The 230,686-nt window shown below is 39.6% G+C and carries 206 protein-coding genes and 3 pseudogenes (2 of these 209 cut by a window edge); 101 read left to right on the top strand and 108 right to left on the bottom strand.

What is annotated here, in order from left to right; translation table 11 throughout:
* From OQE68_RS12050 to OQE68_RS11990, 13 genes are all read left to right on the top strand, one after another.
* Positions 1-642, top strand: partial view of a hypothetical protein gene (locus tag OQE68_RS12050; RefSeq protein WP_266195649.1) — the 3' portion only. It extends 222 nt beyond the left edge of the window; only the last 642 of its 864 coding nucleotides appear in the window; its start codon lies off the left edge, out of view; the stop codon is at positions 640-642.
* A complete protein-coding gene (locus tag OQE68_RS12045; protein ID WP_266195648.1) occupies positions 614-1,186 on the top strand; it encodes a phage baseplate assembly protein V in 573 nt (190 codons plus the stop codon). The genes OQE68_RS12050 and OQE68_RS12045 overlap by 29 nt, the downstream gene beginning before the upstream one ends.
* Positions 1,187-1,263: 77 nt before the next feature.
* Positions 1,264-1,683: a hypothetical protein gene (locus OQE68_RS12040; RefSeq protein WP_180571837.1), complete on the top strand. Its 420-nt coding sequence runs from the start codon at positions 1,264-1,266 to the stop codon at positions 1,681-1,683.
* Between the two features lie 67 nt (positions 1,684-1,750).
* Positions 1,751-2,086, top strand: a complete 336-nt coding sequence (locus tag OQE68_RS12035; RefSeq protein WP_266195647.1) for a GPW/gp25 family protein — start codon at positions 1,751-1,753, stop codon at positions 2,084-2,086.
* On the top strand, positions 2,083-2,979 hold the full coding sequence (locus OQE68_RS12030) for a baseplate assembly protein (protein ID WP_180572056.1): 897 nt from the start codon (positions 2,083-2,085) through the stop codon (positions 2,977-2,979). The genes OQE68_RS12035 and OQE68_RS12030 overlap by 4 nt, the downstream gene beginning before the upstream one ends.
* Entirely contained in the window at positions 2,976-3,671 is a 696-nt protein-coding gene (locus OQE68_RS12025) for a phage tail protein I (RefSeq protein ID WP_180571856.1), read from the top strand. Before OQE68_RS12030 ends, OQE68_RS12025 begins: the two co-directional genes overlap by 4 nt.
* A 1-nt stretch (position 3,672) precedes the next feature.
* On the top strand, positions 3,673-4,716 hold the full coding sequence (locus OQE68_RS12020; protein ID WP_180571857.1) for a phage tail protein: 1,044 nt from the start codon (positions 3,673-3,675) through the stop codon (positions 4,714-4,716).
* A gap of 22 nt (positions 4,717-4,738) precedes the next feature.
* Positions 4,739-5,938 (top strand): phage tail sheath C-terminal domain-containing protein, encoded by a 1,200-nt coding sequence (locus OQE68_RS12015; RefSeq protein ID WP_266195460.1) that lies wholly within the window; start codon positions 4,739-4,741, stop codon positions 5,936-5,938.
* Positions 5,925-6,428 carry a phage major tail tube protein gene (locus OQE68_RS12010; RefSeq protein ID WP_266195646.1) on the top strand — a complete coding sequence of 168 codons (504 nt, stop codon included), beginning with the start codon at positions 5,925-5,927 and terminating at the stop codon, positions 6,426-6,428. The genes OQE68_RS12015 and OQE68_RS12010 overlap by 14 nt, the downstream gene beginning before the upstream one ends.
* Before the next feature lie 57 nt (positions 6,429-6,485).
* The gene (locus tag OQE68_RS12005) at positions 6,486-6,743 is read left to right on the top strand and encodes a phage tail assembly protein (protein ID WP_266195645.1); all 258 of its coding nucleotides are present in this window, start codon (positions 6,486-6,488) and stop codon (positions 6,741-6,743) included.
* Between the two features lie 121 nt (positions 6,744-6,864).
* A complete protein-coding gene (locus OQE68_RS12000) occupies positions 6,865-8,994 on the top strand; it encodes a phage tail tape measure protein (protein WP_266195644.1) in 2,130 nt (709 codons plus the stop codon).
* Positions 8,991-9,398 carry a phage tail protein gene (locus OQE68_RS11995; RefSeq protein ID WP_180568745.1) on the top strand — a complete coding sequence of 136 codons (408 nt, stop codon included), beginning with the start codon at positions 8,991-8,993 and terminating at the stop codon, positions 9,396-9,398. Before OQE68_RS12000 ends, OQE68_RS11995 begins: the two co-directional genes overlap by 4 nt.
* On the top strand, positions 9,367-9,570 hold the full coding sequence (locus OQE68_RS11990; protein ID WP_180568746.1) for a tail protein X: 204 nt from the start codon (positions 9,367-9,369) through the stop codon (positions 9,568-9,570). Before OQE68_RS11995 ends, OQE68_RS11990 begins: the two co-directional genes overlap by 32 nt.
* An 11-nt stretch (positions 9,571-9,581) precedes the next feature.
* On the opposite strand, the gene OQE68_RS11985 is transcribed toward OQE68_RS11990, so the two are convergent.
* A complete protein-coding gene (locus OQE68_RS11985; protein WP_180568747.1) occupies positions 9,582-9,839 on the bottom strand; it encodes a peptide chain release factor family protein in 258 nt (85 codons plus the stop codon).
* 74 nt (positions 9,840-9,913) lie between these two features.
* Between OQE68_RS11985 and OQE68_RS11980 the strand changes: the two genes are divergently transcribed.
* From OQE68_RS11980 to OQE68_RS11970, 3 genes are all read left to right on the top strand, one after another.
* Positions 9,914-10,846, top strand: coding sequence for a contractile injection system protein, VgrG/Pvc8 family (locus OQE68_RS11980; RefSeq protein ID WP_180568748.1), 933 nt, complete (start codon positions 9,914-9,916; stop codon positions 10,844-10,846).
* Positions 10,847-10,938: 92 nt separating this feature from the next.
* Positions 10,939-11,955 carry a glycosaminoglycan attachment site gene (locus OQE68_RS11975; RefSeq protein ID WP_180568749.1) on the top strand — a complete coding sequence of 339 codons (1,017 nt, stop codon included), beginning with the start codon at positions 10,939-10,941 and terminating at the stop codon, positions 11,953-11,955.
* A gap of 185 nt (positions 11,956-12,140) precedes the next feature.
* Positions 12,141-12,896 (top strand): DNA adenine methylase, encoded by a 756-nt coding sequence (locus OQE68_RS11970; RefSeq protein ID WP_180568750.1) that lies wholly within the window; start codon positions 12,141-12,143, stop codon positions 12,894-12,896.
* 10 nt (positions 12,897-12,906) lie between these two features.
* Here OQE68_RS11970 and OQE68_RS11965 read toward each other — a convergent pair whose 3' ends face one another.
* The 3 genes from OQE68_RS11965 to OQE68_RS11955 form a co-directional block, all read right to left on the bottom strand.
* A complete protein-coding gene (locus OQE68_RS11965) occupies positions 12,907-13,098 on the bottom strand; it encodes a hypothetical protein (protein ID WP_180568751.1) in 192 nt (63 codons plus the stop codon).
* A 131-nt stretch (positions 13,099-13,229) separates the two neighbouring features.
* A complete protein-coding gene (locus OQE68_RS11960; protein ID WP_180568752.1) occupies positions 13,230-13,538 on the bottom strand; it encodes a hypothetical protein in 309 nt (102 codons plus the stop codon).
* 1 nt (position 13,539) lies between these two features.
* The gene (locus tag OQE68_RS11955; protein ID WP_180568753.1) at positions 13,540-14,937 is read right to left on the bottom strand and encodes a PAAR domain-containing protein; all 1,398 of its coding nucleotides are present in this window, start codon (positions 14,935-14,937) and stop codon (positions 13,540-13,542) included.
* A gap of 746 nt (positions 14,938-15,683) precedes the next feature.
* On the opposite strand from OQE68_RS11955, the gene OQE68_RS11950 reads away from it, so the two are divergent.
* The 5 genes and pseudogenes from OQE68_RS11950 (at position 15,684) to OQE68_RS11930 (ending at position 20,309) form a co-directional block, all read left to right on the top strand.
* Positions 15,684-16,037 (top strand): hypothetical protein, encoded by a 354-nt coding sequence (locus OQE68_RS11950; protein ID WP_180568754.1) that lies wholly within the window; start codon positions 15,684-15,686, stop codon positions 16,035-16,037.
* Positions 16,038-16,521: 484 nt separating this feature from the next.
* A pseudogene (locus tag OQE68_RS30825) lies at positions 16,522-17,234 on the top strand (ion transporter).
* A gap of 130 nt (positions 17,235-17,364) precedes the next feature.
* Positions 17,365-17,796, top strand: coding sequence for a tail fiber domain-containing protein (locus OQE68_RS11940; RefSeq protein WP_180568755.1), 432 nt, complete (start codon positions 17,365-17,367; stop codon positions 17,794-17,796).
* Between the two features lie 289 nt (positions 17,797-18,085).
* Positions 18,086-18,643, top strand: coding sequence for a heme NO-binding domain-containing protein (locus OQE68_RS11935; RefSeq protein ID WP_180568756.1), 558 nt, complete (start codon positions 18,086-18,088; stop codon positions 18,641-18,643).
* The gene (locus OQE68_RS11930) at positions 18,633-20,309 is read left to right on the top strand and encodes a response regulator (RefSeq protein WP_180568757.1); all 1,677 of its coding nucleotides are present in this window, start codon (positions 18,633-18,635) and stop codon (positions 20,307-20,309) included. Before OQE68_RS11935 ends, OQE68_RS11930 begins: the two co-directional genes overlap by 11 nt.
* A gap of 36 nt (positions 20,310-20,345) precedes the next feature.
* Here OQE68_RS11930 and aroE read toward each other — a convergent pair whose 3' ends face one another.
* The 6 genes from aroE to OQE68_RS11900 all read right to left on the bottom strand — a co-directional run bounded on the left by aroE (position 20,346) and on the right by OQE68_RS11900 (position 25,716).
* Positions 20,346-21,164, bottom strand: coding sequence for a shikimate dehydrogenase (aroE, locus tag OQE68_RS11925; protein WP_180568758.1), 819 nt, complete (start codon positions 21,162-21,164; stop codon positions 20,346-20,348).
* Positions 21,165-21,190: 26 nt separating this feature from the next.
* Complete coding sequence (gene hemF, locus OQE68_RS11920; protein ID WP_180568759.1) at positions 21,191-22,099, bottom strand: oxygen-dependent coproporphyrinogen oxidase; 909 nt, start codon at positions 22,097-22,099, stop codon at positions 21,191-21,193.
* A 94-nt stretch (positions 22,100-22,193) separates the two neighbouring features.
* Positions 22,194-22,748, bottom strand: a complete 555-nt coding sequence (gene tsaC / locus OQE68_RS11915) for an L-threonylcarbamoyladenylate synthase type 1 TsaC (protein WP_180568760.1) — start codon at positions 22,746-22,748, stop codon at positions 22,194-22,196.
* Between the two features lie 16 nt (positions 22,749-22,764).
* Positions 22,765-23,271, bottom strand: coding sequence for a 5-(carboxyamino)imidazole ribonucleotide mutase (purE, locus tag OQE68_RS11910; protein ID WP_180568761.1), 507 nt, complete (start codon positions 23,269-23,271; stop codon positions 22,765-22,767).
* 147 nt (positions 23,272-23,418) lie between these two features.
* Positions 23,419-24,603 (bottom strand): DNA-processing protein DprA, encoded by a 1,185-nt coding sequence (gene dprA, locus OQE68_RS11905; RefSeq protein WP_180568762.1) that lies wholly within the window; start codon positions 24,601-24,603, stop codon positions 23,419-23,421.
* An 84-nt stretch (positions 24,604-24,687) separates the two neighbouring features.
* Positions 24,688-25,716, bottom strand: a complete 1,029-nt coding sequence (locus tag OQE68_RS11900; RefSeq protein WP_180568763.1) for a LysM peptidoglycan-binding domain-containing protein — start codon at positions 25,714-25,716, stop codon at positions 24,688-24,690.
* Between the two features lie 661 nt (positions 25,717-26,377).
* On the opposite strand from OQE68_RS11900, the gene def reads away from it, so the two are divergent.
* The 9 genes from def to OQE68_RS11855 all read left to right on the top strand — a co-directional run bounded on the left by def (position 26,378) and on the right by OQE68_RS11855 (position 35,168).
* Positions 26,378-26,887 (top strand): peptide deformylase, encoded by a 510-nt coding sequence (gene def, locus OQE68_RS11895; protein ID WP_180568764.1) that lies wholly within the window; start codon positions 26,378-26,380, stop codon positions 26,885-26,887.
* Between the two features lie 135 nt (positions 26,888-27,022).
* Positions 27,023-28,006, top strand: coding sequence for a methionyl-tRNA formyltransferase (gene fmt / locus OQE68_RS11890; protein ID WP_180568765.1), 984 nt, complete (start codon positions 27,023-27,025; stop codon positions 28,004-28,006).
* On the top strand, positions 28,006-29,313 hold the full coding sequence (gene rsmB, locus OQE68_RS11885; protein WP_180568766.1) for a 16S rRNA (cytosine(967)-C(5))-methyltransferase RsmB: 1,308 nt from the start codon (positions 28,006-28,008) through the stop codon (positions 29,311-29,313). Before fmt ends, rsmB begins: the two co-directional genes overlap by 1 nt.
* Before the next feature lie 48 nt (positions 29,314-29,361).
* A complete protein-coding gene (gene trkA / locus OQE68_RS11880; RefSeq protein ID WP_180568767.1) occupies positions 29,362-30,735 on the top strand; it encodes a Trk system potassium transporter TrkA in 1,374 nt (457 codons plus the stop codon).
* 18 nt (positions 30,736-30,753) lie between these two features.
* Complete coding sequence (locus tag OQE68_RS11875; RefSeq protein WP_180568768.1) at positions 30,754-32,202, top strand: TrkH family potassium uptake protein; 1,449 nt, start codon at positions 30,754-30,756, stop codon at positions 32,200-32,202.
* Between the two features lie 155 nt (positions 32,203-32,357).
* Entirely contained in the window at positions 32,358-32,756 is a 399-nt protein-coding gene (locus OQE68_RS11870; protein ID WP_180568769.1) for an N-acetylmuramoyl-L-alanine amidase, read from the top strand.
* A gap of 146 nt (positions 32,757-32,902) precedes the next feature.
* Positions 32,903-33,292 carry a hypothetical protein gene (locus OQE68_RS11865; RefSeq protein ID WP_266195639.1) on the top strand — a complete coding sequence of 130 codons (390 nt, stop codon included), beginning with the start codon at positions 32,903-32,905 and terminating at the stop codon, positions 33,290-33,292.
* A 143-nt stretch (positions 33,293-33,435) separates the two neighbouring features.
* The gene (locus OQE68_RS11860) at positions 33,436-34,719 is read left to right on the top strand and encodes a phage tail protein (RefSeq protein WP_180568771.1); all 1,284 of its coding nucleotides are present in this window, start codon (positions 33,436-33,438) and stop codon (positions 34,717-34,719) included.
* A gap of 2 nt (positions 34,720-34,721) precedes the next feature.
* Positions 34,722-35,168: a hypothetical protein gene (locus OQE68_RS11855; protein WP_180568772.1), complete on the top strand. Its 447-nt coding sequence runs from the start codon at positions 34,722-34,724 to the stop codon at positions 35,166-35,168.
* 191 nt (positions 35,169-35,359) lie between these two features.
* Here OQE68_RS11855 and OQE68_RS11850 read toward each other — a convergent pair whose 3' ends face one another.
* Entirely contained in the window at positions 35,360-35,722 is a 363-nt protein-coding gene (locus OQE68_RS11850; RefSeq protein ID WP_180568773.1) for a diacylglycerol kinase, read from the bottom strand.
* Between the two features lie 98 nt (positions 35,723-35,820).
* Between OQE68_RS11850 and OQE68_RS11845 the strand changes: the two genes are divergently transcribed.
* The 3 genes from OQE68_RS11845 to OQE68_RS11835 all read left to right on the top strand — a co-directional run bounded on the left by OQE68_RS11845 (position 35,821) and on the right by OQE68_RS11835 (position 41,021).
* Positions 35,821-38,496, top strand: coding sequence for a DEAD/DEAH box helicase (locus tag OQE68_RS11845; protein ID WP_180568774.1), 2,676 nt, complete (start codon positions 35,821-35,823; stop codon positions 38,494-38,496).
* Between the two features lie 15 nt (positions 38,497-38,511).
* The gene (locus OQE68_RS11840) at positions 38,512-39,594 is read left to right on the top strand and encodes a hypothetical protein (RefSeq protein ID WP_180568775.1); all 1,083 of its coding nucleotides are present in this window, start codon (positions 38,512-38,514) and stop codon (positions 39,592-39,594) included.
* Between the two features lie 668 nt (positions 39,595-40,262).
* Positions 40,263-41,021, top strand: coding sequence for a substrate-binding periplasmic protein (locus tag OQE68_RS11835; RefSeq protein WP_180568776.1), 759 nt, complete (start codon positions 40,263-40,265; stop codon positions 41,019-41,021).
* Positions 41,022-41,054: 33 nt separating this feature from the next.
* Here the strand turns inward: OQE68_RS11835 and OQE68_RS11830 are convergent, their stop codons facing one another.
* Positions 41,055-41,720: a substrate-binding periplasmic protein gene (locus OQE68_RS11830; RefSeq protein WP_180568777.1), complete on the bottom strand. Its 666-nt coding sequence runs from the start codon at positions 41,718-41,720 to the stop codon at positions 41,055-41,057.
* 281 nt (positions 41,721-42,001) lie between these two features.
* On the opposite strand from OQE68_RS11830, the gene OQE68_RS11825 reads away from it, so the two are divergent.
* On the top strand, positions 42,002-42,385 hold the full coding sequence (locus OQE68_RS11825; protein WP_180568778.1) for a DUF4870 family protein: 384 nt from the start codon (positions 42,002-42,004) through the stop codon (positions 42,383-42,385).
* Between the two features lie 94 nt (positions 42,386-42,479).
* Here the strand turns inward: OQE68_RS11825 and OQE68_RS11820 are convergent, their stop codons facing one another.
* Positions 42,480-44,099 (bottom strand): long-chain fatty acid--CoA ligase, encoded by a 1,620-nt coding sequence (locus OQE68_RS11820; RefSeq protein WP_180568779.1) that lies wholly within the window; start codon positions 44,097-44,099, stop codon positions 42,480-42,482.
* 110 nt (positions 44,100-44,209) lie between these two features.
* Here OQE68_RS11820 and OQE68_RS11815 point away from each other — a divergent pair, with 110 nt between their 5' ends.
* Genes OQE68_RS11815 through OQE68_RS11805 form a run of 3 tightly spaced genes read left to right on the top strand, consistent with a single transcriptional unit; the run spans position 44,210 to position 47,239 of the window.
* A complete protein-coding gene (locus tag OQE68_RS11815; RefSeq protein WP_180568780.1) occupies positions 44,210-45,277 on the top strand; it encodes a TRAP transporter substrate-binding protein in 1,068 nt (355 codons plus the stop codon).
* Positions 45,278-45,320: 43 nt separating this feature from the next.
* Positions 45,321-45,851 (top strand): TRAP transporter small permease subunit, encoded by a 531-nt coding sequence (locus tag OQE68_RS11810; RefSeq protein WP_180568781.1) that lies wholly within the window; start codon positions 45,321-45,323, stop codon positions 45,849-45,851.
* Complete coding sequence (locus OQE68_RS11805; protein ID WP_180568782.1) at positions 45,851-47,239, top strand: TRAP transporter large permease; 1,389 nt, start codon at positions 45,851-45,853, stop codon at positions 47,237-47,239. Before OQE68_RS11810 ends, OQE68_RS11805 begins: the two co-directional genes overlap by 1 nt.
* 470 nt (positions 47,240-47,709) lie before the next feature.
* Here the strand turns inward: OQE68_RS11805 and OQE68_RS11800 are convergent, their stop codons facing one another.
* Positions 47,710-49,188 carry a YopT-type cysteine protease domain-containing protein gene (locus OQE68_RS11800; protein ID WP_180568783.1) on the bottom strand — a complete coding sequence of 493 codons (1,479 nt, stop codon included), beginning with the start codon at positions 49,186-49,188 and terminating at the stop codon, positions 47,710-47,712.
* 203 nt (positions 49,189-49,391) lie between these two features.
* On the opposite strand from OQE68_RS11800, the gene OQE68_RS11795 reads away from it, so the two are divergent.
* On the top strand, positions 49,392-49,709 hold the full coding sequence (locus OQE68_RS11795) for a tetratricopeptide repeat protein (protein WP_180568784.1): 318 nt from the start codon (positions 49,392-49,394) through the stop codon (positions 49,707-49,709).
* An 813-nt stretch (positions 49,710-50,522) separates the two neighbouring features.
* The gene (locus tag OQE68_RS11790; RefSeq protein ID WP_180568785.1) at positions 50,523-51,194 is read left to right on the top strand and encodes an ankyrin repeat domain-containing protein; all 672 of its coding nucleotides are present in this window, start codon (positions 50,523-50,525) and stop codon (positions 51,192-51,194) included.
* A 425-nt stretch (positions 51,195-51,619) separates the two neighbouring features.
* On the opposite strand, the gene OQE68_RS11785 is transcribed toward OQE68_RS11790, so the two are convergent.
* Both OQE68_RS11785 and OQE68_RS11780 read right to left on the bottom strand, forming a co-directional pair.
* Positions 51,620-51,805 (bottom strand): hypothetical protein, encoded by a 186-nt coding sequence (locus OQE68_RS11785; RefSeq protein WP_180568786.1) that lies wholly within the window; start codon positions 51,803-51,805, stop codon positions 51,620-51,622.
* A 59-nt stretch (positions 51,806-51,864) separates the two neighbouring features.
* Positions 51,865-52,722 carry a type 2 periplasmic-binding domain-containing protein gene (locus OQE68_RS11780; RefSeq protein WP_180568787.1) on the bottom strand — a complete coding sequence of 286 codons (858 nt, stop codon included), beginning with the start codon at positions 52,720-52,722 and terminating at the stop codon, positions 51,865-51,867.
* A 375-nt stretch (positions 52,723-53,097) separates the two neighbouring features.
* Between OQE68_RS11780 and OQE68_RS11775 the strand changes: the two genes are divergently transcribed.
* Entirely contained in the window at positions 53,098-54,504 is a 1,407-nt protein-coding gene (locus OQE68_RS11775) for a sodium-dependent transporter (protein WP_180568788.1), read from the top strand.
* Positions 54,505-54,752: 248 nt separating this feature from the next.
* Positions 54,753-55,199: a YaiI/YqxD family protein gene (locus OQE68_RS11770; protein ID WP_180568789.1), complete on the top strand. Its 447-nt coding sequence runs from the start codon at positions 54,753-54,755 to the stop codon at positions 55,197-55,199.
* A 49-nt stretch (positions 55,200-55,248) separates the two neighbouring features.
* Here the strand turns inward: OQE68_RS11770 and OQE68_RS11765 are convergent, their stop codons facing one another.
* The 3 genes from OQE68_RS11765 to OQE68_RS11755 all read right to left on the bottom strand — a co-directional run bounded on the left by OQE68_RS11765 (position 55,249) and on the right by OQE68_RS11755 (position 58,075).
* On the bottom strand, positions 55,249-55,791 hold the full coding sequence (locus OQE68_RS11765) for a peroxiredoxin-like family protein (RefSeq protein ID WP_180568790.1): 543 nt from the start codon (positions 55,789-55,791) through the stop codon (positions 55,249-55,251).
* 145 nt (positions 55,792-55,936) lie between these two features.
* Positions 55,937-56,935 (bottom strand): NADP-dependent oxidoreductase, encoded by a 999-nt coding sequence (locus tag OQE68_RS11760; RefSeq protein ID WP_180568791.1) that lies wholly within the window; start codon positions 56,933-56,935, stop codon positions 55,937-55,939.
* Positions 56,936-57,061: 126 nt separating this feature from the next.
* Positions 57,062-58,075, bottom strand: coding sequence for an MBL fold metallo-hydrolase (locus tag OQE68_RS11755; RefSeq protein WP_180568792.1), 1,014 nt, complete (start codon positions 58,073-58,075; stop codon positions 57,062-57,064).
* Positions 58,076-58,279: 204 nt separating this feature from the next.
* On the opposite strand from OQE68_RS11755, the gene OQE68_RS11750 reads away from it, so the two are divergent.
* Positions 58,280-58,642: a winged helix-turn-helix transcriptional regulator gene (locus OQE68_RS11750; RefSeq protein ID WP_255490873.1), complete on the top strand. Its 363-nt coding sequence runs from the start codon at positions 58,280-58,282 to the stop codon at positions 58,640-58,642.
* Positions 58,643-59,426: 784 nt separating this feature from the next.
* Here OQE68_RS11750 and OQE68_RS11745 read toward each other — a convergent pair.
* Positions 59,427-60,293 (bottom strand): siderophore-interacting protein, encoded by an 867-nt coding sequence (locus OQE68_RS11745; RefSeq protein WP_255490874.1) that lies wholly within the window; start codon positions 60,291-60,293, stop codon positions 59,427-59,429.
* Between the two features lie 60 nt (positions 60,294-60,353).
* Positions 60,354-64,682 carry a non-ribosomal peptide synthetase gene (locus tag OQE68_RS11740; protein ID WP_180568793.1) on the bottom strand — a complete coding sequence of 1,443 codons (4,329 nt, stop codon included), beginning with the start codon at positions 64,680-64,682 and terminating at the stop codon, positions 60,354-60,356.
* Positions 64,683-65,103: 421 nt separating this feature from the next.
* Here OQE68_RS11740 and OQE68_RS11735 point away from each other — a divergent pair, with 421 nt between their 5' ends.
* The 6 genes from OQE68_RS11735 to OQE68_RS11710 all read left to right on the top strand — a co-directional run bounded on the left by OQE68_RS11735 (position 65,104) and on the right by OQE68_RS11710 (position 68,846).
* A complete protein-coding gene (locus OQE68_RS11735) occupies positions 65,104-65,745 on the top strand; it encodes a Vat family streptogramin A O-acetyltransferase (protein ID WP_180568794.1) in 642 nt (213 codons plus the stop codon).
* Between the two features lie 39 nt (positions 65,746-65,784).
* Complete coding sequence (locus tag OQE68_RS11730; RefSeq protein WP_180568795.1) at positions 65,785-66,144, top strand: GFA family protein; 360 nt, start codon at positions 65,785-65,787, stop codon at positions 66,142-66,144.
* A gap of 229 nt (positions 66,145-66,373) precedes the next feature.
* Complete coding sequence (locus tag OQE68_RS11725) at positions 66,374-67,171, top strand: substrate-binding periplasmic protein (RefSeq protein WP_180568796.1); 798 nt, start codon at positions 66,374-66,376, stop codon at positions 67,169-67,171.
* 30 nt (positions 67,172-67,201) lie between these two features.
* Positions 67,202-67,597, top strand: coding sequence for a protein tyrosine phosphatase family protein (locus OQE68_RS11720; protein ID WP_180568797.1), 396 nt, complete (start codon positions 67,202-67,204; stop codon positions 67,595-67,597).
* A gap of 107 nt (positions 67,598-67,704) precedes the next feature.
* A complete protein-coding gene (locus OQE68_RS11715; RefSeq protein WP_180568798.1) occupies positions 67,705-68,292 on the top strand; it encodes a PhnA domain-containing protein in 588 nt (195 codons plus the stop codon).
* 95 nt (positions 68,293-68,387) lie between these two features.
* Positions 68,388-68,846, top strand: coding sequence for a GNAT family N-acetyltransferase (locus tag OQE68_RS11710; RefSeq protein WP_353618544.1), 459 nt, complete (start codon positions 68,388-68,390; stop codon positions 68,844-68,846).
* Between the two features lie 75 nt (positions 68,847-68,921).
* On the opposite strand, the gene OQE68_RS11705 is transcribed toward OQE68_RS11710, so the two are convergent.
* The 3 genes from OQE68_RS11705 to OQE68_RS11695 form a co-directional block, all read right to left on the bottom strand.
* Positions 68,922-69,863 carry an FHA domain-containing protein gene (locus tag OQE68_RS11705; protein WP_180568799.1) on the bottom strand — a complete coding sequence of 314 codons (942 nt, stop codon included), beginning with the start codon at positions 69,861-69,863 and terminating at the stop codon, positions 68,922-68,924.
* On the bottom strand, positions 69,851-71,089 hold the full coding sequence (locus tag OQE68_RS11700) for a S1 family peptidase (RefSeq protein WP_180568800.1): 1,239 nt from the start codon (positions 71,087-71,089) through the stop codon (positions 69,851-69,853). Before OQE68_RS11700 ends, OQE68_RS11705 begins: the two co-directional genes overlap by 13 nt.
* Positions 71,090-71,330: 241 nt before the next feature.
* Positions 71,331-72,470, bottom strand: a complete 1,140-nt coding sequence (locus OQE68_RS11695; protein ID WP_180568801.1) for a TIGR00266 family protein — start codon at positions 72,468-72,470, stop codon at positions 71,331-71,333.
* Positions 72,471-72,740: 270 nt separating this feature from the next.
* On the opposite strand from OQE68_RS11695, the gene OQE68_RS11685 reads away from it, so the two are divergent.
* Positions 72,741-73,886, top strand: a complete 1,146-nt coding sequence (locus OQE68_RS11685) for a phosphatidate phosphatase App1 family protein (protein ID WP_180568802.1) — start codon at positions 72,741-72,743, stop codon at positions 73,884-73,886.
* 124 nt (positions 73,887-74,010) lie between these two features.
* Here the strand turns inward: OQE68_RS11685 and OQE68_RS11680 are convergent, their stop codons facing one another.
* The 4 genes from OQE68_RS11680 to OQE68_RS11665 are packed head-to-tail and all read right to left on the bottom strand — an operon-like array spanning position 74,011 to position 77,828.
* Positions 74,011-74,355, bottom strand: a complete 345-nt coding sequence (locus OQE68_RS11680; RefSeq protein WP_180568803.1) for a PilZ domain-containing protein — start codon at positions 74,353-74,355, stop codon at positions 74,011-74,013.
* Positions 74,356-74,373: 18 nt separating this feature from the next.
* Positions 74,374-75,072: a cupin domain-containing protein gene (locus tag OQE68_RS11675; RefSeq protein WP_180568804.1), complete on the bottom strand. Its 699-nt coding sequence runs from the start codon at positions 75,070-75,072 to the stop codon at positions 74,374-74,376.
* Positions 75,073-75,111: 39 nt separating this feature from the next.
* On the bottom strand, positions 75,112-76,869 hold the full coding sequence (locus OQE68_RS11670) for an asparagine synthetase B family protein (RefSeq protein WP_180568805.1): 1,758 nt from the start codon (positions 76,867-76,869) through the stop codon (positions 75,112-75,114).
* 5 nt (positions 76,870-76,874) lie between these two features.
* Complete coding sequence (locus OQE68_RS11665; protein ID WP_180568806.1) at positions 76,875-77,828, bottom strand: hypothetical protein; 954 nt, start codon at positions 77,826-77,828, stop codon at positions 76,875-76,877.
* A 90-nt stretch (positions 77,829-77,918) separates the two neighbouring features.
* Between OQE68_RS11665 and OQE68_RS11660 the strand changes: the two genes are divergently transcribed.
* Both OQE68_RS11660 and OQE68_RS11655 read left to right on the top strand, forming a co-directional pair.
* On the top strand, positions 77,919-78,041 hold the full coding sequence (locus OQE68_RS11660) for a hypothetical protein (RefSeq protein WP_255490875.1): 123 nt from the start codon (positions 77,919-77,921) through the stop codon (positions 78,039-78,041).
* Positions 78,042-78,125: 84 nt separating this feature from the next.
* Positions 78,126-78,575 carry an arsenate reductase ArsC gene (locus OQE68_RS11655; RefSeq protein WP_266195630.1) on the top strand — a complete coding sequence of 150 codons (450 nt, stop codon included), beginning with the start codon at positions 78,126-78,128 and terminating at the stop codon, positions 78,573-78,575.
* Between the two features lie 152 nt (positions 78,576-78,727).
* On the opposite strand, the gene OQE68_RS11650 is transcribed toward OQE68_RS11655, so the two are convergent.
* Entirely contained in the window at positions 78,728-79,951 is a 1,224-nt protein-coding gene (locus OQE68_RS11650; RefSeq protein WP_180568807.1) for an FAD-dependent oxidoreductase, read from the bottom strand.
* Between the two features lie 106 nt (positions 79,952-80,057).
* Between OQE68_RS11650 and OQE68_RS11645 the strand changes: the two genes are divergently transcribed.
* On the top strand, positions 80,058-80,945 hold the full coding sequence (locus OQE68_RS11645) for a LysR family transcriptional regulator (RefSeq protein ID WP_180568808.1): 888 nt from the start codon (positions 80,058-80,060) through the stop codon (positions 80,943-80,945).
* Here the strand turns inward: OQE68_RS11645 and OQE68_RS11640 are convergent, their stop codons facing one another.
* Positions 80,946-82,511, bottom strand: coding sequence for a flavin-containing monooxygenase (locus tag OQE68_RS11640; protein WP_180568809.1), 1,566 nt, complete (start codon positions 82,509-82,511; stop codon positions 80,946-80,948).
* A gap of 243 nt (positions 82,512-82,754) precedes the next feature.
* On the opposite strand from OQE68_RS11640, the gene OQE68_RS11635 reads away from it, so the two are divergent.
* From OQE68_RS11635 to OQE68_RS11575, 13 genes are all read left to right on the top strand, one after another.
* Complete coding sequence (locus tag OQE68_RS11635; protein ID WP_180568810.1) at positions 82,755-83,696, top strand: universal stress protein; 942 nt, start codon at positions 82,755-82,757, stop codon at positions 83,694-83,696.
* A gap of 252 nt (positions 83,697-83,948) precedes the next feature.
* On the top strand, positions 83,949-84,389 hold the full coding sequence (locus tag OQE68_RS11630) for a YtoQ family protein (RefSeq protein WP_180568811.1): 441 nt from the start codon (positions 83,949-83,951) through the stop codon (positions 84,387-84,389).
* Between the two features lie 194 nt (positions 84,390-84,583).
* A complete protein-coding gene (gene glyQ / locus OQE68_RS11625) occupies positions 84,584-85,537 on the top strand; it encodes a glycine--tRNA ligase subunit alpha (RefSeq protein WP_180568812.1) in 954 nt (317 codons plus the stop codon).
* On the top strand, positions 85,537-87,627 hold the full coding sequence (gene glyS / locus OQE68_RS11620; RefSeq protein WP_180568813.1) for a glycine--tRNA ligase subunit beta: 2,091 nt from the start codon (positions 85,537-85,539) through the stop codon (positions 87,625-87,627). Before glyQ ends, glyS begins: the two co-directional genes overlap by 1 nt.
* Before the next feature lie 215 nt (positions 87,628-87,842).
* Positions 87,843-88,394, top strand: coding sequence for a D-glycero-beta-D-manno-heptose 1,7-bisphosphate 7-phosphatase (gene gmhB, locus OQE68_RS11615; RefSeq protein WP_180568814.1), 552 nt, complete (start codon positions 87,843-87,845; stop codon positions 88,392-88,394).
* Between the two features lie 10 nt (positions 88,395-88,404).
* On the top strand, positions 88,405-89,121 hold the full coding sequence (locus tag OQE68_RS11610) for a lysophospholipid acyltransferase family protein (protein ID WP_180568815.1): 717 nt from the start codon (positions 88,405-88,407) through the stop codon (positions 89,119-89,121).
* A gap of 65 nt (positions 89,122-89,186) precedes the next feature.
* Positions 89,187-90,461, top strand: a complete 1,275-nt coding sequence (locus OQE68_RS11605) for an NAD(P)/FAD-dependent oxidoreductase (RefSeq protein ID WP_180568816.1) — start codon at positions 89,187-89,189, stop codon at positions 90,459-90,461.
* 429 nt (positions 90,462-90,890) lie between these two features.
* Complete coding sequence (locus tag OQE68_RS11600; protein WP_266195627.1) at positions 90,891-91,748, top strand: TIGR02285 family protein; 858 nt, start codon at positions 90,891-90,893, stop codon at positions 91,746-91,748.
* Between the two features lie 96 nt (positions 91,749-91,844).
* Positions 91,845-92,408, top strand: coding sequence for a lysophospholipid acyltransferase family protein (locus OQE68_RS11595; RefSeq protein ID WP_180568818.1), 564 nt, complete (start codon positions 91,845-91,847; stop codon positions 92,406-92,408).
* 241 nt (positions 92,409-92,649) lie between these two features.
* Positions 92,650-93,897 (top strand): hypothetical protein, encoded by a 1,248-nt coding sequence (locus tag OQE68_RS11590; RefSeq protein ID WP_180568819.1) that lies wholly within the window; start codon positions 92,650-92,652, stop codon positions 93,895-93,897.
* A 103-nt stretch (positions 93,898-94,000) separates the two neighbouring features.
* Positions 94,001-94,972, top strand: coding sequence for a hypothetical protein (locus tag OQE68_RS11585; RefSeq protein WP_180568820.1), 972 nt, complete (start codon positions 94,001-94,003; stop codon positions 94,970-94,972).
* A gap of 17 nt (positions 94,973-94,989) precedes the next feature.
* Positions 94,990-96,168, top strand: coding sequence for a hypothetical protein (locus OQE68_RS11580; RefSeq protein WP_180568821.1), 1,179 nt, complete (start codon positions 94,990-94,992; stop codon positions 96,166-96,168).
* Positions 96,169-96,239: 71 nt separating this feature from the next.
* A complete protein-coding gene (locus tag OQE68_RS11575; protein WP_180568822.1) occupies positions 96,240-97,895 on the top strand; it encodes a hypothetical protein in 1,656 nt (551 codons plus the stop codon).
* Between the two features lie 223 nt (positions 97,896-98,118).
* On the opposite strand, the gene OQE68_RS11570 is transcribed toward OQE68_RS11575, so the two are convergent.
* The 5 genes from OQE68_RS11570 to dnaA form a co-directional block, all read right to left on the bottom strand.
* Positions 98,119-99,399: an LSm family protein gene (locus OQE68_RS11570; RefSeq protein ID WP_180568823.1), complete on the bottom strand. Its 1,281-nt coding sequence runs from the start codon at positions 99,397-99,399 to the stop codon at positions 98,119-98,121.
* 317 nt (positions 99,400-99,716) lie between these two features.
* The gene (gyrB, locus tag OQE68_RS11565; RefSeq protein WP_180568824.1) at positions 99,717-102,125 is read right to left on the bottom strand and encodes a DNA topoisomerase (ATP-hydrolyzing) subunit B; all 2,409 of its coding nucleotides are present in this window, start codon (positions 102,123-102,125) and stop codon (positions 99,717-99,719) included.
* A 32-nt stretch (positions 102,126-102,157) separates the two neighbouring features.
* The gene (gene recF / locus OQE68_RS11560; RefSeq protein ID WP_180568825.1) at positions 102,158-103,264 is read right to left on the bottom strand and encodes a DNA replication/repair protein RecF; all 1,107 of its coding nucleotides are present in this window, start codon (positions 103,262-103,264) and stop codon (positions 102,158-102,160) included.
* Positions 103,265-103,287: 23 nt separating this feature from the next.
* Positions 103,288-104,391: a DNA polymerase III subunit beta gene (gene dnaN, locus OQE68_RS11555; RefSeq protein ID WP_180568836.1), complete on the bottom strand. Its 1,104-nt coding sequence runs from the start codon at positions 104,389-104,391 to the stop codon at positions 103,288-103,290.
* A gap of 51 nt (positions 104,392-104,442) precedes the next feature.
* Positions 104,443-105,984, bottom strand: a complete 1,542-nt coding sequence (gene dnaA / locus OQE68_RS11550; protein ID WP_180568826.1) for a chromosomal replication initiator protein DnaA — start codon at positions 105,982-105,984, stop codon at positions 104,443-104,445.
* Positions 105,985-107,448: 1,464 nt separating this feature from the next.
* Between dnaA and rpmH the strand changes: the two genes are divergently transcribed.
* The 5 genes from rpmH to OQE68_RS11525 all read left to right on the top strand — a co-directional run bounded on the left by rpmH (position 107,449) and on the right by OQE68_RS11525 (position 113,248).
* Positions 107,449-107,583 carry a 50S ribosomal protein L34 gene (gene rpmH / locus OQE68_RS11545; RefSeq protein ID WP_163836336.1) on the top strand — a complete coding sequence of 45 codons (135 nt, stop codon included), beginning with the start codon at positions 107,449-107,451 and terminating at the stop codon, positions 107,581-107,583.
* 25 nt (positions 107,584-107,608) lie between these two features.
* A complete protein-coding gene (rnpA, locus tag OQE68_RS11540) occupies positions 107,609-107,989 on the top strand; it encodes a ribonuclease P protein component (protein ID WP_180568827.1) in 381 nt (126 codons plus the stop codon).
* A gap of 267 nt (positions 107,990-108,256) precedes the next feature.
* On the top strand, positions 108,257-109,957 hold the full coding sequence (gene yidC / locus OQE68_RS11535) for a membrane protein insertase YidC (protein WP_180568828.1): 1,701 nt from the start codon (positions 108,257-108,259) through the stop codon (positions 109,955-109,957).
* Positions 109,958-110,085: 128 nt separating this feature from the next.
* On the top strand, positions 110,086-111,465 hold the full coding sequence (gene mnmE, locus OQE68_RS11530) for a tRNA uridine-5-carboxymethylaminomethyl(34) synthesis GTPase MnmE (RefSeq protein WP_180568829.1): 1,380 nt from the start codon (positions 110,086-110,088) through the stop codon (positions 111,463-111,465).
* 628 nt (positions 111,466-112,093) lie between these two features.
* Positions 112,094-113,248, top strand: a complete 1,155-nt coding sequence (locus OQE68_RS11525) for a Fic family protein (RefSeq protein WP_180568830.1) — start codon at positions 112,094-112,096, stop codon at positions 113,246-113,248.
* A gap of 123 nt (positions 113,249-113,371) precedes the next feature.
* On the opposite strand, the gene OQE68_RS11520 is transcribed toward OQE68_RS11525, so the two are convergent.
* The 3 genes from OQE68_RS11520 to OQE68_RS11510 all read right to left on the bottom strand — a co-directional run bounded on the left by OQE68_RS11520 (position 113,372) and on the right by OQE68_RS11510 (position 116,482).
* Positions 113,372-114,277, bottom strand: coding sequence for a DUF1186 domain-containing protein (locus OQE68_RS11520; RefSeq protein ID WP_180568831.1), 906 nt, complete (start codon positions 114,275-114,277; stop codon positions 113,372-113,374).
* Positions 114,278-114,482: 205 nt separating this feature from the next.
* On the bottom strand, positions 114,483-115,883 hold the full coding sequence (locus OQE68_RS11515) for a transposase (RefSeq protein ID WP_266195417.1): 1,401 nt from the start codon (positions 115,881-115,883) through the stop codon (positions 114,483-114,485).
* A 143-nt stretch (positions 115,884-116,026) separates the two neighbouring features.
* Positions 116,027-116,482, bottom strand: a complete 456-nt coding sequence (locus OQE68_RS11510) for a hypothetical protein (protein ID WP_180571364.1) — start codon at positions 116,480-116,482, stop codon at positions 116,027-116,029.
* 191 nt (positions 116,483-116,673) lie between these two features.
* Here OQE68_RS11510 and OQE68_RS11505 point away from each other — a divergent pair.
* Positions 116,674-117,822 (top strand): annotated as a pseudogene (locus tag OQE68_RS11505) (UPF0149 family protein); the annotation flags it as partial.
* 147 nt (positions 117,823-117,969) lie between these two features.
* Positions 117,970-118,050: pseudogene (locus OQE68_RS31110) on the top strand (SEC-C metal-binding domain-containing protein); the annotation flags it as partial.
* Between the two features lie 69 nt (positions 118,051-118,119).
* On the opposite strand, the gene OQE68_RS11500 reads toward OQE68_RS31110, so the two are convergent.
* The 3 genes from OQE68_RS11500 to OQE68_RS11490 form a co-directional block, all read right to left on the bottom strand.
* Positions 118,120-119,502, bottom strand: a complete 1,383-nt coding sequence (locus tag OQE68_RS11500; RefSeq protein WP_180571362.1) for a DUF6880 family protein — start codon at positions 119,500-119,502, stop codon at positions 118,120-118,122.
* 199 nt (positions 119,503-119,701) lie between these two features.
* Positions 119,702-120,049: a hypothetical protein gene (locus tag OQE68_RS11495; protein ID WP_180571361.1), complete on the bottom strand. Its 348-nt coding sequence runs from the start codon at positions 120,047-120,049 to the stop codon at positions 119,702-119,704.
* On the bottom strand, positions 120,049-120,363 hold the full coding sequence (locus tag OQE68_RS11490; protein WP_180571360.1) for a cupin domain-containing protein: 315 nt from the start codon (positions 120,361-120,363) through the stop codon (positions 120,049-120,051). Before OQE68_RS11490 ends, OQE68_RS11495 begins: the two co-directional genes overlap by 1 nt.
* Positions 120,364-120,462: 99 nt before the next feature.
* On the opposite strand from OQE68_RS11490, the gene OQE68_RS11485 reads away from it, so the two are divergent.
* Positions 120,463-121,332: a LysR family transcriptional regulator gene (locus OQE68_RS11485; RefSeq protein ID WP_180571359.1), complete on the top strand. Its 870-nt coding sequence runs from the start codon at positions 120,463-120,465 to the stop codon at positions 121,330-121,332.
* 39 nt (positions 121,333-121,371) lie between these two features.
* Here OQE68_RS11485 and soxR read toward each other — a convergent pair whose 3' ends face one another.
* Positions 121,372-121,815, bottom strand: a complete 444-nt coding sequence (gene soxR / locus OQE68_RS11480; protein WP_180571358.1) for a redox-sensitive transcriptional activator SoxR — start codon at positions 121,813-121,815, stop codon at positions 121,372-121,374.
* Between the two features lie 101 nt (positions 121,816-121,916).
* Here soxR and OQE68_RS11475 point away from each other — a divergent pair, with 101 nt between their 5' ends.
* The 3 genes from OQE68_RS11475 (at position 121,917) to OQE68_RS11465 (ending at position 124,140) form a co-directional block, all read left to right on the top strand.
* Positions 121,917-122,333 carry a VOC family protein gene (locus OQE68_RS11475; protein WP_180571357.1) on the top strand — a complete coding sequence of 139 codons (417 nt, stop codon included), beginning with the start codon at positions 121,917-121,919 and terminating at the stop codon, positions 122,331-122,333.
* 41 nt (positions 122,334-122,374) lie between these two features.
* Entirely contained in the window at positions 122,375-122,938 is a 564-nt protein-coding gene (locus OQE68_RS11470) for an NADPH-dependent FMN reductase (RefSeq protein ID WP_180571356.1), read from the top strand.
* A gap of 143 nt (positions 122,939-123,081) precedes the next feature.
* Positions 123,082-124,140: a TRAP transporter substrate-binding protein gene (locus tag OQE68_RS11465; protein WP_180571355.1), complete on the top strand. Its 1,059-nt coding sequence runs from the start codon at positions 123,082-123,084 to the stop codon at positions 124,138-124,140.
* A 226-nt stretch (positions 124,141-124,366) separates the two neighbouring features.
* Here OQE68_RS11465 and OQE68_RS11460 read toward each other — a convergent pair whose 3' ends face one another.
* Together OQE68_RS11460 and OQE68_RS11455 are read right to left on the bottom strand one after the other, a co-directional pair.
* Positions 124,367-124,684 carry an antibiotic biosynthesis monooxygenase family protein gene (locus OQE68_RS11460; RefSeq protein ID WP_180571354.1) on the bottom strand — a complete coding sequence of 106 codons (318 nt, stop codon included), beginning with the start codon at positions 124,682-124,684 and terminating at the stop codon, positions 124,367-124,369.
* Entirely contained in the window at positions 124,681-125,046 is a 366-nt protein-coding gene (locus OQE68_RS11455) for an NIPSNAP family protein (protein ID WP_255491071.1), read from the bottom strand. The genes OQE68_RS11460 and OQE68_RS11455 overlap by 4 nt, the downstream gene beginning before the upstream one ends.
* Before the next feature lie 99 nt (positions 125,047-125,145).
* Here OQE68_RS11455 and OQE68_RS11450 point away from each other — a divergent pair, with 99 nt between their 5' ends.
* Positions 125,146-125,826, top strand: a complete 681-nt coding sequence (locus tag OQE68_RS11450) for an ArsR/SmtB family transcription factor (protein ID WP_180571353.1) — start codon at positions 125,146-125,148, stop codon at positions 125,824-125,826.
* Positions 125,827-125,854: 28 nt separating this feature from the next.
* On the opposite strand, the gene OQE68_RS11445 is transcribed toward OQE68_RS11450, so the two are convergent.
* The 3 genes from OQE68_RS11445 to OQE68_RS11435 all read right to left on the bottom strand — a co-directional run bounded on the left by OQE68_RS11445 (position 125,855) and on the right by OQE68_RS11435 (position 127,793).
* A complete protein-coding gene (locus tag OQE68_RS11445) occupies positions 125,855-126,580 on the bottom strand; it encodes a GNAT family N-acetyltransferase (RefSeq protein ID WP_180571352.1) in 726 nt (241 codons plus the stop codon).
* 170 nt (positions 126,581-126,750) lie between these two features.
* Positions 126,751-127,302, bottom strand: a complete 552-nt coding sequence (locus OQE68_RS11440; protein WP_180571351.1) for a DUF805 domain-containing protein — start codon at positions 127,300-127,302, stop codon at positions 126,751-126,753.
* Between the two features lie 188 nt (positions 127,303-127,490).
* Complete coding sequence (locus tag OQE68_RS11435; RefSeq protein ID WP_180572215.1) at positions 127,491-127,793, bottom strand: DUF3144 domain-containing protein; 303 nt, start codon at positions 127,791-127,793, stop codon at positions 127,491-127,493.
* A 200-nt stretch (positions 127,794-127,993) separates the two neighbouring features.
* Between OQE68_RS11435 and tnpC the strand changes: the two genes are divergently transcribed.
* Positions 127,994-129,658 carry an IS66 family transposase gene (tnpC, locus tag OQE68_RS11430; RefSeq protein WP_266195626.1) on the top strand — a complete coding sequence of 555 codons (1,665 nt, stop codon included), beginning with the start codon at positions 127,994-127,996 and terminating at the stop codon, positions 129,656-129,658.
* Between the two features lie 23 nt (positions 129,659-129,681).
* Here the strand turns inward: tnpC and tnpB are convergent, their stop codons facing one another.
* The 3 genes from tnpB to OQE68_RS11415 all read right to left on the bottom strand — a co-directional run bounded on the left by tnpB (position 129,682) and on the right by OQE68_RS11415 (position 132,350).
* The gene (tnpB, locus tag OQE68_RS11425; protein WP_180571489.1) at positions 129,682-130,035 is read right to left on the bottom strand and encodes an IS66 family insertion sequence element accessory protein TnpB; all 354 of its coding nucleotides are present in this window, start codon (positions 130,033-130,035) and stop codon (positions 129,682-129,684) included.
* Positions 130,036-130,039: 4 nt separating this feature from the next.
* Positions 130,040-130,471, bottom strand: coding sequence for a hypothetical protein (locus OQE68_RS11420; protein ID WP_180571490.1), 432 nt, complete (start codon positions 130,469-130,471; stop codon positions 130,040-130,042).
* A 304-nt stretch (positions 130,472-130,775) separates the two neighbouring features.
* Positions 130,776-132,350, bottom strand: coding sequence for an endo alpha-1,4 polygalactosaminidase (locus tag OQE68_RS11415; protein WP_180571491.1), 1,575 nt, complete (start codon positions 132,348-132,350; stop codon positions 130,776-130,778).
* Between the two features lie 586 nt (positions 132,351-132,936).
* Between OQE68_RS11415 and OQE68_RS11410 the strand changes: the two genes are divergently transcribed.
* The 4 genes from OQE68_RS11410 to OQE68_RS11395 all read left to right on the top strand — a co-directional run bounded on the left by OQE68_RS11410 (position 132,937) and on the right by OQE68_RS11395 (position 135,687).
* Positions 132,937-133,752, top strand: a complete 816-nt coding sequence (locus OQE68_RS11410) for a helix-turn-helix transcriptional regulator (RefSeq protein WP_180571492.1) — start codon at positions 132,937-132,939, stop codon at positions 133,750-133,752.
* Positions 133,753-133,863: 111 nt separating this feature from the next.
* Positions 133,864-134,547 carry a LysE family transporter gene (locus OQE68_RS11405; protein ID WP_180571493.1) on the top strand — a complete coding sequence of 228 codons (684 nt, stop codon included), beginning with the start codon at positions 133,864-133,866 and terminating at the stop codon, positions 134,545-134,547.
* Between the two features lie 142 nt (positions 134,548-134,689).
* A complete protein-coding gene (locus OQE68_RS11400) occupies positions 134,690-135,430 on the top strand; it encodes a substrate-binding periplasmic protein (protein WP_180571494.1) in 741 nt (246 codons plus the stop codon).
* A 62-nt stretch (positions 135,431-135,492) separates the two neighbouring features.
* Positions 135,493-135,687, top strand: a complete 195-nt coding sequence (locus OQE68_RS11395; protein ID WP_266195625.1) for a cold-shock protein — start codon at positions 135,493-135,495, stop codon at positions 135,685-135,687.
* 238 nt (positions 135,688-135,925) lie between these two features.
* Here OQE68_RS11395 and OQE68_RS11390 read toward each other — a convergent pair whose 3' ends face one another.
* The 5 genes from OQE68_RS11390 to OQE68_RS11370 all read right to left on the bottom strand — a co-directional run bounded on the left by OQE68_RS11390 (position 135,926) and on the right by OQE68_RS11370 (position 140,941).
* Positions 135,926-136,987, bottom strand: a complete 1,062-nt coding sequence (locus tag OQE68_RS11390) for a succinylglutamate desuccinylase/aspartoacylase family protein (RefSeq protein ID WP_180566671.1) — start codon at positions 136,985-136,987, stop codon at positions 135,926-135,928.
* A gap of 39 nt (positions 136,988-137,026) precedes the next feature.
* Positions 137,027-137,932 carry a 30S ribosomal protein S6--L-glutamate ligase gene (rimK, locus tag OQE68_RS11385; RefSeq protein ID WP_180566670.1) on the bottom strand — a complete coding sequence of 302 codons (906 nt, stop codon included), beginning with the start codon at positions 137,930-137,932 and terminating at the stop codon, positions 137,027-137,029.
* A gap of 8 nt (positions 137,933-137,940) precedes the next feature.
* Positions 137,941-138,408, bottom strand: a complete 468-nt coding sequence (locus OQE68_RS11380; RefSeq protein WP_180566669.1) for an ATP-dependent zinc protease family protein — start codon at positions 138,406-138,408, stop codon at positions 137,941-137,943.
* A gap of 27 nt (positions 138,409-138,435) precedes the next feature.
* On the bottom strand, positions 138,436-139,362 hold the full coding sequence (locus OQE68_RS11375; protein ID WP_180566668.1) for a mechanosensitive ion channel family protein: 927 nt from the start codon (positions 139,360-139,362) through the stop codon (positions 138,436-138,438).
* 151 nt (positions 139,363-139,513) lie between these two features.
* Entirely contained in the window at positions 139,514-140,941 is a 1,428-nt protein-coding gene (locus OQE68_RS11370; RefSeq protein ID WP_180566667.1) for an aminotransferase-like domain-containing protein, read from the bottom strand.
* A 113-nt stretch (positions 140,942-141,054) separates the two neighbouring features.
* Between OQE68_RS11370 and OQE68_RS11365 the strand changes: the two genes are divergently transcribed.
* Positions 141,055-141,951, top strand: coding sequence for an EamA family transporter (locus OQE68_RS11365; protein ID WP_180566666.1), 897 nt, complete (start codon positions 141,055-141,057; stop codon positions 141,949-141,951).
* A gap of 37 nt (positions 141,952-141,988) precedes the next feature.
* Here OQE68_RS11365 and OQE68_RS11360 read toward each other — a convergent pair whose 3' ends face one another.
* Entirely contained in the window at positions 141,989-143,425 is a 1,437-nt protein-coding gene (locus OQE68_RS11360; RefSeq protein ID WP_180566665.1) for an aminotransferase-like domain-containing protein, read from the bottom strand.
* 235 nt (positions 143,426-143,660) lie between these two features.
* Between OQE68_RS11360 and OQE68_RS11355 the strand changes: the two genes are divergently transcribed.
* The 4 genes from OQE68_RS11355 to OQE68_RS11340 all read left to right on the top strand — a co-directional run bounded on the left by OQE68_RS11355 (position 143,661) and on the right by OQE68_RS11340 (position 147,428).
* Positions 143,661-143,831, top strand: coding sequence for a DUF1127 domain-containing protein (locus OQE68_RS11355; RefSeq protein WP_180566664.1), 171 nt, complete (start codon positions 143,661-143,663; stop codon positions 143,829-143,831).
* A 53-nt stretch (positions 143,832-143,884) separates the two neighbouring features.
* Positions 143,885-144,493: a LysE family translocator gene (locus OQE68_RS11350; protein WP_180566663.1), complete on the top strand. Its 609-nt coding sequence runs from the start codon at positions 143,885-143,887 to the stop codon at positions 144,491-144,493.
* A 210-nt stretch (positions 144,494-144,703) separates the two neighbouring features.
* A complete protein-coding gene (locus OQE68_RS11345; RefSeq protein WP_180566662.1) occupies positions 144,704-146,275 on the top strand; it encodes an MBOAT family O-acyltransferase in 1,572 nt (523 codons plus the stop codon).
* Between the two features lie 16 nt (positions 146,276-146,291).
* Entirely contained in the window at positions 146,292-147,428 is a 1,137-nt protein-coding gene (locus OQE68_RS11340; protein WP_180566661.1) for a hypothetical protein, read from the top strand.
* A 14-nt stretch (positions 147,429-147,442) separates the two neighbouring features.
* Here OQE68_RS11340 and OQE68_RS11335 read toward each other — a convergent pair whose 3' ends face one another.
* Positions 147,443-147,700 (bottom strand): hypothetical protein, encoded by a 258-nt coding sequence (locus OQE68_RS11335; protein ID WP_180566660.1) that lies wholly within the window; start codon positions 147,698-147,700, stop codon positions 147,443-147,445.
* Positions 147,701-147,850: 150 nt separating this feature from the next.
* Positions 147,851-150,028, bottom strand: coding sequence for a pilin (locus OQE68_RS30535; RefSeq protein ID WP_180566659.1), 2,178 nt, complete (start codon positions 150,026-150,028; stop codon positions 147,851-147,853).
* 304 nt (positions 150,029-150,332) lie between these two features.
* Here OQE68_RS30535 and OQE68_RS11325 point away from each other — a divergent pair, with 304 nt between their 5' ends.
* Complete coding sequence (locus OQE68_RS11325) at positions 150,333-153,203, top strand: AMP-binding protein (protein WP_180566658.1); 2,871 nt, start codon at positions 150,333-150,335, stop codon at positions 153,201-153,203.
* 25 nt (positions 153,204-153,228) lie between these two features.
* On the opposite strand, the gene OQE68_RS11320 is transcribed toward OQE68_RS11325, so the two are convergent.
* The gene (locus OQE68_RS11320; protein ID WP_219339890.1) at positions 153,229-154,599 is read right to left on the bottom strand and encodes a YjiH family protein; all 1,371 of its coding nucleotides are present in this window, start codon (positions 154,597-154,599) and stop codon (positions 153,229-153,231) included.
* Positions 154,600-155,120: 521 nt separating this feature from the next.
* On the opposite strand from OQE68_RS11320, the gene OQE68_RS11315 reads away from it, so the two are divergent.
* Positions 155,121-155,825: a glutathione S-transferase family protein gene (locus tag OQE68_RS11315; protein ID WP_180566657.1), complete on the top strand. Its 705-nt coding sequence runs from the start codon at positions 155,121-155,123 to the stop codon at positions 155,823-155,825.
* Between the two features lie 351 nt (positions 155,826-156,176).
* Here the strand turns inward: OQE68_RS11315 and OQE68_RS11310 are convergent, their stop codons facing one another.
* The 20 genes from OQE68_RS11310 to mnmG form a co-directional block, all read right to left on the bottom strand.
* Positions 156,177-158,108 carry a helicase-associated domain-containing protein gene (locus tag OQE68_RS11310; RefSeq protein WP_180566656.1) on the bottom strand — a complete coding sequence of 644 codons (1,932 nt, stop codon included), beginning with the start codon at positions 158,106-158,108 and terminating at the stop codon, positions 156,177-156,179.
* Between the two features lie 51 nt (positions 158,109-158,159).
* A complete protein-coding gene (locus OQE68_RS11305; RefSeq protein WP_180566655.1) occupies positions 158,160-159,647 on the bottom strand; it encodes a class I SAM-dependent DNA methyltransferase in 1,488 nt (495 codons plus the stop codon).
* A complete protein-coding gene (locus OQE68_RS11300) occupies positions 159,647-161,212 on the bottom strand; it encodes an RNA/DNA-binding domain-containing protein (RefSeq protein WP_180566654.1) in 1,566 nt (521 codons plus the stop codon). Before OQE68_RS11300 ends, OQE68_RS11305 begins: the two co-directional genes overlap by 1 nt.
* On the bottom strand, positions 161,209-162,843 hold the full coding sequence (locus OQE68_RS11295) for a restriction endonuclease subunit S (RefSeq protein WP_180566653.1): 1,635 nt from the start codon (positions 162,841-162,843) through the stop codon (positions 161,209-161,211). The genes OQE68_RS11300 and OQE68_RS11295 overlap by 4 nt, the downstream gene beginning before the upstream one ends.
* The gene (locus tag OQE68_RS11290) at positions 162,843-165,665 is read right to left on the bottom strand and encodes a type I restriction endonuclease subunit R (RefSeq protein WP_219339889.1); all 2,823 of its coding nucleotides are present in this window, start codon (positions 165,663-165,665) and stop codon (positions 162,843-162,845) included. Before OQE68_RS11290 ends, OQE68_RS11295 begins: the two co-directional genes overlap by 1 nt.
* A 449-nt stretch (positions 165,666-166,114) precedes the next feature.
* Positions 166,115-167,947, bottom strand: coding sequence for a glutamine--fructose-6-phosphate transaminase (isomerizing) (gene glmS / locus OQE68_RS11285; protein WP_180566651.1), 1,833 nt, complete (start codon positions 167,945-167,947; stop codon positions 166,115-166,117).
* A gap of 140 nt (positions 167,948-168,087) precedes the next feature.
* Entirely contained in the window at positions 168,088-169,455 is a 1,368-nt protein-coding gene (gene glmU, locus OQE68_RS11280; protein ID WP_180566650.1) for a bifunctional UDP-N-acetylglucosamine diphosphorylase/glucosamine-1-phosphate N-acetyltransferase GlmU, read from the bottom strand.
* A gap of 158 nt (positions 169,456-169,613) precedes the next feature.
* Entirely contained in the window at positions 169,614-170,039 is a 426-nt protein-coding gene (locus tag OQE68_RS11275; protein WP_180566649.1) for a F0F1 ATP synthase subunit epsilon, read from the bottom strand.
* Positions 170,040-170,200: 161 nt separating this feature from the next.
* Complete coding sequence (gene atpD / locus OQE68_RS11270; RefSeq protein ID WP_180566648.1) at positions 170,201-171,580, bottom strand: F0F1 ATP synthase subunit beta; 1,380 nt, start codon at positions 171,578-171,580, stop codon at positions 170,201-170,203.
* A gap of 40 nt (positions 171,581-171,620) precedes the next feature.
* Positions 171,621-172,481: a F0F1 ATP synthase subunit gamma gene (gene atpG, locus OQE68_RS11265; protein ID WP_180566647.1), complete on the bottom strand. Its 861-nt coding sequence runs from the start codon at positions 172,479-172,481 to the stop codon at positions 171,621-171,623.
* Positions 172,482-172,676: 195 nt separating this feature from the next.
* On the bottom strand, positions 172,677-174,221 hold the full coding sequence (gene atpA, locus OQE68_RS11260) for a F0F1 ATP synthase subunit alpha (protein WP_180566646.1): 1,545 nt from the start codon (positions 174,219-174,221) through the stop codon (positions 172,677-172,679).
* Positions 174,222-174,238: 17 nt separating this feature from the next.
* On the bottom strand, positions 174,239-174,772 hold the full coding sequence (locus tag OQE68_RS11255; protein WP_180566645.1) for a F0F1 ATP synthase subunit delta: 534 nt from the start codon (positions 174,770-174,772) through the stop codon (positions 174,239-174,241).
* 17 nt (positions 174,773-174,789) lie between these two features.
* Positions 174,790-175,260, bottom strand: a complete 471-nt coding sequence (locus OQE68_RS11250; protein ID WP_180566644.1) for a F0F1 ATP synthase subunit B — start codon at positions 175,258-175,260, stop codon at positions 174,790-174,792.
* A 79-nt stretch (positions 175,261-175,339) separates the two neighbouring features.
* Positions 175,340-175,594, bottom strand: a complete 255-nt coding sequence (atpE, locus tag OQE68_RS11245; RefSeq protein ID WP_180566643.1) for a F0F1 ATP synthase subunit C — start codon at positions 175,592-175,594, stop codon at positions 175,340-175,342.
* A 64-nt stretch (positions 175,595-175,658) separates the two neighbouring features.
* Entirely contained in the window at positions 175,659-176,519 is an 861-nt protein-coding gene (gene atpB / locus OQE68_RS11240; RefSeq protein WP_180566694.1) for a F0F1 ATP synthase subunit A, read from the bottom strand.
* Between the two features lie 152 nt (positions 176,520-176,671).
* Positions 176,672-177,067 carry a F0F1 ATP synthase subunit I gene (locus tag OQE68_RS11235; RefSeq protein WP_219339888.1) on the bottom strand — a complete coding sequence of 132 codons (396 nt, stop codon included), beginning with the start codon at positions 177,065-177,067 and terminating at the stop codon, positions 176,672-176,674.
* A 453-nt stretch (positions 177,068-177,520) separates the two neighbouring features.
* Positions 177,521-178,390: a ParB/RepB/Spo0J family partition protein gene (locus tag OQE68_RS11230; protein WP_180566642.1), complete on the bottom strand. Its 870-nt coding sequence runs from the start codon at positions 178,388-178,390 to the stop codon at positions 177,521-177,523.
* An 87-nt stretch (positions 178,391-178,477) separates the two neighbouring features.
* A complete protein-coding gene (locus OQE68_RS11225) occupies positions 178,478-179,260 on the bottom strand; it encodes a ParA family protein (RefSeq protein ID WP_180566641.1) in 783 nt (260 codons plus the stop codon).
* A gap of 35 nt (positions 179,261-179,295) precedes the next feature.
* Entirely contained in the window at positions 179,296-179,967 is a 672-nt protein-coding gene (rsmG, locus tag OQE68_RS11220) for a 16S rRNA (guanine(527)-N(7))-methyltransferase RsmG (RefSeq protein WP_180566640.1), read from the bottom strand.
* 3 nt (positions 179,968-179,970) lie between these two features.
* Positions 179,971-181,890, bottom strand: coding sequence for a tRNA uridine-5-carboxymethylaminomethyl(34) synthesis enzyme MnmG (mnmG, locus tag OQE68_RS11215; protein WP_180566639.1), 1,920 nt, complete (start codon positions 181,888-181,890; stop codon positions 179,971-179,973).
* Between the two features lie 949 nt (positions 181,891-182,839).
* Between mnmG and OQE68_RS11210 the strand changes: the two genes are divergently transcribed.
* Entirely contained in the window at positions 182,840-184,867 is a 2,028-nt protein-coding gene (locus OQE68_RS11210) for a M4 family metallopeptidase (RefSeq protein ID WP_180566638.1), read from the top strand.
* 292 nt (positions 184,868-185,159) lie between these two features.
* On the opposite strand, the gene OQE68_RS11205 is transcribed toward OQE68_RS11210, so the two are convergent.
* From OQE68_RS11205 to hmpA, 3 genes are all read right to left on the bottom strand, one after another.
* Positions 185,160-186,533 carry a multicopper oxidase family protein gene (locus OQE68_RS11205; protein WP_180566637.1) on the bottom strand — a complete coding sequence of 458 codons (1,374 nt, stop codon included), beginning with the start codon at positions 186,531-186,533 and terminating at the stop codon, positions 185,160-185,162.
* 251 nt (positions 186,534-186,784) lie between these two features.
* Positions 186,785-187,894, bottom strand: coding sequence for a thioesterase domain-containing protein (locus tag OQE68_RS11200; protein WP_180566636.1), 1,110 nt, complete (start codon positions 187,892-187,894; stop codon positions 186,785-186,787).
* A 243-nt stretch (positions 187,895-188,137) separates the two neighbouring features.
* Positions 188,138-189,346, bottom strand: coding sequence for an NO-inducible flavohemoprotein (hmpA, locus tag OQE68_RS11195; protein ID WP_180566635.1), 1,209 nt, complete (start codon positions 189,344-189,346; stop codon positions 188,138-188,140).
* A gap of 302 nt (positions 189,347-189,648) precedes the next feature.
* Between hmpA and OQE68_RS11190 the strand changes: the two genes are divergently transcribed.
* The 3 genes from OQE68_RS11190 (at position 189,649) to OQE68_RS11180 (ending at position 191,134) form a co-directional block, all read left to right on the top strand.
* A complete protein-coding gene (locus tag OQE68_RS11190) occupies positions 189,649-189,981 on the top strand; it encodes an ArsR/SmtB family transcription factor (protein ID WP_180566634.1) in 333 nt (110 codons plus the stop codon).
* Positions 189,982-190,016: 35 nt separating this feature from the next.
* Positions 190,017-190,652: a glutathione S-transferase family protein gene (locus tag OQE68_RS11185; protein WP_180566633.1), complete on the top strand. Its 636-nt coding sequence runs from the start codon at positions 190,017-190,019 to the stop codon at positions 190,650-190,652.
* A 149-nt stretch (positions 190,653-190,801) separates the two neighbouring features.
* On the top strand, positions 190,802-191,134 hold the full coding sequence (locus OQE68_RS11180; protein ID WP_180566632.1) for a glutaredoxin family protein: 333 nt from the start codon (positions 190,802-190,804) through the stop codon (positions 191,132-191,134).
* On the opposite strand, the gene OQE68_RS11175 is transcribed toward OQE68_RS11180, so the two are convergent.
* On the bottom strand, positions 191,123-191,332 hold the full coding sequence (locus OQE68_RS11175; RefSeq protein WP_180566631.1) for a type II toxin-antitoxin system Phd/YefM family antitoxin: 210 nt from the start codon (positions 191,330-191,332) through the stop codon (positions 191,123-191,125). The two genes, OQE68_RS11180 and OQE68_RS11175, sit on opposite strands and share 12 nt — an antisense overlap.
* Before the next feature lie 45 nt (positions 191,333-191,377).
* On the opposite strand from OQE68_RS11175, the gene OQE68_RS11170 reads away from it, so the two are divergent.
* The gene (locus OQE68_RS11170) at positions 191,378-191,596 is read left to right on the top strand and encodes a PIN domain-containing protein (RefSeq protein ID WP_219339887.1); all 219 of its coding nucleotides are present in this window, start codon (positions 191,378-191,380) and stop codon (positions 191,594-191,596) included.
* 479 nt (positions 191,597-192,075) lie between these two features.
* Entirely contained in the window at positions 192,076-192,486 is a 411-nt protein-coding gene (locus OQE68_RS11160) for a type IV pilin protein (RefSeq protein ID WP_353618512.1), read from the top strand.
* Positions 192,487-192,518: 32 nt separating this feature from the next.
* Here the strand turns inward: OQE68_RS11160 and OQE68_RS11155 are convergent, their stop codons facing one another.
* From OQE68_RS11155 to OQE68_RS11135, 5 genes are read right to left on the bottom strand one after another with little or no spacing between them, the layout of a single operon-like run.
* A complete protein-coding gene (locus tag OQE68_RS11155; RefSeq protein WP_180566630.1) occupies positions 192,519-195,776 on the bottom strand; it encodes a PilC/PilY family type IV pilus protein in 3,258 nt (1,085 codons plus the stop codon).
* A gap of 16 nt (positions 195,777-195,792) precedes the next feature.
* Positions 195,793-196,344 carry a pilus assembly PilX family protein gene (locus OQE68_RS11150; RefSeq protein WP_180566629.1) on the bottom strand — a complete coding sequence of 184 codons (552 nt, stop codon included), beginning with the start codon at positions 196,342-196,344 and terminating at the stop codon, positions 195,793-195,795.
* Positions 196,345-196,347: 3 nt separating this feature from the next.
* A complete protein-coding gene (locus tag OQE68_RS11145; protein ID WP_180566628.1) occupies positions 196,348-197,148 on the bottom strand; it encodes a PilW family protein in 801 nt (266 codons plus the stop codon).
* A 2-nt stretch (positions 197,149-197,150) separates the two neighbouring features.
* The gene (gene pilV / locus OQE68_RS11140) at positions 197,151-197,735 is read right to left on the bottom strand and encodes a type IV pilus modification protein PilV (protein WP_180566627.1); all 585 of its coding nucleotides are present in this window, start codon (positions 197,733-197,735) and stop codon (positions 197,151-197,153) included.
* An 18-nt stretch (positions 197,736-197,753) separates the two neighbouring features.
* Positions 197,754-198,287, bottom strand: coding sequence for a GspH/FimT family pseudopilin (locus OQE68_RS11135; protein WP_180566626.1), 534 nt, complete (start codon positions 198,285-198,287; stop codon positions 197,754-197,756).
* Between the two features lie 552 nt (positions 198,288-198,839).
* On the opposite strand from OQE68_RS11135, the gene OQE68_RS11125 reads away from it, so the two are divergent.
* A complete protein-coding gene (locus OQE68_RS11125; RefSeq protein WP_180566625.1) occupies positions 198,840-200,126 on the top strand; it encodes a coiled-coil domain-containing protein in 1,287 nt (428 codons plus the stop codon).
* Here the strand turns inward: OQE68_RS11125 and etfB are convergent, their stop codons facing one another.
* The 7 genes from etfB to OQE68_RS11090 all read right to left on the bottom strand — a co-directional run bounded on the left by etfB (position 200,127) and on the right by OQE68_RS11090 (position 208,993).
* Positions 200,127-200,927, bottom strand: coding sequence for an electron transfer flavoprotein subunit beta (etfB, locus tag OQE68_RS11120; RefSeq protein WP_266195618.1), 801 nt, complete (start codon positions 200,925-200,927; stop codon positions 200,127-200,129).
* A 40-nt stretch (positions 200,928-200,967) separates the two neighbouring features.
* On the bottom strand, positions 200,968-202,221 hold the full coding sequence (gene etfA / locus OQE68_RS11115; protein WP_180566624.1) for an electron transfer flavoprotein subunit alpha: 1,254 nt from the start codon (positions 202,219-202,221) through the stop codon (positions 200,968-200,970).
* Between the two features lie 17 nt (positions 202,222-202,238).
* On the bottom strand, positions 202,239-204,134 hold the full coding sequence (locus OQE68_RS11110) for a (Fe-S)-binding protein (RefSeq protein WP_180566623.1): 1,896 nt from the start codon (positions 204,132-204,134) through the stop codon (positions 202,239-202,241).
* A 225-nt stretch (positions 204,135-204,359) separates the two neighbouring features.
* Positions 204,360-206,420: a dimethylglycine demethylation protein DgcA gene (gene dgcA / locus OQE68_RS11105; protein ID WP_180566622.1), complete on the bottom strand. Its 2,061-nt coding sequence runs from the start codon at positions 206,418-206,420 to the stop codon at positions 204,360-204,362.
* Positions 206,421-206,596: 176 nt separating this feature from the next.
* Complete coding sequence (locus OQE68_RS11100) at positions 206,597-207,151, bottom strand: 4-vinyl reductase (protein WP_180566621.1); 555 nt, start codon at positions 207,149-207,151, stop codon at positions 206,597-206,599.
* A 2-nt stretch (positions 207,152-207,153) separates the two neighbouring features.
* Positions 207,154-208,131 (bottom strand): dipeptidase, encoded by a 978-nt coding sequence (locus tag OQE68_RS11095; protein ID WP_180566620.1) that lies wholly within the window; start codon positions 208,129-208,131, stop codon positions 207,154-207,156.
* Positions 208,132-208,801: 670 nt separating this feature from the next.
* Positions 208,802-208,993 carry a hypothetical protein gene (locus tag OQE68_RS11090; protein ID WP_180566619.1) on the bottom strand — a complete coding sequence of 64 codons (192 nt, stop codon included), beginning with the start codon at positions 208,991-208,993 and terminating at the stop codon, positions 208,802-208,804.
* An 884-nt stretch (positions 208,994-209,877) separates the two neighbouring features.
* On the opposite strand from OQE68_RS11090, the gene OQE68_RS11085 reads away from it, so the two are divergent.
* Positions 209,878-210,432 (top strand): PDC sensor domain-containing protein, encoded by a 555-nt coding sequence (locus tag OQE68_RS11085; protein ID WP_180566618.1) that lies wholly within the window; start codon positions 209,878-209,880, stop codon positions 210,430-210,432.
* A 62-nt stretch (positions 210,433-210,494) separates the two neighbouring features.
* Here the strand turns inward: OQE68_RS11085 and gbdR are convergent, their stop codons facing one another.
* From gbdR to OQE68_RS11065, 4 genes are all read right to left on the bottom strand, one after another.
* The gene (gbdR, locus tag OQE68_RS11080) at positions 210,495-211,484 is read right to left on the bottom strand and encodes a choline metabolism transcriptional regulator GbdR (protein WP_180566617.1); all 990 of its coding nucleotides are present in this window, start codon (positions 211,482-211,484) and stop codon (positions 210,495-210,497) included.
* A 424-nt stretch (positions 211,485-211,908) separates the two neighbouring features.
* Positions 211,909-212,763 carry an S-formylglutathione hydrolase gene (gene fghA / locus OQE68_RS11075; RefSeq protein ID WP_289623304.1) on the bottom strand — a complete coding sequence of 285 codons (855 nt, stop codon included), beginning with the start codon at positions 212,761-212,763 and terminating at the stop codon, positions 211,909-211,911.
* Positions 212,764-212,778: 15 nt separating this feature from the next.
* Complete coding sequence (locus OQE68_RS11070) at positions 212,779-213,888, bottom strand: S-(hydroxymethyl)glutathione dehydrogenase/class III alcohol dehydrogenase (RefSeq protein ID WP_180566616.1); 1,110 nt, start codon at positions 213,886-213,888, stop codon at positions 212,779-212,781.
* A gap of 282 nt (positions 213,889-214,170) precedes the next feature.
* Positions 214,171-214,686, bottom strand: coding sequence for an Hcp family type VI secretion system effector (locus tag OQE68_RS11065; protein ID WP_180566615.1), 516 nt, complete (start codon positions 214,684-214,686; stop codon positions 214,171-214,173).
* Between the two features lie 468 nt (positions 214,687-215,154).
* Here OQE68_RS11065 and OQE68_RS11060 point away from each other — a divergent pair, with 468 nt between their 5' ends.
* Positions 215,155-215,511, top strand: a complete 357-nt coding sequence (locus OQE68_RS11060) for a thiol-disulfide oxidoreductase DCC family protein (RefSeq protein ID WP_180566614.1) — start codon at positions 215,155-215,157, stop codon at positions 215,509-215,511.
* Between the two features lies 1 nt (position 215,512).
* Here the strand turns inward: OQE68_RS11060 and OQE68_RS11055 are convergent, their stop codons facing one another.
* Positions 215,513-216,814, bottom strand: a complete 1,302-nt coding sequence (locus OQE68_RS11055) for a cyclic di-GMP phosphodiesterase (protein WP_180566613.1) — start codon at positions 216,812-216,814, stop codon at positions 215,513-215,515.
* Positions 216,815-217,069: 255 nt separating this feature from the next.
* On the opposite strand from OQE68_RS11055, the gene OQE68_RS11050 reads away from it, so the two are divergent.
* On the top strand, positions 217,070-218,164 hold the full coding sequence (locus OQE68_RS11050; protein WP_180566612.1) for a phospholipase A2 family protein: 1,095 nt from the start codon (positions 217,070-217,072) through the stop codon (positions 218,162-218,164).
* Between the two features lie 130 nt (positions 218,165-218,294).
* Here OQE68_RS11050 and OQE68_RS11045 read toward each other — a convergent pair whose 3' ends face one another.
* Positions 218,295-219,137: a substrate-binding periplasmic protein gene (locus OQE68_RS11045; protein WP_180566611.1), complete on the bottom strand. Its 843-nt coding sequence runs from the start codon at positions 219,135-219,137 to the stop codon at positions 218,295-218,297.
* Between the two features lie 213 nt (positions 219,138-219,350).
* On the opposite strand from OQE68_RS11045, the gene OQE68_RS11040 reads away from it, so the two are divergent.
* A complete protein-coding gene (locus OQE68_RS11040; protein ID WP_180566610.1) occupies positions 219,351-220,487 on the top strand; it encodes a DUF4124 domain-containing protein in 1,137 nt (378 codons plus the stop codon).
* A 177-nt stretch (positions 220,488-220,664) separates the two neighbouring features.
* On the opposite strand, the gene OQE68_RS11035 is transcribed toward OQE68_RS11040, so the two are convergent.
* From OQE68_RS11035 to OQE68_RS11025, 3 genes are all read right to left on the bottom strand, one after another.
* Positions 220,665-222,128, bottom strand: coding sequence for a hypothetical protein (locus OQE68_RS11035; protein ID WP_180566609.1), 1,464 nt, complete (start codon positions 222,126-222,128; stop codon positions 220,665-220,667).
* A gap of 375 nt (positions 222,129-222,503) precedes the next feature.
* Entirely contained in the window at positions 222,504-223,694 is a 1,191-nt protein-coding gene (locus OQE68_RS11030) for a PA0049 C-terminal domain-containing protein (protein ID WP_180566608.1), read from the bottom strand.
* Between the two features lie 313 nt (positions 223,695-224,007).
* Positions 224,008-224,667, bottom strand: coding sequence for a peroxiredoxin (locus OQE68_RS11025; protein WP_180566607.1), 660 nt, complete (start codon positions 224,665-224,667; stop codon positions 224,008-224,010).
* A gap of 391 nt (positions 224,668-225,058) precedes the next feature.
* On the opposite strand from OQE68_RS11025, the gene OQE68_RS11020 reads away from it, so the two are divergent.
* Positions 225,059-225,811 (top strand): hypothetical protein, encoded by a 753-nt coding sequence (locus tag OQE68_RS11020; RefSeq protein WP_180566606.1) that lies wholly within the window; start codon positions 225,059-225,061, stop codon positions 225,809-225,811.
* A 62-nt stretch (positions 225,812-225,873) separates the two neighbouring features.
* Here OQE68_RS11020 and OQE68_RS11015 read toward each other — a convergent pair whose 3' ends face one another.
* The 4 genes from OQE68_RS11015 to OQE68_RS11000 form a co-directional block, all read right to left on the bottom strand.
* On the bottom strand, positions 225,874-226,824 hold the full coding sequence (locus tag OQE68_RS11015; protein WP_180566605.1) for a COG2958 family protein: 951 nt from the start codon (positions 226,822-226,824) through the stop codon (positions 225,874-225,876).
* Between the two features lie 197 nt (positions 226,825-227,021).
* On the bottom strand, positions 227,022-227,654 hold the full coding sequence (locus OQE68_RS11010) for a sarcosine oxidase subunit gamma (protein ID WP_180566604.1): 633 nt from the start codon (positions 227,652-227,654) through the stop codon (positions 227,022-227,024).
* Positions 227,647-230,667: a sarcosine oxidase subunit alpha gene (locus tag OQE68_RS11005; RefSeq protein WP_180566603.1), complete on the bottom strand. Its 3,021-nt coding sequence runs from the start codon at positions 230,665-230,667 to the stop codon at positions 227,647-227,649. Before OQE68_RS11005 ends, OQE68_RS11010 begins: the two co-directional genes overlap by 8 nt.
* On the bottom strand, positions 230,667-230,686 hold the 3' portion of the coding sequence (locus OQE68_RS11000) for a sarcosine oxidase subunit delta (protein WP_180566602.1). Its footprint extends 274 nt past the window's final position; only the last 20 of its 294 coding nucleotides appear in the window; its start codon lies beyond the right edge, outside the window; the stop codon is at positions 230,667-230,669. The genes OQE68_RS11005 and OQE68_RS11000 overlap by 1 nt, the downstream gene beginning before the upstream one ends.

Here is a 230,686-nt window from a genome sequence, read left to right as displayed (position 1 = left end):
AAGCAGTGTATTACTGAATTGGCTGGGTTGGGCTTGCAACTAAACTCCAGTGCTGATGGCTTTGAGTCAGAAAAAATGCTGCATTCCGTCATTATGGAGTTTGAGTGCTGGGGCGATTTAGCGTTAACGGCTGATCGCCAAAGCACGCCCACTAAAAGCCCAATAAAGCAGTTTTTACATAGTGTACAGCATCAGCTGTCTGTTATTTCAGAAACAAGCCTCAGCGATTACCAGCTGATTCAGCCGGTATTACCTACCATTGTCGTTAAACTCCAACAGATTAAACCTGCTGATGATTGGAATGGACCAGGGGCCGTTAAGTGTTTTATGGCAGCCCATTGTTACCATCAAGTGGGTTACGCTGAAGACTTGGCAGCTCAGGTATCGCTTAAGATCAATGCCAATCAATGGGATTTGGGCGAAGCACTGGACTATCCCACGGATATTAGTGCCGATCAGCAAGTCATGATATTAGGTGGCGAGCCTTATGAACGTTGGCAAATCAAATGGCAGCAAGTTATAAGAACTGAAGCCTCAATCTGGCAAGACAGCGGAACCCCGCCAACCACTGTTTTATGCAATGATGCCCCAGAGATAGGAATCCCTCACGAAGATGACTACCGAGTTGTTTCGAGTAAATGAGCTTTACCGGCTACTGGTTAATTTAATTCGACCAGGCACTATCCATCAAGTTGATCACCAGCGCACACGAGTAAGAGTGCAAATCGATCAATTAACCACTGGCTGGTTACCCTGGCTTACAACAAGAGCCGGTTATGACCAAAGTTGGTGGGCACCGGAAGTGGGTGAACAAGTGATTGTGTTATCACCCAGTGGTGAGCTAGCCAATGGGTTTGTGTTACCTGCTGTCTATCAAAACAAGCATCCAGCTCCTAGCCATGATCCTGATGAATCGGTGTGGCAGTTTAAAAATCATGCTCGGTTTAGCTATCACCGAGGCAATGATGAATTAACGATTCATTTAACGGGCGCAGGTAACACCAAACTGATTAGTCCTGAAGGTATTCATTTTGTGGGTGACCTGTTTGTTGAAGGCAACATTAAAGCGACTCAAGAGATCACCGATCACACGCGAAGCATGCAGGGTGATCGGGATATTTATAACGGACACCAGCATGATGTTGTAGGGCATAGCACTGCGGTTCCTACAGGTAATAAGCAATAGCATTGCCAAACGTTGTTTGTTTAATTAATATACACGCGCTACCAAATCTAGCATTAAAGCAAGTTGTGGAGAAGTTCGTGAAAGAGCCTTATGCAGTACCTGAATCAAGTCTTGAAGACTGTAAAATAGAATCAATAAGTACGCGTGCTTTACTGTTATCGCTAGGGCTGCTTGTTTTTTCTTTATTTATCCATATTGGGGTAGTTTTTGTTATTCCACAGTTTTTAGAAGTCTTTGCTGGTTTTGGGGCTGATTTACCAGCCATAACACAATTTGTTTTAAAAACTCATCGATATTATTTCTTAGTATTTCTGCTTCTTTTACCTATTTGCATTCTTCTTTACAGAAGAAGATTAATTCACAAAGGTAAAGAAAAACAACGTAAGCACCCATTGCTTGCTTATTCAGTTTTGGCGCTTTTGTTAACACTAGCTATTCAAGGGTTTGTAATGATTTCTATGTATATACCTATATTTTATTTAGGGTCAGTGGTATAAAAATTCTGTAATAGCATTAAATTTTAGTAGCTAATCGTTTTAGTAATTAACTCCTCTAAAATATTTTATGAAAGGCACTCACCGACAAACCGGTAAACCCCTTTCTAACCTCGATCACCTCCGCCAATCCATCACTGATATATTAACCACCCGCATTGGAACCCGACTGATGCGGCGTGATTATGGCAGCCGTTTGCCTGAATTAGTGGACCGCCCCATGAATGGTCAGTGGTTAGTGGAAATCTACGCGGCAACCGCTGAAGCCTTAATCCGTTGGGAACCACGCATAAAAGTCAACAAAGTTCAGGCTTATCGCGGCGAGCCAGGTGAGTTATTGATTGCGTTAGAAGGGATTTATTTACCTGAAGGCAAACCCATTACGTTGGATGGCATCATTATATGAGCGAATTTACTGCCATTGATTTATCACAGTTACCTGCACCGGATGTAATCGAGCAAATCGATTATGAAATGGTCCTAGCATCAATGCTTGATGACCTACAAAAACGCGATAGCAGTTTTACTGCACTGGTCGAATCAGACCCTGCGATGAAGATTTTAGAGGTCTGCGCTTATCGTGAAATGCTGATTCGACAGCAGTTTAATGAACGGGCTAAGGCTGTCATGCTGGCATATGCAGTGGGTAGTGATTTAGATCATTTAGGCGCTAATTACGGTGTAAAACGTAAAGTGATTGATTCAGGTGATGATAGCCAAATACCACCAAAACCACCGATTATGGAGACTGACGAAGACTTTAGGCGTCGTATTCAATTAGGGCCTGAAGGTTATTCAACGGCTGGACCAGTTGGGGCTTATTTAGCTCATGCGCATAATGCCCATGATCAAATTGCTGATGTCTCTGTGTATTCTGATGAGCCTGGCGAGGTAATTATTACTTTTTTACGGCGACCTTTAGCTAATGAAGCAGATATGGCGCCTGATGAAGAAATCAAACAAGCGTTGTTAACCGCTTTAAATGATGAAGATGTTAGACCGCTGACAGATCATATTACCGTGCAAGCCGCCGAAATTATCGATTACTCAATTAATGCAAAATTACACGTACAACAAGGGCCGTCTTCTAAAGCGATTATCGATACAGCTACCACAGCATTAAATGAATATGTAGAGCAGTGTTATAAACTGGGTAAAACCGTAGCCTTATCCGGTATTTATGATGCGCTCCATATGGGTGGCGTTACCCGTGTGGAATTACTTTCACCCACAGCCGATATTCAAGCCAAAGTCTTTCAAGCACCTAAAGCTAAGTCTATTACAACCAATCTCACATGAGCTTATTACCCAGTAATGCTAGCCCATTAGAGCAAGCATTATCCGACAATACCCAACGGTTTAGTGATATCCCTGCTTACCCGAATAGTGTCTGGAACCCTGATACCTGTTCTGACAATTGCTTACCTTGGTTAGCCTGGGCCTTATCGGTAGATGAATGGGACGAAGCCTGGGAAGAACAAACCAAGCGTAATGTTATAAAAGCATCAATAGAAGTACATCGCCATAAAGGCACGCTTGGCGCAGTAAAAAAAGCTTTGGCTGCAACCGGTGTGGATATCACGGTAACCGAATGGTTTGAATATAACGGCCAGCCTTATACGTTTAAAGCCGATGTTAACTTAGAAACCCGTGGCCTCACTGAAAAAGAATATGAAAACATTAATCGGCTAATTAAACAGACGAAAAATGTACGCAGTCATTTTGATTTAACCATTTATTTAACCAATAAAGCCAAAGTACCGCGTCTAGCTACCAGCTGCCAGCAAGGCCAACAAACAACAGTTATTCCTCATTTAACTAAACAAATTGATAGTCAATTTTGTAGTTGTCTAACATCTGGCTATCAAACTGTAGCAAAACATACTGTACTTCCAAAAATTACAACTCATTTAGAAAGCCAACTTTGTCGATTTGCTGCGAGCGGCTTCCAATCAATCAACATCTTAACTATTCGTCCGAAAGGAGCTTAAATTGAATCAAGAGTTTTTTAGTTTGCTCACAAAGCAGGGGCAAGCAAGAATTATTAATGCCCAAGCGCTAGGTAAAACAGTTAAGTTAACCACTTTAAAAGTGGGTGATGGAGGCGAAGATGGCGGTAAAGAAACCAACCCAAAAGAAACAGATACTTCTTTAGTCCGCGATAAATGGCAAGGCCCAATTAACCATATTTTTCAACACCCAGACAACGATAACTGGCTAGTGGCTGAAACAGTTATTGTTGAGGAAGACGGTAATTTTTATATTACCGAGTTTGGCTTGTATGATGAAGACGATAATTTAATTGTCATAGGAAAATACCCTAAAACTTATAAACCAACACTGGCCCAAGGCAGTGGTAGTAGCTTATATGTCCGGGTGATATTTGAGCTAAGCAATACAGCGAATGTTGAACTAAAAATTGATCCAGCCATTGTCTTAGCTTCGCGGCAATATGTTGATGATAAATGGAAAACCCATTTAGAAGCTGATAATCCTCACCCACAATATGTTAAACACTCACTGTATGACAACGAAAAAAACTACACAGGTGTGCCTGATGAAATGGGGTCAAGACGCCATTGTGTATTCCAAGGAATTGTATATAGAACCAGTTTTGAATCCTCTAATAATGAATCGCCAGCGTCTGGTGGTGACTTTGAGGTATTTGATTTAAAAACACAAGATAATGTGTATTTCCACTTTGTTACACCGTTTAATATTTACCAGCATGATGCAATGTTTTTATTTCATGTACTGGGCTTTAGCTACAACTCAAGCCGAATTCTTAATGATCATTTCGCAGGCTATTGTTATGCGCCTAATCGAGAGCTTATAAAAACCACATCCGAAGGAAAAAGTGCTAAAGCAATATATACCGATAGCCAAGGTAATGTCATTTTTTCTCTCTTTATCCCTAATACTTACTTCACCACGGTCACAGTAGACTTTGTGCGTGTAGGAACAGGAACAACCCTTAATCGAGGTGATATTAAATGCGTATTATCACTAAAAGAGAAAATTGAATATACCCGTTAACCCATCCTAAAAAGGAATACTCATGACAGATGAATTTCTCCATGGCGTCGAGGTCGTTGAAATTGACAGCGGCCCACGCCCAATACGTACCGTAAAAAGCAGTGTGATTGGTTTAGTGGGGACGGCACCCGACGCTAAAGAAGATGTTTTCCCCTATGACACACCCGTTTTATTGGCAGGTAGTTTAAAAAAGGCTGAGCAACTAGGTAATACAGGTACTTTACCTGCCGCCTTGCAAGGTATTTTTGATCAGATTGGGGCAATGGTTGTCGTTATTCGGGTTAACGATAAACCACCTGCGGCTCCCGAAACAACTGATAATGAAAACACTGCACTGGGTGCCATTATTGGTAAGAAAGGTGAACCTAATACCGGTATTTATGCACTGCTTGATGCTAAAAGTACCGTACATGTCGAACCACGTATTTTAATTGCGCCAGAATTTTCACATATCAAAGCCGCTGCTGATGCCTTGATCACAGCCGCTGAGCGCTTAGGTGGAGTGGCTATCATTGATAGTCCTAACACGACAGGTGAAGAAGCAGTTAACTACCGTAAAAAGTTTGGTAAACGTTATGCCTACCTGGTCGATCCTTGGGTTAAAGTCTGGAATAGCAATGCTAACGAAGGTAAAGGCGGCATTGTCATTGAACCGCCATCAGCCCGAGTCGCGGGACTCATGGCTAAAATTGATAACGACAATGGGTTTTGGCATTCTCCCTCGAATAAATTAATTAACGGCGTGCTAGGTACCGCTAGACCGATTGATTTTAAACTCGGTGATAAAAACTGCCGAGCCAATTACTTAAATAGCAATGAAGTCACTACCATTATTCAAGAAAATGGCTACCGCCTTTGGGGCAACCGGACCTGTAGCGGTGATCCTAAATGGGCCTTTATTAATGTGGTACGTACAGCCGAAATTATTTATGACTCATTGCAACGTGCTCATATGTGGGCGGTTGATAGAAATATCAGCAAAAACTACGTGGCTGACGTAACAGAAGGTGTCAACAATTATCTACGTCGGTTAAAAAATATCGGGGCTATTTTAGGCGGCACTTGCTGGGCTGATCCTGATTTAAATACCCCGGACGCCTTAGCAGATGGCAAGGTGTATTTTAACTTTGATTTTACTCCACCCACCCCAGCTGAACACATCACCTTTAATGCCACGTTAACCGACGATTATTTTAAGGAGGTACTCAGTGCACGCCAATAATGTCACTTATGCCACCCTGTTTATTGATGGGGTAAGCCAGGCAGGACGAGTGCAGTCTATTACACTTCCCAAGCTCACGGTTAAAACCGAAGAGTTTCGAGGGGGCGGCATGGATGGTGTTACTCACCTGGATATGGGGATGGAAGCCATGGAACTAAGTTTTACCATTGATGACTGTAATATCAATGTACTGAAAGAATTCGGTTTCCAGCAAGGTAAACAAGTGCCGTTTAATATCAAAGGCGTATTGCGCAACCCTGGTCAGGGTGATCAAGGAATTGATGCGGTTTGCCGTGGCCTGGTCAGTGAAATAGATTTTGGTGAATGGAAACAAGCCGAGCTATCCAGCTTAACGACCACGGTCAAACTGGATTACTACAAACTCACCATCAATAACAAACTCATTTATGAGATTGATGTGGTTAACCATGTGCGTAATGTTGATGGTAAGGATCATATGCAAAAAGTCCGTGATTTATTAGGACTTTAATTAAATCAATAAACCAAACTCTCAATTAAATTAATACACAACCCAATAGGTAAAACAATGAGTGAAATTATTACCCTACAATATCCAGTTGAAAAGAATGGCGAAACCATTAATGAAATCACCTTACGTCGCCCCAAAACCAAAGACATGAAAAACATTGAAAAACGGGGTGGTGGTGAAATTACTCAAAGCATCCATATGATTGCCGATTTATCCGGCTTGGATATTAACACCATAGAAGAACTGGATGCCGCAGACTTTCAACACTTGAATGAAGTGGTGGCAGGTTTTTTAGAATCGACTGGCAATCAGTAAAACAAATCTGCCTGGCCTTATCCTACTACCTGCGAGGTACCCCACTGTCAGAACTGTTAGACATGGACCTCGACGACCTGCTTGATTGGTACAAATCCCTCCCTAAGCAACAATAATAATCATGGCGAATAAACTCAACATTGCGATTGGCGCTTATATTGATAAGTCGCTGGCGAAGTCAATTAAAAAAACCGAATCTGCTGCCAGTCGGTTAGGTAAAGCTTACCGGGAAACCAATAAAAAACTAGCCGCTGTACGACAGGTGGATCGGTATCGCCAGCGTCTTGCTCGATTACGCCAACAGCAACAACAAGCGGGTGGTAGTAATCAGCAGTTAGCCAATGCGATTCGGCGTACTGAGCAATCCTTGTCGCGGGCTTCACGTTCTGCACAACGCTATGGAGTCAATTTAAATAACTTGGCGCGCACACAACGACAGTTGCAGCGTACCGCCCGTTTCCAAGGACTTCAGCAATCAGGGATGCAACGGCTTGGCCAGTTAAAAACCGCCGGTAAATGGGCAGCAGGTGGGTTAGCCGGAGCAGCGGGTGGTTTGTTGGCGATGGTGAAATCTACGGCTGATCGAGGCGACCCCATTGCTAAACATGCGGCTAAACTGGGCTTTAGTGTCGAAGGGCTTCAAGAATATCAATATGCGGCTGAGCGTTCTGGGGTGTCTACCGCGCAATTTAATACTGCCTCCCAACGGATGGTACGACGGGTATCGGAAGCTGCTGCTGGGATTGGTAAAACGGGTAAAGCGCTCAAAGAATTAGGATTAGATGCTAAGTGGTTAAACTCGCTGAAGCCTGAACAGCAGTTTGAGCATATCTCGGAAGCGATGAAGCATATCCCCAATAAAGCCGATCGTGTGCGGCTGGCGATGAAGTTATTCGACACCGAGGGTGTTGGGCTGGTTAATATGCTGAATGGCGGAAAAGCAGGCTTAGAGGCATTAAGAAAAGATGCCAGAGCCACCGGTAATATAATTTCAAAAGAAGATGCCAAAAACGCAGAGGATTTTCAGGACGCCTTTTTAGATTTTAAACTAATCATTGGCAGTGTCAGTAAATCCATTGGTGCCAAGTTTATGCCCTTGGTTACCCGCATGATGATTAAGTTTAAAGCCTTTCATGAAAAATACGGTGCTCGCTTTAATCAAGTGTTAATCCAGGTAGCTGATTCATTAGTGAGTGTGGGACGGTTTATGTGGAACCTGGGCAAAACCGTCGTTACTGTGGCTAGTAAAGTCAGTCATTTTATTGAGGAAACCATTGGTTGGAAAAATATTGTGGCTGTTGTGGGTGCATTAGTTGGTGTGAAATTAGTCGGTGCCGTATTGGCAGCTGGGTCTGCATTAATAGCATTTATTCCAGCAATAAAAGCCGTTGGGTTAGCCATGATGGCCAATCCCATTGGCCTAATCATTAAAATCATTGCGATTGGTGCGACATTAATTATTACCCACTGGAGTACTGTATCCACATTTTTAGGCGATACATTTGATACTGTTGCTAATGCTTGTAGTTCAGCATTTGAAACCATTAAACACTACTTTTTCAATTTTACGCCGCTAGGTTTGCTGATATCTAATTGGGAACCAATCACAGACTACTTTGGTAACTTATGGGAGAGAGTCAAAGCAATATTCGGTGTAGCCTGGGAGGCTATTAAAAACTACTTCTTTACTAGTACACCTCTAGGTTTATTAATCGCTAACTGGGACCAGATCAAAGACTATTTTAGAAACCTCTGGGATTCTGTGCTTAATGCATTCAGCTCAGGGGTAAATAACATTAAAAACAGGCTTTCTAGTTTTTCAGCTAAAAAGCTATTCATGAAGGTCTGGCAACCAGCTATTGATTGGCTACGTAGTAAGTTTCAGTGGATTAATAAAGCCATAGAGAAATTAAAAGGCATCAAGCGTTGGTTTACTGGCGATGATGAGGAAGAAAAGAAAACTGTTGCCGGAAAAATTAACCAGCGAACGCAGCAACGCAGAGCCCAGATACAAGAGACACAAGCGGTTAATGCTAAGCAAATTGAAAAGCGGCTACAGCAAATCAACCAACAAAAAAACATGAATGTCACCACTCACCTAAACGCACCAATTACCATCAATGCAGCCCCAGGTATGTCAGCAGAAGAAGTCACACAGCAAGTGAAGGATGCTTTAGAAGAGCGTGAGCAAGAGGCGGAAGCCAGGCATCGTGGTGCACTTTATGATATGGATATGGCGGCTGCTCTATGAGTTATACACTACTCAAGCTGGGTGATTTTATATTTTCCATCAAGACAGCCAGCTATCAAAAACTTCGTCAACAATGGCAGTTTACATGGGCCAGTCAGCCTATTATCGGTGGTTATCCTCAGCAACAGTATACCGGGGAAACCGTTCGAACGATGGCTTTAAGTGGCACCATGTACCCTGGCCAATATGGCAGTCGTGATAGCCTACTTCATATGGTTGAGCTAGCCGGTACAGGTGCACCCTTCATTTTGGTAGCGGGTACTGGCGAAATACTCGGCTATTGGTGTATCACCCAAGTGAGTGAAAGTGGCACCTACCCGGATAAGGAAGGCATTTGCCGTAAGATTGAATTCAGCGTGAGCATAACCTACTATGGCGACAGTATACCGAACAAAGGACGGTGATACCCTGGACTGGATTTGTAAGCAGTATTATGGTGATGAAGCTTTTGTACTGCAGGTGTTAGATGCTAATCCGAGATTAGTGGAGAAAGGGCCTGTTTTACCTTCAGGGATTGAAATTGATTTACCTGAGCTTAAATCTAAAGCTCAGGTAGCAGAGAGTTTGTGGTCTTAAGCTGATAATATTTATTTAGATAGCCTTTCTCCAACTAATTTATTTAGCTCAATTGCAGCTTGACTAAAATTTAGTTTTTGGGCTCTATGCTTATCGCAGCGACAGAATAGTCCTGTTGGAATATGTGTGATTTTAACGGCACACCTTTTTACTACGACACCTGCCATACCCCATTCACCAGGAATAATATCAACCTCAATATCTTTTTTTTCTAAATTTGGAAGGTCATTAATATCAAGTTTTAGTAATGTAACTCTATCTTCTTCCATAAATTTTACTACTTCAAATAAACTCAAAGAATAATATTTCAATCAATTATAGATGGATATATTTTAATCATTTTATGCCTTCATTACAAATCACCATCCCATCATTTCCCGTCAACATCCAAAACTACCTAATCAGTCTCGAACTCACCGACGAAGCGGGTATCAAGTCAGATAGCGTAACCCTAAAGCTTTCTGATCATGAAGGTAGCCTACCTATTCCGGCCAAAGGTACCAAGTTAGCAGTCGCCATCCAGAATATTCATATGGGTGATTTTATTATTGATGAAGTATCACTCTCTGGCCCACCGAATCAAATGACCATTCAGGCTAAAGGAGCAAATCTTCGGGATCAGATCCGCAGCCCTAAATCACGTTCATGGCATCAAAAAAAGCTGGTAGATATTGTTACCACAGTGGCCAATGACAATGGATTGAAACCAAAAATTGCAGAAGTATTTACGCCTATTGTCATTGATCACATAGACCAGACAGAAGAGTCGGATATTAATTTTTTAAGTCGTATTGCGTTAGATCATGGGGCAATAGTTAAGCCCATGATGGAACATTTAGTATTTGTTGAACGAGGGAAAACTAAAACAGCAACCGGTAAGCAATTGTCAGTAATAAGAATTTCTAAAATTAATAAATGGAATTTAAAAGCTCCTGACAGGCAATATTATAAAAGTGTGATGGCTAAGTATCATAGTGCTGAGGGTGGTAAGACAGAGCATATAAAGGTGGGTAAAGGCGAGCCGATCTATACTATTAAAATGGTATATCCAACCAAGGAAGCAGCCCAAGCCAGTGCTAAAGCCAAGCTAAATGGGTTGAATGATACAGAAGCCACTTTAAGCATAACGTTAGTGGGTAACCCTGAGCTGATAGCTGAGCGGCCAGTGATTATTCAAGGTGTAAGAGCTGGTGTTGATGGTCAGTGGGTGGTGAAGCAAGCAAAGCATTCTTTAAGTGCTTCTGGGTATACGACGAGTGTTAGTTTAATTAAGTGAAGTATAAAGGGTGTTATACGTCACTACAACGTAATGTATCACGTCATAGTGACGTTCATTAATAGTTAGACGAATATCGAGATTTGAGTACAATGAATCTATTTGATGCAATTATCCCGGTCGAGAAGCAACATCCAATATATAAGCTAATTTGCGAAGAAAAGTACACTCCCGAACGCGTGGTGCTTTTAGATTGGGCGGATGGTTTTATAGATCGTGATGGGAATTTTGTACATGAGTTTCAAAGCACTTTCGAACCATGTTTATGGGAGCTGTATTTGCACGCATGCTTAAAAGAACTTGGAGCATCAATAGATTTTTCATTTTCAAGGCCAGATTTCGTTGCTACTTGTGGAGAGAGTATTTGCATTGAAGCAACAATCGCTGCCCCACCGGTAGGTGGGGCAGCGCCTTATGGGCATGATGCTTCTGACATTCCAGATGATTTAAATGAATTCAATTCTCAATCGACTTTGAGAATATGCAATAGCTTTTCTTCTAAAGAGAAAAAGTACAGGGAAAGTTACTGTCATTTATCTCATGTTCAGGGAAAACCTTTTGTAATTGCTATAGCCTCATTTGATAGACCATATTCTCACATGGCGGCAGGCCGTCCAGTCCTTAGCGCGCTGTATGGTCTTTATCATGATGAAGAAATGACTATTGCTAGTGGGTCCCCTGAAGTGATTAGTTATAATGTTGGTGGTGTTGTAAAGAATGAAATAACTGATATTCCACTTGGATATTTTGTAGACGATTCCTATAGTCATATAAGTGCAGTTGTTTATAGTTCGCTGGCTACGTGGGGAAAAATAAGGGCTCTAGCCGATAATCCTAATGCCAATTCAGTTTACACCACCTTTCATCCTAATGACGCTGACATTAAACCAACAATGAAAGTCAACCCCAAAAGGGAATACGTCGAAGATTTGTTTGATGGGTTATATGTATTTCACAACCCATTCGCTACAAGACCATTGAATAAAACTACTTTAAATCATTCTCGAGTGGCTCAATTTTTTGTAAAAGAAGATGGTGAGCTTGAAGTTATAGCTCCTAATGATTTTCTGCTTGTACGCTTTCTGCAAACAGTAAATAAGAAGATGTAAATGTGTGAAATAAATCGCCTAACAAAAGCAATCGAGAGGGACAATAATCACGCCTCTACGGTTTGCCGCTCATTGCTGGTGTTAGCTTCACAATAAACTTTTTTCTTATAAATTTATTTTTTATCAGTCTACCTCTACTTGCAGTTATTTTTGTAAGTAGTTTTTCCCTTGTAGAAGGAGACTTCATGCCTAAGCCTATCTTTGCCTGGATGGGCGGCAAGCGCCGTTTAGCCAAGCATATCTTACCGCTATTTCCTGACCATACCTGCTACGTTGAACCGTTCTGCGGAGCAGCAGCCTTATTTTTTATGAAGGAGCCTTCGAAAGCTGAGGTATTAAATGATACATCATCAGATGTAATTAATTTATTTAGGGTAGTACAGCATCACCTAGAAGAGTTTATCCGTCAATTTAAGTGGGCCTTGGTTAGCCGCCAATTGTTTGAGTGGGTGAATAGTACCCCACCCGAAACGCTAACCGATATCCAACGAGCAGCCCGGTTTTACTACCTGCAACAGCTAACCTTTGGCGCTAAACCAACAGGCAGAAACTTTGGCACCAGCACTACCACACCATTGAGATTAAACTTAACCAGGCTGGAAGAAACCCTTTCACAAGCTCATTTGAGACTAGCGAGGGTAACTATTGAACACCTGGACTGGCAACAATGTGTTAAGCGTTATGATCGGTCACACACGTTATTTTATCTTGATCCACCTTACTGGGGGACTGCTGACTATGGTTGCGAGTTTGGTTTTGAACAATACCAAACCATGGCAGAACTAGCCAAAACTAGCAAAGGCCGATTTGTCATTAGTATTAATGATCACCCTGATATACGGCAAGTGTTTGATGGGCTTGATATTAATGAGGTAAAAATTAATTACACGGTAGGAAGTAACAACAGAAAGCAATCAAAAGAGTTAATTATTTGTAATTAATCAGCCCAGGTTAAAACCTAGGCTCAATATCTCCTGTTCCTACTTCACCTAAATACCTTAACGCTTTTAGTTCTTCTGGCTCTACAATGCTAACCCCGCCTATTGCTTCAATAACAATACCAGTCTTTTTAGACAAGGCTGTTAGCTCTTTGATGAATTGCTGTAAGCGTTGTTCTTCGGTTGGGGTGGCTGGTTTCATCATGCTCTCCTTGCTGGTGTTTGTTTACATATCCAGACTAACTCTGGTCTAAACACCCAGCAAGCAGAAGCGTTAATTATCTGCGTCTGTACGGACGATAAAATATAGTCCCATGCTCAAGAAGGTATATTGAATTACCAGGTAAGCCGTAACAAAATACAAAGGATGATAGGTAATAACGCAAGCACTCTAATAATCTTTCTTTCCAGCTTTACCTGTATTGACTTACTAAAATAGTAAAGTATTAACGACAAGGATACCATTAGAAATGCCATTATATTAGCACCAAGAACATCATCTGGATCAGCAGGAGTTACGGTATCAGGATCAAAAAACTTATACTCATTTGGGTCTGTGCTACCAAGAGGGAAAAAGAAAACCCAATTGAATATGAGCAATAAGTACAACACTATACGTTTTAATATTTCTATCGTGTAGCTCATATTATTTTAAGAGTTCTCTCATTTTGTCAATTTTTCTGTATAAATCATGACCATAGTTTGAAATACCTCGTTGCCGTATGATATCTAAGTTTGCATTTCTGCCTAATAGTTTATGTGGATAACCCATGTTGTATAGATATCCTGAAAGCTCTATTTTGTAACGGTCAAAATCACTTTTAGTGTAACCTGGATAAATTTGTGAAAGCATATCAGCAAGGTACTTAGTAACAACAGCTATATTGACTTGTTCATTTTTCAATAAGTTAATAACATCGACTCTATTGCAGTAAGTTAACTTTTTATCCACTCCCCCAGTTTCAGCAACTCTTCTAATTTGTATTTCAACATCACCAAAAGAGGTTTTTTCTGGAGCCCGAGTAATTTCAAGCCATTCTGTCATTGACCTTACTTCATGACCAACTATATTTAGTAAGCCTGCATCTCCTCCTGCTTCTGACCAAGCTATTCCTGCAATAACTTCAGGCATGATGTTATGCCTTCTAGCTGATAAGGTGATGCCTGTTTTATTATCTTTTACCCAAGTATTTTTAAACTGAGCTAAGTTAGATTGTGCTGGATCGCCACCTAGACCGACTGCTCGCAAAGCTTTAACAAATGCGTGGCCTAAGTAGTCCAAGTTATCCCAATCATGATCAGGTTGTTTTGACTCTTTAATTAACTCTTTGTACTCATCATGAGTACAAATATGTGTGCCAAACAGGCTCTCTTTATTTATGTCATTGCAAAATGTGACTTTTAATTTCCCAATCGCTGAGAATATTTCAGTTCGCAACACGACTTTATGTATCTTATGTTGGGAAGCATGTATCTGTACTTTATCATACATTAGTGAATCATTAAGAGGGCTTAATTGCTTGCTTATTTCAAGTTCAGTTTGACCTTCTGGAATTTTTAAGACGACTATTCCTTGCTCATTGGTATTGGTTCCGTTAACTGATGCTTCTGGAATAGGGCAACCTTTAAAATCAACAACTTTAATCGTTACATCAACCAAGTTTTGATCCTGTGAAGGTGCTATAAACTGAGAGACCAAGCTTTCAGATGTTACGTTGTTTGGGCTTATATCTCTAAGTAATCCTGCTGCTGAAAGACCCTCTTTAGCAGAGCTAACTGAGCTATAGCCAACTTGCTCAAACCCAAGCTGAGTAATAGAGTCATTTGAAACTAGTACATTGCCATTGCTGACTTTACTACCAACCATAGCAACTGGTTTATCATCAACTAAAATACATGGATGCCCAGTAAGGATAACACTGCCATCACTCAATTTATCACCCACACGAGCAACGGGCTTGCCATCCTCAATATGGTTTGGACTACCTTCAACTATCGTATTGCCACCAGAATCTTTATCACCAACGCGCGACCACTGAATCATTGTACTGCACCACTACTAACTGTCTTCTAATAAGTAGTTTAGACAACACTAATTGGCTCTGCTGGTAAAAAGTCAGGTTTAAAATTTGAGTAGCTTGTTTATTTAATTTACCTCTCTTGCCGGCATCGAGAGGTAATCCTTATTTACTGCATTTTAATTGAGGTTGTATATTTTATTGTATATTCAAAAATTAATTTATCTCCTTTATTGTATTCAATAATTATTATCATTAACTATAAAACATTGATAGGCATACTGTGTTTGTTGTGTATGTAATCGATCAAGTCTCATAATGCAATTCAAAAGCATATACTGTTGGTGAATTAATAGATTTACTTCATTTGCTAGTTCCTCCACATCAATGATGGTCCCGTGTCTATCTCTTATATGGGTCAATTTCTTCGCAATGTATTTTGAGCGTCTGTCAGCAATTGTTTTTATATTGGAATAGTTAAAAGGCTGACAGTCGTCGGGACTAAGATTTTTCATTTCGAATTCCTTCTATAAATAGTCCTTACCTGTCTTGTGTGAGTAGTAGAACTGTCTACTCGTTTTACACTGCCCAAATATACAGCATAAATGATTGTGAAATAAAGCACACAAAATAATCAATCGGGCGTTTGGGTAAGAATCCCACCCAGATATACAACTAATTGCTTATTTAGAATGATTGGTTGGGTGAGATATCACCCAAAAATTTGAGATCGTTAGTGCAATTTTGTATACCACTTGTTTAAAATGCGTTCATGATGAGTAGTAATCAAACAGTTAGTAAAAGAGTTAAGCAAAGACAAGCCCGTATCAGACAGGAGTTAGATATCCAAAATATTTCGGTTAGACAGCTTGCTCAAACGTTAAGCAATAAGTGGGAAACTAACCGCAAAATAATATCTAGTGGCGACATGGGCCTCGACTATGCACAACAAGTCTGTGATGAACTGAGTAGAGACTTAATTTGGTTGTCAACAGGCCATAATGGTGGTCAACGGTTATCCAAAGTATTCAGTATGCTGGTTGATCTGTGTGATAAGGACCCCGAATATGCTGATACTGTTATGGACTTGGTTGAGAAGATGTGGGATAGAGAATGCCAGGACTAACCTGTCGCATAGCTAGAAAAAGCCTATTTTGAGTGTCACACTAATGCTACGCAATTCGAAAGTAAACATTGTCCAAATAGCTTCACAAGACAGAATTATTACAAATAAAGCCTTTAATAATCAGATAGTTAACATAACTGTCATGTTGTCATGACGCCCTCCGGAGGCAAAGGCCAGAGGTTCGAATCCTCTAGGGCGCGCCATTAAAAATCAAGTATTTATCCCCTTCTGCAGCTTCATGAAATTATCGAGTATCACGCAATTTCTCAAAGTACCTATCAATCAATAGCAGTGACACAAGCCGTTAAACAGTTTGTCCCATAAAATACCTAGTCCGCTATAACATCATTCTGTCGCCTTTTATTTTTACATGCGTACTAACCCCCCGTATGAGATAACTACTTCAAATTGATCAAGTTGAAGCAACTTTCTTAGTAAACTAGATTTCCCTATATCACGTCACGGATAAGACAAGAGCAATACAATGGATAACACAACAACTGCAAAGAATGGTATTAATCATATAAGGGAGCAAGCTAAAAAATTCTGTAACTACTTAATTTATTTTTTTATTATTTTATCAGTAGTGAGCTTTTCTATTGAAACCCTACCCAACTTGGCAAACCCAACTCAGCAATTGCTAAACTACATCGAACTTATAACCATTAGTTTTTTTACAGTTGAATACCTATATAGGGTTTATTATTCAGAGCAAAAGCTAAGTTATATTTTCAGTTTTTATGGAATTATTGATTTATTAGCTGTTTTACCCTTTTATATTACAACAAGCCTTGACTTGAGGTCATTGCGAGTGATCAGGCTATTTAGATGTTAAGAATCTTAAAAATAATTCGTTACTCTCAAACAATCAGGCACTATCACAGAGCACTCGTTATCGCCAGAGGAGAACTTCTTGTATTTGGCTTTACTGCTCTTATCTTATTGTATTTATCTGCGGTAGGTATTTATTATTTTGAAAATGCAGCCCAACCAGAACAGTTTAAGTCAGTATTTCACAGCCTGTGGTGGGCTGTTGCCACCTTGACAACAGTTGGCTATGGGGATGTATACCCAATAACGCTCGGCGGCAGAATGTTCACATTTATAATTCTAACTATTGGACTCGGCTTTGTTGCAGTACCAACCGGCTTATTAGCATCAGCCTTATCTCAAGCTAGAAATGAAGAAAGCCAATAGGTATTAAATAGATCATAAAAAATATTAAACTTTCGTTACAATTTGTTTCACATTTACCATATAAAACCAGTGACGTATAACTTGATAATAAACAGGAAACAATGATATAAATCAAGTACGGGTGTCATGCATGAAAAAATTTATAGCAACTTTCTGTTTAACTTCACTCACTCTTACATCCTATGCAGCTAATACTCCAGATAAATGTAACCAGTTAGCAACATGGAAGGAGCAACTTAAATGCGTAATGGATTATGCTGATTCACTTCCAAGACCTCGCTTCAGTGACCAAAATCTCAAACAAAATATCACCCTTGTTGATAATGCACTTGATAAAGTTGTACAGATAAATGGTGTAAGTTTTGAGTGGCGTAGCAATAACCAAAAAGATATTGGCGTTATAGCACAAAATGTTGAACAAGTATTTCCTGAACTTGTAAGCACTTCACCAAAAACAGGTTTCAAGCAAGTTAACTATGCTGGCCTTTTAGGTGTTTTAATAGAATCTGTGAAAGAGCTAAAACGTGAGAATGAAGCTTTAAGGCAAGAATTGGGGCTATAAAAAACTAATAATGGGGTGGATAAAATACCCCATCAAACTGTTCACTTAAAATAAAAAAATCAATCCACGCAACATTAAAATAAATTTTAACACCTATAAATCAGTAATAAAGTATTGTATCTTTTTTCTGTAACAATTGATTTATAAATCTTTAATTCCACTATCCTCTTTTAAGGACAATCCTCATCCAAACCTTCAGCATTACAACAATTTTAAGCTAAAATACAATATACGTCAGTGGATTTAAAAAAATACGCTCTGCGTCATTATCATACAGCGGAAACACCAGATGAAAGGCATTATTTTTACCGAATTCATAGATATGGCGGAAAAATATTTTTCCCCAGAAATGGTAGATATTTTGCTAAGTGAAACAAACCTGCCATCTAAGGGTATTTATACATCTATTGGCAGTTATGATATCAGTGAATTACTAGCCTTAATAGACGTCTTAAGCAAACATTCTGATAAAACAGTTAAAGAACTACTACAGTTTTTTGGGTTCTACCTCTTTGGACGTTTAGCTAGCATTTACCAAGAATTACTGACTGATATTACTGGTACTTTTCAAATGTTAGAAAAACTAGATGATCATATTCATGTAGAAGTTAAAAAGTTGTATCCTGATGCAGATATACCTAAATTTGAGGTAATACATATAGACAAAAAAGAGCTAAAGATCCGCTATCAGTCATCACGTCCGCTAGCAGATCTTGCTGAAGGATTAATTAAAGGATGTATCGCCCATTATAATGAAAAGTTAGAACTGACAAGACATAATATAAGCGAGTACCCTCCCTACGAAGCTTTATTTTGTATAAATGATGTAAACGGCTATGGCAAATGATGAAGTTTGGTTACGGCGTTTAAACCGTGAAAGGGCTGCTCGTCAAGAAGCAGAAAGACTACTCGAAGAAAAAAGCCGTCAACTTTATGAAATAAATGAAAAATTAAAGACTCAGCAAATAGATCTAAAGGAAAAAGCACTTAAACTTGCGGAAGCAAAAGACAAGGCCGTAGCGGCGTCTGAAGCCAAAAGCACCTTTTTAGCTCAAATGAGCCATGAAATACGTACTCCTATGAATGGTATTTTAGGCATGGCTCAACTACTAGCATTAAGCCAATTATCTTCAGAACAGCAAGAGCAAGTAGAGGTAATTAGACGGTCAACTGAAGCGTTGCTTAATATATTAAATGATATTCTAGATTACTCAAAAATAAACTCAGGTAAGTATACGCTTGTAGAAAAAAATTTTAATTTATTTGACTTAATGAGCCAAATCGTTTCTACAATTGCACCAATTGCAGAAAAAAAACTTATTTCTATTGGTTGTGCTATAGAACAAGAAGTTCCACTGAAGTTAACAGGTGATGAAGGTCGTTTGCGACAAGTTATTTTAAATTTATTAACTAACGCAATAAAATTCACAGACAAAGGTGGTATTTATATTCACATAAGAACTCTAGAAAAAAATCAACAAACAACAACCTTACATTTCTCAATAGAGGATACAGGCAGAGGCATAGCTAAACATAACCAACAAAAACTTTTTACTGAATTCCAACAAGTTCATAATATTAAGCATAAGCCTGTTGAAGGAACAGGACTTGGCCTGGCTATTTCGAAAGGCTTAGTACAGCTAATGCAAGGTAGTATTGGTTTTAAATCTACAGAAGGTAAAGGTAGTACGTTTTGGTTTTCAGTCAGCTTACCCCCTATTGTTGAAGGCTGGCACATGGCTCAATATACTAAAGTGCCTGTTATTGCTTGGGTAACTGATAACATTTTACAAAAGATGTTTACAATTCAATGTGAAGCCTGCAATAGACAAGTTATATTCATTCAAAATAAAAAAATATTATTAAGTGAACTACAAAAATTTAAGATTGCACAAATTTGGTTAGACTTAGACATTATCACTGAACAAGACTTAGAAAGTTTATCTTCTACTAAACAATTACAACAATACTTAATAATTACCATAAAATGGCCACATAGAAGCAAAAACAAACTGTTTCCTCAAGCTCAATACAATTTACTGAAGCCTCTCAGACCTAATACTTTTATTAATTTATTACTAGGAAAACCCTATGTTTACGAACGAGATGAACAGGAGCCAAGCTCTCCATCCATACTAGAACAACTACCTTCACTTGCTCCTATTTTAGTCGTAGATGACAATGCAACTAATTTAATGATAACAACTAAAATGCTTAATAAAATAGGATTTTCTTGTTTAAAAGCAGAGAATGGACAACAAGCTATCGATATCATCAACTCTGCAGAGTTATCTTTAATACTAATGGATATTCAAATGCCTGTTATGGATGGTATAGAGGCAACTCAAGTCATTCGCCGCACTAATCTGTCTAAGCTGCCCATTATTGCTTTAACTGCTAATGCAATGGAAGGTGATCAGGAAGAATATTTAGCCGCAGGAATGAATGACTATTTAACTAAGCCTGTTAAATTAGAACAACTCCAACAAGTGTTAAAGCGGTGGTTATTGTAAAGTTTTCTTCAGAGCAAATGTAGGCGCGCCACGCCCCTACAACTCTCGCCTCATTTTTTCTATCACATCTTTTGTCGTTGGCTTAACACCACGCCAAATGTGAAACGCAGCAGCGGCCTGCTCGACAAGCATACCTAAACCATCAATCTGCTTTTGTGATCCTTTTTGTTCTGCCCACTGGTTAAATGGTGTTGCTTCTGCACTATACATCATGTCATAACATATGGTCTGCGGATCAATAACCACCTCTGGCAATGGTGGGATATTACCATGTAAACTAGCAGAGGTACCATTAATAATAATATCAAAGGTTTCACTTAATTCGCTAAAATTAACAGCTTCCATTGCCATTAAGTCTGCAAAATCGTCGGCCAGTTTATCTGCTTTTACTACGGTTCGATTTGCAATAGTAATTTTGGCAGGTTGCTTTGCAATTACTGGTTCTAATATTCCTCTAACTGCACCGCCTGCACCTAAAATCAGTATTTTTTTATTTTTCAGTGCCACTTGTTGGTTAATTTCTAAATCAGTTACCAAGCCTACACCATCTGTATTATCACCGCACAATTGATTTTCTTGATCAAGCCAAAGGGTATTAACAGCTCCAGCCCGCTTAGCAGCCTCGGTTAACTGCTGAGCATAATGCCAAGCATTTTGTTTAAATGGCACCGTGACATTAAGGCCTTTACCGCCTTGAGCAAAGAAATCTTTTATGGTTTCCTCAAAGGCTTCTAATGGGGCTAGCAGTGTATTATAGGTTAAATCTTGGTTGGTTGTTCCTGCAAACAACTGGTGAATAACAGGGGATTTACTATGAGCAATAGGATTACCGACAACTGCATATTGGTCTGTCATGTTCTACTCTCCTCTCTATAATCACTCTATATCCACTCTTTATGAATTAAAAATTTTTCATAAAGCTCTGCTTCCAAGCTGCCTTGTTGTGGTTGCCAGTTATATTCCCAGCGCACCTTTGGTGGCAATGACATTAAAATTGATTCGGTTCTACCACCAGACTGCAAACCAAATAGCGTACCCCTGTCGTATACTAGATTAAACTCAACATAGCGGCCACGACGGTATTCTTGGAAAGCTTTTTGTTGTTCGTTATAGGCCTCGTTTTTACGCTTTTTCACAATTGGCTGATAAGCCTTAATATAGCTATCACCTATGCTTTGCATGAACTGAAAGCTTTTGGCAAACCCCCACTCATTTAAATCATCAAAAAATAAACCACCAACACCTCTTGGTTCATTACGATGCTTTAAGAAAAAGTAGTCATCACACCATTTTTTATAATGAGGATAAACATCATTGCCAAAAGGCTCACAGGCTTCTTTGGCCGTTTGATGCCAGTGTTTACAGTCTTCTTCAAAACCATAGTATGGCGTTAAATCATAACCACCACCAAACCACCACACTGGATCAGCACCTGGTTTTTCCGCCATAAAAAAGCGAACATTAGCATGAGAAGTGGGCACAAAAGGGTTATGAGGATGAATAACTAACGATACCCCCAATGCCTGAAAACTACGTCCCGCTAATTCTGGTCTTGCAGCGGTTGCTGATGCTGGCAAGCCTGCACCAAATACATGAGAAAAATTAACTCCCCCTTTTTCGATGACAGCGCCATTGCTAATCACCCGAGTACGACCACCGCCTCCTCCTTCTCTTTGCCATTCATCCTGCTGAAATTTCGCTTCACCATCTTCTTGTTCTAATGCACGACAAATATTGTCTTGCAAGTTAAGAAGATAATTTTTAACGGCTTGAATATCTGGCTGAGTCACAATGGCATCCACTATTGAGGGGTTCTTGCAAGAAGTATATTTAATCGGAAGGAGAGATGGCCATCAAGAATAAAGTTACCCACAGCGAAGGGTATTACCGTAATATTTGGTTAGTAATCAAATCCCTAATCTGCGATGGCTTAGTCTGATTACCCCGCTCTCCAGAAACAACTGCATCCAGTTTATCACCAAACTGTTGCCTAACTGCCTGCTCAGTCTTTAGTTCTGGCTCACCAGCTAAATTAGCTGAGGTGGAAATAATTGGCTTTCCTATCAACCGACAAAGTTTCGTTACAACAGGATGATCACTTATCCGAATTGCAACAGCACTGTGTTCTCCTTTAACCCACTGCGGCACCCAATTCTCAGGATCAGGAATGAGCCAGGTAACAGGGCCAGGCCAACTTGCTTTAAGCTGTGTCAGTTGTTCAGCTGTTACAGACTTAAGTAATGGCTCAATCTGACTTATATCAGCTGCAACCATAATCAACCCTTTTTCCATAGGGCGCTGTTTCAGCTTAAGGATTTCCTCTACTGCTGTCTGCTGCCAGGGGTCACAACCAAGCCCCCATACTGCTTCAGTAGGATAAGCCACGACACCGCCGCGGTGCATAGCACTCACGGCGGTCTGAAATACATCAGCTGTCATAAATAATAAGAGGATGCTAGCCGTTTAGTTGCTTTTGCAAAGCTTCGTTTTTTGCTAACACTTCTTTAGCATTTTCTGCACGATCAGCTTTTAAACGCTCAGCTAAATCTGCGTCAGATACTGCAATGATTTGTGCAGCAAGGTAGCCAGCATTTTTTGCACCCGCCTTACCAATTGCCACTGTTGCAACAGGAATACCACCAGGCATTTGTACTGTAGACATTAATGCATCTAAGCCATCTAGAGGGCCTGCATCAATTGGCACGCCAATAACTGGCTTAATAGTTAAAGATGCAACTACACCAGCTAAGTGAGCAGCCATACCTGCACAAGCAATAAAAGCAGCACAACCACGCTGATCAGCACCTGTAACATATTGATGAGTAGCATCTGGAGTACGATGAGCTGAGTGAACCCGCACTTCATAAGGAATTGACAGTTTTTTCAAAACTCCAATTGCCGCTTCAACTTTTGGAAAGTCTGAGTCAGACCCCATTAAAATGGCCACAAAAGGCTTAGCCATAGTTAGCACCTCATTAGCAAGTCAGCAAAAAAGAAACGCAAATTACCCCACCCCAATCAGGGATGCAAGACTAACCAGTTGGTTAGGTGTTATTAATAGTTCTACTCTATATTCTTCTGGTAAGCATTTTATAATACTCACCAGTGTTTAAAATTGTTGGGTAGGGTTTCGTACTACCCCACCTGGCACAGAAGCAATAAACCCTTGCATCTCCAGTTCCAGCACCAGATTATTAACATCATTTGCAGCTAGCCCAGTACGCGCCATAATCATATCCATAGAAGTGGTTTCATCACCAATAGCGTCTAAAACCTGCTGCTGATTAGGGTCTTCCAGCACTAATGGTTGAATGACTGGCTGCTCTTCAGGTTCTTGGGCCTCTACAGCCTGACACGCTCCCCTAACAACAGAATAAGTATTTAAGCTATGCTTTAGCTCTTCCCAGATATGCTCAACACTATCAACCAGCTTAGCACCTTGTCGAATTAATTGATGGCACCCTTTACTGAGTGGATTATGGATAGACCCTGGAATAGCAAAAACCTCTCGCCCTTGCTCCGCAGCTAATCGTGCCGTAATTAATGAACCACTTTGCAGTGCTGCTTCAACTACTAGCACCCCCAGCCCAAGACAACTGATAAGACGGTTCCGACGTGGAAAATTACTTGCCTGTGGTTTAGTGCCTAAAGGAAATTCAGAAATTAATAAGCCACTTTGACTAATTCGTTCGGCTAATGCTTTATTTTTTGCGGGATAAACCAAATCTAAACCAGTACCAACGACAGCTATTGTGTACCCTTCTGCATCTAAAGCACCTTTATGGGCAGCTGCATCAATGCCATCTGCCAAGCCACTGGTGATAGTAAAACCGCCTTTCGCCATCGTATTAGCAAAGTGATAACTATTTTCCTCGCCACTTTTGGATGGATGGCGACTACCCACAATAGATAGTTGTGGCATCTCTAATAAATCTGGGTTACCAACAGCAAATAATAAAGGGGGCGGGTCAGTTAAGTGGCTAAAAGCACTCGGATAACCCTCATCAATACAGGAAATAATATGATGGTTAGGATGCTCTAGCCACTGCGCCGTTTTTACCAGCAATGACTGCAGCTGATCATACTCTTTACCAGAACCTTGCTGAATTTCTCGTATTATTTCAATACTTTTAGGGGGTAAATAGTCAGACAGTTTGCTGGCAGATTGCTGCAATGCCAGTGAAGGACTACCAAATCGTGCTATTAACTGACTAAAACGGTTAGCACCAACACCGGATACAGAGTGCAACAGCACCCAGTCTGACAGTTTTTGCCATGTTACTTGTTTAGACACGTTTTCTGTTCTTTAGCAGGGAGGGATGGGGCAATATGCCCCAGACTTTATGAAATTACTATACCCAAAGAGCTGGGTATCTATTCAAGGATTAATGACGCCATCTCCCGTTTTAATTGGTTGTGTTGCCTTCAACACCACCGCATAGCTCACCTTCTCAAACGGACGATATATCATCAATAAGCCCACTTCATCAGGTGGCATATCGACATATTGTTTAGTTACGTGATCTTTGATAACTAACTTTTTGGTAATAGACATGATATTACCAGTCTCTAATCCATCACGAGTACCACGGTTAATCACCACATTATCAAACTGGCCAATTTGGTTAACCCCACCAACCACAGCTAGAATTTCACCCTCAATATCTTTTTTAGGTGAGCTTGGGTGGAAGACTGGCTGCAAACGACGTTCTTCCGTTTCCAGCATTCTGTCACCAATTCTGATTTCACTATTACTCTCAGTAATATTGATTGTGGCAATATCATTAGCAACGTCTTTTATTTCACCAACCCCAATATCCATCACCATTACACCTAAAAACTCATTAGTTTTTGGGTCAGTAAATCGCTCTGCACGGCGGAAAATACCATAAGCTGATGCATCGTCTTTAAATTCGCCACGAGCATAAATGAGGTCATTAACGCCATTAATAATCCGCTCTTGCCGGCTGGAAATTACATATGGAGCTTTTTCAATAACATCTTCATCATCAATTATACGACTTCGGTCCATGAAACTATTAATAGCATTCAATGGAATAGCAGGGATTGCCGATTTAATTGGAGTTTTACGAATTTTCGGGCTCAGCTTAATCACTCCCCCGGCCCCTCGCTTACCAATAGTCAGATAAGGTTTACCATCAATATAAACCAAGTTTATCTGGTCTCCTGGATAGATAAGGTGGGGGTTTTTAATAATTGGATTTACGTGCCAAATTGCAGGCCACATCCAGGGCTTAGTCAGAAAACGGTTAGCTATATCCCACAACGTATCACCTTTTTTCACGGTGTAAGAGTTAGGATGATCAGCTCGGATGGGATTTTCAGCAGCCACGGTTGAAAAGCTGACCAGGCAGGAAAAAACAACCCCAAGAAGCGATTTCCTCATGGTGTTATCCTTTATTGTTACTTATCATGTTGGCATTCACCACCCGTTTAAACCCTGTAAAAAAGGGAAAACAAGCAGCATTGATTATTTCATTTCAAATATACTAGTCTGAAAAATTTACCAAACCACAGAAATATTCAGACTACTGCTGTAAACAACTAACGATTGGAGCAAAGACTCCCCCTCTCCAAACTGTTCACTGCGCTGGTTAATCACAACAGTCAGCTAACAAGTAAAACGCTTGTCTTGCACAGCACCCAGATTCAGCTACAAACAGTTACTTAAGCTACTTTCAATTACTTAAGCTACTTTATTAAAGAAAACAGTCAGACAATCTATCTATATACAAAATACCAACTATCTATAATAAGTCTCTTATAGCATTAGAAACTGTTCACACTCTCTATGCGCAATATAGCGCACTCATTAAAGGAATACAGGGTATCAACACCAAATTTTGTGAAATAAGCCACTCTTATAAGCTGGCATAATTACATATTAGCAACTGATATAGTGAATAGTACTCTAAACTTTAGATTTTCTATTTAAGACTCTAGAGTGATCTCTCTATGATGGCTTAAGTGTTCGCTTTTCAGTCATTGCCAAGCTAGCTTATCAACAATAAAATTAGCTATAACGATTTTCGAGGATATCAAGCAGAATGGCCGTTTTAGATATTTTAGAGTTTCCTGATTCACGCCTAAGAATCAAAGCTACACCAATAGAAAAAGTAGACGACTCTATTCGCAAGCTAGCCAATGACATGCTAGAAACTATGTATCAAGCACCGGGTATTGGCTTAGCTGCGACCCAGGTAAATGTTCATAAGCGGATAGTTGTTATTGACGTTTCTGAAGACAAAAGCCAGCCATATGTACTCATTAACCCTGAGTTTAAAGTACTAACTGACAAGCTTGACCATATGCAAGAAGGTTGCTTATCAGTACCTGGCTTTTATGAGGATGTCACCCGTCCAGAAAGAATTAAACTCACCGCACTAAATCTGGATGGTGAACAATTCACCATGGAGTGTGAAGGGTTACTGGCGGTATGTGTTCAACACGAAATTGACCATCTTAATGGAAAACTGTTTGTTGACTATATATCGCCATTAAAGCGTAATCGAATTAAGAAGAAGCTAGAAAAACAGCACCGTTTTCAAACGGCGTAATAGCCAAAGACACTGTATTTTAAAAATGCTATTACACTAACTAGTTGCCATATGAAGCTGTCTTGATATAGATTTATCGATTTAGGGTTGTTGCCAAGCGACAACCCTTTTTTATTTGACTATAACCAAGATTCCATGAGCATAAAGCCACTACGCATCGTTTTCGCCGGTACCCCGGAGTTTGCTGCTATCCATTTACAAGCTTTACTGGATAGCCAGCACCAAGTCATAGCTGCTTACACTCAGCCAGATCGTCCTTCTGGGCGTGGCAGAAAGCTAACCCCAAGCCCAGTTAAAGTATTAGCTGAAGCCCATCAAATACCCGTATTTCAACCTACCAGTTTAAAGTCAGAAGAAGCACAAACGGAGTTAGCCAGCCTTAACGCCGATGTGATGGTCGTAGTCGCTTATGGTTTATTACTGCCAAAAATCATTTTAGAAACACCTCACTACGGTTGTATTAATGTCCACGCTTCTTTATTGCCTAAATGGCGAGGGGCTGCCCCCATTCAACGAGCAATTGCTGCAGGGGACAAAGCTACAGGTGTCACCATTATGCAAATGGATGTTGGGCTGGATACTGGTGATATGCTCACCATCAGTGAGTGTGAAATATCTGATCAAGAAACAGGTGGCTCATTACATGACAAGTTGGCTGAAATTGGTTCACCAGCACTTCTAAAAACTTTACAACAAATAGCTGATGGTCAGTTGCAACCTAAAGTGCAAGATCATGAAAATGCCAGCTACGCACACAAGCTTTCCAAACAAGAAGCTCATATTAACTGGGAACAGTCAGCGACTGAGCTTGATTGTTTGATTCGCGCTTTCAACCCTTGGCCAATTGCCTTTACTGAACTTGATGGCCAGCGTATTCGAGTTTGGGAAGCAAAGCCTTTGGCTGTTAATGGAAAGTCCTTAGCTATTCTTTCAGCAAATAGCTCTGATCAAGCACCTGGCACTATTATTTCTGCAAACAAAGAAGGGTTAGATATTGCCTGCGGTAACGGCACTTTACGTATCACCAGGCTTCAGCTTCCCAACAGTAAATCAATGAGTGTTCAAGAACTTTTGAATAGTCGTAAAGAGCAGTTTCAACCGGGAGTTAAGTTAAGCTAATGTCAGACCATCAGCCGGTGCGAATGGTTGCAGCTAAAGCCATTAAAGAAGTTATTAACCAAGGCCAGTCACTTAGCCAAATATTACCTCAATACAGTCAGCAAGTAGCACCTATAGATCGTAGCCTATTACAAGAGCTGTGCTACGGTACGCTACGCTGGTATTTTAGATTATCTTCGTGTAGCAAGCAGTTGCTGGCAAAGCCACTAAAAAGTAAAGATGCTGATATATTTGCACTGATTTTGCTTGGTCTATATCAGCTGGTTTACACCCGGATTCCAGCCCATGCAGCCATCGGTGAAACAGTAGGTACCTGCCAGCTACTTAAAAAAAACTGGGCAAAGGGTTTAGTTAATGGTGTATTAAGGCAGTTTCAACGCCAGCAGCAGCAACTGCTAGAGCAAGCTGATCAGACGCCAGAAACCTTAACTTCACACCCCGACTGGCTACGCGAGCTACTCACTCATCACTGGCCTGATCATTGGCCACAAATTATTGAGGCTAATAACAGCCACCCTCCTATGACTTTACGGGTTAATTTGAGCAAAATAACCCGTGATGATTTCTTAAACCAATGCAATGAAGCCAGCATTGAAGCAACGCCATGTCAGTTTGCAGGATCAGCCGTCACGCTGAAACAACCTGTACCCGTACAGAAAATTCCAGGTTTTAGTGAAGGCCTGGTGAGTGTACAAGATGAAGCAGCGCAGCTTTCTGCCACGTTATTAGATTTACAGCCTGGTCAACGAGTACTTGATGCCTGTGCAGCCCCTGGTGGAAAAACCTGCCATATTTTAGAGACGCAACCAGAGCTTGCTGAAGTGATTGCACTGGATGTTGATGGACAGCGGCTAGGGAAAGTGAAGGAAAACCTGCACCGACTTGATCTTAACTGCCAAGTAGTAGAGGGAGATGCCAGTAAACCGCTTAGTTGGTGGGATGGCCGCGAGTTTGATCGCATTTTATTAGATGCACCTTGCTCTGCCACTGGTGTAATCAGGCGTCATCCTGATATTAAGTTGCTTAGACGACCTGAAGATATCGATAATCTAGCGGTTACTCAACAAAGTATTCTCACCGCACTATGGCAGTTACTGAAACCTGGGGGACGACTGGTGTATGCCACCTGCTCAGTTATTCCAGAAGAAAATGCTGAAGTAGTACTAGATTTTCTTGAAAATCAGGCTGATGCAGCACTCAGCACTATTGATGCTAACTGGGGTATAGATACGGGTACTGGCCGACAATTGCTACCACAGATCAACGGTCATGATGGTTTCTTTTACGCCTGCTTATTAAAAACCTAGACTTGCATTATCAAATAACAGTAATAACAACAAATAAGCCTTTAGCAGATGAAAATCATTATATTGGGGGCTGGTCAGGTTGGCGGTACATTAGCAGAAAACCTGGCTAGCGAAGCCAACGACATCACCATTGTTGACACAAATGCCGAGCGACTGCGCGAATTGCAGGACCGGGTAGATATTCGCTCGATTACTGGAAACGCCTCATTTCCAAACGTGTTAAAACAAGCTGGTGCTGATGATGCTGACATGCTGGTGGCTGTCACTAATAGTGACGAAGAAAATATGATTGCCTGCCAGGTAGCTTACAGCCTGTTCCGCACCCCCACTAAAATTGCTCGTATCCGTCAAAACGCTTATCTCTCACACCCAGAACTGTTTCAAAATGATCTCATTCCAGTCGATGTCATTATCAGTCCAGAGCGCATTGTTACTAACTATATTCAGCGATTAATTGAACACCCAGGGGCATTGCAAGTGGTTGACTTTGCCGATGGAGCACTGCAGCTAGTAGCAGTAAAAGCTTACTATGGCGGCCCGCTGGTTGGTCAGGAGTTACGTTATATTCGTGAGCACATGCCTTCGGTAGATACCCGGGTAGCGGCTATTTTCCGACGAGGCACTCCCATCTTGCCGGAAGGCACCACGGTTATTGAGGCTGATGATGAAGTATTTTTTATCGCTGCAAGAAAACACATCCGTGATGTGATGAGTGAAATGCGCCGACTAGATGAAAACTACAAGCGCATTATTATTGCTGGGGGTGGCAACATCGGTGAGCGTCTAGCCTCGAATATAGAAAATCATTACAACGTAAAACTTATCGAAAAGAATATCGACCGCTGCCATCAACTATCCCAGCGACTGGATAAAACCCTGGTATTCAATGGTCATGCCTCTGATAAAGATTTGTTACTGCATGAGAACATTGAAGAAACTGATATTTTTTGCTCCTTAACCAATGATGATGAAGCCAACATCATGTCGGCCATGCTAGCCAAAAGAATGGGTGCAAGAAAGGTAATGGCCCTGATCAACAACCCTGCCTATGTAGACCTGGTTCAAGGGGGTGAAATTGATATTGCGATTTCTCCACAAACAGCCACCATCGGTAGCTTGCTTACCCACGTAAGACGAGGTGATGTGGTTAACGTGCACTCTCTACGTCGTGGAGCTGCAGAAGCCATTGAGGCAATTGCCCATGGTGATGAAAAGTCATCTAAAGTGGTTGGCAAAAAAATTGGAGAAGTTCCATTACCTGAAGGTACTTCTATTGGTGCCATTGTTCGTAATGGCGAAGTGATTATTGCCCACGATCATATTGTTATTGAGTCTGATGACCATGTGATCATGTTTTTGGTTGATAAGCGTCGAATTAAAGAAGTAGAGCGCCTTTTCCAGGTTGGCCTAACGTTCTTCTAAATCAGGAATTTCTTACCCATGCACTTTTCTACCATATCAAAAGTGTTAGGCATACTATTAATGCTGTTTAGCATTACTCAGCTCCCTCCCGCAATTGTTGCGCAAATTTATGGTGAAAAAGAAGTTGCTGTTTTTTTAGACGCTTTTCTTATTACATTAATTAGTGGGTGTTGTATATGGCTGCCTGTATTTCGTTCAAAAAACGAACTACGTACCCGCGATGGATTTTTAGTCACCGTTCTATTTTGGACTGTACTTGCTAGTTTCGGTGCTATTCCACTTTATCTGCTAGATAGCCTTAACTTATCAATCACTGATGCCTTTTTTGAATCACTATCCGGGCTGACCACAACCGGGGCAACAGTCATTACTGGGCTGGATCATTTACCCAAATCCATTTTATTTTATCGTCAACAACTCCAGTGGTTAGGCGGCATGGGTATTATAGTATTAGCCGTCGCTATATTACCTATGCTTGGCATTGGCGGTATGCAATTATACCGAGCAGAAACTCCAGGCCCTATAAAAGATACCAAGCTCACGCCTCGAATCACTGAAACAGCAAAAGCCCTGTGGTATATCTACCTTAGTTTAACCGTCACATGTTGTATTGCTTTATGGCTGGCTGGCATGGATCTATTTAATGCCATTTGCCATAGCTTTTCTACGGTTGCTATTGGTGGATTTTCAACCCGAGATGGCAGTGTTGGTGACTTCGACTTAGTGGGGGCTGAATTCATCATTGTCATTTTTATGATTATTTCAGGCATTAACTTTGCCCTACACTTTTTCGCTTGGCGTCATCGTAGTATTAAGCATTATTTGTCTGACCCAGAAGTAAAAGCTTATTTTTTTGTACTCGCCAGCACTTGTTTAATAACTGTACTTATTTTATTTACGACAAACTCCTACGATTTTGCACACTCGTTAAGGTATGGCATTTTTGAAGTGGTGTCTGTAGCCACCACCACCGGCTTCGGTACAGCTGACTTTTCCGTGTGGCCTGTGTTCTTACCTTATATGCTGCTATGGCTTAGTTTCGCAGGTGGTTGCGCTGGTTCAACTGCAGGTGGCATGAAAATGGTTCGGGTCCTGCTTATTTTTAAACAGGGCCTTAGAGAAATAAAACTGCTACTTCATCCCAATGCCATCATTCCCGTCAAGTTAGGCTCCAATGCCATTCCTGAACGAGTCATCGAAGCCGTTTGGGGATTTTTCTCGGCTTATGTGTTTTTGTTTATCGCCCTATTTTTAGCAAATGTGGCAACTGGTCTTGATCTAAAAACAGCCTTTTCCACTGTTGCATCCTGCATCAACAATCTCGGGCCTGCTTTAGGTGAAGCAACAGTCAATTACAGTAACTTGCCTGACGCATCAAAATGGATTTTAAGCTTTGCGATGTTGCTGGGGCGGTTGGAGATTTTTACGTTGTTGGTACTGTTAACCCCAACATTCTGGCGGCGCTAATTTTAGTCTTCGCTTTGGATAAATCCTAATTGGTTTGATCTTCACTCTCCTTGCTCATAAGAACTTTGCTGTAAAAGATCAGAAGAGTGAAATTTTTCACCTGATGCTCCATCTTTTTAGTTCGTAAAATACTTCTAACAGTTAAGGAGCATTTTATGAACATCACTAAACTTATTGTTCACTGCTCAGACACACCTGATAGTAGAGATGTCTCAGCAGCGGATATTCACCGATGGCACCTGGAACGAGGTTGGTCCGGCATTGGCTACCACAAAATAATTAAACGAGATGGCACCATTGAAAATGGCAGACCGGAATACTGGTATGGCGCCCATGCAAAAGATCATAACCTGGATAGCTTAGGTATTTGCTTAATTGGTAGAAAACATTACACCAATCAACAGATGCAAACCTTATACGACCAGTTAAAACTATGGTTAAAGAAATACCCTAAAGCGAAAATTTATGGGCATAGGGATTTCGACAATAATAAAAGCTGTCCTAACTTCAATGTACAACAATGGTGGGATATAACCTTCTCGAATGGCCTTTAGTGTTTGTTGTCGTCGCTCTTCACCCCAATCATTTATAAATACATAAACTCATGGGGCCTCATCGCTCGACGGCCGCCACTAAAAACCATTCGCTTTGCTTATAAAAATAGTCATTCTCGAAGCATATAATCATTAATGGAAAAGCTATGTGGTCAACAATAATAAACAGCCTAACAGGGGTATTTCATACCCTTTTAGTAAACAATCAGCGTAAGCAAGAATTAAAACAAGCTATCCATCAACGGCAATTAGATGAAATTCAACAGGGAAATATCAGTGCCACCGAGCTGGATTCATTGAGTATTCAGTCAAGAGGTTGGAAAGACGACTTTTTATTACTGGTAACTGTTATCCCACTCATCTTGTGTTTTATTCCAGGGATGAATGATCCAGTTAAACAAGGCTTTTCTGCACTAACCAGCAGTGTTCCTGAATGGTACATGTATGCTCTAGCTCTGGTATATATCGACACTTTCGGCTTTAGGCGAATTTTAAGAAATGTACTAACTAATTACTTAACCACCAAGTTTAAATAAATCTACTCTTCGCGAATGCATTTTAGAGTTTGTTGTCTTCATTCTTCACCCCAATCATTTATAAAAAATATAAACTCATGGGGTTTCATCACTCGACGGCCTCCTCTAAAACCCCTTCACTTTGAGTATATGAGAAATATACAATGGAAAATAAATACTACAATATTTTAACTGATATCGGTAAAGCACAGCTGACTAATGCTATATTACAAGGAGATTCCTTAAAATTAACCACTATTAAAGTCGGTGACGGTGGGGCTGATGAAGGCAAAGAAGTCTTCCCAAATGAATCAAATGCTTCACTAGTAAGAGAACGCTGGTCAGGAAACATCAATCACCTTTATGTCGATGAAAAAAATCCTTTATGGGTAGTAGTAGAAGCTGAAATACCAGCTAAACAAGGCGGCTGGTGTATCACCGAATTTGGTTTATACGATGAACAAGATAACTTAATTAGTATTGGCAAATATCCAAGAACCTATAAACCAAAAATTGAAGAAGGCAGTGGCAGCAGTCTTTATTTAAAGGTAATTTTAGAAGTAGCCAATGCGAAGAATATAGAGCTTAAGGTTGATCCTTCAATCGTGTTAGCGTCTAGGAGCTATGTGGATGAGAAGTTTTCTCAAAAAACCGATGCCATTGATGAAGATGACTCAAATAAGCTGGCTACAGCAAAAGCTGTACATGATTTACATTTAAAAAGTAAGCATCATTTTTTAAATATGCCTATTTTTCCTGAAATACTGCAGGAGAACAATAAGCTCAAAATAACCCAAACAGAAAATACTCTCACTATTGAGCCAGACCAAGTATTTATTATACGCGGCTGGAACCAAATTAACACAAGTGATTACAGTAGTTCAGAAAGAACTTTTAGTTTTCAACAAAATAAAACCTATCATTTACGTTGGAATATGGATAACGGGTTTACTTTATATGACTTAGAAGATAGCAACTATAATTCTAAACAGCTACCTGAAACAGATGAGATATTTGATACTCAGTATGATGATATGCTTTGTGTATTAGTAAAAGATGGTCAAGTAACCTCACTAATTAACCGAAATATATTACAATATTTTTATTCAGGAAAATTAAATAGCAAAGACACAAGCACAACTTTTGATCAATATTTAAATATATCAGGGAGCTTAGTTTTTCAATTAAATTGGTCCAGAATTCCTTATACAGATTTAGTCAGTAAAGTCAGAAATGGAGCAACTGGCTGGAACAATAGATTACACCCGAACACTGATGTCTTCTATATAAAAGAAGACTCATTGAAATATAAACCAAGCCATATTACAAGTGATCTTTCTTATGTAAAGAACCGAAATTTAATAAAAATTCCAGTTTTAGAGTCACGTAATGGAACTGGCACCTATTCAATTGAAGCATATAGATATGAACTATTCGTGAGCGTATAAAAATGGCAGAATTAGTATATTGTTATGATGTAGTCACAGGCGTAATCAACGGCAAAGCCCCTGATAATATTGATTATTTGCGATTCAATGGAGAGCAAGTAGTCGATGCCCGTAATTATTCTGAGTTTTATATAGATAAGAATGGTACTAAACATATAGTTCAGCATGAGGCCGATTGGCAACCTTTAATTTGCGATTTTAATGATGATCTAGTCAAAGATTCAAATGGCTGGCGAACTAAAACTGAACAAGAGAAATTACAAGAAAAAATAGAAGCAATTAAAGAAAATCGGCGACAAGCTTATCTTTTTGAAGCCGATCCCCTCCGCGCTGAATGTGTTTTTGATCAGTATATGAAGCGTGATGATGTAGATATTGAGGCGAAAAAACAGCAATGGGCCAAAAAAATTCAGGAAATTAAGGCACGTTATCCGTTTCCTAATACGTAGCAGCTACACCCTAACTATCTTTCACTGCCATCTACTTCAAAAGCTAATGGATATGGGGTAATAGGGTGTTGTGTAGCTGCGACAGGGATGTCGCTTTAGCTCTTGATGAGCCATGGATGGCTTTTCAAGAGCGGCGGAAGAATATCCTGCTACTCCATATCAAGCACTAAACTTATTAGCAACTGCCCCACTTAACTGAGCAACACCCCCAACCATACCAACCCAGCACACACCAAAGCTACCAGCACCGCAGCTGACCCCATATCTTTAGCGCGACCTGACAACGGGTGTCGTTCATTTGAAACACGGTCTACTACTGCCTCAATTGCTGAGTTCAATAACTCGACAATCATTATCAATAGGATACTACCAATCAACAATGCGATTTCTAATGGATTATCACCAAGCCAGATCGCTACAGGGGCGAGGACTAATAACAGCCAGGTCTCTTGCTTGAATGCCTGTTCATTTTGATAGGCTGCTTTTAACCCTTGCCAGGAATAAAGTGTGGCTTTTATCAGCCGGTTGATGCCAGTTGGCCTAGTGCTCTTCATTTAGTACTACCCTTGCGTCTTTGCTTGCATGTTTGCAAAAAAATCTGTATCTCTGGAGACAGTTTACGACTTTTACGAAAGAAGCCAATCACCCCTTTATGAACAACTCTCTTGGTTTACTTCCTTCTGGAAAAATACGTTACTTTTCAGGCAGCGATACTGGCAAAAGCGGGCCAGCACTAGCTAACATTACCAAGCACTTTGTAGAGAAATGTACTAATGTAGGGCTTTTTGCCCTGGCAGCACTAAAAAGTGGAAGCTCACTGCCTCCTACTTTTCGCTTTTGGTATGAATTTGCCTGCCAATATATGACCACTCGTTGCCACAGCCCTGATGGTGAAACACTATCACCAATTGAGCCATTAGACACAACAACCGCCGAGCATTTTTTACACAGTGCACCACCCATGATAGGTGCTGAATACTTGTCAGTTGCTGTACTACAGCAGTTATGGGTAGAGTTAGATAACTGGCTGATTCACGAAGTAGCACAGCACTATGATTGCTTGGCCACACTACTAAAAACACGTGCGCCTCATTGGCATCAAGTAGGGCGAGTTTGCTTTCATTTAGCCGAAAATAAAACAGATCCTGACTATCCATTCGCCTTCATGGCAACCTATTCTCCATCCTATGGCCAAGGAAAAAGCCGTCACTTGCCTCTGGCAAAAGCCTTGGAAGAGTATGCAGGCAGTAAAAATAAAGCACGCTTAATTCACTTATTGTCTCCTATCGATTTAGCCGCCAAATCAAGTGCACTAGTCAAAAACTTGGTAGATTCAGGAGATATATATCACCCCCTGGCCTGGAGTCCTCAAGAAGCTTATCAGTTCCTAAAAGAAGTTCCCTTGTTTGAAGAAAGCGGCATTATTATTCGTTTGCCTGACTGGTGGAAAAAGAGGCCTAGGCCAAAAGTCAAAGCCACTTTAAGTACTGGGTTAAATAATACCTTCAATGCTGATGCGATGCTCCGCTTCAATGTTCAAGTAGCATTAGGTGATAACAAGCTAACTCAAACAGAGTGGGATACCTTGTTAGCAGCTGATGATGGTTTAGCTTTTATTAAAGGCCAATGGGTAGAGGTAGACAAAGAAAAACTAGAACAAGCCATGGCCCAAATGAAAGCATTAGAAAAGCATGGTGAAGAAGAAGGGATCTCTTTTATCGAAGGTATGCGGCTACTGTCAGGTGCATCATCAGATTTATCAACAAGCACAGTGGAGCAAGATGCTACCGAATGGGCTTTTATTGAGGCCGATTCTAAGTTGTCAAAAATATTACAACAAATCCGCCAGCCAGAAACCTTAAAATCAGCACTCCCCAAACGCGCCTTAAAAGCCACTTTACGCCCTTATCAAGAAACTGGTGTTAACTGGCTCTGGCACTTAAACCAACTGGGACTGGGTGCTTGTTTGGCTGATGACATGGGGTTAGGGAAAACCATCCAGATTATTTCTTTGTTATTAATTCTTAAGAAAAATAAAGTCAATCGCCCATCATTATTGGTATTGCCGACTTCATTGATGGGCAACTGGAAGAGCGAACTGGAAAAGTTTGCTCCCTCCCTTAAAGCATTATTTGTACACCCATCATTAACCAGCAAAACACAACTGGATGAATTATCAAAAGCCAAGCAGCTATCAGGTGTTGATGTAGTTATTACCACTTATGGTATGTTACTACGTCAAATCTGGCTGCAAAACATTCAGTGGCATATGGTCGTGTTAGATGAAGCGCAAGCGATTAAAAATCCTGGTACCCAACAATCCAAAATGGCTAAAAAAATTAGAGCCCACGCCCGAATTGCTTTGACAGGTACACCAGTAGAAAACCGCCTTGCTGATTTGTGGTCGTTATTTGATTTTATTTGTCCTGGTTTACTAGGTACAGCTACTCGCTTTAAATCTTTTACCAAGTCCCTAGAAAAACGTGAGTCTGAGCAATATGCTCCGTTACGAAATTTAGTCCAGCCTTACATCTTAAGGCGCCTAAAAACCGATAAAAGCATTATTTCCGATTTACCTGACAAAACTGAGGTTTACGCCTACTGTGGTCTTTCGAAAGCACAAGCCAGCCTATATCAAAAATCTGTTAATGAACTAGCTACATCTCTTCGAAGTGCCGATGGAATGAAGCGCCGAGGGCTAGTACTTTCTTTTATTTTGCGGTTTAAGCAAATTTGTAATCATCCAGCCCAATTTATGTCCGATGGTGATTATAGAGCCCAAAGAAGTGGTAAATTTTTACGGTTGGCAGAAATTTGTGATGAAATTAGCTCAAGACAAGAAAAAGTATTGGTGTTTACCCAGTTTCGGGAAATGTGTGAACCCTTAGCTGACTTTTTAAGCGACTGTTTTGGCCAGCCCGGCCTGGTCTTACATGGTGCTGTTTCTGCTAAAAAGCGCCAGGAAATGGTAGAACAATTTCAGGCCGAAGATGGCCCACCGTTCTTTGTACTTTCTATAAAAGCTGGGGGGACAGGTTTGACCTTAACCGAAGCGTCACATGTTATTCACTTTGACCGGTGGTGGAACCCAGCAGTGGAAAATCAAGCCACTGACCGTGCTTTCCGTATTGGTCAAAAAAATAATGTATTGGTACATAAGTTTGTTTGCCAAGGTACCATTGAAGAAAAAATTGATGCAATCATTGCTGAAAAATCAGCACTTGCCAATGATATTTTAGAAGGTGGCTCTGAAGTTATGTTAACTGAAATGAGCGATAGCGAGCTGATAGAACTTGTCAGCCTTGATCTTGAAAGAACCCAAGTTTAAAGAAGGTGCCCTTATATGGCTTATGGTTGGTCTCCCTATGTTCCCGTTGCTCAGCGTCGTGCAAAAGCCAAAAAGCAAATGGACAAGCTGCGCAAGAAGGGTAAAAATATTCAGCCCATTGAAGTAGCAGGGCGTAAAATTGCGAAAACCTTTTGGGGTAATGCTTGGTGTACCCATTTAGAGAAGTTCAGTGATTTTTCGAACCGGCTTCCAAGAGGACGCACTTACGTGCGCAATGGTTCCGTTTGCCACCTAGAGATTCAAAAAGGAAAGATAGTCGCAAAGGTAAGTGGCTCTGATATATACGACATTAATATCAGCATTACCCCCCTTTCAAAAACTCGTTGGCAAACTATTAAAAAAACTTGTGCTGGTGAAGTGGGTTCTATTTTAGAACTGTTGCAAGGCAAGCTGTCTGATAATGTTATGACAGCTGTTACCAACCCTACATCAGGCTTATTCCCACAACCCAAAGACATTAAGTTGAATTGTGATTGTCCAGACTGGGCAACCATGTGCAAACATGTAGCTGCTGTATTATACGGCATTGGTGCTCGATTAGATCATTCACCAGAGCTACTATTTTTGCTCCGGGGTGTAGATCATATGGACTTGATTGATGCTGAGGTAAAAATCCCCAAAAGTACTCGGAAAAAGCCACAAGTGTCTGGAGATTTATCTGACATTTTTGGTATTGATTTAGATGAAGTACCCTCACCGCTTAAAAAAGAAGCCCCTGCACCTGTCAAAAAAGCGACTAAACCAAAAACCGCCAAAAGCATAGCTACCAAAAAACCAGTTAACAAAACGCCAGCGGCTAAGAAAACCTCTCAAACCTCAGCACAAAAGCCTTCAGTACCAGTAATCAATATCGCTCGTGGTATTCGAGCATCACATATTAAAAAACTAAGAAAACTATTTGACCTGACGGATTTAGAGTTTGCAAAATTACTTGGCAAGCCTGTCAATACAGTTCGTAATTGGGAAACAAAGCAAGGCATTTTAAATCTGAGAGCCTCCAGCCAAACCGCCTTAGAAGTTGTATTTAATATGAATAAAGAGGAAGCCTGGGAGCGTTTAGGTAAAAGTTATCAGTAACAGCTTAAGGAGCTTCTAATAACAAGAATTGACAGAAATAGTCATAGCGATGGGTATATACCCATTGCGAATAGTTTTTAGGGCTAGCCTACGGCAGTAAGGCTAGCAATAATAGCACTTAGCTGATAAAAAAACGTTATCGGTAAGCCATCAAGTGACGAAGACTCGTTAGCCTATATTAATAGGTGATTGGGGTGGAGAGCGACGGTAACAAAGCCTAAAAATCATTCGCGAAGAGTATATATGCCTAGAAAAATAATATTTAAATTGGATCATAATTTATCAACTTGTGTTTTCTATCAATTGTAAGCTATGGAATAACATCTGTTTCAGCTGCTCAACCAAGCTTATCAGACCAAAGTATTTATACCATTTCCGATCAACAGCAACACTCTGGATCAAAGCTTAACGGTTGTACCGACTATAATATTAAGTCACGAGCACCTAAATTAACTACACCACCCTCTCAAAAATTTCGCCATCATAGTAGTTCATTGATTAATACGCCAAAAGCTAACTGTAATCCCTAACAGATCATTATAACTAACACTAACTAGATTATGAGGGGTTTAATGAGTAGCCCACACTTAGCTGAGTTTGTACTAAGCTTTTAGAGCAACAGCCATAAAGTAGCGTGGATTTTTGCTTTAAACTCTTACAGGTAATATATGAAAAAGCTGCTTAGCTTAACACTCATAATCTATGCCAGCTTTACTCAAGCTAATAACACCATCAGCTTGGCTGGAGGAGAATGGCCTCCTTATGTTTCTGAATCCTTAAAATACTATGGTATTACCCCTAGAATACTGACAGAAGTTTTCGCGACTCAAGACATCACTGTCAGGTACCAGTTTACTAGCTGGGCCAGAGCACTAGAGATGGTGCGAAAAGGCAAAGCGGATGGTACTTTTCTTTGGTCAAAAACCTCAGAACGAGAAAAAGATTTTTTTTATAGTAAGGAACCTATTGGCAACATAAGCTATGTATTCTTTCATCTTAAAGATAACCCTTTTGCATGGAGTAGTTTTGAAGATTTAAGGGGTAAAAGAATAGCCGCAACTATTGGCTATCACTATAGTGATGAATTCAATCGTTATGAGAAAGAAGGGTTAATTAATATTAATCGAGTTAAGTCAGATCTACAGTTATTAAAAATGCTTTACAAGCAAAGAGTTGATATCATACCCCATGATTTAACCGTTGGTTATTATGAAATAAACAAACATTTCCCAGAAAGTCTGAAAAAGCTATTCACCAATCACCCTTTACCAATTAAGAAAAAGCCCGCATATTTATTAATGTCTAAAAACAATAACAACAAGAAAATAATTGATATTTTCGACAAAGCCATAGCAAATCTAAAAAAAAGTGGGAAGTATGATCAGTATTATTTTGATGATTTGCTCGCTAATAAGTATGAAAAATAGAGTTCTATATATTATAAGTGAGTCAACGTTTAACTAATCACTATCATTTTCCACCATATTCTGTAGAGCTGCGCTAATTTTTGGTAGCAATGTTTTATGTTTTTTATGCAGGTAATGATACATAGCCGCTTCTTGTAATGGAGGTAATAGCATTTGAATACCCTTAAGCCCTAGCCTATCAACATAGCTTTGACCTATAACAGGTGGGGCTATAACTATATCAACCCTATCAATTGCTAGCATTTGAAAACCTTGCTCAGGTGTATCAACAAATGAAACTTTAAATCCCTTAGTATTTTGTTCTGCTACTTTATAACCCACCATGACTGCGATTCTATATGGCCTCAGGCTTTCCCAGCCCTCAACTTGAAATATTTTAGACTTAACAAAAACAACTGAGCTAGAGCCAATATAAGAATAGGGTACTTGAATTAGATTTGGATATTGATTAGCCAATCCTCCCTTTCGAAATAGCTCTCCATCTATGACACCTTGATTAGTCAATGCCAACGCCCTTTCGCCAGGCAATTTAATAAACTTTACCTTAACTCCAATACTTTTATAGGCTGAGCGCAATATTTTCTTAGAAAGAACCGTAAGAGGGTCTTCGCCTGTTATTTGTGCAATAGAAAGCGTTAGTTCAGCTCCAGTGGAGGAACTAGCTATTATAACAGCTAAAATCCAAATGACTCTATACATTGACAAAAGTGTAGATGGCTTATACCTAATCTAGCAACATGAAGTATTAATAAAGATTAGTATAACTGTTGTTCATTTAAGGAAAACTCTAAGCGTTATTTCATAATTCAGTGTTAACTAAGCAACATTTTTTATGAAAAATACAATAAGTAGAGTACAATATTTGCTAACATTTCATGCCGAAATTATAAATTAAATTCACGCGATTAATAAAATAATTGTTATCTAAGAATTTAATTGCATGCTATGACCAACACAAGCCTCATGTAAAAGGAGAAGTTATGAGTGATTCTAGCCCAACTACTGAAACAAGCGCCAGAACAACTACTAATGTTAATACCAGTACAGATGAGAGCTCAGCAAAGTCTACTGCTACCCTAGTCTATGCCTTGCAGGCTGCAGCTTTTATATTAGGTATTACCTTCATTGTGGCTGTTGTTATTAACTATGTTAAAAAAGAGGATGTTCAAGGCACCTTGGCTGAGTCTCACTTCCGCTGGCAAATCCGTACTTTTTGGTTCAGCGTTCTTTGGACAGTCATTGGCTTCATTACCACAATCTTTATCATTGGTTATTTATTACTGGTCGCTAATGGCATTTGGACCATCTACCGAATAGTTAAAGGGTGGATTCACCTAAATGATGGGAAACCAATGTACAGCTAATTATTAATGGCTTGCCCGGATACTTTACTAGTTATTTTTCAGAATATTCGGGCTAACTATTAGATGAATCCGCCTTTATTAAAAATTTTATTTCTTAGATTAATAAATAGTTCTGATACTGTTTTCGCAGCTCAACCTTTCTGAGTTTTCCAGTCCCTGTCAAAGGTAATTCCGCTACCTGAATAATTGCATCGGGTAACCACCAAGAGGCTACGTGTTCTGCAAGTACTGCTCTTAGTTGATTTTTATCAAATGATTGGTCAGGTTTCACCACAATTAACATAATCGGCCGCTCTCCCCATTTCGGATGCTTGGCAGCTACAACACAAGCTTGCTGAATAGCAGAATCATGGAGCGCAGCATTTTCTAATATGGCAGATGAAATCCATTCTCCACCAGATTTAATCAGGTCTTTACTTCTATCGATAATACGTAAATAACCACTTTTATCAATTGTGGCTATATCCCCCGTATCAAACCATCCATTATCATCACACACTTTCACTTCGCTATTAAAGTAGCGTTCAACTACCCAAGGGCCTTTTACCTTTAAATAGCCACAGGTATCACCATTATGAGCTAGCGGCTTATTATTATCATCAAAAATTTCAATTTCTATTCCAAAGATCGGCTGCCCTGCAGAACTTTGAATTACAATACGCTCTTTTAAAGGCAACTCCATAACTCTAGGCGTTGGGGCGGCACTAGTTGCAAGAGGGCCTGTTTCCGTCATTCCCCATAGCCCCATCCAATAAATATTGTATTCTTTTGCATAGGCCTCAACTAAAGCTGGTGGTGATGTAGCTCCTCCCACAGCAATTAATTTCAGGCTGGGCACGTGATGATCAGTTTCCTGCAAATAATGATAAAACGTTTGCCAAATAGTAGGTACTCCAAATGCTTTATCAACCTGTTGCTGTTCAATTAACTGATATAAAGAAGCACCATCTAGCCGCGAGCCAGGCATCACCAGTTTACAGCCATATAAAATAGCAGAAAATGGCAACCCCCATGCACACACATGATACATTGGCACAGCAGGTAGTGCCGAAGTATCAGGTGACAGGTCTAAAAATTGCGAGCTGCCAGTAACGGTTGCATGTAACACACAAGCATAATGATCAGCTAAAACGCCTTTTGGGTATCCAGTAGTACCTGACGTATAACAGAGTGACGCTGCCTGCCGACTATCAAATCGCTGCCAGTCAAAATATGATTGCTGTTCACTAAGTAGTTGTTCATAGGCAATAACATTGGACAATCTGGTTTGAGGGAGCTGCGCTTGGGTGCAATTGACGATATAGCCTTTTACACTCGGTAATTCTTGATAAAACTTTTCTACTAACGGAATAAACTCAGGGTCAATAAATAAATACTGGTCTTCAGCATGATTAATTATGTATTTGATTTGCTCAGGAAATAACCTGACATTAATTGGATGCACTACAGCCCCAATACCAGATATTGCATAGTAACACTCTAAGTGCTGGTAATGGCTCCACGCCAAAGTACCGATTCGCTGCCCTGTTTTTACCCCTATATTTGTCAGTCCGTTTGCCAGCCGTTGTATCCGTTGATATGCATCAGCATAAGTATACTGATAAACATCGCCATCAAGTGTTCGTGATACGATTAATTGATCAGGGCTTCGTTCAACAGCTTTACGAATGATGTCGTGGGTAAGTAGCGAAAACTGCATTATATTCCCTTGCATAGTTTCTCCTTTAATTCTTATAGTTATACTCTTCACTTCGACTATATATACATTAGGCGAAAGCTTTGAAGTGAGTATGGACAACCCGGTTTGTAATAGGATATTACTAAATGAGACAACTTTCTAAAAAAATATTAATTTCTACAACTATAGTTGCAAGCATTATAGTCAGTACACAAACACTTGCAGCTAAAAAGGTATTACTCAAAACTCCTATAGCTTTTAATTCTTCTTTACCTGCATTAGGCACTCCTATCAAATGGGTTGCTCAACAACTGCCTCTGATTTCTAGTGGCACTATTAAAATGAAGCTGTATGAACCAAATAAATTGGTTGCTCCTTTTGAAATTCTGGATGCTGTATCTACTGGTAAAGTGAATAGTGGCTATACAACTGCCGGTTACTGGGCAGGCAAAATGGCGGCAGCCAGCTTATTTTCATCTATTCCTTTTGGGCCTGAAGCGCCTGAATACATGGCTTGGTTGTACTATGGCAACGGACTGAAGCTATATCAAGAAATGTATGACAATGCAGGCTACAAAGTAAAAGTCTTGCCTTGTGCAATTATTTCACCAGAAACATCAGGCTGGTTTAAAAAGCCCGTCAACTCAGCAGAAGATTTTAAAGGTTTAAATATACGGTTTTTTGGATTAGGTGGTGAGGTTTTACAAAAGCTTGGTGCTTCTACCTCATTGTTACCAGGCGGAGAAATTTTTAGTGCACTGGAAAAAGGAGCTATAGAAGCCACAGAATATTCCCAGCCCGCAATTGATGAAAAACTAGGCATCTATAAGGTAGCCAAACATAACTATTTCCCTGGTTGGCATCAACAGTCCACAATATTTGAATTACTTGTTAATAAAAAGCAATGGCAAGCCATGAGTAAAAGCCAGCAATCACAGTTATCAGCAACTTGTATGGCTTCCGTAACTAACTCAATTGCCGAATCTGAATATATTCAGTTTGATGCAATAATAAAAAATGAACGAGAGCGTGGTGTGAAAATGCATAACTGGGACAAAAAAATGCTAAACACATTTAAACAAGCCTGGCTGGAAGTTGCTGCAGAGCAAAGCAAAAAAGACCCTATGTTTAAAAAGGTTTATCAGGATTTATCCAGCTTCAGAGTAAAATATGCTGCCTGGGCCAGTAGAGCCTTTTTACCAAGAAATCTTTAATATACTCTTCGCGAATGATTTAAAACATAGAGAGTAGTATTTTATGAGGCAAGAAGAAAATTTGCCGGCACCGCCAGGTGTTAATGTAGTGTATTACTGGGTAAAGAAAACAGGCGAAGTTATTTCTTGGTCTTACGCAGTATTGATGGCTGTTATTATCTTACAGGTTGTTCTGCGTAAAGGTTTTTCCAATGGCTTGATAATATTAGAAGAATTACAGTGGCACCTATATGCCATTGGTTTTATGTTTGGTATGGCTTACTCTCAAGTATTAAACAGCCATGTCAGAGTTGACTTATTTTATAGCCATTTCTCAACCAAGACACAGCATATAATAGAAATAATAGGCTTGTTAATTCTAGTTATACCCTTTGTCAGTATTATTTTTATTCACAGCCTTGATTTTGTAGCTGACTCCTGGCGCATTAATGAGCGATCAGCTGCCCCTGCTGGGTTACCTTATCGCTGGCTAATTAAGTCAATTATCCCGATTGCATTTGTCTTGTTAGCAATCACTGTTATTGCTCGAATTTATCATGAAGTGTACATGTTAGTTACTCGCTGGAGATGTTGATGGAGGTTAATGAGATTTTAGTAATAGCCATGTTTTGCAGCTTTATAATTTTGTTATTTTCCGGTTTTCCCGTCGCTTATGTGTTAGCTGGCATAGGCGTGATATTCGCTGCTATTGGTTATTATGCAGATAGCTATTTTGATGCATTTACTGGCCTGGATTTCATGACACTAGGCTTGGTAGTTAATCGCATTTATAAAATTATGGATAATTGGATATTAGTAGCATTACCTATGTTTGTTTTTATGGGCCATATGTTGGATAAATCAGGTATTGCTGAAACCTTAATGGAGTCTCTCCAGAAACTATTTGGAAAAGTAAGAGGTGGACTTGCAGTCACTGTTACTCTCATCGGTATTATTCTGGCTGCATCAACAGGCATCATCGGTGCATCGGTGGTTTTATTGGCAATGATTTCCCTACCTGCCATGCGTAATCAACAATATAAAGACAGCATTGCACTCGGTACCATTGCCTCTGCTGGCACTCTTGGTATCTTGATTCCCCCCTCTATCATGCTGGTTATTATGGCTGACCAGCTCGGTGTTGCTGTCGGTGACTTATTTATGGGTGCAGTGATACCAGGATTAACGCTGGGTATGCTTTATGTTCTCTATATATTGACATATGGCTTTTTTCGTGCGGAACATTTACCAGCTCCCAACCGTGTAGAGCGAGTGAACGCCTATGTATGGCTTAATGTACTTAAAGCTACCATACCTACTTTATTACTGATTATTAGTGTTTTAGGTTCTATCTTTGCTGGCTGGGCCACTCCTACAGAAGCCTCGGGTATTGGTGCCCTGGGCGCAACCTTACTTGCTTTCAGTCACGGTAAATTAAGCTTCGCAGTATTCAAAGAATGTCTTCATAAAACCATGAATGTAACTGCTTACATTTTTATGATTTTTATCGGTGCATCCCTATTTGCCTTAGTACTAAGAGAATTAGGCGGAGATGAGCTCATCGAATCATTTTTAACTGGCTTACCTTTTGGTGACTATGGCATTATTTTATTCATTCTTGGTATTATTTTCTTACTCGGATTTGTATTGGATTGGATTGAAATTACCCTTATCATCCTACCCCTAGTTATACCAGTTATTTCAGCACTTAACTTAGATATACCTGGTTATGGTGTTATAGATAACCCTGAGATTGTTTGGTTTATAATGTTAGTCGCCGTTACCTTACAAACTTCTTTTCTCACACCGCCAGTAGGCTTTGCCTTATTTTACTTGAAAGGCGTATGCCCGCCTGATATTAATCTAAGCACTATTTACCGAGGTGTCACACCATTCATTATTCTACAACTTACTGGTTTGTTGATTATTTTACTATTCCCGGCCCTAGTGAACTGGCTTCCAGCAACTGTTTATAGTAGCTAAGTGAAAATCTCATTCGCCCCTCTACTGAAAGACCTATATCCTTGTTCCAGGCCTTCGCAATGCCAAATCCTGGCAATAAATATTGACATGTTTATTAAACAAATCTATAGAACCAATAGATAAACAGTAATTGATAGCACCTCAACGTAATGTGACTATTTAGCCATGTTAATCGTCTGTTTAAATAAATATCTATGTACTTTACTAAGATGAATAAACGTTTTTTTGAGTCTTTAGGTTTTTTGTTATTATTTTACTTAATGATTGGTATTGGCTACTTGCTGTTTAGCTCAATCTACCATTTCAACGCCTATGGAATAATAATGGGCCTTGTTGGTGGGTTTTTCAGTTATAAAATATTACTGAAATTTGGTGATGATGGTCCCTAATTAAACACACATTAGACGCATTTTTATAGTTTAATACCAGCCAGAGATTTAAACTCTGACTGGAAATTTTACGGTGTATAACTATTTAAAGCATAGTACAAAGGAAGAATCTGTTAATTCAGGATATCTTTCATTTACTAAATTATGTACATAACTCTGAAATTGATTAATATTTTTAAACTGTGCTTCTCCATAGTTAGGATCAAACAACGTAAATACTTTTTGCCCCCAATCTCTGCCACTGTTGACAAGCTCAACCTTTGCAGCTAAAGCGTGACCAGAGTCTTGCCCATTACCATGAATGGCAAGATAATATAGTCCAGGCTGGTTAATCTGGCTAATATTTAGCTTATCGTTATCAATCCCAGACTGACTTTCATCTAATTCTAAGCCATAATTTTCTTTAAAGTATTCAGTTAGTTTTTCTTCTCTATTTTTACCAGTAGCATTCCAGTGTTCACCAGCTGTATGTGCTCGGTTATTATCACTATAATACTGTATAGCCAGATTCATCACTTCTTCTTGACCATCAGTTAATTTAGATGCTGAAAACCCATCCATAAAACCAATATCTTGATAGAAGTTATCCTGGATATGCTGAGAAGCCATCCATTTCGCTGATAAAGCTGCACATATTCCTTCTTGCCCAAAGGCTCTTTCACCAATGAAACGAGATTGTTGAAATGGCGTAATTAGAGCTGCATCATTTTTTTGTGCAATCACAACACCGGGATTAACAAGGCTATCTAAAGCGCTTAATGAAGATGTGATTTTTTCCAACTGAACAGGTCCATCCTCTTTAAGCTCTGGGCATTTATTCAGTATATAGTTAACCGTTTGTTCTGAGAAAGTATGATGAATTGCAGCTCGAATATCAGCATTAAATCTAGGTAATGACTTAAATTTCAGGCCTAAATGATTTTCTAAAACATCCTTAATAACTTCTGCAGTTACTTTAGTCTGCTTTTGCTGCTTGGTAATATGTTTCAGCTCTTTTTTTCTATCTGTAATAAGTTGTCTAGCATGCTTTCTATATTCAGGGCTGTGCTGCTGTTGATAACTTCTTCGATCTCTTGGCAGCTGCTCAAGTGCTTCTCTTAATTCATCTTTTTTGCGCAGCTCAAAATCTTGATAACGGGGATCATTCAACTGTTGTTGTTCTTTAACTTCAGCTTGCCTTTGGTTTGCTTCAGCAGTGTGTTGCTGTTTTAAACTGCTCAACTCTTTTTGCAATTCAGGCACATGCTTATTTCTCTTAGAATACTCTTTTGGATGGTTTTCTTTCCATAAAGATAATGCATCTTCAACTTTTCTAAGCTGCTCTGGGCCTTGATTCTTTTGCAGTAACTTAATCTCTTTTTGTAATGCCTTAAGCTCTGAACTTTGGATATGTAGCCCACGCCTGTATATAGAGTTGCTAAAAGTCTTATTACCCGACTCAAGCAGCTTCAATGAACGCCCCTGCCAACTGGCTTGTTGGTCATTGCTTGTTGGAGCTGGTTGATTAGCAACCAGATTTGCTGTTGGTGTTGAATTGCCTATGCTTGATAAACCGCCCATGAGGTTTCCTATTCTAATAGTCTTGGAAGTTTGTAAATAATAACCTCAAACGATCGTTTAACTTTACTAATATTGATCCATTTTTTTTATATAACCGTGTAAGTATTTACTCATCCATTTATGTACCAGTACCACTACAATTGGTGTAAACACAGATAGGTGTATAATAAGCTACTCTTGTTGCTTACTTATGGTGTATTAATATGATTGAAAAACTTGAACAAATGCTAAAACAAGGACAAGACAACTCCATGCTACGATTTGGGCTAGGTAAAGCCTATCTAGATAATAAGCAACCCGACAAAGCAATAGAGCATTTTCAAGTTTGTTTGCAGCATGACAAAAATTACTCAGCTGCCTGGAAGTTACTTGGGAAATGCTATGTGGTGCTAGAAAACTGGCAGCAAGCAGCAGAAATTTATCAACAAGGAATCAACATCGCTAATGAAAAAGGTGATAAACAGGCTGAAAAGGAAATGCTGGTATTTTTAAAGCGCTGCAATAAACAATTAAATCAATAATACAACGGCTAATTTTATTTGGTCAATCACGAAACACTTTTAGAAATATAGCCAAAGCGAGGTACACTTGCATCCGCAAGTCCTATCAAACAATGAAGTTAATTCTGTAGTCGCTTATGTTCTTGTGGAAAGTAAAATTATTAGTAAAAATACAGCAATGAATGCCAGAATCCTTACAGAAGTAAAAATACCAGGGTAACAATTTCATAGGAGGAAAGATATAGTACACCAGGCTCTTTCAATAAAGAGTGTCCCCTCAGCTAGTGTGTGTGCTTTGTTATGCTAACTCTTGAGGCAGTGCAAGCCAAGTTTTAGGCCTGGCGACAGCGACCAAATAAACGTCAGCCGTTTCCAAAGGCATATTGGCGTGATGTTACTGTACTTCAGGAGCACTATAAAATATCAAAAATATTATCCACTTTACGGACTAGTCATGCTCAATTAAGCTTCTGCTCCAATACACCAATGACTAAGGCTTTGTGCGTGTCTGATAAGTTTGACTGCTTGATGGACAGGCGTCACTGCTCAAAGCCGTCGATGGTTAATCTCTCAATCTTGGGTGATTTCACTACAACGTCAACTGCTCTCAATTAGATGAAAGCAGCGTACTTGAAGGGTTGAGTGATTGGGTAGGGATATTAGCCGTATAATGTGTAAGTAATTTACTGTAACCCCATGATTGCCGAGGGGGCACGTCTTAGTTACTGATAGCATCAATTTTTGGAAAAGGAACTTTGAAGCATTGATGAATAAAGTGAGCTACATTGGTTATATGTAAAGGCATTATGCTATTAGTACAAAATGAGGTAGTGCATGTTTACATTCAGTTGTAATTCTTTAATGTTCTTGTTGATCTTGCTTTCAGCTAGTTCTACTTATGCTGATAATTCGGATTATATAAAAGCTTTATTTCATTATATAGATGAAGGTGATTTTTCGTTAATTTCTGAGTTAATTGATCAAGGCGTTAATATTGAAGCAACGAATGAAAATGGTAATACAGCTCTCATCTATGCTGTTGATCGCGGGTATATAAATACAGTCAAGCTCCTTATTGACAAAGGTGCTAACATTGAGGCCAGAAGTAAAGAGGATGGTTTTACCCCTTTAATGTTATCTGTTATTCATGGGAACATTAAAATGGCAAAACTCCTTATCGACAAAGGTGCTAATATTGAGGAGAGAGCTACTGAGCATGGTCTAACGGCCCTATTGATGGCAGTTTATGGGGGTAATATTGAAACAGTAAAATTTCTCATTGAAAAAGGTGCCAATATTGAGATGGCGACTTACGATGGCCAGACACCTCTTATTACGGCAGTTCAAAGGCAAACTCCACACCTAGAAATAGTAAAATACCTTATCGATAAAGGCGCAAATATGCAGGCGATGGATGAAGCTGGACAGACAGCTTTGAGTGTAGCTACTAAACATAGCTATGTAGAAATAGTTAATTTATTAAAGCAGGCAATGAATAAAAAATAATTATTTTGGGTTAAAACAATTAATAGGATTTAATGTTAGCAAAAAAAATAACCAGCTTTTTTCGGTGAACATAGCTTTCTACCAAAAATATTTTTAATTCGAGCGGTTTTCGTAAGGAAATAGAAAAGAAGACAATGTGGCTAGTGTAAAACTCGTTATCTCCTTATGTTCTTGTGCTAATTATTTTATAATTTAGTAGTTTTGAAAAATACGATGGGAAATTTATTTTCATTTCTTGTGTTCTTTTTTCCTAGTATTGTTATTGCACTTTCTGCAATTAGTCATTACTACAAAGGCTATGTAGTAACAAAAGCTACTACTGTATTTATTATATTTATTATATTCATTTCATCAAACCCACTCGACAAAGGTGTATATTTGAAAATTTTCCATCTTACGCATGCTAGCCAAGGGGGGGCGGGCCCCTACTCTAAACTATACCGCTCTTCTATTTTCGGTTGCTCTTCCAGTGCATTTTTATCTTCAATAGCTTCTACTAATAATGGCCAAATCAATCGATGATCAAAAATAGCGTTAATTTCTTTCAATTGGTTATGCAATAGATTTAAATCAACAGTTTCTGAAGAAATTAGAAAAGCATTAATGCCCATTCCATATTTTCTGCTTTCGTTATCAAATACTTCATTGTCTTCAGGACACCTCGAAAAAATTAAAAACTATACCACCACTTTGGATCGATATTTTTAAACTTTTCAGTCAGATTAGGCGTTTCGATATCAATGCGCTTTCTTTGTTTTAAATTAGCTTTACTAAAAGCATCTTTAAAATGCTGATGGTTTTCAAGTAGCGTTTGTAAACTACCATCGGCTAATGCTGTTTCCATGCCTAGCTTAATCGTATTGGCTAGTGTGGTATTACCTTTACGTACATAAAAGAAACGACCAAAGGGGTATACTAGAACCAAATTTTTGTCTATAACCAAACTACTATTTTTGTTTCGATATTTATCTAAAAAGCCATATACTTCATTTGCGCCCAAAGGAAATATATCAAGGCGTTGTTTTTCAACTTTATTTATTAACTGCGATACCCGGCTTGCTTTGATGACTTTAATCCCAGCATTTTCAAGAATGGGTATATCTCCCCAGCCAACTCCTTGACCAGCGATATACTGCGTTAGATCTACCAAATCTTTAACTGCTGAAAATTTATTAATATTCTGTTGATGAATAATAAATAGCCGCCAGCCAAGTATACCTCTATCGATAGGTAAATAAATAGGCTCAAAACGCTGTTCTAACTCTGCTTGATATCCCGCATCAAATATAGACAAAATCCCTCTTTCTACGAATTTTTTCGCACTTCTCTGGTTAACAGAAGGACCATGAAGTTTCAAGAAATAATCTTGTCCAGATTTTTCTAATGCCAGCTCTAATACATGAAAACCAATTGAGTCGCCTCCAATGCCATCCATATTAGGGTACATGACTTCGATATTCGCTTTTAGTGCTCCTGCGAAAACAATGCTGATAAAACACGACGATAGCATTGAAATGTATTTGAGCATAGTAATCCCCTTGCCTAACTACTCTACTGCTTGGTACAACCAACAGGCGGTATTGGAAAGCCACAATTCAGGAGCTGCAAATAATAGTGCAGCAATAAGACATATGTCCACTTGTATCAAAATTACTGAAACATCAAATTTAGCAAAGTAACTCTAAACGCTATATCACTTATTGAAACGTACTCTAGTACCTTAAAAACACAAAATAGATCATTTTATATACAATTTCGCTCGCAAGTTTCTGGCCCTTCTTACATTACATTTCTCTTGAGCCTCAGGGTCGCCAAACTAAGCTCGTATTGAAATCTCAGGGCTAGCCACTTAGCATCTCATTTAATAATCAACCTAGGTGTGTCTTATTCTTGGAACAACTATATGTCTGGACGTAACTCAACCTTAACGGCAGGCTCCTCATTGGATGCAACTGCCACCCCATCATCGGGTCGTTTACAGTGGTCAACCCGGTTATCTTTTATCCTAGCAGCCACCGGCTCAGCTATAGGGTTAGGGAATATTTGGAAGTTCCCTTATATTACTGGAGAAAATGGTGGTGGAGCGTTTGTACTCGTTTACCTCGCCTGTATTCTAGTAATAGGTATACCTCTGATGATGGCTGAGATAATGATTGGTCGCCGAGGCCAACAAAGTCCGCCAAATGCAATGGCATCACTTGCTAAAGAAGCGGGTAGCACATCTTTGTGGAAAATAGTGGGTTGGTCGGGGGTTATCGCCGGCTTTCTTATTCTTAGTTTTTACACAGTTATTGCTGGCTGGTCTGTATCTTATATTTCGGTAGCAGCCGACACTACTTTTGTAGGAAAAAGCCCTGCTGAAATAGGCAGTATGTTTGAAGGCATGCTTAGTGACCCCACCAGGCTCCTTACTTGGAGCACCCTGGTAATACTAATCACTCTTTTTATAGTAGGTAAAGGTGTTAAGTCTGGCCTGGAAAAAGCTGTTAACATTTTAATGCCATGCTTGTTGGTGCTTATTGTCATCATGGTGGGCTATGCCATGACGACAGGTCATTTTATGCAAGGCGTAAGTTTTTTGTTTAATCCAGATTTCAGCAAGCTATCTAGTGAAAGCATGTTGATCGCACTAGGCCATGCCTTTTTTACTTTAAGCTTAGCCAGTGGTGCTATTATGACCTATGGCTCCTACCTGCCCAAGAGCGTGTCTATTGCTAAAACTACTATCTATATTGGTATAGTTGATACTGTAGTTGCCTTACTGGCTGGTTTGGCGATCTTCCCTATCGTATTTGCTAACAACCTAGAGCCTTCAGCCGGTCCAGGCCTTATTTTTGTTACACTGCCTATTGCTTTTGGCCAAATGCCATTAGGGACAATAGTAGGTACTTTATTTTTTATCATGCTATCAATTGCTGCCTTAACGTCAGCTATTTCTATGATAGAACCCAGTGTCGCCCGACTCGTTGAGAAATTTAAAATTTCCCGTTTTAAAGCCTGCACTTTACTCGGCTTTGGCTTGTGGTTACTAAGTGTAGGCTCTGCCCTCTCCTTCAACTTATGGAAAGAGGAAAAGTTATTTGGCAAAACCTTCTTTGACATGGTTGACCACCTAACTGCAAACCTAATGATGCCACTTGGTGGGTTGGCAATGGCCATTTTCAGTGCCTGGATAATCCATAAGAAAGTTACTCAAGAAGAGCTAGGGTTAGGCAAAGGCGTGATGTACAACGTCTGGCTATTTACAATGCGTTTTATCACTCCAATTTGTATTGTGATCGTCTTTCTTAATGCTCTGAAAATTATCTAAATATATGAGTGGTATATACATAAAATAAAGCTAATTTTCTGTATGTACCACTCACATCTTCAATTTAAATATTAAACTTTATGTAGTTTACCATCTTTAAATACCCTTTTTTAAAGCCTCAACAGGCTTCTATCAGTAAAAACGGACACATCGTCTTTACCGCTTAGTCTAAAATAGTAGCAGAGATGTAAGATGGTACTTATCAATCATCAATTTTAAACATAAATGATAGAGGAAATTAGTTGTATATGAAAATATGGGTAGATGGCGATGCTTGTCCTGTTGCTATAAAAGATATCCTCTATAGAGCAGCTGAGAGGAAGCAGGTGTTAGTCACCATAGTGGCTAACCAGTATATGCAAACGCCACCTTCAAAGTTTATTTCTTTTTTGCAAGTTTCAAGTGGTTTTGATGTAGCCGATAATGAAATTGTAAAGCGAGTTGACCCTGGTGATTTAGTAATAACTTCTGACATACCGCTGGCATCAGAGGTAATTGATAATGGTGCTCTTGCTTTAAGCCCTAGAGGAGAACTATTTACTGAAGCAAATGTAAAATCTCGTTTGAATATCCGAGACTTTATGGAAACGATGCGAAGTAGTGGCATTCATACTGGTGGGCCAGCTCCATTAAGTCAGGGCGACAAGCAAATGTTTGCAAACCATCTCGATAAGTGGCTGCAAAAAGCAAAGTGACTCGTTATTCCCCAGAAGATAACTGGGGAAGCACTACTTGGTTGTGTAATCAATTATGTCCCCTATAGGTGCCACGAATTGGGTAATTATTACTAGGGTCTTTTATAAACTCTATTCCAGATACCAATAAGTCCAATTCAGGGCGTGCAAATGGGCCATTAGATATATCAACCAAATGCACTTGACCATTTTCATTAATGACAAAAATACCGGGTTCAGCAAAGGGATGATCGGTTTCTTGCTTTGATCTTGGATTAGAAATGTATAAACCTAATTCCTGCATTTGCTCAATACTCAACCCGTAGTAAATTGGAAAGCTGACTTTCAACTCAGTTGAATGTTGCGTTAATTGCGCCTTATCATCAGCCGAAACAGCAACGAGTTCAACTCCAATCTTTTGTAACCGTTGCTTGTAATTTTCCAGTTTATTAAGGTATTTAGTACATAATGGGCAGTGTTTGCCACGATAAACCACCACCATTTTCCAATCCATATCCTCGCTAATAACATCAAGGTGAACGGGGATTTCATCCTGTTGATTTACTATGATTTTAGGAAAAGGGGAACCCGCCAAAATTGCAGAATGTGTCATACATTTGCTCCAAGGTTATTTATTAAAATGCTATTTTTTAACCATAGCCAAGGCAATTCTCACTTTGCTCAGCTAGGCCTGTTGACGACTGAAATTCACTCTATTTACTATTTTTCTTGATAGAAGATTTTCTTGATAGAATAAATCACAGTTTAACAATTAATTTTCCTTGATTTTTTCCAGTAAAAAGTAAGTTCAAACCTGTAATTGCAGATTCCAACCCGTCTATTACATGTGCCCTATATTTAAGCTTACCCTGTTCAACGTAAGGAATGAGCTGAGCCAATAAACTGGAGATTTCACTGTAGTGATCTGTCATAGTAAACCCTAAGATAGACAGTCTTTTTTTCATGACATTCATCCAACTTGGTCCCACTGGCGGCGCTACCTTTCCATAATCAGCAATTAAGCCACAAACGATTACTCGTCCGTGCGGGTTCATACGCTCAATGATCAGTTTCTGAATAGGGCCGCCAGTATTTTCATAGAAAATGTCGATACCTTTGGGGGCTAACTGAGCTAATTGCTTTTCGATATTTTCTTTTTTGTAGTTTATCGCCCCATCAAATCCCAGCTCAGTCGTAATCCAGTGCGCTTTTTCGTCACTACCAACAACCCCAATAACATTTAAACCGTGCGCCTTTGCTAACTGTCCTACCATAGAACCTACCGCTCCGGCGGCACCAGTAATAATAAGTGTTTCTCCGGTACTGGGTTTTGCCATATTAAGAAATCCTTGGGTTGCAGTTAAACCAGGCAACCCTAAAATAGATAGTACCGCCTCATCGGGTAACGTAGCTGTCACTTTATTAAGGCTGTCACCATCACTGAGAAAATATTCTTGCCAGCCCATTCTCCCCATGACACGGTCACCAGAAGTAAACTCTGGGTGATTACTACGTACCACGATACCAACACCTGAACTTCGCATCACAGAACCGAGCTCCACCGGTGGCATGTAGCTATTTTTATCTGAACTCATCCAGCCTAACATGGCAGGATCCAGTGACATATGAGTTTGCCTTACTAACACCTCTCCTGGTCCTGTAGTTGGAATTTCTTTATCTACCACTTCAAATAATTCTGCACTAACCTCTCTTGCCAATGGGCGCTTGATTAAATTGATTACCTTATACGTCGTCATTATTATTTCCTTTTACGAGCAGGTCAGCCTTTTAACATTGAGGAGTCCAGCTCAGGCGCAATGGATTTAACTCATCACATTACACATGAGACGGAGCTGATTTGTATTAATGATTTCAGCTACAAGTTAGAGTGCACGGGCAAGCATTGCCCAGAATAGGACTTCCACATGAGATCGGGCGACAATATCAAACTCTTCCTCTCGACCTTCGCGATATTTCTCAGCCAGCAAACTGGTTGCAAAATCGATGACCTCATCACTATAGCCAGCATACCAAGCGAATGGGGTATTGCTTTTCAGGTGATTCGAGAAGTCTGCTTTTGAATGGCCCTGATGAATATAACTTTGAATATCCCGAATGTATTCCTGAACAAATTTAACGTCCTCTTTATAGCCTAGATTGCTGTGGCCGGTAACCATTACATCCCAATCTAGCGACAGCAGATAATCTATATCGTTTTTATATGCGATGGCATCTTCAACGTTGGAGAAACTTCTAAACTCCAACTGATCAGGGTGAATCAGGTCAATCGCATGTAAGATCTTGCGGCCACCATCTTTAATCAGAAAGCCAGTGTTATCCGGAGTATGGCCATCGAAGTTTTGATATACCTCAAAAGTGTGTCCTTCAAAAACCAGTTTGTCCGAAATAATTTTTGTTACCGGCGCTGGCAAAGTCACCTTATGAGAGATCAAGGCCACTCGGACTTCCTCTGTCGCGTATATATCGATGTTGTTATCACTAAGCTCTTTTAAAATCACACCGGAATCACCCACATGATCGGCATGCGCATGGGAGTATACAATTCCACGAAGCGGTTTATCTGTTATCGCCTCAATAGCCTTTAAAATCCTTTTACCTGCATGTATCGGGGCATCAATAAGTAAAGCACCCGTTTCACCCACAAGTAGAGTCACGTTGTAGTTAGCAACAGAAATCCAGTAAATGTTTTGACTTAAACGTTGCACTTCGAATGGTTTTTTAAAGCGCTCAAGGTGCCCCCCTTCAACCTTTTGCAAGTTAGTGGCGATCCTCGTCAGTGACGCTGGTTTATAGATAAATTCAGCAGCAGCTGCATTTGCTGACAAGGTCAGAATTGCAGCTGCCATTAGTAATTTGCTGCTTGAAAACTTTTTCATTGCGATCTCCAGTTACATTCCTTCAGTGGACTTGTCAGGATTCTCCCGACAATGCCGTGCTCCAAGGACATCACGCCAGCTTTATGGTATAAAACCATTACATGGTATCTTTGTCGCTGTTGGTATATTTTATATACCATAGTGACTTGGTATATGAAGATCAAGTACGCACTGTTTAGGAACAAGGTATATAAAAAGTAACTAATGAGTAAAAACAAGCAGACAAATCAGCCTGTTGGCTGTACTGAAAATATGGACTGTCCGGTAACTGCCGCTATTGATGTCATTGGTGGAAAGTGGAAGGTAGTCATTCTGTATCACCTGCGGGACAATACGCTGAGATTTGGAGAACTCAGGAAGCGTATTCCTAAAATTACCCAGAAGATGCTGACGCAACAGTTGCGAGAACTGGAAGCTAACCATCTGATTGTACGTAAGGTCTACGCAGAAGTTCCGCCAAGGGTTGAGTATACAAGCACTCCAATTGCCGACGAGCTGCGGCCGATTATGGATATGCTATGTGCCTGGGGCGAGCGCCATAAGAAGCTACTGCAGTCTGCGGAATAGCGGCAGTCGTTTCCATTTACAATGCGTACCCGCTCAGCAAGCATTTGAATTAAAAAAAATTCAGCTTGATATGGACTCTTGTGGGCTAGGTTAATAGCCCTACTAAATTATTTAATAACTCCCGCGACAAGCGGTTTTATACTGATAATCCCAAGCTGGCAATCTACGATAAATGCTGTATTCGTCAGTGTAAACTAATGTTCTTGTATTAATAACTTGCTTGATAATAAGGACTATAGCTTTCTGCCTTACATTCTCCAATATTGAAATAACCAATGGTCTCCACGCTCAGCTAGCCCCATAAAATACAAACAGATTACCTAGGCTTTTAATATGGCTGATGGTGTCCTTCTGGAATCTATTATTGAGCTATTTAATATATCTAATATCTTTATTCATTTATCACTAAATTGCCGGCCCGGAAATAGAAAAAGTAAGTCTCTCGTTTATAAATTATCGCATGGTATCCATGATTACCTAAATCAGTATTATATTACTGGTCGGATAAATAATAAGCAACGAGTGTTTGTTTAGTATACATTCCATACATCCTCATAATCAGAAATAAGCCATAGAGAGCAACAATTGTCTTTCAATTAACTGTCGAACCAAAATAACAAGCTTCACTTACCATGATCATTAAACAACCTATAATGGGAAAGTGTGAAAAGGATAAAAAGATCAGCAAAGTAAGAAAATATAGTTATTAACAGTTAACTTATAGCTAGTTGACTTGTAATTTTCATTAGGCTCAGATTTTCTGAGCCCCTACATCATTAGTTATTTAATACTTCTCATCCATTACTCTATGGCGTTCTTCATGATAGCCCTCTTCATTAAAACCATAACGCCAATAGGGTACCGCATATAGCTGCTTTTTAGTCAGGCCATATTTACTTTTTAGATAATTACGAATATTGACTACCGCGCTGTTTTCACCAGCCACCCATGCAGACATCGTTTTAATGTTAACTGGCTTTTCTATTTGCTTAATGGCATCTAATTGTAGAGTGCTCTTTCCAGCAACAAGATTTCCTCGATATAACCAGTGTATTTCAACCGCTGAACGAGTAACTAATGGTTGATGTTCCGTTTCATCCGTTACTTCTATAAATACATACCCTGTAGCATGTTCTGGCAGCTCTTCAAGCAATGCAGCAATTGCAGGTAGAGCAGTCATATCCCCTGCAATAATATGCCAGTCAGCAGGCGCTAGTAATGGATCAGGTCCACCAGGTCCAGCTACACCTAAAAAGTCACCAGGCTCAGCTTTTAAAGCCCAGCCTGAAGCTGGGCTGTCAGCTCCATGTAAAACAAAATCTATCTCCAGCTCCTCTCGTTCTGGATGATATTTGCGCACACTATAGGTTCGAGTAATAGGCTTTTCTTCCTTCGGTGGCCAAATGACCCCTGTTGGGCCTAATGTTGGCAAAACAGGCTTATCTTGATGCGCAAGTGGTAAAAAAACCTTTATATGAGCACCATTTCTATCATCTGGAAATCCTTTAATAGCTTCCCCTGCCAACGTAATACGCTGCATATGTGCAGATATACGTTCAGACTTCACCACCTGTAAAAGTCTAGGTGGTGTACGCTTTGGAGCCGGTTTAGCCGTATTCCTTATAACAGCTGTTGTAACATGGCTATTCAACTTTAATCCTCTTTTAAGATTACTCACAAACGTTTGACAACAAAATTTTATTAGTATTTTTTACAAATCAGGACCGAGAATCAGCTTATTTTTTATCGCAAATTTTAAATACTTAAAGAATAGTTCTTTACTAATAGCTGGCTGTATAAGGTTTATTTTATTAATCTCTTCTTTAAATTTTTGATTTGCTATCTTATTGGCTATTTTCTTTTCCGTAGATTTATTGACACCATCAGTAGATCTCATATCAAAAAAAGCGACTACTGCCAAGTCTTCATCATTGGCGTATTTTTTAACTTGTGTTTTCCAATCAAATAAGGGTAGTGAAGTAAGTTGATAACCAAACTCCTCCATCCACTGAAACAAATTCGATAAGAGTACTTTTCTGTCTAAAGCAAGATTAAATACTCTTGGACCGGTCGTTTGTGCCAATGAAATACGACTAACAGCGTCTGCAACAAAATCAACTGGAGTCCATACTTCTTCAACATTTATTTGTGGTATTGCTTTAATTGGTATACTTGCATGAATAATACGCCAGAAAAAATCCTGCTTATTGACATAGCCTGTTTCCATAGCCCCTGTTACCCGACCTAACCGGTATAAACTCACAGGTAGCCCTCTTTTTCCTGCTTGCTGTACTAAATGTTCTGCTGCCCACTTGCTTTGCTGATAGCCATCTATTAAACCCGCATGATAATTGATAAACGTTTCTGGAAGTTCATCCATTATTGCCGGAGGCGCAGCTACCGCTTGAGTTGAAATATGATGAAATGGCATAACTCGATTACTAGCAGCAAGCTTCAGCAACTCCTTTGTAGCCAGCACGTTCACATCCCTTAAACTTGTATAGTCTCGAACTATGCTTACCACAGCAGCATTATGATAAATTGCATCACATTCATTTGCTAACCAATCAAATTCTTGCTCTTCTAATCCTAATAAAGGCCGACTAAGGTCGCTAATGACAGGTATTATCCTTGACTCATCTTCATTAACTGCTAATTGCTGCTGAGTTAGCGCTGCTTTTATACGTTCCCATGCTTGCTGCTTGTTGTTTGCTCGAACCAGACAATAAATTTCTGCAGAGGTATGCTTTAACAACTTATGTAATAATTGGGCCCCGACAAAACCCGTGACACCCGTTAACAATATCTTTTTAGGATGACTATTTATAACTACTTTATTTAAGTTTTTAGCAACATACTCTTCTTCAAGTATATGATCGCCCAACGCCAACACTGCTTCTTTATTTGTAGTTTTATTTAAATCACTGTTCAATAGTATCGCTGCTAAATCTGCTGCAACTGGGTATTTAAAAATATCAGCTACCGCTATTGTTTGGTTCAGCTCCAATCCAAGTCTATTTGCTACTTGAATTGTTTGTAGAGACTGTCCACCTATTTTAAAGAAATCATCTTGAGGGCTCAGTGCAGTTTGCCCTAATACATCTGACCAAATACCAAGTATTGTTTTTTCTAAAGGAGTAACTGTTACTGTGGTTTTCTGAGTGCTTTCTTCCTGCTGAAATATGCTTTGCAGCTGTTTTCTATCTATTTTTCCTGAAGTTGTTTTAGGTAATTGACTTACTAGCTTAATAGCAGACGGAACCACTGCAGGCGGCATTTCCTCTAGTAATATATGACGAATTGCTTCTGAGGTTAAAGTGATTTGCAGATGGGGTTGCAGAACAACAAAAGCAACCAGCCGTTTACTACCATTTGTTAGTGTTTGACCAACAACAGCTGCATCTTGAATACTTGGCTGCTTAATAAGAATATTCTCAATTTCAGCAGGGTTTACACGATAGCCACTTATCTTAAATTCATCATCAATCCTGCCTAAATAAATCAGCTCATTATTTTCATTCAATTTTACCCTATCACCTGTACGATAAGCTTTAGGATGACCAGGCAAACAATCAAGGTTAATAAATCTGCGTTGATTAAGCTCAGGTCTATTTAAGTAGCCATTAGCTAAGCTACGGCCTAATAAATAAAGCTCACCTTCACCCGCTGTTGGCTGTAATTGGCTATCTAATATTACTGCTTTCACACCAGGCAAAGGCTGACCAATACTAAGAGGTTGATTATCTGGATCTACTTTGGAGATATCTGCAAACGTGGCAACAACTGTCGTCTCGGTTGGGCCATAGGTATTAAGTAATTTTACTGAGCAACCCACCTGGTTTTGCCAACATGCAAGCCTTTCTGGTAATGCAGCTTCCCCACCAATAATGACCGTTTTCAGGGTTGGGGGGATGTTTTCCCAAGTCATCGATAACGTTAGTTCATGCCAAAAAGCAGTGGGTAAATCAAGCACTGTAATTTTATGCTTAGCACAATCAGACAACAGCTGTGGAATAGAGTTGAGCATTTCCTCTGTTCTCAACACTAAAGAACCACCAGTACATAACGCTAAAAATACTTCTTCAACACTGGCATCAAATTGCAGTGGTGCAAACTGTAAAATGCTGTCTTTATTATCTACCCCATAGCACTGTGCTGCTGCGGTCACAAAATTCGCTAGTGCACCATGGCTGATTGCTACACCATTAGGCTTGCCTGTAGAGCCAGACGTATAGATAACATAAGCCACTGAATCCAGCTCTGTTTTAGGTGTTAACCATTGTACAACTTCTGCAGAACTTTCAATTGGTGAACGTATATATTCGTTAAGAAATAAAACCTTTCTGATATTACCAGTAAGTTGCTCTTGATAGCATGAATAAGTAATAACTAAATCAGGCTGAGCATCTTCAAGGACTTCATGAATTCTTAATGCAGGCCACTCTGGATCCAATGGCAAGTACCCTGCTCCAGCCATCAATACTCCCAATATACTACTGATGGCATCTATGCTTCTTGGCAATAAAATAGCAATTAGTGGATTTTTATTGTCGAAGCGAGTTTTACTGGTAACTAAGTTTGCAATTAAATGCGCATAATCATTTAACTCATTGTAAGTCAGCCCCACACCTTCATGTATTACTGCACTCTTATCGCCATACTGTTTAACTGAGTCAGCAATCAGCTGTATAACAGTTCTATTAGCTACCAGACTTTCACCACCATTCAGCAGCTGCACTGACTGTGATTGATTACAAACTATTATTTCAGGGCTTTCTGTTAAGCGCGTTATCAACGCTAAATAGTCCTGTGACAACCCTTGTATTGTTTTTTCGTTATAGCAAACTGGATTAGCATCTACATTTAAACGCATCCCTTGACCTTGCCCTGGCACTAAAATCCCAAATGAAATATCCTCAACTGGTCCAGCTGTTAGATTATGTATTTCTGCTTTATACTCACCAAAGTTTAGGTTGTTATCAAATGGCATTATATTGATCACTGGACCAAATAAGCGTTGATCACCACCTAATAAGCCCAAATCCCGTTTCATATCTTCATAACGATATTTTTGATGCTTTTTAGTAAGGCGTATTTTTTCACTTACCTTCATTACCACAGTAGAAAAGCTGTCATTTGCATCAATTTGAATTCTTAAAGGAATAATATTCATCTGCATACAAGGTACACGAATAGCATGTGAGCCCAATCTATTCATGACAGGTAAACCGATTACGATATCTTCAAATTGGTTTCTATACTGGCTAATGAATACTGCAAATATCGCAACAAACACATCCAGCCACGAGACTCCCAGTTTTTTTGCCAACATTTCAACTGTTTTAACTAATGATGGATCAATACTCGCTTCATATCGAATAAAGTCTTGAGATATGGTTGATGTACTTTGGGAAAAAGTGGCTACTCTTGATAAACTAGCCATTTGCTGTTGCCAAAATAGTTTATCCTGCTCATATCTTGAAGAATTTCGATATGAAAGATCTTCTTCTATCACTTTAGTCAGACAACCAAATGGCTTTGATACAGGACTCACTTGATTAACAGTTGCTGTATATAAGTCTGCCACTCGCTTTATAATAAGTGAAAATCCATAGCCATCTATCACCGCATGATGAATGCGCTGATACCAATAATATTGATTAGCACCCAGCTTTAATAGTGCTGGGTAATAGAGGGGGCCTACAGATACATCAACTGCCTCTTTTAAATGGTTAGACATCCACTGCTTAGCTGCCTGTTGTGGATTATTTTGTGATGTAAAATCAATAACAGCTAAAGACCAACCAGCTAACGGTTGAATAGACTGCCGGGGTGTATTATCGGCTTGCTGAATAATGCTCAGCCGAAGCGCCTGGGTTTCTTGTAAAACCTGATATACAGCCTGCTTGAAAGCCTCCTCTTGCAAAGGGCCTGCAATTTCAACACACTCAGCAGTATTATAAGCTGAACTGTTTAGGTTTAGTTGTTGCCCTAACCAGATACCATATTGAGCAGAAGACAGCTGAAGTAGTGCTGACATTGGGAGCTCCCAAAAGGAATAATTACAGACTGAAACATAGACTAGACTAAAGCAAATGATAACTATTCGCAACTATAATTAGGTCGTATACCCTTTACGAATTGTTTTTAGGTGCAGCCACCAAATAACGAGGCTTCATAAGCCTATAAATAATAGGTGGCTGGAGTGAAGACAACACAACCTAGAGATCACTCATGCAGATTTTATATAGTCTTAGAGGAATGCTCTTATATTTAACTAAAGTAAGATACTCAAGTTGCTACAGATTAAGTATGCTTTTGCTTTAGCATACAAAACAATTGTAGGACAATATAGTTTGCTCACTATTGGGACACCACCTTTCAAAGGCGGTAGCGTGCCTAAATGTTAAATGATTAAAGCTTAAGGAAATTTCAGGAGCTAGTTTTGACAGGAGATAATATTGAAAGGGCCAAACCCTGATGATAAGGAACCAATGAAAGGTTTTCCTCAAGTTGGTTATTTAAAGAATTTCATCACTTCAGAGAATATTATTATTGGTGATTACACTTATTACGATGATCCAAATGGACCAGAAAGATTCGAGCAAAATGTACTTTATCACTTCCCATTTATTGGGGATAAGTTAATTATTGGAAAGTTCTGCGCCATTGCCAAAGATGTAACCTTTATAATGAATGGTGCCAATCACAAAACTTCTGGCTTCTCTACCTATCCATTTCAAATATTTGGTAATGGTTGGGAAAAAGTTATGCCAAAGGAAGGAGAGCTACCCTACAAAGGCGATACCGTAATAGAAAATGATGTTTGGATTGGTTATGACTCAACCATTATGCCAGGAGTTAACATAGGTAACGGTTCCATTATTGCCAGTAAGTCCGTTGTAACTAAAGATGTTCCTGCATACAGTATCGTAGGAGGTAATCCAGCCAAAATAATAAAATTCAGGTTTGATGATAATACTATAAATGAGCTGTTAAAAATTGCTTGGTGGAATTGGGATGCCGAAACAATTACAGCAAATTTAGAAGCTATTGTCGATTGTGATTTAACTCGCTTATTAGCTGTAGATAATTCAAGGTAATAAAGTGAAAATACAAAAAATAATATAGGATAATACAGTATGTATAAAGCCTCTTGCCACTGCGGTAACGTTAATATTACAGTTAATAATTTGCCCTCTACTGTCACCAGCTGTAATTGCTCAATCTGTAATCGAATAGGCTCTTTATGGGCTTATTATCAGCCTGAAGAAGTTCAAGTCAATATCAAAAATGAACCCACAAGAACTTACTTATGGGGTGATAAGTTCCTTGAATTGCACCATTGCAGTATTTGTGGCTGCACAACACATTATGCCTCAACTGAGAAGTGTGAAGAGCAACGGGTTGCAATTAATGGAAGAATGTTCAATCTTGAAACTATTCAATCAATTCCAGTCAAAAAATTTGATGGTGCCGACTCTTGGCGATTTATTGACTAATCACAGTCGATACTGCTTTATATGAGGTTTTATATTGGTTTACCTGTTGACCTCCCTGACTCCACCAACCCAAATAAATGGAAAAAATTAAATCTATTAAGCTTTGCATTAATGGAGGTACGCAACCGTTTATTAGCAATTTGAAACCAACCATTTGTGTTAGTACTACTAGGGGTTTATGAGCTGCTATATTAGTTATACTTGAGCCAAATTAAAGCTTATCGCTGTAATGATGATAAAAGCACTAGTATTAGCTCTATTAGGTATGACATCTGTATTTCATGTACAATCGGGCGTTCCAGTTATAGTACTAGCAGATAATTCTTATCCTCCTTACTCTTATGAAGTAAATGGAGAGGCTGCCGGCATATATACTGATATCTTATTACATGCTTTTCGTCAAATGACTGAATATAATATAGAAATTCACCCAGTTCCCTGGAAACGTGGCTTAAAACAACTAGAACTAGGTGAGAGTTTTGCTTTATATCCTCCCTACCTCAGAAAAGAAACTCGCCCTTATATTGACCCTTATTCAACTCCCATTCTGGCGGAGAAAATTGTTCTTGTATGCCGAGAGGAAATCTTTGTTGAAAACAAAAGAGTTAATTGGCCAGAAGATTTCTCAGGATTAACTATTGGCCGCAATAGTGGTTTCGAAATGTTCAGTGATTATTTTTGGAAATTTGCAGAAAAAAATAGAATAAAAGTGGAAGAAGCAAGAGGCAATCATTTAAATATACTTAAACTATTAAAAAAACGAATACCATGCTATGTCAATGATAAAATATCAATTCTTTGGGGGCTCGAAAAGCTAAAGCAATCTGGTGAATATAAACCTGCTATTCATGGGAATATCAAACAAGGACCCGTTTTGAGTAGCGAATGGGGCTACCTTGGTTACACAAATAGAGGCCTTGAACATTATCCATTCAAGAAGGACTTCATAAAAAAACTTGATTCTATTCTAACTCAAATGAGAAAAAATGGTTTAATCGATAAAATTGTTAACAATTATATTAAATAAAAAAACTCATACTTTTACTTAATTAACAACATGAACTCAATAAAAAATTATATTCAACTACGAGATAATATAGCAACTTCAGGCCAGCCTAAAAGGGGGCAATTTCAGATAATAGCTGATGCAGGTTATGAAACTGTCATTAATTTAGCAATGCCTGATCACGCCGAGTCTATTCCTGAAGAAGGAAGTATTGTTACCAGCTTAGGCATGGCATATCTACATTTACCTATCCCTTTTGATAAGCCATTACCCAAACAGGTCAAACAGTTTTGTCAAATTATGGCATCAATAAAAGACACAAAAATATGGGTACATTGTATAATGAACTACCGCGTTTCAGCCGTTCCAGTAGATGAACTAAAACATTGTATCGCCTTATCATTAAAGTATCACCTTATCAAACACTTACCTATGTTGGGAGTATAATATCATTTACCTTAGCTTGTACTCTTATAGTTAAGTAGTTAGCTTTATAAATGCTCTATAATTTTCTGTATAATGAATGTATTTGATGATGTTATATAGAGCAAATAATGAACACTGAACAAGCATTGCATGCCCGTAGTGAGTCTAAATGTGAGTTGTGTGGAACAACTGAGCAATTAGGCGTATATGAAGTTCCTCCCAGCTCCAATGGTAATGCTGAGGAGTGTATTCTGCTTTGTAATACGTGCCATACCCAAATTGAAAATCCTGATTCAGTTGATACACATCATTGGCGGTGTTTGAATGATAGTATGTGGAGCCAGGTACCTGCGGTACAGGTAATGGCATGGCGTATGCTCACTCGCTTAAAAAATGAAGGGTGGCCTCAAGACTTGTTAGATATGCTTTATCTAGATGATAAAACCCTAGCCTGGGCACAAGCCACTGGAGAGGGAAATAGCAGTAGTGATACAGTAAAACATTTGGATAGTAATGGTGCTCTGCTGGAAGCAGGTGATACAGTCACTCTGATCAAAGATTTAAATGTAAAAGGTGCTAATTTTACCGCTAAGCGAGGTACAGCTGTACGTGGAATATCTTTAGTACCTGATAACCCTGAGCAAATTGAAGGTCGTGTTAATGGCCAACAAATTGTAATCCTGACTAAGTTTGTTAAAAAATCTAGTCCTCGTTAATGATATACTCTTCGTAAATAATTTTTACACCTTAAAATAGGTATATGTCCTGTAAAATTTTTTATTTTACAGGGCAAATGGAAAGGAAAATATATATGACAATGATACGTCCCTTTATGCCAGCAGATATGAATGCTGTATTGAATATTTGGCTGGAAGCTTCTATTCAAGCACATGACTTTGTAAACTCTGACTTTTGGCACTCTAAATTAAACCTAATGCAAGAGGTCTATATACCATCATCTGAAACATATGTGTATGAAGATGCTGAAGGTATTAAAGGCTTTTTCTCACTGTACAATAACACTTTAGCCGCTATATTTGTGAACCCTTCTGATCAAGGCAGTGGAATTGGACAACAGTTATTATTAAAAGCAAAATCATTACGCAATAAATTAGACCTCACTGTATATCGAGATAATAAAAAGAGTATTAAATTCTATCAGCAAAATGACTTTACTACTATAAAAGAGCAAATTGATAAACATACTGGCATGATTGAAATTCTAATGACTTATAATCCAACTGATGATACACGGCTTACCAAAAACTGAGATTTGCAATGAACTTCACTATGAAAATTAAAGGACCTCTTAGGTAATATAGAGGACCTACTTTATGAAGTTGCACTATTCTAGTTTCAGTTGCTCAAATTCCCCTTCTAACTCTTGAAAATATTCATCGATTGAGCTGTCACCACTTATATGTGCAAATGGTGCTTTTAGTACACTTGAGTACTCAGGCCTATTACTGTGGTCAGTTTGCTCTAAATAGTTCATTGTGTGTATAAAAATAGTAGCACTTATACTCGCTACCAATGCAGCGGTGGTACTTCTTACTATATTAGTAGCAAACATCAAATTAAATTTTAATACACCAGTTAATACTACTAATACAAAAAATATAGCTGTAACCTCGCCAGCAAAGATACTATTAGTTGCATATTCTATATAACTACTTATTGGCTCTAATAAAGTGTACACGCCTGCAGCCACACTTGTAATTAATAATTGACTAGAAAAGTGGTGCTCATGCCTGAGTAACCGACCTGTGATTGACCATACTGCTGCCCAAATAGTTATAATCAGAGCACCAATAAGCGAATAAAACACATACTCCTTCCACTCATAACGTGCAGACACTTGTAAAAAGTCAACACCTGCATCTAAAAAACATACCCCGAGCAAAACCAGTGTCGGTAGTAATATTCCTAAATTATCATGATGCAGCCAGCCAGAAAGCAATAATTTACGTGTCGGTTCAACCTGATGGTTATCAAGATATACTGTTATACTGGTTCGTCCAACTCTTAATCTATCACCCGATTGAACTTGGGTATTATCAACTATAATTTGTCCATTGATTAATATAGGGTTAGTTTCATCTATAATATCAACAAACCACTCCCCTTCCCTCTGTCTAAAACAAAGCTGGTTAGCAGCGATATAAGGATCGACTAAGACCAGGTCATTATTAAACCCTCGACCAATAGTTAACGAATCACTTCTGCTTTTTACCACTTCCGCTACGCGACCATGTCTTATACCTGTTTGGATAATCAGTGCTGCCACTCTATTGACTCCATAAATTTTTTAAAGAGTAACGTTGCATTCTGTTTACTAATGCCAGCTGCCCCTATTTTTAAAATGGCTGCTTTATCATTGCGATCAACCAAGGCCATAAGTAATAATGCGTCATATAACCCTTTATAACTTTTATAAGCACGAAAGCAGCTGGAAATTTTCCAAGAACTTTCTGCAATATTCACGAAGTCTGATTTGCATTGATATGCAGTCGTATGTTTTTTACCTGATGAGTTGTATAACTTGATATGGCTATAGCGTTGCTCTAATGCATCATAAAACTGCAGTGGATTCAGTTTACTAGTAGTCAGCCACTCATAATCATAAGAGAAGTCACCCGTGTAAAAGTCATTATCTATGTATATTTGGTCATCTAATTTACAATGTTGATGAAAGCTATTGTATTTTATCTCTTCATCATCAACTGAGTGTCCCCAACAATTTAATGTTGGGCTTAGTTTGGTAGGTAACTTTAAATCACCAAAGCTATCAGTCAAAAATGGTTGACTTGAAATTTTTTTAAAAAACTCATCCTGATCTTTATGCAATGTACTTTCAATTATTTTTTTAAAGTTTTTGTCTTGTTTAGAGTCATCGCTGGTTACTGTTGTTTCCACTTGCTTAACCAGATTATTCAAGTATTGGACAGGTACGAGAAAGCTAAGTTGCTCACCCCGGGTTGCCTTTGACACATTAACCCCAATAATATTTCCGTTTATATCTAAAGCAGGCCCACCACTCATTCCAGGGTTTAACGAACCAGAAAATAATATTTTTTTGAACCGAGAATTTTTCACTAAGCCATTATAGTTACCTTCTATTATAGTCATCCCCAGGTCTTGAGGGTTTCCCATGGAAAATATACGGTCACCTTTAGCAATAGACTCAAGCCTAAACTGAAAATGATTAGCTGCCAGCTTTTTAGCTTTAAGCACAGCCAAGTCATGAATAACATCAACCCCTTTCACCTCTAAAGGACCTGTCACACCATTATGACTGACGTATTCAAGTCGGTATTTTTCAGGCTCATGAATGAAAGAGGAAACTACATGAAAGTTAGTGGCCATATACCCATCTGCACTCACTTGAAAGCCAGAACCTATGCTTGACTTGTCTCCTGATGCAATATCAATTACACGTATTTGATAAACTTGCTTATTAAACTCATTAAATAACTGGGTTGCCTTACCATCAGGACTAGTCTCATCAGCCAATGTTAATCTGCTAAATAACAACAGCAAAAGTAATAATGAATGTCGAATAATATTTGTTTTCATTGAACGGATAGTATCGTATATATCACTTTTAGGATAGTTTTCACAAAATGGTAAGACAACTCAAAACCAAATTAGCTTCATCCCCATTTTTTAGATTTTACTTATAATCAAAAATTATTTGTTCTTGGTTGGTACAACACTATGGCTTTCCCAACCATACATAAAACGACCAACAAAGCTAACGACGACTGTCACCAAATAAATCGCCCAAACCACCTAACAGTGAACCCTCACCCTGAGAACGTCCACCACCCGGTACAGCAGCTAGCATTCTACCTGCCAACCTGGAGAATGGTAGGCTTTGTAGCCAAACAGTACCAGGGCCTGTCAAAGTAGCAAAAAAGAAGCCTTCACCACCAAAGAGCATTGTTTTAATACCACCTGCACGCTGAATGTCGTAATCTACACTTTCCGTCATTGCAGCTAAACAACCAGTATCTACATGCAATGTTTCACCTATGCCTAGTTCAATTTTATGGACAGTCCCCCCCATATGAACAAATACTAACCCATCCCCTTCTAGCTTTTGCAGAATAAAACCCTCACCGCCAAATAGCCCGGTTAAAATTTTCTTTTGAAAATGTAAGCCAATTTCAACACCTTTAGCCCCTGCTAAAAAGCTATCCTTTTGGCAAATCAACTTGCCATGATAATCCGGTAAAGAAATAGGCAATATAGTGCCAGGAAATGGCGCACCAAAAGCTACTTTACCTTTGCCAGAGCCAGTCTGAGTGAATACGGTGGTAAATAAGCTCTCTCCTGTGATTAGCCTTCTCCCTGCTCCCATTAGCTGGCTCATAAAGCCTGAGCTTTGTTGTTGGCTGCCATCACCAAATATAGTTTCCATTTCTACACCTGATGTCTTGTACATCATGGCACCCGCCTCTGCAACAGCACTTTCTTTTGGATCTAACTCCAGTTCAAGAAACTGAGTTTCTGTGCCGTATATTTTATAATCAATACCTTCTGTGTATTGGGCACTACCAAAACCTGCCGATGCCTGTGTCGCTTTAGCAGTGGTCTGTGGCTGTATTGCTGTTTGACTCGCCGGTGTCGCAACATTAGTTGAAGTCTGTCCCGCAACCTGGGGTAATGCCGTGGGTTTAGGTGACATCATATTTGCTGGTGGTGGCGGAAAAGGTGTCACACCATCCTTCTTCATACGACGTAACTCGGGTACTTCATAAACTGGCAACCAGTCGCTAAAACCTTGCTTCCAACAATAAGAACCAGGATTTTCTCTCACCATCACCTTGGCCATTGCATCATCAACTGGTCCTGACTGCTTCCCATCAATTGAAAAGTACCATTGGTTCACAAGGAGCCTCCTGACATAGGTTTGTTTAAGTCACTTTCGTTAAGCTATTTTTGTTAAGCTGCTTTCGTTAAACTGCTTTCACTAAGACACTGTTGTTAAGTCACTTTCATTAAAACACAATGCTATGATACTAACAGCTATCCTATAAAAAGTGCATTTTTAGACATTCTTTTTAGTACACTGCATAGTGTATACATTAGGTGTGCTTACATATAAATTTAATACAAGATATTATTAATGGCATTAAAAATACGTTTTTGGTAAATCAGTATGTTTTATACAATCAGGCTTTATACAACACTGATACTTTGCAGTATTTATATTTTTTTAACTACTTATGGGCATGCTTCTTCCATTAAGGCTCACAACAAGCTTGCTGATGGTCAAGCAGTTTCCAACATAAAATCTGATGAATATGTACAATTTTTCCGCAGTAGTGCATGGTTTGATGAAACATCACAGCTCTGGTATTTGCCCATTCATGGCTGGGTTTATGAACCAGAAAAAAGTATCATTCGGAAACAGCTAATTGCTAGATCCTTAAAAGCAAAGTATGGTCTATCTGTAACATCTCAACAAACTGAAAAAAACTTTGATAGACGAGTTAACCTGCTAATTGCTGATAACGAAAGAAATAAGACAATTATTATCAAGATAGAAAAACAACATTATACTCTACCAAAGTCTTTACCCAATGGTCACTTTCAAGACATTATTACTCTCACTCAATCTCAAGTTGACCAGTTACAGCAAAATAATCAGATTATATTTAGTGCTGCAATAAATTCGAAAGACAAAAGAAACTTTTATGGAGCTGTAAGCCTGATTCCCCCTGAAGGTATATCTGTTATAAGCGATATCGATGACACAATCAAAGTAACTCAAGTTACAGACCATACTAAGTTAATGAACTATACCTTTTTTCAGGATTTTATCCCCACTGCTGGTATGCCAGCTTTATATCAAAGCTGGGCGCAACAAGGGATAACCTTTCATTTTGTTTCTTCTAGCCCATGGCATTTATATCAACCGCTGGCCGAATTTGCAGACACAGCAGGCTACCCTTGGGCCAGTTATAGCTTAAAATATATTCGTTTTAAGGATGAGACTTTATTAAATTTATTTAAAAAAGGCACTGAAACCAAACCCCAGCAAATTGAAGCTATTTTAAAAGTTTATCCTAAGCGTAAATTTATTTTAGTAGGTGATAGTGGCGAACAAGACCCTGAAGTTTATGGTGAGTTAATGCGCCAATATCCTAAACAAATAATAAAAGCGTTCATCCGCAATGTGAATAATTCTTTAGCAACAGAGAACCGTTATAAAAAAGCTTTTTCTGGAATTAATGGTGATAAATGGCAATTATTTAAAGACCCAAAAGAGGTTCAAGTTCTATCATTCTTAAATAAAAATTAGTGCTAGAGTAAAAATCACACTTATTAACCATCAACCAGCACTAAGTTTGAAATATGAACAACCTTAGCTAGAATATAAAACTGGTACCCCCAAAACTAAAGTACGATGACATTCTACAGTCAAATCAAAAATTCTGACTAGCTGACACAAAATTATCTATAAAATTCCTAAATTTAGGCGAAATTTCCTCAAATATTAATATCAAATTAAATTTGTATTGACTGACTCGTATTTGCTTAACTCTAGTCTTAGCGTAGAGAACTGCTTTTTTATTATTAAAATTACAGTTCAACATTAACATAGCATGTTGATTAGTTTTCACTTTAAAAGAGGACTCTACCATTATCCCTTGTACGGAAATATCAACTGTAGTCACTTCAATAATATGGTCTCGGTATTTAATAACACCTGACCATTGAACCTTGGTTCGGGGGTAACGCCGGTGATCATTAAGTCTTAATTTTTCCACATTACTCACCTCTATCACTTAATTAACTATTTTTTTACCACCGACCCAAGTACGATTGATCATTGGGTGTTCTTCATGGGTTGGCCCCCAATCACTATCTGGATGATAGGCGATTACATCCATACTCTGCTGCGTTGTTTTAAAATTATGTACCGCACCAGTAGGAATTATAAATATCATGCCTTCATGCAATTCAATCGTATCCTTTTCTGTACAACACACACCACACCCTCTCACAATCATTCCTGCCCGAACGCTGGGATGAGTATGCTGGGTTTGAGTAATATTCGTTGGGAAGTGCAATAAGTTCAAACATGGGTCGCCTGCCAACGGAGGGCTGCAAAGTAAGCTATCTGTACAGCCATCTATATAACGAAGTCGTCCTGTTTGCTCAATAGGCCCCCCCATTATATGCATACCTCGATAACCAAGCCGCTGACAAATAACAACTTTAGAAAAAGGTTGCAATATCAATTGACAACCTGCAGGGATATGAAACCATTGTTCACGCTGCAATTGCCAACTAACGAGATTATCCAATACTGTTAACTGACCTGCATAGACATACCCAAAACAAGCTCCTGCATTATCTATTTTGACAGTAATAGGCTGGCTTTTATCAAAAGTTTGGTAACCAAATAACCGTGAAGGGAAGTTACTTTTACTATCATCAAATAATAACCCAAAATAATTATTCCATATTATTACATCTTCCATACTAGTACCTTTATATAAAGAGCAATTGATAGTTCCTCTTCAAGCAGCTTGTTTTTCTATGACTTGTTTGCGCCAAATCTCAAAACTTAATAACATCCATAGCTTAATGCCAAACCGCATATTATGTTCACCTGTGTTATAATTGATAAGTTGCTTTAACCTATCATAATTAAATATGCCTGCTTGATTTACAGCTTTCTTAGAGAATACGTGTTTTATATAGCGCTTCATCTCACCTTGACACCAAAACTGCACAGGTACACGCATACCACTTTTGGGCCTAATAATAATCGACTTAGGTAGCTGTAACTGATAGGCCCGCTTCATCACCAGTTTTTCATCTCCATAACTTATTTTTTGTTTACCTGGTAACCTGAAACTAAACCGTACAATTCGTTCGTCGAACAATGGTGAAAGTGAATGTAGCCTATGAGCCTGTAACATTCTCTCAACTTTAGGTAAAATTAAGTGCGCTCCTTTTAATCGTATGTTCATAGCCATTAACTTATTTAATAGAGTATCAGGTATTTTAGTATTAAAAAAAGGTGACAATACCCCCACCAAGTCTTCTTCATGAGAAAACATATGTTTTACATCAGGCGTTAATAGTTTTTCCAATTCATCATATGCTCGCTGAAATGACTTTAAATAAGTCACTTCACGTGTTTGCCTGGTTAACCCCATAAAGTCAGTGCCATACCACTGACTTAGCAACATTCCATAGTTTTTTGGCCCTCCAAAACATGGATCACCGCCTTCACCGTTAAAAATCCACTGACTATAGTTACTTGCATACTGCGCTAACTCAAAATTTGGTACTGTTATAGGGTCACCAATGGGATCATCTAATAACCAAATAATATTTTTTAAACGGTGCAAAAAATGTTTAGGTTTAATATGAACCTCATGATGGCTAGTTTTGTACCTTTCTGCCACTTGTCTCGCATACTCCAATTCATTAGGGTATTTTTTTCCAAAATGAATTGAAAAAGTATTCAATTTATTCTGGTACAAACTTGCCAGTTCGGCAGTAACTACACTTGAATCTAACCCACCAGATAAAAATATACCCAACTCTCTGTTGGCTGGCAACCGATCTAAAACCGCAGAGGTTAATAGCTTTTTAAATTGTTTGGCAGAATTATCAGCATCATGATATTGATGATTTTCTTTCATTACTTCCTGCTCAAAAAGAAAGTAACGCTTTATCGAGTACTCATGATTTTTCCATGTTAGATAATGGCCTGCAGGAAGCTCATACAACCCTTTAAGCATCGTATTACAGCCAGGTACAAAGCTAAAACTAAGATATTGTGCAAGCGCAGAATTATTAAGCTGTGGAGTAAAAAGCGATAATTGGTGTATAGCTTTGGGTTCCACAGCAAAAAATAAGCTTTGGTTTATTTGACTAAAATATAATGTTTTTTGTCCAGCACCATCTCTAATTAAATAGCCTACGCTTGATTGCTTATCATATAAAACAATAATAAAAGCACCTTCAAGTCTACATAGCTCATTAATACCACTACGTAAGTAGCTTGTTACTACATCATGTGGTTTTGTGTTATAAGAGTCGCCAGTAAAAAAACCATTAATGATCAATGTTACGCTTTCTTTTTTCCATACCCCGACATGAAAGTTCTGGCTGGCATTTTCAGGAACAGTGCCAACAGCTGCAACCAGTGCTTCTGTTGTAACTTGCTGTAAGCCATTAGCAAAACGGTGTTCTAGCTGACTAGCCATTTTTTGAATTACTGTTTTTGGTTGATTACCAAAATACCCAACAAGTCCAGTCATATGTTTTATCCAAAATCATCGGCTAAGGAAAAAGACACATAACTGGCTGTTGCAGCTGCAGCACCCAATACCAGCATATCTTGTAGTTGTGATTTATCTTTACTGATTAGCTGAGTAGATAGTGGATAGGGCAACATATCAACAGTACATTTTGTTATTCTCATTCGTTTATATAGTGATTTTGCTTGTTTAATTTGTTCTTCATAGTAACCCAAGTCATATACCTGTGTATCAGCTAGCTTGACATTAAAATTTCTTTCAATCGCCTGCACCATATTTATTTTATTTTGATTTGTACCATGTAGTAAAACAACAGGCATATTTTCGGCTTGTTCTAATAGGTTTTTAAATTGATCCTTTAAATAATGAGGATAACCATCTTGAGATACTATTAAAGCTTTTGAACGCATATGCTCTTCATTTAGTATTAAACAGTCTACAAATAAAGGATCATCAACAACTACTATACGATCAGCACCATAATCAAAAATATCTGTTTCTTGATTGTTAGCTGGCGGTTTTTTTAACTTTGGCTTATCAACTAAATAGCTATTATTTCTTTTAGCGTTTACCCAGCGTCTATAGTAATCAGAAAAATCCTCTATGCTCATTGGCTTATTGGATTTAATCACTAATTTAATAGCTACTACAAATAAAAGAGTAGCGATAATTAATCCAATATAAGACAAGGCACCAATAAGGATTGCAGAAAAAATCCCACAAAAAATGACAACAAAAATAATAGGCGCTATAAGCGACTTTGCAGATGTCTTCAAAAAGACACTATACAGCATATTTTTAGTAAAGTATCGGGTATTGAATGCGCTAGCCTTAATCTCCAGTTTCTTCATTTTATTGTCATTAAATGGTTCTGTTTTTGCGCGAAATATAAACTTATAACCACAGGAGCATTGCGTATTATATCCTTTTAAAAAGCGTTCACATGATGGACAAATCATTATGGCGCATCCTTGCTAACCTTTTTTAACCAAAGTGTTATAATTAGGCTTTACCAAACTTGTATTTATAGCCTAGCAGGACTAGCCCAAATGTTTCATCGGATATCAAAAATTCTGGACATTCTGACTAAACAGTTTTCTTTATCTTCCGATAAGCCTGATGTCTCCAAGACTCAGCAAACAGCAACACCAGAGTGTTCAAAAGATTGGTAAATCGATTAGGGTGAAACTGGTAACCAGTTTAAAAGTTATGTAAGCCTTGATATCATTGGGCTATAGAAGGCACCTATAATAATTGTGATCAGACGAAATACTCAAGCTAATATGATACGCATTTTATTCTTATGTACTGGCAACTCCTGTCGTAGCCAGATGGCCGAAGGCTGGTTAAAACACTTAAGACCTGATGATTTTGAAGTTTACTCTGCAGGTATTGAAGCTCACGGGTTAAACCCCTATGCTGTACAAGTAATGGCAGAAGCCAGTATCGATATTAGCCAACAACTGTCTCAAACAGTTGACCAATTGCCAGAGCGTCAGTTTGAATATGTTATTACTGTTTGTGACCATGCTAATGAAGTATGTCCAGTGTTCCCTGCTAAAACTAAATTCATCCACCACAGCTTTGAAGACCCTCCCAAACTAGCAGCCAATGCATCAAATGAAGAAGAAGCTCTTAGCTGCTACCGAAAGGTATGTGAAGACATTAAACAGTTTGTTCAAGAAATAGACTCAGCATTAATATAAAATAATCATGTTGATACAAAAATGCTTGTCTTCCCATTAATTACATATATTTATTGAGCTCTTTTTAGGGGTATTTTTGTATCTTTATTTTAGCTAGCGGAAACCTTTGCTATTCAGTTACTGTATGCACCTTCCGCTTTATCTCTTTAACATCAAAACCGCTGCGCATTGAAAGGCGTATCTTCTGTACCAATAGAAGAAGTAATAAGCTGGCAAATCAATTCGGCAGAACTTAACGCATGGGTCCACCCTAACATTCCATGGCCAGTATTGAGCCAAAGATTGGCAATTTTAGTCTGTCCAATTAACGGTAAACTGTCGGGAGTCACTGGGCGTAATCCACACCACTGTTGCAGTATCTGATTGTAATTGCCTGCTTCTGGAAGCAACTGACGTGCAGCGGACAGCATATTATTAATGGCTGCAGAACGAATACTGCTCCCCCACCCTGAAAATTCAGCGACCCCCGCAATTCGTAAGCGATTGCCAAGGCGACAATAAACTATTTTTCTTTTCGTGTCGGTAATTGAAATATCCGGGCATTTATCTGTTGCCGGAACAGTAAGGCTATAACCTTTCATTGGATAGATCGGCAATTTGATACCTACTTTTCGTGCCAGCTGCACACTACTACACCCACAAGCAATCAAATAGTGATCAGCATGTACTGAACCTGTCGGCGTACTCAACCCCAAAACTCGCCCTGACGCAATTCGAATATCAGTAACGGGACTGGCCAATCGTGACCGAAACCCTTGCTGCTGCTGTAGCCTGGTGTACATTTGCTGACAAAAAAGCGCTGCATCGCCACTCTCATCCCCTCGTTGTATTAAAGCACCAATTGCATTAGCCGCTTGACCATGAATTCCAGGGACATCCTGCAGCTGTTTACTAGAAAGTTGCTGTCCAACAGCGTTATCACAAGCCTGACTCAAGTTCTTTTGGTCGAAGTAAAGATAGAGCTTTCCTGATGCAGGGCGAAAGTCAAATGATAACCCCAGCTGGTGCTGCAGTGAGGTCATTAACTCACCTGAACGAATACCTAGCTGTTGCATGGCTAAAGAAGATTTTTGAGTTTGGGCACGCCGAGAACAGGCCAATAGCTTTAGCCCCCAGCATAAAAAATCAAAGCCTGCTTCGTGAGTTATAGCCAAGGTTGGATCTTTACCCAAAATAGCAAGGGGGAGTTGCCTGAGCAGACCAGGCTGATTGATCGGACTATTGTAGTGATACGAAAGCTGGCCACCATTAGCGTGGCTACAACCGGTAGCAGGCTCGGTAGCCTGATCTAATAATTCCACTTCAAAGCCTTGCTGGAGCAACATCCAGGCTGAGCTTAGCCCTATAACACCTGCTCCAACGACAGCAACTTTCATTCTTCAGCCCCTTATCAGTTAACCCAACAATTGTTAAATAGTTATTGTCGAAGAACCCGAGCATAAGAAATAATAGAAATATGTGTATTTTGTATAACTAAATGTTATGGCCCTTTCTGCCCGTCATGTAGAAATTTTTATAGCAATCATGCGAGCCGGCTCTCTGACTGAAGCCGCTCGCCAACTGCATATATCACAGCCGGCTGTTACCAAATCGTTGCAGCATGCTGAACAACGTCTTGGTTATCCTTTATTCCAGCGACTTGGTGGAAGACTGCAACCCACTCCTGAAGCCAAAGCTTTGTTTAAGGCCGCTCAAGATGTGGAGCACTCATTGCAACGGTTGAACCAACTAGGGCTGCGAATGGCAGCACTGGAACATGGGATGCTTGAAATCATGGCTCCTCCAGCCCTGGCACAAGAGCTGCTGCCCATACAAATCAGCCAATTTCAACAGAATTATCCCCAACTACAGATACAATTAAATGTGCAGCAGAATGCTGATATTGCTAACCATATCGCCCAAGGTGAAGCAGAGCTAGGCATTGTTCATTTTCCTACAGACGCTCCTGAGCTGGCGATGGAGTCTCTAGGAAACAGTAGTATTGTTGCATTAATACGACAAGAGCATCCTTTGGCATCATCTGATGTTTTAACACGAGATCAATTAATCAATGCCCCTGTAATCTGGTGTTCTGGAAATACCTGGTGGGCACAGTTAATGGCCCGTGAATTACCTGGATTAAAGCGAGAGAAGTGTCAAAATCAGGTCAACTACTTTGCGGTTGCCTGCCGCATGGCTACCCAAGGACTAGGCATTGCCCTGGTAGATCGTTACTCAATACCTTATTTACTACCAAGTGATTGCAAAGTATTGCCTGTTGTTCCAGAAATTCATGTTTCGTTAGGCATAATCTATCGTCGCTATCAAGCATTATCACAACCAGCGAAGTTGTTTATAAAAGCGCTAAGGAAAACTATGTTTAGTGATTAGTTAGGTAGTGTTTGCTTTTTTGACTATAGATACCCCACAAATGAAATTAACTAGCGACAGCAAAGTTAAAATCACACTTCTTCTTTTTGTTTGTGCTACTGGTAATGCTTTAATGACAGTTTTCATTTTATCAGGTTGGCTACCTGGTCCTTGTAACCGATAAAAATAAGATAAATGGGAACCATACCAATACTTGATCAATAAACCAGGGTTTTGTAGTAATTGAATACCCGGTTGACAATCAATTAAGCTTGCCATTTCACGCATATATTGATGATAGTCCACCAGAGATTTAAGCCACGTACTGTTTTTAAAGAAGCTTTCTTCATAGTGTCGATCTTGTTCTATACGACTATTTAGTTGTTGCTGAGTAAGCCAAGGCTTTTTCCCAGATAACAGTTGTGCCAGATAACGTGCCTGTATTTCAGACATCACCGGTACCCCACCCTGGGTTGGCCTTGCCCAGCCAATTAAGGCTAATTTGGTTTGTAATTGAGGATGCAACATATGTTTAAACAAATCGCGTACATTGCCTAATAACTGACTACAATCAACAAATGAAAAGTTATTTTTATAACCCGTATTGCACACAATAAAATCGAAAATATCATGGGTGCCATCACTAAACATAACCTTGTTGCCTTCAATATGCTTAATTTCTGTTTTTTTCAGCGTTAGCTGACCATTAACGATATCTTCAATAAATGCATCATTCTTAGTTAAAAATCTATCACTGAACCCACCATTTTGATGTTTAATCAACTCAAAATAGTAGCGTTCTTTTTTGCTGTACCTCTTACTAAATTTTAATTTAATGGCTGCCTGACATTTCATAAACCAATCAACACCTGCTTTGCCAGCCGCCCCAAGAATTTTGGTTGTTAACGCATCATTAGTATGATTATGGGCATAACGTCTCACCACCGATGGAAAATTTCTGACTGCAACAGTACAACTATCTGCTTGCTGTGCAATTAAATGGCATACATCACTGCCAGTTTCACCAAGGCCAATACACAGCACTCGCTTCCCTTGATAATTATGCTTATCGAACATTGAGGAATGAATAATTTTACCTGTATAGGTTTCCTGACCACTAAACTGAGGTACATATTCACTTGCATTGGCCCCACTACAAATGACTACATAATCAAATACTTTATTTTCAACTAAACCTTTATCAGTTTTAACCGTTATTGTCGGGCGTTTCGCTTTTGTATTAATGTGAATAACTTGGTGATTAAACAAAATATGTTCACCCAGCTTAAAGTAGCTTACATATTCATTAAGATACTTGATGTATTCCTGAGCAGTCCAATAATAACGCTCTTCAGCCAGACAAGGAGGAAAAGATGAATAAGCCATAAAGTAATTGGATATAGTCAGCCGCATGGTGCGATAGGCTTTCCCCCCTTCGCAGGCTGCATTAAATGCACCTCCAATAGTATGGGAACTATCATAACAGGTAACCCGATGGTTTTGCTCCAATAACTCTTTAATGGTGCACAACCCAGAGATACCAGCCCCAATAATACAAACATCTTTAATACTGACATCCTTGTTCATGACATAATCCAAATAAAAAATATCACTTTATATCAATTAGGCAAATAGTTATATAGTGTTCATGAATAAGATTTGTTAACAGGAAAATATAAAATTATTGAAACTTAACAGCAATATATTAGTTTCTTAAACTATTTAGTAGTCTTCTCTATATTGAATTTGTTGATTTTTGCTACATCCCTATTCATAGTCAGATATACTAAAAAAACATTAATTCATCACGCTACTTGCAAGGAACCACTAATGAAGGAATTCACTAACATCCTTGTTGCCATCACTCACACCCATTACAACAGTGATGAGTTTATTAAAGCTATTGAGTTAGCATTAGCTAATGATGCAAAGTTATCTATTATCGCTGTAGATGACCCAATCACCCGCTTTGCAGAAAAAACCATGCTCAGCAAACTAAAGGTGCTTTTCACCAAACAGTTGCAAGAAGTTTTGAATGATTTCAAAGATCAAGCAGAAAAAGCAAAGGTTCGCTCAGTCACTACAGAGATTCGCTGGGGAAAATCCTATATTGAAATTTTAAAAATGGTGCAAGAACAAGGCTTTGATCTAGTAATTAAGCTAGCCGACCCTTTTGTTAACTTTAGTCGAAGACGACTAACTGGTGATGACCTGCACTTATTAAGAAAGTGCCCTGTTCCTGTTTGGCTGATTGTAGACAATGAAAAACACCCTGGAAAAATTCATAAAGTATTAGTGGCGGTTGATTCTGAGTTTGATGACCCAGACAGAGTAAAACTTAACCACAAATTACTTAGCTATGCTGACAATATTAGTCAGCTGGAAGATGCTGAATTGCATATTTTGCAAGTATGGAGCCTCTATGGTGAAGAGCGCCTTAGAGGCCCATTTATTAATATGCCAGAGGATGAAATAGACCAACTACTCACTCAAACACGTACTGAAAATGAAAAAGCACTACATAATCTAATTATTACTCAACAGTTAGAGCGTGATGGAGTATTCCCTCATTTAGTAAAAGGTAAAGCGTCTGAAGAAATCCATCGCATTGCTGAAGAACTCAACATTGATATGATCGTTATGGGTACTGTAGGGCGCACCGGCCTAGCGGGGTTTGTGATTGGAAATACAGCAGAAAATGTTTTAAGTGAAACCAGTTGCTCTGTATTAGCTGTGAAACCAGACGGGTTTAAAATTGACAAATTTGAATAACAGTCGAAAACTTTCAATTAAGCATTAAATAGTTACCTTAATATATCCAATACGAATGGTTTCTAGGTTCGACAATCAAGTGATGAAACCCTACCTAGAAATCATCTATGAAGAATATATAGCATTTTTATTACAAATTTATAACTTAATGATTGTAGAATGCCTTATCGCATTAAAATCACTTAAGTTAAACTAAGCTGCCCTAAATGCAGTTTTGATTTTAAATTCAGCCTATCAGTAACGGGAGATGTTATGAATTATATTGTCTATTTATCTGGTGAAATACACACCGACTGGCGTGATAAAATTAAAGATGCCGTTAAAGAACATAACCTTTCTGTTACTTTAGTGAGTCCAGTTACAGATCATGAAGCCAGCGATGAAGTCGGAAGCCAAATTTTAGGGGGAGAGGATAAACCGTTTTGGAAAGACCATAAGGCCAGCAAAATCAATGCTATTCGCACTAATAAACTATTGGGGAATGCAGATATTGTTGTTGTTAGATTTGGTGAAAAATATAAGCAATGGAATGCAGCATTTGATGCAGGGCAAGCAGTGGCACTAGGCAAGTCACTGATTGTTATCCACTCACCAGAACTCACTCATCCCCTGAAAGAAGTAGATGCCCAAGCGCTCGCAGTTACTGAAACCCCTGAACAGGTTGTTGAAATACTACAGTATATTTGCCAGTAACTATTACATCTCTCTTATTGGTTATTTCTTGAGCTTCTCAGTTAATGAGAGGCTCTGTTGAATACCCATAACTCTTCTACTACACCTGTTTTTTAACCAAACTACCCTGTTATTTCGTGTTTTGATGAAATATTCGGGTTATAATTCTGCTCATTTTTTCGATTATTTATAGCGTGCTTATTTGAGGTGGCATTGTGACTACAGAAAATACGCCAGACATAAGTACCTTTCAGGGACTTATTCTTGCACTGCAGGACTATTGGGCCAAGCAAGGTTGTGTCGTTCTTCAACCATTGGATATGGAAGTGGGGGCCGGTACCTTCCATCCTGCCACCTTTTTGCGCTCAATTGGCCCAGAACGCTGGAGTGCGGCTTATGTACAACCTAGCCGCAGGCCGACCGATGGCCGTTATGGCCAAAACCCTAACCGTCTACAACATTACTATCAATTTCAAGTGGTGATTAAACCTTCACCTAAAAATTTCCAAGCGCTTTACCTTGGCTCCCTAAATGCAATTGGTGTTGATAGCAATATCCATGATATTCGCTTTGTTGAAGATAACTGGGAGTCCCCTACTCTGGGAGCCTGGGGCCTTGGCTGGGAAGTTTGGTTAAACGGCATGGAGATTTCTCAGTTCACCTACTTCCAACAAGCAGGTGGTATCGAGTGCTACCCCGTTACTGGTGAAATCACCTATGGGTTAGAACGTCTTGCTATGTATATTCAGAACGTAGATAGAGTCTATGACCTGGTTTGGACCGACGGTCCTCTGGGTAAAGTTACTTATGGCGATGTGTTCCTGCAAAACGAAGTTGAGATGTCGACCTACAACTTTGAAAAAGCCGACACAGCCACCCTATTCCAACACTTCGACTTTTATGAAGCAGAAAGCAAGCGGATGATTGAAGACAACTTACCTCTACCCGCTTATGAGTTTGTGTTAAAAGCCTCCCATACCTTTAACTTACTGGATGCTCGCCACGCAATTTCGGTTACTGAGCGTCAACGTTATATCTTGCGAGTGCGCACCCTGGCACGTGAGGTAGCTAGAGCCTATTTTGATGCAAGAAAGCGGCTTGGCTTTCCTCTGGCTGATCCAGAGATAAAAGCTGAGGTTATGGCGAAACTGACAGAGGAGCAGAAATAATGGCAAGCCAAGACTTTCTGGTTGAAGTTGGTACAGAAGAATTACCTCCAAAAGCGCTTAAGCAACTCGCCTCTGCCTTAGCTGATGGTATAACCAAAGAGCTGGAAGATGCCCAGCTAACATTCGACAACAGTGAGTGGTTTGCTACTCCTCGCCGGCTTGCTGTGTTAATTACAGGACTTGTGGATAAACAGCCTGATCGCACCATTGAAAGGAAAGGCCCAGGGCTTAAAGCAGCTTTTGATAAATCAGGCAATCCCACTAAAGCAGCTGAGGGTTTCGCTCGCTCTTGCGGCGTTGCAGTGTCTGAGCTAGAGACACTTGAGCAAGGTAAAAATGCCTGGCTGGTTTACCGCTCAATTGAGCCCGGAAAAGAGACTGTTCAACTGCTTCCAGAGGTTGTGGATAAGTCTGTGAACAACCTGCCAATACCTAAGCGAATGCGTTGGGGTAGCAGCCGTGAAGAATTTGTACGCCCCGTGCAATGGCTAACAGTTTTATTTGGTAGTCATGTTGTTCCTTGTAGCATTTTAGGAGTTGAAGCAGATAGAGTCAGTTATGGCCACCGCTTCCATCATAACGAACCAATCAGTATCGAGAGCCCTAAAAGTTATACCCGACAACTAAACAAGCAAGGAAAAGTGATTGCCTGCTTCATAGAACGCCAACAACAAATTAAGCAGCAGGTAGAACAACAAGCTGAAGCAGTAAACTGTAGAGCTGTCATAGATGAAGATTTACTTGATGAAGTCACTGCGTTGGTTGAGTGGCCTGTTGCTTTAACCGGCAAGTTTGATAAAGCCTTTTTAGAAGTGCCTGCCGAGGCACTGATCTCCTCCATGAAAGAACACCAAAAGTATTTTCATGTAGTAGATAATGCAGGCAAGCTGGTTAACTACTTTATTACTGTTAGCAACATCGAGAGCACTCACCCTCAAACAGTTATAACCGGTAATGAACGGGTTATCAGACCACGTCTGGCAGACGCAGCATTTTTCTACGAAACAGATAAGAAAACGAGTCTGGTCAACCGGCGAGAGCAGCTAAAAGCTATCATTTTCCAAGCCAGGTTAGGCAGTATTTACGATAAAACGACACGAATCAGCCAACTAGCAGGCCATATTGCCGAACAAATTGGTGGTGATGCCAATCAAGCTAAGCGTGCAGGAGAGTTAGCTAAGTCAGACCTAGTCACTGACATGGTGCTTGAGTTTCCTGAGCTGCAAGGCATCATGGGTCGCTATTACGCTGAGCATGATGATGAAAATCCAGAAGTGGCAGCAGCACTTGATGAACAATATATGCCAAGGTTTTCTGGTGATCAGGTCCCTACAACCCTAACAGGCTCTGCTGTTTCCATTGCAGATAAAGTTGATACGCTGGTTGGTATCTTTGGTATTGGCCAACCACCATCAGGTACAAAAGACCCATTTGCATTACGCCGTGCTGCGTTAGGTGTTTTAAGAATTGTGGTAACCAATGAGCTGTCATTGGATATAAAAGCCTGCATAGAAGAATCGATTAATGCCTATCAAGCAGCAGGTGTAAAGCTTGATGCTGTTGAATCACTTGCTAATACCGTACTGGACTTCATTTTAGAAAGATTCCGAGCCTGGTATCAGGATGAAGGACTACCTGTTGAAGTATTCATGGCTGTTAAAGCTTTACGCCCAGTACAACCTCTGGACTTCGATCAACGTGTTAAAGCAGTTGAACATTTCCGCCAACTACCTGAAGCAGAAGCCTTGGCCGCCGCGAACAAACGGGTATCCAATATCTTAGCCAAACAAGGTGACACTGATATCCCAGCCTCTGTTGATGATGGCCTGTTGGTAGAAGATGCAGAGAAAACCTTGGCTAAACAAGTGGCACAAATGACACAAGAAGTGACTCCTCTATTTGAGCACCGTCAATATACTTTAGCATTAGAGTTACTTGCTCAACTAAAAGAAAATGTGGATAACTTCTTTGATCAAGTGCTGGTTAATGTGGATGATACAGCAGTCAGACAAAACCGTTATGCATTGCTGCAACAGCTACGAGACTTGTTTTTGAAGGTAGCGGATATTTCATTGTTGCAGACTTCTTAATGCCATCTCCCTGCTCCGGATAGCGCTCTTATAAGAGTTAAGAACGCTATCGCTCACTATGCAATAGCTAGTGAGCCTCTCTTCCTCTGGGAGAGGGAACTAAAAATACCTGTTGCGGCAGCTTCATAAGAAGTAGGAACTTAGTTTTAGTAGTAAATGCGTAGAAAAATATACTCTCAATGAAAGGTGTATAAAACTGCGCCAGGATTAAATAAATGCCTTTAGTCATTCTTGATCGCGATGGTGTAATCAACCAAGACTCCGATGCCTTTGTAAAATCTCCAGAGGAGTGGCTGCCTATTTCCGGTAGCATTGAAGCTATAGCAGAGCTATGTAAGGCTGGGTTTCAAGTAGCTATAGCAACTAACCAGTCAGGCATTGCGAGGGGCTATTTCACTCTTGAAACCCTAACCGCCATGCATAACAAAATGGAGCAGTTAGTAAACCAAGCAGGAGGTTCAATTACAGCCATTGCTTATTGCCCCCATGGTCCAGATGATAACTGTGTGTGTAGAAAGCCAAAACCAGGCCTTATCTATCAACTAAAGCAACAACTTCAATTTACTCCACAAGATACTTGGGTAGTGGGTGACTCATTAAGAGATCTGCAAGCAGCAGCTGCTGCTGGTTGCAAGCCTGCATTGGTAACAACAGGAAAAGGGCAAAATACGCTAAAAAAATTAGCTGAACTGTCTTATGATGTGCCGGTGTATAAAAACCTTGCAGAGTTTACCAGTGCTTTACTAAAACAAGTTCAATATAAATAAGGCTGTTTGAATGCTGAGGATTATTAATACAGGACTATTTTATTCATTATTAAGCACCTGGACTATGTTCTGGTTTATTTTCTGTTGTGTCAGCTTACCACTATTACCCGCCAATCGACGTCATCGGGTTATCGTCAAACCTTGGTGTCACACTGCCTTATTTTTATCCAAACACCTATGTGGTGTTAACTATCAAGTGATTGGTGCAGAAAATATTCCTGATTCGCCAGGCGTTATTATTAGTAACCATCAAAGCGCCTGGGAAACGTTTTTTCTACAAACGATTTTTACCCCACAAACTCAGGTCATCAAACGAGAGTTATTAGCCATACCCTTTTTTGGCTGGACCTTTCGATTGCTAAATCCCATTGCTATCAATCGAAAGGATGTTCGCGGCTCTTTAAAAACTATTATTAGTAAAGGCACAACTCTATTACAAAAAGGCAACTGGATATTAATTTTTCCTGAAGGTACCCGTAAACCCTATGGTAAATTAGGCAAATACTCTTCTGGTGGTGCAGCATTAGCCATCAACGCAGCTAAACAGATTGTACCTGTAGCTCATAATGCAGGCAAAGTCTGGCCTAGCTATCAATGGCTGAAAAACCCAGGAACCATTACAGTCGTCATCGGCCAGCCAATTGATACCACTGATAAAAACCATAAACAATTGAGTAATGAGTTACATGCATGGACTGAACAACAATTAGCAGACATTGATAACTAATATTTTCACTTAATTTTTTAAATACATATATCCAAAGCGTAGGATCGATAGCAAAGGAATGCTTTATGAATCTCCATACATCTAATTCAACTATAGAAAATAAAACCTCTCATTATGATGTCGTTGTTGTGGGTGGCGGTGCTGCCGGTATAGCAACTACTGCCAGCTTATTAAATCGCGAACCTGACTTAAATATCGTTATTATTGATCCGGCTAATTGCCATTATTACCAACCAGGCTGGACACTTGTTGGCGCTGGAGTATTTAAAGCCAAGCAAACAGTGAAGCCAATGGCTGATGTCATTCCCAAAAAAGCTAACTGGATAAAGCACGCGGTTAAATATTTTAAACCAGAACAAAGCCAAGTTATTCTTTCAAATAATCAAGCTATTAGCTACCAAGCCTTGATTGTTGCTGCAGGCATCAAGCTAGACTGGGCAGCTATTGAGGGGTTGCCACAAGCACTTGGTAGGCAAGGAATTACTTCTAATTACTCATTTGAGCTAGCACCTTATACATGGCAACTGGTTACCCAGTTAAAATCTGGGAAAGCCATTTTTACTCAACCAGCTTTACCCATTAAATGTGCGGGTGCTCCTCAAAAAGCACTGTATTTATCTGCTGATTATTGGCTTAAAAATAATAGGCTACATAATATTCAACTAAATTTTTATAATGCTGGTGACAGCTTGTTTGGTGTAAAAGAGTATGTGCCAGCATTAATGCAATATATCCGTAAATATTCTGCAAACATTTTTTATAAACATAATTTAACAGCTATAGACGCTAACAATAAAATAGCCATTTTTACTCTAACGGATTCTGAAGGTTCACAAGACACTATCGAAAAGCCTTTCGACCTTTTACATGTGTGCCCTCCTCAACTAGCACCAGACTTTATCCGTCATAGCCCATTAGCTGATAACAATGGCTGGTTAAATGTTCATCCAGATACGTTGCAACACACTCAATATCAAAACATCTTTGGAGTGGGTGATGTCTGCTCTACTCCTAACGCAAAAACTGCTGCAGCTGCTCGTAAACAAGCTCCCGTGGTAGCTGAAAATGTTACTCATTGCCTAAATGGCAATAACCCTAGTGTTGCTTATAATGGCTATGGCTCATGCCCATTAACAGTAGAAAAAGGCAAAATCGTCCTGGCTGAGTTTTTATATGGAGGTAAGGTGTCACCTACATTTCCCAGTTGGCTTAACGAAGGAACTCAACCCAGTCGTCTGGCCTGGCATCTAAAGCATAGAGTTCTTCCAGCTGTTTATTGGCATGGGATGCTAAAAGGACGAGAGTGGCTGGCAAAGCCTGTTGATCTCAAAAAACTGTAGACGTTAAGAGTGAAGAAAGTTTGTCGCTTTTCTCCAACCTATTACCTTACCTTGCATGTGAAGTACTAATCAGATGGCGGTTAAAAGGGCCTACGGCAAAAGTAAAACTCTCGCCGGAGACCCCATCAACCATAACAAAAGACTACTCAAAGTAGCTCAAAAAAACAACACTTTGATTGAAATAAAGTACTTCCAAAGACTTATAACGCTCACTCCTAATACAGCAAGATTATGCATCAAGAAGACAGTAATGATGTAGTAAATTTCCCGACTAATGGGACAGCAGAAGCAGTAGAACTTCAAAGTGTTCACATTATTACGAGATCATTAATCAGGCCAAGGTAGGGCTGTGAGCAGGTGATGACTATCATTATGGTCTATATTTCATGGTATTTAGAAGACTGATAACTTTAAAGCTGTTACATAACTATGAGGCAACTATTGACCGTTATTGTTATGCTCTTGCTGGGTTGCCTGCCTGCGATGCTAAAGAGTGACACTATTACTTGGTATCATGCTGACTTCCCTCCAGGCTCAATACCTAAAGGCCCTGACAAAGGTAAAGGATACAATGACCAAACTGAGAAGTTTATGGTAAAACAGTTACCAGAATTTCAACATCAATTTGTTACGGCCAATTATTCTAGAATTGTTCATGACTTAAAAGTAAGAAACGGTTGTACTGTTGGGCTTTTTAAAAGTAAAGAGCGAGAACAGTTTATCCTATATTCAATTCCACGGTTATTAGTTTTACCAAATGGCGTTGTTTTTAAAAAAGAAAGACTCGTTGATTTCGCTCCTTATCTTGATGAAAACGGCTATATATCTATTGATAAATTAATGGAAAGAAGTCGTTTTAACGTGGGTATTGCCAAAGGAAGGAACTACGCAGGCGGCATTCAGCAAGCTCTCGAAAAGTATAAAGGGAAAAAAACAATTATAGAAAGAGTTGGACTCGATGTTTTTAGTGGTCTATTTCAAATGCTTATGGCAGATCACTTGGACTATATCATCGGTTTCCCAGTAGAAGCTAAGTTCTTTGCCCGCAAGCATGGGTATGAAAATGCTATTCATTTTTTCCCTGTTAAAGAGATGCCTTTATATTCTAAGACTTACATGGCTTGTTCAAAAAATAAATGGGGCTATAAGGTCATGGATAAGATTAATCAAATTCTAACAAAATATCGACACACCCCTGAGTATCTTGCTTTCTATGAGTACTGGCTAGATGATTCTGCAGCCTTAAGACATAAACAGTTCTCACATAAGTTATTTCTTAATCAATAACGAACACATAACCCCAGTTTTCAGCGCTAACCAAAGCCTAATGGATAAGTTCATGATAAACTGGCTGTATATCAGTAGTTATTTTAAGCAAATTGCATGTTAATCAACCAGAAGACTATTTTCGATCATACTCAACTTTGTCACTATTTAGGCAAAATTGCTGCTATTTTGTTTAGACTAGCTAAATGGTCAATTGAAGGAAGCAAGCCTGATCTGACACAGTCGGTAATAGTTGCAGCCCCTCACACCTCCAATTGGGACTTTTTTATTACCCTAGGCATGGCTTTGAAAATGGGCGTAAGAGTACGCTGGTTAGGTAAACAATCATTGTTTAAGTGGGGACTGGGGCCACTCATGCGTTGGCTGGGTGGTATTCCTGTCGACCGTTCCAAGTCATCAGGCTTAGTAGAGCAGGTTACCAACTATTTTAAAGCGGGTGGCCACTTCTCTTTAGTGATATCCCCTGAAGGTACCCGCAGCAAAACAAAACAATGGAAAACTGGTTTTTACTATATTGCTAAAAATGCCAATGTACCCATCAGCCTTGCTTTTATTGATCACAAAAAAAGGGTTGTTGGGTTAGGGTATACATTTCATTTAACTGAAAATTCCGAAGAAGATTTAAAGTCTATCAGAGCATTTTATACATCTTATATATAATAGCTTTCCTAATAAAACTAAATAGTCACTAATCCATTCATGCTGAGTTTATAGGACATTTTTACTGTTTACCAACTCAGCTTTATCCAAATTTCATTGTTTATATTTTTTATATCACTCACAGTAAAACTAATACCTTGGTATAGCTTAGACTTTTGGCTCATTGTAATGATCTGTTAATTTTTTAACACTAGTAGCGCATCAAAATAATTTAATTACTTATAAAAATATGGAGTCATGGATGCAAAAAAAAGCGCTCGTTTTAGCAACAGCAATAGCTGCTTGCAGTACTAATATAAATGCCACCCCAATGGATCCTAGAGATAAGCCAGTAACCCAAAACTTTTCAGCAGAAGTTTTGGCTAACTTCGATTTATTTGCAGATTCAGATAATAATAAAATTCTCTGGTATGTGCCTAAATTAGGTAATATTGCCCTACAAGCAACCCATACAACAGCTCCTCGCCCACGTTTTGCAGCATCTTCTCGGGAAGTCACTCGTGGTATTTTTGAGGGAGAAACCATTGTTAACTTAGGTGGTTCATTTTCAACATCTGGTAGCCTGGGAGCCCTTCAGCGTTTGAATAATGAAGCATCAAGTTATGGCTTAACTGTTCGTGCCGCGCCTGCCAGCAAAGCAGCAGCTAAGTTTATGGTGTCTGCAATTGATGTTGGTGCAGGTAGAGCCGATGTTCGTTGTCAAGATAGCGAAGATATTACTGGCTTAGGTACGGTTGTAGAGTGTGAAGTAAAAGGGTTAGATGGAGATTACTACCCAACAGATATGTTGTATCGTCTAAACTCCAGAGCCCCTCAGGGAAAAAGCACAGTCTCTCAAAATATTCCTTTCCAAGCAGTCTTACTACCAGGTTTTGATCAACTAATTCAAGATAAACTTGATGATGGTGCTCAATGGGACGATTTAATCACCGCGGACGTTGAGTGGGAAATTGGTACTGAACGGAAAACCAGAGTTGCTCGCGCAAGCATTAAGTGGAAACAGATTTTTGAGCAAGCACATACCTATATGTCCATTCATAACTTTGCTTGTGTCGATGTGGAAATTGAAGCCTTTTTCCAAAATCTAGCAACTTGCCCTAACGAAGAGCAATGTGGGGTTAAATTAGAGTTCCTTCACTCTGATGGTCAATATAAGGATCAACCTCCAAGTGATTCAGCATTTAATGATGCAGTCAAAGCGTTCCAAAAAGATCTTGAAACAGAGTTATTCAATGAAGTAGCTGTTTACCAAGAGTCGCAAATTGATCCACTAAAGAAAAGCCGTAGCTCTGTCTTTACCTTAAAAGCGAATTACCAAAAAGTTCTGGTGAAAAAGAATGAAACTCGCTACTTATACTGGAACCCAGGCAGAACTGTTCAAAACTCAGCAACTACTATGAATATAGGCTGTGTAACCGGTACTTTAGGTGGAAAAATGTCTTGGGATATGGACGATCCAGCATGTCGTGATATAGCAAACCAGCAGTAATACGGTTTACGTGTTAATTATTCATTTATAGCTTTAATCTTAATGGGCATCAACATGTACATTTCTATGTTGATGTCCTGCTATTCACGGAGGAGATTTCATTATGAAAAAATTGCTGGCTGCAGGCTTAGCTAGCTTAGCTTGCTATAGTTATGCGGAAAATATTCACTTTTCTGATTTAGATTGGGATCGAATGGTACAAGATAATGGTATTATTCATGTACCTGTTAAAGAACTGAATAAAGGTCCTATCTGGTATCAAAACTACTATCAAAAATCACTTAGACCAACTCGATTAAACAGAAATACTAAAGTTATTTGGGTAACACTTAACCCCAGTATAAGAAAAGATAATAATGAAATTTATTATGATTTTTTAAATAACTATGATGTTGTTGATGCAAAGATTAACTTATTACCTGAAGATGCAAAACTTTGTGAGCCATCAGAAGCGTTAGTGCAAGAACTTGAAAGATTATATACTGTTCATAAGTTGGAAAGCTTTATTGGTGGTTACCCTAGTGTATGTAAGCTAAAGATTATTTATCCAAAAGAGCAATTTGCTAACAGTGGCATAGAGCATCCAGAACAACAACTGGTTGAGTTTTTAAATAGTAACCAGGTTGTTAATTTTCATGCAGATATTGCTAGCAAAGTAGATCCTATTACTATTTCTCAACCAGATATTATCAGTATTTTAGCTAAAGATAATATTCTTACGTTTGATGAGGAGAAACAAACCTACTCCGGAAAACTGCCAGATTTTCTATACTCATCTTTAAAGTTAGCGATAAATAACCCTACCCTATTCAGTACTGCTACTGATCAGCAAACAAAAGAGCACTGGCAACTATTTATTAACAACTTTAACCTTCAAGTTATCAATCAAGATAAACCATCGCCTGATGAGGAAGTAAATTCAAATACAACTGAAGAAACAGAAACAGTAACCGAGCCAGTAACAATTCCAAATAAGCTTGTTGAGTTTAATGTTGAAATAGACCAGGAAACAGCCTTAAAACCAATCGAATTACAAGCAGGCCAAACTACTACCAGATTTAGTATTAGCTTCTGATTTTTATAGTATTGTTTATGACTGCATACAAGCTTCGAGCTGTTTATTTATTCGTTGTTTTTCTGCTGTTTATTGTTTCTTATTCACAGCCAGCAGCAACTGCTGGCTATGTTGAAGAATGCTACGGTTGTCACACACCTGCTCGCGTAAAGCCGATAGATGGACTTTTTCCAAATGGCTTTGGCCATTGGCGTGATAGCCAGTGTTATGGGTGCCATAGGGAAATTAATGATGTTGCTATTAATGTTCATAAAGGTCTATTTGATAAAAGACGATTTGCTTTACCTGTTAGTAAAAGCCGCCTGTCTCAACTAAGCCACTCCCCTTTATCTTATATGAATGCACCTCAACAACTCATTTTTTCTGTTAATGATATACCAAGGTTTTCCCCTAAAGCGTTTTTCGACTTTTTGCGTCAACCTGTTAGCTTAAATAAGTTTAAAGTACCATATACAACTATGCTGGCTTACCCTAAATTAACTAAGCAACAATTCAACAACGTAATCAACGAATTAAATAATAACCAGGTTTTTCCTGATTCAGCTTTTACAACAGTTACAGCAGATACTAAGCAAGCACTAAAGGTTTGGAATCAACAATGTAAAAGCTGCCATGAGTCCACTATAGCCCCTTATGATAAACAAGGCTTAAGCCTTTTCTCAGCTGATTGGATCTATCATTTTACTAATGGATTATTGGAAAAACCTGATAGCAAAAGAACGATGCCTATTATTAAGGTAAATAAAGCTACAGCTAAAGGATTACAACAATTATTCACTCAATCTTATCAAAAAGCCAAACAGCGTATTAACCAACGAATTAAAACGATTGTAAATAAGCCGTTAAAAAATTCTACGAAACTAAATGATAAAGCTATTAGTTATATCTGGGATCGTTTTTTTCGAGATGGCATGTGCGTTCATTGCCACGGAATTGAAGGCCGAGCAAAACAATATTTTGATGCGACCAACCAAACAACAATAAGCCAGTGGTTAGGTAAAAATTCACCATGGAAAATTTGGCGCCGTCTTGAAATCAGAACTCTAGAAGTAGAAACAGAAATACAGGCACTCTCCCCTGGTATGCCAATGGCAGCCCCCGCACTGCCCAAGCCCATGAGGCAATTATTCGTAAACTGGATAGGTGAAAATTGTCCTGATTTATCTGGCAAAAATCACTGCAATGAAAATAAGTAACGTATTGGTACCCCCCCCCTTCTGCGAAGGGTTTCTGCTCACCAAGTCTATAGTTAATACGGACATTTTATATGAAAAAACGACTCAAGCATTTGGCTTTACTAGGTAGCATACCACTAATTATTAATTCATCGAATACAATGAGTGCTGTAAATTTTTCAGCTGAAGTTTTAAATCAATTTCATATTATTAGAGATACTAAGCAGCCAAAAAAAATACAATACATTTCTCGCTATGGTGCAATAGCACAACAAACGTATAAATTAAACAACAATGAATATAGCCATGCATTTAGAGCACCTCAATGGCAAATCCCTAGTTTTTATGCTGTTACGTTATATGGCCAAAGCCAACCTTTTTTAGGCGATGAAATGGTAGGTTTTGGTGGTCAATTTACTACCTTAGAAAATAAAAATTCGCTTGTTAAATTAATAAAAGAAGCTAGAGAACAAGGGTATACAAGCATTACTCCTGCTTTATATCAATATGCAGAGCTTAACTTTATAGCAACTGCTTTTGATATTGAAAATGGTCAATTAACCTTAGATTGTAAAATTGAAAAAATACCTGTAGAAGGTGGCTCTGATCCTTTTGTTACAATACCAATTTGCCACTTAAAAGGGACTGACCAAGTTTACGATATTAATATTAATTTACTTTATAGTTTAAATTCTAATTTGCCAACAATAGGTTCTACTAATAATAGAATTACGTTTGATGCGGTTACTTTACCTGGCTGGAAAGCAGATATTAATAGTCTGTTATCCAACGGTGAGGGCTGGCAGCACCTTTTAACAGGTGTTGTTGACTGGTCCATTAGCTCTCAGCCCATTAAAACGTTCAATCTGGATGTAGATTGGATAAAGCTATACAACTTTACTTTTAAAGACCTACGAAATGGAATTAACCCTCTATTCTCTAAAAAAGCAGTACGCAACAAAATGAAGCAGTTGCTTACCTGTAATGATATAAATCAATGCGGTATTCAGCTTAAACATAGAGGAAGGCCAGGTGAACCTGGCTTACTACCTGACTCCACATTACTACAAGATGCACTAGGCAGAACATTATTCACTGAAACCAAGCTTGAATTTGATAGAAGAACCACTACTGCCTTAAATAGAACTAAGCGAAACATTCTAGCTCGTGCTAATGATGATAGTAGTCAATTCATTCCTAAAGCTAACTTTCAACAAATTTTGCAGCAAAAAAAAGGTAACCTTAATTTAATAGTGCCAAATAAAAATATAACGAACTATCGTACTATTTTAGATATCAACTGTATTAAGGGTAAGGTTGACAATAGTCTTCATTGGAAATCGTCAGCATCACACTGCTCTTCTACCCCAACAACACCAAAGATTAGCTACCATTGGAGCGGTTGGAAAAATAACCAAAAGCCTAACTTTATTGGTGAAGTAGAAAAACGGCCAAAAAAATGCCTAAATCCAATAGCTATTCAAGCTCGTTCAGCTAAGAACAAAAAGAGCCATTATCTTCTAAAAGAAAGACTTAGCTTGTCTCCTAGGCTAGGTTTACAATGTTTAAATAAACATCAGTCAGATAAAAAATGTGAGGATTATGAAGTTAATTGGCTATGCATGAATGTAAACATAATCAGGCCACCAATATGGCCACCTATTGTTATTGATCCACCAACAAGACCGCCTATTATTGATCCCCCTGTTGTTATTGATCCACCGAGACCACCAGAGTATCTCTACTAAAACCCCCTCCTAATACCCTTTTCTGACAACCTCAGAAAAGGGGGCAGAGAATAAATTTTGTGTTCGATATGGAATAACAGAACATTCTTTTCCAACCGCCTCTTTCTAAAAGAGGGAGTTAGTTATGTAACAGGATCCCTTATCTCTGCAGTAGGTGGCCTCCCCCCTTTTACAAAGGGGGAAATAGTTTTCTGGATATCTTCTTTGTTTTATTTCAATTTAGTTAACGATAAAGGGGCTCTGCTTGATACACCTCCGCATATTTAATCCGATCATAAGATAAGCGGTAAGTAAATGTATCTCCTTTCTCTAACCGAACTTTAATTTTTATACCTTCAGGTTTTACATCTAAAACAGTACCAACATACTGCTTTCTTTTATCTGTTATTAATAATACTTTCTTACCAATATATTGCTTATAGTCATCATAAACTTTTAATACTATTTTTTTCCTTTCCTTTTTCTTTATTGGTTTGTCAGATTGCTTTATAGCTTGTTTTATAGCTTCTTTTGATTCAGCAATCTCTTCCTCACTTAATGGTTTAAAAATCGGCTGTATATATTCTCCATTAATTGAAAGAATAACATTTTGATAGACAAGTAACTCTAACGGATCTTCAGCCAACTCCATAGCTTGCATTAATGACTTCGAACCCTCACTTAAGTCTATGCTTATTTTTACTGAGCCAGAGTTTTTCATATATTTTGTCATTTCAGATTCAAACTTATCTGAAAAACTTAATTGGAAGTCTCTGGAAAGCCTTTTATTAAACCGATCAAGCTCATCCGATATACACTGATCAGCAGTTATTTTATTTTTTTCCTGGCAATTTTTTACCCATAATTTATTATACGTTTCGTCATTATAATTAAATGTAAGCAATTGCAGCTGTGGATCTTGCATCATTAAAGCTCTAGGTTCTAAAGAGCTAATATTTTTTACTTTCAAGTTTATATTATAACTACCTAGCCCTCGTACGTTATAGTCAATATCAAAATTTACTCCTGCCGTAAATGCATCATGCAAATAGCCCACTGAAAAATCTGCAACAATTTCATCAAGCCCCATTTCTGTTGCTTTCATATAAAATGGATACTTGTACGCTGCATTGGGTGTCAACTGTCTATTAAGTAAATCGTTATCCAGAGGTGATGAGCGAGTACCCTCTACCTGTAGTTGCACACTTGCAGGTAGCTCTTTCATATTTTTATAGCCAAGCTGGATAATATCTAACAAAGAGGGAAACTTAACTCTTACCAAATCAGTTGTTGAGCTAAACTTTTCATTTTCTTTAGGTATTGGAAAGTCTATGCTGACACCCTTAACTTCCACAGCGCCATCATAGGTTGTCTGAACATCTTTATAGGAAAAGTCAGCCCCTGTCATTGCGGCATAGCTACTCATTTGCTCTAAAAACTTGTCAACTTTATATGTTATGTAAAACTGCGCGCCTCCAACCCCTACAGCAATTATTACAACTAATACAATAATAAATTTTAACATTTGATTTGCCCTATCTACCCAGAGGCTGTTGTTGTTTTTGTGTAATATAAAAATACTATAATTTTAAACAGCATATTAATTTAAAACAAAACTACTATACTCCAAATGTAGTCGTAATTTTCTTTATTTTAAATGGCGATGAGTTGATTTGAGCAGGGTTCTTTAGAAGACTGTTGTTCATTAGTGAAAAAACTAAAGACAAGATTAATATGTAAGTATAGAAGGAAAATTAGGATTTCTTAATATTTTTTAAGCTGCAAAAAAATGGAGCTTTGATTAGCTCCATTTTTTGTTTTTAATTAAAGAATTATTTTTATTTACACATCAAGATTAGTTACTCTTAACGCATTATCTTCTATAAAGTTTCTTCTTGGTTCTACCTGGTCCCCCATCAAAGTAGTGAAAATTTGGTCAGCTGCAATAGCATCTTCAATTGATACTTTTAGCATCCGCCTTACTTCAGGGTCCATTGTTGTTTCCCATAGCTGTCCTGGGTTCATTTCACCCAAACCCTTATAACGCTGAATGGTAAAGCGCTTGGTGGTTTCTTTCATCAGCCAATCTAAAGCAGCTTCAAAGCTGTCTACAGGTTGTTTCCTTTCACCTTTAGCAACATAGGCAGTTTCTTCTAGTAAGCCAGAGAGTTTATCCCCAAGCTTGACCATATTACGGTAGTCATTGGAGATAAAGAACTCTGTTGACAGAGGGTAGTCATAATCAACCCCATGATGGGTTAACTTAACTACTGGCAGCCATACTTGATGCTCTTTATCATACTGCACTTCAACTTTATAGAGCTTTCCAGACTTACTTTCTACCTCCAGTGCTTTATTTAGAGTTGCAGCCCAGTTTGTTATTAGCTGCTCATTTTTCAGTCCCTCTTCAGCAACTGTTTCACTGTAGACAACATTCTTCAATACCTCTGAAGGGTAAAGCTGCGAAAGCTTATTGATGGCAGACTCTATTTTACGATGTGCACTCACCAACTCTTCTAGCTGTACACCACCAATTCCAGGAGCATCTTCATTTACATATAGTGCAGCATTTTCTAGGGCTGCCTGTATTAAATAATCATCTAAGGCAGCTTCATCTTTTATGTAGTTCTCTTGCTTACCACGCTTCACCTTGTATAAAGGAGGCTGAGCAATATAGACATAGCCATGCTCAATCAACTCTGGCATTTGCCTAAAGAAGAAAGTAAGTAATAGTGTTCGTATATGCGAGCCATCAACATCAGCATCAGTCATGATAATAATGTTGTGATAACGTAATTTTTCGAGATTAAACTCTTCTCGACCAATACCACAACCTAAAGCTGTAATTAATGTGCCAACCTCAGCTGAAGAAAGCATTTTATCAAAGCGTGCTTTTTCAACATTTAAGATTTTACCTTTCAGTGGAAGGATTGCTTGTGTTTTACGGTTGCGCCCTTGCTTAGCCGAACCACCAGCGGAATCACCCTCCACAATATAGAGTTCAGATAACGCTGGATCTTTTTCCTGACAATCTGCTAGTTTGCCTGGTAACCCAGCAATATCCAGCACCCCTTTACGACGCGTCATTTCTCTTGCTTTACGCGCTGCTTCCCTAGCCCGTGCTGCATCAACCATTTTAGAAACAATAGACTTCGACTCTTGAGGGTTTTCAAGCAGATAGTCAGAAAGAAGTTTATTCATTTCCTGCTCTACTGCAGATTTAACTTCTGAAGAAACCAGCTTATCTTTAGTCTGAGAAGAGAATTTTGGATCAGGTACTTTAACAGAGATAATAGCAGTTAACCCTTCCCTGGCATCATCACCAGTAGTGTTAACTTTTTGTTTCATTAGATTTTCTTTTTCAATATATGAGTTAAGCGTTCTGGTAAGCGCTCCACGGAAACCTGCCAAGTGTGTACCACCATCCCTCTGAGGAATATTGTTAGTAAAGCAGTAAATATTTTCCTGGAAGCCATCATTCCATTGCATGGCAACTTCTACTCCAATGCCATCTTCTCTTTGAGTAGTAAAATGAAATACTTTGTTAACGGGGTTTTTATTTTGATTAAGAAACTCAACAAATGCTTCTAATCCACCATCGTATTTAAACTCATCTTCCTTACCACTACGCTCATCTTTAAGATGAATACAAACACCAGAGTTAAGGAAAGATAGTTCTCGTAAACGTTTAGCTAATATATCGTAGCTAAAGTGAATGTTGGTGAAGGTTTCTTCTGAAGGATAAAACTGTATTTCTGTTCCTGAGTAGTCAGTATCACCAATGACGGTTAACGGCTCTCTCGATACACCATGATCATAAATTTGCTGATGCACCTTACCATGTCTACGGATTGTTAAGCGAAGTTCTCTGGATAATGCATTTACCACAGAAACCCCTACACCATGTAAACCACCAGAAACTTTATAAGTGTTATCATCAAACTTACCACCAGCATGCAATACAGTCATGATAACTTCAGCTGCAGACTTCCCTTCTTCTTCATGGATGTCTACTGGAATTCCACGGCCATTATCTTTAACAGTTACCGAGTTATCTGGGTGAATGATGATATCAATTTTTGAGCAAAACCCTGCAAGTGCCTCATCAATTGAGTTGTCTACAATTTCAAAAACCATATGGTGAAGACCAGTACCATCGTCCGTATCACCAATGTACATTCCTGGTCTTTTACGAACTGCATCCAAGCCTTTTAAAACTTTAATATTTGATGCATCGTAACTTGTGGTCATACACGATAACTCCTGATTTGAAAGGATAACTTTCAGCCTTTATCGGCCCTATCAACTGGTTTGATTTGCCCATGTTCCACGTGAAACATCTTTACATCTTTTGTTTCATGCCATTCATAATCTAAAGATGACTCTTCAACACATGTTATGAATGCTTGGCAATTCATTGCTTCAATAAGCTGACACAGCTTATTTTTCTTTTCATTATCTAACTCTGCTGCAATATCATCGATCAAATAGATGCTCTGCTGGTTAGTAAACTTATTAAATAAAAAACCTTGCGCTATTTTTAATGCTGCTGTCACTAGCTTTAATTGTCCTCTTGAAAGTATTTCATCAGCTGGCAGACCATCAACTTTCACCTTTAGATCTGCACGATGTGGGCCATATAAAGTGCGATGCTGATTTTGTTCTTTATCAAAATTTGATGTAAGCAAATCAAGCAACTCTACTTTTTTATCCCAACCAGAGTAGTAGCTTAGTGATAGATCCGGTAAATCGATTAACTGAGAAACAATTTCATTAAAAACTGGGACAAATTGATCAATGTAAAGCTGGCGTTGCTGATCAATTTTACTGGCTAAGTTAGCTAAAGATTCACTCCAAACTTTTAATTCGGTTGGTGATATTTTATCACGTCTGAGTAGACTATTCCGATGTTTTATGCATTTTTGCGCCTGTCGCCAGTGTTCCATATAGAGATGTTCCACGTGGAACACTCCCCAATCAAGAAACTGCCTTCTTAACTTTGGGCCTCCTTCTAATAGCTGAAAAGTATCTGGGTTAATGACTTGTATCGGTAATAATTGTGCAAGTTGTGCAACAGTGCGAACCTTTTCACCTGCATACCGAATCATAAGCTCTCCAGATAAACTCCTTTTTAACCCTAATGGCAGCTTTCGATTACGTCCTACTGATAGTTCAGCAAAAACAGTACACTCTTGAGACTGAGAGTTAATAATTGGTTTAAGCTTAGTGCTTCGAAAGGAACGAGCCAGTCCAAGTAAATAAATAGATTCAAGTAAGCTGGTTTTGCCACTGCCATTTTTTCCAATAAACAGGTTAATGTCAGTAGCAAACTCTAGGTTAACAGAACGTAGATTTCTTAAGTTGGAAACTGATAAACGGGAAATGCTCATGCAGTATTATCAATACAAACCCATTACATCCGCATAGGCATTACTACAAATGTAGAATCTCCATCTTCAAGCTCTTCCAGTAGTACACTGCTATTGGAGTCAGACAATGTCAGTTTTACTTGATCACCAGATAAAACTGATAACACATCAAGTAAATAGCCAACATTAAAACCAATTTCCAGATGTTCTGAATCATATTGAACATTAACATGCTCTTCAGCTTCTTCTTGATCTGGGTTATTGGCAATAATCGTCAACGCATTATTGTCCATCAACAACCGAACACCACGGTATTTTTCATTAGATAAAATTGCAGCACGGTTTAAAGACTGACGCAGTACTTGACGCTCGCCAACTAAAATTTTGTCCCCACCCTTAGGAAGAACACGTTGATAATCAGGAAACTTGCCATCCACTAATTTTGAAGTAAATGAAAAGTCACCCGTATGAGCACGAATATGATTATTACTTAAGACTATGTTAACTGGCTCATCACCACCTGTCAGTAAACGCGCCATTTCCAAGATACCTTTACGTGGCACAATTACTTGGTGTAAATCAGCATTATTAATATCAGCCTCGACTGTACACATTGCCAAACGATGACCATCAGTAGCTACACCACGTAATTCACCTGGACGTAACTCTAATAGCATACCATTTAAATAATAACGAACATCCTGTTGTGCCATGGCAAATGCAGTTCGATCAATTAAGCGACGAAGTTTTGCCTGAGAAACAGAAAAAGAATGTGCACTTTCACCTTCTTCTATATTAGGAAACTCAGTGGCAGGTAATGATGATAAGGTGAAACGGCTACGACCAGCACGAACCAAAACTCGCTGATCGTCTTGTTTAACTTCAATTTCCGCTTCATCAGGTAATGACTTACAAATATCCATAAGCTTTCGAGCAGGAACAGTGATCTCTCCTGGTTGAGCAGATGACTCAAGTGGAACCCGACCAATGAATTCTACTTCCAAGTCAGTTCCTGTTAGCGATAACTGATTGTCTTCAACTACTAACAACACATTAGACAAAACCGGAAACGTATGTTTTCGCTCCACTACACCAGCTACTATTTGTAAAGGCCTAAGTAAAGCTTCCCGGGTAATAGTAAATTTCATCATTTCCTTCTCATACAAAAGTCGTCAACAGGAAAACCACTATAATAATTTCTAAGTCGTTAATGACCGGAGCAAATTTTTGTAATCTTCTCTAATTTCTGAATCGGTTTCAGTCAGTTCTTTCACTTTACGGCAAGCATGTAAAACTGTCGTATGGTCTCTCCCACCAAATGCATCACCTATTTCAGGCAAAGAGTGGTTGGTTAACTCTTTCGATAAAGCCATCGCCACCTGTCGTGGCCTAGCAACAGAGCGGCTACGACGTTTTGATAAAATATCAGCCATCTTTATTTTATAGTACTCAGCGACCATTCGCTGGATATTATCAATACTGACCTGCTTATCTTGAAGTGCCAACAAATCTTTGAGGGATTCACGAATCAAGTCGATAGTAATGGGACGGCCTAAGAAGTTAGCATGAGCAATTACCCGCTTTAGTGCACCTTCTAATTCACGGACATTAGAACGCACTCGCTGTGCAATGAAAAAAGCCGACTCATGGGGTAAGTCAATTTTCGCTTGCTCTGCTTTTTTCATTAAAATGGCAACTCGCGTTTCCAACTCAGGAGGTTCAACAGCAACTGTCAACCCCCAGCCAAAACGTGACTTTAAGCGTTCTTCTAAACCATTAATTTCTTTTGGGTAGCGATCACAAGTAAGGATCATTTGCTGACCACCTTCTAAAAGAGCATTGAAAGTATGAAAAAACTCTTCTTGTGAGCGCTCTTTACCAGCAAAAAACTGAATATCATCAATCAATAGTGCATCAACTGAGCGATAATAGCGTTTAAAGTCATTGATTGCGTTTAGCTGTAAGGCTTTCACCATATCAGCAACAAATCGTTCAGAATGTAGATAAATAACTTTCGCGTGATTATTTTGTTTGACTAGAAAGTTACCAACTGAATGCATCAAGTGAGTCTTACCTAAGCCAACTCCACCATATAAAAATAATGGATTGTATGCAGCACCTGGGTTCTCTGCCACTTGTCTTGCTGCTGCTAAAGCAAGTTGGTTTGACTTACCTTCCACAAAGCTATCAAACGTAAAATCTACATTAAGTGAACTATTGTGTTTTAGTCCACCTTCAACATCAACCTGTCTCGAAACTGGCCTAGGTTTGCTATGGCTAGTTGCTTCTGTCAGTTCAGCTAATACATCCAGTTGAGTAGGTTCTGCTTCTGTTGTTAGGTTTTCGTTTTGACTCTCAGTATTACCAATATTGGTCAGAGGATTTACAAAACTACCAGCACTATCTTTAGCTATCGACTGATTACTGGATCGAACTTTAGAAGCCAATTGATTAGCAGCTTGGTTTTGTTGGCGAGCACCCGCTAAAAAACTAGGTTTACGCACAGCTACTTCGAGCATAACTAAAAAAGGCATCCCTTCAGCTAGCTCGCTTAGAATCTCTTCAATTCTGACTAAGTATTTTTCCTTAACCCAGTCTTTTACAAACCGGTTGGGAGCAAACATTGTCAGTTCATTGCCCTCAAGTTCAACCTTGAGTGGTCTTATCCAAGTATTGAACTGCTGAGAAGGCAACTCATCCTGTAAAATTTCAAGACATCGTTGCCAGACTGTGAGCGACACTAATCTCTCCCCTTATCAATGTGTCAACAGGCGACAAATGATTACACAACGGTTCATTCTATATCTTCTTAATAAAGTTATCCACATCAATCTTTGACTGATTACAAGCCCTACTTGGATAAAAAAAATCTATACTAATCAAGCTATTAGAAAGTTAGAAACAAGATGATAACAAGTTGTTTACAGCTTTATTAACATAAAAAATTTACTGTGAATAACTTGTTAGTGGATAATAGGATAACCCTGTGTACAACCCAGTGGTTAACTCATTGGATAACTTTATCAACAATTGTTGCACAAGATTTTCATAGTTATTACACAAATAATACTCAAGATAGTCACAAACTTATTATTCTTATAAAGACTAGTAATCAAAGGTTAAAAGTTACTTATCCACAGAAAAGGCTGACTCTAATAATAACATCAATAACAAAACACTCTCTTTTCTTAAGAAGAATATTAATTATTAATAATAATTTGTCTGCTTGGCTGAAATGGAAGAAAATCGTAAGCGAAGAGTTAAAACGTCAGTTGATGTGGACAACTTCAACATTAACGAATAGAATTGGCGGCCCTTGGAGTCATAGGTCGTAAATTTATCAACAGCAAAACAAGACTTATGGTTATTTAAGCCAAAACACTGTTAATTTAAAAAGGTGTTTTGAAGCATTCTCTGTGTATAACCATCCAAACTAAAAGCAGCAAACAGACAATATTGTCCTACAAAGATCAATTTATATACAAATTTTAAGTCAACACTGAGCTATGTTTGCCAAAAACTGCTGAATGAGCTAATCCACTTTCTTTAAATGAAAAATTTTTTCTTCAAAGCAATAGATATTCACAACAAAATTTTTTGCCTAGTTACCAGTTTTCTCTGTGGATAATCCTAATAGCCTGAAAATGCACCTGCTACAATCATTCAACCAAACTACTAACTTACCCTTGATAAATTGGACTTGTTAGTCATGCTTCAAGCTAATCCATACTTATATCTTTATCCTAAAATGAGGGATGGTAGATAACAGGGAAGTATGTGTAATATTGAGGCTATTCCCTGTTTTGCTTGAGCAGACCTATTAACTTGATCCTTAGAAATATAAAGTTACCCACACCTTGATGGGCTTCCCATACAAATTGATGTTCTGTGTATAACTCATGACGTAGTTTATGTCGCGGTGCATAAGTCTTCATCTTCTAATGCTTTCCACAGCAAAGAGAGTAGAGGATAAAAACAGAAAGGATAGATCACCAAAGGTCACTTAAAGGAAACTCTATGCTCTAATGAGTTGAAACAGCCTGACAAAACAGCAAGCTAATACCAGGAAACCCCTTCTTAAAACAAAAAGTAGCAGCTAAGCTGTTAATAAATTGACCTGACCAGCAAGATTCCTTACAATTGCGCGTCTTTTAGATCTAAAAAAAGAGCAGTAAATACTTTCTGGAAAGTAATAGGTACGACGTATGAAAAGAACTTTTCAACCAAGTAACCTAAAGCGCAAGCGCACTCATGGTTTCCGTGCTCGCATGGCAACCAAGAATGGCCGTTTGGTAATCAAACGCCGTCGTGCTAAAGGCCGCAAGCGCCTGGCTGCGTAATTGGTTTTGATAGGGCACTTGTAGCGTGGATCAAAGATTCAGTAAAGAGTCTCGTTTATTAAACAAGGCTGATTTTCAACGGGTCTTTGACAACGCGCCCTTTCGAGCATCTCACCCAAACTTGCTGATTCTGGCAACCCCCTCTTCTCACGAACAACCCCGACTTGGTCTAGTTATTGGTAAAAAAAATACCAAGAAAGCAGTAGCAAGAAACCGAATTAAAAGACTGATTCGAGAGTCTTTTCGCTGCAACAAACAACACCTTCCTGCAATTGACTTAGTATGTATAAGTCGTAAAGGGCTCGAAGAGCTGGATAACCCGGCTATGTTTCGATTATTAGAGCAACAATGGAAGCGGTTGATAAAAAAAGCCAGCAAACTATCTACTAAAACTATCCACAAGTAACAGCTAACCAGTTTTTTAACTACTATTTAGCTAACTTGACTACATTATTAACTTTTGAAAGCTCGCTACTTTGCGCAAAACACCTGCAGAAATAATTACACTACTCATTAACTGATGGCTTGTACTACGTTTGTTCATAACTTAGCTGCAGGTTAAAAACAATTAAACAAGATTAGCAGTAGGGTAATTAGGCAAACTTGCGTATAATCCCTCCTCTTATTTAGATGTGAATAACTGTTATCAACAGATGGTATGGCTTAAGAAACCATGGATTTTCAAAGAACTCTTTTAATAGGTGGCTTAGCAATAGTCGGCTACCTAATGATTTTGCAGTGGGATAAAGATTACAACCAAGTCCCAACCACTACTCAACAGCAGGAACAGCACCAAACAGTTCCTTCAACAGAGGATGCACCTCAACTGACTCAGGCTAAACAAGGTGCATCTGATGATGTTCCAATGCTTGATTCAGTAGCTGATGCACCAACTGATGATACTGCTGCAGATAAACAAGTTGTCACAGTAACAACAGATACGTTTGCAGTAGAAATTGATACTAAAGGTGGCAACATTGTTAAGGCATCATTACTGAAATACCCAGTAAAACTGCCAGATGATAATGAACCAAATCCTGCTCCATTTACTTTACTAGAGCGTTCATCAGCTAGAACTTTTATCGCCCAAAGTGGTTTGATTGGGCCAGATGGTACTGATAGCAAAGGTAAAGCAACTTATCAGGCTGCTCAAACTAACTACCAGCTTAATGGTGGAGAGACCTTAAATGTGGACCTTTCTTTAGTGGATAAGAAAGGGGTTAAGGTTATTAAGCGTTATACCTTCACTAAAGGCAGTTATGAAGTCAAAGTCAGTTATGTTGTGGATAACACATCATCCACAACCTGGCAGGCCAACTTATATGCCCAGCTGAAACGGGACAATACTCAAGATCCTAGTAACTCCTCCTCTTCTATGGGAATGAGCACTTATTTGGGTGCGGCTGTACGCGGCAAAGAAGAAAGATATGTAAAACTGCCTTTTGATGAGTTTGAAGAAGAAAAATTTAATGCTGATGTAACAGGTGGTTATGCTGCCGTTCTTCAGCACTATTTTGTAAGTGCCTGGATACCGAATCAGGAACAATTGAATAATTTCTACACCAGAAAGGCAGGCAGCAATAATATTGTTGGCTTTAAAAACCAAAATAATCCACTCAAACTGGCTGCGGGTGAAAAAGGTGAAATTAGTGCTACCCTTTATCTCGGCCCTAAAGACCAGAAACGTTTAGCTGAACTGGCTGATGGTCTAGAGCTAACTATCGACTATGGTGTGCTTTGGTTTGTTGCTCAGCCTTTGTTCTGGTTATTAACTTTTATTCACAGCCTGATTCCTAACTGGGGTTGGAGCATTATCTTGCTTACAGTTATGGTCAAGGCTGCTTTCTACCCATTATCAGCTGCCAGCTACCGCTCTATGGCCAATATGCGGCGGTTGTCTCCTAAGTTACAGGAGATGCGTGAACGCTATGGAGACGACCGTCAGAAGATGTCTCAGGCGATGATGGAGATGTACAAGAAAGAGAAAATTAATCCGCTTGGTGGTTGCTTACCCATTTTGGTACAGATGCCAGTGTTTATTGCCCTTTACTGGGTGCTTTTAGAAAGCGTCGAGTTACGCCAAGCACCATGGTTAGGGTGGATTACTGACCTGTCAGTAAAAGATCCATACTTCATTTTGCCATTGATCATGGGTGCATCCATGTTTGTGCAACAGTTGTTGAATCCAACACCTCCAGACCCCATGCAAGCGAAAGTGATGAAATTGATGCCAATTATCTTCACTGTATTCTTCTTATTCTTCCCTGCTGGTCTGGTACTGTACTGGGTAGTGAATAACTTGTTATCGATTGCTCAACAGTGGATGATTACACGTCAGATAGAAGGTCAAGCTGCTGCAAAATCAACAAAATAATCAACAGCTTTCCACAACTTTATCCACAAGGCTCTAACTATTGGTTAGGGCCTTTTTCTTGCCTATAATCAATAGGTTAACGCTTTTTTCTAAACCTCCCCAGTTTTGCTTTTACACAGATAAAGATTATGAATTCAATTGCTTCTCTTGATACTGATACCATTGCTGCCATTGCTACTCCTCCTGGTAGAGGTGGCGTTGGAATTATTCGGGTGTCTGGACCAAAAGCTCAGGAAGTTGCTGATCAATTAGTAAAGGCTCAACTTAGCCCTAGAATGGTCCATTTTGGTCCGTTTTATAGTCAGTCTGGAGAAGTGCTTGATGAAGGAATCAGCTTGTTTTTTCAGGGACCGAACTCGTTCACTGGTGAAGATGTACTCGAACTGCAAGGCCATGGTGGCCCTGTTATTCTCGATTTGTTACTAAATGAAGTGCTTTTTATGGGAATTCGCCATGCTCGACCAGGTGAGTTCAGTGAGCGTGCATTTTTAAATGACAAAATAGATCTAACCCAGGCGGAAGCCATTGCTGACTTGATTGATAGCGCATCCGAACAAGCAGCCAAAAGTGCTATTCGTTCACTACAAGGTGCTTTTTCTAAACGTATCAACGAACTTGTGGAAAACCTGACCCAGCTTCGGATTTATGTCGAAGCTGCAATCGATTTTCCTGAAGAAGAAATCGACTTTCTAGCAGACGGCAAAGTGGCCAGTGATTTAGATTCAATTATCCACAACGTAGATTCAGTATTAAAAGAAGCTAACCAAGGAGCAATGCTTCGTGAAGGGATGAGTGTAGTAATTGCTGGCCGGCCAAACGCAGGCAAGTCCAGTTTGCTTAATGCACTGGCTGGTAGAGAAACGGCTATTGTCACTGACATAGAAGGTACCACCCGGGATGTGTTGAGAGAACATATCCACATCGACGGATTGCCATTACATATTATAGATACAGCCGGCTTACGAGATAGTGATGATAAAGTTGAGCAAATAGGTGTAGAGCGAGCCTTTAAAGAAATCAGCGAAGCAGACCGAGTCTTATTGATGGTTGATGCTAGTACTTCTCAATCAACAGATCCCCATGAAATCTGGCCGGAGTTTGTGGATAAGCTCCCTACTCTAGATAAGGTAACTATCATCAGAAACAAAGTGGATCTTACTGGTGAAGATGCTGGGGATAAAACTAATCCACAAGGTGTAAAGACTATTGCTATTTCAGCGATGCAAGAGCAAGGCATTGAAGAATTAAAAGAGCATCTAAAAGCATGCATTGGTTTTGAAGGAACCACCGAAGGTGGCTTTACGGCCAGAAGACGTCATATTGAAGCCATTAATCAAGCACAAGAGTACTTGTACACAGGCAAGCAACAGCTCACTAGTTATGGTGCTGGCGAACTATTAGCTGAAGACTTACGACTTGCTCAACATTCACTGAGTGAAATTACAGGTGAGTTTACCTCGGATGACCTATTAGGCAGGATTTTTTCTAGCTTTTGTATTGGTAAGTAATTGGTGTTGTATTCGTGTTTTGAGCCCGTTTTCCTTTGGTTAACGGGTTTTTTGTGCTTTTTTATACAGCTTTTATTTTATTATCTTTTTATATTATTCTTATTATTATATTTTTTGGAAATTATTATTTTTGTATTTTGTTAATTAAATTGTAATTTATTTTGTCGGTACTTATTTATTTTTGATTGTTATAAAACAAATATATACAACACTTAAATTATAATTTTGTTGTTTGTGTATTAATATAAAAATAATTTTTTATATTAATACGTGATTGTATGTAGCGGTTTTAGTAGATAGTTGTATGGTGGTATAAAAAAATAATACAACTACTGAATTATACATACATACATAATATTATTTTTAGTTATTATTTCCAGCTTGCAAAATCAGCCTTATCTTTTTTTACCATCAGCACAATATGAATAAAGGACGATAGAATCGACAAACTGGTTAAGAGTACAAAATTCAATCAGACGTTCCAGCTCCTTAAACTTAAAATAACATACTTTCTTATTTTAACTTTGATCATAAGTTAAAATAAGGGTTGGCTTTATTTTAACTTATGATCAAAGTTAAAATAAGAGCTACCCTTATTTTAACTTAGCGATATATTAAGAGTACTTTTATGGAACGAGGACTTACTGGGTGCTATGTACCAAGCATTGCTGGTGGAGTTAACTGCCAGGCTTTTGTGCCTAATCCCTTGCCACCAGTGCCTCCATTACAAATTAGTGGCAAGCTTCAATCTCGTATTAATGAGGCTCTGCTTGCGCTTGGCCGTTTAGATGCTATCAGTACTCTACTGCCTGATGCTCAGTTGTTCCTGTACAGCTATGTTCGCAAAGAAGCGGTAATGTCTTCTCAAATAGAGGGTACCCAATCATCATTAAGTGATCTTATGCTGTTTGAGATGGAAGGGCAGCCAGGTGTACCAATGGATGATGTGCAGGAGGTATCATGCTACGTTAATGCGCTAAACCTGGGTGTACAACGTATCCGTGAGGAATATCCTATAACCTTCCGTTTGGTGACTGAACTGCATCAGGCACTGATGACCTCTGGACGAGGTATCTCTAGAGGTCCAGGTCAGTTCAGGAAAAATCAGGTGTGGCTTGGTGGTCACCGTCCAGATGAGGCAATTTTTGTTCCTCCACCCGCAACTCATATCGATCAATGCTGGGCTGATTTGGAAAGATTCATCAATGATATTCCTGAACAAACAGACCCTTTAATAAAAGCTGCATTAGTTCATGTACAATTTGAGACTATCCATCCTTTTATGGACGGTAATGGTCGTATTGGTCGGCTACTTATTCCGTTGATTTTTGTTGAAGCAAAAATACTACAAGAGCCGCTACTTTATTTGTCAGTTTTTTTTAAGAAACACCGACAAACTTATTACGATCGTCTACAACAAGTCCGTATCTCAGGTAATTGGGAAAGGTGGTTGTTGTTTTTTGTTGATGCTGTAGCAGAAGTAGCTAATAAAGCTGTAGCAACTGCTAAACAGTTAAGTGATCTGCTTAGTCAAGACAAGCTGCGCCTGAGCACATTGGGGCGTATTTCAGGCTCTGCCAGCCAGCTACTTGATGCTTTGTTTAGGCAACCCATCGCCAATATTAATAAGCTGGCGGAGCTAAGTGGTTTAACGCCAGCCACTATTGGTAAAGCCCTTGATGCAATGGAGCAACAACTCAGCATCGTGCACGAAATTACTAGCCAAAAGCGTAATCGCGTATATGCGTATAGCGCTTATATAGATATTTTGAACCAGTCTTGATTAAGCTGGTTGACTTTCCAAGCAAGCCAACACAGCGCAAGAGCCTGTCTGGTAGGGAATTTATCAAAAGGCCAGAGACAGTAAACAATTATTAGAGGCGATCTTTCAATAAAGGGCTAACAATTACTTCTTCCGATTCTTTTTTCTAGCTGCTTTGGCTTGCTTACTTTTTGATTTTTTACGTTGCTTGATTACTTTTGTTGAAGGAGTACTTAATTTTTTTTCATTTTTTTTGAATGAATTATATTTTTCTTTTTCTTCTTGAAAAAATGCCCAACACTCCATTTGCTTATGAGGGTCATCTAGTTGACTTCGTTTGAAAGATTCGGCAATTTTTGTGATATAGTCTTCTATTGGAGTTGTTAGTGAGTGCCTGACTTCATCCATAGAAACAAATTGATTATCAAAAAGCCCTTGTTTATTTGCTTCTTCTATTTGAGGCATTAAATGTTCAGCATGAGCCCTGGCAGCTGTATATCCAGCACATGAAACCAAGAAAGAATTATTTTCTTCACAGCATTGTTGAAAAAAATGTTCTGTTATATTAATAAATTCCTCTCTTGTAATTACCTCTTTATAAAAAGCAAATTCGATAGCATCTAAAGCGGCTGAGCGAGAGTACATATACACATGATTATTAAATAACATTTTCTTCATGGCAGATAAGTCTCCACCACTTGTGTTAAATAATATCATGTGTAGGTTTTCAGTAATTAAGTCATCAAATAAATTATCTACAATATTTTCGGGTAGGCTAAATAAATTGATAATTAGCTGGTGAGCTTCTGTTGCTTTAAAGTGCCCTAGCAACATTACACTATAAATATGCCCAATAAAGTTTGGCTCTTCATACGCATAGTGACCAGGACATTCTAATACATCCTTTAGGTTATTAATAAGTAAGGGAATACTTTCCTCTCTATTTGCCGTAACTTTATCAACAGCTTCTCGTTGATAAGGGCCAAGAAAGCTTAATAGACTGATTGCATCTTGTAAGCCCAGTTCTTTTTGTATAACTACATCTGTCATGATGTCTTCTATCTCAAGTATTTGTGGAACAATATTTTTCCTAGTATACGATAAACAAACTTGATTACATTAATATCAGCTCAACTTCGCCACCTTCTTGATTAATCACCTTATGCAAAAATGTATAAGATACCCGCCACTTACCTCCTGATGTCTGAATACTCGATTCCGAAGTTTTTTTAGGTTGACATAACTGCTAATTTATTTATGCAGCCGCTCTGTATTTTAATGAGTCAGTGGGCTCTTGTTTGCCCAAATCTAAACCCGCTAAATGCTTTTTCGAGCGGCGCTCAGGAAGCACACTGATTATTGCAGCGGTAAAGGCTTTCAGTTGCTGTTTTGGTTCATCAGCCGTGACAACTGCTTCTACAGTTTTTATTAGGGCTTCTGTTTTGATTCGCTCAGTCAAACAGCCAACAGGAAGCCCGGGCTGCTTATTTTCAAGGCGGACGGATTGCTCTGGATGTAGCAGTAACATATGGTCGTACAGCAGGCTCATGATCACGCCTCGCGTTGATCCTTCTTCGCCTTGTTGTTTGGCCAATCGGTTCCAGCCAGCATGTTGCTTCCAGTCCTCAATGAAAACCTCAACTAACCATCTCAATGTATAAACCCTAGCAATATCACCATGCCGCCAGGACATGTCGGATGCCACTAGATATCGATAATTTTTTTCTCCCTCATATTTCAAAGCAACCACAAACCGCTTTTTACCATGGGCTTTCACATAAACCCGAGCCGCCAGCATGGTGATTGACTGTGTTTTTTGGCCTCGGATAATTAACTTGGTATCGACGCCTGTTTGGCGTGCAAAGTAATGTGTAAGTCGTACTTTTTTTCCTTGGGAAAGGATTAGTTGATTGGAGCGTAATTGACTCACCACTTGAGCACCACCCGTCGCAATGGAAGCCTTATCCATGAATTCTGCTGTGCTATACAGTGCATCAGCAATGACCGCATTAATCTTTATATCAGAAAATGACAATGAAAATGCTTCAACCATCTCAAGTGCTAAAGCTTGTTTGGTCGGATAATCTGGGTTGGGCTTAGGTTTTTTGGGTCTTTCTTTTCCAGGAATACCCAGCCTCTTTAGGGCTTTATTTTTCTGACGCCAAGCACTTAACGCTGGATCAGGTGTATAAAAGCGAAAAGCAATCGGTAAGGTAGCTACAGGTGTCACCAGTAGCATAAACACTAGCTCTTGCCCTTGAACATAGCCGCCGGATTTTTTATGTTTTATTTTATGCACACCTTTAATACGTCGTGTTCTCTTGGAGCGGACTTTATCACTATCGTCAAAAATGAGTACTCCTCTCGTAATATGATAGTGATTGAGTACTTGTCGGACACTGGCTTGCAACAACAATGACCAGGCAATTTTACTATGGTAAAACATCCAACGTAATTGGTCCTGCTTGAATGCTCCTAAGCTACACCGCTCAAAAACAGCCCAGCAAAATACACCAGTGACACCAATTCCCATCAGCATAATAGTTAACCAGCGACACTGGATACGACTTAATCCAGGAGATTGAAAAGAAACAGTCAAGGTGTCGTTTAGAGTTTGAACAAACTTTATCACATGGGGAATAGGGGTAATCAACACAAGTCGTCATCAAGTCGCTATTGAAATACAAGCGCGATATACTACACCATCACTGGTCTGCAGGTGTCGTGTTGATCGTTCTTTGCTAGGCGAAGAAATGGAGCAATACCTGTAGTCCAGTCTTCTGAATCTCTCTCATCGTGCTAGTCAAGCATTAAAAACTTCGGAATCGAGTGAATAGTAACAGACTTGGGATTTAGGCGGATTATCTCTCCATGAAGCTCTTTACCCTGTTTATTAACAAAGCCAACAGTATCTCCCACCTGTAGTTCATTTTTGGTTAAGGTGCCCCTCTTTGTCTGCTGAATCTCGATGTCTGTTTTTTGTACATTAATCATGTAGAGAGGGATGATCCAGTCTTTTCCATCTTTAATGTTGGTAACTTCCGCTTTGGTTTGTCTGATTTTAATTAACTTAGCGGGAATTAGGCGGTTTTCAGTGGGCTCAAAATACTCAATAGTGTCACCTACCCGTAAGCAGGCCTTGGCTTCTAGCAGCCGTATGGGATCATTTATCATGTTGTCTATTGCTCTGCTTAGGCGATACAAATCGAAAGCAGTAGCGTTTTCTAAGGCTTGGATAATATCTGAATAGTTCATAATAAACGGCTGTAGTTGGTTGGCTTGTGCAGGTTGAATAGCATACTGATGAGCAGCTGTGTTGTTAAGCTCCTATTTTACCTAAAAGCTTTTTTCTAACCTTCCATTGGAATTGCTCAACATAAACTGCAAAATAGAGTGATTGTTAAACGTTGATTAGTATTACCACCCTATTTAGGCTTATAAAACACATGACCACTACTAATACTGACATATTCAAAACAGATAACCCTAAAATCAAGTTGTTGCTCACAATGGGAGAACTTGAATTTGGGAATGAGTGGCCGGATTATATTGCTCAATATGGTTTTACTGCAGAAGATATTTCTGAACTGTTGTGTGTTTTTGAAAGTCAGCAGCTACTGGAGGTAAATGATGGGCCTGAAATGTGGGCGCAGGTTCATGCGTGGCGAGTTTTAGGGCAATTGCGGGCTGAGGAGGCTATCGAGCCAATTCTTAAGCAGCTTGAATCACTCACTGAAGATGATGATTTAGCGCTTGATGAGCTTAGTATAGTACTGGGCTTAATAGGCCCTGCTGCATTAGAACCACTACAACAATATTGGAATGAAGTGCATGAAGGCGAATTGTGTTATGAGGTAGTAGCTGATGCCTTAGCTAAAATTGTTGAGTTTAATCCAGACACGCTTGATCAGGTAATAGAAATCTATCGGCAATACTTACAAAAACCCATTGTTAGTTTTATTAGTTTAAATGGAATTTTGATAGGTAATATCCTTGACTTAAAGGCTGTTGAGCTAGTTGATGAAGTACACCAGCTGTTTCAGCTTGGCTGTGTCGATTTAACCATTTTAGGTGACTTTGAAGAAGTAGAGTTAGAATTAGGGTTGAGAGATAAACGTAAAACGCCACCATTAATGTGGAATGGTGAAGAACTGTTTATCTCAGAAAGAATAGAAAGTAACAAAAAGCTGGCAGAAATAGAAAAATGGCTGAAAAAATATGCAGATGGCGATGCCATTGACTCACTGTCAGAGTTAGATGGGTTTTTTACTGCAATCGCTTGTTCGCCCAAAGCCATTTTACCCTCAACCATGATGCCTGTGTTATGGGGCGGTCATGATAGTATGCCAGTTTTTGACTCCCATAAAGAGTCTGAACAGGTGGTTAAATCTTTATTCGATTACTATAACAAACTAATAGATAACCTTGAGTCAAAAAGATGGCAGCCCATCTTTAAACATTATAAAAATGATACAAATATAATATTGGTATTAGATTGGTGTAATGGTTTTTTACGTGGGAAACGTTTATGGGGAAACATACCATCAAATATGGCAGATTATGTGAGTGGTAATCTTGTTCCAATCCTTTATTGTATGGGGTCTAGTAATTTTCCTATTAATGCTCGGATAAAAATAGAGGAAGTTAAACATTTCCACAAAGCGATTGAAGAAGGTATAAAGAATGTCTATCAAATCATGCAACAGCATAGGGCGGTAGAAGGTGATGGATTAACTGTTGCACGAAAAGAGCCAAAAGTGGGCCGTAATGACCCTTGCCCATGTGGAAGTGGCAAGAAGTATAAGAAGTGTTGTGGCAGGTAATAGACCACTCGTTTTGGCTATATAAAATAGTATTCTTAAAAAAATAGGGTTATTGGATCGGCCCTATTTTTAGTCGCTTATCTTACTCCAAAAACTGCGTTTTCTACCATGTAGTTCTTGTAAGGTTTGATAATATTGCTCTGCTGTTTCTAACGATTGATAATTTTTAATTTGGTTATCTAGTTCGATAAGCTTTTTCATATAGCGAGCAGCATGACTATAAGCCTTGCTACGTGCATTATCGAGAATATCATTGGTTAATACTCGATAACAGGCAACAACTGCTAATAAGCAATGTTGTTTTTCAAACACTTTTACGTAATCGGTTAAACGACTATAGAAGGTACGTGCAAGCTCATCGAGTCGAGATAAAACTAGATTTTGTGCTTTTTCATATTGCTTTAAATAAAGTAATTTATCTACAGCAATATACAGGGTTTGACATTGCTCTGCCTCATCAACAGCTTTCGCTAATACAAGTTGTTTTTCTTCTTCGTGTAATAGTTCTATTAATTCATTAAGTGCTTCAGCTGTTTGAGTGGTTTGATAAATTTGTTCCCTCACTTCTCTCAGTTTGGGTTTATCATTCATTAACTCATACACTTTATTTAATAATTGAAGGCGAGTCAGCTCGTCTGCCTGCCATGGCTTATCAAGCCATTTAAGCGCTTTTTTGGGCTGATTAAACAGCACATATTGCTCAACAATACTTTTAATTTGCAGGGAGTTTGGCATAGCAGAGAGTAATAAGGTAGCGTGCTCGTAAAGTTCTGGGTCGGCCAAAGCCTCAGCTACTTGGTGCAACTTACTTGATAGTTTGATTAGCTCAAAAGTTGGTCTTGAAGTGGTGTTGCTGGTCCCCTCTTTTTTAAACTGTTGGCGTATTTCATTTTCATAACGCCAGGCTAATTGTTTCAACTGTTGTTCATTTAGCAAAATATGAGTGTTTGGCAGCAAAGCATCTAGCACTCCATAGTCTTCTTGAGCAACTAAGTCATAGATTTTAGTTAACCAGTCGATGCTCTCATTACCCCAGGCTTTAGCTGCTTTAAGCCATAATACATTTGCACGCAGAAACTCTCCGCCTACAACACCACCAGAGTCATCAACACGGTTCATGACAGAACCATGAATGAATAGCAACAAATCGGTTAGCTCAAAGGCATTTTTGGGGCTGTAAGGAAGGATTACTTGTTCAATATCATCAATAAGCGCCGCGAGTCTACTGGCTAGCTGAAAACTTTCTCCATACTCAATAAAGCGACGACCACGTTTAATTGATTGAATTTGACTCTTAACTTGTCGGGTAAGGCCCTCGGGGTTTGAACGCAAGGCTAGTGATTCTATTCTTAGGTCTAATGCCCGGTCTTCCCCAAGTAAACTGATGACAAAATCTGCCAGCTCTGTTGCGTTAAGCTGTTTTAGCTGGGCTATCAGCTGTTCCTTTTTCATGGGTGTACTCTATGTTTGGTGTACGCTTTTATTAATGACTCCTAAACTTCGAGTTATATGATACCTCACTGTTTCAGAATAAAAAGAAGCTAGCGCTGATAGTGGGCTTGAGACTGGTCACGAATTCTCCACCTTTGTTTTTGGTAATGCGTGTTAGTTTGATGGAGGTGGAAAAACAAGGTGGGTAGTAAACGATTTATTAAATATATAACCGCAAGGATAATAAAACCCCAACTAAAACAAAAATACACGAAACTATCGCTGTTAAGTTAAAATTAGTGTCGATCGCAATCAGGATAATAGCAACTGATTGAGAGCTTAGAATTAATAACAGTCTAAAATCCGCTACTTGGTCAAAACGTTGCTGGTTCAGTGTGGTTTGTAGCAAGTACATACCAAAAAAGCCAACTAATGTTGTTAATGTGATAATTGACCCTGCCAGCAAAAACTTGCCTTGATCCATAAGCTGACTACCAACAGGAACTCCCCATAAGTAGTGTGGCGACCATATTAAGGCAGCCAACACTACAACGACTAGATACAGCATTAGTTTTCCTCAAACCAAAACTCAATTTCTTCTGTATCTTCAACAAATCTTGCAGAGTGCATTTGGTGTTTTTTGACATGATACCAATCACCTGGCCCATACTCATGCTCTTGGCCGTCAATGGTTAGGTATAACCTACCACGAGTGATAATGCCGTAATTATCAGTGTCATGATCATGAGGCTCGACTTCTGTGCCAGCAGGATACATAGCAAATAATACATCGCATCCTTCTGCTGCTAGACGGAAGGCATCAAATCGACTGGAAAATGGTTCAAGTTGTTGAATTTTAGAAGGAAAGAGGATTTTTTTCATTAGAGTATCTCTAAGCTAAACACTTTTAGTTAGACTAAATGACTAAAAATGAATTATAAATAGCAAAATCTGAAACAACTTCTTTCATATTTGAATAACATGAATTGGGATGAACTCCGATTTTTTCTCGCTGTCGCTAACTTAGGTACGCTAAGCGCTGCAGCCTGTGCATTGCAGGTATCACAAGCGACGGTTTGGCGAAAAATATATAGCTTAGAACAGATGCTAAACGTGCGTTTATTTGATGCTAGCCGGTCTGGCTATACGATGACGGCTGCAGGGCTCCAACTTATTCCTTTGGCAGAGCAAATGGCATTGACTGCCTCAGAAATTAAGACTGCTGTCCAAGAAGGTGCTGAGTTGACTGGCACTGTTCGCTTGTCTGCCCCCGAGATTTTGGCTACTCAATTAGTGACAGACATTATATGCCCGTTAAATAAAGCGCACTCTTCTCTTAACGTAGAACTTTTTACGGCAAGCCCTCTAGCATCTTTGGTGGCACGTGATACAGACATAGCCATTTTGGTCAATAAGAGTACGCAAGAGCATCATATTTGTATTGCTGAGTACACACTGCCATTTGCTCTCTATGGCACACCTGACTATTTAACACAAAAAAAACAGCATCATGCTAATGAACTGCAGGATCACTTATTGATTGACTTTGAAGAAGGTGGAGAGCACCTCTCCCCTTTAGGTTGGTATAAAAAATCTTCTGGAATGATTCGGGTATTTCGTAGCAATAGCCCAAATGCACGTTTAGCCGCAGCAAAAAATAATATGGGGTTAGCTTTACTACCTTGTTGTTATGTAAAAAAGGAGAAAGGTTTAGTTAAAGTAATTAATGAAAAAGAAATAGGCGCATTAACAGTTTACCTTTATTTAAATAAAAAAAGGGAACGTCTGCCCCATGTTGTCGAACTGAGGCAGCGTTTAAAAATCAATTTACGACGTCTGTTGTTAGGTTAGTAGCTGGTTATTTTGAGCTGTAACCGTAAATTCTGTGTTTTATTGCTTTCTATCCAATATCACAGGTCCGCTACCTTCCTTAGCTAATTTATCATCTTCATTGTAAATTGGGCAGTTTTTCATCGATAAACATCCGCAGCCAATACAGCCTGTTAATGAATCTCGAAGTCGCTCCAGATAGGTAATACGTGCATTAATATCATCTCGCCAGCTGGTTGATAGTAACTGCCAGTCTTCTATTGTTGGGGTACGGCTATCTGGCAAACTAGCAAAGGCTTTTTTTATAGAGGCCAAGCTGATCCCCATTTTTTGAGCTGCTTTTATCACCGATATTCTACGTAATACATCTGGTTTGTAACGCCTTTGGTTACCAGCATTGCGCCAGCTACGGATTAATCCCTTCTCTTCATAAAAATGTAACGTACTAACCTTAATCCCGCATCGTTTGGCAACTTTACCAACGCTCCAAGTCGCTTGTTCCATAGGCCCTCCAAACTTTTTTTAAGGATAGTGAAAAAAATGCTTTACCTCAAGTTAACTTGAGGTTTTATTCTAAAGCTACTCAGCTCAAAGGAGAAAAAAGAATGTATCTTGAACATGTAAACCTAGTTGTATCTGATATCCCCAAAGTTTTGGTTTTTTATCAAGCAGCATTTCCCCATTGGAAAGTTCGTACCGAAGGTAGCGGCCATTGGAATGGTAAGCCTCGTAATTGGATACATTTTGGTGATGATTATTATTACATCGCATTTAGCGATCATGGTGAAGGGGAAAACAGGGACTTGGAAGGATATCAAGTTGGTCTCGCTCATTTTGCTTATGTCACTAATAATATTGAGGCCACCATTGATCGCCTGAAAAGTGCCGGTTTTGAAATATACAAAGATGGTGCAGAAGAACCCTACCGAAAGAATGTATATTTTCTCGATCCTGCAGGTTACGAAGTGGAGTTTGTTGAGTATTTAAGTGATTTACCAGAGCAAAGAAATCTAACAAGCTGAACGATTTGTTTTGGTTTTAGCTCTACCAACAAGGAAATGATATGAAAGTATTAGCATTTGCTGCAAGCAATAATAAAAACTCGATTAATCAACGGCTGGCGTTGTATGTAGCCAGCTTGATTGAAAATGCTGTAGTAGAGACACTGGATATTAATGATTACGAAATGCCAATATTTAGTGAGGAAAGAGAGAAACAGCTAGGACAACCCAAAGAAGCAAAAGCATTTTTTAACAAGTTTACCGAAGTAGATGCTATTATCGTTTCATTTGCTGAACACAATGGTAACTTTACGGCCGCTTTCAAAAATCTGTATGACTGGACTTCTCGAATCGATAAAGCCATGTTTGGTAATAAACCTACTCTTTTTCTTGCCACTTCACCGGGGCCTAGTGGTGCAAAAAGTGTTTTGGTAACAGCTGAGAAGTCAGCTTCATTTATGGGAGCAGATCTTAAAGGTAGTATTTCAATTCCCAACTTTTTTGAAAATTTTGACACTGAAAATAATCGTCTCATTAATCCTGTACTTAAAATCAAAATAAAACAAGCTGCAGCGCAACTGGTTGAGGCGACTACCCCTAATCAAATGTCGATAAATGCATATTAGTTATGTGCATTCTCTGTAAGAGCGAGTTATTACTTAAAGCATGTTAAATTTTATAGATCTGTTGAGAAATAATTTATCATATTTAGATAAAAGCAGCACTACTTGGCTATACTGTTATTTTGTATTACGAAAACTACTAACTGATGAGTTTTACTGTGCTTCGAAAAGTTGTAGGGGTAGTGTTGTTAAGCTATGGGCTTGTTGGCACAGGGTTGTCCGAGCCGATAAAAATTATTTGTAGCACAGATAACCCACAAGGTTCCTTACATGTAACTGCTCTTGAGAGGTTTGGTAGCCTTGTAAGCAAGTACTCTAATGGAAAGCTTGTTACCGAAATTCATTACCGAGGAAATCCTCAATATCCTGCTATCAGCGGGGAAGAAACCAACATGAATATGGTGATGTCAGGCTTAAGTCATCCTGATGGTAACAAGATTATTCATGCAACTGTTATTGCATCAGGGAATGCCTCACTTAAGGCATACATATTAGAGTTTTTAATGCTTCCTTATATTTTTCCAGAAATAGAGTCAGCCAAAAAGTTATTTAGAAGTCAGTTCATGACAGAAGAAATTAATAATATGCTTGCTGAGAAGCATAATGTTAGAGCTATTGGCTGGTTGATTGGTGGCTACCGTCATATGACTAACTCAAAGAGAAAGGTAACTCGTTTAGAGCAAATTAAAGGGCTAATCATTAGAACTCCGCGCAATAGACTGATGAGAGACACTTATTTAGCATTTGGCGCAACAGTAAAAACACTAAATTGGGCTGATACATTTGAAGCGCTAAAACAAAGGCAAATAGACGGTCAGGAAAACCCTTATAATGTTATCTATTACTCGAAGTTTTGGGATGCTCACCAGAAATTTGTGACTAATAATGGTCCATTTTTATGGGTTGGACCAATTTTAATGAATGAGAAATTTTATAAAAACCTACCTGAAAATCTTCAAGCTGCAATAAGTAAAGCTGGCTTGGAAGCTGCTGAGTATGAGTGGGAATGGGTAATTAAAAGAAATAACTCATTTAAACAAGAACTCATAAAAAATGGAATGCAGGTTGATGATTTAGAAGATAAACAAAAATGGATTAACGTTGCAAAAAATATTTGGCAAAAGCAGTATAAATATATTGGTTATGGTAACTACTCACAAGGAAAAGCTGTAGTTGAAAATGTATTAAGGGTTATTAAAGACTGAATAATATGCTCTTCGTTGTGAGTATACCCTTCACAAATGGCCTCTAGGTTTTGTTATCGTCGCTTGACCACCAAGGATGGTGGGAATGCAGTTCATGCATGGAGCATTTAACTGCCTTCCCTCCAATCACCTATTATTTATAGGCTCATGGAGTTTCGTCACTTGATGGCAGCACCTAAAAACCATTCGCATTGGGTATATATACATTTTTAAAAATTGCTCTACATTATAACTTCTGTGGGCAAGTACTTCCGTAGTCACGAACGACTTTTGCAACTCGTAACCTATAATTATTAAACAAGTAATTTTTACCTTTTTCTTGAGCTAAAAGGTGTTCACTTTGATTTTTCCAAGCTTTGATTGATTCTTCGCTTTCCCAGAATGATAGTGAAAGAAAGCGACTTGGCTCAGATAAGCTATTAAAGCGTTCAACGGAAATAAAGCCTTCTATATTGGTCAAGCTTGCTTTTAGTTCATTTGCAATAGAAAAATACTCTGCCTTTTCTTCACATTTTAGTTCTACCTCAAAAATAACAGCTATCATAAACTGGCCTTTGCTAGTCGGTGGTAAGTTTCAGGCACAACTTTTAAGAAACTCCGCTTTTCAGAAATGATAAGTTTTTCTTGCTCTGCAAAGTGAAAGTTTGCTTTTCCATTTTTATCTTCTTTAAGTATGGCTCTATATTTTTCGTAATCAGCCAAACTGTTGAATGTTATCAGGCCATATGCAATATCATTAGAGCCTTCATGTGGCAAGAAATAACCTATTAACTCTCCACCACAACTGGGAATGATTTTACCCCAGTTTTCGGCATACTCTTGAAATTTATCAAGTTTAAAAGAGTTTATTTTATACTCAATAAAGCAAGTTATACTCATTACTATTGTTTCCTTTTGGTTTTTCAAGCAGTCTAACAAGCTGTAATGGTATTGCTTCGATAGGCATCGAACTATAGTCTTCCTTTTGAGTATATGCTCATCACAAAGGTAATAGGTATAGATCAAATGGGGCCTGATATTTCATTTATCGCCAGCTTGATTGGTGACTCTGCTCGTGCACGAATGTTGATTGCACTCATGGGAGGAAAGGCATTAACAGCCACAGAGTTATCTTTAGAGGCTGATATTACTCCTCAAACAGCCAGTAGCCACTTATCCAAATTAGTGGAAGGCAAACTAGTAGTGGTGAGAAAGCAAGGGAGGCATAAATACTTTCAATTACAAGGTGTAGAGGTTGCAGAGCTTTTAGAGCAATTGCTAAATATTTCATCAGTAAACCAGCATTCAAAGATAAGCACAGGCCCCAGTGACAACAGGCTAAGAAATGCTCGTGTTTGCTATGACCACTTAGCAGGTGAGCTTGGTGTGATGCTATATGACTCACTACTCGCTAATGACAAGATTACTGAAAATAACGATGTGGCTGCGTTAACGGCTGGTGGGAGGACGTTTTTCGGTAGCTTAGGGGTAAATTTTAACCAGTTTGATAAAGCCAAACGCCCTTTATGTAAGTCTTGTCTCGACTGGAGCGAGCGGCGCAGTCACTTGGCGGGAAGTATAGGGCAGTGGGTGTTAACTGATATTTTTAGTAAAGGTTGGGCAATTAAAGACCTAGATACAAGAGCTGTCCAGTTTACACAACATGGCTTGAAGCAGTTTTGTAAGTTATATACCCTTCGTGAATGATATACCTTTTACTCCAAGCCAAAAAGCGTTAGTTTGAAGATAACGCTTTTCTCATTTCAACAAATGAAACCTTATCTTTAAACTCATCCTTCACTTTTTCTAGCCACTCGGCTTCTCTGGGGATCTCTTTACCCGTAAGTTCGTAGCCTTTTTTATGATAATAATTGATCAATTTGTCGGCACATTTAACCACTAGAATATGCATCTGGTCATGCCCTTTTTGCTGAGCATCTGTTTCGACTTTGTCTATAAGCTTATCTGCTAGCTTTTTGCCTCGGTAGCTGTCATCAATACAGAGTAAACCAAAATAAGCTTTATCTTTATCATAAGTAAAATGTCGTTGAATACAACCTGCTATTTTTTGCTTTTCATTATCCATTAATACAAGAATATCCGACTGATTGGCTGCCTGGTCAAGTTCTTGTTCATTTTGAAATCTTATGTGAGTTTCGTTCATGTAGTAACTATGAGATTCACCCCAGATTTTATTCAAAAATGAAAATAGCTTTGATTTATCAATATCTTGATAAGATAAAAACGAAAAACCAGTTGTTAATTTTAGCTTTGAAGTTAGATCATTTGTAGCTTGGACTAAGGCTTGTGAGGGTTGATAAAATACATTTGTAGCATTAGTTTGCTGAGGCGTAACTAATTGTATCTGACGTCCATTATGAATGTTTTGAGCCGTTGATGATTGACATTGTGCTGGTGTGGATATAGTTGTACTTTGCTTTGAAGCAGTAATAGGCAACATCAGTGCTTTCCCTAAACTGTATAGAGTTACTTTGGCTATGCTATTTTATTAAAGTTAATACCTACCACCATACACTAATATGGTGGTGGCAAAGCTATCACAGAGAATAATAACCGTCAAAAACCACTAAAAAAGTAATGACTTACAATCAATAAATTTTAACTAGACAGTTAGCGTATAGCATTCGCAATTCCAGCAATAAAACCAATGATAACACAAAAAATAATCAATCCGGCGAATAACCATGCAATCACTTTATGCCAAGTTGGACTAGGTATAACCTCGGCTCCCCATCTGTTTGCTCCTTCTGTTCCTTTAGCAAAAAGCAGATAAAGATATAAAAAGAATCCTACAACGGGTATTGCCATTAGTAGAGTAAGCCAGCCAGTTTTATTTAGATCATGGCAACGTCGTATGCTAATGGTGATAAAATAGACTAATGATACAAGGCAAACTGCAATATATAAAAAAATAGAAAAGCCTCCCATTGCCATGGCAGCACCAGAAGAACCTCCACTAAGAGCTGCTATGATAGATATAGGAATAAAAGCGAAAAGTGAGATAAAGGCAGTAGCAAAAGAAAAAAGAAAATTGTAAACAAAGTATCTAAGTCTATTGATTCTTCCTTTATAGCCAAAAAACTTGGGAATAACACTCACCTCTTCTGTCTTTGATATTACATTTGTTTTTGGCGATAAATAAGGGTTTTGTTGAGAACTCATAACTACTCCGAACAATAAACTACACAGGTTGCTTAATTTGGGGGGATTATAGCTAAGAAAAACGTGTTCCCTCGGCAACCATGCAATAGTAGAAATATTTTAAGCATCGATGCAGGGTTTCCAAGGGAATATGGTCTACTTTAGGCTTCAACTGAGCAGACTAAGGCAATTATTCAAGTAAGCTCCTCCTAATATTGACTTCTTTGTTTTTCAATGTTGTTACTGTAGTTTTTAATATATTCATCAATGTTTTCAACAAGCATTTTTTCATATTGCTCTTTAAAATATTTTACTGCTTCTGGTTTTTCCGCTTTTAATTCTTCAATGTTCCTGACTGACGAGGCTACAATAAAAGCATTAAATCTAGCTGCAGCGAAAAGTAGAGATAAGCTTACACTTTCATTTGCTGTACTGTCACATTGAGTGTTAGCAAGACTAATTATTTCGTCTGCTCGCTTGAAGAATTCATGATCTTTAGTGTAGTTGCTCATATAATTTGCTCACTAGCTTTTAATAAACATCAGTATGATGTACCCGTTGCGGCCTTATTTTGACTGAAACCTCTACCCCTTTAAAGCTCACGACTATAACAGTAAATAACTTACACATTATACGATTAATATCGTCTATTCAATCACCTATCCGCTCTAGTACGCTGCTCACATCTAGTTGACAGCCGTTTATCGTTGTAATGAAATCACCCAAAATTGAGACACTAACCGTCGAAGGCTTTGAACAATTACGCCTGGCCATTGAGCAGTCAAATTTAACAGAGGCACACAAGATTTTAGTTATCGGTGTATTGGAGCTGTGTTTATGGCTTCAGGAACAACTGACATTCTCCAAAATCAGTATTAACAACCTTAAAAAAGCATTTGGTATCCAGTCAGAGAAACGTTCTCGCAGTAAAAAGCCACCCACTGAATCTGATGAGCCATCTATTGAAAGTAACGTCAGTCAGGATAATGATACCAATAAGGCTGACAACAGCCAGCCTAAGTCAAGTGCCAATACGACAGATAAACCTAAATGCCCTGGTCATGGTCGATTACCTGCCAGTGCTTATACCGCCGCTGAAACCGTTGAACTGAGTCATCCTGACTATACAGCAGGTGATCCTTGTCCTACTCAATGTGGCGGTAGGCTCTATCAAATCAAGAAGCCTGGTGTCTTTGTCCGAATTGAGGGTGGGCAACTATTCAATGCCATTCGCTATGAGCGACAACGGTTACGTTGTGGGTTATGCGGTGAGCTCTATACAACACCGTTGCCTGCTGGTATCAATATCACTGAGAAATATGATGAGCGAGCCAAGGCGATGGTTGCTGTTTTAAAATACCAAATAGGCCTTCCCCTGTATAGACTTGCTCAGTGGCAACAACAGACGGGAGCTCCTATCCCTGATACGACTCAATGGGGGTTGTGTGTTGATGTTCACCAAGTCGCGACTTATGTTTTTAATGCCTGCATCATTTTAGGGGCACAAAGCCCTTTATTCTTTCAGGATGATACGACAGTCAAAGTGCAATCAGTAATGACGGGTAAGGAGGTGAATCCTGATAAGCCAGATAAAAAAGGCACATTTACTACCGGTCTGGTAGCGGATCATCAAGGTCATCCTATCTATTTATTTTTCTCCGGCCTCAAAAATGCGGGGCAAAACCTAACCGATGTATTAAATAAGCGGGAGGAGGATTTACCTATCCCGTTTCAAGCTTGCGATGCCTTATCTCAGAATAATGTTGATAAAGCCTTAGAAACCATTGTCTGTCACTGTATTGTACACGGTCGCAGAAAATTTGTTGAGCTTGAAGCCGATTATCCTGATCAGGCTACACTCGTCTTGGATACGGTTGGGCAAGTTTATGCTAACGAAGCTCACTGCAAAAAGCATACACTATCCCCTGAAGACCGACTGGCTTTCCATCAGGAAAGAAGCAAGCCATTGATGGAAGAAATGAAGCAGTGGATGGAGCAGCAATTGGCGGTAGAAGAGCCTAAAACGCCCTTAGCGAAAAGCTACCGCTACTGGCTTAAACGCTGGGACACATTGACTCGGTTTTTAACCCACGTCGGTGCACCGTTGGATACCAATACAGTTGAGCGTGCTTTGAAGCTGGCTATCCGTATTCGGAAAAGCAGCTTATTCCACAAAACCCTCAATGGTGCCAAAGTGGGTAGTGAATTAATGAGTGTTATCCATACTGCTTTAAAGAATGGTATTAACCCCATTGATTATTTAACGGCATTACAGCAACACCAAGCGCAAGTAAAACAAGACCCATTTGCTTGGTTGCCCTGGAATTACCAACAAACATTACAAGCACTGGTAGAGGAAACTCCACTCGCCGCATAATATTCACACTCATTTAAAAACCATTAAGCGGCAACTGATTTCCAATCTTCCATAATGGCAGCGCGTCTCGGGTCGCCTTGATATAAGAGGATTTGTAGCTCTTTAGCACTGATTTTATAAGTAGTGTCACCAGCCTTTGGCCACCATTTTAATTTGCCCTGGGAGAAGCGTTTCATGCAAAGCCAAAACCCTTGACCATCGTAGACTAATAATTTAACCGCTTCTTTACGTCGATTGGTAAAGACAAAAATGGTCCCCGAATCGGCTTCTTCACTCAATTGCAATTTACAAAGAGCTATAAGACTGTTGATTCCTTTTCGGAAGTCTACCGGTTTTACTGCCAATAGCAGCCGATGCTGAGGCGTTAGTTGCAGCATAATATTAAGCAATAAACCGTGTAATTAATGCATCAACGGCTTGTGATGATATTGCACTCACCTTTAGTACAGTGCCATCAGGCCGCGTTAGCTCAACGGATAAAGTCTCTGGCAAACATGACTCTGTTGCAGATGATTTTGCTGTTTCACCACTAAAATCGACTTTAATAAACTCATTGGCTGGTGGAACTGCTCTTTCAGTTGACTTAGCTTTACCATTTAATCTTTGCTCTTGCACCCTTAATTGAGCATGGCTGATCCGTAAAGTGGATAATATTTTTGATATTTTATAGTACTCCTGAAGTGCAATAACATCACGCCAATATGCCTTTGGAAATGGTTGACGTTTACCTGGTCGCTGTCGCCAGGCCTCAAACTTGGCTTGCACTGCCTCAAGAGTTAATGGAGATTCGGTGGGGGTTGCTGCTTCGGTCATTATTATCCTCAACAAGGCTGATAACTGTTGAGGTTAGGCTATCAGGGAAGGTTTGTACGAGTCACGCATGCTTACCAAGGGGACACAGAAAAACTGATGTTGGAATATTATGGTTTTAACCAAGTTTTTTAGAATATCAAAGACTCTTGGCATATATCAGCCATAATTCATTTTTAGGCGTTAGTAAAAATACCTACACTGGAAGAATACCTAAAATGTAGGCTTCTTGTTGTAATGGGTGAGGTAATAAACTATGGAAGAGCTGGGGCAAGCTTGCCCCAGTATAAATAAAGTGAGTTATGGCCTAATTATTATGTTGATTGATTCTGTCGATGTAACCTTGAGGCAAGTCTTTTGATATTTCTCCAAGTGAACGACGAGTTGCGTATGGAATACATACGTTAGGTGCTAGCTTGGTGTACACCTTTTTAGCTAGGTTGCCTTGCGCATACTCTGCGCAGAATATGGGTAGTGATCCTTTCATATCAGCCAGGTCTTCTTCTACTTCTTCAGTCCATCCAGGGTAGAGATCATTGGTTGGCACGTTATAACCTCGGTCTTCATTCCAATCGTCAAAGCCTCTATCACCATCGTACCAAATGGCTTCTACAGCAATTGCATCCATTACACCTAAGTAGCGAGAGCGATCTTCTTCATATAAATCTGAAGCATTTTGCGCAACAATTAAATAGTTTGGGTTATGGTTTGGAGTGGCTGGCGAACGAGCGTAGTTGCGAATCTTTTCAATAAATTGAAACATTCGGCTAGCACTGGCACTTTTATTACCAACAATATTGACAATTCGGTCATCACTAAATGCTTCTACCCAATCCATATAAATACCATCAAAGCTGTGCTTTAACGTTTCTTGAACGTGGCTCCTGCCTTTATAGCCATATATAGCAATATCTTCCCAGGCTTTTTCCCAAAATTTAACAACGGTAATATCCTCCCAACCATTAGGGTCATCCCCTACAGATAAACGATTAATCATGTTTTTGTCTGCTGATGTTTTATGATACCAACGCCACTGTTCCGCTTGGGCTATATCAATATAAGCTAACACTAATGGCTCTACACCACGCTTTTTAATGTTGTGTTGCTTAATGCGTTGAACTAGACCAGAAATATCGTAGTCTTCCATTCCTTGCTCGGTTGTTGTCACTTCCAATACATAAACATCAAATAGGCTATTAACTAGTTCATGCTCTTTCTTGCTTATGTGTTGTATTTTATACACCCAATATTTGGCTTCATTTAACGTCATTTTTTTTGTGCCAGGGTTAGGTTTTGGGTCTGGATTAGGAGTGGGTGTTGGGTTATCATCGCAATCAGTGCTGGGTTGTAATTGTATTGCTGCATAATCAATGTTTACTACATCATAGTCATTATTGGTATGAAACATTACTTCAACCATACCATCATCGTTAATATAGTGATTAACATTGTCATTGAGAACATAGCTGTGTTTAAACCAAGCCCATGAGTTAGCGTCCTGGTTTATTCCTAGACGGTGCCAGCCATCACTATTGAAATTTTTAATTGATACAACTTGTTTCTGTTGTTCGAGAGGTTCGCCAAGTGTATTTAGTGTTACGCGTAACTCTTTAATTTCACAGTTTTTGTCGTATTCTTCATAATTAAATTTTAATAAACCTTTAAATTTTTCGTGATCAGGTTTTACTTCAATGTAGCGGTACCAATCATCCTCATTCCCGGTTTGGTCTAGTTTACTAAGCACCTTAATCGATTGATCATCACTAAACGCCCCTTTTATTGCTTCTAGCTGTTTGGGGTAAAGGGTATCAGCCCCTGCTATAGTGTTTATAGCAATTGGTATATAGAAGACTAAGGATGTAATATAAGGAAAAGCTTTCATTATGTTTAATCTCCAAGCCCTGCACTTTCTAAAAGTTAGTTTTTAAACCGAAGGCTATCTAATCTATTAATTTGTCTGTGTAGTATGAACAAAGAGCTATTGAATTTAACTGTAAGTTTATTAGTTTAAGATTTCTTGGTGATGAGGCGTATTTTCTATTTATAAGATGTATGTTGTCACATTTTTAAAACTGGTTTTAACTATTTAAAATATAGTACCCAATTGTTGTGTAAACAATATCTTAAAAATACAATAAGTAATTGATGTTGTAGGTAATTGATGTTGTAGGTAATTGATGTTGTAGGTAATTGATGTTGTAAATAATTATAGTTGTTGGTAGTTTAAAATTATTTTTATTGTGTTGAATGTATGATTTTAAATTATGTGATTATTTTATGAGAATTTTGATTAATGACTGTGATCTATAACTTAAAAGAGTTTTATATGATTTTTCAGCATGGGCATGTTTATGCAAATTTGAGCTAAGTTTAGGCTCAGTTCCTCTGCAATTTTTTACAAGCCTCATAGTAAGCAAAGCGATATACTCCTTTAAGTTATACTTATCAAGTAATGATGAAGGCGGGTGATGAAGGCAGATGAAGTTAAACGTTGGCAGTTGGAATCCTGTGAAGGGCTGAACCTTAGTGTAGCCCACTATGTAAGGTTTCAGTTTCAACGCCACTTTCATCTTGACTATCATATTGGTGTAGTCCAACAAGGTTGCCAGTGCTTCTTTCATCGTGGTAGCAGCTATAATCTGGCTCCTGGTCAGGTATCTATTATCAACCCTGATGAGTCTCATGATGGTCATAGCCTGGAGAAGCAAGGCTACCAAGTAAGAGTGCTAGCAATTAGTCCATCATTGATGCAGACCTGGGTAGATGACATCGCAGATAAACCAGGAACGCTGCCTTTTTTCAGCGAGCCAAGTGTTCCTGAGCCAGTGTTATTTCAAAAAGTTATACAGTTACATCATCTTATGGAGTCTGGTGGTGCTGCATTAGCGATTGATGGAGAGCTGTTAGCATGTATTGCTGACTTACTTCGCTATCAAGGGAAGCCATCTTTTGGTTTAGCTTCACCTGCATTGAGCGGACAACAACTTAGCTTGATTAAAGAATATTTAGTAGCCAATATGGATGGTAAAATCCATTTACAAACTTTGGCTGATTTATTAGGGCTAAGCCGTTTCCAGTTTTTGCGTCAATTTAAACAGGCTATGCACATTACTCCTCACGCATATCTAAAATGCTTGAGGTTAGAGCATAGTATGAAACTATTAGAAAAAGGCCTTACTATCTGTGATGCAGCCCAAGCTGTCGGTTTCTATGACCAAAGCCACTTTAATCGTGCGTTTAAGCAGGCCTTTGGTATTGCTCCTTCCCTTTTACAGCACCTATAAAACATAGATACTGTTAAAAACAGTATCTGCAATAATTTACAATCCCTCCTGTCATTGTTTTCTTAAAATAATTTTTTTAGAAGTGCCCATAAGTATAAGATAGGAAAATAAATGACTGATGTTATGCTGTTAATAACTGTGGGTTCAATCCATTTAGGTGGCTTGATTAGCCCAGGCCCAGACTTTGCCCTGGTATTAAGAAACAGTCTTTCCAGAGACAACCTTATTCTATCCAGAAAGCTTGCTGGTATTACTGCATTGGGTTTAGCCAGCGGTGTATTAATACATACTTTGCTGTCTATTCTTGGGATTAGTATGCTTATTAAAAGTCAGCCTATGCTATTTACTGGTTTACAATTAGTGGGGGCTGTTTACCTTCTATATTTAGGGTACGGCGCATTAAAATCAGGATGGGCCAGGGTTAAATCTGGCTGTATAACCAGTTTGGGCATAGATGATAAAAAGCAACAAAATGATGGTATATGGCAGGTTTATTTGGCAGGTCTAATGACTAATCTGCTTAATCCTAAAGCATTGGTATATTTTATTAGCTTAATATCTGCTTTTGTGGTCAACAGCAGCTCAATATCACTTAAGCTTGGTATTGCTGCTGAATTATTTCTATTGACTTTTATATGGTTTTCTTTGTTAGCCGTTTTCTTGTCAACAAAAAAGATGCAAGAGTGGATAAATCAATTTGAAGGATATATTAATATAGCAACTGGTATGCTGTTTAGTGGTGTTGGCACTATTATAGTTTGGCAGGCAATACACAACCATGACTGGATATTCTAGTGCTGGTGGTGTATCTAGCAAAACTTCAATAACCAGATGACTCTTACTTGAGTTCAGCTTTGTATTGCCTAACGGCAAAGTAAGGTTGAACTACACTAGATAGTGTATTAGTAACTGTTGTAATCGTAGTTATAAGTTAGTTATGCGAAAAAACCTTTTGGCTGTGTGCTTAGTCACTCTATTCAACATTACTTATGCTGAAGATAATGATTACTTATTTGCTACAGAGTCTTGGCCCCCCTATTACGATGATACGCTTAAAAATGGTGGTTTTTTCGCTGAGATAGTCAAAGAAGCTTACCGATCTCAAGGTAAAAAAGTTCGTATTGTCTTTACTTCATGGAAACGAGCATTTGAACTCACTAAACAGGGGAAGTATCAAGGGCTTCTTGGCGCATACTATGTTCCAGAAAGAGAACAATATTTTAAATACTCGTCAGTGATATGCCATAGCAGGCAATATCTTTATAGTAAAAAGTCCTCGAATATATCTTTCACCTCACTACAAGAACTGAGTCAGTATAAAATCGGTATAGTCAGGGGCTATTATTATTCAGATGAATTTAATGATGCAAAATACCTAGATAAATTTGAAAATGTCAGTGCAAAACAAAATATCAAGCTTTTGACGATTAACCGATTAGACCTAGTAACAGCTGATAGTAGAGTGATGCAGTATTACGCCAGTACAGCATTCCCCTCCTTAGCAAATCAGTATAAACAGCACCCTCTGATGATTAAGGATATTACTGTACACCTAGTAATTTCTAAGGCAATACCAAATACAGACCAGCTTCATCTGGAGTTTGAGTTAGGCTTTGCTCTTTTGAAAAAGCAAGGTTTAGACAAGGCAATCATGCGTACACATGGCTTTAGTCCTTGACTTGATTTATTCCTCATTAGCGCTTATAAATCACTCTGAACTCAAATAAATACGAGATACAAATGAGCACAGGTAAAGTTAAGTTTTTTGATGCAACCAAGGGTTTTGGCTTTATCACTCCAAGTGAAGGCAAAGATCTATTTTTCCATGTCTCAGAGATTCAAGGCCATGAGCCACAAGACGGTGACAAAGTAGAGTTTGAAATAGGTCAAAGTAAAAAAGGGCCATGTGCTGTTAATGTTCGTGTCATTGAATAGCTCAATATAATCTACTATCTAGAGGTAAACTCAATAGGCTCAGCCATCACATTGTTTGCTTTGGATGGTTTTGGTTTGTGTGGACCTCTAACAATTCTAAAATCTAAAGGCCCAGATATATCTGTGACTATCTGTTAAGGATGGTCAACGAGTGTCTGTATATTTTCTTCTTATTAAAACAACCTTGTTTGAAAGAAAATAATTTTTTTGATTGCATGCTTACCGAAGTGGCACAAGTTTATATGATTGGCCCATCAGTTGTTTTGTGGGGGGCTGTAGTTGGAGTTGCTGGCTCTAGCTGTTCCTGGAAATTTTCTAACTGGTTTACCACTGCATCTACTTTATGCTCGTAATAAGCTAAGTGAAATAGGGCATCTCCTTCATGAACTAAAGGTAAGTTGGCGCGGCCGATGACCACACCTTCTTGCAGCGCAGTAACTTTTGACTCCACCACTCCTAATGGGTCGGCGATTACACCCAATACACTCCCTTTTTCTGCTTTGGCACCTAGGGGGATCAAGACTCGTAAAATTCCACTGGATGGTGCGCGTACCCAGGAGGTATTGTCAGATACGACTGGTGCCTTAGGCGCTTCTTTAGTTTTCAGCTTTGGTAACATGCGCAACTGCCGCATTACATTTAATATTCCTTTCACACCACCACGAATACATACTTCATTAAAACGAAGGGCTTCTCCTGCTTCATACAATAAAATAGGTATACCTGCATCTCCACCAGTGGCTCGTAGGGAGCCATCACGAATTTTAGAGTTAATAATTGCAGGTACCCCAAATGCGTGAGCTAATTCTTTAACTTCATCAGTACTTAAATCTGCACGTATTTGTGGCAAGTTTTCTCGATGTCTTGAGCCGGTATGTAGGTCAATACCATGAGTACATTTAGACACCACTTCTTTAAGGAAAGTATTGGCCATTCGCGCTGCTAGTGATCCCTTGCTACTTCCGGGAAAGCTTCTATTTAAATCGCGACCATCGGGTAAATAACGTGAATGGGTGATAAAACCGTGTACATTCACTATGGGTATAGCGATTATAGTACCGCTAATTCTTTGCATTTGTTTTTGCTTGAGTAGACGACGGATAATTTCTACGCCATTAATTTCATCTCCGTGAATAGCTGCACTTATAAATAAGCAGGGGCCTGCACTTTTTCCATGTATGACATGAGCTGTCATTTGAACGTTATTATGAGTAACCATTGCTACTAAGGGTATATCAATGGTTTTTTGTTCACCAGGCTTGATGGTAACGCCGCTAATTGTAATGGGTTTGTTTTTCATTTATGTTTAGTTAGCATATGGTCATTCGCGAAGAGAAGGCTATCCCTTACCACGAGTACGGGTCTGATGAGGCTTAGCATTTTCTTCAATAAACTCAATAATAGCCCCTGCTACCTCTTTATTGGTGGCTTTTTCTATTCCTTCTAAACCAGGAGAAGAGTTAACCTCCATAACTAAAGGTCCCCGGCTTGAACGTAAAATATCAACTCCAGATACTTTCAGCCCTAATGTTTGTGCTGCATTGATTGCTGTTTTCCGTTCAGTGGGAGTTAGCTTAGTCAGGTTTGCAATACCACCTCTATGTAAGTTGGAGCGAAATTCTCCCGCTTGCGCTGTTCGTTCCATGGCAGCCACAACTTTATTGCCAATTACAAAGCACCTCACATCACTACCACCAGCTTCTTTAATAAACTCTTGGACCAAGAAGTTTGCATCTAATTCCCGAAAGGCATCAATAACACTTTCTGCTGCTTTGGGCGTTTCTGCTAATACAACTCCTCTTCCTTGAGTACCCTCAAGTAGTTTGATTACAAGAGGTGCACCACCAACTAGTTTGATCAGGTCTTTGGTGTTATCAAGGTGGTTGGCAAAGCCGGTAATAGGCATACCAACCCCTTTTCTAGACAACAACTGTAGTGCCCTTAATTTATCCCGTGACCGTCCTAATGCAACAGACTCAGTTAAACAGTAAACTCCCATCATTTCAAACTGTCGTATGACAGCAGTACCATAGCTGGTAATTGAAGCACCAATGCGAGGAATAACAGCATCGTACCCTTCTAGCTTTGCCCCTTTATACCAAACAGCAGGCTTGGTTGAGGTAATGTCCATATAACACTTGAGACAATCGATAGTAGTTACTTCGTGGCCACGTTGTTTAGCTGCTTCTACTAGTCGCTTAGTGGAATAGAGCTTTCTATTTCTTGATAAAATTCCAATTTTCATAATGTACTTTATTCCTGGTCTGTATCTGTGTCTTCAGTACCAAGGCCTGGCCCTAATAAAAACGACTCAACTGGATCAACGATAAAATGGTTATTTAACGCATTACGCCCTAATAGCATTCGAAACCGCATAGAATCCCGATTGGTAAGTGTTAATTCAGCATCAAATTTTTTATTACCTACTACAAGTGTGGTAATAATTACATAACGTTGTTCTGAGTGGCCACCAGAATCTGTAACACTACGTTGATCAGCTAATCGAGCATGACATTCTACAGAGGTGTCTGTGTTTAGTTGAATAGGGTGAATACCAAACTTAACCCAGGTTTCTCCATCTTTCTCGTACGGGTCAATATAATAGGCATGTAATGCACAGGTTTTGGCGCCTGTATCTACCTTGGCTTTGATAGCGTTAATGTTTAAGTCTGGCAAGCTAGCCCACTCGCGCCAGCCAACGGTCACTTTTTTTGTATCCATACTTTAGCCTGATTATTAGAGGTACCATTAGGTTACAGTTTCGCTTTTTTTTATATCTATAGCTGTATTGGTCGTTTTTTCTACTTTTTTAGCTTTGCTTTCTTTTTTATCTTTGTCCTTATCTCTATCTTTGGCTTTTTCATTGGCCTCATACCAATAGCGCATAAAAGCTTCTATTACCTGCTGTTCAACTTTTACTGCCTCATGAGTGGGACAAAAGAAGGAAACCGAAAAGACATTCTTAGCTACACTATTGGTGCTTACTCGAACGCTTGGTTCTGGACCGGGTATATCAACTCCCATTCGGTTGCCAATTAAACTGTTGTATCTTGATGCAACATCATTAAAAGGTGCACAGTATTCATGAATTTTTTCCAGGATGAAGGCTTTTGCATTGCACACATCTACATGTTCAGAGTCTCTTACTATTGAGAATGAATGGGTAACATAGCGGCGCATAAAGTTTAGGTTTTTAATAGTATTTGAAGACAACTGATTGTTGGGTATCACAAGAGTTTTGCCTGTATAGCTATAGCTAGCTCCCTCCAAATCTACTTCTAGTAAAGTTGTGCTTAACCAGTCATTTTTAACAACCTCACCACAATGACTACCGATTACTATCCAGTCACCAACCGCAAAGGTTCGGGCGCTGGCATGATAGAGTGAACTAAAAAAGCTTTGAATAAACTCTCTGGTAGCAATCACTAAAGCAACAACAAATGTAGCAATTGAAAGAGCGATCAACCTTAGTTCGGATATCCAGATGATAATCAAGCTTATGCCAATCAATAAGTTGGCAGCATTTTTGGTGCTGTTTATCCATTTGCGTGGTAACTCTTCTTCATCGGCAGGGCGTTGTTGTAAGTGTTTTATAACTATCCAACGCAGAACGAGAATAATTGCAATAACTACCACAGAGGCAATGAGTTTGTTTTCTGTAAAGAAACTGTTCATATTCTTTAAAAGGCATTAGTTGAAAAGTAAAAATCATTATTGTACTAGCATAATCTATCTAAAGGGCGAATGTTTTGCCTCTTAAGTAGTAAGATTATAGAAAGCTATTTGTAGTATTTTTGCTGAGGATTAAAAGAGTAAAAGACCTGTCTTAATAACCAATGGTGTCTGTTACTAACTCGCACAACTTTATTAGAGAGTTCCTTCTTCTTACTATATTTTCATTTGTATCATCATCGAAGCCTGGTTGAGGCCTGATAGGCCAGCCTGCATTAATGCGGAAGCAGTCATTGTATAGCTTACGGCTACTAAATTCATTACCAGGTCTAAAGTATATTCCTTCATCTTTGGCAAGATTAAATAGTGATTGACTATTGAGGTGTGGAATCTGTACCCAGATAACCATGCCGCCCAGTGCTTTACTTAGTCGAGTAGTTGTTGGCAAATGTTGTTGTAATAGCTGGTAATAGTCTTTAACTTGCTGGGCTAGTGTCAGCCGTAATTGTTTTAGATGTTTTAAGTAGAGCCCTGAGCTAATAAATTCATGGAGTGTGTTTTGTAAAGGCTGGCTCACTCCATAAAACTGCACTTGACGCATTTTTAAATATTGATTAAAAAACCGCCCTGGCTCACACCAACCTAATCGGTAACTGGGGGTGAGCGTTTTAGAAATGGAACCACACCACAATACCCAACCTTTTTTATCCCAATGCTTTATCGGTAAAGGTGGTGTGTTGGTATAGCTTAACTCTAAAAAAACATCATCTTCTATTATGGCGATGTGATGACGAGCTGCAAGCCTGGCTATGGTTTGCTTTTGCTCTACGGTTAAGCAAACTCCTTGAGGGTTGATATGATTAGCACTTAATAAACAGGCTTTAATACTGCCTTGTTTCATATGCTGCTCAAGCTGTTGAAGATCTAACTGGCCATTATCACTGGGTATTTCTACGACCATCCGTTTAGTGCTTGCGAGCAATTCCAACAAGCCATTAAAGCAAGGTGAAGTAATCGCAATGGCATCTCCTTCGCGAGTGGTGACCTCAATAGCTGTTTTCACAGAGTCAATGCAACCATTAGTAATAATTAGGGTTTCTGCCATAGGAAAGTACTGCTGGCTAAAATGATGGGTAAGGCTTCGAATAAGTTTTGGATTACCTTGCGCTTCGGGATATAAGTTAATAGCACTATCAATACGACTATTGGCTCTTTTAAAGCATCGGTTTAATAAGGTTGCAGGTGTTAACTCTGGTGCCAGCTGTGATGCATAAAAGGGACTATCCTGTTCGGCAGCTGCAAGTTGTATTGCTTTGGGCTTAGCGATAACTGCTTTAAATTTAGGGAATTGTGGCGGTGACTGATTACCATACGGTAATGAGGTATAAAAACCTGACTGAGGCTTAGACTGTAGCCAGCCTTGCTCTTGAAGCAGGTGATAGCAGTTTAAAGCTGTGGTTTTGCTAATTTGGTGCTGGTCTTTAAACTGCCGAATGGATGGCATTTTAAACCCTACGGGTAGCTTGCCTGACTGAATACTTTCAATAATCGAGTTAGCAAGAGAGATATACAGTGCCATCATAACTGTACCCTTAAAAATTTTAATTATTGTATCTGTGTATTTTGTGGCCACCTGCCATACTTGTCAACTCGATAGAAGTTGATCGATGTTTCGCTGCAAATCAGGTACTAGCCATGAAAACTAAACATTTACTAATAGCAATTGCTGTCACATGTTTATGGGGGTTTAACTTTTCAGTCATTAAGTTAGGTGTAGAAGCAATGGACCCCTTGATTCTTGCAGGGTTTAGGTTTACTTTTGCCGCAATACCCGCCGTATTCTTTATTAAAAGACCCAATGTGAAATTAACAGTAATGATCAGCTATGGACTGCTATTTGGTGTTGGTGTGTGGGGGCTAATGAATCTGGCTATTTATACGGGTGTGTCGGCAGGTATGGCTGGCTTAATTATAGAGTTTACGGTATTTATTAGTGTAATCTTTGGGGTGGTGTTTCTTAAAGAAAAGCTGAGTAACTCAAGAATAATAGGGTTATTATTTGCCTTTGTTGGATTAGGTATGATTTTAACTATAGAAGATGGGTCAGTTACACTAGTCGGTATAATTTTAGGTCTGCTTGCAGCAGTTGCTTGGAGTTGTATTAGTTTAATTATAAGAAAAGCCCAAATTAAGCAAATGTTCGCCTTTATTGTGTGGTCTTGTTTGTTTGCACCATTGCCATTATTCGCTTTAGCTTATTTAGTTAACGGCCAGAATGTATTTAATGAAGTACAGTCAATAAATGGTTTAGGGCTCTTCTCAATACTATTTCAAGCATTTATTACAACACTATTAGGCTATTGGGTATGGAATAGGTTAATGACAATTTATCCTATGTCTGTTATTGCTCCTCTTAATTTATTAGTGCCTATTTTTGGGCTAATCGGGTCTACATTGTTTTATGATGAAGAAGTTAGTTTAAATAAGGTGTTAGCTTTTTCTATTATTACTTTAGGGGTAATGATTCCAATGGGTGTGGCTTGGTATCAAGCTGCTTTACGCAGCCTTACGAAAATTGGCGTCTTAAAATAGTATGATTAAAACCAATGAGTGACTAGCCTGTTATTAGTCACTTATTGGTTTCCAGTTCATCTAACATTTTAAATATTTCATCACCTATTTTTTTAATAGCTGTTTCTTGGCGAGCTGATGGTTCTCCACTGTAATTGATACGAATGCAATTTCGGTATTTACCGGTAGCAGAGAATAATATTCCAGGAGCAATCTGCACATTTTGTAATGCTAAGCGTGTGTTAAGCTCAACAGAGTCAATCATTTCAGGCAATTCTATCCATAATAAAAAGCCTCCTTGAGGGTAACTGGTACGGATATTTTCCGGTAAATAACGCTTTAACCAGCCTAACATGATGTCGCGAGACTGTTTATATTGTTGGCGCATTTTCCTCAGATGACGTTCATATCCCCCTTGCGCCATGAAGTCAGCTAGTGCAAGTTGTGGTACTGTTGCTGTACAGCCGCTGGAAACGTACTTCATGTGAGTGACTAAATCACAATATCGACCAGGTGCTGCCCAACCTAAGCGAAAGCCTGGTGCAATTGTTTTGGAAAATGAGCTGCAAAGTATGACCCTGCCATCTTGGTCAAATGATTTAATTGTGTTAGATCGGGGTGTGTTGTAAGAAAGGTCGCCAAAAATATCATCTTCAATAATAGCAATATCAAAGCGTTGAGCCAGCTGATACAACTGTTTTTTTCTATTATCTGGCATGGTGTAACCCAGAGGGTTATTACAGCTGGGGGTTACTTGAACAGCGGTAATTGGCCATTGCTCAAGTGCTAGTTCAAGTGCTTCAATACTAATACCTGTTTCTGGGTGGGTTGGAATTTCTAACACCTTTAATTGTAATGATCTAAGAGTCTGCATAGTGCCATAGAAACTGGGTGAGTCTACAGCAACAACATCGCCCGGTTTGGTGGTGACTCGAATACTAATGGATAGGGCTTCCTGACAGCTGTTAGTGATAATGATGTCATCTGGATGTAACTGACAGCTAGAATGCATCATCTGTCGGGCAATTTGAACTCTGAGTGCTTCTAGACCATTCAACTCCTCCTGACTCCTACCAAGGTTATCCACATCTCGGGTAAGGCTTGCCATGGTTCTTAATAGTGGCTGTAGGGTAGCTGTATGATAGTCAGGTAGTGCTCTGCCCAAAGTAATCAAATCTTCACCATGCCGATTATGGCTGGTTAGGAGGTCTAAAACCTGATGCCATTGAGAGACATCAATTGGGCGTTGAATAGGACGACTGATCTCTGGCAACTTAGGTGGGCTATTTTGTTGGCGTACATAGTAGCCGGATTTAGGTTTTACCTCGACAATTCCTTGGTCTTCTAGTAGTCGATATGCCTCTTGAGCAGTAGAAATGCTGATACTATGATTTTTGCTCAAGCACCTAATGGAGGGGAGCTTAGTCCCGACTTGATAGTAGCCTTGGCTGATTTGTTGGCTTAGCTCCTCAGCCACTTTTTCATAGAGCTTCATAGCATCACCCAATAGATCTCTTCCATAACACGATCAGTACACTTTAATAGTACAGAATAAAAAAACAGTACAGATTAGACACAATAGTAACAGTACAGAAAGAGCTTGTCTTTATCTGTACTGCTATAAATAAAAATATTTGAATCTGTAATGATTTTTTGGGAAGCCTTACTATTTTAAACACCCAGCAAAGGGATATCTCAGTCTAAAAGCTTATAGCTTCGAGGAGAGCGGTATGAAAGTAAGAGCGTTTTTTCGCCATCTCCCTGATCACTTGGGTTGCTGGCAGCATCGTTTACGAACCCGAAAACAACTATTGCAACTAGACATGCATGAATTGCAAGACTTGGGAATTTCTAAGCAACAAGCCGTTGTGGAAGGAAGTAAACCTTTCTGGAGGCATTGATGCAAATAGTCTGCTTGTGGTTTTTACTCTGCTTTTAAAGGGGGACAAGTAAAATGATTTTTATTATTAGTTGGTTGGCCGTAATGTTCCCATTGGTATTTAGTCCAGGCCCAGCAAACATAATGTTTGCTGCAAATGGAGCGAATGTCGGGTTAAGAAAATCGTTTCCTTTAATGTTAGGGGTAGATTCTGTTGTACTGATTAAATCCATTCTCGTTGGTGTAGGGCTTGGTTCTACACTAGCTGTTTATCCCGAAGTCATCGCATATTTTCAGGTTATAGGCTCATTGTATATTTTTTGGTTAGCGATGAAATTCATCAAGCCTCTAAATGAGACAACTTCAACACAAGCAAGCTACTTTGGATTTAAAGACGGTATCATTTTACAGCTATTCAACTCTAAAGGCTGGTTGATGGTTATATTGATGTTTACCCTATTTACTGATCAGTCAGCAGAAGAGTATGGGGAATATGGCATAGCGATCATGATTGTCATGTTGTCTGGGCTAAATATCCTGACTCACATTGTTTGGATTGGAATGGGTGCATTAATAATAAAACTAATTACTAAGTCAAGTTATTTACAATATGTAAACTACAGCTTTGCATTAAGCCTGATATTGGTTGGTTTATGGCTTCAATCAGAGGTATGGTTTGGGTAGTTTACACTAGGTGATTTATATAAGGTAATAACTTTTTTCCATTTATCTTCTGACTGTGTTACTTTTTCTTGATGTAGGTCTACTATGCCTGCGGAAAAGTGCTCTGCCAGAAAATAAATGGCTTTTAATTACACATGGAGCACTAGCGATTAGTATGCAGTCGCAAACAGTAAACTTTTAATAGCAGTAATTAATTCAAGGAATGATGTAGTGCTGTTCAACTCATTTGAATTTCTTTTCTTGTTCTTGCCTATCACATTATTTAGTTATTTCTTTATTGTAAGGAAGTATTCACTTGAATATGGTTTGGCAGTACTGGTATTTGCATCTTTATTTTTTTATGGATTCTGGAACCCCGCCTATCTACCACTAATTCTGTTTTCAATTGTATTTAACTATTACATTGGAAAACGGCTAAGTAAGGTTGTTAATAACAAAAGCCGACATCAAAGGTCAAAGAGGTTACTTAGCTTTGGTATTTGCATTAACCTTGGCCTGCTTGGCTACTTTAAGTATGCAAACTTTTTTGTTGAAAATATCAATCTAATGTTAACCACACAGTGGAATATAACCAATATCGTATTACCACTTGCTATTTCATTTTTCACATTTCAACAAATTGCTTACTTAGTGGATACATGGAAAGGAGAGACAAAGGAATACAGTTTTTTGCATTACTGTCTGTTTGTTTGTTTTTTTCCACAGTTAATTGCGGGGCCGATTGTTCATCATAAACAAATGCTACCTCAGTTTTTACAGCCAGAGAATCTTAAGCCTCAGGCAGCAAACATTGCCATTGGCATTACCATATTTGCTATCGGCCTGTTCAAAAAAACGGTTATAGCTGACAACCTGTCTCTTTATGTCAGCCCAGTATTTGATAGTAGTAACTTAACTGAAAAAATTGACTTTTTTACAGCCTGGGGGGGCGCATTAGCTTATACACTACAGTTGTATTTTGACTTTTCTGGCTACTCTGAAATGGCTATTGGGTGTGCGAGACTATTTGGTGTTAAGCTTCCTATCAATTTCTTTTCCCCTTATAAATCAATCAGCATTGTAGAGTTTTGGCGGCGTTGGCATATTACACTGTCTCGTTTTTTAAGAGATTATCTTTATATTGCGTTTGGTGGCAACCGCCATGGTAAAATTAGACGCTATACCAATCTATTTATAACTATGGTGCTGGGTGGTCTTTGGCATGGAGCTGGCTGGACCTTTATTGTCTGGGGATGTTTACATGGTTTTTATTTGATTGTTAACCATGCTTGGTCACACTTGCAGAAAACACTTAACCTTTCCATACAAAAATATAAAGCGTACCATCTGTTTAGTTGGCTACTCACACTATTAGCGGTGGTTGTGGGGTGGGTCTATTTTCGTGCCCCTACTATTGAACAAGCTAATATTATTCTCTTTGCTATGATTGGGGGGTATGGTGCTAACTTACCATCAGGTATCCATGCTCGGTTAGGTGAATTCACTCATTGGCTTACAGCAATAAATGTTGGTACCTCACAAGGGGGTGGTAAACAACTAGTCTTAAATGCAGTCTGGGTTATAGGAGCCGCAATAATTGCGCTGAAAGCACCCAATGTAGTGGAAGTATTTTCAACAAAAGAAAAAATTTCTTGTGACACCACTATCCCTTTTCAGATTGGCCACAAGTGTTGGTATCAGTGGGATTATAATAATCGCTGGATTGCCCAAACAGCCATGATGCTGATTTTTGGTATTTTAACCTTTACCCAGACATCTGAGTTTTTATATTTCCAGTTTTAACAAGGAAGCTCTAATCATGAATGCAAAGCAATACTTAAGCAAAGTTCTCTGGCTAGGTGGCTGTTTAGCTTCGATGGTTATATTATTTAACTGGCTTGTTGACCCTTATCTGTTATTTGGTACCCCAAGAATATCAGGTCTTAACTATTATAAGGCTGATATTAATAACTATGTTCGTGTTACAAAAGCCTATCAACCATCTAAAATGTCGTGGGATACTTTAATAGTTGGAAACTCTCGTGTTGAAATGGGACTTGACCCAACCCACCAATGTTTTCAGGGGCGACAAGTCTATAACCTGGCTGTACCAGGTGCGAGTATAAAAATGCAATTGCATTATGCCCTAAATCTTATTTATCAAAAAGATATTAAAGAAATTTATCTGGGTGTTGATTTTACCGATTTTTTAATCGGTCAGGTGGAATATGATAATCAACAAAAAGAGGATCGTTTATATACAGTTCAAAGAATGAAATATACGAAGAATGGTGATAGAAATACAATTTATCAGTGGCAGTATCTAATAGATAACTATCAATCACTGTTTACTTTGAATGCATTATTTAGCAGTTTCAAAACGGTTATACAACAAATACCTACAGCTAGTGATCGAACTAACAATGGTTTTAATCCAGCGCGAGACTATTTAACTGTGATTAATACAGAGGGAGCTGTGGCTTTGTTTTCTCAAAAACTACCGCAGCTTGATGTTCGCCTCAGTCGCCCAACATACTTATTTGATAAGGCTGGAAACCGCTCAAATAAATTTGATGAGCTAGCTGCATTTTTACAGATAACTAAGCAAAGAAAGATAAAGATAAATATATTTACTAACCCATTCCACAATAATTATTGGAACTTAATTAATAAATATAACCACACGACTAACTATCAACAATGGCAACAAATGTTGCTTGACGTATTAGAAGTGTCAAAACACCCTTTCTTAGCGTTTTGGGATTTTGCTAATGATCGTAGGTTTGGTAATGAACAGCCAACTATGGTGAAAACTAAAGGTGAAGCTCTGCAGTGGTTTTGGGAGCCGTCGCATTACCGGAAATCACTTGGAGACATAATGCTTAATGTGATGAACCAACCAAATTGTAATATTGCTAGTGAACAGTTTGGAGCGCAACTAATGGTTAGTTCTTGAGTATAAATGTAAATTTATCTGTCTGAACCAATGGCAAAAGTAACCGCCTGGGCATCAGTAATATTGGGACTGTTGCCTATTTGAGTTGAACGTTTTTGTTCAAAATACTCTTCAAGATTAAGATATATTGCCAGTGCTGCACCAATAACAGGAACTAGCCAGATAAATAAAATTTGATATAAACGACGTTGTTTAATTTCGAAATAAGTTTTAGCTACTACAAAAGTAGCGTAAACATTAGCTGTAAAAATAAGTACAGCAATAACAACCATGAGATAAATTCCTAAATATTCCACAAAATACCTCATAATGATCAAAGATAGTTTATTATGACCTGAGTAGATATTAATTGCAAGATTGACTAAAAACCAAGAGAATGCTAATCAAGTCATACAGAAAACGGGCCGTAGCCCGTTTTTCTTCTATCGACAAGCTATAGGTAAATATACATTTTTTATCTCATCGCTGGAGCACTGCCAGTATAAATCACCTGTCGACTCATCCTGCTGAGCAGTAAATTGTAATGTTAAACCATGAAGCTTCTCATCCATCTTTTCACCACCAAGATTAATAAATATATTACCTTGATTAACCTCAATAGAGGTAATGTAGTCAGATTGATAGTCAGTTGCTGGTAATATTTGCCCTGTTCCATTTGTCACTTCTATTAACGGAGTACCTTCGGCAATTAAGCGACGAATGTCTTGTTGAACCGGTTGAACAGAATGATATGCGCCTGATACTTGAGAACGAAGTGTGTAATCTTGATAAGCTGGTATTGCCACTGCGGCTAGTATACCTATCATGGCAACAACTTTGTAATCACCTACATAAAGTAAATCGAGAATACTTTGCTCAAAGCTAAACTCTAATGCTAGGTAGTTTTCATTAAAATCCAGATTAACTCCAAGACTACCTTTGTCGGCAAAACCAAGTTGGCCTGCATGAGGTAATGAGAAAATGTCTACTTGCGCACCACTAATATCAGCCAATATGTTGAGTAGCTGTATATATACATGATAAGACGTCCGAGATAACTTTACTTTTGAAGTAGAGTACCCTAAAAATGCGCTGGATAAGTCTTGTTTCTGGAATTGAGTTAACCACTCGCCAATATTATTGATGTCTTTTCTGCTGGCTCGCTCTATTAATGGCTGTGGTACAGCAGAGAGGACCATGTATCCACTATCTTCAATCCAATAGTAATGGGTTTTTAATTGAGCAACAATTTCCCCTAGTACAGGAGACTTTTGACTTATAGTGTTGCTCCATTTATCGAGGTTCATAAAAGGTGTTGAGATATGTTTTACCGTAATCCCATTTTTTGTATGTTCTTGATAATCTATCCATTTTTTCTGTTGCGCATTATTGATTAACTGTTTTAATTGATCAGGTTTGCTTAATCTCACGGCAATAAAGTCACTTACCTCGTCAGAAAAATAAATGACTTCCGGCCCAAGTATTGAAAGTAATTGCTCAATAGAAAAACCAGTTTGTTTTTTAAACTCGTCTTTAGCTTTGAAATATTCTGGAGATGAGCCTTTAACCATTACAGTTGTTGCTTCAATTTGTCTGTATTGGGCTTCTGTGGGTAATGATAAAATACCAATAGAGTCAATTTCACCTCTAGCTGAAAGATCAAAACGATTTTTAACGCTAGGTAAATAAGCCCTAAAACCTGCTACCGGCATTTCTGCGACAACTTTTAAACGGGTTTTATCAGAGCTTGCCCCATAGCCAAAGGCTAATGCATTAACTTTGTCTAGCCCAGACATTTTTAACCCTGTTAGTTGTTCAGGTGACATGCTTTTCTGGGCAATAGGAAAAATAAGCTTAGCATTAATGTAACCAAATAAACCCTTACCACTGGTATCCATATTCGCTTCAACTGCATACATCGGGTGCTCTTTGACTATTACCAGGCTCTTTAACATATTTTTTAGCTTATCTGGCTGGGCTCCCATCGCTGCAATTAATTGAAAATTGCCTGTTTCAGCATTGAATTGAAATTGTCCATTTACTCCCATGGGGGCAAATTGAATGCTGCCATTTCCTTGTGCATCAATTTTGTCAATAATCTGAAGCATTGACTGTTGTTGTAATAACTGAGTAAAGCTAGCTTCAAATTCTGCTACCTGTTTAAAATCAAGCTTGGTCGCCACCACTACATAAGGCATCATTGGATTGTCGGAATTATTTAATACAGCTGCTTCAAATGGTCCGTTTATATGTTTAATTAATAATGAAGCAACAGGTTTAACAGCATCCTCCATTTTACTAATGATGTTTTTATATAGCCCTTGTTGGATGATTTTTAGTTGAGCTACATGTTGCTCGTTACCTTGGGCATATTTGAAACCACTTTCAACATCAGCAAATAAAAACCATGCATTGGGTACTCGTAGGTAAGCCAAAGCATCTATTGGTAGTTGGGCTCTTAACCAACTTTTTTCCGTAAAGCTGGCTAACTTAAGTTGCACTTTTTGAGGAGAGCTTGCTGGTTTACTTACTATTGTTTGGTCGCTATCTGAGCATCCGGTCAAAATACCAACAAATAAAAGTAAAATAGTTAGGTGTTGGCGCATATTATTCTCTTTCATGCTTTAGTCATTTTTCAATACTTTGATGAAATCAAAGAACTTAATGAATTATATACCTAATATGAGGGTATAGCGGCAGGTATCATACTGCTACTAAAAGTAAAAATTGAGTAAACTAGAATATTAAATTTTTTTCGTTTAATAAAAACAAAATTACTCTGTTTTTATTTATTAATTTTGTATTAGTTTTCTGAGAGAAAACTATAACTTTTATTTCATGAGATCAGAATGTTCGCTTTGCAACCAGCCCTTTCCCAAAAAACAAGCTTTCGCGTTGCATTGAAAGACCTATTACACTTTCAGAATGACTGGTGAGTTTGAAACCGAAAGACATGAATTGCATGACGGTACAGATGATAATTTAGCACCAGCATTGCTGCGAATTGCTGGTGAATTAGTAGAAGAGCTGCACCCCCATCAGGGACGTTTGCAACATGTCACATTAGACTGCGACCTGGATCGAGACTTGGGCCTCGATAGTTTGGGAAGGGCTGAGTTGATTTTGAGGCTTGACCGGGCTTTTAAGGTGCACTTGCCAGATGAGCTACTCAGCAGCGCAAGTTCCCTGCAGGATATGCTGGCCGCACTTAAAATGGCCACGCCAGGTACAAGAAGGTGGAGCAGAGATGAAATACCCATCAGTCTGCCGCAGATTAATGAACCAATAACTGCAACAACACTTCTTGATGTCCTCTGCTTTCATGCAACTACCCACCCACAGCGCCCTCACCTGAAAATTTGGCAAAGTGAAGCACTAGAGCAAAGTTTAACCTATGGTGCACTACATAAGGCTGCACTCAAAATTGCGAAAGGGTTAGTAGAGCACGGTTTAGAGCCAGGAAGCCGGGTTGCTATGATGCTTGCAACCCAGCCTGAGTTTTTCGAGTCGTTCTTTGGCATTCTATATGCCGGTGGTGTGCCTGTGCCACTTTATCCACCCTTTAAAAAGTCGCAAGTTGAAGACCATTTGCGTCGTCAGGCAAGCATTTTAGCCAATGCAGAGGCAACTATCCTTATTGTTGATAATGAATTGCGCGGGGTAGGCACATTGCTTTTTGGGTTGGTAGCAAGCCTTCAGCACATCAGCACCGTTGATGGTTTGACTGATAAAGGTTGTCTCGATGTACCGATACTTGTTAACACGAAGGCAACGGCTCTGATCCAATATACATCTGGCAGCACAGGAGACCCAAAGGGTGTGGTGCTCACCCATGCTAATCTATTGGCCAATATCCGTGCTATGGGGGATGCATTGGAGGCTAGCTCAACAGATGTTTTTGTGAGCTGGCTGCCTCTGTACCACGATATGGGGCTGATAGGGGCTTGGCTGGGTTCATTGTATTTAGGAGCCCTGGCTGTGATTATGTCCCCCCTCGCCTTTTTGGCAAAACCATCCCGCTGGCTGCATACCATCTCCCTTCACCGGGGTACTTTGTCAGTAGCACCAAACTTTGCTTTTGAACTGTGCTGTAAAAGTATGCAGGGTGAGGATATGGAGGGGCTGGATCTCAGTTCTTTGCGAATTATGCTTAACGGTGCGGAGCCTGTCAGTGCAGCAACAATTGACCGCTTTAGTAAACGCTTTGCTCCCTACGGGTTTCGTCCAGAAGTGATGATGCCGGTTTATGGACTTGCTGAAAACTCAGTTGGACTGGCCTTCCCTCCTTTGAAGCGAATACCGATTGTAGATTATATCGAACGGACTGCACTTACTCATCGAGGCATTGCAGTACAAGCAGCATCAGAAGACTCAAGTGTTATTAGCATTGTGGCTTGCGGACGGCCTTTAGCCGGGCACCAGATACGCATAGTTGATGATTCAGGTGCTGAGTTGCCTGATCGAGTGCAGGGGCGATTGCAGTTTAAAGGTCCTTCAGCCACTACTGGATACTTTAGAAACCAAGCAAAAACCTCAGCACTTTTATCTGGTGACTGGCTGGAAAGTGGTGATTTGGCATACATGGTTCAGGGAGATGTGTATGTTACTGGCCGGGTCAAGGACATCATTATTAAAGCTGGCCGCAATATTTACCCCCATGAGATTGAAGAAGCAGTTGGCCAGCTGGAAGGAGTACGTAAGGGATGTGTTGCTGCAGTGGCAAGTGCCGATCCTCGCTCAGGTACGGAACAGTTGGTGTTGGTAGTTGAAACACACTTTACAGATGAAACAGCACTTGCTGAACTACGCCAGGCAATCAATGAAGCTTGTGCTGCATTACTCGACGTATCACTGGATGTAGTCGAGCTGGTCCCACCTCGCACGATACCAAAAACATCAAGCGGTAAGATCCGCCGTGCTGCTACAAAAGAACTGTATGAAACAGGAGTATTGAGAGCAAAGCCAAAGTGGTTGTGGCTACAGCTGTTTGCTCTGGTTGTTTCTGGCTTAGGGAAGCGGGCTCGGCGTAGCGGGCAACATGTGTGGGCGTTGTTATATGCAGGCTATTGGTGGCTTGTGCTTGGTTTGGCTGTTGCCGTTGTGTGGGGGCTGGTTATGGCCTTGCCCGTACGGCGCTGGCGGCACTTCGTGGTTCATACGATGGCTCGACTTTTTTTCTGCTTGGTAGGTATACGACTTAGGCTCAAAACAGAAAGAGCTATTCCTAAAGAAAGGGTGATCTTGGTTGCCAACCACTCAAGCTATCTGGACTCGCTTGTTATATCAGCGACTATCTCAGGAGAGATTACTTTTGTTGCTAAAGCAGAGCTGTCGAAACAGGCTTTCTCAGGCCCCTTTCTCCGTCGGCTGGGGGTGTTATTCGCCCATCGAACAGAAGCGGCTGGCGGCGTGGAAGATACCAAGCGACAATGCCAGGCTGCACGGGCAGGAGAACGTATAATTTCTTTTCCAGAAGGTACTCTGACTAGAATGCCTGGTTTGTTAGCTTTCCATCTGGGTGCTTTCCATGTTGCAGCTCAGGAAAATTTGCCTGTTGTACCTATTACAATAGGCGGCACACGCTCTATTTTACGTGATGGCCAATGGTTTCCACATCGTTGCAGCATCACTGTTGAGATTGCTGAGCCGGTGATGCCTGATGGAAGCGATTTTGCTGCGAGTGTAAGGCTGCGAGATGCAGTACGGGCAGTTATGCTTGAGCGGTGCGGTGAGCCAGACCTCGCCAAGGAACAGGTTTTGATGCCATCGCCACCAAGCAATAGCTCAAAACACTGATACCTCAAGCTTGCATGTACTCATTTTAGAAAATAAGGTGAGCCACCCCTGCAATGACAGGCAGTGTTACCAGGGTTCTTAACAAGAACACGATAAATAATTCCCATAAAGAAACAGGAATACGGCTAGCCAATAACAATGCACCCACTTCAGACAGATATATCAATTGAGTGACAGACATTGCTGCAATAACAAACCGAGTCATTTCGCTTTCAATGGAAGCGGCAAGTATTGATGGAATAAACATATCGGCAAAACCAACCACTATTGTTTTAGAAGCTGCCACTGCTTCAGGTATTTGTAGTAGCTCTAAATAAGGCAGAAACGGTTTTCCTAACCATTCGAATACTGGCGTATGTTCAGCAACAACTAACGCTAATGTGCCTACAGCCATTATTACGGGTAATAAGCCAAACACTAAGCTAATAACATTATTGAAGCCATCTATGAATACTTTTTTGAAGCTGGTAATGGAATTAGCTTTTTGTAAAGCTTGTTCAAAGCCCCAAGAGATCAGGGTATAGCCTTCTGGTACTATGGCTTCATTTTTGTCCTTTTCACTACCATCAATATAGTGGTCTTTTTTCCAGCATAATGGCGGTAAGCGAGGAACAATCACTGCTGCAACGAAGCCTGCTAAACATACAGTTAAATAAAAATGCAAAAACAGGTGCTCTAGCTTAACTTGAGCAATCACAATTAAACTAAAAGAAATCGAAACAGCAGAAAACGTTGTGGCAATAACCGTCGCTTCACGCTGGGTATAATGACGGTTTTCATACTGTTGGTTGGTTAATAAAATACCAACGGTGCCATCGCCCAACCATGAAGTCATACAGTCGATTGCTGAGCGACCAGGTAACTTGAAAAGAGGCTTCATTATTACAGTCAACAAGGTGCCTAATAATTCAAGCAGCCCAAAGTTGACTAATAATGGTAGCAATAACCCTGCAAATATAAAGACGGATAACAGTGTTGGCAGTAAATCATTTAATACCAACCCTCCCGTAGCATCACTATACAATATGTCGGAGCCTGTTTTTAAGAAAACAAGAATAATAAAAACAGCCCCCAAGAAACGCATGGCGAGCCAAAACCAAGATTCATTAAATAATGCATTTAAAAAAGGGTTACGGGTAATTAGAGCAGGTTTTAATGTTTTAGTGATAAGACTGATAATGGCAGATAAAGCCACCAAGCAAGTAATCAATAAAGTAGCATTATCACCAAGCGCAGCTTTTATACTTTTTGCTAGAATCGCAACAGGGATGGTAAGGCCATCCTGGTAAGCCACAGGTGTCATAAACAACAAAATCCCTAATAAAGAAGGGATCACAAAAACTAATATATTTCTTAAGTTAAATAACTCATTTCTTGATAACACTTGCTCTTGCATGCAGAATTCTCTTATATATTTTCTCAGCTATACTGATAGTAATTGGTACTTACCTTTCACACAGATTGTAAAGCTTTCCAGATAACTCACTTAACCCATACTTTCTGAAAAGCGACCTCCTTTTTAGACACTGACTTACCTAGGGCAAATGAAGCATCTATACCATTAGTATTTTCTGGCAAACGCATTCTAGAGGTTTTGATTTTGCAAATCTACAAGACTGTATTTATGTCCTTCAGCAAGTAGCTTTCTGCTTAGTAGAGTATTGTCAGCAAGCTACCCCTCATTCTTTTTGGATAAAAATTAATCATTTGGCTGTGCATTGTAATACATCTACTTGGCTAAACAGAGTGGTTCAATCTGGAGGTGTGTGACTAGAAGCCTTAGTGCTGATCAATGTTTCTGGTTGTGACAGCTTACTGACTAAAATAAAAAGCTGCTGACACATTGCTGTCAGTAGTAGTGACCTATAGTTTTATCATTAATGAATGTTCTATGGAAAATGTAGGGGGACTTGGCAAATGGTGAAGTTATATGGTTTTGGAAGTGGGTTTGGGGTAGTAGATCCAAGCCCGTTTGTATTAAAAGTGGATGCTTACTTAAGAATGTCTGGTATTAAATTTGAGACAGTATCAAGCATAGAAAACTTGAAAAAAGCACCCAAAGGCAAACTTCCCTTTATCGAAGATGATGGAAAGGTGGTTGGCGACTCTTACTTTATTATTGAGTATTTAGGGAAAAAATATCAGTCAACACTAGATCAATGGTTATCCGATGAACAAAAAGCAATAGCGCATTTGGTGTCAAAATCATTAGATGAAAATTTTTACTGGTGTATCGTCTATTCTCGCTGGATGTGTGAGGACACATGGCCAATTCTTAAGAAAGCTTTTTTTAGTTCAATGCCATTTCCTCTTAAACAAATATTGCCATCAATTCTTCGTAGTGGTGTTAAAAAATCGTTAAACAAACAGGGGTTAGGAAGACACTCAAACGATGAAATTCAGCAAATATACTCACACTCGTTAGCAAGCTTATCAGCCATGCTAGGTGAAAAATCCTATTTTCTAGGTGATAAACCTTGTTCGCTGGATGCTAGTGCCTATGCATTTTTAGCTGAGTGTATTTTAGTTGAAATCGATAATGACTTTAATAAAATCGCACGTCGTTTTGATAACCTGGTGGGATATTGTAAACGAGTACAGGATGAGTTTTATAAAAATTGATTAAAATAAGCTATCCGGAAAGCTTATTGACAATAAGTTAAAAGTCGCTTTTAAGTTCACCTTTTATGTTGAGTAGCAGTATAGTGAGTGTGGTATACCCGTCGCGAATCATTTTTAGGTTTTGTTATCAGTCGTTCCTCACCCCAATCACCTATTAATATAGGCTCATGGGGCTTCGTCACTGGCCTCACCTAAAAACCCTTCGCATTGGGTATATATGCCTTTTCCCGAGCGTGCAACCACTTATCTTACAAATTTATTATTAAAAATATTATGGTTATGTTGCTAAATAAATATTGATGGCTAATGCTTTATAAAGAAATGCTAAGACGGTTATCTAATATTATTTTTTTAATCACAAGTCATTCCATAACCCAATTTACGAAGCGCTTTTTTAAAAGCCTCTTCTGCGCCTGATTTAACTACCAGGTGATGTTCACCAGCAAGCATACAAAGTTTTTGGGTGTGCTTATGTTGAGCAACAGCATTGGCTATTTTGGCATCGGCACACTCAATTAGTATGGCTGGTCCTTTTAAAGTGAGGGATTGTGCCTGACGTTCAACTTTAGCAATAAGCCCTTCAACGGTTTCTGGCAGCGGTTGATCATCACCTTTTGTTAGAAATGTTTTTAATTCAGCAAGCTTATGACCACTTTCAACTGCTGCAAGCATTTTTTCTTGGCTAAGTCGCCATTGTTGGTCTGATAATTTTTCTGCATAGGTTTCTAGCAATAATGCTTGATCAGTTGACAGTTTTTCGGCTGTTGTTACCTGCAAATTAGGTAAAACGGTCAGTTTTACTCCTCCTTCAGCCTGACTTTGCTCATAGGTGGCAGTCAGTCCAAGGCAGTAGGCGCCTAATGGATTAAGTCGAAAATATATCAATCCATCATAGCGGCTTAAATAATCTAGGTCATCGGCTCCCCAAAGCTTACTATAATCGCTTTGGACATCCTGGGGACTGATATAGGCAACATCTATTAAGCCCAGTGTTGCAGCGTATTCAAATAAAAAGCATAAAATATAACGCCCTTGAAGGATGTGCCAATCATGATAACCACCGTGTGCTAGGTTACCGTAATTAGGGTCTTCTATATATAAATGCCAGGGATCACGAATCACTTCAAAGTTATAATTTAATGCTTGCATAAAACGAGAAAAATCGTCAAATGCAACCCATTCATTTACTGGGCACTGTCGCAGAACTTCTACGATAACAGAACGACGCTCACTGACTGCTGTCATTGAGCGCTTACCTTTCCCTTTTTGACCTTTAATTGCATTAATTCGATTAAATTCATCTGTCAGCTTAGATTTAAGCCAACGGCTCCAAATCAGTTTTAGCGTGTCAGCAGGAGATGAAGTTAAGGCTTTTTGTCCTGACTTTGTTAATGCTAATTTGCCACCTTGTAATTCAGTCAATTTAGATGCTTGTAACATTAAAGGCCAAGCTAATGATTTAATAGGGCCTATATCATTTGCAAATGCTTCTTCTGGATCTTGCCAGTTAAAAAAATCACCTTCTCGAAGTACATTAGTAATGGCTTTTGTTGTTGCTTTAGAAGGCAAAAAGGTTTTATTACTCACACTCAGTTTACCCTGGCTAGTCAAACGTAATAAAGTTTGAATATCTTGGGTCGCTGCTTTTTCCGTGTGACACTGGATAAGTGGAATCTCAACAACCGAGGTATGCACCTTTGGCTGTTTGGTAGGCATTTGATAAACAGATTTTCTAGTAACAATGGTAATACCTTCGTCATCATCAGCAAGTTCGTAGTCTTTTTGTTCGTAGCTATATGACTCTGGTAATTCATTTTGGCTTTTAAGCGTTGTTGCCTCAGGTTTAGGTACAAATTGACGTAACTCTTGCTCTAACTCTGCGGGTATTATGGTTGCATAGTTACTATAACGGGCATCACTATAAATAAACAACCGAAGTAACGTAGGTATACTACTACTGTAGCCCCATTTATTTTTGCCTTCAGTATCAAATGTTGGCAAACCACCATATTTGGCTGCAAACTGAGCAGGCTTGAAGGCACCATAGGTATAAAGTGTTTCGCTCACTGCTGTCTGTTGCAAGTGGTCTAACTGGCTCCAAAGTTTTTTTAATTGCTCGCCTTGTAAGTACTGCTTAACTAGTGTTACCAGATCACCTTTCCTAGTTGGTATATTTTTAACCGGTAATAAATTCAAGAGATTTTTTAAATCATCAACAGTTAATAGATTTAGAGTATCTAAAAGGGGTAAAGCAGAATATTCGTATTGATTGAGCCGAGTCATATCATTGCACCCTGTGGTAGCTGGTTAGCAATATAAAATTGTGAAAATAAGTTAGTTAGTGTTTAACCCGTTTAGCACTTCCCTAAAACTGTTTAATCCAGCTTCCAGATTTTCGATAATTTCTTCTGCCAAGTCATCTGGCTCAGGTAGATTATCAAGATCTGTTAGGCTTTTGTCTTTCAACCAGAAAATATCTAAGCTGGTTTTATCGCGGGCAATCAGCTCTTCGTAGCTGTATTTGCGCCAACGCCCCTCAGGATTTTTTTCTGGGTGCCAGGTTTGTCTACGGCGGCTGGGGTTTGTAGGGTTATAACATTTAATAAAGTCTGTAAGGTCCTCAAAACGCATGGGTTTCTTTTTGAGAGTATGGTGAATATTAGTGCGGTAATCATAAAACCAAACATTTTTCGTCCACGCTTTTGGGCTGGCTGGTTGGTTGTCAAAAAACAGTACGTTCGCCTTTACACCGTTAGCATAGAAAATGCCGGTAGGTAAACGCAAAATGGTATGTAGGGTGGTATTTTCCAGCAGCTTTTTACGAATCGTTTCTCCTGCTCCCCCTTCAAATAGCACATTATCTGGTACAACAATGGCAGCTTTTCCTGTGGTTTTAAGCATACTGCGAATATGCTGGACAAAGTTCAGCTGTTTATTAGAAGTTGTAGCCCAAAAATCTTGGCGGTTATAGGTAAGTTCTTCCGACTCCTGTTCACCTTCTTCATTGGTAAAGCTCATCGAGCTTTTCTTACCAAAGGGGGGATTCGCTAACACATAATCCACATTAGTTGAACTTGCTGCAATTAGTGCATCGTTAGGTGAAATTAAACTTTCGCCGTCAATCTCACCAATGTTATGTAGGAACATATTCATTAGGCATAGACGACGAGTGTTGGCTACAATTTCATTACCATGGAAAGTATTGTGCTTTAGAAATAACTTCTGGCTTTTGTCGAGATGATAGTTTTCAGTATTTGTTAAAAAGTCATACGCTGCTAGAAAAAATCCACCTGTACCGCAGGAGGGGTCAGCAATGGTTTTTCCTGGCTCAGGGCGAACGCATTCTACGATGGCTCGAATTAATGACCGTGGTGTAAAGTATTGGCCCGCACCGGATTTAGTATCTTCTGCATTCTTTTCCAATAAGCCTTCATAAATGTCGCCTTTTACGTCAGCGCCCATCATTACCCATTGGGTACCATCGATCATGTCAATTAATCGAGAAAGCTTGGCTGGGTCCTGAATTTTGTTTTGTGCTTTGGTGAAAATCTGCCCCAACATCCCTTTCTTTTTTCCTAGTGCCCGCAGAAGCTCAACATAATGCACTTCCAACTCTGCACCTTTTTTGCTGGCGAGAGTTTGCCACTGGTATTTTTTGGGAATACCAACATCACGATTGTATGGGGGCTTAGCATACTCATCTGCCATTTTGAGGAAGATGAGATAAGTAAGCTGCTCCAAGTAATCACCATAGCCTACGCCGTCATCACGCAGTGTGGTACAAAAGCTCCACACACGGGAGATAATCGAAGCTGTATTCATTATGAATTCTCCAAAGACTCAAGCAGGGCTTTGCCTTCTGCTGTCAGATAATAACGTTGCTTACTGCTACGAGGCTTTTCTGGCACTGTCATAGCGATATACCCTGCCTCAATAGCTGGCAATAGAAAGGCTTTTCGGAAGTGTTCAGCATCTTTCAGCCTCATTGCAGACTGCAACTCAAAACGGCTCATTTCACCAGCTAGTGCGCGACATAAACGAACTTCCGGGGTAACTTCCGGGGTAACTTCCGGGGTAACTTCCGGGGTAACTTCAATGACTTGTTCGCTCCCAATAAAACCAGCATGTACAGGCAGTCGAATTAGGAAATAACTACGGTCTTCGTCAGTTTCAAATGAAGGTGTTGGAGAGCCATTCTGCGTTATAACCCGCAAAATTTTGGGAATGCCAGTGGAGCGACCTTCGGTTAAGTCCAGCTCTTTTAAAAACTCACCAATTCGTCGGTTACGATAGCGACGACTTACCGCTTTTCCTGCTCTAAGCGCATCAAGTTGTATTGACCTGTCTGGTCCTGGAAAGCTCAACACCATTAACTCATCTGAGGTAATTCTAACCTCAATAGGTTCACGAATTTCGTAAGAGCGATGATAAACCGCGTTCACCACAGCTTCTTCAACTGCAGCTAAAGGGAAGTTCCAAAAACGTTCTGCTTCAGGTTTATCGGCATGCTTAACGACCCTTTCTTTCAGGTAGTTGCGCTCAATAAAGCTCAGTGCATCGCGGGTAATGCGACCAAGTGGGCCTCGAAACTCTTTTTCTTCAAAGCGGTCGCCACCTGCACCTTCGGGAAAGTAAACAACATCTATTTGAGTAGCAGGGAAAAATTGCTCAGGTTGCTCATTAAAAAACAATAAACCTACATTTTTGGGGAATAAAGCTTCGGGTGGACCACCAGCCAGGTTCATACGTTTCGCCAGTTGCTCAATAGGCATATCTACTGCGGAGCGCGCCAATTCGCTGCCCACTTCGGCCAGAAACTCACGCACCAAGTGTGGAGATAAGTCACTCAGGTTAGCGGTTTGCCGATAACGGTCATCAAAAGGTACGGATGCTGCCAGGCTCATCAGTTCCCGTTCATCGTCACCAAGCGCTTTTACTGTGCTGGTGTGTTTGCGTAGGTAATAAGCCCAGTCGGACTTTTTGTTACTTAAACTCGTTTTTGCTTTATAAGGACGTGACTCACCGCCCGGCGCCCACAACACCAAAATAGTTTTACCCTGAATTTCATAGGTTGCAGTTAAAGGGTGATAGTGAGGTGCAATTGCTGAGTGCCCTAAATTGAGAAGCTCTTTTTGAATAGCATCAATTTGTTCTGGTAATAGGCCAGCAGGCGGGCGCTCTTTAGATATTTTTTGGGGCTGACCATTTTCTTCAGCCACCCCAATTAGCACATAACCACCACCGAGGTTATGAAAATCATTAGCAAAGGCACAGAGGGTATGGAGAATCGATTCAGGGTTCCAGCCTTCTTTATATTCAATACGCTCGCTTTCAACGGTACGTTGATAAAGCAGGTCATCAATATTAATTGGCAGCTTAGGCATCATACAGCAGCCCCTTCGACTTTTTTGCTGCCTTTTCTAGTGCGCTTTACTGCGGGCTTTTTCTTGGTGTTTTTGGCCTTTTCCTGTTCCGCTCCTTTTTCCGCTTTGATACGTGCTAGTAATTCTCTGGCGGGTTCGTCGTTTGGGTCTTGGGGGACCAGTTGACCGGAGAATGCTTTTTTTAGGATGGATTGGCGTAGGGTTTCGGCTTTCAATAGTTGTGACTCAATATCTTTTTCAGTTTTTTCAATTGTCTCAAAAGCACGCTCAATCAAGCCAGCAATAACCCTTTGTTCTTCAAATGGAGGATATGGAAGAACCAAAGTCTTAAATCTATCGACGCTTATTTTTTTTTGAGCAACACCTTTAGTAATTAAGCCAAGCTGTTTTTTAATGAAATTAGAGTTAATACAGTGTTTGTAAAAATACCTATCTGCATAGTCCTCGAAGACACGAAACTTGAGGCAATCTGCTGTTAACACGGCTGTTGGCTCAGTTTCAGGGTAAATATCACAATCTCCAGGAGGATCTCCCATCTTCGTTATCACTAAGTCCAATGGGTGGACTTGGTGGGCGTGAAGCTCAGCAGCTTTTTCAAAATCAACATATTTAAGATCATCAACATAGTTTTTCCTCGTAATATTTCTTACGAATATTAGAGGCACGCCAGACTCTCGATAATCTACAACTTTTAGATTACTCCCAAAGGGGCCAATCCCTATTGAATAAGGCTCGGGGGAAACTAAGTGCCCAGGATGAATCCAAAACCATTCATTTGGGATGTTAGACACATCTAAGTCATCAACACATGGTAGCTCAGGAAATGAGAGTGTCCTTGGCTTCCCCGGTTTTTTCCCTTCCTTACCATTTTCTTCCCACTCTTTTACTGCCTGTTTCCAATCATCCATCTGCTGTTGATAACGGGCTTCACGCTCTTGTTGGATTCGAGCTAAGAGCTGTTCCGGTGTTTCTAATTTATCTTTATTTTCCTCGCGCCATTTGGCAGTAAGCTTGCCTTCAAAGGTATGTTTAAGCACCGCCTGCCGGTAAACTTTAAGTTGTTCACGGGCCGTTTTAAGGGCTGCAATGCCGTTATCCAGTTCGGAAAAGAGTTCTTCGATTTTAGCAACGATGCGTTTTTGTTCGTTTAGGGAGGGAAGTGGTAATGGAATGTCACCAACTGACTTAGAAGATAAATGTTTTACTGTTACAGATGAAGTTTCAGCATTAATTGCCTTCAAGTAAGGCTGCAAACAGATAAAGAAAAACTTTTCATCAAAATGATAGGTTGTAAGCGAAACTCTGCATACACGTTGATTTAATAATGCATCTGGTCCTTGCCATCTAGCAGCTGTAAAGTCACCATCCATCCCTATTAAAATATCGCCTTTTTGTACAACAAAACTGGCCTCATATTCACCTGTGTATCGATGTTCAGTACAATCTTTTGTAATATCCCTAATCCTTATCAAAGGTATCCCTAAGTAGCGATCAAAATACTTTGATTTAAATGCGAATCCATTTTGTACACTTGCAACATCTGATAGTGACACACGTTCCCAGTGACTGGCTTTCGTAAGCAGCTGATATTCTTTTTTATCAACAATTTCTTGTGGTGTTAAACCTAATGCCATTACGCCACCAATTCCCGATTTAACTCATCAATTACCCAGTCCATCCGATCACCAAATAACTGAACCATACGACCCAAGCCGCCTTGAGCATCAAAAGGTGCCATTTCCAGGTCATCGCGCTCGAAATGAAAAGAGCTGGCAATATGGTCGCGAATTAAATGCAACCAAGCCATTTGCTGTTCATTAAATTTGGTGCTATCGCCAGCGTGATACTTCATAACCCATTCCTGAAAGTTTTTTCTTACCGTGCCGCTAAAGGTGTTGATTTCTGTGTCGATACCGCAAACACGGCGGACTAACCCTACCAGTGCAGTCAATTCAGTTAAAGGGTTTTCACCTTGATAATTATCTAAATGGGCATAGGCTTGCCAGATACGGAGTGGTGCCAATTTAGGTCGATCTTGTTTTATTTTTTCCAGCAGCGTTTTAATTTGGGGGTATGTGACTTCGCTACGTCGAGCCGGGGTTTTGAAGTAGATGGTTAGCGCATCGATTTCATCAGCTTGCTCCTGTAAATAGTCAGCAAACTCTTGAGTTAAGGCATTTGCATTTTCAGTGGTTTCCCCTGCCCATTCGGCTTTTAATACGGTGTCTAAATCATCATGAACAATGGTTTGCTCGACATCTCGGCGAATACTGTCAATCAGTTCAATCAATTCACCATTAAAAATATTTGCCACTTGGCTCACCAACTCTTTTTGGGCTTGTTCGCGAGCAGCATTACCTGGGTCAGTACCTACGGGTTGGCCAGCAATCTCTAGTGCTTTTTGTTCCACAAGATCACCGTCAATGGCATTAAAGAGCTGACCAACAATTGTCAACAATGGCGTACCGCCTGCTTTTTCAGCCAGTCGTGCACGTTGTTTGTCGTCTAGTTGCTTATCCAAACGGGCTAAGCGCCCAGCAAGTGATGAAACGGTGTCGCTATCACTAGCTCCCATCATCACCCCCATAGCGAGATCTTTTATCGGTACGCTGGGTTTGGTAATCAATGGTCGGCTGGGAGTTTTTACTGACTTGGTGACGCCAATGGCATCCACAATCACATAGTGGGTTTTGGCGCTTTGTGCAGAGGGGGTGACTTTCTGCAGGTTGTCTTTATCCAGCGTACGGGTGCCGCGGCCTTTCATCTGCTCAAAGTAATTTTTGCTTTTAACATCCCGCAGAAACAGCAGACACTCCAGTGCTTTCACATCAGTACCGGTTGCAATCATATCCACGGTGACTGCAACACGGGGATGATAGTCATTACGGAATTGTGCTAACACGGACTTGGGGTCTTCCCCTTTCTCAATGATATTGCCGTCTGTATCCTGTTTGTTTTTTTTAACTCGATAGGTCACCTTTTTACAAAATTGGTTGCTCTCACCAAACTCTTCCCGCATGGTTTGAATAATGTCGTCAGCATGGCTGTCGGTTTTAGCGAAAATGAGGGTCTTCGGTATTTCAAATTTCCCTTCAAAATAGCGACCAGGAAAAATAGTTGGCAATGCGTCTTTGAAGGCACGAATAACAGTGCGAATTTGATCTGGATTGACAATGTCGCGGTCAAGTTGTTTTGCACTGTAGGCTTCGTCTTCATCCTGGGTTTCCCAACGCTTATGTCGGGTTAAACGCTCGCGCTTCTCTACTTGTTGCTTTGCCTCGATCTTACCGCCTTGTTTGGTTTTCTCTGTTTCTATCACAAAGACTTCGTTACCCACGTTAACACCATCAGCTACGGCTTTTTCATGATCATATTCACTGACGATATTTTTACGGAAAAAACCATAAGTTCGATTATCGGGGGTGGCGGTTAATCCCACTAAATAGGCATCAAAATATTCCACTACCTGTCGCCATAAGTTGTAGATAGAGCGATGACACTCATCGATGATAATGACATCAAAAAATTCGGGTGGAATTTTTGCGTTGTAAACTACCGGCAAGGGGATTTTGGGTTTTGTTATTTGCTCGGCAGGGTTTTGTTCTTCCTGCTTTTCATCAAGTGGTTCATCTTTTAAAATAGAATACATCCGTTGTATGGTGCTGATGTATACTTGCGCATCTTTGGCAATATATTGGCTTTTCAAGCGCTGAACGGTATAGAGCTCGGTGAACTTACGGTTGTCATCATTGGGAGTAAAACGCATAAATTCCTGTTCAGCCTGCTCTCCTAGGTTTTTGGTATCCACTAAAAACAAAATGCGGTTTGCTCTCACAGGCTCTTTTAGTAGGCGATAGCTTGCCGTAATGGCGGTAAACGTTTTACCAGAACCTGTGGCCATTTGTATCAATGCACGAGGTTTATCTTGCTGCAGCGATTTTTCCAGGTTGGTAATTGCATTAATTTGACAATCTCGCAATCCATCTGTGTTGAGAGGCGGCAAATCCTGCAAACGACCTCTAAAGCTGTTTGAAGCCTGTAGCCAGCCGGCTAAGGTTTCTGGTCGATGAAAGTTGAATACTTCACGAGAACGAGGAGATGGGTCTAAACCATTAGTAAACCGAGTAATCACGCCAGTGCTTTCATACACAAATGACAGCGGTGTGCTGTTATTTACCCATTTCAAAGCCGCTTTAGCATAGCCTTGAGACTGCTCTTCTACGGTAGTAATCTTCTCGCCCCAGGTTGCTGGTTTAGCCTCAATAACACCTACAGCCTGTTTATCAACAAACAATACATAGTCAGCAGGGCCAATATTGGTCTGGTATTCACGTACTGCTACACCCAATGACGTGGAAAGGTTAATTTTCTTTTTGTCCTGCACTACCCAACCAGCCTTTTCAAGTAGGCTATCAATTTTATCGCGGGCTTTTTGTTCTGGGCTTTGATTTACCATGTTCATTTCCTTGATACTACGGCTGGTCTAGGTTAATCCTATAGAGTGCCTGTTTAGGTGACTAGTCAAAATGACAGTTATGCTACAAGATAAGTATTGACAGTCAATGTACTATAAGGCAAAAGTAGTAAAGATGGTCTTGGCTCAAGCTGAAGACTTTATGAACTCAATCAACGATTGACTGCAGTGCTGCTATTTTTTGGGCTTTGATGGATTAATATCAGTTTAAAGCTACTGATTTGAAGGCAAGCTGATGACATCAATCTATATTCTGCGAAGAATGGCCAAACCCTTGGGGAAATACCAAAGAGCTGGCTTTAACGGTGCGGGTATGGAGTTTTTACCCATAAAAAAAGGCCGGAAGCTGTTTAACACAGCATACCCAGGCCTTTTCTTCAGTAACATACTTATTTGTTTACCGACAAAAAACTCGTTGGCAGGTAGCAAAATTATTCGACAGTCACCGACTTCGCCAAATTCCTTGGTTGATCCACATCAGTTCCTTTAATAATTGCTACATAATAAGACAGTAGTTGCAAAGGAACGGTGTAGATGATGGGGGCGATGACTTCGGGGACGTCTTCCAAATGCATCACTTTTACGCCTTCAGAATTTGATAGCTTAGTGTGGGTGTCGGCAAATACGTAAAGTAGTCCACCGCGGGCGCGGACTTCTTCCATATTGGATTTTAATTTTTCCAATAATTCATTATTAGGTGCTACGACTACCACGGGCATATCAGTATCAATTAATGCTAATGGACCGTGTTTTAATTCACCTGCTGCATAGGCTTCTGCATGAATGTAGGAGATTTCTTTTAATTTTAATGCTCCTTCCATAGCAATTGGGTATTGGTTGCCGCGACCTAGGAATAAACTGTGGTGTTTTTCGCTGAATTCTTCAGCCAAGTGCTCGATGTCATTACTCAGCTGCAAAACATGGTTAATCTTATTAGGGACTTCTTTTAAGGCTTTAACTATTTCGGCTTCTTGCTCTTTTGACAAGCCTTTTTGTTTAGCTATAGAAGTAACTAGCATTAATAATGCGACGAGCTGTGTTGTAAAAGCTTTCGTTGATGCAACACCAATTTCAGCGCCCGCTCTAGTCATGAAGGACAGGTCGGATTCTCTAACTAATGAAGAGCCAGGTACGTTGCAAATAGAAAGAGAAGCCATATAGCCTGTTTCTTTGGCTAAACGTAGTGCGGCTAAAGTATCTGCGGTTTCACCTGACTGGGAAATAGTGACAAACAAGCAGTTTTTCGGCACAAACGATTTGCGGTAGCGGAATTCTGAAGCAATTTCGATATTACATTGAATACCAGCAATTTCTTCAAACCAGTAGCGAGCTACCATTCCTGCATGATAGCTGGTTCCACAGGCAATAATTTGTACAGCTTCTGTTTTACTAAATAACTCTTTGGCATTGGGGCCAAAACTTTCTTCGATGATTTGTTTTTCGTTTAACCGCCCTTCAAGAGTGTTATTAATGGCATCCGGTTGTTCATGAATTTCTTTTAACATGAAATGGCGGTATTTACCTTTATCGCCGGCATCATGTTCAACTGAGCTTTCAGAAATTTCTCGTTCTACTTTATCGCCTTTGGCGTTATATACTTGAACGGATTGGCGAGAGATTTCAACCACATCGCCTTCTTCTAAAAACATAAAACGACGAGTAACAGGTAATAATGCCAGCTGGTCTGAAGCAACAAAGTTTTCACCAATACCTAAACCAATCACTAATGGGCTACCAGAACGAGCAGCAATTGCACGACTTGGGTCGCGACGGTCGATTACCATCATGCCGTAGGCACCATCCAATTGATGAACGGCTCTTTTGACGGCATCCAGTAAATTACCGTTTGATTTCAGTTCATGATGAATCAAGTGGGCAATGACTTCAGTATCTGTATCTGATGTAAACTCGTAACCACTTTGTACCAGGTAGTTTCTTAAAATTTCATGATTTTCAATAATACCGTTGTGAACAACAGCAATATCATCACCTGAAAAGTGGGGGTGGGCGTTACGTTCACTCGGCTCTCCATGGGTTGCCCAACGAGTATGGGCAATACCGGTGCCACCAGTTAAAGGCTCCAAACTTAAAGCATCAGCCAGCTCTGCTACTTTACCTAACCGCCGAATTCGTTTTAGTTGGCTTTCATTGTCAATTATTGCAACACCAGCAGAGTCATAACCACGGTACTCTAAGCGGCGTAAGCCTTCCACCAATATATCTGCTACATCACGTTGCGCTACTGCACCAACAATTCCACACATAGTTGAGTTCCTTTAATTTAAACTCTTTCCTACCAACAAAATAATCTGCTTACTGTATAGCCAGTCGTGAAAGTATACCGAACCAAGTCCCTTCTCCCCTATGAGGGTGTCGCGAAAGGGGTAAAGGTAATTCACGAAGACTAAGATTTTTTGGTGGGCCGCTGCCATCCCCCTAAGTTCGTTTGGCGGGCTCTACCGATTGCTAACTCATTCGCTGGCACATTTTTGGTGATGGTCGATCCTGCGCCAGTTGTAGCACCTTGGCTAACTGTGACAGGTGCTACCAGTGAGGTATTGGAGCCAATAAACACGTTGTCTTCAATCGTGGTTTTAAATTTGTTAGCACCATCGTAATTGCAGGTGATCGTGCCTGCACCAATATTAACGCCAGCCCCAACTTCTGCGTCACCTACATAGCTAAGGTGATTCACTTTACTACCAGCACCAATGGTGGTTTTTTTAGTTTCTACAAAGTTACCGACTTTCGCTTTTTCGGCTAGCTCTGTTCCTGGTCTAAGCCGAGCAAAGGGGCCGATATCGCAATTGTCGTGTACGACAGAATCTTCGATGATGGAGTTGGCCTTTACTATTGTATTTGAGCCAATCTGGCAGTCTTTTAGAATACAGTTGGGTTCAATGGTGACATTGTCGCTAAGTGTTACGTTACCTTCGAATACTGCATTAACGTCAATGATGACATCTTTGCCAACGGTCACTTCACCACGGATATCAACACGATTAGGGTCTCTTAAGGTTGCGCCTGCTATCATCAATGCTTCTGCTAGTTGTTGCTGATACCAACGCTCTAGTTTGGCGAGTTGTACTTTATTGTTCACCCCTTCCACTTCCTGCTCGCAAGTCGGGTGGACGGCAGTAATAGTCATTCCATCCGCCACAGCCATGGCGACAATATCGGTCAAGTAATACTCACCTTGAGCATTGTCATTAGATAATTTAGGCAACCACCGTTGTAGTTTTTCAGAGTTGACCGCCATGATGCCCGTGTTTATTTCGTTAATTGCCAGCTGCTCTGAGGAGGCATCTTTATGCTCAACAATAGCCGTAATTTTCTCTTCACTGTTGCGTACAATACGACCATAGCCGGTTGCATCTGCAAGAGTAACTGTTAATAAGGCAAAGCCTGTTTGCTGTGCTGCATTGATCAGTTGCTGTATTGTTTCTTGTTTAAGTAACGGCACATCGCCGTATAAAATCAGCACCAGGTCAGAGCTAGCAACATGTTCTATCGCTTGGTGGACAGCATGGCCGGTGCCAAGTTGCTGCTCCTGTAATACCCAACTGACTGGATAGTTGCTTAGTGTTGATTTAACTTGCTCACTACCATGGCCAATCACTACATGCGTTTCACTCTCAGTGACTGCTTGTTGAGCTGCTTCTATCACATGGGCCAGCATAGGTTTTTTGGCAATTTCATGAAGTACCTTGGGTAGGTTTGACTTCATGCGTGTACCTTGGCCTGCAGCCAGAATAACTGTATCTACCTTCATGGTCTTTCTATCCAAATCCGACAGTTATTAAGTATATATACTCTTCGCGAATAGTTTTTTTGCTTTGACTATAGCGAAGGTGAAAAAATTATTCGCGAAGGGTATAAAACTAAAAAAGGGCAGCGATATGCTACCCTTTTTCGGTATTGAAATATTCTCTAGCGGCCCAATTTCCTGCGAATTTGTTCCAATGTGCGAAGTTGTGCCACAGCTTCAGCAAGTTGAGCTTTTGCACGAAAGTAGTCAAATTCACTGCTTTTATCAACCATCAGCTGTTCAGCTTCTTTTTTGGCTTTTAAAGCGGAGGCTTCGTCTACATCATCAGCGCGTATAGCATGGTCTGCTAATACTTTAATCTCGCTTGGCTGTACTTCTAAATATCCACCAGATAGGTAGAATATTTCTTCTTCGCCATTTTGCTTAATTACCCGGATAGGGCCAGGCTTAAGATTTGTCAGCAGAGGTGCATGGCCAGGCGCAATACCTAAATCACCTAGTTGCCCTGGGGCAATCACCATTTCCACTAAGCCAGAAAAAACTGCGGTTTCGGCGCTGACTATATCGCAATGCACTGTAATTGCCATTGTTGTTTGCCTCGCTGGCTTGAGGGAGTGTTATTAAAGTACAACATGTAGTTTGTGTCCTTTTTTACCCTCTCTCTGAATGACGTCACAACGATAAGGTTGCTTTTAACTTGTAACTAAAAATAGTTTGTTGCTAAAGAGGCAACCTTACCGCTGTTGTTTTATTTCATTGATTTAGCTTTTTCTGCAGCTTCATCAATTGAACCGACCATATAGAACGCTTGTTCTGGCAGGTCGTCAAATTCGCCATTCAGAATGCCTTTGAAGCCACGAATTGTTTCTTTTAGTGGTACATACTTACCTGGAGAGCCGGTAAATACTTCTGCCACGAAGAATGGCTGTGACAAGAACCGCTGGATCTTACGAGCACGGGAAACGGTTAGCTTGTCTTCTTCAGAAAGCTCGTCCATACCCAAGATAGCGATAATATCTTTCAGCTCTTTATAGCGCTGTAATACTGCCTGAACACCACGAGCTACCTCATAGTGCTCTTGACCGATTACTAATGGGTCAAGCTGACGAGAAGTTGAGTCAAGTGGGTCGATCGCAGGATAGATACCTAACTCAGCAATTTGACGTGATAATACAACAGTCGCATCCAAGTGAGCGAATGTGGTTGCAGGAGATGGGTCAGTCAAGTCATCCGCAGGTACGTATACCGCCTGAATAGAGGTAATAGAGCCTGTCTTGGTTGATGTGATCCGTTCCTGAAGAACACCCATCTCTTCAGCTAGTGTAGGCTGATAACCTACCGCAGAAGGCATCCGGCCTAAGAGTGCTGATACCTCAGTACCTGCCAAGGTGTAACGATAGATGTTGTCAACGAACAGCAGTACGTCACGACCTTCATCACGGAATTTCTCCGCCATGGTCAAACCAGTCAGGGCAACCCGTAAACGGTTTCCTGGTGGCTCGTTCATCTGGCCATATACCAGTGATACTTTGTCAAGTACGTTGGACTCTTTCATCTCATGATAGAAGTCGTTACCTTCCCGTGTCCGCTCACCGACACCGGCGAATACAGAGTAACCACTGTGCTCAATCGCAATGTTACGAATAAGCTCCATCATGTTTACGGTTTTACCTACACCAGCACCACCGAACAGACCAACTTTACCACCCTTAGCGAATGGGCAAACCAAGTCGATTACTTTAATACCGGTTTCTAGCAACTCATTCGTTGCCGCTTGGTCAGCAAACTTAGGTGCTTCACGGTGAATAGCCGAGCGCTCTTTCTCACCAATTGGACCCGCTTCGTCAATGGGGTTACCCAAGACATCCATGATCCGACCTAAGGTTTCTTTACCTACTGGCACAGCAATTGGTGCACCAGTGTTATTAACATTTAAGCCACGGCTCAACCCTTCAGTTGAACCCATTGCAATAGAACGTACAACGCCATCACCTAGCTGTTGTTGCACCTCAAGTGTGGTTTCTTTGCCCTCAACATTAAGAGCATCATACACTTTAGGTACAGAGTCGCGAGGGAATTCCACGTCGATAACGGCGCCGATAATTTGTACGATACGTCCGCTACTCATAGCTGGTTCCTCTACCAATCTTAATGAACCTGTTTAACCGTTAAACAGCGGCAGCGCCGCCCACGATCTCTGAAATTTCCTGGGTAATTGCCGCTTGACGGGCTTTGTTATACACCAGTTGCAGCTCACCAATCAGCTCACCTGCGTTATCAGTTGCACTCTTCATGGCAACCATTCGAGCAGCTTGCTCACAGGCATTATTTTCTACGACTGCTTGATAAACTTGTGATTCGATATAGCGAATCAATAACCCATCCAACAACTCTTTAGCATCAGGCTCATAAATATAATCCCAGTGATGCTTTAAAGCTTTATCTTCAATTGGCTTTAAAGGTAAGAGCTGCTCAGTATGCGGCTTTTGTGTCATGGTATTGACGAACTGATTGTATACCAGGAATAACCGGTCGATTTTGCCTTCGTCATATGCATCAAGCATGATTTTTACACCACCGACTAAGTCAGATGGCGTTGGCGCATCGCCCAGACCGTTTATTAACGCTTCGATATTTCCACCAAAATGGCGGAAAAACGCTCCTGCTTTGTTTCCTACTAAACACAGATCGACTTCTACACCTTTGTCATCCCATGCTTTCATCTCATTGACGGTTTTCTTGAATAAGTTGATATTCAAGCCACCGCAAAGGCCACGATCAGTGGAAACTACAATAAACCCAACTCGCTTTACTTCGCGGTCAGTCATGTAGGCATGGCGATACTCTGGTGTCGAGTTGGCGATATGGCCAACAACTTCACGGATCCGCAAAGCATAAGGGCGGCTGTGTTGCATCCGGTCCTGGGCTTTACGCATCTTACTAGCGGCCACCATTTCCATGGCGCTGGTAATTTTTTGCGTGTTTTTGATACTCGCAATCTGTGTGCGAATCTCTTTTCCGACTGCCATGTAGCACCTATTTCAGGTTAGTGACACAGTAAACATGTCAGCTTTGCAGCAGTAAGCTAACCTTCGCGAATGAACTTTATGGTTTGTTGTCTTCATTCTTCATCCCAGTCACTTATTTTAATAAGCTCCTAAGATTCATCACTTGACGGCCGCCCCTAAAGCCCATTCGCTGTGATTATCCTAGATTAACAAGGCTTACCAGGTTTGAGTCGCTTTAAACTTCTCAATCCCTTCCTTCAGGCCTTTCTCGATTTCATCGCTGTAGCCGCCAGTCTCGTTGATTTCTTTCATTAGATCAGCCTGTTCGCTGTTCATGTAAGAAATCAACGCGGCTTCAAAGTCACCGACTTTCTTCAGCTCAACATCTTCGAGGAAACCTTTGTCTGCTGCATACAGGCTGACCGCCATCTCGGCAACACTCATCGGTGAGTATTGCTTTTGCTTCATTAACTCAGTAACACGCTGACCGTGCTCCAATTGTTTACGGGTTGCTTCATCCAAGTCAGAAGCAAACTGAGAGAATGCTGCCAATTCACGGTACTGGGCTAGCGCTAGACGAATACCGCCACCAAGCTTCTTGATGACTTTAGTTTGCGCTGCACCACCTACCCGAGATACGGACAGACCTGCGTTAATTGCTGGTCGGATACCTGAGTTAAACAAGCTTGTTTCCAGGAAGATCTGACCATCTGTGATCGAAATTACGTTAGTAGGAACGAATGCAGATACGTCACCGGCCTGTGTTTCAATGATTGGCAAAGCAGTCAATGAGCCTGTTTTACCTTTCACTTTTCCGTCAGTGAATTTTTCTACGTATTCAGCATTTACCCTAGCGGCACGCTCAAGTAAGCGAGAGTGCAAGTAGAAAACGTCACCAGGATACGCTTCACGTCCAGGTGGACGACGAAGCAATAATGAAATCTGACGATAAGCCCAAGCTTGCTTGGTCAAGTCATCATAAACAATCAGTGCATCTTCACCGTTATCACGGAAATATTCACCCATTGAACAGCCAGCAAATGGAGCCAGGAACTGCATTGCTGCAGGATCGGCTGCACCAGCGGCAACAACGATGGTGTGGTCCATGGCACCATGTTCTTCTAATTTGCGAACAACGTTAGCAATAGAAGACTGCTTCTGACCGATGGCAACGTAGATACACTTAATGCCAGTGCCTTTTTGGTTGATGATGGCATCAATCGCTACGGCAGACTTACCAATTTGGCGGTCACCGATAATCAGCTCACGCTGACCACGACCGATAGGCACCATCGAGTCAATCGCTTTCAAACCAGTTTGCACTGGCTGGTCTACTGATTGACGGCTGATAACACCTGGCGCTACTTTTTCGACTGGTGAAGTTAAATCAGTATCCAGAGGACCTTTGCCATCAATTGGGTTACCCAGTGCGTCTACCACACGGCCCAACAGTTGGTTGCCAACGGGCACCTCTAAGATACGACCCGTACATTTGGCGGTTTGGCCTTCGGCCAAATCCTGATAACCACCTAAAACAACGGCACCAACTGAGTCTCTTTCCAGGTTTAAGGCCATGCCATAAACACTGCCTGGAAACTCAATCATTTCACCGTACATTACGTCAGCTAACCCGTGAATACGGACGATACCATCGGATACGCTGACGATTGTGCCCTCATTACGGGCATCAGAGCTAACATCGAGCTTGTCGATGCGCTGTTTTATAATATCGCTGATTTCTGATGGATTTAGTTGCTGCATGCTCTGCCCCTTTAAACTCAGGATTTCATCGCGTCGGCCAGTCGATGAAGTTTGGCGCTTATTGAGCCATCAATAACCAGGTCACCTGCCTTGATGACCAAGCCACCGATTAAACTTTCATCAACCTCGCTCACGACATTTACATCGCGACCTAAACGCTTGCTGAGTGCTTTTGCCAATTTCTCTTGCTGAGTGCCCGTTAACTCCATTGCTGAAGTAATGGTGACGTCAATAGACTTCTCTTGCTCTGCTTTTAATAGCTCAAAAAGCCCTGCAATCAGTGGCAGCAAAGTTAAACGTTTATTCGAAGCTAAAGCACGAATGAAATTTGCGCCTTGTTCATCCAGCTCTTTATCACAGACTTCAACAAAGGCGTCAGCTTGCTGGGTTGTAGTTAACCCAGGAGAACCAAGTACCTGTTGAATCTTTTCAGCCTGTGATACAGCGGATGCTATAGCCAACATTTCTGACCATTTGGCTAATGCTTTATGCGCAAGTGCATATTCAAACGCAGCTTTAGCATAAGGCCGGGCTAAGGTGGTCAGTTCCATATGGATAACCCCCTTGGTTACAGCTCAGCGGCTAGCTGATCAACGAGTTTGCTCTGGGCTTTCTTATCAATTTGTTGCGCCAGAATTTTCTCAGCACCGGCAACTGCAATACTAGCCACTTGGCTACGTAATGCCTCTTTTGCTCGGTTAAGCTCTTGATCAATCTCAGCCTGAGCGGCGACTTTAAGTCGTTCGCCTTCTGACCGAGCTTGGTCTTTCGCTTCTTCAACAATTTGATTTGCCCGCTTGTTGGCTTGCTCGATGATCTCAGCAGCTTGCTCTTTGGCCTCACGCAGTTGCTTGCTGGCTTTGTCTTGAGCCAACTCCAGATCACGTTTGGCGCGATCAGCAGCTTCTAACCCATCTGCAATTTTCTTTTGGCGATCGCGTAAAGCTTGTGTAACCGGTGGCCACACGTACTTCATGCAAAAGATCACGAAGATCGCAAATGCTAGTGATTGCCCTATAAGGGTTGCATTGAGATTCATGCCAACACCTCTCGCTTTTAGTGTTAAGGAAAACTAATGCTTTACAACGACTGGCATTAGTCGTTTAAGCACAATTACCCTATTTAACTAAATCGATAAAAGGGTTAGCGAAGGTGAAGAATAATGCAATACCTACACCGATCATGGTTACCGCGTCTAACAGACCGGCTACGATGAACATTTTCACCTGAAGCATTGGTACCATTTCTGGCTGACGAGCAGCGCCTTCTAAGAATTTGCCACCCAATATGCCGAAGCCGATCGCAGTACCTAGTGCACCCAGACCGATCAACAGACCTACGGCAATTGCTGTCATACCAACTACAGTTTCCATATTTCCTCCCGACAGTTGTCGTAAACAAAGTTAATGATAAAAAAGTTTAAAACTACAATCTTGTTTAGTGATCTTCGTGGGCCATGCTTAGGTAAACGATGGTTAACATCATGAAGATGAAAGCCTGTAACGTAATTACCAAAATATGGAAGATTGCCCATGGAACGGACAAGAACCACTGAGCCCACCAAACAGGAATAAGGGCGATCAAGATAAAGATCAGCTCACCAGCATAAAGGTTACCGAATAGACGTAACGCCAGTGATATTGGTTTTGCTATTAAACCAACTCCTTCTAACAGCAAGTTAAATGGAATCATCCACTTGCCGAATGGCTGAAGGGTAAGCTCACCAACAAAACCGCCAACCCCCTTAACCTTGATGCTGTAGTAAATAATCAGGAAGAATACGCCTAGTGCCATCGCAATGGTGGCGTTAGGATCGGTAGTGGGTACTACTTTCATGTATTCAATGCCAATAGCGCCTGCCAGTAATGGAATCCAGTCAACGGGTACTAAGTCCATCAGATTCATTAAAAATACCCAGACGAAAATAGTGAGAGCCAATGGTGCAATTAATGCGTTGCGCCCATGAAAGGTATCTTTAACACTGGTGTCAACAAAGTCGACCATTAACTCAACAAAGTTTTGTAAAGCACCTGGCACGCCACTGGTAGCTTTTTTCGCGGCTCTGCGGAACAGGAATAAGAATAAGCAACCTAAGGCAACAGCCCAGCCTAAGGTATCAAGGTGGAAGGCCCAAAACCCCATGGCTTTTGCTTCGGCAGCACCATGAGCCAAGGTCCAGGTTGAGTCGGTCAGCACGGTGCCGTCATAACGCTCATAGCCTTCAGGCAGTCTGCCAAAGGTGAGGTTTTGCAGGTGATGCTGGATATATTCTGTTGCTGTTTGATTTTCACTCGCCATAATACGCTCTCGTGACAATTCTAAGAAAACGGTCAAAAAACGTTAAAATTCTTTCTTTTAAAACCTTACTGGCTCTTTTTTAACAAAGCCCTAATTTGTGCTTCACTTAAGCTATAGCAACTGATTTTACAAAGCATTAGTTACCCTCTTGATTAAAGCTTTAATAAAAGGGCCGTAAACCAGTTGACTGTTTGCACTAAAATAAAGGTTCCGAATAAGGCGAAAACATTGAGAGGCTCAACAAAACCAAACACCAGTGCAAACAATAAGGCAGTTAAACCAAGCTTAACGGCTTCTCCTTTATAAAAGGAGTGAGCAATTTGTTTAGCTGCCCGTGCACCAGAGTGTTGAAAGGCTTTTTTGGCAAGATAAGCATTGGGAATCAGACAAATGAGTCCACCCAAAAATGCTGAGTAGGCTGTAACCACACTATGCAACAACAAGACACATGCTACACATACCGTCACAATGAGTTGTGCAATAATAACTCGGTAAATTGGTGGTTTATGTAAATGAGGTGCCCCCATAACTGCTTTAGTTAACCCCATTTATTAACTACTCGCCTTACTAACCTTACCAAAAGGTCCCCCCTTACGACCTTAAAGAAACGATCAACTTTACAAGCTGTCTACCACAAAATCGTAAAAAACCAATTGGGTAACAAAACTATTTGGATATTAATTAGCCAATAGGTGTAAAACACCTTTGTTATCCACACTGTTTTATTCAGCTTAAACTTTTTTGTAGCTTATTATCAGGCCTAGCTACTCATAAAAGTCTGACAGTTGGATAATTGATAGCCAAATAGCTTTATATAAACTTCAGCCAAAATTTGGGGCCAGAAGTATATTTCGAATAGCCTATATGATCAACACTACATCAATGTATTCGTGTACTTGGTATTAAACAAATAGCTTTTCCATCTGTCATGTTAGGAATTGCTACTGTTCTAAAGTAGACTATTAATTGATCATTTGTAGCAAGGCTATGAATATTAGTAATTATTTAATATGCGCCAAGACGCCGTCTAGTTCATCTAAGTTGTTGTATTTTATTACTAACTTGCCTTTCCCTTTAGCTGAGTGCTGAATTAGTACTTCAGTACCTAGCTTGTCACCAAGCTCATCTTCCAGTTGCTTAATATCTGGATCAATTTTTTGTTCAGGTTTAGTTGTTTCGGCTTCAGCTTGCATGTGACGCACTAGGGCTTCAGTTTGTCTAACAGAAAGTCCTTTTGCCACGATGGTTTTGGCTGCTACTAATTGTTGTGTTTTAGTCAGGGTTAAAATGGCTCTGGCATGTCCCATTTCTAGATCACCATGTTCAAGCATGGTTTTGACATCATCAGCCAGGGTCATTAAACGCAATAAATTTGTAATAGTGGCTCGTGATTTACCCACTGCATCGGCCACTTGCTGCTGAGTTAAACCAAACTCCTGCTGTAGTCTATGAAGTGCCATGGCTTCTTCAATAGGGTTTAAATCTTCACGTTGGATATTTTCAATAAGTGCCATGGCAATGGCGGCTTCATCTGGCACTTCGCGAATAACGGCAGGAATTTTTTCTAAACCAGCAAGCTGTGTAGCGCGCCAACGCCTTTCTCCAGCAATTATTTCGTACTTATTTTGACCAATGGGGCGTACTACAATGGGTTGCATTACCCCTTGGGCTTTTATAGAGCTGGCTAATTCCTCTAATGCTTCAGGGTGCATATCTCGGCGGGGTTGGTAGCGCCCACGTTGAATCCACTCAACGGGTAGTTCATCTAGTTGGCTGTTTTGTTCATTGCCAGTTTCTACAACAGTTGTCGCTGTTGCACTACCTAATAATGCATCAAGCCCTCTGCCTAACCCTCTTTTTTTGGTTGCCATTGGTTTTGCTAATCCTGAATAAAAGTACTGATTTGATTATGCCGTAAACTGACGCCAGTTAACACCGTAGATTAAGGGCGCCTTTAATTAGGCACTAACAGCCACTTGTTCTTGTTTGCGGATTAGCTCACCAGCCAAAGCAAGGTAAGCCAGTGCCCCTTTGGAGTGTTTGTCATATTTTAGTACAGGCAAACCGTAACTGGGTGCTTCTGCTAAACGTACATTACGAGGAATGATGGTGCGATAAACTGAGTCACCAAAGTGCTCAACCAGCTGAGCTGATACTTCGTTAGTAAGACTGTTACGGGCGTCATACATCGTGCGTAACAGACCTTCGATTTTTAATTTAGGATTGAGTACTGAAACAATGCGACTGATTGTGTCTAATAAGGCTGATAACCCCTCTAGTGCGTAGTATTCACACTGCATTGGAATGACAACGCCATCAGCTGCTGTCATTGCATTAACAGTCAGCATATTTAATGAGGGAGGGCAGTCGATCAGGATAAAATCGTAAATTGATCCAACATCAGCGAGGGCTTTTTTCAGTCGTAACTCTTTTTGTGGGATTTCTAATAACTCAACTTCAGCTGCAGTAAGATCTGCGTTAGCAGGCAATAAATCATAACCAGCAGGGTCAGTAGGAACTAGTGCAGCGGTTGCATCTACTGCACCTACTAATACATCATAGATGGAGTTTTCCAGAGCATTTTTATCAACGCCACTGCCCATCGTGGCATTGCCTTGAGGATCTAAGTCAACTACCAGCACTTGCCGTTTAGTTGCGACTAACGACGCAGCGAGATTAACGCAGGTTGTGGTTTTTCCCACTCCCCCTTTTTGGTTAGTTACCGCAAGTATTTTGGCCACGATAGTTTCCTTAGTGTTACTTGTTTTGTGTCACTTTAAGAAGCGCTGTTAACATTATTATTTTGTAATATTACCAAGTGACGTTCGCCCTCACAGTTTGCTACTTCAAGTGGTATAGATTTTACCAGCTTTGTTGAAAGCGCTTCAGCTTGCTGAATCTCCTCTTTTGGATAGACGCCTTTCATGGCATAAAAATATCCCTTGGGTGCAAGCAGGTGTTGAGTCCATTTCACCATATCTTGTAGAGCACTAAAAGCTCGGGAGACAATAATATCAAAGGGATTATCAACCTGAAATTGTTCAACGCGTTTTTGAACGACTTGAATATTATCTAACTGCAAAGCCGATTTTGCTTGGACTAAAAAGCGAGTTTTTTTGCCATTGCTATCCAGCAAAGTAAATTGCTTGTCGGGAAAACAAATCGCTAGTGGAATACCAGGTAAGCCGGGGCCGGTGCCTACATCTAATATATGACTGCCTTCGATATAAGGCACAACACTTAAGCTATCCAACAAGTGACGTGGAATCATTTGTTGGATATCTCTAACTGCTGTTAGGTTGTAGGCTTTATTCCACTTGTTTAGTAATAACAAATAAGCCGTTAACCGCTCAAGTTGAGACTGGGTAAGTTGGAGCCCCATGGATGAGACCCCAGTAGCAATTGCTTTGGCAAGCTCTTGAGAGTTTTGTGTAGAGTGTAAATTCACAGCTTAGGCGCTTAAGTCAGTTTTAGTTTTGTCTGCAACAATTTTTTCTGTAGCAATAGAGCGTTTTTTCAGATGAACAATTAATAGCGATACTGCCGCAGGTGTTACTCCAGGAATTCTTGATGCTCTGCCTAAAGTGTCTGGTCTGGCATCTGATAATTTTTGCTTGATCTCATTAGATAACCCGGCAATTTGCTGATAGTCCAAGTCTTCAGGCAGCAAGGTATTTTCATGACGTCTTAACCGAGCGATTTCTTCAGTTTGACGGTCAATATAGCCTTGGTATTTGGTTTGAATTGCTACTTGCTCAGACACTTGAGGGTTGTCAGTCACGGGTTCGCCTACCAAACTAGCGATTGCCTGATAGCTTATGTCAGGACGGCGTAACAGTTCTAACAGGTTATATTCTCGAGTAATAGGTCTTTCTAGAATTTTATTAGCCTCTTCACCTGCTGGGGTATTGGGCTGAATCCAGCTGGTTTTTAAGCGCTGGGTTTCTTGCTCAATGGCTTCTTTTTTACGGCAGAATACCGCCCAGCGTTGATCGTTAATCAAGCCAAGCTCACGGCCTTTTTCGGTTAGCCTCAAATCAGCATTGTCTTCTCTTAATATCAAGCGATATTCCGCACGGCTAGTAAACATCCGATAAGGTTCTTGAGTACCGTTGTTAATTAAATCATCAACCAGCACACCTATATAAGCTTCATCCCGGCGAGGGCTCCAAGCTTCTTTTTCTTGTGCTTTCAGTGCTGCGTTTAAACCAGCAAGTAAGCCTTGCGCACCGGCTTCTTCATAGCCAGTGGTGCCGTTGATTTGCCCGGCAAAATATAAACCTTGGATAAACTTGGTTTCTAAAGAAGGCTTTAAATCTCTGGGGTCAAAAAAGTCATATTCAATGGCGTAACCTGGACGAGTGATATGGGCATTTTCAAAGCCTTTAATCGAGCGTACTAACTCTAGCTGCACATCAAACGGCAGGCTGGTGGAAATACCGTTGGGATAAAGCTCGTTGGTGGTTAACCCTTCTGGCTCAACAAAAACCTGGTGTGAGTTTTTATCTGCAAAGCGGACAATTTTATCTTCTATAGACGGACAGTAACGTGGCCCAACTCCTTCAATCACTCCCGTATACATTGGCGAGCGATCCATACCGCCACGAATAACCTCATGAGTCTGCTCATTGGTGTGAGTAATGTAGCAGCAGATTTGCTCTGGATGATCATCAACAGAGCCCAGGTAAGACATCACTGGTGTGGGGGTGTCTCCAGGCTGTGGTGTCATGGCAGAGAAATCGACTGATTTGGCATCAATTCGAGGAGGTGTACCTGTTTTTAGTCGATCCACACGGAATGGTAATTCACGCAGGCGGTTGGCTAGTGCAATAGAAGGAGGATCTCCCGCTCGACCACCCGAATAGTTTTGTAAGCCAATATGGATTTGTCCACCTAAAAATGTACCAGTAGTGAGTACCACATTATTAGAGAAAAACTTCAGGCCCATCTGGGTAATAACCCCTTTGACCTGTTCACCTTCTACTATTAAGTCGTCAGCGGCTTGCTGGAAAATATCTAAGTTAGGCTGATTTTCTAATACTCGACGGATAGCGGCTTTATATAAGGCGCGGTCTGCTTGAGCGCGGGTTGCACGAACCGCAGGGCCTTTCCGAGAGTTAAGAATGCGAAACTGAATCCCGGCCTTATCCGTAGCTAATGCCATAGCACCGCCCAGGGCGTCGATCTCTTTCACCAAATGGCTTTTACCAATACCGCCAATCGCTGGGTTACAGGACATTTGTCCTAATGTTTCAATGTTATGGGTTAATAACAGCGTTTTAACCCCGGTGCGTGCCGCTGCCAGAGCTGCCTCTGTGCCTGCATGGCCGCCACCAATGACAATAACGTCATAGCGAGTCGGATAGTCCACCGTAATACCTCACCCAAGAGCCTGTTAAATGGTCGCCTAGTATATAGAAAAGCTTTCTTATGCTGTACTAGGTCTGTAACTGTAAGTATGGCTGGCTATTTTATAGTCAAATTTTAAGATTGCTATAGGTATTCATAGTATGGTTGCAAATAAGAGCTGCTTTGGTGGATTAAAGTTATCCACAGGCAACCAGTAATTATTGAGGCTTTTATCACGAAGTTAACTTGATATCCACAACTAATCACACCTTATCCACAAAAATTACGGTTAAAGTTGACTTTGTGGGCAGTTATTTTTATTGATAGGTTTGCGGATTTCTGGATGAGAGGGAGCTAAAAATGACTTTTGCGGCACTCTCTCTTGTTTTTTTACACCCCAAAATCAATAGAAATTAATATTATTAAAGTACAGGCAAATTAAAACAATGCAAAGTATGTTTGTTAGTAATTACATTTATTTTTAGTTATCTTTCAGTAACTTGATTATTGAATAAAAATATTTTAATGGGCTTGATTATAATTAATATTTAACAACTGCTATGGAATAATATTATTAGTCAAATCGGTTGAGTAGAAATAAGAAGTTTGTTGTTTAAATGGGTCAAAAAAAACACTATCGATAAGTTGTAAAGAATAACATGTGACTCTTTTCTAAGTTAATTAATTTTATTCCTGCATCATAGCTTACAGATTCATCGCCAGTTAATACCTTGTAAGTAAAGTGAATTTTACTTAAAGGGTTTTAGTTATTGTTTAACTGGAATGTTTGTTATTTATTTTAGTACCTCAGTAAGCTTGAGATTATTTTGTAAAAATATTGAAGAGTTAAGCTAATTGTTGAGCCGCTATTTTAGCAATATTTGATAGTGTTTGTTTTAAATAATAAAAATGTCAACCTCGCTATTAGCATACTCGACAAGCCTAATAAATTTACTTTGATGAGGCTTATTATGAAAAGTCAGCATGTTTTAAAACAAATTGCTTATGTTAGTGTGCTCAGTGCCAGTACTCTAGTTTCTATGACAGCGCTAGCGGCAGAAAGAATTAACCTTGAAGAGCATGAATTAACTCGCGCTATTCGCAGTATTGCGCCTGTGCACGAAATTTTGGAGTTAGAGTCTGCAAAAGATGCGAAGCCTGCTGCTATGATGAAATTTGATAGTGGCATTAAAAAAACTCGTTATCAGCAGCATTACAAAGGTGTGCCAGTGTGGGGCTACACTTTTGTTGCAGGGGTCGATAAGCAAGGTGTTGCGGGAGATTTTAGTGGCTATTTATTAAGAGGGCTTGAGCAAGATAACTTGGTTGTAGATCCTAGTATTTCCGCTGACCAAGCGCTGGAAATTGCTAAACAACAACAAGGACATGCTGGATTTAAATCAGCCAGAATTGAGCATAACGATAAACAGCTTTATATATATGCTGAAGATCCAGAAAAACCAAGGTTAATCTATGAGGTTTCTTATTTCACTCATGACCCTGAACCGACTAGGCCTTTTTATTTAATTGATGCTCATACTGGTGAAGTGGTTGATAGTTGGGAAGGTATCAATACAAGAGAAGCCACTGGCCCAGGTGGAAACAAAAAAATGGGAAAATACATGTATGGTAAAGATCATGGCATGCTCCCAGTTGATGATCAGTGCCGAATGAGTACTGAAAATGTTGAAACCATCGATATGAAACACCAAAGCTCCGGTGGCCAGGTTCATAAATTTAGTTGTCCAGAAAATACTCATAAAGAAATTAATGGGGCTTACTCGCCACTAAATGATGCACATTATTTTGGAATGATGGTTTTCAAAATGTATAAAGAGTGGTTTGACATGAAACCACTGCCACATAAATTAAAGATGCGTGCCCACTACCGTCGAAATTACGACAATGCAATTTGGGATGGCCGCGCGATGTCTTTTGGTGATGGAAGCAGAACGTTTTACCCACTTACTTCATTAGATGTATCTGCTCATGAAGTAAGCCATGGTTTTACCCAGCATAACTCAGGTTTAGTATACCGAGGTCAGTCGGGCGGTATGAACGAGGCCTTCTCTGATATGGCGGGCGAAGCTGCTGAGTATCATATGTTTAAAAAGGTAGACTGGTTGGTAGGCGCAACTATTACCAAAAGCATGAAAGCACTTCGTTATTTTGAAAAGCCAAGCCAGGATGGGCGCTCAATTGATCATGCAGAAAGCTATCGCCAGGGAATGGATGTTCACTTCTCAAGCGGTGTTTATAACCGAGCTTTTTATAACTTAGCAAACACCAGTGGTTGGGGGGTTAAGTCAGCCTTTGAAGTCATGGTTATTGCCAACAAAATGTACTGGAAACAAAACACTCAATTTGAAGACGGCTCTTGTGGGGTAATGAAAGCAGCTAAAGACAAAGGCTGGAGTGTTGGTGATGTTAAAGCTGCGTTTAAAGTAGTAGGACTAGGCAGTCGTTGTAATGTGCCTGATGGTGGTGATAAGCCAGGTGATGGTGATCCGAACCCGAACCCAAATCCGAATCCAAATCCGAATCCGAATCCGAATCCAAATCCAAATCCGAATCCGAATCCAAATCCTAACCCGAATCCAAATCCTGACCCAGAGCCACCACAAGGTGACTTCAAGCCAATGATGAATGATATGCAGGCTTGTTTGAGTTTAACCAACATGCATGTGAAAGCTAAAAGCTGTAGCAGTAATAGTAAAACTCAGCAATGGAAACTGGATTCCAAAGGCTTATTGCACCCTGCCAATGAACCAAATAAATGTTTACAAATGGAAAAATGGTGGAGTGGTAAAAACCGTGCAGTAATTGGTAGTTGTAATGCAAGTGACATGAAACAACGCTGGACCCTTAGTAATGGACGTTTACAAAACGTGGCTTATAACTTTGCAGTTATTCAGCACTTTTATGAAAAACACAAGGATTGGGTAGGTATTTGGCTGAAGGATGAGAATAAGAAAGGACAGAAGTGGAACTGGAAATAACTATATCCTTCGCAAATGATCTTTAGGCTTTGTTATCTTCGTTCTTCACCCCAGTCACTTATTATATATAAGCTCCTGGGGCTTCATCTCTCGATGGCCTCGCCTAAAGAACCCCTTGCTGTGGATATTTCTCTGGTTATTAAGTTGATATGAAAGCTAAAGGATATGGAGTAACAGGGTATTCTGGAGCTAAAGCATGGATGCTTTTTTAGCTCTTGATAGACCGGGGATGGTCTTTCAAGAGTGGCAGAAGAATGGCCTGTTATTCCATATCGGACACTAAGCTTAGCTTTTATACAACCGAAACATATCCCATTAACCCTGTTTTCATATGCTCAATTACATGGCAATGAAACATCCATCTACCAGGGTTATCTGCCACAAAAGCTATTTTTACCCTTTCGTTTTTTTCCATTAAAACCGTATCGGTATGATAGGGTTTTATTTTCTTTTTATTTGACCATATAACGGTAAATGTATGACCATGCATATGAATAGGATGTTTATGTGGGGTGACATTTTTCATGTCAAAGATATACGTTTTACCAAGCTTTAATTCGGCTAGCGGGGCAGGTAAATTATTTTGGTTCATACCTTCCCAAGCTCGGCGGTTGATGGTCCAAAACTCATGTTTAGCTTTACCATTCTTATCAGTTGGGGTCATAGCGCCAGACCACTCGAATAAAAAGTTTATGACTTCTGCACTTTTCAAATCAGGCGAAGGAATTGGGTTGACTGGCAGTGATGGAATTTGATTTCGTTTTGGTAGTTTCGCCTCAACTGTTTTTAGCTTTAACAAGCCAAAGAAAAGCCTGCCTTTACCATTTTGTACTTCAATGATTTCATCTGTTTTTTCTGGTGCAATAAATGCAATATCTAAACGCATTCCTGCACCTATTTCGTGGGCAGTTAATGGAACTGGCTTGCTTAGAGCATTACCATCTACAGCAATAATTTTTGCAGGGAAGTCTTTAAGCGCAATTTTATAAATAAGTGTATTATCTACATTCAAAAAACGTAATCGTATTAATCCACCTGTTGGTATCTCAATAGTTGGTTTATGTTGGCCATTAACTGTTTCATAGCGGCCAGGGGTGCCCATTCTGGCGGCATAACGAGGGATAGATAACTGAGTAAACTCGCCTTTTTCATCTATATGCCAATTTTTTAGACAAAGGGGAATGTCTGCATCGAATGTAACAGGCTCTGCTTCTTCAACAATTAACGTACCAACCAAGCCTCTGCCAAGCTGCTGGGTACTGTTCATATGAGGGTGGTACCAAAACGTTCCTGCATCTGGGCAAACGAAGTCATAGATAAATGTCTCGCCTGGCATTATGGGTGGTTGAGATAAAAAGGGTACACCATCCATTGCAATGTCAATTCGAATACCGTGCCAATGTATCGTTGTAGGCTCTTTTAGTTTGTTTATAAACTTTATTCGTATGCGTTGACCTTGTTTAGCACGTAATACAGGTGCAGGGTAACCACCATTAAAACCCAAAATTGATGTATTAATGCCTGGAATAAGTTCGGCAGAACCAGGTTCGGCAGTTAATACATAATCAAAATCAGACTCTTTTGCGGCTAACACAAGACGAGGAAGTTGACTGGCAGCTAAAATGCCAGCAGAGGATAACAAAAACTGACGCCGGGAAATTGCCATTTTACATCTCCTAAAAAGCTGTCAGGCATTTAACCAGCACTGAAGCAGAAAGTAAAATACCCTTCCCTTTGAATAAGCAATCGGGGAACAGGGTAAATACAACTGCTTCTAACAATTAATAAAGCATAATTGTTTTAAAGCCTGCTACTCAGCAAATACTGCTTTAGATAATACGTTAGGGCTACGGCGTCAGTAGTCTAGCCAAAACGGCTACAAGCACTGAAAAGGATAAGAGGTAACGTACTACTACGTTACTCATTACAACTTAGTATAGGTTGTATATTTATGCCAATATCTTTAGATAAAAATTTATCGATAAATAACAAAATATGTTGCTCTGCATAGCTGTGTCTGCCCAGATAAGAGCTATAAGCCTTTGATTGAGGGGGAATTATATGACGAGTGCCGAGATTGGTTAAAGAAAATTGTGCACGAAAACTGCCGCCAGTTTTCCATGGGGCAGGGTTGCAAACAGGGTCTCCCTCAATAAAATAATGCTCAATATGTTGTTTAATCCAATCGGCATCCCAAAGTCGGTTAGCTTTAGCTAAATCCAGTAAAGCTGCATGACCAAGTGCTGCTGAACTATAGCCGATGGCCTTTAACCCATGCTTAATTGCTGCATATTGGGCCATTGCACCACCTAATGAATGCCCTAACAATAATAAGGGGGCTTCAGGTACTTTATTCTTTATGGCGATATCTTTTGCAACTGCTTTGATGGTATTAACAATTGCGGAAGTCTGTAGATAAAGTTTTGGTACTGAACTACCAACCAGGTTTTTTAAGTCAGTTGTTAGCTGGTGAGCAGATAAAGAACGATAATGTTTAGGCTTAACAAAACCTTTGCCTGAGTGAGTGCCACCAAAAACTAGTTTAAATTGGTTTTTGGTGGGCTCGTAAAATAATGCTGCAAGGAGTCCTGTATGTTTATCATATCCAATCCCTTCAGATGTGAACTTCAGGTTAGCCAATAAGGGGTCGTTAATAAATGCAGAACGAAAATCCTCTAACCGACACAATTTATGTTGCGATGAGCTGTTTACTTTTGCTTCAACCTCGTTGATATGAGCAATTGGCTCGCCATAAGTAAACCCTGCAAGTGTTGCATTTACAGCAATTTCTGATAAGCCTGCTTGTTGTAAATCGATGGTTTTTTCTTGCCATAACTGCTTACGATGCAGCTTATTGATAACAGTTTCTGATAGTGACTTATGATCAGAGAAACTACTGGATTTAAACAGCTGTTTGAAAGAATGCAAGCTAGCTCTGCTAAAACTAGTATTAGAAGGCCTTCTACTGAGAATGGTTGGCTCAGAAGCAGAAGTTGGTAATGAATGAGTTTTTACTGGGTTTATCATTGGTACAACCTGATATTATACCCAATGTGAAGGGTATACATAGCTATTTATTAGTTACTGAGTAGCGGTATAGCTACTTATGAAGGTTATATAACAGTTTGTATACTTAATTGATATCAGGTTTAACCTGAATATTTTACTCATCAAAGAGTTTGTGAAATTTGATGAAACATTTGGGAGATGTTTTTATGGTTTTATCGCAGTGTTGGACGTTCATCCAACACCACTCATAATGAGGCGCCGTTATAAGGTGTGTTGAGGCCCAAACACCTCATAATGAATCTGGCTTGGGTCAACGCCTGCACTTAATAACTGTTGATTTATTGTTTGCATAAAACCAAATGGACCACATAAGTAATATTGTGCATTGGGTAATAGAACTTGTTGCTTAATATCATCAATCTGCATGGTTCCTTCAAACTGATAATCTATTCCTTGTTGGTCTATTGATGTAGGCTGTCGATACCAAGTAAGAGATTGAACATTTTTATTTTCAGCTTCAACTTGCTTGATAAAAGGCTTGAAAGCATGCACTAGACTATGTTCACAAGCATGTAAATAATAAATAGGTGCCTGATGTTTATTGGCGACCAAGGTATTTAACATGCTTACCATTGGCGTTAAACCAACGCCTGCTGATATTAACACTACAGGGGTTTCCTGTTTGGCTTGTAAATAAAAGTCTCCAGCAGGAGGCAATATTTTTAAAGTATCGCCTACGTTGATTTGATTATGCAGGTAATTAGAAACAATACCTGGTTTTACTCCTCTGCTTTCTCTGCGTACACTAATGCGATAAGTTTTACCATTAGGTTTGTCAGATAGTGAGTATTGTCGTATTTCTTGGTGTACAGATGAGTTTGGGTTAGTGACTAGACTTAAGTATTGTCCTGGTTTAAAACTTTTTACAGGCTTGCCATCAACGGGAGCAAATTTAAAGGAGGTGATTAAGTCACTTTCAACGTTTTTCTCTAATACAGTAAACTCACGGGGGCCTTTCCAACCACCTTCGGCCTGCTGATACTCACTGTAAATCGTCGATTCACGCTCTATAAATATACCTGCTAATACTTGATAAGCTTTAGTCCATGCGGCAAGCACTTCATCTGTGACTACATCGGGTGCTAACTCTTTTAATGTAGCCAGTAAATGATTGCCAACAATGGTGTAATGTTCTGGTTGAATTAAAAAGCCAGTATGTTTTTGGGCAATGTGTTCAATGGCTCCAGAAAGTACTTCAGGCTTATCGATAAACTTTGCATAAGCTAATACGGCATTAAACAGAGCTTTAGGCTGTTCACCAGTATGTTGGTGGCTTTCATTAAAGATGTTTAACAGCTCTGGGTTGTGTTTAAACATTCTTTTATAAAAATGTTCTGTAATTGCAGTACCGGCTTGCTCTAATAAGGGAACAGTAGCTTTTACAGTTGTTATGGTGTTTGAATCAAGCATTAGCAGGTCCTTGTAATAAAAGTATATTGAAAATGTTGGGTTGGTTAAATGTTGTGCTTCTTTTCATCCCTCTTTTGGCTGAAGAGTAGCTTTGTCTATTAATATTTTGCCCATTAATATGAATCTTAAATGCATATTATATAATATGTATATTATATCCATATTTATGGGTGGGCAAGGGTAACTATATAGGTATTTACCCTTACTCTTTGTCGAGCGAATATCAAAGAGAACCTTTTTGGTGGCGAAAAATATTAAACCAATCGGTTTAATATTTGGATACAACATCTATACTGGATAATATGCAAACACCTCGACCTTTATCATTAGATCTTGTATTCAAAGCCTTAGCTGATGAAACCCGACGGCAGCTTTTGCAAACGCTATGTGGGGGGAGTTATAGCATTAGGGATTTAGCGGCACCGTTTGATATTAGCTTTCCTGCAGTGGCAAAGCACATAGCGGTGCTTGAAAGAGCAGGTTTAATAACCAGAAAAAAGCGAGGTCGGGAGCAAATCTGCACGCTTAATCCATTAACCTTGCGGGAAGCTCATCGATGGTTAGGTTTTTATGAAAGTTTCTGGAGTCAACAACTCGATCATTTGGAAGACTATTTGAGTTTGCTACAAGAATAAAGCCAACAAAAAATTAAAGAAAAGGAATAATAAAAATGAAACTATATTATCACCCGCTATCAACATATTCACAAAAAGTGTTAATAGCTTTTTATGAAAAAGAGGTTGAATTTACCCCTTATATTGTCAACTTAATGGATGAGGCAAGTAAAAAAGAATACAAAGAAATATATCCTCTGGGTAAAATACCTCTATTGATGTGTAATGATGACCATATGATTCCAGAATCAACAATAATAATAGAATACTTGGATACTCATTTTTCCTCTGGTACCAGGCTTATTCCTGAAGACAAAGATGCAGCCCGGCAGGTGAGGTTTATCGATAGAGTTCAAGATAATTATCTAAATGACAATATTGCAACTTTATTTTTTGAAAGTATGAAGCCAGCGGAAAAGCAAGACTCTGAAAAGCAAGCCAAAGCAAAAGAGCAATTAGATATTATGTATCACTACATGAACAAACAATATAGCGAAACCACTTTTGCAAAAGGTGATGACTTTACAATGGCTGACTGCTCTGCAGTGCCTGCTTTATTCTATGCACAGAAAATCTATCCATTTGAGCAGTTTGAAGGTATAAAAGCTTATTATAAGCGCGTATCAGAAAGGCCTTCTTATCAAAAAGTGCTAGCCGAAGCACAGCCTTACCTGGAAAAGATGTTTAGCTAAAATTACATAAAAAGTACAGCATTCAACTGAATTAGGACTGGGCTATATTATATAGCCCAGGTTTTGTTATATATTGACTGATCATGATTCATTTTTTGTGTTAGCAATAGTTAAAATACCTTCAGCGAAGGATATACTTGAGAAAAGATATGAAAAAGTGGCTGTTAGTTATCGCTGTTATAGTGTTGTTTCAAAACCGACAAGAAATAAGCCTGTTTTTAAACCCACCACCTGACTTTTCTGCCACCAATAAAGAGGATGTCGTGCTATATGCCACTAGCTGGTGTGGATACTGCAAAAAAGCCAGATCATTTTTAGAAAAGTACAATATACCCTATACAGAGTACGATATTGAAAAGTCCACAGAAGGCCTCCGTCAATATAAGCAACTAGGTGGCAAAGGGGTTCCCGTGTTTTTGGTTAAGGGCAAAACCATCAGTGGTTATAACCCACAAGCCGTGGTGGCAGCATTAGAGGGATAAGTATACAAACGTTCTGTATACGTATAGGTTTTCAGTAGAATGCATAAGCCGCTCATATTCTTTAACAGATAACACGACAGCGGTTTGCTTTCCATGAACGGTAATATATTGAAGCAAGCCGTTGCCTGCATCTTTAATCAACTTGCTTAGCTTGTTTTTAGCCTCTTGCAGCTGCCACTCATTGGTTGTAGTAGGCATAAAAAGTTCCTAATAATCTAGACAGTCTAGCTGGAATAGTGGTTAATGAGGGTAACTGCAACCTTTGAAAGGGAAATAGGGCGTAATAAAGCCGCTTCACACTATGGAGATATTCGTGCCAACTTGGAATGCAAGGGCACACCAATAGGTGTCAACGACCTACAGATTGCTGGTCATGCAAGAAGCGAAGGACTAACCCTGATAACTAACAACATGCGTGAGTTTAATCAAGTGGAAGGACTACGGTTGGAAAACTGGGTTTAAATAACAGACTCAACAAAAAAGCAGCAAAAATCGGCTTTAATAAAGTACCATGGTACTATAGATTGAGTACTGTCATTTACCATTTAGTACACTTTTCACCTGCTACTGTTGTATCGTGTTTTTCATACCAGCAGCGACCGTTGCCATTGGATGGTAGCTCGATTCGACTGTGCTGTACCAGTTTTTGGTTGTGTATGAAGAAGCATTCGCCTCTACATTTGTTAAATTATACTACTTACTTAGTAGTACCTTCCAGTGGTAATTGTGAAGAAAAAGTTTAGGAATACTTTTTTTTATCAAACTCAATAAGAAATGATATTTATATTAAAGTTAATGTTTTTCTAAGTGTTTCATCTTTGCCATAAACTTTATTAAATCAGAAATATTAAATTATTAACAGTAATTTTGTTGCTTGCTAATGACATAACTATGAGCTAATGAGATAATACGCATTTTAAAATGCGTGTGGAGTATTATTAGTGAAAATAGTAAAACAAAGCCAGGGCTTTACTTTAATTGAAGTACTTATTGTAGTTGTTATTGTTGCGATACTGGCCGCTGTAGCTTTTCCAAGCTATCAAGAGTATGTCAGAAAAACCAGGGCTAATGATGCTAAAACAGAGATAGCAAAATTTATGCAGCTACAGGAAAGGCACTTTATTCGTCATTTAAAATATGATAAAGATTTAAAACCTACTGGAACAGACTTTTATACTTATCATATTTACAAGTGTGAAAAAAATAGTACAGAAGAACCAAAAAAAGCCGATTTAAAGAAATGTATTACTATAAGTGCCACTCCAAAAACAGGTACTAGCACTTATAATAAAGCAATAAAACTGAGCACTAATGGTGCTAAGGATAATTGGGATAAGCCTAAAAATAGCTAATAATAAAAGCCCACGTTAGTGGGCTTAAGTTTCTAGTTTGGTTCTCTTCTCCACCAAGTTTTATAAAGTCGTTTAGCGCTGCTTAGGTCAACTAGCTTTTCAAAACCTACATTTGCAGTGGTTTTTCTATTTCTGGTTATTACCACAGGTGTATCTGCTATACCTTTGTATTTCAATATTTTGTAGCGATTATTATCGTCATCTGCTGTTCCATCATTAATTCCTCCTGTTGCATCATAAAGGTTTAATACATACCCTTTTGCTGTGCCAGGTGTGGGACTGCATAAATCCACTTTATTTGAATGGGTAAAAGTTGTAAATAATACCATATTTCCAAAAGTTATAGATGGGCTAAGAGCTTTTTCATTATCACTTAAATCAATGAACCAACCATGTTTAGTGTTAAAATTTAGTCTAGCTTGAGATTTTTCTGTTTCACTACCTTTTACAATAAGGTTATTTGATGCATTATAAAGATCTTCAATTCCAATAACCTTTTTATTTCCTCCATTTCTACTAGCATATTTATAAGAATCTATTTCTGAACCATTATTAGCTCTGGCTGGCGGACTAAAGACATAAGGATCTTTAATCATGAAAAACTTATCTTCCTCATCTTCTGAATTAGGGTGAGCACGATAACCTGACCCCACTGTAATTGCTACATAGCTTTGTGACTTATCTAGAATGGCTGCATCTACCCTGTTATAAAACCTTCTGCCATCACCACCTAGTTTAGCAATAATGCCACCACTAGCTAAATTATCAGCATTATTATTAGTCTTGTTAAAATCAAATCGCCATAATTGACCCGCTATATCAATTGCATAGATATAATCAGTAAACCCGTCAGAGTTAATATCAATAGGTGCAACTGAGGCTGGGAAACTATACTTCATGTCTTGGTATTTGTTATTTGCTCCCCCATCATTTGCATTATTAGCAGAAGCCCACCAGAGTAGCTCACCAGTTTCAGCGTCTACCATATAAATAGCGCGACCAATATTATCCTCAGGTATAATATTTTGGTTATTTATTCTAGCATCAATATTTGGTAGTGGGTCTTGTCCATAACTATTTGGATTTCCGTTTGCTACCTTGCCGTTATATCCACCAGTAAAGAACAGTACGGTATGAATCTCATTACCTATTTTAACCCTTCCTAACATAGGCTTGGACCAGGTATGAGCTAATTCACGATATTCGTTTTCAGAAGGTGATGTGATGCCCCCTTTTATTTGCCACTTTAAGGAAGGTTCTCTAAAGTTAGTTACATCTAAAGCATAAATATTATGGCCACCTCTACGCATGGTTAAATATAAATAAACATGGTCTCCATCTACACTTTCTATTTGATTGTCTTTATCATTATCATATATCCATAAAGATATTGGGCCATCTAATCCATACAGCTTTTCTCCAACCTTTTTCAAGTTTCCCTCTAAAGCATGATTAGTTTTGTTTGCATAGTATTGCTTTATATTTTTTAGCAAATTTTTTGGAAAAAATGTATAACGTTCAACTCCTGTATCTGCATTAATTGCATGAAGCCCTCCCATATTTGTGGTGAAAAAAATGGTTGATTCAGTAGTCTCGTTTTCCTCATTTGTGCTATAAACAACACTAACTGGTTTGGTATGTAGTGGATCTGTAATTCCTTCTTTACTCCTAACAAAGTTGATTTCACTTTCTGTTAAGCCAATATGTGTTGCATTATTTATTTCATCTAAATTATCAATTTTTAACGGCTTTAATAAATTTTCACCAATCTGAGCATATATTGATCTATTAGCCGAGTTTGGTAGTTTCTCTCGAATACCACCTTCGGAAACTTTCTTTACATTTTGATTCGCACCAGCCCAAAAATCTCTTGCATTTTCAGTCATTTCTCCTTCATCATTTAATACCTTAACGCCACCAATTCCAATTAACTCATTATCAGCATTAACTTTAAATTTTTTTAAATTTCCTGGCCACCTAACGCCTCCTTTGGGTTCAAACATAGTTAAGTAAGTGTATTCTCCTACGCCAAACTGCTGGAATGAACTTACAGGAGCTACTGGTGCTGTAACTGAATTTATTCCTTCAGTTACAGTATTAGTAAATGTTTCTTCCAATGCAGTAACTAACTCATCATAATTATTTGATGTAATACTACTTCCAGTTCCGCCATGCTTGGAGACATTATCCATCAATTCTTTATGCTCCGCTGGTAAGTCAAAGCCACTAATTACAGAGATTCTTGCTACCTGATTACCAATTAAGTTTGGGTTTAAGTCATGGTTGGCCATATACCAAGCAAGTTCATCAATACAACCGCCCTCTGCATTACCATGATCTACTCTATTCTGGTCAAAGCCTGTTCCACAATCTTCAGACAAACCTTCAGGCAGTTCATCTTTCTTCGGACTTCTAGCTATTAACTCACGTACAAACTCGTTAGCATCAGAGTCGTCAGTTGGTTCACCATCTGTAAAAACAGTAACATTATTATATAGCTGACACTCATGTGTTATAGGGCTTTTATATTTACCATTGTTTAGATCATTAGGGTCTGTTGGGGTTGGTAGACCTTCTTGACCAAAATAAGGATCTTGTCCTGTTAAATACAAATAAGCTTCATATAAAGATTCAGTTAGAGGAGTATTGCCATTTGCTTCTAGATGATCAATAGACTTCTTAAAATTCTGTTTATTACTTTCCGAATCTTCAGCTATTTTGGTTAAACCTTTTAATAAATATGCACCAAGGTGTGAGCCACCTTTTATAATTTTGTGTCTATTGAGATTATATTTTTTTTCTCTATCAGTTCTAGGATCATATATATAGTCTAAAGCATAAGCTTTGCAATAAGCATTAGCAGATATTTCCTTATCTGTATGCAAACTTGTTTGTTGTATATCTTTAATGCAGTCGTCTAGTTTGTCTACAGTTATTGTCTTATAACGATGACTTACTACATCATAAATGTCATACGTATAAATTTCACTTTGTTTTTCATCATTTTTCTTTTTTGCACGATTAAATCGCATCATTGATAAGTTTACATTATTAACTCTATTGATAACCTCTTTTGATGCTCGTTTTGTTATTGATATTCTTGTCTCACCATTTTCTGTTGGATTACCCATGCTAGTTGAAGTATCCATAATTAGAATAGTATTAGGTAAAACTTGTCCTTCGGAAAATTCAGGTATATAAAAAACTTCAGTATCGTCCGCTTTGATACTGGTTGATAACGAAAAAATACAAGAAAATATTACGCTACTTAAAGAAGTTTTTTTAAACATAAATTTACAACTCTTACTAACCATTTAACTTACCTTTTGGTTTAGGTGCTGCGTAATTAAGACCAGCAGCCTGTTGTTCTTTACCACCAGTACTTTGCCAGCTTGACTCATTATCAAGCTGATAACATTGTCCAACAAATTCAAGCAAGCTAAAGCCAGGTGGAGATGTGCACCTATGCTTATATTCAAGGTTAACGGAGTTTTTATATAATGTACCATCTTCCAATGGTATTAACTTTTGTTGAGAGGTTTCATTTAACTTTGATTTAATAATTAATTGGTTAAGTTTGTGTGGTTTTTTTTCATCTCTTTCACTTCTCATGCATTTATCAATACAGTTTTCGAGAGTGGCGTCATTTTTTTCCAAATATCTAAACTGAGCTCTCAGTTCGCTTAAAGCAGCTTGTTTTAGCTCTAAATTTCTTTGTTCATTGTGTGAAATTTTTTGCTCTACATATGATTTTTTAAATAAAGTAATACCTGCTATTGAAACTACAAGTAGTATCATAAGACAAACAATCAGCGTGACGCCACGCTGATTGGAAAAACCTCTAATGTTTATACGCATACCTTACCACTCAATAGAATTTTGAAGAGCAATTTCAGTTTGAAATGTTCTGTGAATATTTTTATTGGTTTTGTGGATTTTTAGTTCTATATCTAAAACCTTATATTGAATATCCTGCTGATTTTCTTCACCACCTGCTCCTTCCATAGTTAATGCTACTTTAACAGCAGTAATTTCTTTAATATTATTTTTATTAAGATAATTTGCATTTATATATTTTGATTTTTTTGTGTTTGTGTTCATTCCTTCTTCTTTTTTATACAGAATCTGTAAACTAGTAACATTTTCTGCTAATGTATATTCGATATTAGAAGTCCATTTGGCTGCATCTTCTAGATAAGTGTTACATACTAGCTTTTTTTCTTTAATGTAATATTGATTTATAATTGCATTATGCTCTCCTAAATCAGTAGCTGCAATTTCATTTCCGCCGCAATCTAAATTATTAATTGGGTCGTATTTAATAGCAATTAAATCATTGTTTTCAGTTAGTGTGCTTCCAGTACCATCAGTTGTGCACACAGACGATTTACTAACTACTTTATTGTAATTACAGTCTTTTGGTTTTACGAAAGGTGATGCTGGTCCTGATTTTGCTGGGTTCATATAACCAGCCATTCGTAAGTCGTTTGAAATCTGATTTAGTGCAAATCTTGCGTTATCCTGTATTCTGGAAATATTTTCATGTAAAGACACGGAAACACGATTTGTGGATAGTATTTCAACTACACCCATCACTACAATGATGCCGAGTAGCATGGCAATCATCAATTCTATTAGAAAGTAACCTTGATTTTTATTCATAGTTATATATTAAAGATATGATAAACTTCGTCTTTATAATTTGTATTTGAATTGCTATTTGTAGAACCTTCTTGTTTTCTAGCAAGCCATTCTAGTTTTATTGCTGCAGGTTTGTTCAAATTACACTGTTCAGTAGGAGGATCTTTTGGTTGGCAGCTAATAGTTAGATTATAGTCAATAAGACGGTCTTTAATTCCATTAACGTCATTACTACCATTACCGCAAATAAATGATTTTAAATCATACTTAGCTTGTTCTTCGGTTGAGCATTCATTTGTTATGCAATCTTTTATACTGTTATTATTACAGTTCACTAAATTTGGATTACTCGAAGAGCCACTATTATCTGCTATAACTTCATATTTATAAAATCCATCCTCAAATCCTTTAATATTACTTCGCATATTTTCAACAAGCTCATTTATTCGCCATGTTGCAAAGGTTTTAAGCTCACTATCTTGGGTATATTGCAATGCATTAAGTTGTAGACTTATAAAGCCTAATATCCCAATTCCAAATACAAGCAGAGATACCAGCACTTCAATGAGAGATATCCCTTTTTGATGGTTAATATTATTTTTTTTCATAAGATTTCATCACTTTTTCTAAGTGCTTAAATTTATTGATCCACTTTTATTGATGGTAACTTTATGCTTTGTATTGTTTTCTTTATCTTTTATTTCAATTTCTAGTTTGCTTATATTTGATCCATCATCTTTAATTTCTTTTGCGAATCCTTGTCCATTAAATATAATTATCTTTTCTCTACCCGCTATTTTAGCTTTTTTTGACGGTAAAATACTTTCTTCATTAATCACATAGCAGTTGCTTACTTTCTTATTATCTTTCTCACATGAGCTTTTGCAGATACTTGGGTCAGCAGACTCGCATACCCTCATTAACCAACTGTTAGGAGGTGATGTTTTTTTGTACAAAACGACTGATATTAGTTTATTTCTCTTTATCGCTTCACTTTTTGCAAAAATTAGCTGAGTATAGAGTTCGTCCTTAAACTGTTCTAACTTTCCTCTTTCAATAAATCGCTCGAATCCTGGTGCTGAAATAAAAGCCAGAATGGCTATTATCACTAGCACTATCATGAGCTCTATTAAGGTAAAACCTTGTGTTTTTTTGATCACGTTTTAATCGACCCCCTTCCCCAACTTTCTTGTTCTCAGACTATGTAGGGTGTTGGGATATGGAGTGATAGGGTCGTAGAGTGGCGGAAGAATACCCTGTTACTTCATATTTATTTAACAGCACCTTTTTACAACAGCCTTTAGTAAAAGAAAGTTACACACGAGTTATGTACACTTTGCGCTGTATGCCAAATAGTCAACGCGTTTATAAAAACTGACTGCATTATAACTTTCTTTTATTTGTCACTTTGTGCCACTGGTCTCGAAATATTTCCACTCGTCGTATTAATACTTGACGAATAGTGGTTTGTTGGCTGGTTTTTGATCGTTATTGGATGTGAGTACTAGCAAGGTGCAGAAGTTGGGTGATCAGGAAACAGTAGGTGTTTGTTTTATCGCTACCTTATATAGCTTTGTAGTTTAGTTATTTCATTTCTTAATAGCTGCTTAAACATTGAGCTTTAGGGCTGATAGAGAGCAGAAAACCACTACAATTAACGTTATAGCCTTTGAAAGGTTCTATAGCTGTTGTAGTGGTTTAGGTTGTAACTAATGACAGATCGGCTGGTTTTAGTTGTATTAGCCAATTACGCTGTTCTTGCAAGCATGCTTGCGGTTGTTCTGGCCTGGTTGCTGATTAAACAACACCGGATTTCCATTATCAAAAAGAAGCTTTTTGATAACCGCAAAGTGGTTAGCTCATTACAAGCGATTTTGGATGAAATGGAACAAGAGCTTCAAGAGAGTGGTGAGACGGTTCCTCAAGAGTGGTTGATTGACCCTATTAATAAGCGGCAGATTAATTCACTTAGAAAACAAGTGTTAACCATTGAAACAGCCGCGCTAAAACATAAAGAGCCTGAAGATAGAGATAAGGAGTCGTCTAAAGGATACAACAGCTTATTTCAGAAGCTCCAAACAGGTTTTCAAAAAGCATTAAGCATAAAGGCACCTACTTATGAAGCTTACCTAAAAGAACAACTGGAAATGCTTATTGAGTATGAAAAGCAGTTCGATAAGGTTCAGTTAGAATGTTTTCAAGCAGAAAAATTGTCTCTTACTGATGTAATTTGTTTGCGTAAATCTTTGATTCACTATGAGTTAGAAACAATACGAGGCAGATTAGAAAAAGCCGAATATCAAGAACGGTTGAATCAAAAAATAATCCATTACTTCAAGTCAATAGCACCAGAGCCAAAAATAATAGAGGCTCCTGCAGTTGCTAGTGATAAGTCTGCTAAAACTGAGTCAGTAGAACAGGAGGAGGGGCTTGAAAATGCCTATGCAGAATTAGCAATCCAACAGTCCAATCAAAAGATCAATAGCTATCAGGGTCAAATCTCTAATTTAGAGCATATTATTGCATTGAATGAGGCTATGATTGGAAAACTGAAAAAGGATAAACGAGGGGAGGGTGAAGATGATGTGTATCAAAAGGAATTAGAAGAGTTGCTTGAACAGTCTCAAAAGCTGATAAAGCAGCTAAGGCACGAAATTTTGGACTATAAAGATGAAATTGAAAAGCTTGAAGAAAAAAACAAAAAATTAGAAAAAGGCATGCCTGTTGAAGAGGTAGAAGAAGACCAAGCCGCTAACGATGCGCTTGCGCAGCTTTTTGAGCGTTACTCCATGGATATGAGCAGAAAAGAACAAGAAATCCAACAGTTAAAGAATGAAAAAAATATCCTAGTGCAGAAATTAAAACAAGCAGCAGTGGCTGGGTCGTCCGATGGTGGGCAATATAAAGAAGCTTATGAAGAGGCCATTCAAAAAATTAAACGAATGACCCAGGAGTATCACTTATTGAATAAGATGTATCTTGATCTTAAAAATAAATAACTACTTGACCACCTTTTCCGCCACTAACAAATCATAAATCGCCTTGGCTGCTTCAGCAGGTGATTTATTTTCAATAACACTGCCGCCTTCATTTTTACTACTGGCGGTGGCTGCTTTAAAGCGATCAGCAGCGGTTTTGGCTTTCATAACCTTTAACCGTTTGGGGCGTTTTTTAGCCGGTTGTGCATGCCAACAGGCGCGGACTTTATCAATGTTAATGGTTGCATCTTGATCATTTATGGCTCCCCTTTTAGCTTTACCAAAAGCACTTTGGCGAGGGGCAGCTGCAGCAGAATCGACACTGGCGACAAAAGGCATTTGTACTTTAATTAAGCGGCGTTGCCCTCTAGGCAGTGCTTGTAGTATTTCTGCTGTACGGCCATTGATGCTTTTTATAGCTGCAATATTGGGCACCATCGGCAATTTAAGCTGTTCGGCAATTAGATAGGGTGTCATGCCGGATGATTCACCTTGCTCAGCTTTAATGCCTGTGAAAATAATATCAGCATGATTTTCAGTTAAGTATTCAATCAGTGCAGGGATGGCATCCGCTTCATGAGGATGATCCAAAACAGTGAGTTGATCCATTCCCATACCCAAATATTGCCGTAATACAGACTCTCTAGGATTGCCAGCATGAAGTACTTCTAATTGTTCTGGCGCTAAATTCAATGCTAATTCTAGGGCTTTAGCATCCTGGTCAGCTCTTCGCCCACGCTGTGATTTTGGGTGCAAACCAATGGAAACCAAAGTCGTAATTTTTGCAATACCGCTATCATTTGCATTATTAGATATATTCACTTTTTAGCTCCAACTAAATAAAAGCCTTTCACGAAGGGTATTAAGCGGCATTGGCAGCTGCCTCTTGCTTACTTTCGTTGACTAGCTTTATTAATTCTTCCAATACTGCGGAGCTGTCGGCAATCACACTTAAGTCGGCACGTTTAATCATATCGCAGTCTTTATCCAGGTTAATGGCAATCACTTTTTCGCATTGACCAATACCCTGCAAGTGTTGGATGGCCCCTGAAATACCCACGGCAATATAGACTCGTGCGCTCACCCAGGTTCCAGTTGCACCTACCTGGCGGAACCTTGGCATATCACCATTATCCACAGCTACCCGGCTTGCGCCTTCTGTTGCGCCCAAGGTGGCAGAGGCTTGATGGAATAACTCCCAATTAGTTACCCCATTACCGCCAGAAAGGATAAATTCAGCTTCACCTAATGGAATTTCACTGGGGTCTACCGCTTGCTGTCCCAGGTCTTCCATTTGCGGGATCACTGCAGGAAGATCAGGTAATTCGAGACGAGTTGCTTGGTGTTCAGTTTCCATCACGGGGTAGGCGACTTCTTCAGCAAGTAGCATAATTCTTGGAATTGACCGCTCGACATCTTGAGTGCCACCACTTGCACGACAAGTGATTTTATCCTGCTCAAACTTCCAAACTTGAGTAGCAGGGCGCTCATTTAACCGGGCAGCTAAACGTCGACCTAAGTCGCCCCCACCATGAATACTATCAGGCAATAACCAATGTTTAGGTTGATAACTGACTTCAACAGCCGTTAATGCTGTTAGTTTTAATTCAGGGTTAAACAGTTGGAATTTTTCATCAGTAAAATGTAGTAAGCGATCAACACCTGCAAACTTTAAACTGTCGTCTTTTAGCTCACCAAAGGCAATAGCAAGTACTGCACCTTTTTCATTAGATGCTGTTTCATCAGATTCAGTAGCCAATAAATGGGCCTGGCCGAGTATATCTTTATCATGACTGGTTAAGCGGCCACCGACTAAATCTAACACAACGGCAATATAGAATGCAGGGTCTTCAATGGTAAATGGTTTACGAACTTCTTGTTGTTCTACGCCTTTAGTGTGACTGCGGCTGGCAAATTGAGCTGCTGACACACCAGTGGCACTGCGATCAATTCGTTTTATCCCATTAGGGCCAATAAAGCCAACCTGATGAGGATTTTTCCGAATTAATCCGGTAGGGCCTCGCACTGGTCCAGAAGCAAAATTAGCATGCATTGGGTGCAGGCGATTTCGAATAATGCGTTCAATACGCGGGTCTCGTCGTATTATATTACTCATAAGTTACCCCTATACCACTAATGAATTGTTTCCACGGCTTCTGCCAGCATTTCAGCGATATCCCGCACTTCTGGGCGAGGTTCTACTACTCCTTCCAGCATTAATGCACATTGCGGGCAAGCCACGGCAACCACTTCGGCATTGGTGGCTTTAACATCTTCCATCCGCATATCAGGAATCCGTTGTTTACCGGGGATATCCGTAATGGGTGCAGCACCGCCGCCGCCACAACAGCGGGAACGAAAACCTGAACGCTCCATTTCAGTTACTTCCAGACCAAGTGCTTTTAATAATTCCCGTGGTGCTTCATATTCGCCGTTATAGCGACCTAAATAACAGGGGTCGTGATAGGTGACTGTGCCTAAATTGAGTTCGCCAAGTTTTAGGGTACCTTGCTTGGCTTGCTCTGCTAAAAATGTGGTGTGATGGTAAACCTCAAAAGCAGCGCCAAAATCTTTATATTCATTCTTCAAGCAGTGATAAGAGTGTGGATCAGCCGTTACTATCTGCTTAAACTGATATTTTTTTAGCGTAGCAATATTATGTTTGGCTAAGGATTGAAACGTGGCTTCATCACCCAGCCGCCTGGCAACATCCCCACTGTCTCGCTCTTCGTTACCTAAAATAGCGAAGTCCACTTTTGCAGCGCGCAGTAATTTAACCACTGCACGTAAGGTGCGTTGGGTACGCATATCATAGGCGCCATCACCAATCCAGAATAAGACATCAGCTTCCTGCACATCGGTCATTAATGGCAAGTTAAGGTCTGTAGCCCAGTTAACCCGGTGGCTTGGGTCAAAACCATTAGGGTTATCGGTAGCAATCAGGTTTTCGATGACTTCCACCCCTTTTTCTGGGGTTTGGCCTTGCTCTAAAGTTAAGAAGCGGCGCATATCCACAATGGCGTCTACATGCTCAATCATCATTGGACATTCTTCTACACAAGCACGACAGGTGGTGCAGGACCAAAGCGTATCTGCTTCTACTAAACCATTAACAATAGGCTGTAAAGGCGCTCCTTGATGTTGACCCACTTCAATACCGGGATAAGGACTACCCGCATATTTAGCATCAGTGCCACCCGCTAAACCAACCACCATATCCTGAATCAATTTTTTGGGGTTAAGCGGTTGCCCAGCAGCAAAAGCAGGACACATGGCTTCACAACGGCCACATTGCACACAGGCATCAAAGCCCAACAGTTGATTCCATTTAAAATCTGCCGGTTGCTCGACACCTAGTTTATTTTCTTCAAGCTGAATTGGCTTTAAAGCTGTGGAGCGACCTCCACCAAATCGCTCAGCGCGACGATGAAACGCCAAGTGTAAAGCCCCTGCAAAAGCATGCTTCATAGGGCCACCCCAGGTCATGCCAAAAAACATTTCAGCTACCCCATACACAACACCCGCTAATAAAATAGTGGCTAACAGCCAGCCACCAAAATTTTCTGGCAAAATACCTGCAGCGGGCAGTGAAATTAAAATAAAGGTGATAGCAAACGTGAATAGGCTTTTGGGTAAACGCATCCAAGGCCCTTTCGAAAGCCTGGCAGGAGGATTCTTGCGGCGTTTATAAACAAAAAAAGCGCCGATCAACATAGCTGTTAAAGCCGCTAATAATCCCCACACTAAAATGCGATTATTAAAGCCAAACACATAAACCAGAATAATTAGTACACTCGCTGCCACAAACCCACCTGCAGTTGCAACGTGAGTATTAGCGATGTATTTATCCCGCGCCACCACATGGTGTAAATCCACCATATAGCGCTTAGGAATCTGCATTAAGCCATGCAGTATATTGATTTTATCAGGCTGCCCCTGGCGCCATAAATTAATGCGCTTAAACGCACCAATCACAGCAAGTAAAATGGCTGCACAGAGTAATACAGGTAGTATCCAATCAAGTAACATTTACTTATATCCCCCGATGTGGATATATTTTTCGAAGTTATTCACTTCAATTATATATTTTTAATTATTTACAACTAAGTAGAAACGAGAAATTTGGCTTCAAATCGAGGCGGGAAAAATACCTGACGCACAGTTTACTATAGTAAATGAGCATCGTAAGATTTTTCCCACTCTTTTATCTTTACTATGGAGCTGAAGTCAAATAGCCGTTTCCTTGTTTACAATTTAGAAGTCTTTGCATAGCCGCAATGCGTCGTATATTGCGGCATGCGTATTCCGCTGTGATACACAATCACCAATTCGATACAGTAAATAACCATTGTCTGTTTCTGCTAAAGCAGGTTGTGGCTTGGCATCATATAAAGCTTCGATATCAATTTGGCCTTTGTTGCGTGAATCCGCTTTTAATTCGTAATACAGTTTTTCATCTGGGCGGATACCATTTTCTACAACGACTTGATCAACAACCCGTTCTTCTTTTTGGCCGGTATATTCGTTTTCTAACACAGCAATTTTTTTATCGCCTTCTTGATAAACCTTTTCCAGAATAAAGTCAGACGTAAATACGACTTCTTTTTCGTACAAACTGCGATAATAAGTAGGGAAGGTTGTGCCACCGACAGCTGCACCTGGCTTGATATCATCTGTGACAATTTCAACTAATGAACCTTTTGATGCTAAATAGTCAGCAACTGACATACCGCTAAACTCGCAAATAGTGTCGTACACCAAAACATTTTTACCTGGTTCAATAGTGCTGTTCAGAATATCCCAGCTGCTGACAACTAAACCTTCTTCTGCACCCCATTCAGGTACTTGCTCTAGGAAAGGCGTACCACCCACTGCTAGGATAATTATGTCTGGTTTTATATCTAAAATGGCATCAGTATTGGCTTCTGTGTTGAGTCGCACATCTACACCTAAGCGCTCTAATTCCAAAACAAACCAGCGGGTAATACCGGCGATTTGATCCCGCTGTGGTGCTTTGGCAGCAGTGGTAATTTGCCCGCCCAATTCGTCAGCTTTTTCAAATAGGGTTACTTGATGACCGCGTTCGGCTGCAACGCGAGCAGCTTCCATACCAGCAGGACCACCACCTACCACAACGACTTTGCGAATAGCCCCTTCGGTTTTTTCAATAATATGGGGCATGGTGCTTTCGCGTGATGTAGCTGCGTTTTGAATACACAACACATCCAGCCCTTGATATTGGCGGTCGATACAGTAATTGGCTCCGACACACTGACGAATCTGATCTACCTGATTCATTTTTATTTTGGTAATCAAATGTGGGTCAGCAATATGGGCGCGAGTCATTCCCACAAAGTCGACATAACCTTCTTCTAAAATCCGCTGTGCCTGATTGGGGTCTTTAATGTTTTGCGCATGAATAACAGGTACCTCTACCACTTCTTTAATACCGGCAGCTAAATGTAGGAATGGCTCAGGTGGGTAGCTCATATTAGGAATAACATTGGCTAAGGTATTATGAGTATCACAACCAGAACCAATCACACCAAAGAAGTCAATCATGCCGGTGTCATTGTAATATTTGGCGATTTGCTTCATATCGTCGTGGTTTAAACCATCTGGATGGAACTCATCACCACAAATACGCAATCCAACGACAAAATCAGGACCCACTTCTTCACGAATGGCTTTGGTAACTTCTAAACCAAAACGCATTCGGTTTTCGAAGCTCCCACCCCATTCATCAGTTCGTTTGTTAACCCGTGGGCTCCAAAATTGGTCGATTAAGTGTTGGTGTACCGCTGAAATTTCTACTCCATCTAAACCACCTTCTTTAGCGCGACGAGCAGCCTGAGCATAGTCTTTAATAATGCGCTCAATTTCTTCTGATTCAATAGTTTTACAAGTGGCACGATGTACTGGCTCACGAATGCCACTGGGACTAACAAGGGTTGACCAGTGACCACCATCCCAGCGAGAGCGACGTCCCATATGGGTAATTTGAATCATAATCTTGCCGCCGTGTTTATGTACTGCATCGGCAAGGTTTTGAAAATGAGGAATAATCCGGTCAGTCGATAAATTAACGGATTTCCACCAATCTTGTGGGCTATCGATGGAAACAACACTGGAGCCACCACAAATACAAAGCCCTACACCACCTTTCGCTTTCTCTTCGTAATACTTCACATAGCGTTCAGTTGTCATCCCTCCATCAGTGGCATAAACCTCTGCATGGGCAGTACTGACAACACGATTACGAATCGTTGTCTTATTGATGGTCAATGGCTGAAATATTGCGTCGTACTGAGCCATCGTTATCCCTCATTCATTAGTCACTGGCTAACACAAGGGGATATTTAAAATATTATGTTTAAATATCCCTCGACTATTGTTTGTTTTCACCCTTGTTTTTATTTATCAAATAAATTTGTGGGTGTTTTTATTAGTGGCTGGGAGTAAATAGCCCAGCGCATTGAAAAGTATTTATATTAATGACGGGTTGTGTCACCTTCATTTATAGCTTTTACTTCAAATACGCCATGATTACAGCCTTCTTCCGCTTCACTTTGTAATTGTTCTGCATGTGTAGTAAGAGAATAACCTAAGCGTTCTACAATTTGATCCATGGCTCCAGCAAACCAGCCGGTAAACATATACTCTAATTTACGGTTTACTTTTCCATAGTGATAAACAAAAGCAGAATGATCTAAGCGAACTTTGGCATAGCCTTTTTCTAAATCAATATCTTCAATTGAAAAAATACCCCAACCACGCTGAGAAAGCCTAAGCATGTAATGTTCAAAAACTTCTACACCAAAAATGTCGTGTTCTTTAGCCTCTTGCTGACACCAATAATAGGCAGATTTATAACCGGCTTGATAAAGAATCTCGGCGTACTTATCGGCACCTAACGCATCTTCAATAACCGTGTGGTTATTCATAAAAAAATGGCGTGGTACATATAGCATGGGGAGTGCATCAGTGGTCCAAACCCCAGTTTCTTCGTCAACATTAATTGGTACTTCAGGTGCTTTATGACCCATTATTATTCTCCCCATACCTCTTTTAAAGTGCGTAACCAGTTTTCACCCATTACTTTACGAATTTTGTGCTCAGACCAACCTCTTCTCGTCATGGCATCAGTCAGGTTGGGGAATTCACCAATAGTGCGGAAACCAGCAGGATTAACAATTTTGCCGAAATTAGTTAGCGAGCGGGCATAGCCTTTATCATGAGTCAGCCAGTCAAAGAAGGCTTTATCATGACCTTGGGTAAAGTCGGTGCCAATGCCTACACAGTCTTCACCAACAATATTGATGATGTAGTCAATTGCTTCAATGTAATCATCAACAGTGGCATCTACCCCTTGTTTTAAGAATGGGGTAAACATAGTTACACCAATAAAACCACCACGATCAGCAATAAACTTTAAGTCTTCATCGGATTTATTGCGGGGGTGTTCTTTAAGGCCGGCGGGTAAGCAGTGGGAATAACAAACGGGCTTGGTTGATGCCTCAATAACATCCATAGAGGTTTTGGCGCCTACATGAGAAAGGTCGCACATGATACCTACCCGGTTCATTTCTGCGACTACTTCACGGCCAAAGTCAGATAAGCCACGGTCGCTTTCATAACAGCCGGTACCAATCAGGTTTTGAGTGTTGTAAGCCATTTGCACGATGCCAACACCCAGTTCTTTAAACACTTGAATGTAGCCAAGCTTGTCTTCAAAGGCGTGTGCGTTTTGAAAGCCTAAGATAATGCCGGTTTTGTTAAGTTCTTTCGCTCGTAAGATGTCTTTCGTGGTCCTTACTTGCATGATTAGATCGCTATGATCTTCGAAAAACTGATGAAACTCAGAAATATTGTTAACTGTGTTTTGAAATCCTTCCCAAACGGATACAGTACAGTTAGCTGCGGTTAGGCCTCCTCGGCGCATATCCTCGAACAGCTCACGGCCCCACTTGGCAATAATTAAACCGTCTATCACAATCGAGGTATCATGCAGCTCGCTGGATGTCATATTTTTTACCCTCAAACTAGTAATGGCTTATTTTTGTTAACATTTTCATATCCAGTACGCACGATGGATATAGATTCCTTGAACTTCTGGCCAGTCTAGCACCAGGATTAAACGAAACTTTCCATTGAAAGCGACAGAGCTATGTGCAAAACCGTCACTAACTCAGCAGGCTACAGCTGCCCAGTTCCAAGGCTTTTAGGCTTTGTGGTTACTTCGGGGTGTTTGAAAAAATGATGAAGAGATGAGGGATATTTGATATTGATAGGCTGGTTTACAATAGACGATTCTTACCTGTTTAAATGTGAATAGATTAAATATTAAAGTACCAATAAATAAAGATACCCTTGAAGTATTATTTTAAATACACAAAGAATAATGCTTGAATGATTTAAGCAGTATTTAACTGAAAAATAAGTCGCGATTAGTTTTATACTAGAAAGCGGGTGTCAGGGACAGCGAGGGTTATTCCCATAATGGTATTTTATTAACCCTTCTCCACCCGCTTATGTCGTATATTAAATGATATTCTGTATAAATAAAACCTTAAATATAAAAGAAGTTTTGCAATATAACTGATAGTAAAAACCTTTCTTGTCTAATCAAAACTTCTAATTGGTCAGTAAGTACAAAAACTGAAGAGGGTTCCCGTAAGTGTTTACTTATAATTAAGCTATTTGCTATAAGCTTTATCTAATACAATAGCTGTTTTTGCGCTTGTCATCATTTTTTTTATAGCGCGGTTTGCAAATGCCGCTGACATGTCAAGTAGGTTGTGATATACCACTGGATCAGGGTTTCTGAGATAAACAAGGTCATCAGGTGTTGTATTTAGTACTTGCTGGTCTACTTTCCAAGGGGTCATATCTTAGGTCCATTGTTTTTGTTGGTATTACTATATTCAATTATGTTGTTGTAATACCAGTTTTATACCCACTAAGGGTATAGACTAAGCAGCCATCTTTTCTATAGATGCTACCACCTTTCTAGCTAGACAACCAAAAGCGATACTACTTTTAAACATTGCAGCTAATGAGTTATAGCCAGTAGTAGTAACAGAGTATTTGTTAGCAATGTTCATACTTCGCTTGTACTAGATACTAACCAGCAATTGGTTATAAATTGAATTAGGGTTTTTACGGATATGCTTAAAGTAAGAGTTATATTAGGTGGTTTGTTATTTTATATTCTGTTTTTTTGTGGTGGTTGGTAAAGGGTTAAAAGTAAATTCAATGGCGGGAGTGGGTGTTAACTCGCTTTAGTTGGTAGTTATACTTATGTGTAGTCAGTGAAAACATATAATACGACTTAAGTATAATATATGTGATTGAGTTCTGGAAAATATTTTTTGAAATTGTTGGGTTAATAAAAATCTCTCTAACTTGTTGATAAGTAATTTGGGTTGTTTTTTATACTTACTGATAGCATGCAATTTTACCAAAATCACACAGCTTGTAAGGATATTGATGTGTATATACATTTGGTTTATGTTTTGGTACAAAGGTACTTTGATGGGTGAGGTACTTTGATAGGTGAGGTACTTTGATAGGTAAAATGCTTCGATAGCTGAAGTACTTCAATAGATGTTGTAATGGAAATTTTTAAAGTGAAGTATTAATAATAAAGTTGTAATCCCCTTGATTTATTTGCATTCTTAGTAATATTTAAAAAGTTAACTTGAATTTATGAGTGCCCTCAAGTCAATCAGGCTAAAATAATAATAAGATGTAACTGAGAATGGGGTAATTAATGATTGTTAAAATAAAGTCGATCATTTTTATGATAGGGATGTTAAGTTTTGGTGTCTATGGGGGCGAAGTCCCTATAAATTCTGTAGAAAAAATTATTGATTCATTGCAGGAATGGGGGAAAGACCCTGACATAGTGGAGTTTGTGAAAGAGCATAATAAAAAAGATCTTACCCTAGTGATGATTAAAGAGAGAGATAAAAAATGGAAGCATGCTAAGAGTCTAAGCCGGTTTATGACGGATTTGATGCAAAACAAGGCTGCTAAACGTTTATTAGAACTTGAAAAATCTAAACCATATTATGCTGAACTTTTTTTAATGGGAAGTAAGGGTGAAAATATTGCAATGACAAATAAGACAACTGATTATTGGCAGGGTGATGAAGATAAATTCCAGCATAGCTATAATCAGGGCAAGGGAGATATTTATATAGGTAATGTAGAGTTTGATGAAAGTGCCCAAGCTTATTTAATTCAAGTGTCAGTTCCAGTTATGGATCAGGAAAAGGCAATTGGAGCGATAACAGTTGGTTTAAGTGTGGATAAAATACAATGAAAAAGTTCTCTTACTCTGTTTAAAAAAAGTAAGAGAACCAATTTAGATTTACATTATAGCCCTTAGCTAGCCATGGCTACGGGTTGCACTTTTACTTGTAATCCCAATCGTTCATCCCTAGGTGGAATACCAAAGCAGTCACGATAGCGCTTACTAAAGTGTGGGGTAGAAATAAAACCACAAGCAGCGGCAATTTCTATGATTGATAAGTTAGTTTGCTGTAGTAACTGCCTGGCTCTTTGTAATCTTAATTTTAGATAGTATCTAGATGGCGAGCAGTCTAGGTATTTTAAAAATAAACGTTCTAGTTGGCGCCTTGATAATCCCACATAGCTAGCTAGGTCATCCAGGCTAATGGTTTCTTCTAAGTTAGCTTCCATTAAAGCAACAATTTCGACCAGCTTAGGTTGACTGATTCCTAGCGTATGGCGTAACGGAATACGTTGTTGTTCAACCTCGTTACGCACTCGGTCGTGGACGAACATTTCTGATATGGATGCACTCAGCTCCCGACCATGAACATTGGCAATGACATTTAACATCATATCCAGTGGCGCGGTACCCCCACTACAGGTCAGCCGGTCTCTGTCAATACTGTATATATGGTTAGTCACCATGATATGAGGAAATTCTTCTTTAAAGCTGGCCATGTTTTCCCAATGAATAGTACAACGATGGCCATCTAATAAGCCTGCTTTAGCCAATATATAGCTGCCTGTACAAACAGCAGCCAATGGTGTTTTAAGGCGTGCTTGTCGTTGTAACCATTGTAATAAGCGGCGGTTGTTACATTGTTGCTTTATTTCTAGGCCACCGCATACCACAATTAAGTCAAACTTTTCAGTTGTTTCGATGCTATCGTCAGGTGTTATAGTCATTCCATCACTGGCTGAAACAGGTTCTCCTGTAACTGAAAGTGTTTTCCAGTGGTAAAGAGTACGGTTCGACAGCTGATTTGCCATCCGTAATGGCTCTACAGCGGAAGCATGAGACATTAAGGTAAAATTGTTTAGAACTAAAAAACCAATGGTACATGTATTAGTTATGGACATGATTATTACTCCACAACAAGGCTATTTTTTATGTAGGTTACTCATACCAGCCATAAAACAGCTGGCCACTATTGTTATTTTTTGGCAGCGATTTACAGCCAAATTTTTCCTATAAATAAAGTTCTTATTATATTCTCTACAGTTTTCTGGAAAATAAACTCTTATATACTGTAGTTCCCACTCTATCCTTTATTCAGGAATGGGTAACGTTATTCCTAAGTTAGCTATACGTCAATATCTGGATAAATTAACTACAAAAAATAAACTTTTCTTACAAACACTTACTTTGTAAATTTTTGATTACTAATTGCTATAGGCTAACTAAATATATTTAAATGAAAATAGCCTATGGCTTAACGATGGCAGCCTAAAGCAGGGAAAAGGCTTTAGGCCTGGTAGTAAGTGTTTATTAATAGCTTCGTTGTTACAGTAACCCTAAAGCTTTACCATGATAGCGCAAGTGGTCTTCAATAAAGCTGGTTATAAAAAAATAACTATGATCATAACCAGGTTGCATGCGTAAAGTGAGAGCAAAATCATTATCTTTACATGCTTTAGTTAGCGCTTCAGGTTTTAACTGTTCAGAGAGAAACTTATCAGCACTGCCTTGATCTACCAAAATAGGAATTGGGCTGCTGGATTTTGCAACTAGATCACACGCATCAAATTGAGCCCAGTTATCTTTATTATTACCCAAATAATGGCTGAAAGCTTTTTGTCCCCAAGGGCAGTCACTTGGATGGCTTATTGGAGCAAATGCTGAGACAGATGAATAGGCTTTAGGGTTTTTCAGAGCACAAATTAAAGCACCATGTCCTCCCATTGAATGGCCGCTAATGGCTTTTCTATCGGTAACAGGAAATGATTCAGTAATGAGTTCAGGCAGCTCTTTGGTTACATAGCTGTACATTTTGTAATGGCTTTCCCAGGGCTGTTCTGTAGCATCTACATAAAAACCCGCACTTGAGCCTAAATCCCAGCTGTCGTGTTCTCCTGGCAAGTTAGTGCCTCTTGGGCTGGTATCTGGACAGACAATTGCCATGCCTAATTCAGCTGCCAGTCGTTGAGCTCCTGCTTTTTGCATAAAGTTTTCATCTGTACACTCTAAACCAGATAGCCAGTATAAGACGGGTACAGCCTGTTCTTCTGCTTGAGGTGGTAAAAATAGGGTAAAAGTCATATCGCAATTTAATACATCAGAATGATGTTGATAGCGTTTTAACCAGCCACCATGCACTTTGTTTTGGGAAATGATTTCCAATTGAATTTGTTCAGACATCAGTTCACCTCACACTTAAAACAGGATAACGGAACGAATACTTTTGCCTTCATGCATTAAATCAAAGGCATTATTGATGTCTTCCAAACCCATTGTATGAGTAACAAACTCATCCAGCTTAATCTCACCTTGCATATATTGTTCAACATAACCGGGTAACTGGGTGCGTCCTTTAACACCACCGAAGGCAGTACCACGCCATACTCGGCCTGTAACGAGTTGAAAAGGCCTGGTTGCTATTTCTTCGCCTGCACCTGCAACACCAATAATAACGGATTCTCCCCAGCCTTTATGGCAACACTCTAGGGCTGAGCGCATTACATTAACGTTGCCGATACATTCAAACGAGTAATCAACACCACCATTGGTAAGTTCAACAATAACTTCTTGGATAGGTAGGTCATATTTTTGTGGATTAATGAAGTCAGTAGCACCTAATAATTTGGCCATTTCGAACTTATCTTCATTAATATCAACCACAATGATGCGTTCTGCTTTGGCTAAAACTGCACCTTGAATGACACTTAAACCAATCCCCCCTAAACCAAATACGGCAACTGTAGAGCCAGGTTCTACTTTTGCTGTATTTAAGACAGCGCCGATACCTGTGGTAATACCACAACCTAATAAGCAAACTTTATCTAGAGGTGCTTTATTGCTGATTTTGGCTACGGAAATTTCTGGTACAACGGTATATTCAGAAAATGTTGAGGTGCCCATGTAGTGGTATAGTTCTTTACCATTACAGCTAAATCGGCTGGTGCCATCGGGCATCACACCACGGCCTTGAGTTTCTCGAATAGCTTGGCATAAATTGGTTTTGCCTGACTGACAGAATTTACAATGACCGCACTCAGGCACATAAAGAGGAATTACATGATCACCTGGTTTTAATGAAGTTACACCAGCCCCTACTTCCTCAACGACAGCACCACCTTCATGGCCTAAGACTACAGGAAATAAACCTTCAGGGTCAGCACCAGAAAGTGTATAGGCATCGGTATGACATACACCTGTTGCCACCATTCGGAGCAATACTTCGCCTTCTTTGGGACCAGCGATATCGACTGTTTCTATTTCAAGAGGTTTGCCAGCTTCCCAGGCAACAGCTGCACGTGCTTTCATGGATGACTCCTTGTTGGTTATTTATTGTATGGCCGGTTAGTGACCAGATAGTCAATCAGGTAAAAACTAATAAGGGTTGAGTCTATGCAATGAAGTAAAACTAATTAATCCAGTTAAGATCAAAAGACTTTTGCTGTATAGCAACAATCTTTCAGGTGGAGAGAGTATCGTAAAAGATGATGAGCGCGGTAGTTTTACAACAACCTTTAATAGGTGGTAGATTCAAATGATGCTGAGGTATGGATAAAAGCCCTGCAAGAGAGGGCTTTTTTCAAGTTTTTATTATTTTTTTGGTTTACGCCAGTCGTCATCGCCTGATGTACCACAGACTTCGTGAGTCCACAAAATCTTACGATAAGTAAAATGAACATCTTCAAGATGAGTAAAGTGAGCTTGACTCGGATCCTGGCAATTAGGCATCGAAGCATTTATAGCAACGATAATGGCATCTTCCAGCTCGATCGTGAAATAGTGTTCTTGAGTGCCTGTAATTGAAGTACGATACCAGTCGATCTTACATTTAGCCAGCTTTTCACCAGAAGTTAGTGCCGTATAAAGTAAGGGAGAACATTTATCAAAAACTTTGGTAATCACCAGAGGCTGGTGAACCCGTTGGCCTGTTGGCTGACCACTTTGAGGATCACGAGGAATGATGACATCATGACGAAAAGCTTGAACCAAGATTTGGTCTTCATGGCCTTCCTGATAAATATTACCTACCGAGTCTTCAGTGAAAGTGCCGGCAGTAATTGGACCTTGTGTAGTGCCTTCAATTGTCATGTACGCTGGAGTTGGCATAGCATCATTCCTTGTTAGTTAAAAGTGGGCTTCTTAAGAAGAAGCCAATAACGAATTCTTTAGCCACGGGTGCGGGTGACCAACAGTTTACAGGCAGTTAATAGTCAAACTGCATGCCATATTTTAATTTTCGTTTAAAATCAATTGGTTGTTTGCTGTTTAAGGAGCATGAGTCAATGGTTTTCTTATAAGTGAGCAATAAAGCGCTCAATCATAAAGACTAAGTGAGAGGTTTATTGCTCACTTATGCTTAGAAAATTAAAAGTTGTGAGTCAGTTTCATCATCTCTAACGAAAAAAGAGCAAAAAGCTGCTCTTAACTGAATTGGTAAGCTAACTGCCTATTGGCCAAACTCTCTTAAGAGAGTGTAAAAATTGAGTTTAGTGCCTGTTATAGAATAGCAGTGCGCTCTGTTGTTCCATTGCTATTTGCTTTTTACAATCCTTAGGCGACTTTGAGTATTACACAATGGATAAAATAATCATTTATTACGACGCAGTATGCCCCAGCTGCCAACGGGATCAACAATGGTTTAACCATGTGATAGACAAAAATAAGATAGAGTGGTGTGACATCAATGAGAATAAAGAAGCATTATTAAAAGCAGGCATTAATCCGAAGGAAGCATTAACTAGCTTGCATATTCAATTAGCGGATGGAGCAATTGTTAATGATATTGATGCATATATAGCATTGTTAAAGCTGAGTCCTTGGCTGCGAGTGATAGCTTGGGTTATGAACTTTAAAATGATAAAGCATTACTTGCATATTATTTATCAAAAAAGTGTTCACGAACGGTTAAAAAAAAGCAACCGGCTACCATAATTTAACTTTGGATTACCTCGTTAGAATTAATTGAGATAGTAGTGTTTGGTAAATTATCGCTGTCTTTTTTGTGGGTATTCTTTGTTAATGAATCGTTTGTTATCAAGTTAAAGTAGTCTTTTATGTCAACTCCATAAGTGCCGTTTATCAATTCTCTTTTAATAACATAAGGTTTGCTTTCGGCGTCTAAGTCTATTTTAGTTAAGTCAACCAGCCGTTGTTTTCTAGGTTCTTTAAACTCATTCAGTAACAATAGAACCCTGGGCTTTAATCTACGGATGTCATCGTTACTAATGACTATACCGACTTCACCATTGGTCATTTCTACGATGCTACCGGGCGGATAAATACCGATACACTTAATAAACTCTCGTGCTAATTCGGCATCGAAATGTGTACCCATTTCGTTGTAAATGATATTAAGCGCCGTTAATGAGGTTCTGCTGCTGTCATAGCAGCGGCAGCTGGTAATTGCATCATAAACATCGGCGAGTGCTACTATCTTAGCATAAAGTGGAATTTGTCTAGACTGTAGTTGACGAGGATAGCCTGTGCCATCAACTCTTTCATGGTGGGAATGCGCTACATCAACCGTGATTAAATATTTATTTTCCGCAGCAGTTAAAATGTCTTTGCCATAAACAGTATGCATTTGCATAATGCTGTTTTCATCAGGGTCTAACTTACCAGGTTTATTCAGAATCTCTTCAGGCACTTTAGCTTTACCTACATCATGTAACAAACCGCAGAGGCCTATAGTTTCTATTTCAGAGCTAGACATGCCAAGGTAGCGAGCAAATGTTGCAGATAAAATGCACACATTCATGCTATGCTCTGCTGTGTATTCGTCTTGTTGCTTAATTTGGGTTAACCAACGAAGGGTATCAGGGTTACGTAATATACTGTTAACACATTCAGATACAGCTTCTTTAGCTTCGTTAATATCAAGTGCTCTACCAATACGAATACCGTTCATAATATTTTTGGCCAAGCTACGAGCCTGGCCAAAGTTAACGGAAGCCTTTTCAATTTCTTGTTCGAAGTTAACTTTGTTAATATAAACAGCTTGGCGTTTGGGTAAGTTAGATTTAACTTTTGTTGACTCTCCTTCAGTGTTTTGTAGTTTTCCTTGGATATAAACGTGGTTGCATTCCTCTGCTAGAGCTCTGATATCTTCTTGTGATTGAATGATAAAGCCTTGTAATAGAAATGATGTCTCTAGCCAAGGTCTGTCTAGTCGAACAACATGCATACCGACTTCCAACTCTGATACATGCAGCTTCTTTTCTATATACTCGCTCATTGATGGTTATACATTCCATGTATTTTATTGTTAAGTATAGTGAATAAGTAGAATTGTATTTGTTCATTATAAAAAAGCATAGTTGTAAGCAAGTCATTACACTTTTATTTAGGTTAAAATTCTCCGTATTGTAGTAAAGCTGTTAAATGATTTTTATAAAAATTCGACTGTACACTAAAAACATTTGTTACTTAATTTGATGTGATAAGGAGATCAGCTAATAAATTTAAGAAAAATAATAATTGAGATAATGATATGAAAAAAATGTTACATTTTATTTTATCTTTAACGTTGCTTTCAGTTGCTTTTGTTTCGAATTTATATGCAATTAACTTAGATAGCCCTCAAAGAGCTTTACTTTATTCAGAAAAAGCATTTTCTGCATCTGGTAATGTAGTGCTACCTAATATTAAGCTATCTGCAAAACTTCACTTTAAAGAGAACAATAGAGCTTTCTTGATTGAAGTAAATATGGGTAGTGATGGGGATAAGTCATATATTTATTATGATTGGAATAGTAGCCCCGCAACAGGCTATATTCAAAATTCAATCAGTTGCACCAGGTTTTCGCTGGGTAATAGTAATGCTCCTAGTATTAAAAAGTTGTTGGCAAAAGTTAAATCAAATACTAACAAAGTATCAACAAAACAAGGTGTTTATTGGCAAACAGCCAATAAGAAAAAAAATAAGCAGATATTGACATTTCAGTTTAATGAGACAGCATTGCTATTTGAAGTAAATAAAATCAGTCCTTTAAGTCAAAACTTATTTAACCCAGCAAATCTAGAAGGCTGTATTGATATTGCAACTGCTCAACGAAATAATAAGAAAAAAATAAAAAAATTAAAATTAAGTAGAGCAGAGTCACCCATAAATAAACCTTATAATGATTTTTCTGTTAGTAATTTATCATATGATTTTTATGGATTTTATTCTTCGGTGGAGTATGCTGGCAGCCCATTTTATCAAAATGCAGCAGAACATAAGCATGCTGTGAGTCGTTGTGAAAAAGATGGTGAGGCTGTGTGCAAAACAGAATGGGAGTTGGGTGGCTTATTTGGACGGTATGGATATTATTGTGGCGATGGCTGGGATAACAAACCATATCAGCCGATGTCTTCATTAGATTACTGTTGCCAAATGCATGATCATCATGCCTGGGGAGACAATCATTTAAAAAATTTATGTGGGTTTTATGCCTGTGTTGCTTGTTCTGAAAAGGGGAGTTATCAAGAATTTATAGATGAATATGATGCTGCGAACATTATTGAAAAGTTTGCGAAAACTGGAACATTTTTGATTGGGTGTTCGTTTGATGGTTGGGTGTCTGGGTTTAGTTGTAGTAAATAGTAAGAATATTGGATATCTCCTAAAAATGCTGGGATATATACTTTTCGCGAATTATTTTTAGACTTTGTTACCGTCGCTAAGCACCAAGGATGGTGTGAACACAGTAGTTTTTGTTGCTCGATTGCTACACTTAAAAACCACTAATATTTGATGTGTATGATAGGTTTTGAACCACGCTAGGACACGAATACCTAAATTTTTTTTCTGGAAGTTGCTTGGAATATTTATCATTTAATAAAGATATAGCATGGTTAAGTCCAGTTACTATAGCTTTGGCATTGGGGTGTTTTTTAGAGATAACTAAGTGTAAATAGTTTTCATCAAATGGAGGTGAATTAAATGTGATATAAATTTGTGATTCTTTTGGTACATACCTTTCAATAAGCTCTAGGCCATTTAAAATATCCATTGGCACATAGTTAACTCTTCCATGAATCAATAAATTGAAAACAAGGGATTCAAGTCTTACTTCACGTATCTGGAAATTATATTTTTTAACCGCCTCTGAAAATTTATCACCATAATAATAAGCAGTAGTTACACCAAAAGGTCCTCTACCCTTGAGATCAGATAAACTTCTCCACCGATAATTGTTACCTTTTAAATAAAACATTACATGTTGGATGACAAAAATAGGGTCTGAAAAGTAAAGAGTTTTCGCTCGTTCTTTATTACACATCCAAAAACCACTTGCATCGGCCAGAGCAGCTTCAGTGCGGTTGTAGGCGCTTAGCCAGCTGTCATACCAGTCTAATGTGGCTGTATAGCCGGCCTTAGCAAGAGCCTCTGTTAAGCGTTTGGTTTGTAACCCACCATGAGCATCTGACTGAATCGTATGGGGTGGCCAATCTGACATCGCTATAGTCATTGTTTTGGCAAAGACTAAGTTATATAGAATTAAATTTAGAGTGATGCTTACTATAATGGGTATGGATAATGCCTTTATGCTGTTGATGGCACTAGTTGCTTTCACTTTTTTATGCTCATTACAGTTAACTACAGGCTATCAATACTTTATTTTAGTATGAAATTGCATCAATTTATATTTATTAGAAAATGAACTGAAAAAGATGCTTTTTAAAAGTGTTGGATATCAATATAATATTTTAGGTATAGTGTTACAGGTAATTAGGCTGTAGTCTAAAGTTTAGACTAATTTGTTAACTTGTTTTTGATAGATGAATTAATGACACGTATTCGATTTTGGCTATTTTTCCTGTTTATTATTGTTTCATTAGGGGCCGTTATGTGGCAGCGGGCTTCTGAAGAACAGCGTCGTGAGCTGTTAGCTCAAGTTGGTATTCAATTACCAGATAATAAAATAACCTACCAGCCAATACAAAAAATACCTATTGCTGAAGAAAAGCCTATTTCAAAAACGACTATTGAAGTGGAAGGATGGCAAATGGGTGACTACAAGTGCGCACCTACTACGCGTAAAGTAACTGAAGTAGAGCCTACTAGCCGCATCTATAAATGGGTTGATGAGCAAGGTAAAGTACATTTTACTGATAAAGTACCCCAGCAACAGAAAGTTGCAGATTTATCTAAAAAGTATACGAAAAAGGCGCAGTATTTTCGATTAACTGTAGAGCAGCAAGGCGACAGTTTACCTAATTGGATGAAAGCTAAACTGACAGCTGATACCCAAAAAATATTTCATATCATGACAAGCAATATGTCTTTAGCTGATTTGCGTCAGGTGACATTAACAATCAAGGTGTTTGACCAGTTGGAACAGTTTAGTCGTTATCGTTCTGAGGTGGCTCCCACACTAAAAACTAATAGTGGGTTTTATAACCCCAAACTTAATGTAGCAGCGGTCATGCGTCAGCGAAGCGATAAAACGACCTATGCAGTTGCTCGTCACGAGGCCACTCATGTGATTATTGCAGGGTTATTTGGTTTTATCCCTAGCTGGTTTACGGAAGGATTGGCTGAGTACTTTGAACAAATGGAGCTTTCTGGGCAGTTAGCTATTATTAAGCCAAATCGCGGCTGGCTACGCTTATTAGCTAGTCAACAGCAGCAAAATCAGCTAATGGGGCTTGATCAATATTTAAGTTTTTCAGGTAGGGCGTGGTATGAACAAGATTTAGCTACTATGTATGCTACAGCCTGGTCTATAATTTATTTTTTGATGGAGCAACCCGACACTCAGATAATGTTGAGTAAATATATGAAAGCACTAAGTGCAAATAAATGCCAAGTGCTAGATGCAAAAGTATTTTTTGAACAAAATTACCCTGGTGGACTTAAAGCTCTTGATCAGCAATGGCAATACTGGTTGGGTTCTTTAAGTATTACAGCTCATCGTTACTAAAGAAAGCATAAATAACATACCCTATAACCGTCGCGAATCATTTTTAGGTTTGGTTATCATCGTTCCAAATCACCTATTTTAATAGGCTCATGGGAATTCGTTACTTGATAGCCTCACCTAAAAAACCTCCGCATTGGGTATACAAACAATACAGGGAATATTGTGTGCTTGCTGGATTTATTCGAGATATTTCAGTGCCAATAATAGTTTCTCAAACGATTTATATTCATTCGCTTTAAATACAGTTAGTTCTTTGCCTAAAAAAGTAGGATGCTTTTTCAGTAGATCTAAGCAGTTAGTTAATTCTGCTGCTACCAGTATGCGAATATATTGCTTGTTTTTTATTTGTTCAAACAGTTGTGTATTGTGCAGCAATATTTTGAGTGTTCGATCAATTTGTTGTTTAGCATTTCTTACTCTGTCGTTTTCCGGTTGAGGGTTGTTTGAAATTAAGCCTTTCAGTTTATGCCATAAACTGGGTGTGGTATTAGCCAGTGCAAGTTTTGCTTGCTGAAAGGCAGTTAATGCATCAACGTTTATAGCTGGTATGCTATTTTGATCAGTAATAGCTTCTTGGAATGTCTCTAAGCGGTTATTTAAAGAGTTTAATCTACGTTCAGCCTCTATATACTCTTCATCCAGCCTGCTATTTAGTTTTAGCCAGTTATCTAACGTTTTTTCATCTGCATTTGAACTGAGAGATATATTGATGCAGCTTTTAGCTATTGGACATTCTAGTTTTTTAGTAGGAGATAGGTGTTCTTGTTGAAAGCGAAATAAGTGAAATAGCTTATTATTGATTGATACGAAGTAATCGTGTTCTGATGCTATATTTAAAGTGTTATCTCTTATTTTTTGAATTATTTTGAGCTGCTTATTTAGCTGTTCAAGTAACCTTTGACGGTCTTCTTGTTTATTCTTTAGGCTAACAACTTTGTCAGTTTGAGGTGTTTGCTCGGTAATACTCTCTTGTTTTACTGTAGTTCTTGCCTCAATTTTACCAAGAAAGCTTATCGTCAAGTATTTACTTAATGTGCTTTGTTTGTTAGCCACTGCATCGTGAATAGTACGGTAAAAAGAGCTGCTTTTATTGTGCCGATGCCCTTCTAATATCTGGCTAAGTAGCTTTGCTAGTGATGTAGGATTACTTAGTGCTTTATCATTTGAAAGCTCTAAGCAGAGAACTATTTCACCTTTGTCATTAAACTTGAAGTAATTGCCTAAATTAGCATTGGGTGAATTTGTACCTGTTATGAAATAGTTTCGTAGCGTATCTCGGTGTTTGATACTTTTTTGGGCATAAATGGTAAAAGCACTAATGAGTTCACTTTCAATTTTATGTAAATGGTTCTGGGGTATTTTAATTGTTTTCGTTGATGGTGTAGTTGTTACTGTTTGTGGCGCGGGCTTAAGTTTATTTAGTCGGTTGGTATTGTTAGAAGGCAACTTAGTAAGAGGATTAAGCTGTTTTGCTTGATTAAACAGCCAATTAAATTTATTTGGCTTGAGTTGTTTTATAGCAAGCTTAGTGTCACCAAAATGAACCATTCCTCCAGGCGTTTGATTGACTGGGGTTGAACTAGTAGTAGATTGTTGGTTAGTTGTACCACTAGATATTCTAGAAATGCCATTATCAGGCATGACACGTTCCTTTACTAAAATATGACTAATCAGTTAATACTATAAAGAAAGCCCCTAACTTTGAGAGACTCCCTAAAATCATTCGTATTGGCTATATATCTGATGAAATGCTCAGATAGAATAGTGCTTTCCCTGCTTAGCTTCAAATAGTGAGTGACTATTTGGTCACATCTTCAAAATACATAATCATTCGAGCGTATTTTATTAGAATAAGTTGTTTTTTTATAAATAAAGAAAGGGTTGTACTGAAGGCAAAGTCTAATGTTGGTTCAAGAAGGTTGCGTGGGAAGGATAAATCGTAAAGGAGGCGTTAATTTATATAAATGTCTGCTAATTTTATTTTTTAAATTTAGCAGACATTTTTTGTGGTCAGAGTTAAATCACATCAGCTGCTAGCATTAACATTTGCTTCACTTGTTGGATGATAGCTGACTGTTTGGTTTTATTAAATTTGCTTACTCGAGGAGTATGAATATGACCGACAGGTAATAATGGCTGATAACGGTTACGTAGTCGTATACTACGATAAGAAATCTCATTGGATAAATAGCCTCCACCTGAACCTTCCACTGAGGTCATGCTAGTAAGCTCCATTAAGCTGTTAGGAAAGCGAACCCCCTGGGTGGTAATGACTTTATGATTGTCATTGATTTGATATCTGCCTGTTGCTTTTTTCATCACTTTAGCTGGTAAGCTAAACTCAACAAACTCTGCTCCATCTAGTAAGGAGCCTTTAAGTAAAGGAACAAGAGGGTTAGCTGCTGATGCTCCAGTATAAATATTCAGGTTGTCTGGTGCTTGGGCTGATCGGCGTAGTCCTGGGAATCGCTCCAGATCAAAATTAGATCTACCCATACTAATGGTTGCAACTATATCAACAAGCGGGTTGGCAATATAAGGTGTGAGCAGGGTTTCTACCATACCACGATCAAAGTCTTCAAATCTTACGGGTAAAATAAAGGCTTCAATGGCGACTTGTTGCCCATTTATTGTCATTTTTTTACCATCAAGAGTCAGTGCTATAGAGCCAGAGGGGTTGCTTTGCTCAATGTTATAGTCAAGAAAAAAAGGATCAAAGCCAGTAATTAATATTCTGAGTTGATCACTCGCTTTAAAGTTAACATCTAATTGTCCACGAGAAGCCAGCTCATACTGCCAAAATAGAGATTCTTGCTGGCTTGCTGTTAAACTCAAGTTTTTAGCCTGTTGACGTATAATTTTGCTGATAGCAAGCCTTGCCCAATAAAGAGGACGGTCATCTTTAACTGAGGGGCTTGGTTTATTTGCAATCTGCCATAGTTGTTGGCCAGTGGACTTGGCAAGTTTGACTAAATGTTTATAACTTTCTATTGACTCTATATCCCTACTAACCTGATTAATCAATAGTTGATGAGGGGCTAATAGTTCAGGCAAATTGGCTTGAATGATAGGGAGCCGTTGCTCTTCTATAGTTGGGCTAATAGCAGTGTAGGGAGAGTTCTCGTTATTAGTTGAGCTTTGGTTGCTGTAAGCCATTGGAACTAACAAGCTTAATCCTGTTAGGAGAGTGGAAATAAACCCCTTCATCTTGGACATCCTTATCTATATTGTAATGCCTATTATTAGGGCATATATCAGTTGGTAACCGATGTTGGTTGAAATTTAATTAGCTTGTAAGACAGGTGATTTTCCTGAATTTAAAAAAGTACCATAAAAGAGATAGGGTAATGAAATTTATACCCTTTGCTGTCAGTATATATAACGTATTTTTTACAACTACAAATATAAACTAGCAATCGCAGAAAATAAAAGAAGTTAACTAGCTGCTAAGTACAGATCTGCTTCATACTTATTTGCACATGAAACAAATCTGTCTTTTATACTCACAGCGAACAGTATATTACTGTGGCTGAGGCACTAAGCGAATATAAGGCTTAGGTGCTTTCCAGCCATTTGGAAACTGTTTTTTAGCCTCATCATCTGATACAGCTGGAACAATAATGACATCTTCTCCTTGTTGCCAGTTAACCGGAGTGGCCACTTTATGCTTAGCTGTTAGTTGTACTGAATCCAGTACTCGAAGCACTTCATCAAAGTTACGCCCGGTGCTCATAGGGTAAGTGATCATTAATTTAATGGCTTTGTCTGGTCCAATAATAAATACTGATCTAACAGTTGCATTGTCGGCTGCAGTTCGCTCTTTCGCTTTACCACTGGCATTAGGGTGAATCATACTAAATAGTTTGGCTACTTGTAGATCTGTATCGCCAATTAAAGGGTAGTTGAGAGCGTGACCTTGAGTTTCTTCGATATCTTTTGCCCATTCATGATGATCTTGAATAGAGTCAATGCTAAGGCCAATAACCTTACAGTTGCGCTTTTCAAACTCAGGTTTCATCTTGGCCATATAGCCAAGTTCTGTAGTACATACAGGAGTAAAGTCTTTTGGGTGCGAAAACAACATAACCCAGCTGTCGCCTATCCACTCATGAAAGTTAATAGTTCCTTCAGTTGTTTCTGCAGTAAAATCTGGTACTTGATCACCAATCTGTAATGGCATGTTATACCCTCCAAAGTTGGTTATATATAGAAATTAATTAGCTTCGACAGTTTAGCAGAGCCCGTCGAACTCCCCCGGTTATTTCTGTAGTTTGATGAAATGCTCGGTTAAGTACGCTTGTTAAACATCCTTCTGAGTAAGTTTGTCAAACAGGTGTTTTATAAGCAACAGTTATGATGGTTGTTGCAATGAATAAGTTCATTTAATTCTCTAAAGCACCATTTGCTTAGGTAGAAGTGGTCAGCAAGGCTCTCTAACTCATTGAATGTAGAGCGGTTTGAAAGAGAAATTATTTCATATGGTTGCAAATTAAACAGCGTTGACATAATATGTCTCTCGTCAGGGATATCCATCCTTGAGATAAGCAGGACGGTAGGAAGGAGGTACGCCTATGCGAACGAAAAGCTCAACTCATAAGTTGATAAACTGGTCTTTTTATATTTGTAGTGTTTTATTAATAACTGCTTTTTGGTTTCGAAATGATTTTGCACCTCGTTCTGAACTTCAGTTGGTTAGTGATATTAATGAGCCACCAAAGCAGCAGCGCACGAATAAAAAACCATTTAATATTTATAAAAATGATGTATTGTATAAAGTAGAGCCTTTGTATGATTATGCACTCACTGGTTTAGTTGTTTCCTATAACCATCATGATGGACAATTTGGCTCCCATAAGCGTTGGCAAGATCATATCAATGTTGCAGATTTATGTGTGGTATGGGGTGATAATGCTAAAAAATTAGACTTGAACAAGTTTGAGTTTTGGAGTGGCGAGTTTACTTGCTTTTACCAGACAAAAGATTATTTGCAATATAAATTATTTAAAAATAATGAGTTGTCAAATAATCATTTAATTACCGACAGTGAAATAATTCGAGATGCAATTAGTGATGTAAAAATTGGTGATCAAATAAAAATTAAAGGCTGGTTATCAAAATATTCAAATCACCTGGGTGGTTCGCGTGGTACTAGTACTACCCGTGAAGATACTGGTAATGGTGCTTGTGAAACAATTTATGTTAATGACTTTCAAATAGTCAGTAGTATGAAAACGGGTTGGCGGACTTTATTAGATTTTTCATTGATAGGTACAATTTTAAGTGCATTAGTTTGGTGTGTTGGGGTGTTTCGAGGTGTTTTTTAATATCACTTAATGCCTGTGCGCTCCCGGTATTTGAAGATAAAATATCAGGAGCTTTTGTTATTTTAAATCTTATTCCAATCTCTTGCTCGTAAAATTCCTGTTTGATAATACATTGAAACTTGCTCGATAAAATCGCGAAAATCTTCATTTTCGTCAACAATACGATTAGCAGATTGCCAGTCCACTTCGGGTCTAGCTCTGGCGGGTAGTAGAATTTCACTTTCAAACGGGTTTTCAGTGACGAGTAAAATAACGCCTATACCATGTAAAGCCGATAGCATTCTTAGCTCTTGCTCAACTAAAGTATCTGCAATGCTGGTAGTGACCAGATAACCTTCATTGGCCCAGCTGGAGTTAGATACAGCCTGGAAAAATGATTTACGTACAGTAGCTCGGGTTAATTCTCGTTTTACCTCAAAAGCCCAAAGCCGAACACTCTGGCTGCCACCTTGCCGAACACAGGTTTGTACCAGTTCATTCCAACCTTTTGCCACAGGCTCCATGGCCACTATGTCTGGATGTAACCAGTGATTCCCACCGCTACCTCGGCTGTTTCGAGAACGCTTCTCATCAATGCGTAAGCAATACAGGTGATGTTCACTTTTTAAGTACTGAACTAGTAATGGATACAGCTCTACTTCCGCCAATATTTGTTGCTGAGTGATAACCTCTATGGCAGCGTCTTCGTCATCCAAGTCTGAGTCAGACCAATCAGGTTCTTCTTCCTCTTCGTTGGCGTTCACTTCAAACCAATATACTCTGGGCCTTGGCTTATCCTGCCAATGGATTTTATTATCTTGACGTAAAATGCTGGCTTTTTGGGCACCAATCTCAGCCACAATTTGCTGCAAAAAGGCTTTCTCATCACTAAAGCGAGGGTTAGAGCGTTTATCTAAATAGTCTTCCGGGTAGCGTGCAATAATAGCCTCAGCAATCTGCCGGGCAGTAAATTTTTCACCTGGATTTTCTTTTAAAAACTCAGCTACTTTCTGTGACTGCGAAACCCGACTCATATTACATATTAACTGTTGTATGTTCTAATTAGGGTGGTTATTTTTCACCAGATAAGGGAAATCTGCAAGCAGTCAAATGGAAAGCATTTTTTCGTGAGTATCATAAAGAGAGGATTTAGGCAGTGGCACCTTTAGCTCCCTCTCCCCGTCGTGGGGGAGAAGGGATTTAGTTTGAAGTATTTTTGAGACAGCCTTAATCAACCACCTATCGATAAGCCATACTCTTCACTGGCATCGACCAACCACCGCCATAGATAGTCAGCGAAGCTACGTCTGACCACTAATTCAAACGTATTAGTTTCTATTCTGCGGATTAATGCAGTGGATTTAGCTAACGTGGTTTGCACACTTTTACCTACTGGAAAATTCCGTAAATGCACGTCATATCCAGTAGATTTCTGCAATACCTGCTCAGCATTTGTTCCAGACAAGTGAAGAATGGTTTGGCCACCACTGACATCGACAACTAAATAGTGGCCATGTAGGTGTTCATGCAGCTCTTTTTCTACCTGAGCTTCGGTGCCACCTTCGACCAAAATTAACCACTCATCAGGCCCTAACCACTGGACGACAGCTGTTTTACTTTGGCTGCTTTGATGAGGCTGGGTGGGTAATGCTACTCCAAGGGCTTTTTCCACCCCCTTGGAAAATAGCTCATTATTAGGATCGCCTCGTAAAATAAGGTGGCCTTGTAATGCTAGCTCTTTTAATTGCACGCCACCTTGAGGCTGATTGGCAGGCTTAGCAGGTAGGCCCAAGTGGTGGAGCGGTGATTCTGCTCGTACGGCCAATTGCTGGTCATTAAATACATCATCAGCGACTCTAGACATTTTGGCGCTCTCCTTTGGGGTCTAAAAATATAGGTGAACAAATTTCAGCTTCAATGACTCGACCATCTGCCAATGGCGCAAAAATGGTTTCGCCCATTTTCTGGTGGCCACCTTTGACTACTGCCAATGCCATGGAATAACCCAGACAAGCACTTTGATAGCTACTGGTTACATGGCCAACCATCGTCATTGGCTTAGGCTGGTCGGGGTTAAATACCAGCTGGGCACCTTCCGGTAAAACTGCATTGGGGTCTTTTGGCTTGAGACCCACAAACTGTTTGCGATCAGCTCGAATACAGTCACTACGATCCATCGAGCGTTTACCTAAGAAACTGAAAGGCTTATTTTTGCCAACAGCCCAGTCCATCCCTAAGTCATAAGGGGTGACGGAGCCATCAGTATCCTGGCCAACAACAATAAAGCCTTTTTCAGCCCGCAATACGTGCATAGTTTCTGTGCCGTAAGGGGTAATGCCGAATTCAGCACCAGCTGCCATCACTTGCTCCCACACATAATGGCCATAGTTAGCTTGCACGTTGATTTCGAAAGACAATTCGCCAGTAAAGCTGATCCGGAACACTCTAGCTTTAACACCAGCAACCGTTGCTTCTTTCCAGCTCATAAAAGGAAAAGCTTCATTGGAGAGATCAACGTCGTTACAAATTTTCTCCAGCACTTTGCGGCTGTTAGGGCCAGACATGGAAATAGTCGCCCAGTGATCGGTAACGGAGTTGAAATAAACCTCCAGCTCAGGCCATTCAGTCTGATGCCAGTTTTCCAACCATTCCAATACGCCAGCAGCACCACCAGAAGTAGTCGTTAATAAAAAGTGGTTTTCACCCAAGCAGGAATTAACCCCGTCATCGAACACCATCCCGTCTTCTTTCAGCATTAAGCCGTAACGACAACGACCGACAGCCAGCTTGCTCCAAGCATTGGTGTAAATGCGGTTGAGGAATTCGCGGGCATCAGGCCCTTGAATATCAATTTTGCCCAGTGTTGATGCGTCTAAAACACCCACACTATTTCGCGTAGCCAGGCACTCACGGGCAACAGCCTCATGCATGGTTTCTCCTGGTTTGGGGTAATACCAGGGACGCTTCCACTGACCCACATCCTCAAATAGTGCGCCGCTTGCCTCATGCCAGCTATGCATGGCGGTGTAACGCTTAGGATCAAACAGCTCACCCACTTCTCGGCCAGTGAGTGCACCGAAAGTAGTGGGGGTGTAAGAAGGGCGGAATATAGTCGTGCCTGTTTCAGCCAAGGTTTTGCCTAATGCCTTAGCTAATACAGCCATACCATTGATGTTGCCTAATTTACCTTGGTCAGTACCAAAGCCCATGGCAGTATAACGTTTGACGTGCTCAACAGACTCAAACCCTTCCCGCGCCGCTAGCTCAATAGCCGCTGCGGTGACATCCGTTTGATAGTCAACGAACTGCTTGGGTGCTCGGCTAGGCGGCTGGTGATGAGGAATGTGGAATAGTAGCTGACCTTGCTCGATATTAGGCTCATTGGTTTTAGGCAGCTCTATAGCCTGATCACCTTTACCGAAACCGGACTCAACCGCTGCTTGCAGACCAGTATCAGCCCCTTCTTGTAGTGCTTTCTCCAGTGAATAGGTACCCTGGATGCCACCTACACACCATTGAGCTTGATGGGTCTCACCTGGTACAAAGCCACCAACATCATCACGCCAAACTGGGCGACTGCCAGTGTGACAGCTTAAGTGCACTATTGGGCTCCAGCCACCAGAACTAGCCACAGTGTCACACTCATATTGCTCAGCACTGCCTGCCAGTTGCTGACCATCAGCACTTAATGGTGCTACTTCAACCGCTTTAACTCGCTTGCTGCCTTTAACATTGATTACACCATGCCCAGTAAGAACACGAATGCCTTTACTGATAGCTTGTTTGACTAATTCACCTTGAGGGTTGGCACGAGTATCAACAACCAGAACTACTTCTCGACCAGCAGCTTGCCAGTCGAGGGCTGTTTGGTAGGCATAATCATTGGTAGTCATTAGCACCAGCTTGCTGCCGGGTACTACCCCATAACGATTGATGTAAGTATTTACCGCTGACGCTAGCATACAGCCAGGCCGGTCATTATTACCGAATACTAATGGGCGCTCTTGTGCGCCTGCTGCCAGGATAACTTGGTTGGCGCGAACATTGTGTAGCCGTTGTCGAACACCAGGCTGATTCTCGCCAACGTGATCAGTACAGCGCTCCACAAGTGCTACCAGATTGTGGTCATAATAACCAAGTGCAGTGGTGCGATTTAGCAAGGTAACATTAGCCAACGAGCCTAACTCACCGATCACTTTGCTTACCCACTGGCTGGCAGGCTGCCCATCAAGCGTTTCTGTGTTATTAAGTAGATAGCCTCCCCACTCAGACTGCTCGTCCGCCAAGATGACTCTTGCTCCCGCTCGTGCAGCAGCTAAAGCTGCGGCTAATCCTGCAGGGCCACCCCCAACAATTAATACATCACAGTGATGGTGTATTTTATCGTAGCGATCAGGATCTGTTTCCTGTGGGACTCGGCCTAACCCAGCCGCTTTACGAATATACTTTTCGTAGGTTAGCCACTGGCTTTCAGGGTACATAAAAGTTTTGTAGTAAAAACCGGGAGGCATCATGTTCCCCCCCAGCTTACCCACTAATCCCATTACGTCATTTTCAGCTGATGGCCAACCACTGACGCTTTCACAAACCAAGCCATCATAAAGCTCAGTTTGAGTGGCTCTTAAATTAGGAATACTGGTAGCTTCAGTGCTGCCGACCTGCAAGATGGCATTTGGCTCTTCAGAGCCTACGCCGACAATACCTCTTGGTCGGCTGTATTTAAAACTGCGACCAACAATATCTACCCCATTGGCTAATAACGCAGAGGCAATGGTATCCCCCTCAAAGCCTTGGTATTGCTGGCCATTGTAGGTAAAGCGAATGGGATGGTTGCGGTTAATTCGGCCGCTCTGATTTAAGCGATTGACTTGGCTCACTACTGCTCTCCCTCTGCTG

It is taken from the genome of Spartinivicinus marinus, assembly GCF_026309355.1.
Classification (GTDB): Bacteria; Pseudomonadota; Gammaproteobacteria; order Pseudomonadales; family Zooshikellaceae; genus Spartinivicinus; species Spartinivicinus marinus.
This window is presented reverse-complemented; position numbering and strand designations above follow the sequence as displayed.

What these genes read in the sequence shown, in the direction of transcription:
- OQE68_RS11150 (WP_180566629.1), bottom strand. Translation starts at nt 196,344, where the DNA reads ATGCGTATAAACATTAGAGGTTTTTCCAATCAGCGTGGCGTCACGCTG.
- OQE68_RS11995 (WP_180568745.1), top strand. Translation starts at nt 8,991, where the DNA reads ATGAGTTATACACTACTCAAGCTGGGTGATTTTATATTTTCCATCAAG.
- tsaC (WP_180568760.1), bottom strand. Translation starts at nt 22,748, where the DNA reads ATGACAGCTGATGTATTTCAGACCGCCGTGAGTGCTATGCACCGCGGC.
- OQE68_RS11020 (WP_180566606.1), top strand. Translation starts at nt 225,059, where the DNA reads ATGCGAACGAAAAGCTCAACTCATAAGTTGATAAACTGGTCTTTTTAT.
- atpG (WP_180566647.1), bottom strand. Translation starts at nt 172,481, where the DNA reads ATGGCAGTCGGAAAAGAGATTCGCACACAGATTGCGAGTATCAAAAAC.
- OQE68_RS11855 (WP_180568772.1), top strand. Translation starts at nt 34,722, where the DNA reads ATGGCAGAATTAGTATATTGTTATGATGTAGTCACAGGCGTAATCAAC.
- OQE68_RS11040 (WP_180566610.1), top strand. Translation starts at nt 219,351, where the DNA reads ATGACACGTATTCGATTTTGGCTATTTTTCCTGTTTATTATTGTTTCA.
- OQE68_RS11635 (WP_180568810.1), top strand. Translation starts at nt 82,755, where the DNA reads ATGAAGGAATTCACTAACATCCTTGTTGCCATCACTCACACCCATTAC.
- OQE68_RS11155 (WP_180566630.1), bottom strand. Translation starts at nt 195,776, where the DNA reads ATGTTTAAAAAAACTTCTTTAAGTAGCGTAATATTTTCTTGTATTTTT.
- OQE68_RS11525 (WP_180568830.1), top strand. Translation starts at nt 112,094, where the DNA reads ATGGAACGAGGACTTACTGGGTGCTATGTACCAAGCATTGCTGGTGGA.
- OQE68_RS11810 (WP_180568781.1), top strand. Translation starts at nt 45,321, where the DNA reads ATGAGGCAAGAAGAAAATTTGCCGGCACCGCCAGGTGTTAATGTAGTG.
- OQE68_RS11835 (WP_180568776.1), top strand. Translation starts at nt 40,263, where the DNA reads ATGAAAAAGCTGCTTAGCTTAACACTCATAATCTATGCCAGCTTTACT.
- OQE68_RS11355 (WP_180566664.1), top strand. Translation starts at nt 143,661, where the DNA reads ATGAAAGTAAGAGCGTTTTTTCGCCATCTCCCTGATCACTTGGGTTGC.
- atpE (WP_180566643.1), bottom strand. Translation starts at nt 175,594, where the DNA reads ATGGAAACTGTAGTTGGTATGACAGCAATTGCCGTAGGTCTGTTGATC.
- OQE68_RS11940 (WP_180568755.1), top strand. Translation starts at nt 17,365, where the DNA reads ATGAAAAAATTTATAGCAACTTTCTGTTTAACTTCACTCACTCTTACA.
- OQE68_RS11975 (WP_180568749.1), top strand. Translation starts at nt 10,939, where the DNA reads ATGAATCTATTTGATGCAATTATCCCGGTCGAGAAGCAACATCCAATA.
- OQE68_RS11070 (WP_180566616.1), bottom strand. Translation starts at nt 213,888, where the DNA reads ATGAAAGCACGTGCAGCTGTTGCCTGGGAAGCTGGCAAACCTCTTGAA.
- OQE68_RS11275 (WP_180566649.1), bottom strand. Translation starts at nt 170,039, where the DNA reads ATGGCAATTACAGTGCATTGCGATATAGTCAGCGCCGAAACCGCAGTT.
- OQE68_RS12005 (WP_266195645.1), top strand. Translation starts at nt 6,486, where the DNA reads ATGAGTGAAATTATTACCCTACAATATCCAGTTGAAAAGAATGGCGAA.
- OQE68_RS11065 (WP_180566615.1), bottom strand. Translation starts at nt 214,686, where the DNA reads ATGCCAACTCCAGCGTACATGACAATTGAAGGCACTACACAAGGTCCA.
- OQE68_RS11095 (WP_180566620.1), bottom strand. Translation starts at nt 208,131, where the DNA reads ATGACATCCAGCGAGCTGCATGATACCTCGATTGTGATAGACGGTTTA.
- OQE68_RS12045 (WP_266195648.1), top strand. Translation starts at nt 614, where the DNA reads ATGACTACCGAGTTGTTTCGAGTAAATGAGCTTTACCGGCTACTGGTT.
- OQE68_RS11875 (WP_180568768.1), top strand. Translation starts at nt 30,754, where the DNA reads ATGCACTTTTCTACCATATCAAAAGTGTTAGGCATACTATTAATGCTG.
- OQE68_RS11290 (WP_219339889.1), bottom strand. Translation starts at nt 165,665, where the DNA reads ATGGTAAATCAAAGCCCAGAACAAAAAGCCCGCGATAAAATTGATAGC.
- OQE68_RS11710 (WP_353618544.1), top strand. Translation starts at nt 68,388, where the DNA reads ATGACAATGATACGTCCCTTTATGCCAGCAGATATGAATGCTGTATTG.
- OQE68_RS11460 (WP_180571354.1), bottom strand. Translation starts at nt 124,684, where the DNA reads ATGATAGCTGTTATTTTTGAGGTAGAACTAAAATGTGAAGAAAAGGCA.
- OQE68_RS11340 (WP_180566661.1), top strand. Translation starts at nt 146,292, where the DNA reads ATGAATGCAAAGCAATACTTAAGCAAAGTTCTCTGGCTAGGTGGCTGT.
- OQE68_RS11740 (WP_180568793.1), bottom strand. Translation starts at nt 64,682, where the DNA reads ATGTCAGCACTACTTCAGCTGTCTTCTGCTCAATATGGTATCTGGTTA.
- atpD (WP_180566648.1), bottom strand. Translation starts at nt 171,580, where the DNA reads ATGAGTAGCGGACGTATCGTACAAATTATCGGCGCCGTTATCGACGTG.
- OQE68_RS11025 (WP_180566607.1), bottom strand. Translation starts at nt 224,667, where the DNA reads ATGCCATTACAGATTGGTGATCAAGTACCAGATTTTACTGCAGAAACA.
- OQE68_RS11015 (WP_180566605.1), bottom strand. Translation starts at nt 226,824, where the DNA reads ATGAGTCGGGTTTCGCAGTCACAGAAAGTAGCTGAGTTTTTAAAAGAA.
- OQE68_RS11865 (WP_266195639.1), top strand. Translation starts at nt 32,903, where the DNA reads ATGTGGTCAACAATAATAAACAGCCTAACAGGGGTATTTCATACCCTT.
- OQE68_RS11965 (WP_180568751.1), bottom strand. Translation starts at nt 13,098, where the DNA reads ATGATGAAACCAGCCACCCCAACCGAAGAACAACGCTTACAGCAATTC.
- OQE68_RS11830 (WP_180568777.1), bottom strand. Translation starts at nt 41,720, where the DNA reads ATGTATAGAGTCATTTGGATTTTAGCTGTTATAATAGCTAGTTCCTCC.
- OQE68_RS11770 (WP_180568789.1), top strand. Translation starts at nt 54,753, where the DNA reads ATGAAAATATGGGTAGATGGCGATGCTTGTCCTGTTGCTATAAAAGAT.
- OQE68_RS11755 (WP_180568792.1), bottom strand. Translation starts at nt 58,075, where the DNA reads ATGAAAAAGTTTTCAAGCAGCAAATTACTAATGGCAGCTGCAATTCTG.
- OQE68_RS11840 (WP_180568775.1), top strand. Translation starts at nt 38,512, where the DNA reads ATGGCTTATGGTTGGTCTCCCTATGTTCCCGTTGCTCAGCGTCGTGCA.
- OQE68_RS11930 (WP_180568757.1), top strand. Translation starts at nt 18,633, where the DNA reads ATGGCAAATGATGAAGTTTGGTTACGGCGTTTAAACCGTGAAAGGGCT.
- aroE (WP_180568758.1), bottom strand. Translation starts at nt 21,164, where the DNA reads ATGACAGACCAATATGCAGTTGTCGGTAATCCTATTGCTCATAGTAAA.
- OQE68_RS11320 (WP_219339890.1), bottom strand. Translation starts at nt 154,599, where the DNA reads ATGCAAGAGCAAGTGTTATCAAGAAATGAGTTATTTAACTTAAGAAAT.
- fghA (WP_289623304.1), bottom strand. Translation starts at nt 212,763, where the DNA reads ATGTCTGAACAAATTCAATTGGAAATCATTTCCCAAAACAAAGTGCAT.
- OQE68_RS11420 (WP_180571490.1), bottom strand. Translation starts at nt 130,471, where the DNA reads ATGACCGAAGCAGCAACCCCCACCGAATCTCCATTAACTCTTGAGGCA.
- OQE68_RS11030 (WP_180566608.1), bottom strand. Translation starts at nt 223,694, where the DNA reads ATGAAGGGGTTTATTTCCACTCTCCTAACAGGATTAAGCTTGTTAGTT.
- OQE68_RS11495 (WP_180571361.1), bottom strand. Translation starts at nt 120,049, where the DNA reads ATGCTGTATCTAGTCGTTGTAGTGTTGGCTGCCTTAATATGGTCGCCA.
- OQE68_RS12035 (WP_266195647.1), top strand. Translation starts at nt 1,751, where the DNA reads ATGAAAGGCACTCACCGACAAACCGGTAAACCCCTTTCTAACCTCGAT.
- OQE68_RS30535 (WP_180566659.1), bottom strand. Translation starts at nt 150,028, where the DNA reads ATGAAAGAGAATAATATGCGCCAACACCTAACTATTTTACTTTTATTT.
- OQE68_RS11520 (WP_180568831.1), bottom strand. Translation starts at nt 114,277, where the DNA reads ATGACAGATGTAGTTATACAAAAAGAACTGGGCTTACAAGATGCAATC.
- OQE68_RS11675 (WP_180568804.1), bottom strand. Translation starts at nt 75,072, where the DNA reads ATGGAAGATGTAATAATATGGAATAATTATTTTGGGTTATTATTTGAT.
- OQE68_RS11250 (WP_180566644.1), bottom strand. Translation starts at nt 175,260, where the DNA reads ATGAATCTCAATGCAACCCTTATAGGGCAATCACTAGCATTTGCGATC.
- OQE68_RS11375 (WP_180566668.1), bottom strand. Translation starts at nt 139,362, where the DNA reads ATGAACAGTTTCTTTACAGAAAACAAACTCATTGCCTCTGTGGTAGTT.
- OQE68_RS11645 (WP_180568808.1), top strand. Translation starts at nt 80,058, where the DNA reads ATGGCCCTTTCTGCCCGTCATGTAGAAATTTTTATAGCAATCATGCGA.
- OQE68_RS11660 (WP_255490875.1), top strand. Translation starts at nt 77,919, where the DNA reads ATGTTTCATCGGATATCAAAAATTCTGGACATTCTGACTAAACAGTTT.
- OQE68_RS11035 (WP_180566609.1), bottom strand. Translation starts at nt 222,128, where the DNA reads ATGCCTGATAATGGCATTTCTAGAATATCTAGTGGTACAACTAACCAA.
- OQE68_RS11200 (WP_180566636.1), bottom strand. Translation starts at nt 187,894, where the DNA reads ATGATAAACCCAGTAAAAACTCATTCATTACCAACTTCTGCTTCTGAG.
- OQE68_RS11440 (WP_180571351.1), bottom strand. Translation starts at nt 127,302, where the DNA reads ATGAGTTCTCAACAAAACCCTTATTTATCGCCAAAAACAAATGTAATA.
- OQE68_RS11630 (WP_180568811.1), top strand. Translation starts at nt 83,949, where the DNA reads ATGAATTATATTGTCTATTTATCTGGTGAAATACACACCGACTGGCGT.
- OQE68_RS11575 (WP_180568822.1), top strand. Translation starts at nt 96,240, where the DNA reads ATGAAAAAACGACTCAAGCATTTGGCTTTACTAGGTAGCATACCACTA.
- OQE68_RS11100 (WP_180566621.1), bottom strand. Translation starts at nt 207,151, where the DNA reads ATGGGTCATAAAGCACCTGAAGTACCAATTAATGTTGACGAAGAAACT.
- OQE68_RS11210 (WP_180566638.1), top strand. Translation starts at nt 182,840, where the DNA reads ATGAAAAGTCAGCATGTTTTAAAACAAATTGCTTATGTTAGTGTGCTC.
- def (WP_180568764.1), top strand. Translation starts at nt 26,378, where the DNA reads ATGGCCGTTTTAGATATTTTAGAGTTTCCTGATTCACGCCTAAGAATC.
- purE (WP_180568761.1), bottom strand. Translation starts at nt 23,271, where the DNA reads ATGGCTAAGCCTTTTGTGGCCATTTTAATGGGGTCTGACTCAGACTTT.
- OQE68_RS11600 (WP_266195627.1), top strand. Translation starts at nt 90,891, where the DNA reads ATGAGGCAACTATTGACCGTTATTGTTATGCTCTTGCTGGGTTGCCTG.
- OQE68_RS11485 (WP_180571359.1), top strand. Translation starts at nt 120,463, where the DNA reads ATGAATTGGGATGAACTCCGATTTTTTCTCGCTGTCGCTAACTTAGGT.
- OQE68_RS11900 (WP_180568763.1), bottom strand. Translation starts at nt 25,716, where the DNA reads ATGAGGAAATCGCTTCTTGGGGTTGTTTTTTCCTGCCTGGTCAGCTTT.
- OQE68_RS11730 (WP_180568795.1), top strand. Translation starts at nt 65,785, where the DNA reads ATGTATAAAGCCTCTTGCCACTGCGGTAACGTTAATATTACAGTTAAT.
- OQE68_RS11350 (WP_180566663.1), top strand. Translation starts at nt 143,885, where the DNA reads ATGATTTTTATTATTAGTTGGTTGGCCGTAATGTTCCCATTGGTATTT.
- OQE68_RS11315 (WP_180566657.1), top strand. Translation starts at nt 155,121, where the DNA reads ATGGTGAAGTTATATGGTTTTGGAAGTGGGTTTGGGGTAGTAGATCCA.
- OQE68_RS11470 (WP_180571356.1), top strand. Translation starts at nt 122,375, where the DNA reads ATGAAAGTATTAGCATTTGCTGCAAGCAATAATAAAAACTCGATTAAT.
- OQE68_RS11360 (WP_180566665.1), bottom strand. Translation starts at nt 143,425, where the DNA reads ATGAAGCTCTATGAAAAAGTGGCTGAGGAGCTAAGCCAACAAATCAGC.
- OQE68_RS11985 (WP_180568747.1), bottom strand. Translation starts at nt 9,839, where the DNA reads ATGGAAGAAGATAGAGTTACATTACTAAAACTTGATATTAATGACCTT.
- OQE68_RS12025 (WP_180571856.1), top strand. Translation starts at nt 2,976, where the DNA reads ATGAGCTTATTACCCAGTAATGCTAGCCCATTAGAGCAAGCATTATCC.
- OQE68_RS11325 (WP_180566658.1), top strand. Translation starts at nt 150,333, where the DNA reads ATGACTGGTGAGTTTGAAACCGAAAGACATGAATTGCATGACGGTACA.
- OQE68_RS11400 (WP_180571494.1), top strand. Translation starts at nt 134,690, where the DNA reads ATGCGAAAAAACCTTTTGGCTGTGTGCTTAGTCACTCTATTCAACATT.
- rpmH (WP_163836336.1), top strand. Translation starts at nt 107,449, where the DNA reads ATGAAAAGAACTTTTCAACCAAGTAACCTAAAGCGCAAGCGCACTCAT.
- OQE68_RS11185 (WP_180566633.1), top strand. Translation starts at nt 190,017, where the DNA reads ATGAAACTATATTATCACCCGCTATCAACATATTCACAAAAAGTGTTA.
- tnpC (WP_266195626.1), top strand. Translation starts at nt 127,994, where the DNA reads ATGAAATCACCCAAAATTGAGACACTAACCGTCGAAGGCTTTGAACAA.
- OQE68_RS11825 (WP_180568778.1), top strand. Translation starts at nt 42,002, where the DNA reads ATGAGTGATTCTAGCCCAACTACTGAAACAAGCGCCAGAACAACTACT.
- OQE68_RS11750 (WP_255490873.1), top strand. Translation starts at nt 58,280, where the DNA reads ATGAGTAAAAACAAGCAGACAAATCAGCCTGTTGGCTGTACTGAAAAT.
- OQE68_RS11180 (WP_180566632.1), top strand. Translation starts at nt 190,802, where the DNA reads ATGAAAAAGTGGCTGTTAGTTATCGCTGTTATAGTGTTGTTTCAAAAC.
- OQE68_RS11870 (WP_180568769.1), top strand. Translation starts at nt 32,358, where the DNA reads ATGAACATCACTAAACTTATTGTTCACTGCTCAGACACACCTGATAGT.
- OQE68_RS11465 (WP_180571355.1), top strand. Translation starts at nt 123,082, where the DNA reads ATGAGTTTTACTGTGCTTCGAAAAGTTGTAGGGGTAGTGTTGTTAAGC.
- OQE68_RS11050 (WP_180566612.1), top strand. Translation starts at nt 217,070, where the DNA reads ATGAAAAAAATGTTACATTTTATTTTATCTTTAACGTTGCTTTCAGTT.
- OQE68_RS11370 (WP_180566667.1), bottom strand. Translation starts at nt 140,941, where the DNA reads ATGATGGCACTGTATATCTCTCTTGCTAACTCGATTATTGAAAGTATT.
- OQE68_RS11305 (WP_180566655.1), bottom strand. Translation starts at nt 159,647, where the DNA reads ATGAATACAGCTTCGATTATCTCCCGTGTGTGGAGCTTTTGTACCACA.
- OQE68_RS11205 (WP_180566637.1), bottom strand. Translation starts at nt 186,533, where the DNA reads ATGGCAATTTCCCGGCGTCAGTTTTTGTTATCCTCTGCTGGCATTTTA.
- OQE68_RS11685 (WP_180568802.1), top strand. Translation starts at nt 72,741, where the DNA reads ATGTTTTATACAATCAGGCTTTATACAACACTGATACTTTGCAGTATT.
- OQE68_RS11955 (WP_180568753.1), bottom strand. Translation starts at nt 14,937, where the DNA reads ATGATTCAGTGGTCGCGCGTTGGTGATAAAGATTCTGGTGGCAATACG.
- dnaN (WP_180568836.1), bottom strand. Translation starts at nt 104,391, where the DNA reads ATGAAATTTACTATTACCCGGGAAGCTTTACTTAGGCCTTTACAAATA.
- OQE68_RS11725 (WP_180568796.1), top strand. Translation starts at nt 66,374, where the DNA reads ATGATGATAAAAGCACTAGTATTAGCTCTATTAGGTATGACATCTGTA.
- OQE68_RS11450 (WP_180571353.1), top strand. Translation starts at nt 125,146, where the DNA reads ATGGGGCCTGATATTTCATTTATCGCCAGCTTGATTGGTGACTCTGCT.
- OQE68_RS11390 (WP_180566671.1), bottom strand. Translation starts at nt 136,987, where the DNA reads ATGAAAAACAAACCCATTACAATTAGCGGCGTTACCATCAAGCCTGGT.
- OQE68_RS11980 (WP_180568748.1), top strand. Translation starts at nt 9,914, where the DNA reads ATGCCTTCATTACAAATCACCATCCCATCATTTCCCGTCAACATCCAA.
- OQE68_RS11785 (WP_180568786.1), bottom strand. Translation starts at nt 51,805, where the DNA reads ATGGGCATTAATGCTTTTCTAATTTCTTCAGAAACTGTTGATTTAAAT.
- OQE68_RS11060 (WP_180566614.1), top strand. Translation starts at nt 215,155, where the DNA reads ATGGATAAAATAATCATTTATTACGACGCAGTATGCCCCAGCTGCCAA.
- OQE68_RS11300 (WP_180566654.1), bottom strand. Translation starts at nt 161,212, where the DNA reads ATGATGCCTAAGCTGCCAATTAATATTGATGACCTGCTTTATCAACGT.
- soxR (WP_180571358.1), bottom strand. Translation starts at nt 121,815, where the DNA reads ATGGAACAAGCGACTTGGAGCGTTGGTAAAGTTGCCAAACGATGCGGG.
- OQE68_RS11365 (WP_180566666.1), top strand. Translation starts at nt 141,055, where the DNA reads ATGAAAACTAAACATTTACTAATAGCAATTGCTGTCACATGTTTATGG.
- OQE68_RS11405 (WP_180571493.1), top strand. Translation starts at nt 133,864, where the DNA reads ATGACTGATGTTATGCTGTTAATAACTGTGGGTTCAATCCATTTAGGT.
- OQE68_RS11950 (WP_180568754.1), top strand. Translation starts at nt 15,684, where the DNA reads ATGATGAGTAGTAATCAAACAGTTAGTAAAAGAGTTAAGCAAAGACAA.
- OQE68_RS11775 (WP_180568788.1), top strand. Translation starts at nt 53,098, where the DNA reads ATGTCTGGACGTAACTCAACCTTAACGGCAGGCTCCTCATTGGATGCA.
- OQE68_RS11800 (WP_180568783.1), bottom strand. Translation starts at nt 49,188, where the DNA reads ATGGGCGGTTTATCAAGCATAGGCAATTCAACACCAACAGCAAATCTG.
- mnmE (WP_180568829.1), top strand. Translation starts at nt 110,086, where the DNA reads ATGAATTCAATTGCTTCTCTTGATACTGATACCATTGCTGCCATTGCT.
- OQE68_RS11790 (WP_180568785.1), top strand. Translation starts at nt 50,523, where the DNA reads ATGTTTACATTCAGTTGTAATTCTTTAATGTTCTTGTTGATCTTGCTT.
- rsmB (WP_180568766.1), top strand. Translation starts at nt 28,006, where the DNA reads ATGTCAGACCATCAGCCGGTGCGAATGGTTGCAGCTAAAGCCATTAAA.
- atpA (WP_180566646.1), bottom strand. Translation starts at nt 174,221, where the DNA reads ATGCAGCAACTAAATCCATCAGAAATCAGCGATATTATAAAACAGCGC.
- pilV (WP_180566627.1), bottom strand. Translation starts at nt 197,735, where the DNA reads ATGAAAAAAAATAATATTAACCATCAAAAAGGGATATCTCTCATTGAA.
- OQE68_RS11335 (WP_180566660.1), bottom strand. Translation starts at nt 147,700, where the DNA reads ATGGTTGTTATTGCTGTACTTATTTTTACAGCTAATGTTTACGCTACT.
- OQE68_RS11715 (WP_180568798.1), top strand. Translation starts at nt 67,705, where the DNA reads ATGAACACTGAACAAGCATTGCATGCCCGTAGTGAGTCTAAATGTGAG.
- dgcA (WP_180566622.1), bottom strand. Translation starts at nt 206,420, where the DNA reads ATGGCTCAGTACGACGCAATATTTCAGCCATTGACCATCAATAAGACA.
- OQE68_RS11435 (WP_180572215.1), bottom strand. Translation starts at nt 127,793, where the DNA reads ATGAGCAACTACACTAAAGATCATGAATTCTTCAAGCGAGCAGACGAA.
- OQE68_RS11510 (WP_180571364.1), bottom strand. Translation starts at nt 116,482, where the DNA reads ATGAACTATTCAGATATTATCCAAGCCTTAGAAAACGCTACTGCTTTC.
- OQE68_RS11395 (WP_266195625.1), top strand. Translation starts at nt 135,493, where the DNA reads ATGAGCACAGGTAAAGTTAAGTTTTTTGATGCAACCAAGGGTTTTGGC.
- etfA (WP_180566624.1), bottom strand. Translation starts at nt 202,221, where the DNA reads ATGAGTAATATAATACGACGAGACCCGCGTATTGAACGCATTATTCGA.
- OQE68_RS11570 (WP_180568823.1), bottom strand. Translation starts at nt 99,399, where the DNA reads ATGTTAAAATTTATTATTGTATTAGTTGTAATAATTGCTGTAGGGGTT.
- OQE68_RS11145 (WP_180566628.1), bottom strand. Translation starts at nt 197,148, where the DNA reads ATGAATAAAAATCAAGGTTACTTTCTAATAGAATTGATGATTGCCATG.
- OQE68_RS11380 (WP_180566669.1), bottom strand. Translation starts at nt 138,408, where the DNA reads ATGGATACAAAAAAAGTGACCGTTGGCTGGCGCGAGTGGGCTAGCTTG.
- OQE68_RS11255 (WP_180566645.1), bottom strand. Translation starts at nt 174,772, where the DNA reads ATGGAACTGACCACCTTAGCCCGGCCTTATGCTAAAGCTGCGTTTGAA.
- OQE68_RS11935 (WP_180568756.1), top strand. Translation starts at nt 18,086, where the DNA reads ATGAAAGGCATTATTTTTACCGAATTCATAGATATGGCGGAAAAATAT.
- OQE68_RS11310 (WP_180566656.1), bottom strand. Translation starts at nt 158,108, where the DNA reads ATGACTCGGCTCAATCAATACGAATATTCTGCTTTACCCCTTTTAGAT.
- OQE68_RS11595 (WP_180568818.1), top strand. Translation starts at nt 91,845, where the DNA reads ATGTTAATCAACCAGAAGACTATTTTCGATCATACTCAACTTTGTCAC.
- OQE68_RS11665 (WP_180568806.1), bottom strand. Translation starts at nt 77,828, where the DNA reads ATGATTTGTCCATCATGTGAACGCTTTTTAAAAGGATATAATACGCAA.
- OQE68_RS11850 (WP_180568773.1), bottom strand. Translation starts at nt 35,722, where the DNA reads ATGAAGAGCACTAGGCCAACTGGCATCAACCGGCTGATAAAAGCCACA.
- gyrB (WP_180568824.1), bottom strand. Translation starts at nt 102,125, where the DNA reads ATGACCACAAGTTACGATGCATCAAATATTAAAGTTTTAAAAGGCTTG.
- OQE68_RS11175 (WP_180566631.1), bottom strand. Translation starts at nt 191,332, where the DNA reads ATGCCTACTACAACCAATGAGTGGCAGCTGCAAGAGGCTAAAAACAAG.
- OQE68_RS11780 (WP_180568787.1), bottom strand. Translation starts at nt 52,722, where the DNA reads ATGCTCAAATACATTTCAATGCTATCGTCGTGTTTTATCAGCATTGTT.
- OQE68_RS11860 (WP_180568771.1), top strand. Translation starts at nt 33,436, where the DNA reads ATGGAAAATAAATACTACAATATTTTAACTGATATCGGTAAAGCACAG.
- OQE68_RS11415 (WP_180571491.1), bottom strand. Translation starts at nt 132,350, where the DNA reads ATGAAAGCTTTTCCTTATATTACATCCTTAGTCTTCTATATACCAATT.
- rimK (WP_180566670.1), bottom strand. Translation starts at nt 137,932, where the DNA reads ATGAAAATTGGAATTTTATCAAGAAATAGAAAGCTCTATTCCACTAAG.
- hmpA (WP_180566635.1), bottom strand. Translation starts at nt 189,346, where the DNA reads ATGCTTGATTCAAACACCATAACAACTGTAAAAGCTACTGTTCCCTTA.
- OQE68_RS11445 (WP_180571352.1), bottom strand. Translation starts at nt 126,580, where the DNA reads ATGTTGCCTATTACTGCTTCAAAGCAAAGTACAACTATATCCACACCA.
- OQE68_RS11085 (WP_180566618.1), top strand. Translation starts at nt 209,878, where the DNA reads ATGATTGTTAAAATAAAGTCGATCATTTTTATGATAGGGATGTTAAGT.
- OQE68_RS11605 (WP_180568816.1), top strand. Translation starts at nt 89,187, where the DNA reads ATGAATCTCCATACATCTAATTCAACTATAGAAAATAAAACCTCTCAT.
- OQE68_RS11125 (WP_180566625.1), top strand. Translation starts at nt 198,840, where the DNA reads ATGACAGATCGGCTGGTTTTAGTTGTATTAGCCAATTACGCTGTTCTT.
- glmU (WP_180566650.1), bottom strand. Translation starts at nt 169,455, where the DNA reads ATGAAGGTAGATACAGTTATTCTGGCTGCAGGCCAAGGTACACGCATG.
- OQE68_RS11650 (WP_180568807.1), bottom strand. Translation starts at nt 79,951, where the DNA reads ATGAAAGTTGCTGTCGTTGGAGCAGGTGTTATAGGGCTAAGCTCAGCC.
- OQE68_RS11190 (WP_180566634.1), top strand. Translation starts at nt 189,649, where the DNA reads ATGCAAACACCTCGACCTTTATCATTAGATCTTGTATTCAAAGCCTTA.
- fmt (WP_180568765.1), top strand. Translation starts at nt 27,023, where the DNA reads ATGAGCATAAAGCCACTACGCATCGTTTTCGCCGGTACCCCGGAGTTT.
- trkA (WP_180568767.1), top strand. Translation starts at nt 29,362, where the DNA reads ATGAAAATCATTATATTGGGGGCTGGTCAGGTTGGCGGTACATTAGCA.
- OQE68_RS11010 (WP_180566604.1), bottom strand. Translation starts at nt 227,654, where the DNA reads ATGTCTAGAGTCGCTGATGATGTATTTAATGACCAGCAATTGGCCGTA.
- OQE68_RS11815 (WP_180568780.1), top strand. Translation starts at nt 44,210, where the DNA reads ATGAGACAACTTTCTAAAAAAATATTAATTTCTACAACTATAGTTGCA.
- recF (WP_180568825.1), bottom strand. Translation starts at nt 103,264, where the DNA reads ATGAGCATTTCCCGTTTATCAGTTTCCAACTTAAGAAATCTACGTTCT.
- OQE68_RS11230 (WP_180566642.1), bottom strand. Translation starts at nt 178,390, where the DNA reads ATGGCAACCAAAAAAAGAGGGTTAGGCAGAGGGCTTGATGCATTATTA.
- OQE68_RS11235 (WP_219339888.1), bottom strand. Translation starts at nt 177,067, where the DNA reads ATGGGGTTAACTAAAGCAGTTATGGGGGCACCTCATTTACATAAACCA.
- yidC (WP_180568828.1), top strand. Translation starts at nt 108,257, where the DNA reads ATGGATTTTCAAAGAACTCTTTTAATAGGTGGCTTAGCAATAGTCGGC.
- gbdR (WP_180566617.1), bottom strand. Translation starts at nt 211,484, where the DNA reads ATGTCCATAACTAATACATGTACCATTGGTTTTTTAGTTCTAAACAAT.
- OQE68_RS11580 (WP_180568821.1), top strand. Translation starts at nt 94,990, where the DNA reads ATGACTGCATACAAGCTTCGAGCTGTTTATTTATTCGTTGTTTTTCTG.
- OQE68_RS12000 (WP_266195644.1), top strand. Translation starts at nt 6,865, where the DNA reads ATGGCGAATAAACTCAACATTGCGATTGGCGCTTATATTGATAAGTCG.
- OQE68_RS11170 (WP_219339887.1), top strand. Translation starts at nt 191,378, where the DNA reads ATGAGGGTAACTGCAACCTTTGAAAGGGAAATAGGGCGTAATAAAGCC.
- OQE68_RS11670 (WP_180568805.1), bottom strand. Translation starts at nt 76,869, where the DNA reads ATGACTGGACTTGTTGGGTATTTTGGTAATCAACCAAAAACAGTAATT.
- OQE68_RS11805 (WP_180568782.1), top strand. Translation starts at nt 45,851, where the DNA reads ATGGAGGTTAATGAGATTTTAGTAATAGCCATGTTTTGCAGCTTTATA.
- OQE68_RS11585 (WP_180568820.1), top strand. Translation starts at nt 94,001, where the DNA reads ATGAAAAAATTGCTGGCTGCAGGCTTAGCTAGCTTAGCTTGCTATAGT.
- OQE68_RS11765 (WP_180568790.1), bottom strand. Translation starts at nt 55,791, where the DNA reads ATGACACATTCTGCAATTTTGGCGGGTTCCCCTTTTCCTAAAATCATA.
- OQE68_RS11610 (WP_180568815.1), top strand. Translation starts at nt 88,405, where the DNA reads ATGCTGAGGATTATTAATACAGGACTATTTTATTCATTATTAAGCACC.
- OQE68_RS12030 (WP_180572056.1), top strand. Translation starts at nt 2,083, where the DNA reads ATGAGCGAATTTACTGCCATTGATTTATCACAGTTACCTGCACCGGAT.
- OQE68_RS11990 (WP_180568746.1), top strand. Translation starts at nt 9,367, where the DNA reads ATGGCGACAGTATACCGAACAAAGGACGGTGATACCCTGGACTGGATT.
- OQE68_RS11090 (WP_180566619.1), bottom strand. Translation starts at nt 208,993, where the DNA reads ATGACCCCTTGGAAAGTAGACCAGCAAGTACTAAATACAACACCTGAT.
- OQE68_RS11720 (WP_180568797.1), top strand. Translation starts at nt 67,202, where the DNA reads ATGAACTCAATAAAAAATTATATTCAACTACGAGATAATATAGCAACT.
- OQE68_RS11475 (WP_180571357.1), top strand. Translation starts at nt 121,917, where the DNA reads ATGTATCTTGAACATGTAAACCTAGTTGTATCTGATATCCCCAAAGTT.
- OQE68_RS11490 (WP_180571360.1), bottom strand. Translation starts at nt 120,363, where the DNA reads ATGAAAAAAATCCTCTTTCCTTCTAAAATTCAACAACTTGAACCATTT.
- OQE68_RS11795 (WP_180568784.1), top strand. Translation starts at nt 49,392, where the DNA reads ATGATTGAAAAACTTGAACAAATGCTAAAACAAGGACAAGACAACTCC.
- OQE68_RS11845 (WP_180568774.1), top strand. Translation starts at nt 35,821, where the DNA reads ATGAACAACTCTCTTGGTTTACTTCCTTCTGGAAAAATACGTTACTTT.
- OQE68_RS12015 (WP_266195460.1), top strand. Translation starts at nt 4,739, where the DNA reads ATGACAGATGAATTTCTCCATGGCGTCGAGGTCGTTGAAATTGACAGC.
- gmhB (WP_180568814.1), top strand. Translation starts at nt 87,843, where the DNA reads ATGCCTTTAGTCATTCTTGATCGCGATGGTGTAATCAACCAAGACTCC.
- glmS (WP_180566651.1), bottom strand. Translation starts at nt 167,947, where the DNA reads ATGTGTGGAATTGTTGGTGCAGTAGCGCAACGTGATGTAGCAGATATA.
- OQE68_RS11055 (WP_180566613.1), bottom strand. Translation starts at nt 216,814, where the DNA reads ATGAGCGAGTATATAGAAAAGAAGCTGCATGTATCAGAGTTGGAAGTC.
- OQE68_RS11640 (WP_180568809.1), bottom strand. Translation starts at nt 82,511, where the DNA reads ATGAACAAGGATGTCAGTATTAAAGATGTTTGTATTATTGGGGCTGGT.
- tnpB (WP_180571489.1), bottom strand. Translation starts at nt 130,035, where the DNA reads ATGCTGCAACTAACGCCTCAGCATCGGCTGCTATTGGCAGTAAAACCG.
- OQE68_RS11960 (WP_180568752.1), bottom strand. Translation starts at nt 13,538, where the DNA reads ATGAGCTACACGATAGAAATATTAAAACGTATAGTGTTGTACTTATTG.
- glyS (WP_180568813.1), top strand. Translation starts at nt 85,537, where the DNA reads ATGGCAAGCCAAGACTTTCTGGTTGAAGTTGGTACAGAAGAATTACCT.
- OQE68_RS11410 (WP_180571492.1), top strand. Translation starts at nt 132,937, where the DNA reads ATGAAGGCAGATGAAGTTAAACGTTGGCAGTTGGAATCCTGTGAAGGG.
- OQE68_RS11500 (WP_180571362.1), bottom strand. Translation starts at nt 119,502, where the DNA reads ATGAAAAAGGAACAGCTGATAGCCCAGCTAAAACAGCTTAACGCAACA.
- atpB (WP_180566694.1), bottom strand. Translation starts at nt 176,519, where the DNA reads ATGGCGAGTGAAAATCAAACAGCAACAGAATATATCCAGCATCACCTG.
- OQE68_RS11295 (WP_180566653.1), bottom strand. Translation starts at nt 162,843, where the DNA reads ATGGCATTAGGTTTAACACCACAAGAAATTGTTGATAAAAAAGAATAT.
- OQE68_RS11110 (WP_180566623.1), bottom strand. Translation starts at nt 204,134, where the DNA reads ATGTTACTTGATTGGATACTACCTGTATTACTCTGTGCAGCCATTTTA.
- OQE68_RS11970 (WP_180568750.1), top strand. Translation starts at nt 12,141, where the DNA reads ATGCCTAAGCCTATCTTTGCCTGGATGGGCGGCAAGCGCCGTTTAGCC.
- OQE68_RS11760 (WP_180568791.1), bottom strand. Translation starts at nt 56,935, where the DNA reads ATGACGACGTATAAGGTAATCAATTTAATCAAGCGCCCATTGGCAAGA.
- OQE68_RS11820 (WP_180568779.1), bottom strand. Translation starts at nt 44,099, where the DNA reads ATGCAAGGGAATATAATGCAGTTTTCGCTACTTACCCACGACATCATT.
- OQE68_RS11590 (WP_180568819.1), top strand. Translation starts at nt 92,650, where the DNA reads ATGCAAAAAAAAGCGCTCGTTTTAGCAACAGCAATAGCTGCTTGCAGT.